Annotated in this window: 223 protein-coding genes, 4 tRNA genes and 1 riboswitch (2 of these 228 cut by a window edge); of the genes, 111 read left to right on the forward strand and 116 right to left on the reverse strand. The window is 58.4% G+C overall.

The genetic code is table 11. The features are described from left to right. Positions 1-824 carry the 3' portion of a citrulline utilization hydrolase CtlX gene (ctlX, locus tag ACR0LI_RS06795; RefSeq protein WP_480718227.1) on the forward strand. The gene continues 97 nt to the left of window position 1, outside the view, so 824 of the gene's 921 nt are visible here — the last part of the coding sequence; its start codon lies off the left edge, out of view; the stop codon is at positions 822-824. A gap of 9 nt (positions 825-833) precedes the next feature. Next, positions 834-1874 (forward strand): ornithine cyclodeaminase, encoded by a 1041-nt coding sequence (locus ACR0LI_RS06800; RefSeq protein ID WP_480718228.1) that lies wholly within the window; start codon positions 834-836, stop codon positions 1872-1874. Between the two features lie 137 nt (positions 1875-2011). Here ACR0LI_RS06800 and ACR0LI_RS06805 read toward each other — a convergent pair whose 3' ends face one another. The 3 genes from ACR0LI_RS06805 to ACR0LI_RS06815 are packed head-to-tail and all read right to left on the reverse strand — an operon-like array spanning position 2012 to position 5122. Further along, on the reverse strand, positions 2012-3415 hold the full coding sequence (locus tag ACR0LI_RS06805) for a TRAP transporter large permease (protein ID WP_171723428.1): 1404 nt from the start codon (positions 3413-3415) through the stop codon (positions 2012-2014). Between the two features lie 3 nt (positions 3416-3418). Continuing rightward, a complete protein-coding gene (locus ACR0LI_RS06810) occupies positions 3419-4048 on the reverse strand; it encodes a TRAP transporter small permease (protein WP_171723429.1) in 630 nt (209 codons plus the stop codon). Positions 4049-4105: 57 nt separating this feature from the next. Next, complete coding sequence (locus ACR0LI_RS06815; protein WP_171723430.1) at positions 4106-5122, reverse strand: C4-dicarboxylate TRAP transporter substrate-binding protein; 1017 nt, start codon at positions 5120-5122, stop codon at positions 4106-4108. 428 nt (positions 5123-5550) lie between these two features. Between ACR0LI_RS06815 and acs the strand changes: the two genes are divergently transcribed. The 8 genes from acs (at position 5551) to ACR0LI_RS06855 (ending at position 14941) form a co-directional block, all read left to right on the forward strand. Next, complete coding sequence (gene acs, locus ACR0LI_RS06820; RefSeq protein WP_171633027.1) at positions 5551-7515, forward strand: acetate--CoA ligase; 1965 nt, start codon at positions 5551-5553, stop codon at positions 7513-7515. Positions 7516-7522: 7 nt separating this feature from the next. Beyond that, positions 7523-8206, forward strand: a complete 684-nt coding sequence (locus ACR0LI_RS06825; protein ID WP_480489987.1) for an adenylate kinase — start codon at positions 7523-7525, stop codon at positions 8204-8206. Between the two features lie 181 nt (positions 8207-8387). Beyond that, the gene (locus ACR0LI_RS06830; protein ID WP_170344753.1) at positions 8388-8669 is read left to right on the forward strand and encodes a DUF4212 domain-containing protein; all 282 of its coding nucleotides are present in this window, start codon (positions 8388-8390) and stop codon (positions 8667-8669) included. A 5-nt stretch (positions 8670-8674) separates the two neighbouring features. Then, on the forward strand, positions 8675-10459 hold the full coding sequence (locus tag ACR0LI_RS06835) for a sodium:solute symporter family protein (protein ID WP_171633032.1): 1785 nt from the start codon (positions 8675-8677) through the stop codon (positions 10457-10459). 108 nt (positions 10460-10567) lie between these two features. Then, positions 10568-12391: a DUF294 nucleotidyltransferase-like domain-containing protein gene (locus ACR0LI_RS06840; RefSeq protein ID WP_480718229.1), complete on the forward strand. Its 1824-nt coding sequence runs from the start codon at positions 10568-10570 to the stop codon at positions 12389-12391. Between the two features lie 27 nt (positions 12392-12418). Beyond that, positions 12419-12937, forward strand: a complete 519-nt coding sequence (locus ACR0LI_RS06845) for a hypothetical protein (protein ID WP_171633037.1) — start codon at positions 12419-12421, stop codon at positions 12935-12937. 2 nt (positions 12938-12939) lie between these two features. Further along, on the forward strand, positions 12940-14352 hold the full coding sequence (locus ACR0LI_RS06850; RefSeq protein ID WP_171633039.1) for a 3'-5' exonuclease: 1413 nt from the start codon (positions 12940-12942) through the stop codon (positions 14350-14352). 88 nt (positions 14353-14440) lie between these two features. Then, a complete protein-coding gene (locus ACR0LI_RS06855; RefSeq protein WP_480718230.1) occupies positions 14441-14941 on the forward strand; it encodes a flavin reductase family protein in 501 nt (166 codons plus the stop codon). On the opposite strand, the gene ACR0LI_RS06860 is transcribed toward ACR0LI_RS06855, so the two are convergent. Genes ACR0LI_RS06860 through ACR0LI_RS06870 form a run of 3 tightly spaced genes read right to left on the reverse strand, consistent with a single transcriptional unit; the run spans position 14938 to position 17170 of the window. Continuing rightward, on the reverse strand, positions 14938-15417 hold the full coding sequence (locus ACR0LI_RS06860; RefSeq protein ID WP_171633041.1) for a DUF6505 family protein: 480 nt from the start codon (positions 15415-15417) through the stop codon (positions 14938-14940). The two genes, ACR0LI_RS06855 and ACR0LI_RS06860, sit on opposite strands and share 4 nt — an antisense overlap. Beyond that, positions 15414-16112, reverse strand: coding sequence for a biotin/lipoate--protein ligase family protein (locus tag ACR0LI_RS06865; protein WP_171633043.1), 699 nt, complete (start codon positions 16110-16112; stop codon positions 15414-15416). Before ACR0LI_RS06865 ends, ACR0LI_RS06860 begins: the two co-directional genes overlap by 4 nt. Beyond that, complete coding sequence (locus ACR0LI_RS06870) at positions 16109-17170, reverse strand: Mrp/NBP35 family ATP-binding protein (RefSeq protein WP_152457717.1); 1062 nt, start codon at positions 17168-17170, stop codon at positions 16109-16111. The genes ACR0LI_RS06865 and ACR0LI_RS06870 overlap by 4 nt, the downstream gene beginning before the upstream one ends. Before the next feature lie 122 nt (positions 17171-17292). Between ACR0LI_RS06870 and ACR0LI_RS06875 the strand changes: the two genes are divergently transcribed. Beyond that, on the forward strand, positions 17293-18021 hold the full coding sequence (locus ACR0LI_RS06875) for a hypothetical protein (protein ID WP_171633047.1): 729 nt from the start codon (positions 17293-17295) through the stop codon (positions 18019-18021). Here the strand turns inward: ACR0LI_RS06875 and ACR0LI_RS06880 are convergent. Continuing rightward, positions 18015-19967: a 4Fe-4S binding protein gene (locus tag ACR0LI_RS06880; RefSeq protein ID WP_480718231.1), complete on the reverse strand. Its 1953-nt coding sequence runs from the start codon at positions 19965-19967 to the stop codon at positions 18015-18017. The two genes, ACR0LI_RS06875 and ACR0LI_RS06880, sit on opposite strands and share 7 nt — an antisense overlap. A 263-nt stretch (positions 19968-20230) precedes the next feature. Between ACR0LI_RS06880 and ACR0LI_RS06885 the strand changes: the two genes are divergently transcribed. The 11 genes from ACR0LI_RS06885 (at position 20231) to ACR0LI_RS06935 (ending at position 29792) form a co-directional block, all read left to right on the forward strand. Continuing rightward, positions 20231-20785, forward strand: a complete 555-nt coding sequence (locus tag ACR0LI_RS06885; RefSeq protein WP_171723437.1) for a DUF3305 domain-containing protein — start codon at positions 20231-20233, stop codon at positions 20783-20785. After that, positions 20782-21363, forward strand: coding sequence for a DUF3306 domain-containing protein (locus ACR0LI_RS06890; protein WP_480718232.1), 582 nt, complete (start codon positions 20782-20784; stop codon positions 21361-21363). The genes ACR0LI_RS06885 and ACR0LI_RS06890 overlap by 4 nt, the downstream gene beginning before the upstream one ends. Before the next feature lie 4 nt (positions 21364-21367). Next, positions 21368-21979, forward strand: coding sequence for a TorD/DmsD family molecular chaperone (locus ACR0LI_RS06895; RefSeq protein ID WP_171231802.1), 612 nt, complete (start codon positions 21368-21370; stop codon positions 21977-21979). Between the two features lie 57 nt (positions 21980-22036). Then, a complete protein-coding gene (locus tag ACR0LI_RS06900) occupies positions 22037-22225 on the forward strand; it encodes a ubiquinol-cytochrome c reductase iron-sulfur subunit N-terminal domain-containing protein (RefSeq protein WP_171116379.1) in 189 nt (62 codons plus the stop codon). Positions 22226-22330: 105 nt separating this feature from the next. Further along, positions 22331-25225, forward strand: coding sequence for a formate dehydrogenase subunit alpha (locus tag ACR0LI_RS06905; protein WP_171633060.1), 2895 nt, complete (start codon positions 22331-22333; stop codon positions 25223-25225). 12 nt (positions 25226-25237) lie between these two features. After that, positions 25238-25831, forward strand: a complete 594-nt coding sequence (gene fdh3B / locus ACR0LI_RS06910) for a formate dehydrogenase FDH3 subunit beta (RefSeq protein WP_010439472.1) — start codon at positions 25238-25240, stop codon at positions 25829-25831. A gap of 111 nt (positions 25832-25942) precedes the next feature. Continuing rightward, entirely contained in the window at positions 25943-26293 is a 351-nt protein-coding gene (locus tag ACR0LI_RS06915) for a putative quinol monooxygenase (protein ID WP_171633062.1), read from the forward strand. A gap of 27 nt (positions 26294-26320) precedes the next feature. Next, entirely contained in the window at positions 26321-27517 is a 1197-nt protein-coding gene (locus tag ACR0LI_RS06920) for a formate dehydrogenase subunit gamma (RefSeq protein WP_171633065.1), read from the forward strand. Then, the gene (locus ACR0LI_RS06925; RefSeq protein WP_480718233.1) at positions 27518-28780 is read left to right on the forward strand and encodes a c-type cytochrome; all 1263 of its coding nucleotides are present in this window, start codon (positions 27518-27520) and stop codon (positions 28778-28780) included. It begins immediately after the preceding gene. Positions 28781-28793: 13 nt separating this feature from the next. Beyond that, positions 28794-28919 carry a hypothetical protein gene (locus ACR0LI_RS06930; protein WP_256367747.1) on the forward strand — a complete coding sequence of 42 codons (126 nt, stop codon included), beginning with the start codon at positions 28794-28796 and terminating at the stop codon, positions 28917-28919. After that, complete coding sequence (locus ACR0LI_RS06935; RefSeq protein WP_171633070.1) at positions 28920-29792, forward strand: helix-turn-helix transcriptional regulator; 873 nt, start codon at positions 28920-28922, stop codon at positions 29790-29792. A gap of 49 nt (positions 29793-29841) precedes the next feature. On the opposite strand, the gene ACR0LI_RS06940 is transcribed toward ACR0LI_RS06935, so the two are convergent. From ACR0LI_RS06940 to ACR0LI_RS06985, 10 genes are all read right to left on the reverse strand, one after another. After that, a complete protein-coding gene (locus tag ACR0LI_RS06940; RefSeq protein ID WP_171633073.1) occupies positions 29842-30657 on the reverse strand; it encodes an ABC transporter substrate-binding protein in 816 nt (271 codons plus the stop codon). Positions 30658-30679: 22 nt separating this feature from the next. Next, a complete protein-coding gene (locus ACR0LI_RS06945) occupies positions 30680-31414 on the reverse strand; it encodes an ATP-binding cassette domain-containing protein (protein WP_171723443.1) in 735 nt (244 codons plus the stop codon). Further along, positions 31407-32120 carry an ABC transporter permease gene (locus tag ACR0LI_RS06950; protein WP_480489968.1) on the reverse strand — a complete coding sequence of 238 codons (714 nt, stop codon included), beginning with the start codon at positions 32118-32120 and terminating at the stop codon, positions 31407-31409. The genes ACR0LI_RS06945 and ACR0LI_RS06950 overlap by 8 nt, the downstream gene beginning before the upstream one ends. A 157-nt stretch (positions 32121-32277) precedes the next feature. Next, positions 32278-33267, reverse strand: a complete 990-nt coding sequence (locus tag ACR0LI_RS06955; protein ID WP_152457702.1) for an ABC transporter substrate-binding protein — start codon at positions 33265-33267, stop codon at positions 32278-32280. A 59-nt stretch (positions 33268-33326) separates the two neighbouring features. After that, a complete protein-coding gene (locus ACR0LI_RS06960; RefSeq protein ID WP_171231810.1) occupies positions 33327-34172 on the reverse strand; it encodes an ABC transporter permease in 846 nt (281 codons plus the stop codon). Then, a complete protein-coding gene (locus ACR0LI_RS06965; RefSeq protein WP_480718234.1) occupies positions 34169-35086 on the reverse strand; it encodes an ABC transporter permease in 918 nt (305 codons plus the stop codon). Before ACR0LI_RS06965 ends, ACR0LI_RS06960 begins: the two co-directional genes overlap by 4 nt. Then, positions 35083-35526: a GNAT family N-acetyltransferase gene (locus tag ACR0LI_RS06970; protein WP_253283241.1), complete on the reverse strand. Its 444-nt coding sequence runs from the start codon at positions 35524-35526 to the stop codon at positions 35083-35085. The genes ACR0LI_RS06965 and ACR0LI_RS06970 overlap by 4 nt, the downstream gene beginning before the upstream one ends. Further along, the gene (locus ACR0LI_RS06975) at positions 35516-36313 is read right to left on the reverse strand and encodes an ABC transporter ATP-binding protein (protein WP_171633083.1); all 798 of its coding nucleotides are present in this window, start codon (positions 36311-36313) and stop codon (positions 35516-35518) included. The genes ACR0LI_RS06970 and ACR0LI_RS06975 overlap by 11 nt, the downstream gene beginning before the upstream one ends. A 55-nt stretch (positions 36314-36368) precedes the next feature. Beyond that, on the reverse strand, positions 36369-37823 hold the full coding sequence (hydA, locus tag ACR0LI_RS06980) for a dihydropyrimidinase (RefSeq protein WP_480489965.1): 1455 nt from the start codon (positions 37821-37823) through the stop codon (positions 36369-36371). A 92-nt stretch (positions 37824-37915) separates the two neighbouring features. Beyond that, positions 37916-39166, reverse strand: a complete 1251-nt coding sequence (locus tag ACR0LI_RS06985; RefSeq protein ID WP_480489964.1) for a Zn-dependent hydrolase — start codon at positions 39164-39166, stop codon at positions 37916-37918. A 172-nt stretch (positions 39167-39338) separates the two neighbouring features. On the opposite strand from ACR0LI_RS06985, the gene ACR0LI_RS06990 reads away from it, so the two are divergent. Then, positions 39339-39947, forward strand: coding sequence for a TetR family transcriptional regulator C-terminal domain-containing protein (locus ACR0LI_RS06990; protein WP_171633089.1), 609 nt, complete (start codon positions 39339-39341; stop codon positions 39945-39947). A 47-nt stretch (positions 39948-39994) separates the two neighbouring features. Here the strand turns inward: ACR0LI_RS06990 and preA are convergent, their stop codons facing one another. The 3 genes from preA to ACR0LI_RS07005 are packed head-to-tail and all read right to left on the reverse strand — an operon-like array spanning position 39995 to position 43535. After that, positions 39995-41299 (reverse strand): NAD-dependent dihydropyrimidine dehydrogenase subunit PreA, encoded by a 1305-nt coding sequence (gene preA, locus ACR0LI_RS06995; protein ID WP_171633091.1) that lies wholly within the window; start codon positions 41297-41299, stop codon positions 39995-39997. An 18-nt stretch (positions 41300-41317) separates the two neighbouring features. Next, positions 41318-42154, reverse strand: coding sequence for a methyltransferase domain-containing protein (locus ACR0LI_RS07000; RefSeq protein WP_480487292.1), 837 nt, complete (start codon positions 42152-42154; stop codon positions 41318-41320). A 46-nt stretch (positions 42155-42200) separates the two neighbouring features. Then, entirely contained in the window at positions 42201-43535 is a 1335-nt protein-coding gene (locus ACR0LI_RS07005) for an NAD(P)-dependent oxidoreductase (protein ID WP_171723451.1), read from the reverse strand. 442 nt (positions 43536-43977) lie between these two features. On the opposite strand from ACR0LI_RS07005, the gene ACR0LI_RS07010 reads away from it, so the two are divergent. The 3 genes from ACR0LI_RS07010 (at position 43978) to ACR0LI_RS07020 (ending at position 47051) form a co-directional block, all read left to right on the forward strand. Next, positions 43978-44973: a hypothetical protein gene (locus ACR0LI_RS07010; RefSeq protein WP_480718235.1), complete on the forward strand. Its 996-nt coding sequence runs from the start codon at positions 43978-43980 to the stop codon at positions 44971-44973. Between the two features lie 72 nt (positions 44974-45045). Further along, on the forward strand, positions 45046-46338 hold the full coding sequence (locus ACR0LI_RS07015; RefSeq protein WP_171633102.1) for an O-acetylhomoserine aminocarboxypropyltransferase/cysteine synthase family protein: 1293 nt from the start codon (positions 45046-45048) through the stop codon (positions 46336-46338). Between the two features lie 2 nt (positions 46339-46340). Further along, the gene (locus ACR0LI_RS07020; protein ID WP_171633105.1) at positions 46341-47051 is read left to right on the forward strand and encodes a GNAT family N-acetyltransferase; all 711 of its coding nucleotides are present in this window, start codon (positions 46341-46343) and stop codon (positions 47049-47051) included. A 2-nt stretch (positions 47052-47053) separates the two neighbouring features. Here ACR0LI_RS07020 and ACR0LI_RS07025 read toward each other — a convergent pair whose 3' ends face one another. Then, a complete protein-coding gene (locus ACR0LI_RS07025; RefSeq protein WP_480489959.1) occupies positions 47054-47758 on the reverse strand; it encodes an SIMPL domain-containing protein in 705 nt (234 codons plus the stop codon). A 156-nt stretch (positions 47759-47914) separates the two neighbouring features. Between ACR0LI_RS07025 and ACR0LI_RS07030 the strand changes: the two genes are divergently transcribed. After that, complete coding sequence (locus ACR0LI_RS07030) at positions 47915-49864, forward strand: hypothetical protein (RefSeq protein WP_480718236.1); 1950 nt, start codon at positions 47915-47917, stop codon at positions 49862-49864. Positions 49865-49953: 89 nt separating this feature from the next. Here the strand turns inward: ACR0LI_RS07030 and hppD are convergent, their stop codons facing one another. Beyond that, positions 49954-51051: a 4-hydroxyphenylpyruvate dioxygenase gene (gene hppD / locus ACR0LI_RS07035; protein ID WP_480718237.1), complete on the reverse strand. Its 1098-nt coding sequence runs from the start codon at positions 51049-51051 to the stop codon at positions 49954-49956. A 147-nt stretch (positions 51052-51198) separates the two neighbouring features. On the opposite strand from hppD, the gene ACR0LI_RS07040 reads away from it, so the two are divergent. Together ACR0LI_RS07040 and ACR0LI_RS07045 are read left to right on the forward strand one after the other, a co-directional pair. Further along, positions 51199-51654 (forward strand): Lrp/AsnC family transcriptional regulator, encoded by a 456-nt coding sequence (locus ACR0LI_RS07040; protein ID WP_171633115.1) that lies wholly within the window; start codon positions 51199-51201, stop codon positions 51652-51654. Positions 51655-51674: 20 nt separating this feature from the next. After that, the gene (locus tag ACR0LI_RS07045) at positions 51675-53555 is read left to right on the forward strand and encodes a monovalent cation:proton antiporter-2 (CPA2) family protein (RefSeq protein WP_209833366.1); all 1881 of its coding nucleotides are present in this window, start codon (positions 51675-51677) and stop codon (positions 53553-53555) included. Between the two features lie 30 nt (positions 53556-53585). Here ACR0LI_RS07045 and cobT read toward each other — a convergent pair whose 3' ends face one another. After that, a complete protein-coding gene (gene cobT, locus ACR0LI_RS07050; RefSeq protein WP_480619165.1) occupies positions 53586-54596 on the reverse strand; it encodes a nicotinate-nucleotide--dimethylbenzimidazole phosphoribosyltransferase in 1011 nt (336 codons plus the stop codon). A gap of 30 nt (positions 54597-54626) precedes the next feature. Here cobT and cobS point away from each other — a divergent pair, with 30 nt between their 5' ends. Beyond that, on the forward strand, positions 54627-55439 hold the full coding sequence (gene cobS / locus ACR0LI_RS07055; RefSeq protein ID WP_480619162.1) for an adenosylcobinamide-GDP ribazoletransferase: 813 nt from the start codon (positions 54627-54629) through the stop codon (positions 55437-55439). Here the strand turns inward: cobS and ACR0LI_RS07060 are convergent. From ACR0LI_RS07060 to ACR0LI_RS07085, 6 genes are all read right to left on the reverse strand, one after another. Beyond that, positions 55436-56197 carry an ion channel gene (locus tag ACR0LI_RS07060; protein ID WP_171633123.1) on the reverse strand — a complete coding sequence of 254 codons (762 nt, stop codon included), beginning with the start codon at positions 56195-56197 and terminating at the stop codon, positions 55436-55438. The two genes, cobS and ACR0LI_RS07060, sit on opposite strands and share 4 nt — an antisense overlap. Positions 56198-56314: 117 nt before the next feature. Beyond that, on the reverse strand, positions 56315-56824 hold the full coding sequence (locus tag ACR0LI_RS07065; protein WP_171116428.1) for a CarD family transcriptional regulator: 510 nt from the start codon (positions 56822-56824) through the stop codon (positions 56315-56317). Positions 56825-57106: 282 nt separating this feature from the next. After that, complete coding sequence (gene fdxA, locus ACR0LI_RS07070; RefSeq protein WP_152457680.1) at positions 57107-57445, reverse strand: ferredoxin FdxA; 339 nt, start codon at positions 57443-57445, stop codon at positions 57107-57109. Between the two features lie 66 nt (positions 57446-57511). Beyond that, entirely contained in the window at positions 57512-57877 is a 366-nt protein-coding gene (locus ACR0LI_RS07075) for an RNA-binding S4 domain-containing protein (RefSeq protein ID WP_171633125.1), read from the reverse strand. A 6-nt stretch (positions 57878-57883) separates the two neighbouring features. Next, complete coding sequence (locus tag ACR0LI_RS07080) at positions 57884-60709, reverse strand: helicase-related protein (protein WP_480718238.1); 2826 nt, start codon at positions 60707-60709, stop codon at positions 57884-57886. 21 nt (positions 60710-60730) lie between these two features. Further along, the gene (locus ACR0LI_RS07085) at positions 60731-61339 is read right to left on the reverse strand and encodes a tetratricopeptide repeat protein (protein ID WP_480718239.1); all 609 of its coding nucleotides are present in this window, start codon (positions 61337-61339) and stop codon (positions 60731-60733) included. A gap of 30 nt (positions 61340-61369) precedes the next feature. On the opposite strand from ACR0LI_RS07085, the gene ACR0LI_RS07090 reads away from it, so the two are divergent. The 4 genes from ACR0LI_RS07090 (at position 61370) to ACR0LI_RS07105 (ending at position 64772) form a co-directional block, all read left to right on the forward strand. Further along, on the forward strand, positions 61370-61660 hold the full coding sequence (locus ACR0LI_RS07090) for an SCP2 sterol-binding domain-containing protein (protein ID WP_152457676.1): 291 nt from the start codon (positions 61370-61372) through the stop codon (positions 61658-61660). Further along, complete coding sequence (locus ACR0LI_RS07095) at positions 61660-62634, forward strand: alpha/beta fold hydrolase (RefSeq protein ID WP_171723459.1); 975 nt, start codon at positions 61660-61662, stop codon at positions 62632-62634. The genes ACR0LI_RS07090 and ACR0LI_RS07095 overlap by 1 nt, the downstream gene beginning before the upstream one ends. Positions 62635-62718: 84 nt before the next feature. Continuing rightward, a complete protein-coding gene (locus ACR0LI_RS07100; RefSeq protein ID WP_480619156.1) occupies positions 62719-64539 on the forward strand; it encodes a M3 family oligoendopeptidase in 1821 nt (606 codons plus the stop codon). Further along, positions 64536-64772, forward strand: coding sequence for a hypothetical protein (locus tag ACR0LI_RS07105; protein ID WP_171633140.1), 237 nt, complete (start codon positions 64536-64538; stop codon positions 64770-64772). Before ACR0LI_RS07100 ends, ACR0LI_RS07105 begins: the two co-directional genes overlap by 4 nt. A 405-nt stretch (positions 64773-65177) precedes the next feature. On the opposite strand, the gene ACR0LI_RS07110 is transcribed toward ACR0LI_RS07105, so the two are convergent. From ACR0LI_RS07110 to ACR0LI_RS07125, 4 genes are all read right to left on the reverse strand, one after another. Then, positions 65178-65447 carry a DksA/TraR family C4-type zinc finger protein gene (locus ACR0LI_RS07110; RefSeq protein WP_170346639.1) on the reverse strand — a complete coding sequence of 90 codons (270 nt, stop codon included), beginning with the start codon at positions 65445-65447 and terminating at the stop codon, positions 65178-65180. A 58-nt stretch (positions 65448-65505) separates the two neighbouring features. After that, positions 65506-66480 (reverse strand): Gfo/Idh/MocA family protein, encoded by a 975-nt coding sequence (locus ACR0LI_RS07115; protein ID WP_480718240.1) that lies wholly within the window; start codon positions 66478-66480, stop codon positions 65506-65508. A 249-nt stretch (positions 66481-66729) separates the two neighbouring features. After that, the gene (rpoH, locus tag ACR0LI_RS07120; protein WP_171116444.1) at positions 66730-67626 is read right to left on the reverse strand and encodes an RNA polymerase sigma factor RpoH; all 897 of its coding nucleotides are present in this window, start codon (positions 67624-67626) and stop codon (positions 66730-66732) included. A gap of 145 nt (positions 67627-67771) precedes the next feature. Then, entirely contained in the window at positions 67772-68806 is a 1035-nt protein-coding gene (locus ACR0LI_RS07125; protein WP_171633146.1) for an RluA family pseudouridine synthase, read from the reverse strand. Between ACR0LI_RS07125 and ACR0LI_RS07130 the strand changes: the two genes are divergently transcribed. Next, positions 68805-69107, forward strand: a complete 303-nt coding sequence (locus tag ACR0LI_RS07130; RefSeq protein ID WP_152457651.1) for a DUF6476 family protein — start codon at positions 68805-68807, stop codon at positions 69105-69107. The genes ACR0LI_RS07125 and ACR0LI_RS07130 overlap by 2 nt on opposite strands. Before the next feature lie 49 nt (positions 69108-69156). Here the strand turns inward: ACR0LI_RS07130 and ACR0LI_RS07135 are convergent, their stop codons facing one another. From ACR0LI_RS07135 to ACR0LI_RS07150, 4 genes are all read right to left on the reverse strand, one after another. Then, a complete protein-coding gene (locus ACR0LI_RS07135; protein ID WP_480718241.1) occupies positions 69157-71052 on the reverse strand; it encodes an ATP-grasp fold amidoligase family protein in 1896 nt (631 codons plus the stop codon). 27 nt (positions 71053-71079) lie between these two features. Continuing rightward, positions 71080-72132: a glycosyltransferase family 2 protein gene (locus ACR0LI_RS07140; protein ID WP_171723464.1), complete on the reverse strand. Its 1053-nt coding sequence runs from the start codon at positions 72130-72132 to the stop codon at positions 71080-71082. A gap of 22 nt (positions 72133-72154) precedes the next feature. Then, entirely contained in the window at positions 72155-72826 is a 672-nt protein-coding gene (locus ACR0LI_RS07145) for a class I SAM-dependent methyltransferase (RefSeq protein ID WP_171723465.1), read from the reverse strand. A gap of 94 nt (positions 72827-72920) precedes the next feature. Continuing rightward, the gene (locus ACR0LI_RS07150; RefSeq protein ID WP_480718242.1) at positions 72921-74804 is read right to left on the reverse strand and encodes a glycosyltransferase family 2 protein; all 1884 of its coding nucleotides are present in this window, start codon (positions 74802-74804) and stop codon (positions 72921-72923) included. Positions 74805-75121: 317 nt separating this feature from the next. On the opposite strand from ACR0LI_RS07150, the gene ACR0LI_RS07155 reads away from it, so the two are divergent. Then, entirely contained in the window at positions 75122-76219 is a 1098-nt protein-coding gene (locus tag ACR0LI_RS07155; RefSeq protein ID WP_480718243.1) for an acyltransferase family protein, read from the forward strand. 32 nt (positions 76220-76251) lie between these two features. On the opposite strand, the gene ACR0LI_RS07160 is transcribed toward ACR0LI_RS07155, so the two are convergent. Next, on the reverse strand, positions 76252-76731 hold the full coding sequence (locus ACR0LI_RS07160) for a class I SAM-dependent methyltransferase (RefSeq protein WP_480686161.1): 480 nt from the start codon (positions 76729-76731) through the stop codon (positions 76252-76254). Here ACR0LI_RS07160 and ACR0LI_RS07165 point away from each other — a divergent pair. From ACR0LI_RS07165 to ACR0LI_RS07175, 3 genes are all read left to right on the forward strand, one after another. Then, the gene (locus tag ACR0LI_RS07165) at positions 76723-77037 is read left to right on the forward strand and encodes a hypothetical protein (RefSeq protein ID WP_480718244.1); all 315 of its coding nucleotides are present in this window, start codon (positions 76723-76725) and stop codon (positions 77035-77037) included. The two genes, ACR0LI_RS07160 and ACR0LI_RS07165, sit on opposite strands and share 9 nt — an antisense overlap. A 424-nt stretch (positions 77038-77461) precedes the next feature. After that, positions 77462-78214, forward strand: coding sequence for a TylF/MycF/NovP-related O-methyltransferase (locus ACR0LI_RS07170; RefSeq protein ID WP_480619142.1), 753 nt, complete (start codon positions 77462-77464; stop codon positions 78212-78214). A 103-nt stretch (positions 78215-78317) separates the two neighbouring features. Then, the gene (locus ACR0LI_RS07175) at positions 78318-78527 is read left to right on the forward strand and encodes a hypothetical protein (RefSeq protein WP_210092202.1); all 210 of its coding nucleotides are present in this window, start codon (positions 78318-78320) and stop codon (positions 78525-78527) included. Between the two features lie 4 nt (positions 78528-78531). On the opposite strand, the gene ACR0LI_RS07180 is transcribed toward ACR0LI_RS07175, so the two are convergent. Further along, positions 78532-78618, reverse strand: a tRNA-Leu gene (locus ACR0LI_RS07180). Between the two features lie 141 nt (positions 78619-78759). Between ACR0LI_RS07180 and ACR0LI_RS07185 the strand changes: the two genes are divergently transcribed. Together ACR0LI_RS07185 and lipB are read left to right on the forward strand one after the other, a co-directional pair. Next, positions 78760-79419, forward strand: a complete 660-nt coding sequence (locus ACR0LI_RS07185; protein WP_171723470.1) for a DsbA family oxidoreductase — start codon at positions 78760-78762, stop codon at positions 79417-79419. A gap of 39 nt (positions 79420-79458) precedes the next feature. Further along, positions 79459-80115 carry a lipoyl(octanoyl) transferase LipB gene (gene lipB / locus ACR0LI_RS07190; RefSeq protein ID WP_171633236.1) on the forward strand — a complete coding sequence of 219 codons (657 nt, stop codon included), beginning with the start codon at positions 79459-79461 and terminating at the stop codon, positions 80113-80115. A gap of 315 nt (positions 80116-80430) precedes the next feature. Here lipB and ACR0LI_RS07195 read toward each other — a convergent pair whose 3' ends face one another. Further along, entirely contained in the window at positions 80431-81372 is a 942-nt protein-coding gene (locus ACR0LI_RS07195) for a cation diffusion facilitator family transporter (RefSeq protein WP_171723471.1), read from the reverse strand. A gap of 82 nt (positions 81373-81454) precedes the next feature. Between ACR0LI_RS07195 and ACR0LI_RS07200 the strand changes: the two genes are divergently transcribed. Beyond that, complete coding sequence (locus ACR0LI_RS07200; RefSeq protein ID WP_480718245.1) at positions 81455-81877, forward strand: MerR family transcriptional regulator; 423 nt, start codon at positions 81455-81457, stop codon at positions 81875-81877. Here ACR0LI_RS07200 and ACR0LI_RS07205 read toward each other — a convergent pair whose 3' ends face one another. Further along, on the reverse strand, positions 81878-82297 hold the full coding sequence (locus ACR0LI_RS07205; protein ID WP_480489927.1) for an HIT family protein: 420 nt from the start codon (positions 82295-82297) through the stop codon (positions 81878-81880). A gap of 305 nt (positions 82298-82602) precedes the next feature. Here ACR0LI_RS07205 and ctaD point away from each other — a divergent pair, with 305 nt between their 5' ends. The 3 genes from ctaD to ACR0LI_RS07220 all read left to right on the forward strand — a co-directional run bounded on the left by ctaD (position 82603) and on the right by ACR0LI_RS07220 (position 85520). After that, positions 82603-84261 (forward strand): cytochrome c oxidase subunit I, encoded by a 1659-nt coding sequence (ctaD, locus tag ACR0LI_RS07210; protein WP_170346621.1) that lies wholly within the window; start codon positions 82603-82605, stop codon positions 84259-84261. 123 nt (positions 84262-84384) lie between these two features. Further along, entirely contained in the window at positions 84385-84984 is a 600-nt protein-coding gene (locus ACR0LI_RS07215; protein ID WP_209833399.1) for a 2-hydroxychromene-2-carboxylate isomerase, read from the forward strand. 44 nt (positions 84985-85028) lie between these two features. After that, a complete protein-coding gene (locus tag ACR0LI_RS07220; protein WP_171633245.1) occupies positions 85029-85520 on the forward strand; it encodes a DUF2244 domain-containing protein in 492 nt (163 codons plus the stop codon). 5 nt (positions 85521-85525) lie between these two features. Here the strand turns inward: ACR0LI_RS07220 and ACR0LI_RS07225 are convergent, their stop codons facing one another. Beyond that, the gene (locus tag ACR0LI_RS07225; RefSeq protein WP_210092196.1) at positions 85526-86011 is read right to left on the reverse strand and encodes a GatB/YqeY domain-containing protein; all 486 of its coding nucleotides are present in this window, start codon (positions 86009-86011) and stop codon (positions 85526-85528) included. 183 nt (positions 86012-86194) lie between these two features. Here ACR0LI_RS07225 and carA point away from each other — a divergent pair, with 183 nt between their 5' ends. Together carA and ACR0LI_RS07235 are read left to right on the forward strand one after the other, a co-directional pair. Continuing rightward, positions 86195-87361 (forward strand): glutamine-hydrolyzing carbamoyl-phosphate synthase small subunit, encoded by a 1167-nt coding sequence (gene carA / locus ACR0LI_RS07230; protein WP_480718246.1) that lies wholly within the window; start codon positions 86195-86197, stop codon positions 87359-87361. A gap of 81 nt (positions 87362-87442) precedes the next feature. Beyond that, positions 87443-89320, forward strand: a complete 1878-nt coding sequence (locus ACR0LI_RS07235) for a glycosyltransferase (RefSeq protein ID WP_480718247.1) — start codon at positions 87443-87445, stop codon at positions 89318-89320. 3 nt (positions 89321-89323) lie between these two features. On the opposite strand, the gene ACR0LI_RS07240 is transcribed toward ACR0LI_RS07235, so the two are convergent. Beyond that, positions 89324-89971, reverse strand: coding sequence for a GntR family transcriptional regulator (locus ACR0LI_RS07240; protein ID WP_171633258.1), 648 nt, complete (start codon positions 89969-89971; stop codon positions 89324-89326). A gap of 100 nt (positions 89972-90071) precedes the next feature. Here ACR0LI_RS07240 and ACR0LI_RS07245 point away from each other — a divergent pair, with 100 nt between their 5' ends. From ACR0LI_RS07245 to ACR0LI_RS07255, 3 genes are all read left to right on the forward strand, one after another. Beyond that, positions 90072-90716: a pyrimidine 5'-nucleotidase gene (locus ACR0LI_RS07245; protein ID WP_480718248.1), complete on the forward strand. Its 645-nt coding sequence runs from the start codon at positions 90072-90074 to the stop codon at positions 90714-90716. 85 nt (positions 90717-90801) lie between these two features. Continuing rightward, positions 90802-91050, forward strand: a complete 249-nt coding sequence (locus ACR0LI_RS07250; RefSeq protein WP_171228521.1) for a hypothetical protein — start codon at positions 90802-90804, stop codon at positions 91048-91050. Positions 91051-91124: 74 nt separating this feature from the next. After that, entirely contained in the window at positions 91125-92321 is a 1197-nt protein-coding gene (locus ACR0LI_RS07255; RefSeq protein ID WP_480718249.1) for a UbiH/UbiF family hydroxylase, read from the forward strand. Between the two features lie 12 nt (positions 92322-92333). On the opposite strand, the gene ACR0LI_RS07260 is transcribed toward ACR0LI_RS07255, so the two are convergent. Beyond that, positions 92334-93461, reverse strand: coding sequence for an aminotransferase class V-fold PLP-dependent enzyme (locus ACR0LI_RS07260; protein WP_171633264.1), 1128 nt, complete (start codon positions 93459-93461; stop codon positions 92334-92336). A 229-nt stretch (positions 93462-93690) separates the two neighbouring features. Here ACR0LI_RS07260 and ACR0LI_RS07265 point away from each other — a divergent pair, with 229 nt between their 5' ends. Next, positions 93691-94392 carry a GntR family transcriptional regulator gene (locus ACR0LI_RS07265; protein ID WP_480718250.1) on the forward strand — a complete coding sequence of 234 codons (702 nt, stop codon included), beginning with the start codon at positions 93691-93693 and terminating at the stop codon, positions 94390-94392. A gap of 6 nt (positions 94393-94398) precedes the next feature. Here the strand turns inward: ACR0LI_RS07265 and ACR0LI_RS07270 are convergent, their stop codons facing one another. Together ACR0LI_RS07270 and ACR0LI_RS07275 are read right to left on the reverse strand one after the other, a co-directional pair. Continuing rightward, the gene (locus ACR0LI_RS07270; RefSeq protein WP_152457626.1) at positions 94399-94857 is read right to left on the reverse strand and encodes an Lrp/AsnC family transcriptional regulator; all 459 of its coding nucleotides are present in this window, start codon (positions 94855-94857) and stop codon (positions 94399-94401) included. After that, positions 94854-95309 carry an Lrp/AsnC family transcriptional regulator gene (locus tag ACR0LI_RS07275; protein ID WP_209833413.1) on the reverse strand — a complete coding sequence of 152 codons (456 nt, stop codon included), beginning with the start codon at positions 95307-95309 and terminating at the stop codon, positions 94854-94856. The genes ACR0LI_RS07270 and ACR0LI_RS07275 overlap by 4 nt, the downstream gene beginning before the upstream one ends. A gap of 131 nt (positions 95310-95440) precedes the next feature. Between ACR0LI_RS07275 and ilvC the strand changes: the two genes are divergently transcribed. Both ilvC and ACR0LI_RS07285 read left to right on the forward strand, forming a co-directional pair. Further along, the gene (gene ilvC / locus ACR0LI_RS07280; RefSeq protein ID WP_171633271.1) at positions 95441-96463 is read left to right on the forward strand and encodes a ketol-acid reductoisomerase; all 1023 of its coding nucleotides are present in this window, start codon (positions 95441-95443) and stop codon (positions 96461-96463) included. Positions 96464-96595: 132 nt separating this feature from the next. After that, complete coding sequence (locus tag ACR0LI_RS07285; protein WP_480718251.1) at positions 96596-97498, forward strand: DMT family transporter; 903 nt, start codon at positions 96596-96598, stop codon at positions 97496-97498. Here ACR0LI_RS07285 and glmM read toward each other — a convergent pair. The 9 genes from glmM to ACR0LI_RS07330 form a co-directional block, all read right to left on the reverse strand. Then, complete coding sequence (gene glmM, locus ACR0LI_RS07290) at positions 97495-98838, reverse strand: phosphoglucosamine mutase (RefSeq protein WP_171228515.1); 1344 nt, start codon at positions 98836-98838, stop codon at positions 97495-97497. The two genes, ACR0LI_RS07285 and glmM, sit on opposite strands and share 4 nt — an antisense overlap. A 33-nt stretch (positions 98839-98871) precedes the next feature. Beyond that, positions 98872-99870: a dihydropteroate synthase gene (gene folP / locus ACR0LI_RS07295; RefSeq protein ID WP_480718252.1), complete on the reverse strand. Its 999-nt coding sequence runs from the start codon at positions 99868-99870 to the stop codon at positions 98872-98874. Further along, positions 99867-100787 (reverse strand): dihydroneopterin aldolase, encoded by a 921-nt coding sequence (locus tag ACR0LI_RS07300; RefSeq protein WP_170346604.1) that lies wholly within the window; start codon positions 100785-100787, stop codon positions 99867-99869. Before ACR0LI_RS07300 ends, folP begins: the two co-directional genes overlap by 4 nt. 101 nt (positions 100788-100888) lie before the next feature. Next, entirely contained in the window at positions 100889-102262 is a 1374-nt protein-coding gene (locus ACR0LI_RS07305; RefSeq protein WP_480718253.1) for a multicopper oxidase family protein, read from the reverse strand. Positions 102263-102335: 73 nt separating this feature from the next. After that, entirely contained in the window at positions 102336-102977 is a 642-nt protein-coding gene (locus tag ACR0LI_RS07310; RefSeq protein ID WP_171723483.1) for a cell wall hydrolase, read from the reverse strand. Between the two features lie 187 nt (positions 102978-103164). Further along, positions 103165-105705 (reverse strand): putative PEP-binding protein, encoded by a 2541-nt coding sequence (locus ACR0LI_RS07315; protein ID WP_171633281.1) that lies wholly within the window; start codon positions 105703-105705, stop codon positions 103165-103167. A gap of 89 nt (positions 105706-105794) precedes the next feature. Beyond that, complete coding sequence (gene glyS, locus ACR0LI_RS07320) at positions 105795-108029, reverse strand: glycine--tRNA ligase subunit beta (protein ID WP_480718254.1); 2235 nt, start codon at positions 108027-108029, stop codon at positions 105795-105797. A gap of 9 nt (positions 108030-108038) precedes the next feature. After that, complete coding sequence (gltS, locus tag ACR0LI_RS07325; RefSeq protein ID WP_171633284.1) at positions 108039-109247, reverse strand: sodium/glutamate symporter; 1209 nt, start codon at positions 109245-109247, stop codon at positions 108039-108041. Positions 109248-109255: 8 nt separating this feature from the next. Further along, a complete protein-coding gene (locus ACR0LI_RS07330) occupies positions 109256-109777 on the reverse strand; it encodes a DUF6446 family protein (protein ID WP_171633287.1) in 522 nt (173 codons plus the stop codon). Between the two features lie 78 nt (positions 109778-109855). On the opposite strand from ACR0LI_RS07330, the gene ACR0LI_RS07335 reads away from it, so the two are divergent. Next, the gene (locus tag ACR0LI_RS07335; RefSeq protein WP_171633290.1) at positions 109856-110488 is read left to right on the forward strand and encodes a MarC family protein; all 633 of its coding nucleotides are present in this window, start codon (positions 109856-109858) and stop codon (positions 110486-110488) included. Between the two features lie 8 nt (positions 110489-110496). Here ACR0LI_RS07335 and ACR0LI_RS07340 read toward each other — a convergent pair whose 3' ends face one another. Next, entirely contained in the window at positions 110497-111426 is a 930-nt protein-coding gene (locus ACR0LI_RS07340) for a glycine--tRNA ligase subunit alpha (RefSeq protein WP_171633292.1), read from the reverse strand. Between the two features lie 206 nt (positions 111427-111632). On the opposite strand from ACR0LI_RS07340, the gene ACR0LI_RS07345 reads away from it, so the two are divergent. Further along, a complete protein-coding gene (locus ACR0LI_RS07345) occupies positions 111633-113372 on the forward strand; it encodes a serine protease (protein ID WP_480718255.1) in 1740 nt (579 codons plus the stop codon). Between the two features lie 50 nt (positions 113373-113422). Here ACR0LI_RS07345 and ACR0LI_RS07350 read toward each other — a convergent pair whose 3' ends face one another. From ACR0LI_RS07350 to metZ, 5 genes are all read right to left on the reverse strand, one after another. Continuing rightward, entirely contained in the window at positions 113423-114997 is a 1575-nt protein-coding gene (locus ACR0LI_RS07350; RefSeq protein ID WP_480718256.1) for a thiamine pyrophosphate-binding protein, read from the reverse strand. Continuing rightward, a complete protein-coding gene (locus tag ACR0LI_RS07355) occupies positions 114997-116445 on the reverse strand; it encodes a TrkH family potassium uptake protein (RefSeq protein ID WP_171723490.1) in 1449 nt (482 codons plus the stop codon). Before ACR0LI_RS07355 ends, ACR0LI_RS07350 begins: the two co-directional genes overlap by 1 nt. Before the next feature lie 52 nt (positions 116446-116497). Then, positions 116498-117148, reverse strand: coding sequence for a hypothetical protein (locus ACR0LI_RS07360; protein WP_480718257.1), 651 nt, complete (start codon positions 117146-117148; stop codon positions 116498-116500). A gap of 284 nt (positions 117149-117432) precedes the next feature. After that, positions 117433-118536, reverse strand: coding sequence for a GTP cyclohydrolase FolE2 (gene folE2, locus ACR0LI_RS07365; RefSeq protein ID WP_209833435.1), 1104 nt, complete (start codon positions 118534-118536; stop codon positions 117433-117435). 232 nt (positions 118537-118768) lie between these two features. After that, complete coding sequence (gene metZ / locus ACR0LI_RS07370; RefSeq protein ID WP_209833437.1) at positions 118769-119974, reverse strand: O-succinylhomoserine sulfhydrylase; 1206 nt, start codon at positions 119972-119974, stop codon at positions 118769-118771. A gap of 62 nt (positions 119975-120036) precedes the next feature. Continuing rightward, a riboswitch (SAM riboswitch) is annotated at positions 120037-120114 on the reverse strand. 122 nt (positions 120115-120236) lie between these two features. Here metZ and ACR0LI_RS07375 point away from each other — a divergent pair. Then, positions 120237-120935 carry a glutathione S-transferase N-terminal domain-containing protein gene (locus tag ACR0LI_RS07375; RefSeq protein ID WP_171723493.1) on the forward strand — a complete coding sequence of 233 codons (699 nt, stop codon included), beginning with the start codon at positions 120237-120239 and terminating at the stop codon, positions 120933-120935. A gap of 69 nt (positions 120936-121004) precedes the next feature. Here the strand turns inward: ACR0LI_RS07375 and ACR0LI_RS07380 are convergent, their stop codons facing one another. Together ACR0LI_RS07380 and ACR0LI_RS07385 are read right to left on the reverse strand one after the other, a co-directional pair. Further along, the gene (locus ACR0LI_RS07380) at positions 121005-121391 is read right to left on the reverse strand and encodes a hypothetical protein (RefSeq protein WP_480718258.1); all 387 of its coding nucleotides are present in this window, start codon (positions 121389-121391) and stop codon (positions 121005-121007) included. A 224-nt stretch (positions 121392-121615) separates the two neighbouring features. Continuing rightward, positions 121616-122008 (reverse strand): OB-fold nucleic acid binding domain-containing protein, encoded by a 393-nt coding sequence (locus ACR0LI_RS07385; RefSeq protein WP_480718259.1) that lies wholly within the window; start codon positions 122006-122008, stop codon positions 121616-121618. A gap of 127 nt (positions 122009-122135) precedes the next feature. On the opposite strand from ACR0LI_RS07385, the gene ACR0LI_RS07390 reads away from it, so the two are divergent. Then, on the forward strand, positions 122136-122459 hold the full coding sequence (locus tag ACR0LI_RS07390) for a 2Fe-2S iron-sulfur cluster-binding protein (RefSeq protein ID WP_152457603.1): 324 nt from the start codon (positions 122136-122138) through the stop codon (positions 122457-122459). Further along, positions 122459-123202 carry an FG-GAP repeat domain-containing protein gene (locus tag ACR0LI_RS07395; RefSeq protein ID WP_253283242.1) on the forward strand — a complete coding sequence of 248 codons (744 nt, stop codon included), beginning with the start codon at positions 122459-122461 and terminating at the stop codon, positions 123200-123202. Before ACR0LI_RS07390 ends, ACR0LI_RS07395 begins: the two co-directional genes overlap by 1 nt. Positions 123203-123336: 134 nt before the next feature. Here the strand turns inward: ACR0LI_RS07395 and purD are convergent, their stop codons facing one another. Beyond that, positions 123337-124605: a phosphoribosylamine--glycine ligase gene (gene purD / locus ACR0LI_RS07400; protein WP_480718260.1), complete on the reverse strand. Its 1269-nt coding sequence runs from the start codon at positions 124603-124605 to the stop codon at positions 123337-123339. 75 nt (positions 124606-124680) lie between these two features. Here purD and xseA point away from each other — a divergent pair, with 75 nt between their 5' ends. Then, on the forward strand, positions 124681-126165 hold the full coding sequence (gene xseA / locus ACR0LI_RS07405) for an exodeoxyribonuclease VII large subunit (RefSeq protein WP_480489893.1): 1485 nt from the start codon (positions 124681-124683) through the stop codon (positions 126163-126165). Between the two features lie 3 nt (positions 126166-126168). Next, entirely contained in the window at positions 126169-126810 is a 642-nt protein-coding gene (locus ACR0LI_RS07410; protein ID WP_480489891.1) for a glutathione S-transferase family protein, read from the forward strand. Here the strand turns inward: ACR0LI_RS07410 and ACR0LI_RS07415 are convergent, their stop codons facing one another. Then, on the reverse strand, positions 126811-127191 hold the full coding sequence (locus tag ACR0LI_RS07415) for a hypothetical protein (protein WP_171633322.1): 381 nt from the start codon (positions 127189-127191) through the stop codon (positions 126811-126813). Positions 127192-127346: 155 nt separating this feature from the next. On the opposite strand from ACR0LI_RS07415, the gene ACR0LI_RS07420 reads away from it, so the two are divergent. The 5 genes from ACR0LI_RS07420 (at position 127347) to ACR0LI_RS07440 (ending at position 131583) form a co-directional block, all read left to right on the forward strand. Then, positions 127347-127985 carry a lysoplasmalogenase gene (locus ACR0LI_RS07420; protein WP_480489889.1) on the forward strand — a complete coding sequence of 213 codons (639 nt, stop codon included), beginning with the start codon at positions 127347-127349 and terminating at the stop codon, positions 127983-127985. Positions 127986-128043: 58 nt separating this feature from the next. Beyond that, positions 128044-129183: a signal recognition particle-docking protein FtsY gene (gene ftsY, locus ACR0LI_RS07425; RefSeq protein WP_480489886.1), complete on the forward strand. Its 1140-nt coding sequence runs from the start codon at positions 128044-128046 to the stop codon at positions 129181-129183. Positions 129184-129274: 91 nt separating this feature from the next. After that, on the forward strand, positions 129275-130177 hold the full coding sequence (locus ACR0LI_RS07430) for an EamA family transporter (RefSeq protein WP_171633329.1): 903 nt from the start codon (positions 129275-129277) through the stop codon (positions 130175-130177). 16 nt (positions 130178-130193) lie between these two features. Further along, positions 130194-130799 (forward strand): inner membrane-spanning protein YciB, encoded by a 606-nt coding sequence (locus ACR0LI_RS07435; RefSeq protein WP_171633335.1) that lies wholly within the window; start codon positions 130194-130196, stop codon positions 130797-130799. A gap of 115 nt (positions 130800-130914) precedes the next feature. Then, positions 130915-131583, forward strand: coding sequence for a Crp/Fnr family transcriptional regulator (locus ACR0LI_RS07440; RefSeq protein WP_171633338.1), 669 nt, complete (start codon positions 130915-130917; stop codon positions 131581-131583). A 218-nt stretch (positions 131584-131801) separates the two neighbouring features. Here ACR0LI_RS07440 and ACR0LI_RS07445 read toward each other — a convergent pair whose 3' ends face one another. The 6 genes from ACR0LI_RS07445 to rpiA form a co-directional block, all read right to left on the reverse strand. Further along, the gene (locus tag ACR0LI_RS07445) at positions 131802-133316 is read right to left on the reverse strand and encodes a Do family serine endopeptidase (protein ID WP_209833451.1); all 1515 of its coding nucleotides are present in this window, start codon (positions 133314-133316) and stop codon (positions 131802-131804) included. A 110-nt stretch (positions 133317-133426) separates the two neighbouring features. Further along, a complete protein-coding gene (locus ACR0LI_RS07450; RefSeq protein WP_171633344.1) occupies positions 133427-133621 on the reverse strand; it encodes a DUF2065 domain-containing protein in 195 nt (64 codons plus the stop codon). Beyond that, the gene (hflC, locus tag ACR0LI_RS07455) at positions 133621-134517 is read right to left on the reverse strand and encodes a protease modulator HflC (RefSeq protein ID WP_171633347.1); all 897 of its coding nucleotides are present in this window, start codon (positions 134515-134517) and stop codon (positions 133621-133623) included. The genes ACR0LI_RS07450 and hflC overlap by 1 nt, the downstream gene beginning before the upstream one ends. Beyond that, positions 134517-135656 carry an FtsH protease activity modulator HflK gene (hflK, locus tag ACR0LI_RS07460; RefSeq protein ID WP_480718261.1) on the reverse strand — a complete coding sequence of 380 codons (1140 nt, stop codon included), beginning with the start codon at positions 135654-135656 and terminating at the stop codon, positions 134517-134519. Before hflK ends, hflC begins: the two co-directional genes overlap by 1 nt. 72 nt (positions 135657-135728) lie before the next feature. Then, positions 135729-137087, reverse strand: coding sequence for a glutathione-disulfide reductase (gor, locus tag ACR0LI_RS07465; RefSeq protein ID WP_480718262.1), 1359 nt, complete (start codon positions 137085-137087; stop codon positions 135729-135731). 126 nt (positions 137088-137213) lie between these two features. Then, a complete protein-coding gene (gene rpiA / locus ACR0LI_RS07470) occupies positions 137214-138002 on the reverse strand; it encodes a ribose-5-phosphate isomerase RpiA (RefSeq protein WP_480718263.1) in 789 nt (262 codons plus the stop codon). A gap of 167 nt (positions 138003-138169) precedes the next feature. Here rpiA and ACR0LI_RS07475 point away from each other — a divergent pair, with 167 nt between their 5' ends. Genes ACR0LI_RS07475 through ACR0LI_RS07490 form a run of 4 tightly spaced genes read left to right on the forward strand, consistent with a single transcriptional unit; the run spans position 138170 to position 141646 of the window. Continuing rightward, positions 138170-138871 carry a glutathione S-transferase family protein gene (locus ACR0LI_RS07475; RefSeq protein ID WP_480718264.1) on the forward strand — a complete coding sequence of 234 codons (702 nt, stop codon included), beginning with the start codon at positions 138170-138172 and terminating at the stop codon, positions 138869-138871. Position 138872: 1 nt separating this feature from the next. Next, positions 138873-140246, forward strand: a complete 1374-nt coding sequence (locus tag ACR0LI_RS07480) for an L-serine ammonia-lyase (RefSeq protein WP_480718265.1) — start codon at positions 138873-138875, stop codon at positions 140244-140246. A 23-nt stretch (positions 140247-140269) separates the two neighbouring features. Next, positions 140270-140686, forward strand: a complete 417-nt coding sequence (locus ACR0LI_RS07485) for a GFA family protein (protein ID WP_171633363.1) — start codon at positions 140270-140272, stop codon at positions 140684-140686. A 45-nt stretch (positions 140687-140731) separates the two neighbouring features. Further along, positions 140732-141646 (forward strand): DMT family transporter, encoded by a 915-nt coding sequence (locus tag ACR0LI_RS07490; RefSeq protein ID WP_480718266.1) that lies wholly within the window; start codon positions 140732-140734, stop codon positions 141644-141646. Here the strand turns inward: ACR0LI_RS07490 and ACR0LI_RS07495 are convergent. Beyond that, on the reverse strand, positions 141591-142298 hold the full coding sequence (locus ACR0LI_RS07495; RefSeq protein ID WP_171633369.1) for a thiamine diphosphokinase: 708 nt from the start codon (positions 142296-142298) through the stop codon (positions 141591-141593). The genes ACR0LI_RS07490 and ACR0LI_RS07495 overlap by 56 nt on opposite strands. Positions 142299-142421: 123 nt before the next feature. On the opposite strand from ACR0LI_RS07495, the gene ACR0LI_RS07500 reads away from it, so the two are divergent. Further along, positions 142422-144122: a hypothetical protein gene (locus ACR0LI_RS07500; RefSeq protein ID WP_480718267.1), complete on the forward strand. Its 1701-nt coding sequence runs from the start codon at positions 142422-142424 to the stop codon at positions 144120-144122. A 242-nt stretch (positions 144123-144364) separates the two neighbouring features. Here the strand turns inward: ACR0LI_RS07500 and ACR0LI_RS07505 are convergent, their stop codons facing one another. The 5 genes from ACR0LI_RS07505 to nthA all read right to left on the reverse strand — a co-directional run bounded on the left by ACR0LI_RS07505 (position 144365) and on the right by nthA (position 147735). Further along, positions 144365-144601: a DUF2842 domain-containing protein gene (locus tag ACR0LI_RS07505; protein ID WP_171228487.1), complete on the reverse strand. Its 237-nt coding sequence runs from the start codon at positions 144599-144601 to the stop codon at positions 144365-144367. Further along, positions 144601-145896, reverse strand: a complete 1296-nt coding sequence (locus ACR0LI_RS07510; protein ID WP_171723506.1) for an adenylosuccinate synthase — start codon at positions 145894-145896, stop codon at positions 144601-144603. Before ACR0LI_RS07510 ends, ACR0LI_RS07505 begins: the two co-directional genes overlap by 1 nt. Positions 145897-146120: 224 nt before the next feature. Then, positions 146121-146450 (reverse strand): nitrile hydratase accessory protein, encoded by a 330-nt coding sequence (locus tag ACR0LI_RS07515; RefSeq protein ID WP_171723507.1) that lies wholly within the window; start codon positions 146448-146450, stop codon positions 146121-146123. Continuing rightward, positions 146447-147124, reverse strand: coding sequence for a nitrile hydratase subunit beta (gene nthB, locus ACR0LI_RS07520; protein WP_171723508.1), 678 nt, complete (start codon positions 147122-147124; stop codon positions 146447-146449). Before nthB ends, ACR0LI_RS07515 begins: the two co-directional genes overlap by 4 nt. Continuing rightward, the gene (gene nthA / locus ACR0LI_RS07525) at positions 147121-147735 is read right to left on the reverse strand and encodes a nitrile hydratase subunit alpha (RefSeq protein ID WP_480718268.1); all 615 of its coding nucleotides are present in this window, start codon (positions 147733-147735) and stop codon (positions 147121-147123) included. The genes nthB and nthA overlap by 4 nt, the downstream gene beginning before the upstream one ends. A 151-nt stretch (positions 147736-147886) precedes the next feature. Here nthA and secG point away from each other — a divergent pair, with 151 nt between their 5' ends. The 12 genes from secG to ACR0LI_RS07585 all read left to right on the forward strand — a co-directional run bounded on the left by secG (position 147887) and on the right by ACR0LI_RS07585 (position 157131). Further along, positions 147887-148252, forward strand: coding sequence for a preprotein translocase subunit SecG (gene secG / locus ACR0LI_RS07530; protein WP_171723509.1), 366 nt, complete (start codon positions 147887-147889; stop codon positions 148250-148252). A gap of 160 nt (positions 148253-148412) precedes the next feature. Further along, positions 148413-150056 (forward strand): CTP synthase, encoded by a 1644-nt coding sequence (locus ACR0LI_RS07535; protein ID WP_209833466.1) that lies wholly within the window; start codon positions 148413-148415, stop codon positions 150054-150056. 122 nt (positions 150057-150178) lie between these two features. Then, positions 150179-150661, forward strand: a complete 483-nt coding sequence (locus tag ACR0LI_RS07540) for a bacterioferritin (RefSeq protein ID WP_152457573.1) — start codon at positions 150179-150181, stop codon at positions 150659-150661. 168 nt (positions 150662-150829) lie between these two features. Beyond that, on the forward strand, positions 150830-151606 hold the full coding sequence (locus tag ACR0LI_RS07545) for an isocitrate lyase/PEP mutase family protein (RefSeq protein WP_209833468.1): 777 nt from the start codon (positions 150830-150832) through the stop codon (positions 151604-151606). A gap of 75 nt (positions 151607-151681) precedes the next feature. Continuing rightward, positions 151682-151975 carry a DUF1330 domain-containing protein gene (locus tag ACR0LI_RS07550; protein WP_209833731.1) on the forward strand — a complete coding sequence of 98 codons (294 nt, stop codon included), beginning with the start codon at positions 151682-151684 and terminating at the stop codon, positions 151973-151975. A 42-nt stretch (positions 151976-152017) separates the two neighbouring features. After that, positions 152018-152467, forward strand: coding sequence for a tellurite resistance TerB family protein (locus tag ACR0LI_RS07555; RefSeq protein WP_171633393.1), 450 nt, complete (start codon positions 152018-152020; stop codon positions 152465-152467). Positions 152468-152487: 20 nt separating this feature from the next. After that, positions 152488-152925: a tellurite resistance TerB family protein gene (locus ACR0LI_RS07560; RefSeq protein ID WP_480619092.1), complete on the forward strand. Its 438-nt coding sequence runs from the start codon at positions 152488-152490 to the stop codon at positions 152923-152925. Positions 152926-152930: 5 nt separating this feature from the next. Next, positions 152931-153689 carry a phosphate/phosphite/phosphonate ABC transporter substrate-binding protein gene (locus ACR0LI_RS07565; RefSeq protein WP_480718345.1) on the forward strand — a complete coding sequence of 253 codons (759 nt, stop codon included), beginning with the start codon at positions 152931-152933 and terminating at the stop codon, positions 153687-153689. 109 nt (positions 153690-153798) lie between these two features. After that, on the forward strand, positions 153799-154575 hold the full coding sequence (locus tag ACR0LI_RS07570) for an ABC transporter ATP-binding protein (RefSeq protein WP_171633399.1): 777 nt from the start codon (positions 153799-153801) through the stop codon (positions 154573-154575). 33 nt (positions 154576-154608) lie between these two features. Further along, entirely contained in the window at positions 154609-155358 is a 750-nt protein-coding gene (locus tag ACR0LI_RS07575) for a transporter substrate-binding domain-containing protein (protein WP_171723514.1), read from the forward strand. A gap of 82 nt (positions 155359-155440) precedes the next feature. Continuing rightward, the gene (locus ACR0LI_RS07580; RefSeq protein ID WP_480619979.1) at positions 155441-156328 is read left to right on the forward strand and encodes an ABC transporter permease; all 888 of its coding nucleotides are present in this window, start codon (positions 155441-155443) and stop codon (positions 156326-156328) included. After that, positions 156325-157131, forward strand: coding sequence for an ABC transporter permease (locus tag ACR0LI_RS07585; protein WP_209833474.1), 807 nt, complete (start codon positions 156325-156327; stop codon positions 157129-157131). The genes ACR0LI_RS07580 and ACR0LI_RS07585 overlap by 4 nt, the downstream gene beginning before the upstream one ends. Positions 157132-157225: 94 nt before the next feature. Here the strand turns inward: ACR0LI_RS07585 and ACR0LI_RS07590 are convergent. Both ACR0LI_RS07590 and ACR0LI_RS07595 read right to left on the reverse strand, forming a co-directional pair. Then, a tRNA-His gene (locus ACR0LI_RS07590) sits at positions 157226-157302 on the reverse strand. Positions 157303-157349: 47 nt separating this feature from the next. Continuing rightward, positions 157350-157832: an N-acetyltransferase family protein gene (locus tag ACR0LI_RS07595; RefSeq protein WP_480718269.1), complete on the reverse strand. Its 483-nt coding sequence runs from the start codon at positions 157830-157832 to the stop codon at positions 157350-157352. Between the two features lie 77 nt (positions 157833-157909). Between ACR0LI_RS07595 and ACR0LI_RS07600 the strand changes: the two genes are divergently transcribed. Then, a complete protein-coding gene (locus tag ACR0LI_RS07600; RefSeq protein WP_152457562.1) occupies positions 157910-158098 on the forward strand; it encodes a DUF6324 family protein in 189 nt (62 codons plus the stop codon). A 2-nt stretch (positions 158099-158100) separates the two neighbouring features. Here ACR0LI_RS07600 and ACR0LI_RS07605 read toward each other — a convergent pair whose 3' ends face one another. After that, on the reverse strand, positions 158101-158532 hold the full coding sequence (locus ACR0LI_RS07605) for an MmcB family DNA repair protein (protein WP_152457561.1): 432 nt from the start codon (positions 158530-158532) through the stop codon (positions 158101-158103). Positions 158533-158646: 114 nt separating this feature from the next. On the opposite strand from ACR0LI_RS07605, the gene ACR0LI_RS07610 reads away from it, so the two are divergent. Continuing rightward, complete coding sequence (locus ACR0LI_RS07610; RefSeq protein WP_171723517.1) at positions 158647-158970, forward strand: ArsR/SmtB family transcription factor; 324 nt, start codon at positions 158647-158649, stop codon at positions 158968-158970. Beyond that, on the forward strand, positions 158963-159388 hold the full coding sequence (locus ACR0LI_RS07615; RefSeq protein ID WP_480718270.1) for an SRPBCC family protein: 426 nt from the start codon (positions 158963-158965) through the stop codon (positions 159386-159388). Before ACR0LI_RS07610 ends, ACR0LI_RS07615 begins: the two co-directional genes overlap by 8 nt. A 214-nt stretch (positions 159389-159602) precedes the next feature. On the opposite strand, the gene ACR0LI_RS07620 is transcribed toward ACR0LI_RS07615, so the two are convergent. The 5 genes from ACR0LI_RS07620 to ACR0LI_RS07640 all read right to left on the reverse strand — a co-directional run bounded on the left by ACR0LI_RS07620 (position 159603) and on the right by ACR0LI_RS07640 (position 162809). After that, entirely contained in the window at positions 159603-159908 is a 306-nt protein-coding gene (locus ACR0LI_RS07620) for a hypothetical protein (RefSeq protein WP_171723518.1), read from the reverse strand. Positions 159909-159967: 59 nt separating this feature from the next. Then, positions 159968-160450, reverse strand: coding sequence for a transcription antitermination factor NusB (gene nusB, locus ACR0LI_RS07625; RefSeq protein ID WP_171119535.1), 483 nt, complete (start codon positions 160448-160450; stop codon positions 159968-159970). After that, a complete protein-coding gene (locus tag ACR0LI_RS07630) occupies positions 160447-160998 on the reverse strand; it encodes a 6,7-dimethyl-8-ribityllumazine synthase (RefSeq protein WP_171723519.1) in 552 nt (183 codons plus the stop codon). Before ACR0LI_RS07630 ends, nusB begins: the two co-directional genes overlap by 4 nt. 2 nt (positions 160999-161000) lie before the next feature. Then, the gene (ribB, locus tag ACR0LI_RS07635; protein ID WP_171119533.1) at positions 161001-162122 is read right to left on the reverse strand and encodes a 3,4-dihydroxy-2-butanone-4-phosphate synthase; all 1122 of its coding nucleotides are present in this window, start codon (positions 162120-162122) and stop codon (positions 161001-161003) included. Between the two features lie 99 nt (positions 162123-162221). Continuing rightward, positions 162222-162809 carry a riboflavin synthase gene (locus ACR0LI_RS07640; RefSeq protein WP_480487164.1) on the reverse strand — a complete coding sequence of 196 codons (588 nt, stop codon included), beginning with the start codon at positions 162807-162809 and terminating at the stop codon, positions 162222-162224. Between the two features lie 153 nt (positions 162810-162962). Between ACR0LI_RS07640 and ACR0LI_RS07645 the strand changes: the two genes are divergently transcribed. From ACR0LI_RS07645 to ACR0LI_RS07655, 3 genes are all read left to right on the forward strand, one after another. Then, a complete protein-coding gene (locus ACR0LI_RS07645; protein ID WP_480718271.1) occupies positions 162963-164252 on the forward strand; it encodes a capsule biosynthesis protein in 1290 nt (429 codons plus the stop codon). Positions 164253-164332: 80 nt separating this feature from the next. Then, a complete protein-coding gene (locus ACR0LI_RS07650) occupies positions 164333-165466 on the forward strand; it encodes a polysaccharide biosynthesis/export family protein (RefSeq protein ID WP_348539510.1) in 1134 nt (377 codons plus the stop codon). 3 nt (positions 165467-165469) lie between these two features. After that, positions 165470-167470: a capsular polysaccharide biosynthesis protein gene (locus ACR0LI_RS07655; protein WP_480718272.1), complete on the forward strand. Its 2001-nt coding sequence runs from the start codon at positions 165470-165472 to the stop codon at positions 167468-167470. 2 nt (positions 167471-167472) lie between these two features. Here ACR0LI_RS07655 and ribD read toward each other — a convergent pair whose 3' ends face one another. The 4 genes from ribD to ACR0LI_RS07675 all read right to left on the reverse strand — a co-directional run bounded on the left by ribD (position 167473) and on the right by ACR0LI_RS07675 (position 170000). Next, positions 167473-168573, reverse strand: a complete 1101-nt coding sequence (gene ribD, locus ACR0LI_RS07660; RefSeq protein ID WP_480718273.1) for a bifunctional diaminohydroxyphosphoribosylaminopyrimidine deaminase/5-amino-6-(5-phosphoribosylamino)uracil reductase RibD — start codon at positions 168571-168573, stop codon at positions 167473-167475. Then, positions 168570-169040, reverse strand: a complete 471-nt coding sequence (gene nrdR, locus ACR0LI_RS07665; protein ID WP_117869416.1) for a transcriptional regulator NrdR — start codon at positions 169038-169040, stop codon at positions 168570-168572. The genes ribD and nrdR overlap by 4 nt, the downstream gene beginning before the upstream one ends. Before the next feature lie 120 nt (positions 169041-169160). Further along, the gene (locus tag ACR0LI_RS07670) at positions 169161-169574 is read right to left on the reverse strand and encodes a secondary thiamine-phosphate synthase enzyme YjbQ (RefSeq protein ID WP_480718274.1); all 414 of its coding nucleotides are present in this window, start codon (positions 169572-169574) and stop codon (positions 169161-169163) included. A 21-nt stretch (positions 169575-169595) separates the two neighbouring features. After that, the gene (locus ACR0LI_RS07675; RefSeq protein ID WP_480718275.1) at positions 169596-170000 is read right to left on the reverse strand and encodes a hypothetical protein; all 405 of its coding nucleotides are present in this window, start codon (positions 169998-170000) and stop codon (positions 169596-169598) included. Between the two features lie 458 nt (positions 170001-170458). On the opposite strand from ACR0LI_RS07675, the gene ACR0LI_RS07680 reads away from it, so the two are divergent. Further along, complete coding sequence (locus ACR0LI_RS07680; protein WP_480487156.1) at positions 170459-171499, forward strand: helix-turn-helix domain-containing protein; 1041 nt, start codon at positions 170459-170461, stop codon at positions 171497-171499. A 161-nt stretch (positions 171500-171660) separates the two neighbouring features. Here the strand turns inward: ACR0LI_RS07680 and rpoD are convergent, their stop codons facing one another. The 4 genes from rpoD to ACR0LI_RS07700 all read right to left on the reverse strand — a co-directional run bounded on the left by rpoD (position 171661) and on the right by ACR0LI_RS07700 (position 177636). Then, on the reverse strand, positions 171661-173649 hold the full coding sequence (gene rpoD, locus ACR0LI_RS07685; RefSeq protein ID WP_171633431.1) for an RNA polymerase sigma factor RpoD: 1989 nt from the start codon (positions 173647-173649) through the stop codon (positions 171661-171663). A 113-nt stretch (positions 173650-173762) separates the two neighbouring features. Further along, positions 173763-175709: a DNA primase gene (gene dnaG / locus ACR0LI_RS07690; RefSeq protein WP_171723527.1), complete on the reverse strand. Its 1947-nt coding sequence runs from the start codon at positions 175707-175709 to the stop codon at positions 173763-173765. 80 nt (positions 175710-175789) lie between these two features. Beyond that, entirely contained in the window at positions 175790-176086 is a 297-nt protein-coding gene (locus ACR0LI_RS07695; protein WP_152457544.1) for a hypothetical protein, read from the reverse strand. Positions 176087-176205: 119 nt separating this feature from the next. Continuing rightward, the gene (locus tag ACR0LI_RS07700) at positions 176206-177636 is read right to left on the reverse strand and encodes a Glu/Leu/Phe/Val family dehydrogenase (protein WP_209833491.1); all 1431 of its coding nucleotides are present in this window, start codon (positions 177634-177636) and stop codon (positions 176206-176208) included. A 335-nt stretch (positions 177637-177971) separates the two neighbouring features. Between ACR0LI_RS07700 and ACR0LI_RS07705 the strand changes: the two genes are divergently transcribed. The 3 genes from ACR0LI_RS07705 to ACR0LI_RS07715 are packed head-to-tail and all read left to right on the forward strand — an operon-like array spanning position 177972 to position 180737. Then, the gene (locus tag ACR0LI_RS07705) at positions 177972-179609 is read left to right on the forward strand and encodes a Tad domain-containing protein (protein WP_480718276.1); all 1638 of its coding nucleotides are present in this window, start codon (positions 177972-177974) and stop codon (positions 179607-179609) included. Beyond that, the gene (locus ACR0LI_RS07710; protein WP_171723530.1) at positions 179606-180136 is read left to right on the forward strand and encodes a TadE/TadG family type IV pilus assembly protein; all 531 of its coding nucleotides are present in this window, start codon (positions 179606-179608) and stop codon (positions 180134-180136) included. Before ACR0LI_RS07705 ends, ACR0LI_RS07710 begins: the two co-directional genes overlap by 4 nt. Before the next feature lie 4 nt (positions 180137-180140). Continuing rightward, the gene (locus ACR0LI_RS07715) at positions 180141-180737 is read left to right on the forward strand and encodes a TadE/TadG family type IV pilus assembly protein (protein WP_171633443.1); all 597 of its coding nucleotides are present in this window, start codon (positions 180141-180143) and stop codon (positions 180735-180737) included. Here ACR0LI_RS07715 and ACR0LI_RS07720 read toward each other — a convergent pair. Continuing rightward, positions 180699-181178 carry a hypothetical protein gene (locus ACR0LI_RS07720; protein WP_171723532.1) on the reverse strand — a complete coding sequence of 160 codons (480 nt, stop codon included), beginning with the start codon at positions 181176-181178 and terminating at the stop codon, positions 180699-180701. The two genes, ACR0LI_RS07715 and ACR0LI_RS07720, sit on opposite strands and share 39 nt — an antisense overlap. Before the next feature lie 157 nt (positions 181179-181335). Here ACR0LI_RS07720 and ACR0LI_RS07725 point away from each other — a divergent pair, with 157 nt between their 5' ends. Then, entirely contained in the window at positions 181336-182247 is a 912-nt protein-coding gene (locus ACR0LI_RS07725) for a pirin family protein (protein WP_209833495.1), read from the forward strand. 21 nt (positions 182248-182268) lie between these two features. Here the strand turns inward: ACR0LI_RS07725 and ACR0LI_RS07730 are convergent, their stop codons facing one another. Beyond that, complete coding sequence (locus ACR0LI_RS07730) at positions 182269-182856, reverse strand: TetR/AcrR family transcriptional regulator (protein ID WP_480489839.1); 588 nt, start codon at positions 182854-182856, stop codon at positions 182269-182271. Between the two features lie 102 nt (positions 182857-182958). Between ACR0LI_RS07730 and ACR0LI_RS07735 the strand changes: the two genes are divergently transcribed. From ACR0LI_RS07735 to ACR0LI_RS07760, 6 genes are all read left to right on the forward strand, one after another. Further along, positions 182959-183207: a hypothetical protein gene (locus ACR0LI_RS07735; protein ID WP_171170524.1), complete on the forward strand. Its 249-nt coding sequence runs from the start codon at positions 182959-182961 to the stop codon at positions 183205-183207. A 127-nt stretch (positions 183208-183334) separates the two neighbouring features. Beyond that, positions 183335-184621, forward strand: coding sequence for a homoserine dehydrogenase (locus ACR0LI_RS07740; RefSeq protein WP_171633452.1), 1287 nt, complete (start codon positions 183335-183337; stop codon positions 184619-184621). A gap of 69 nt (positions 184622-184690) precedes the next feature. Beyond that, positions 184691-185674, forward strand: coding sequence for a class II fructose-bisphosphatase (gene glpX, locus ACR0LI_RS07745; RefSeq protein WP_171633455.1), 984 nt, complete (start codon positions 184691-184693; stop codon positions 185672-185674). A gap of 93 nt (positions 185675-185767) precedes the next feature. Then, positions 185768-187510, forward strand: a complete 1743-nt coding sequence (recJ, locus tag ACR0LI_RS07750) for a single-stranded-DNA-specific exonuclease RecJ (protein WP_480718277.1) — start codon at positions 185768-185770, stop codon at positions 187508-187510. 98 nt (positions 187511-187608) lie between these two features. Further along, positions 187609-187683, forward strand: a tRNA-Glu gene (locus ACR0LI_RS07755). A gap of 24 nt (positions 187684-187707) precedes the next feature. Next, positions 187708-187782 (forward strand) — tRNA-Glu (locus ACR0LI_RS07760). Positions 187783-187792: 10 nt separating this feature from the next. On the opposite strand, the gene ACR0LI_RS07765 is transcribed toward ACR0LI_RS07760, so the two are convergent. From ACR0LI_RS07765 to ACR0LI_RS07795, 7 genes are read right to left on the reverse strand one after another with little or no spacing between them, the layout of a single operon-like run. Then, on the reverse strand, positions 187793-189634 hold the full coding sequence (locus ACR0LI_RS07765; RefSeq protein WP_480718278.1) for a V-type ATP synthase subunit A: 1842 nt from the start codon (positions 189632-189634) through the stop codon (positions 187793-187795). Continuing rightward, entirely contained in the window at positions 189631-190323 is a 693-nt protein-coding gene (locus tag ACR0LI_RS07770; RefSeq protein ID WP_480718279.1) for a hypothetical protein, read from the reverse strand. Before ACR0LI_RS07770 ends, ACR0LI_RS07765 begins: the two co-directional genes overlap by 4 nt. Position 190324: 1 nt before the next feature. Next, the gene (locus tag ACR0LI_RS07775) at positions 190325-191002 is read right to left on the reverse strand and encodes a hypothetical protein (protein WP_171633464.1); all 678 of its coding nucleotides are present in this window, start codon (positions 191000-191002) and stop codon (positions 190325-190327) included. Beyond that, positions 191002-191445 carry an ATP synthase subunit C gene (locus tag ACR0LI_RS07780; protein ID WP_152457528.1) on the reverse strand — a complete coding sequence of 148 codons (444 nt, stop codon included), beginning with the start codon at positions 191443-191445 and terminating at the stop codon, positions 191002-191004. The genes ACR0LI_RS07775 and ACR0LI_RS07780 overlap by 1 nt, the downstream gene beginning before the upstream one ends. Beyond that, a complete protein-coding gene (locus ACR0LI_RS07785; protein ID WP_480718280.1) occupies positions 191442-193238 on the reverse strand; it encodes a V-type ATP synthase subunit I in 1797 nt (598 codons plus the stop codon). The genes ACR0LI_RS07780 and ACR0LI_RS07785 overlap by 4 nt, the downstream gene beginning before the upstream one ends. Continuing rightward, positions 193235-193840, reverse strand: a complete 606-nt coding sequence (locus ACR0LI_RS07790; protein WP_210092149.1) for a V-type ATP synthase subunit D — start codon at positions 193838-193840, stop codon at positions 193235-193237. The genes ACR0LI_RS07785 and ACR0LI_RS07790 overlap by 4 nt, the downstream gene beginning before the upstream one ends. Next, positions 193818-195179: a V-type ATP synthase subunit B gene (locus ACR0LI_RS07795; RefSeq protein WP_171723541.1), complete on the reverse strand. Its 1362-nt coding sequence runs from the start codon at positions 195177-195179 to the stop codon at positions 193818-193820. Before ACR0LI_RS07795 ends, ACR0LI_RS07790 begins: the two co-directional genes overlap by 23 nt. 245 nt (positions 195180-195424) lie before the next feature. On the opposite strand from ACR0LI_RS07795, the gene ACR0LI_RS07800 reads away from it, so the two are divergent. The 8 genes from ACR0LI_RS07800 (at position 195425) to ACR0LI_RS07835 (ending at position 202983) form a co-directional block, all read left to right on the forward strand. After that, positions 195425-197164: an ABC transporter substrate-binding protein gene (locus ACR0LI_RS07800; protein WP_480487139.1), complete on the forward strand. Its 1740-nt coding sequence runs from the start codon at positions 195425-195427 to the stop codon at positions 197162-197164. An 82-nt stretch (positions 197165-197246) separates the two neighbouring features. Next, the gene (locus ACR0LI_RS07805; protein WP_171613596.1) at positions 197247-198296 is read left to right on the forward strand and encodes an ABC transporter ATP-binding protein; all 1050 of its coding nucleotides are present in this window, start codon (positions 197247-197249) and stop codon (positions 198294-198296) included. Between the two features lies 1 nt (position 198297). After that, positions 198298-199374, forward strand: a complete 1077-nt coding sequence (locus ACR0LI_RS07810; RefSeq protein ID WP_171633480.1) for an ABC transporter ATP-binding protein — start codon at positions 198298-198300, stop codon at positions 199372-199374. Next, a complete protein-coding gene (locus ACR0LI_RS07815) occupies positions 199371-200234 on the forward strand; it encodes a carbohydrate ABC transporter permease (protein ID WP_152457521.1) in 864 nt (287 codons plus the stop codon). Before ACR0LI_RS07810 ends, ACR0LI_RS07815 begins: the two co-directional genes overlap by 4 nt. Beyond that, a complete protein-coding gene (locus ACR0LI_RS07820) occupies positions 200231-201028 on the forward strand; it encodes a carbohydrate ABC transporter permease (protein ID WP_152457520.1) in 798 nt (265 codons plus the stop codon). Before ACR0LI_RS07815 ends, ACR0LI_RS07820 begins: the two co-directional genes overlap by 4 nt. A gap of 8 nt (positions 201029-201036) precedes the next feature. Then, entirely contained in the window at positions 201037-201438 is a 402-nt protein-coding gene (locus ACR0LI_RS07825) for a DUF2160 domain-containing protein (protein ID WP_171633483.1), read from the forward strand. 65 nt (positions 201439-201503) lie between these two features. Next, the gene (locus ACR0LI_RS07830; RefSeq protein WP_170346648.1) at positions 201504-201899 is read left to right on the forward strand and encodes a BlaI/MecI/CopY family transcriptional regulator; all 396 of its coding nucleotides are present in this window, start codon (positions 201504-201506) and stop codon (positions 201897-201899) included. Continuing rightward, complete coding sequence (locus ACR0LI_RS07835) at positions 201886-202983, forward strand: M56 family metallopeptidase (protein WP_171633486.1); 1098 nt, start codon at positions 201886-201888, stop codon at positions 202981-202983. The genes ACR0LI_RS07830 and ACR0LI_RS07835 overlap by 14 nt, the downstream gene beginning before the upstream one ends. Before the next feature lie 10 nt (positions 202984-202993). Here ACR0LI_RS07835 and ACR0LI_RS07840 read toward each other — a convergent pair whose 3' ends face one another. The 5 genes from ACR0LI_RS07840 to xylF all read right to left on the reverse strand — a co-directional run bounded on the left by ACR0LI_RS07840 (position 202994) and on the right by xylF (position 209056). Continuing rightward, entirely contained in the window at positions 202994-204349 is a 1356-nt protein-coding gene (locus ACR0LI_RS07840) for an MATE family efflux transporter (RefSeq protein WP_480718346.1), read from the reverse strand. Between the two features lie 198 nt (positions 204350-204547). Beyond that, the gene (xylA, locus tag ACR0LI_RS07845) at positions 204548-205855 is read right to left on the reverse strand and encodes a xylose isomerase (protein ID WP_171633489.1); all 1308 of its coding nucleotides are present in this window, start codon (positions 205853-205855) and stop codon (positions 204548-204550) included. Between the two features lie 10 nt (positions 205856-205865). Next, positions 205866-206663: an ATP-binding cassette domain-containing protein gene (locus ACR0LI_RS07850; RefSeq protein ID WP_171633864.1), complete on the reverse strand. Its 798-nt coding sequence runs from the start codon at positions 206661-206663 to the stop codon at positions 205866-205868. Next, on the reverse strand, positions 206663-207961 hold the full coding sequence (locus ACR0LI_RS07855; RefSeq protein WP_171633491.1) for a sugar ABC transporter permease: 1299 nt from the start codon (positions 207959-207961) through the stop codon (positions 206663-206665). The genes ACR0LI_RS07850 and ACR0LI_RS07855 overlap by 1 nt, the downstream gene beginning before the upstream one ends. 75 nt (positions 207962-208036) lie before the next feature. Continuing rightward, positions 208037-209056: a D-xylose ABC transporter substrate-binding protein gene (gene xylF, locus ACR0LI_RS07860; protein WP_480718281.1), complete on the reverse strand. Its 1020-nt coding sequence runs from the start codon at positions 209054-209056 to the stop codon at positions 208037-208039. Positions 209057-209209: 153 nt separating this feature from the next. Between xylF and ACR0LI_RS07865 the strand changes: the two genes are divergently transcribed. Both ACR0LI_RS07865 and ACR0LI_RS07870 read left to right on the forward strand, forming a co-directional pair. Continuing rightward, positions 209210-210427, forward strand: coding sequence for an ROK family transcriptional regulator (locus ACR0LI_RS07865; RefSeq protein ID WP_171633497.1), 1218 nt, complete (start codon positions 209210-209212; stop codon positions 210425-210427). A gap of 1 nt (position 210428) precedes the next feature. After that, complete coding sequence (locus tag ACR0LI_RS07870; RefSeq protein ID WP_480718282.1) at positions 210429-211928, forward strand: CRTAC1 family protein; 1500 nt, start codon at positions 210429-210431, stop codon at positions 211926-211928. On the opposite strand, the gene ACR0LI_RS07875 is transcribed toward ACR0LI_RS07870, so the two are convergent. The 3 genes from ACR0LI_RS07875 to xylB are packed head-to-tail and all read right to left on the reverse strand — an operon-like array spanning position 211929 to position 215628. Beyond that, complete coding sequence (locus ACR0LI_RS07875; protein WP_480718283.1) at positions 211929-213227, reverse strand: cytochrome-c peroxidase; 1299 nt, start codon at positions 213225-213227, stop codon at positions 211929-211931. Then, on the reverse strand, positions 213224-214171 hold the full coding sequence (locus tag ACR0LI_RS07880) for an aldose epimerase family protein (protein ID WP_480718284.1): 948 nt from the start codon (positions 214169-214171) through the stop codon (positions 213224-213226). Before ACR0LI_RS07880 ends, ACR0LI_RS07875 begins: the two co-directional genes overlap by 4 nt. Next, complete coding sequence (gene xylB, locus ACR0LI_RS07885; RefSeq protein ID WP_480619047.1) at positions 214171-215628, reverse strand: xylulokinase; 1458 nt, start codon at positions 215626-215628, stop codon at positions 214171-214173. The genes ACR0LI_RS07880 and xylB overlap by 1 nt, the downstream gene beginning before the upstream one ends. 323 nt (positions 215629-215951) lie before the next feature. Here xylB and ACR0LI_RS07890 point away from each other — a divergent pair, with 323 nt between their 5' ends. Continuing rightward, positions 215952-218381 carry a GcvT family protein gene (locus ACR0LI_RS07890; RefSeq protein ID WP_480718285.1) on the forward strand — a complete coding sequence of 810 codons (2430 nt, stop codon included), beginning with the start codon at positions 215952-215954 and terminating at the stop codon, positions 218379-218381. A 30-nt stretch (positions 218382-218411) separates the two neighbouring features. Then, positions 218412-219416 (forward strand): Ldh family oxidoreductase, encoded by a 1005-nt coding sequence (locus ACR0LI_RS07895; RefSeq protein WP_209833526.1) that lies wholly within the window; start codon positions 218412-218414, stop codon positions 219414-219416. A 62-nt stretch (positions 219417-219478) separates the two neighbouring features. On the opposite strand, the gene ACR0LI_RS07900 is transcribed toward ACR0LI_RS07895, so the two are convergent. The 6 genes from ACR0LI_RS07900 to ACR0LI_RS07925 all read right to left on the reverse strand — a co-directional run. After that, positions 219479-220186 carry an ABC transporter ATP-binding protein gene (locus ACR0LI_RS07900; RefSeq protein WP_480718286.1) on the reverse strand — a complete coding sequence of 236 codons (708 nt, stop codon included), beginning with the start codon at positions 220184-220186 and terminating at the stop codon, positions 219479-219481. After that, a complete protein-coding gene (locus ACR0LI_RS07905; RefSeq protein ID WP_171119617.1) occupies positions 220186-220917 on the reverse strand; it encodes an ABC transporter ATP-binding protein in 732 nt (243 codons plus the stop codon). The genes ACR0LI_RS07900 and ACR0LI_RS07905 overlap by 1 nt, the downstream gene beginning before the upstream one ends. Beyond that, complete coding sequence (locus tag ACR0LI_RS07910; protein WP_171119494.1) at positions 220914-221861, reverse strand: branched-chain amino acid ABC transporter permease; 948 nt, start codon at positions 221859-221861, stop codon at positions 220914-220916. The genes ACR0LI_RS07905 and ACR0LI_RS07910 overlap by 4 nt, the downstream gene beginning before the upstream one ends. Before the next feature lies 1 nt (position 221862). Then, entirely contained in the window at positions 221863-222714 is an 852-nt protein-coding gene (locus ACR0LI_RS07915; RefSeq protein WP_171633515.1) for a branched-chain amino acid ABC transporter permease, read from the reverse strand. 65 nt (positions 222715-222779) lie between these two features. After that, positions 222780-224060 carry an ABC transporter substrate-binding protein gene (locus tag ACR0LI_RS07920; RefSeq protein ID WP_171170476.1) on the reverse strand — a complete coding sequence of 427 codons (1281 nt, stop codon included), beginning with the start codon at positions 224058-224060 and terminating at the stop codon, positions 222780-222782. 95 nt (positions 224061-224155) lie between these two features. Then, positions 224156-224473 carry the 3' portion of a Rid family hydrolase gene (locus ACR0LI_RS07925; RefSeq protein ID WP_171633517.1) on the reverse strand. The gene runs 93 nt beyond the window's last position, so the window shows 318 of its 411 coding nt (coding positions 94-411); the start codon falls outside the window, past its right edge; its stop codon occupies positions 224156-224158.

Genomic DNA, 224473 nt, shown 5'->3' on the forward strand with positions numbered 1-224473 from the left:
TGAGCACCGCATCCGCCCAGGCCACGTCGGAAGCGGCCAGGGATGAACATGATCGGACGGTACAGCAATTGCGCGACGCCGGTGTCACTGTTCATGTGTTTGACGATTTCGGGGACCTCAACACACCTGACAGCGTTTTTCCAAACAACTGGTTCTCGACGCATCCCGGCGGCCATGTGGCGATCTACCCGATGTTCGTGCCATCGCGCAGACGCGAACGCCGGACCGATGTAATCGAACTGCTCAAACAGGAATACCGTGTGCAGGATGTCATCGACTATTCCGGGCTGGAACAAGACAACCTGGCCCTGGAAGGGACCGGCGCGATGGTGTTGGATCATGTGGCCCGTATCGCTTACACGGTGACGTCCAATCGCGCCGATCCGGTCCTGTTGGAACGGTTCTGCACACATTTCAACTATGAACCAATCGCCTTCGAAGCCCGCGATGCCAAGGGCCGAGACGTTTATCACACCAACGTTTTGATGGGTATCGGAACGCATTTCGCCCTGATTTGCCTCGACATGATTTCGGACCCGGCCCGCCGCATGACCGTTCGCAATCGGCTGGAAGAATCCGGTCGAACGGTTATTGACCTGACGCACGACCAAATTGCCGAGTTCGCAGGTAACGCCATTGAACTGACCGGACGGGATGGGTTGGTTCTTGCCCTGTCCAGCAGGGCACTTGCCGCCCTCACACCAGACCAAATCGCAGCAATCCAGGACAGTGCAACACCGTTGCCGCTGTCCGTTCCTACAATTGAAACCGCCGGTGGGTCCGTGCGCTGCATGATTGCAGGCGTTCACCTTGCCCGCCGATAGGAGAGCACCATGCAACCTTCAGACAAGGCCCTGGTACCATTCGTTTCCGTCGACAACATGATGCGGCTGGTACACCACATTGGCGTCGAACAGATGATCACGCAGATTGCCGCTCAGATCGAAGCCGATTTCAAACGATGGGAAAGCTTCGACAAGACACCTCGCATTCCGGCGCATTCTCCTCATGGCGTAATTGAGTTGATGCCAACTTCGGATGGTGAGGCGTACGGGTTCAAATACGTAAACGGCCATCCCAAGAACACCTCCGAGGGGCTGCAGACAGTAACTGCATTCGGTCTGTTGGCAGATGTCTATACAGGATATCCGACGCTGTTGACCGAAATGACAATGCTGACCGCGCTGCGCACGGCTGCAACTTCGGCATTGGTCGGGCGCTATCTGGCCCCGAAAAATGCCAGGACAATGGCCATGATCGGCAATGGCGCACAGTCCGAATTCCAATGCCTTGCCTTCAAGGCAATGTGCGGAATCGACACCGTTCGGCTTTATGACATCGACCCGAATGCCACGTCGAAATGCGCTGCGAACTTGCAGGGCAAGGGCCTGACAGTCATCCCTTGCAAGACGCCGGAAGACGCCATTGAAGGTGCCCAGATCATAACCACCTGCACGGCAGACAAGAAATACGCAACGATCCTGACCGACAACATGGTCGGGCCCGGCGTGCACATCAACGCCATCGGAGGCGATTGCCCCGGCAAGACCGAGCTGCATCGCGACATCCTGTTACGTTCGGACATCTTCGTCGAGTACCCTGAACAAACCCGGATCGAAGGCGAAATTCAGGCGCTGGACGCGGATCACCCTGTGACCGAGATGTGGCAGGTCATCACCGGCGCCGCCAAGGGGCGCATCGATGAGCGGCAGATCACTTTATTCGACAGTGTCGGCTTTGCCATCGAGGATTTCTCGGCCCTGCGCTATGTGAAACAGGCGATTGAAGGCACAAACTTCTTTGAACCTCTGGACATGTTGGCCGACCCGGACGATCCGCGCGATCTGTTCGGAATGTTGATGCGAGCTGGATAACACGCGATCTTGGGGGCTCTGCCCCCGCCGCGCTGCGCGCGCCTCCCCCGGGATATTTTCAGCCAGATGAAGCAGGGGATCCGAACTTCATCTGGCCACAAATATCCCGGAGCGCGAGGCAGAGCCTCGCTTCCGAGCTATCCCGCAAGCGATGGCAGGTAGAGGACAATACCCGGGAATGCCACAAGCATTGCGATGGTCAGGGCGTCCGCGATGAAAAAGGGCGTGACGCCTTTGAACACATCTTGAACACTTAGGTCCGGGCGCACACCGGCAACGACAAAGCAGTTCAGCCCGATGGGCGGTGTAATCAGGCAAAACTCGGCCATTTTGACCACCAGAATGCCAAACCAGATCGCGCACATCGGGCCGGACATTCCAAACGCGCTGTCGGCGGCACTGACGGTTTCACCACCATTCAAGGCCATTACCGCCGGATAGACGACGGGCAAAGTCAAAAGCAGCATCCCGATCGCGTCCATGAACATGCCCAACACCGCATATGCCAGCAGAATGCAGATCAGGATCATCATGGGCGACATCTCGAGCCCCGTGATCCAATCCGAGAAGGCACCCGGCAGGTCGGCGAACCCAAGAAAGCGCACATAGATCAGAACGCCCCAGATGATCGAAAAGATCATCGCCGTCAGTTTGGCGGTTTCCAAAAGCGCGGATTTGAGCTCGGCCCAGCGCATTCCGTGGAACAAGGCGAAACAGAATACGATGAAGGCGCCAATGGCACCGCCTTCCGTCGGAGTGCCCCATGCTTTTTCTCCAAACGGATTGTAGACAAAGCAAATGATGATCAGGATGACGGCGACAATCGGAATAGCACCGGGAAGAGCGGCAAAGCGCTGTTTCCAGGAAAACCCCGTGACAGGCGGACCAACGGATTTGAATATCACTGCAATCCCGACGATCAGGAGGCCGTATACAATTGCGGAAAACGCACCCGGAATGAACCCCGCCAACAGCAGCTTCCCGACATCCTGCTCGACGATGATCGCGTAGATCACCAAAATGGCCGAAGGCGGGATCAGGGAGGCCAGCGTCCCGCCCGCGGCAACCACACCTGCTGCAAAGCGTTTGTTATAGCCCACCTTCAGCATTTCCGGAATCGCGATACGGGCGAAGACGGCCGAAGTCGCAACCGAAGCACCGGACACCGCAGCGAAGCCGGCTGTGGCGAAAACGGTCGAAACCGCCAACCCTCCGGGCACCCATGCGACCCAACGTTTTGCGGCCTCGAACAAAGCACGGGTAAGCCCCGCGTAATAAGCCAGATACCCGATCAGGATAAAGGTCGGAATCAGGCTGAGAGTGTGGGACGCGACCTTGGAATGTGGCACCTGCCCCGCGGTCTTGACTGCCACTGTCAGCGCCTTGCCAAACCGTTCCGGATCGTAACCGAACTTGGCCCAGAAAATCCAAACCAGTCCGACAAGCCCTGCCAAACCCGCTGCGAAGGCAACCCGCATGCCCGCCACGACAAGGACCAGAAGGCCGCCAGTGACCCAAAGGCCAATCTCAATCGTGTCCATGTATCAGTCCTGCCCTTCGAACTGTTCGGCCTCGGCCGCCGCCTGCGCCGCTGCATCCTGTATCAACGGAACGGCCGCCGGAGTGTCCAGCCCCAGCCAGAACGCCCGACCATACCCCCAGACTTGCAGCGCAAGGCGCAGGCAGAGAACGGAAAATGCAACGGGTGCCAGCAGCTTGGCCGGCCACAAGGGTATGCCGATGTCGATCGAACTGTCCCGGCTCCACATTGGGGCGCCAAAATCAAAGGACCGGTCGAAATGAGACCAACTGCCCCAAACCAGAGCCAGCATCAGGATCAGGATCAGAACCACCGAGAGCAATTCGAACAGCCACAAAGCCCGACCGTGCAAGCGGGATATGACTATATCCATCCGGATATGCCCCCCATCACGCTGAACATATGAAATGCCCAGAAAAGCGATGAGAGGCATCGCCTGTTCGATCCAGTCCACATAGCCCGGCAAAGGAGCATTCAGTGCATTTCGACCACTGACCGATACAACGGCCAATACCATCAGTGAAAAAACCGCCAATCCGCTGATCAGTGCCAGAAACCGTTCGAGCACGAGCAAACGCTGATCCAACTGGCTCAGACGGCTGCCGTCTACCAGAACCGTGGCTTGTCCTGCCATTCCGGTGTTTCCTTGTTGTTTGTTGCCGGGCGCCTTGAAAGCACCCGGCCTTGTGGATCAGTTGCCGCCGCGCTGTTGCTTCAGCGTCGTCTGGACAAGATCGTAAAGGTCCTGCGCCGGCAGGCCCTGTGCGGTCATGTCCGCAATCCATTTTTCACGGATCGGATCAGCGGCCTTCGTGCGGAACTCTTCGATTACCGCGTCGTCGATCATGACCTTCTGGACACCCTTTTCTTCCAAGACACTGTCCCATTGTTCGAGCAAGCCGCCGTAATTCGCAAGGTAGTGATCGATCGCCTCGTCAATCGAGCTGTCCAGAGCCTCACGATGTTCGGCTGGCAGGGCCTCGTAGGCATCGATGTTGACGACAACCGGGCAGTTCACCGTTCCTGGATTCAGGTTCGCGGTCCACCAGTCCGCTTCGTTGATCGTTCCGAATGACAGGTGCGCGTGCTGGGCAAAGGCCACGGTGTCGACGACGCCCGATTCCATCGCATTGAAGGCTTCGGTCGCCGGAACCGATGTCGGCACCCCTCCGACCGCCTCGAAGGCCTGACCAAGGCCACCGGTCGCCCGGACCCGCATTCCGTCAAATTCAGCAAGTTCATCCCGCGGCTCGCCCGTGCCGACAAGGTTATACTGCGGCATTGGCGAGGTCATGATGATGCGGGCGTTCCATTGCGCCATCTCTTCCTTGACCGCTGGATGGTCGTATACTGCATGGCTTACCGCAACTTCTTCCTGCAGGTTGTTCACACCCAGAAATGGCAGTTCCAAAACGGTAATCGCCCGGTTCTTGTCGCGGTGATAGCCGGCACAGAACTGCGCCATCTCAAAGGCGCCGATTTCGATCCCGTCCAGGTTTTCCTTAGGTTTGGACAACCCGCCATAGCTGACATTGATGGTGAATTCGCCACCGGTTTTCTCGCTGACCAGTTCGGCCAGTTTTTCAACATGTTCCGTAAAGGCGCGGCGCTTGCCCCAGACGGATGCGTTCCATTCTGTCGCCGCGGCTTCGGTCACAAAAGCAACGCCAAGGGCGGCGACTGCGGCACCGCTCAACATCTTTTTCATAGTTTTGTCTCCCATAGGTGCGCCCCCTACCGAGGCGCTTGCCGATCAAGCTAGCGCCAACAATCGGTTGTGCCAACCCTAACCGGGATTTGCGTATTTTGCAGAATAAGCCCCAGAAATGACTCAAAACGACAGAAGCCTTGAGGTCACCTGTCGTTGCAACCACAATTGACACACAGCGCCCTCAATTCTCGTTACCTTTAAGTAACTGTTTTTGTTTTATTTTAGCGATTCTTTTGCCAATTTTTTTACTAATATGGCCGTATTGTTAAAATTTCTTTACAAAGAAATCCAAGGATTACACCAATTTATTTATTTATTTTCAGAACGCGGTAATATTCAAACTTGGGGAGGAACAGGATCGACATTGCCTGAATGACAGGCAAAAAATCCACAAGTAATCCAGTCCAGAGGGAGGAGCCTCAAAGATGACCACCGCTGCCCAGGCAGATGCCAAGACTTATCCGCCATCCGCAGAAACCGTCGCTCGTGCGCATGTCGATGCGGCAAAGTATGCTGACATGTACGCAGCCTCAATCAGCGACCCCGACGCGTTCTGGGGCGAGCAAGGCAAGCGCATCGACTGGATCAAGCCCTTCACCCAGGTCAAGGACGTCAGTTACGAGTTTGGCTCGGTCAAGATCAACTGGTATGCCGATGGCACGTTGAATGTGTCGGCCAACTGCCTGGATCGTCATCTGAAAACCCGCGGCGACCAGACCGCGATCATCTGGGAGCCGGATGATCCGAATGACCCGGCCCAGCATATCTCTTACGCAGAATTGCACCGCCGCACCTGCCGGATGGCCAACATTCTGGAATCCCTGGGCGTGCGCAAGGGCGATCGCGTGGTCATCTATCTGCCGATGATCCCCGAAGCTGCTTACGCCATGCTGGCCTGTGCGCGGATCGGCGCAATTCATTCGATCGTTTTCGCGGGCTTCTCGCCCGACGCTCTGGCAGCGCGGATCAATGGGTGCGACGCCAAGGTCGTGATTACGGCAGATGAGGCCCCGCGTGGCGGCCGCAAAACGCCGCTGAAATCCAACGCAGACGCCGCCCTGCTGCACTGCAAAGACACGGTAAAATGCCTTGTGGTCAAGCGCACCGGCGGTCAGACCACCTGGATCGACGGTCGCGACTTTGACTACAACGAAATGGCGCTTGAGGCGGACGACTACTGCGCCCCTGCCGAAATGAACGCCGAAGATCCTCTGTTCATTCTTTACACGTCGGGTTCGACCGGTCAGCCCAAGGGCGTTGTGCACACCACAGGGGGGTATCTTGTTTACGCCTCGATGACGCACGAGATCACATTCGATTATCACGAAGGTGACGTGTACTGGTGCACCGCTGACGTGGGCTGGGTCACCGGGCACAGCTATATCGTCTATGGCCCGCTGGCCAATGGCGCAACCACGCTGATGTTCGAAGGCGTGCCCACTTATCCCGACGCCTCGCGCTTCTGGCAGGTCTGCGAAAAGCACAAGGTCAACCAGTTCTACACCGCACCGACCGCGATCCGCGCGCTGATGGGTCAGGGCAATGAGTTTGTCGAAAAATGCGACCTCAGCGATCTGCGCATTCTGGGCACCGTGGGTGAACCGATCAACCCCGAGGCCTGGACCTGGTACAACGACGTTGTCGGCAAAGGCAAATGCCCCATCGTCGACACCTGGTGGCAGACAGAAACCGGCGGCCACCTGATGACGCCGCTGCCCGGTGCACATGCGATGAAGCCCGGATCGGCGATGAAGCCGTTTTTTGGCATCGAACCGGTGGTTCTGGACCCGCAATCCGGTGTTGAAATCGAAGGCAACGGTGTCGAGGGCGTTCTGTGTATCAAAGACAGCTGGCCCGGCCAGATGCGCACCGTCTGGGGCGATCATGAGCGGTTCGAGAAAACCTATTTCTCGGATTACAAAGGCTATTACTTCACGGGTGACGGCTGCCGTCGCGACGAAGATGGCGACTATTGGATCACCGGTCGTGTAGACGACGTGATCAACGTGTCCGGTCACCGCATGGGCACGGCCGAGGTGGAAAGCGCGCTGGTTGCGCATGCTGCTGTGGCCGAGGCTGCCGTGGTTGGATACCCTCATGAAATCAAAGGGCAAGGCATCTATTGCTACGTCACGTTGATGAATGATCGCGAGCCGTCGGACGAGTTGATGAAAGAGCTGCGCACATGGGTCCGCACCGAAATCGGCCCGATTGCATCTCCGGATGTGATACAGTGGGCACCTGGCCTGCCGAAAACGCGCTCGGGCAAGATCATGCGCCGTATCCTGCGCAAGATCGCCGAGAACGATTTCGGATCGTTGGGCGATACTTCGACACTGGCCGATCCGTCGGTGGTCGAAGACCTGATCGAAAACCGTGCGAATAAGTGAGGGTGTGATGGACGCTGCCACGATCACCACGCCCGCCGTTCTCATCCTTCTCGGCCCTCCGGGTGCCGGGAAGGGCACGCAAGCCCGGATGTTGGAAGAGAAATTCGGACTTGTACAACTCAGCACCGGTGACCTACTGCGCGAAGCCGTCGCGGCCGGAACCGAAGCCGGCAAAGCGGCAAAAGCCGTTATGGAAGCCGGCGATCTGGTCAGCGACGAGATCGTCATCGCCATCCTGCGCGACCGCATGGCACAGCCGGATTGCGCCAAGGGCGTCATTCTGGACGGTTTCCCGCGCACGACGGTTCAGGCCGAAGCGCTGGACAGTCTGCTGGCATCGAACAACCAGAAGATCAACGCCGCGATAAGCCTTGAAGTGGAAGACGCGGAAATGGTGACCCGTATTTCGGGCCGCTACACCTGCGCCGGCTGTGGTGAAGGGTACCACGACCAGTTCAAGAAACCTGCCGAAGAAGGCAAATGCGACAAGTGTGGCCATACCGAATTCAAGCGCCGCGCGGATGACAATGCCGAAACGGTGGCCTCGCGCCTTGCGGCGTACCACGCGCAGACGGCACCACTGATCGCCTACTATGACAGTCAGGGCGTGCTGCAGCGCACAAACGCCATGGGCAGGATCGAAGACATTGCCAATGACCTTGAAGGAATCGTTGGCGAAGTCATGAATTAGGGGGTGGATTTAGGGCCGCAAGGCTCTGATCCCAAACAGAATACTTCAAAAGACCGCTTTGGCGGACTGGAGGAGTTTTGCCTGACGTCACATGGCGTCCGGCACAAGTGAGAAGCGGCCCGACGCACTGGAGGATGTGGGCATCGGGCCGTCCAACGAGGAAGCGAAGGAGGAACCCGCGATGGCGGATCATTCAACAAACTCCGCGCAGACTGCCGAGTCCGACAAGGGCTATTGGCAGGCCAACCTGCGCCTCATCTACATCAGCCTCGCGATTTGGGCGCTGGTGTCGTTTGGATTCGGCATTCTGCTGCGTCCGATGTTGTCGGGGATCGCCGTCGGCGGAACCGATCTGGGCTTTTGGTTCGCACAACAGGGATCGATCCTGGTCTTTTTGGTGCTGATCTTCAACTACGCCTGGCGCATGAACAAGCTAGACGCCGAATACGGTGTTGAGGAGTAAACCCCATGGATCAGTTTACCATCAACCTGCTGTTTGTTGGCGCGTCCTTTGCGCTATACATTGGCATCGCGATCTGGGCCCGGGCTGGGTCCACATCTGAATTCTACGCCGCTGGTCGCGGCATCCATCCGGTCACCAACGGCATGGCAACGGCGGCGGACTGGATGTCTGCGGCTTCGTTCATCTCGATGGCGGGTCTGATTGCCTTCACCGGCTACGACAACAGCTCGTTCCTGATGGGTTGGACTGGCGGCTATGTGCTGTTGGCACTGCTGCTTGCGCCTTACCTGCGCAAGTTTGGTAAATACACCGTGTCGGAATTCATCGGCGACCGCTTCTACAGCCAGACTGCGCGTATCGTTGCCGTGATCTGCCTGATCGTGGCCTCGGTGACCTACGTAATCGGTCAGATGACCGGCGTCGGCGTGGCCTTTGGCCGCTTCCTCGAAGTGTCCAACACCTCGGGCCTGTTGATCGGTGCAGCGGTTGTATTTGCCTATGCGGTGTTTGGTGGGATGAAAGGCGTGACCTATACTCAGGTCGCTCAGTACTGCGTGCTGATCACTGCCTACACCATCCCGGCTATCTTCATCTCGCTGCAGCTGACCGGTACGCCGGTTCCGGCGCTGGGTCTGTTTGGTGACACCGCCAGCGGTGAACCCCTGCTGACCAAGCTGGACGCCATCGTGACCGAGCTGGGCTTCAATGAATACACGGCCCACCACTCGAACACGCTGAACATGGTACTGTTCACCCTGTCGCTGATGATCGGTACTGCGGGTCTGCCGCACGTCATCATGCGCTTCTTCACCGTTCCCAAAGTGGCTGACGCACGTTGGTCGGCTGGCTGGGCGCTGGTCTTCATCGCTCTGCTGTATCTGACCGCGCCTGCGGTTGGTGCCATGGCGCGTCTGAACATCAGTGACATGATGTGGCCCAATGGCGGCATCGAAGGCGGTGCTGTGACTGTTGAACAAATCGACAATGACGCACGCTATGACTGGATGGCCACGTGGCAAAAAACCGGTCTGCTGGATTGGGAAGACAAGAACGGCGACGGCAAGATCCAGTACTACAACGACAAGAATGCCGACATGCAGGCACTTGCCGAAGAAAAAGGCTGGGTTGGAAACGAGCTGACCAAGTTCAACCGTGACATCCTGGTTCTGGCCAACCCCGAGATTGCCAACCTGCCGGGTTGGGTGATCGGTCTGGTCGCAGCCGGCGGTCTTGCGGCTGCTCTGTCCACCGCTGCGGGCCTGCTGCTTGCAATCTCGTCGGCTGTGTCCCACGACCTGATCAAGGGTGCCATCAACCCGCAAATCTCGGAAAAGGGCGAGCTTCTGTCAGCGCGTATCGCAATGGCCGTGGCGATTGTGGTTGCGACCTATCTGGGTCTGAACCCACCGGGCTTTGCGGCACAAACCGTGGCGCTTGCGTTCGGTCTGGCGGCTGCTTCGATCTTCCCGGCGCTGATGATGGGGATCTTCTCGACCCGCATCAACAACACCGGCGCGGTCGCAGGCATGCTGGCTGGTCTGGTCGTCACTCTGGTCTACATCTTCCTGCACAAGGGCTGGCTGTTCATTCCGGGCACCAACTCGTTCACCGATGCAGATCCGCTGCTGGGTCCGATCAAGTCGACCTCGTTCGGTGCGATCGGTGCCATGGTCAACTTTGCAACGGCCTACATCGTTGCCGGTATGACCAAGGAGACTCCGCAGGAGATCAAGGATCTGGTCGAAAGCGTACGCATTCCCCGTGGTGCGGGCGCAGCTCAGGATCACTGAGTATGATGCGGTTGTCGGCACTTGCCTTCGGCCGCGTCTTTCGATCCACTGTTCCCGCCCGGCACACCACCGGGCGGGATTTTTTCACCAGAATACCGGAGACATCAGATGCCCCTATCCCACGATGAAATTACCCGGTTTCTGAAATCCGTTCATCCCTATGACGCGCTGCCGTCGGACACCCTCGATCAGATCGCAAAGCAGATCGAGGTCTGGGAGGTTGAGGAAGACGCCTCGGTCTATGAGCTCGGCCATTCCCTGCCCGGGGTCTTTGTGATTTATGAAGGACAGGTTGAGATCACCGACGAGAACGGCGCAGTCGTTTCTCATCTGGGGTTGCGCAATTCCTTCGGTGAACGCGGCCTGTTGAAGGACGGCAAGGCTGCGACCAAGGCCCGCGCTCATACACCATCCGTCCTAATGGTTCTGCCTCCGGATTTGGTCCGGACTTTGATCGACAACCACAACGTCGTCGCCAAATTCTTCAATCGAACCCGCGGTAATCGCAGCGGCCCTCAAAGCCTTGCGACCAGTTCGATTGACGTTCTGATGGCGCGCGATCCCGCCACCTGCCCTGCGGACACGACAGTTCAGGAAGCGGCACGGATCATGCGTGACAAACACATCTCGTCGCTATGCGTGACAGATGGAGAGACGTTGCAGGGTATCGCCACCCTGCGGGACATTTCGGGCAAATTTGTTGCCGACGGGTTGCCCGTAACAACACGGATATCCGAAATCATGACTGCAAATCCCGTAACCCTCTCGCCCAGCGATATCGGCTCGGACGTTCTGCATATCATGATGGAGCGCGGCATTGGCCACATCCCGGTTTCCGAAGGCGGTCGTCTGGTCGGGATCGTGACGCAGACCGATCTGACCCACTATCAGGCCGTCAACTCGGCCGAGTTGGTTGGTCGGATCGCAAAGGCCGACAGCGCAGAAGAGATGGCGAGGGTGACGGCGGAAATTCCGCAGTTGCTGGTTCAGTTGGTTGCCGGCGGGAACCGGCACGAGATCGTCACGCGGCTGATCACCGATATTGCCGACACGGTTACCCGTCGCCTGCTGAAATTGGCCGAAACTGAACTGGGCCCGCCGCCTGTACCCTATTTGTGGCTGGCCTGCGGCTCACAGGGACGGCAAGAACAAACCGGCGTATCGGATCAGGACAATTGCCTGATGCTGGATGACAGCGTCACCGACGCCGATATGTCCTATTTCACCAAACTGGCCAAATTCGTCTCTGACGGGCTGGACGTCTGCGGGTACTTTTACTGCCCCGGCGACATGATGGCGACAAATCCGCGCTGGTGTCAGCCGGTTCGTGTCTGGCGCGACTATTTCAAGGGCTGGATTGCCAAGCCAAACCCCGAGGCGCAAATGCTGGCCTCGGTCATGTTCGACCTGCGCCCCATCGGCGGCGCATTTGAGTTGTTTGCCGACCTGCAAGCCCACACTCTGGCAGCGGCCAGGGCAAACTCGATCTTCGTCGCACACATGATTTCGAACTCGCTGAAGCATACGCCCCCACTGGGCCTGCTGCGCGGTTTCGCGACGATCCGCTCGGGTGAGCATCGCAATACGCTGGACCTGAAACACAACGGAGTTGTGCCCGTCGTCGATCTGGCGCGCATCTACGCGCTGCAAGGCGAGCTGACCGAGGCCAACACCCGCGCCCGCCTGAAAGCCGCCGAGGCCAGCGGCGTGCTCAGCCCTTCTGGTGCGCGTGACCTGCTGGACGCCTATGATCTGATCGCGGAAACCCGGCTCGAACATCAGGTTCGGCTGGTTAAGTCCGGAGCGATGCCCGACAACTATCTGCCACCGTCTGAATTGTCGGACTTTGAGCGAAGTCATCTGCGTGATGCTTTTGTGGTGGTAAAAACGATGCAATCGGCAGTTGGCCACGGCAAGGGAATGCTGGGCTGACATGCGACTGACCAACGGAGAGACCACATGTTTCTGGAACTGATCGGCACGGTTTTTGCGGGGATCGCATTTGCCGGAATCGTTCTTCTGCTGAACAAGCTGACCGGAGGGCGCCTGCCGAAATGGACAACGCCGGTTGCGGCCGGTCTTGGAATGATCGCGATGACCATCACCAGCGAATATTCCTGGTACGATCGCACGCGCGACCAACTGCCTGAAGAGATGACCATCGTGCAAGAGGTCGAAAGCCGCGCGTTTTATCGCCCCTGGACCTACGCGGTGCCGTTCGTTGACCGGTTTGCCGCAATCGACACCGTATCGGTGCGCACAAACGAAAACGTTCCGGAACAACGGCTTGTCGATCTTTACTTCTTCGGCCGCTGGGCTCCGGTTTCGAAACTGCCGGTGGCCGTGAATTGTGCAGAAGGCCGCCGCGCCAACCTGGCGGATGGTGCCGAATTTGCCGAGGACGGGCGTCTGGTGAACGCTGACTGGATTGCAGCCGGAACCAATGACCCCGTCATCGCAGCCACTTGCGGGGTTTGATCATGCTGACCGGTTTGAGTTTGAGGCTCAGGATTTTTCTGTTTTTCTGCCTCCTCGCCCTGGGCGGGGTTGCCATCAGCGCCACCGCTCTCTGGATCACCTATTCCCGTGCGGGAAACCCCGGTCTGCTGAATGATTTCGTCTTCGCCGAAATCCTGATCGGATTTGGATTTCTGGCACTGGTCGCGGGTGTTTGGCTGCTGTTCGACGACAACGTCGCCAAACCGATCGAACGGCTTTCCGCCCAGTTGCGTGCCCGTGCACATGCCGGTGTAAGCACCGACCTGGACATGCAGGCCGCGCGGTATCTGGGCGATCTTGCCCCGGCTGCGGCGGGATTGGCGGAACAACTGGCCTCGAACGCCATGCGCACAGCCGAGGCCGTGGCCGCCGAAACCGCGCATCTGGCCGCAGAAAAACAGCGCCTGACCGCGCTGCTGACGGAAATTCCGGTGGCCATGCTGCTGGCCAGTCCGAAACATCAGATCGTTCTGTACGACGGGCAGGCCGCCGAGGTTCTTGCCCAGATCGCGCATCCTCGTCTGAACGCATCTCTTTTCGAATACCTCGAAGCCACCGGCCTGACAGACGCATATGCCAAGATGTGCAAAACCGGAAAGGACGTCTATTGCACCCTGTCCAGCGTGGACGGGCGGCAGACATATTCCGCCCGGATGAAACCCTTGGGCGATGCACCCGGATATATGCTTGTCTTCGAAGACAGCGCGACACATATGTCGCCGGACGATGCCCGCCCGCTGGTCTATGATTTCGAACTTCTCAATAAACCGGGGGATGATGCGTTCGAGAACCGCCCCCTGACGGATCTGTGTTTCGTGGTTTTCGACACGGAAACAACCGGTTTGCTGCCTCACAAGGATGAGATCGTACAGATCGGCGCAGTGCGCGTTCTGAATGGTAAAATCGTTCAGGGTGAGCATCTGGACATGCTGGTTGATCCCGGCATTCCGATTCCCCCGGCCTCGACCAAAGTACACAAGATCAGCGATCGTATGGTTCAGGGGGCGCCCGATATCGCCGAAGCCGGACGCGTATTCCATCAGTTTTCGCGCGACGCCGTGATCGTGGCGCATAATGCCCCGTTCGACATGGCGTTTCTGCGCCGCCATGCCAAACGGATGGGTGTCGAGTGGGATCATCCGATACTCGACACGGTCTTGCTGTCTGCGGTGCTGTTCGGGGCAAGCGACACGCACACACTGGACGCCTTGTGTGAACGGTTGGAAATCACGATCCCCGAAGCGTTGCGCCATACCGCACTTGGCGATGCGATTGCCACGGCCGAGGCATTGATCAAGGTGCTGCCGATCCTGCAAGCACGCGGCCTGACGACTTTTGGCGAGGTGATTATGGAAACCCGCAAACACGGTCGTTTGCTGGAAGATCTGAACTGACGGTATAAATTGCACCCGGCAGTCAGCTTTTCATGGACAAACCGGGCCACGCATGGCACCTGATGCGCGGCCAAGGATTAAGCGCGCAATGACCGAAAAGACCTTTAGACCGACCCCGGATCAAAGCCCCGCCTTTCGGGAAGCGCTGGGATGCTTTGGCACCGGTGTCACGGTGATTACCGCGCAATCCGACAATGGCCCGCGTGCCATTACGGTGAATTCATTTGCCTCAGTCTCATTGGACCCGCCACTGGTCCTGTGGTGTCTGGCCAAGGAATCATTTCGATTCGATACGTTCAGTACCTGTGATCTCTATTCGATCCACGTCATGGCACAGGATCAGCAGGATCAGGCGTTGCGGTTTGCACGCGATGGGGCGGATTTCTCACATGCAGACTGGACCGAGGATAAGGCCGGGCGCCCACATCTGGCCCAGTGTCTGGCCCGGTTCGATTGCCGCCTTCATGCCCGTCATGACGCCGGGGATCATCTGATCATCGTGGGTCAGGTAGATCAGGTCATGTATCGCACCGGCAAAGGGCTGATCTTCAAACGCGGGCAGTTCGGCGGGTTTGTCGACCTGATCTAATCGTCCAGCGACCCGTGAACCGCCAACGCCTCCAACTCCGCGTCCTGCGGAGTGATCACGCGAAAGGCTTCGTGCACGCCTGTCTCTGTCAATTCCCTTGCGACGGTCAACAGCGTGTTGGCCGGATGGTCTTCGCACAACTCTGACATGTGGTCGATTTCAGCTTGCGCAACGCCCAATGCGGCCTCGACCGAGGGTGCGCCATAGAACTGCACAAAATGTTCGGCCAGATTACGCGTAATCTGATCTTTCTCTGCGGCTTCGATCTGCGTCACGGCGACAAAAGTCACCCGGCCAAAGGTTTCCAACCCCAGCCAGCCATTCGCAAATGCCTGTCGTGCCTTGCCTTCAAGATCGCCCTGCCCCCAGTTGGAAAACTCAAACCCACCCGAAACGCACCACTCTCCGGTGCGCGCCGGCGAATGAAACACGTTCATGTCGCTTTCGTCGAAATGGATCGCTCGGGCCAGTTTCATTCTCGGTTCTCCAACATGTCAGTCAGGGGGCGCAGATGTGTATCGACCCCATCGCGGATCAGCATCCCGAAACGTTCATCCGTTCCAAGGAATACGCCACCAGCGATCAGCGGTTCGCCCACGCCGCGCAGCAGGCCCATCCATTCGGCGTGCAAGGACGCGTTGCCATCCTCCTGCCAACGGTTGAGCCAGGTCAACATGTGTCGTGACCAGCTTTCCACCAGCTGCGTTGCAGAAACCTCGGCACAGCCTTCATCGTACAGCGCTGTGATATCAGGGGTTTCACCCGGCGCATCACTTGTTTGCAACAGCGTCAGCTCCCAACCGACGACCAGCCAGTCCGGCTCTTCCTCGGGCATTGATGTTGACGCAGCCGCGCGGAACCGGCCGCACCGCGCCCCGTTCACGCAAATCAGACCATCCCAACCCAGATGCACCGCAACCTCTGGCGGGGCCAAAGCGCCCAGCGCGTTCTGGAATCCCACAGCACAAAGCGGCAGCATCGCCACCGCATCTTGCAACGGTACCTCGGGGGCAAAAACAATTGCCACGCGCAGGAAATCCGCCTGAATATTGTAGACAACCGTACCCGCATCACAGCCCAGCGCAGCCATGGCCTGCGCGCGCTCGAACGGGTCTTCCCCACCCTGAACCGGGTGGCCCGTCAGCAAGGGTGGGAAAACCGGCTGGCTCATGCGTTGCCTTTGGCGATCATGTCGCGGGCGATCTTGCGGAATGCCTCGGCCTGCGGGCTGTCAGGTTTGCTGACCACGATGGGCGCGCCTCCGTCAGCGGCGACACGGATGTCCAGATGCAAGGGGATTTCACCCAACAATGGCACGCCCAGCGCCTCTGCCTCGGACTTGACACCACCATGACCGAAAACATGTTCTTCGTGCCCACAGTTCGAACAGATATGCGTGGACATGTTTTCGATCATCCCGACAATGGGTGTCTTGAGCTGGTTGAACATGTCGATCCCCTTGCGGGCATCAATCAGGGCCACGTCCTGCGGCGTTGAAACGACAATGGCACCATCCACCTGGAACTTCTGGCTCAGCGTCAGTTGCACGTCACCGGTGCCGGGCGGCAGATCGACGATCAGAACATCCAGCGCGCCCCATTGCACCTGGCTCATCATCTGTTGCAGCGCACCCATCAGCATCGGCCCGCGCCAGACAACCGCCTGACCTTCGTTGGTCATCAAACCCATCGACATCATGGTGACGCCGTGGTTGCGCAGCGGCAGGATTGTCTTGCCGTCAGGGCTGGCCGGACGGCCCGAGACACCCAACATCCGGGGTTGCGACGGCCCGTAAACATCCGCGTCCAGCAGACCTACACGCCGGCCTTCCGCAGCCAATGCGCAGGCAAGGTTGGCCGAAACGGTGGATTTGCCAACCCCACCCTTGCCGGAGGCAACGGCGATGATCCGATCCACACCCGGCACTGCCTGCGGCCCGGTTTGCGATGGCTTGGGTTTCGGTTTCAGATCCGGCGGTGCCTTGTCGGAATGCGCGGTCATCAAGGCCGAAACATTTGCCACGCCTTCCACCATCTGAGCGGCCTTTTCAGCCGTGGCGCGGACGGGTTCCATCTTTTCCGCATATTTCGGGTCGACCTCAAGCACGAAGCGTACCGTGTCGCCTTCCACATTCAAGGCGCGCACGATGCCTGCGCTTACGATGTCCTGCCCGGAAACCGGGTCGGTGATCTTTTTCAGGTTCGCCAGAACCGCGTCACGAACACTCATGCTTGTTCCCCTTGATCCGCCCTGCTGACAGGGGCGTGCGTATCGACTCGCCGCTCATTGCACGTGTCTCCGTCTTTGTCTGTACATTTGACGCATCCCGCCCCGCGAAGTTACGTTGAGCCATGCGCTTTGTCCTCTTGTGCCTGAGCCTGACGCTCTCTGCCACCCCCTCTTGGTCACAAGAGGCGATTGGCCTTGCGGCCCCGGCAGAGGTTAAAGACTCTGGCCTGTTGCAACATATCCTTCCTCGCTTCTCTCTCAAGACCGGGATCCGTGTTATTGCAGACGACGCCGGGGTCATGGCGCTGGAAACCGCGCCGCCCGGTGATCCGGTCTTTGCCCGCGACGGTGTGATCTATCACCTGCGTATCGAAGACAGTGACCGCCAGGCCCGTTTTCTTGAATGGCTGAAGTCGGATATCGGCAAGCGCACGGTGGAAAGCTTTGCCCCGGCAGACGGAGGGCCTTACTCTGCCAATTTTGATATTGTCGAGGTTGAGTCCGGTGACATCGTCGAGGGCGACACCCAACTTGGCGAAGAACTTTCGATGACTCATTGCGGGCGCTGTCATGTCATCGGGCCAAGGAACCGCATGAATGGCCTGGGGTCGACGCCCTCTTTCGCCGTTCTGCGCGCAATGCCCGACTGGTCGCAGCGATTCGAAGCGTTTTTCGCCCTGAACCCCCACCCCGCATTCACACAGATCGACGGTTTGACACCGCCTTTCGATCCCGAACGCCCATCTCCTATTCACCCGGTTGAGATGACATTGGACGATCTTGACGCGATCCTGGCGTTCGTATCGCGCATCGACGCTGCGGATCTGGGTGCACCCTTGAAACTTCAGTGATCCTTTCTGTCTGAATAGTAATCCTCGGTCGTGACGACCCGGGGCTTGGGTTTTGATTGGAAAGGATTGTCTTGCTGTTGGAACTGCACGTTCACCCGGCAATTGTCACACATCTGGATCATCCGCGCCTGATCCGACGTCGCGAACATCGGATGTGTGCCCGACAGCTTCTCCATGATCCGCTCAACCGTGGATTTCACGCCGAACAATGCCCCGCATTCCACGCAGGCAAAAGGTTCTTCTTCGTTCAGAACCTGCTGTGACAGGGCCGCATCGCTGAGATCAAGTTGTGGAACAAGCGTGACCGCATCCTCGGGGCATATGGTCTTGCACATCCCGCATTGCAGACAGGCATCTTGCTGGAAGTTCAATTGCGGCTTGTCCGGATTGTCGATCAACGCACCGGATGGGCACAGCGACACACAGCTGAGACACAGGGTGCAGCTGTCGGTATTCACTGCAACCGCCCCGTAAGGCGCATTTTCGGGCAGCGGCAAAGGCGATTCAGCCTGCGGGTTCAGCGCCTGTGCTGCCAGCCGTGCGATTTGCCGGCGATTGCCCATAGGCAAGACCGGATCGGACAAAGGCCGGGGCACCGCTTGCCCGTACAGCAGATCGGACATCGCATCGGGGTCCGCTTCGTCAATCAGGCCTATACACTCGGGGCCTGCAATGGCATGTGCCAATTCAAGCTCGCGGTTCAGCGCCTCGCGCTCAGTCGTCGGCGCCAACAGCACGTCCACCCGAGCGAACCCATGCGCCAGAGCAGCCAGCATCTCGGCATGGCCAAAGCCAGATATCACGTTCAATTCCAATGGGATCACGTCCGAAGGTAATCCACGCTCGAAACGCGCCGCCAACCGGATCATTTCGGCCCCGTGGGCGTCATGTACAAGCAGCCGAGGCGCGGTGCCGCCGGCCCGTCGATAGGTACGGGCCAGAATATGCATCCGCGACAGCAGCGCCGAAACAGGCGGGTCTTCATAGGTTATGGCCGTTGAAGGGCACAGCGCGGCGCAAGCACCACAGCCTGCACATACCATCGGGTCAATCGCCACATGCTCGCCCGCCGGGGAAATCGCACCGGTTGGGCAGATATCCAGACAGTTGGTACAGCCCACCTGCTCGGCCCGGGAATGGGCACAGAGGGTTTCTTCCACGCGCACATAAAGTGGCTTTTCGAATGTCCCCACCAATTGCGCGGCTTCAAAAGCCAGGCGTTCAACGGAAACCGCATCCCTGGGATCAGCCCGCAGATAGCCTTCACGCTTGGCCGGGGCCTGAACAAAGGGCGTTTCTCCTGCCAGATCGATGACAATGTCACACGATGAAAGCGCACCGTCCTTTGGATCGGTCCAAGCAAACGCGCCGCGCCCACCGGGCACGACCTGCTGAAGCGCGTCCAGACGCAACGAAAACCCACCAAGCGCACCGGAAACCGATCGAAGCTGCCCCCGTACCACGTCATAGGCGCGCGAGAGGGGCTCTGACAAATCGGTCGTCATGACGGTCACTGCCAACGAATCCGCCAAACGCTCTGCCAGATCAAAGGCCACCGCACCGGGCCCGATGATGAAACAGGTGCCTTCACTGAAGACATCCACGCTGGGTGTGACCGGTTGCGCCAGAACGGCCTCGGCCGCCAATGCCGCCATCTTGGGGGTCGCATCCGCACCTTGGTCAGACCACCCGGCCCGATCGCGCAGATCGACAAATCCGGGCACGTCGATATTCAGGTCTTCGGCCAGTGACCTGAAAACGTCATCCTCTTGCGCACAAGCGATGACGGTATCACCTTCTTTCATCAAGGCAGCTGCGGACTGCAACTCATCGGTACAAAGCGCGGTATGCAACCTGGAACAGGCAACGCCGCAGGCGCTTTCGATCTTGTCCGGATCGATTGCCTGTGTTCCGGCGCAATCACATAGCAGTAGTTTCGTGGCCATATCCTCTCCTCGGGCAACCGCCCCGGTTCCATGCACACTAGGCTGTACCCCTGGGAAAGCAACTTCAACCCCTTGCCGCGTTTCCTGCACAGGGTTGAATTTCGGCAATAAATGCCACGAAACACAAGCATTCGCAGGACCTGCTCACGCAGTTGCTACCCTGGACTACGACCAAAGTCGTAGAGCTTAGGCTTGGCACACAGCTAGTTTGTGTACCATAGTGGACTTGGAAAGGCAGGGGAGAGCCTTTCGGGGAGGAGCCAGTGGCGAAGGCCGCAAGCCAGACTGAAATGCCGGTTGGCGTCATCGTGCGCAAGACACCCGGGGTCACACGGTGGGCCCGGTGGAACTGGAGCGCTGTGGCCCTTTTACCCGGCGCAGGGCCGGCCGACTGGCAGGAACTGCGCCGCGAAGGCGATGCCGTCGAGTATCACGCGGCCACCCTGCCCCTGACGCTCTGGGCAGATGAAACCGAAGCCTACATGGTTAACTTGTCGGATGGGCAGCCTTCGCTGTACCTTGTGCTGCGGGACGAACTGAAAGGCGAAACTCCCCTGAATGCAGTTTTGATCACCGCCTCTCCGTTCGAGGGGCAGGATTACGCGGATACCGGTGAAGAAATTGTCGAGAAGATCCCGATGACCGAAGGGCTGATTGCCTGGGTTCGCGATTTTACTCTGAAACATCATCAGCACGAAGTGTTCGTCAAGCGCCGCCGCGACAAGAAGCGGACAGATCTGGTTGAAGACGGCAAGGGTGATGCTCGTATCCGGCAGACGTCGGACGTGTATCGCGCCCCGAGAAAGGCGCTGCAATGAACCGGCCCGATGATTTCTGGTCTCGCCGAAAGGCCGCCGTTCAGGCCGAAGCCAAGGCCGAGGCACTGGCCCTTGAAGAACAGGTGATCGCAGAACGGCAAGCGGAGCTGGAAGAAAAGGATGACGCCGAGATCCTCGCCGAGTTCAACCTTCCTGACCCAGAGACCCTGCAACCCGGCGACGATGTTTCGGGCTTCATGGCCAAGGCCGTGCCTGATCGCCTGCGTCGTCGTGCTTTGCGTCGGCTGTGGCGGCTGAACCCGGTTCTGGCCAATGTCGACGGGCTGGTTGATTACGGCGAGGACTACACCGATGCGGCCTGCGTGATCGAAAACATGCAAACCGCCTATCAGGTTGGAAAAGGTATGCTGGCACATATCGAAGCACTGGCGATCGACGCGGAAGAGGTCAAAGACGATGCTGCTGAAAGCGAAGCCGATGCGCGCGCTGAACCCGAGGCTGTGCCGGTCGAACCCGATCCCCGGCCCGAGCCGGTGTCGCTCGCGCTGGCGGACGAGCCGGAAGAAATCGACCTTCCTCCGGCGCCACGTCGAATGACATTTGAATTTGAAGGATGACCGAATGACCGCAAGTGACGCGCACACTCTGGACGTTTCAGCCGAGGATCGCCTGCGCGCGGATTTCTACAACTTTCTGGGCTTGCTGCTGGCCGGTCCACCCGACCAGATGCTGTTGGATCAAATGGCGGGCCTCAGCGGTGATGACACTGATCTTGGTCAGGCCATCCAAGCCATGGCGCGGGTTGCAAAGGTCACCAAGCCCGCCGCCGCTGAACGGGAATTCAATGCATTGTTCATCGGTTTGGGTCGGGGCGAATTGCTGCCCTATGCCAGCTTCTACCTCACGGGTTTTCTGAACGAGAAACCCCTTGCGCAGCTCCGCAATGACATGGCCGTGCGTGGGATCACACGCGCCCAGAACGTGTTTGAGCCCGAGGACAACATCGCCTCATTGATGGAGATGATGGCAGGCATGATCGTTGGGCGTTTTGGCAGCCCGGCATCGCTTGAAGACCAGAAAGCGTTCTGGAGCAAACATATCGGCCCATGGGCCGCACATTTCTATTCGGATTTGGAAGCTGCTGAAAACTCGGTTCTCTATGCATCCGTCGGCACCGCCGGTCGGGTATTCATGGAGATCGAGCGCGAAGCGTTCCGGATGACAGCGGGGTAGCCCGCAAATCGCCGGTGCCCCGTGGGCACCAAACCGCAATTGGGACAGGAGGAGCCCATGAGCAAGACCAAGGAAGAAGGCGCCACACGCCGCGACTTCCTCAAACTGGCCGGAACCGCAGCACCTGCTGCCGTTGCCGCCGCCAGCCTGACCGGAAAAGCCGAAGCGGCCGAAGCGCCGACAGACGACACCCGCATCCAGGATACCGCGCATACACGCGCCTACATCGAAAGCACCCGGTTCTAGGATCGGACGTTTTCACACCCGACTGACGGTTGCGATTGGCCCCGACGTCGGCTTCAGCAGTACCAAGCCAGCCGTGGCATACACGGCGCGCAAGGGAGGAAACAAATGCTTAGGAAAAAGACCAACGGGGTTGCGAGACGCCCCCAGCGGACAAGTATCCTGTCCCAAATCGGCGAGAATACCGTCGATCGCCGCGCATTCCTGCGTGGCTCGGGCCTGACGATCGGCGGCCTTGCCGCGATCAGCGCCACGGGTGGAACCGTGACGCCTGCCAACGCCCAGACCGCAGCCAACACGGCAGTCGAGAACATCAAATCCGTCTGCACGCATTGTTCGGTCGGTTGCACCGTGGTTGCCGAAGTTCAGAACGGCGTCTGGATCGGGCAGGAACCCGGCTGGGACAGCCCGTTCAACCTGGGCGCTCATTGCGCCAAAGGGGCCTCGGTTCGAGAGCACGCCCATGGCGAGCGCCGCCTGAAATACCCGATGAAAAAAGAAGGCGGAGAGTGGAAGCGCATCAGCTGGGAAGAGGCGATCAACGAGATCGGCGACGGCATGATGAGCATCCGCGAAGAAAGCGGGCCTGACAGCGTCTACTGGCTGGGTTCCGCCAAGCACAACAACGAACAGGCTTATCTGTTCCGCAAGTTCGCCGCCTACTGGGGCACGAACAACGTGGACCATCAGGCCCGGATCTGCCACTCGACCACTGTTGCGGGCGTTGCGAATACATGGGGCTACGGCGCCATGACCAACAGCTACAACGACATGCACAACAGCAAGGCGATCTTCATCATCGGCGGCAACCCTGCCGAGGCGCATCCCGTCTCGCTGCTGCATATTCTGCGCGCAAAAGAGCAGAACAACGCCCCGCTGATCGTCTGCGACCCGCGCTTTACGCGCACTGCGGCGCACGCGGATGAATATGTCCGTTTCCGCCCCGGCACGGACGTTGCGCTGATCTGGGGTATCCTCTGGCACATCTTCGACAACGGTTGGGAAGACAAAGAGTTCATCCGCACCCGTGTCTGGGGCATGGATCAGATCCGCGAAGAAGTTGCCAAGTGGAACCCGGATGAGGTGGAACGTGTCACCGGCACTCCGGGGTCGCAGTTGAAGCGGGTTGCCCGCACGATGGCCAACAACCGTCCCGGAACGGTTGTCTGGTGCATGGGCGGAACGCAGCACACCAACGGCAACAACAACACCCGCGCGTATTGCGTACTTCAGCTTGCACTGGGCAACATGGGCACCTCGGGTGGTGGCACCAACATCTTCCGCGGTCATGACAACGTTCAGGGCGCAACGGACCTTGGTGTTCTTTCCCATACCCTGCCCGGCTATTATGGCCTGTCCGCAGGCGCATGGGGTCACTGGGCCCGTGTCTGGGGCGAAGAACCTGAATGGCTGGCCGGTCAGTTCGCCACGATCAAGGACAAGGACGGCAAGGACAAACCGCTGCAGAACGAGCGCGGCATTCCCGTTTCCCGCTGGATTGACGGTGTTCTGGAAGACCCGGCCAACATGGATCAGGACAACAATGTCCGCGCCATGGTTCTGTGGGGCCACGCGCCCAACTCGCAGACCCGGATGACGGAAATGAAGACGGCGATGGAAAAGCTGGACATGCTGGTCGTTATCGACCCGTATCCCACCGTTTCCGCCGTTTTGCATGACCGGACCGATGGCGTTTACCTGTTGCCGGCCTGTACGCAGTTCGAAACCCGTGGCTCGGTCACGGCTTCGAACCGGTCGTTGCAGTGGCGCGACAAGGTGGTCGATCCGTTATTCGAAAGTCTGCCGGACGAGGTCATCATGGCCAAGTTCGCCAACAAGTTCGGCTGGGCGGATCGGTTCTTCCGCAATATCGAGATGGAAGACCCCGAAACCCCGAATGTTGAAAGCATCACGCGTGAGTTCAACTCGGGCCTCTGGACCATCGGCTATACCGGTCAGTCGCCGGAACGTCTGAAAAGCCATATGGCCAACCAGCACACGTTCGACAGAACCACGCTGCAAGCCATTGGTGGACCAAACGACGGCGAATATTACGGTCTACCGTGGCCCTGCTGGGGCACACCGGAAATGGGCCATACGGGGACACCAAACCTCTATGACATGTCCAAACCGGTGGCCGAAGGCGGCCTGACCTTCCGCGCCCGTTTTGGCGTGGAACGCGACGGCGACAACCTGCTGGCCGAAGGGGTCTATAGCGTTGGGTCGGAAATTCAGGATGGCTATCCAGAGTTTACGATGCAGATGCTGATGGATCTTGGCTGGGACGGTGATCTGACGGCCGAGGAACGCGCGGCCATCGACGCCGTGGCCGGACCAAAGACCAACTGGAAAACCGACCTGTCCGGCGGCATCCAGCGGGTCGCGATTGCACATGGCTGTGCGCCCTTCGGGAACGCCAAGGCCCGCGCGGTTGTCTGGACCTTCCCGGATCCGATCCCGCTGCATCGCGAGCCGCTCTACACGCCGCGGCGCGATCTGGTGGCCGACTATCCCACCTATGAGGACCGGCATGCCTATCGCCTTCCGACCTTGTACGCCTCGATCCAGAAGAACGACTTTTCAAAGGATTACCCGATAATCCTAACGTCTGGTCGTCTGGTCGAATATGAAGGCGGCGGTGATGAGACACGGTCCAATCCGTGGTTGGCTGAGCTTCAGCAGGACATGTTCGTCGAGATCAATCCGCGCGATGCCAACAACCTTGGCATTCGGGACGGATCACAGGTCTGGGTCGAAGGCCCCGAGGGCGGCAAGGTCAAGGTGATGGCGATGCTGACCAACAGGGTCGGTGCCGGCGTGGCCTTCATGCCGTTCCACTTCGGCGGCCATTTCCAGGGCGAGGACCTCAGGGAGAAATACCCCAAAGGTGCAGACCCCTATGTGCTGGGTGAAAGTACCAACACCGCCCAGACCTATGGCTATGATTCAGTGACCCAGATGCAGGAGACCAAGGCGACTCTCTGCAAGATCTGGGCAGCGTAAGGAGGACGATTAATGGCTAGAGCAAAGTTTCTCTGCGACGCTGAACGCTGCATCGAGTGCAACGCCTGCGTAACCGCGTGTAAGAACGAACACGAGGTGCCGTGGGGCATCAACCGCCGAAGGGTGGTGACGATCAATGACGGCAACCCGGGCGAACGCTCGATCTCGGTCGCCTGTATGCATTGTTCGGATGCGCCCTGCATGGCGGTGTGCCCGGTCGACTGCTTCTATCAGAACGAAGAAGGGGTCGTGCTGCACTCCAAGGACCTGTGCATTGGCTGCGGCTATTGCTTCTATGCGTGCCCCTTCGGCGCGCCGCAATATCCGCAGGCGGGCAACTTCGGATCGCGCGGCAAGATGGACAAGTGCACCTTCTGCGCCGGCGGCCCCGAGGAAACGCACTCGACCGCAGAGTTCGCAAAATACGGTCGCAACCGGATCGCCGAGGGCAAGCTGCCCATCTGCGCCGAAATGTGTTCCACAAAGGCCCTGCTCGCCGGTGACGGCGACGTGGTTTCCGCAGTTTACCGTGAACGCGTCGTGGCGCGCGGTTTCGGCTCGGGCGCCTGGGGTTGGGGCACGGCCTACGACCAGAAAGACGGTTGAAATCCGGCTTTTGACAAAACAGCCTCCCGCCCTTTGCGGGGGGCTTTTCAGGTGATGTGATCGGGGATCCGTTTCCTGTAACGTCACAGCAAACAAATTTGAGAGGCGCGCATGACCAATGATGTTTACTGGCTGCTGAAGCTTGACCTCGATCTGGATAAAAAGGATGAGTTCGAAGCGCTTATGGCGGAAATGGTCGCGGCCACACTGCAAGAAACCGGCGCCAGAAGCTATGAATGGCACATGACCGGTTCGGCCGTTCATATCTATGAACGCTATGCCAGTTCCGAAGATGCCATGATACATATGCAAAATTTTGGTGCTAATTTTGCGGAACGGTTTCTGGCGCTTCTGACGCCAGTGGGGTTGGACGTGTATGGTCCGGCCAAGGATGATCTTCGCGAAGCGCTCGCACCGGTCGGCGCCGTTTTTCACCAGCAAATCGGTGGATTTGACCGCTGATATGAAAATGCACAGGAGGATATCCCTATGCGTCTGATTCAGTTTCTGCTCGTTTCGATTTTTCTGACCGGAGCCGCATGGGCGCAAGAGACCTCTGAACCCACGACGGATGAGCGCACCTCGACCGGCGGAGCGACAACGCTGGAAGACATTCTCGCCCGGCAGCGTGGTGAAACCGTCGACAACAGCTATCGTTCCGAGAACACTGGTCAGGGCAATGCCGAGGGGTTGCTGGGTCAGCTTGGCACGCGTGGAGTGGCCTCGGACAGTGACGTGTATCGCGCTTTGCGCTATGGCTCGGCTGATGTGACGGTGTCTTCTCATGGTCCAGCAGACAGCGTGCTGATTCAGGATGGCGGCATGTGGTGGCTGACCTTCCGCACCGGACCGCTGCGCGAATACGGCACCTATATCATTGCCGGGATGCTGGGCATCATCCTGTTATTTTTCTTGATCCGAGGCAAAATTCGCATCGATGGTGAGAAAACCGGCCGTACGGTCACGCGTTTCAACGGGTTCGAGCGGTTCGGGCACTGGTTGTTTGCCGGGTCATTCCTGATCCTTGGCGTCACGGGCCTGCTGACGCTTTATGGGCGCGACTTCCTGATCCCGGTTTTCGGGAAAGAGGGCTTTGCAGCCCTCGCACAGGGCTGCAAGTGGTTGCACAACAATCTGGCCTGGGCCTTCATGCTGGGCCTGATCATCGTCACGGTAAACTGGATTGCCCATAATATCCCCAACCGCGTCGATCTGAAATGGCTGGCCGCGGGTGGCGGGTTGTTTACCAAGAACAGCCATCCACCGGCAAAGAAATTCAACGCTGGTCAAAAGATCATATTCTGGGCCTGCATCCTGCTGGGCGCCTCCATCAGCCTGTCGGGTCTGTCGCTGTTGTTCCCGTTCGAGATGCCCTTGTTTGCCAAAACCTTCCAGATCGCCAATGCGACCGGTATTCCGCAAATGATGGGCCTGAACCTGCCGGTGCAGATGTCGCCGCAGGAAGAAATGCAATATGCTCAGGTCTGGCACGTGATGGTTGCTTATGTGTTCATTGCGATCATCGTGGCGCATATCTATCTCGGCTCTGTCGGAATGGAGGGCGCCTTTGACGCCATGGGCACCGGCGAGGTCGAAGAACAATGGGCCCGTGAACACCACTCTTTGTGGCTGGAAGAAGTTCAGGAAAAAGAGGCAGGCAAAACCGCCGCCTCGCCTGCTGAATAGATGCGGGGGCTGGTACTGGCCCTGGCGCTGATCCCTCTGCCCGCCTTGGCCGAATTCTTCACACTCAAGGGACACGGCGGCCCAATCATGGGGATCGCCACAGCCCCGGACGGGCGTATCGCAACAGCCAGTTTCGACAATTCCGTCGGGCTGTGGGCTGATCGGACCCCCGAATGGCTGGAAGGTCATGAAGCCGCCGTGAACGCCGTTGCCTTCAATGGCACGGCCATCTACTCGGCGGGAGATGACTTCACCCTGCGCAAATGGCCCGGTGGCGACGTGGTTGGGCGACATCAGGGCAAGATCGTGGGTCTGGCAGCGTCCAAGACCCACGTCGCAACCGCCAGTTGGGACGGATTGATTGGGCTTTGGCCCGTGAACGGAGCCGCGCCCACAACTCTTGGACCGACGGGAAGCGGTGTGAACGCCGTAGTTTTTTCTTCTGACGGCACACGCCTTTATTCAGCAAGCATGGATGGGTCGCTGCGCATTTGGGATATCTCGACTGGGCAAGAGATCAACCGGCTCATCGAACACGGGTTCGGTATCAACGAGCTGGTCCTGAATGAACAGGACAACTGGATCGCTTACGGTGCCGTCGACGGAGTGACCCGAATACTGGACCTTTCCACCGGTGAAGAGCGCGATTTCACTCTGGATCGTCGCCCGATCCTGGCCATGGCGCTCAGCCCGGATCGTCGGTTTCTGGCCGTGGGCGACGGCGAAGGCTATATCATGGTCATCGATACCTCGGACTGGCGCATCGCGCAGGACTTTCGCGCAACGTTGCGGGGGCCAGTCTGGGCCCTGGCCTTCTCGGTCGATGGTGAAAACATCCATGCAGGCGGGATCGACGAGGCCATGTACAGTTGGCCGGTCACCGCCCTGTCCGATCGGCAACAGATGGCTTTTGCCGAGCCAAGTTTTCTGCAAAACCCCGACGAGATGGACAATGGTGAGCGTCAGTTCGCGCGGAAATGCTCGATCTGTCACAGCCTCACCCCCAACAGCCAGCGCCGCGCAGGCCCCTCCTTGCACGGGGTTTTCGGCAGGCGCGCGGGCACGTTACCGGGATATTTGTACTCGGATACGCTGCAAGGCTCTGATATCATTTGGAATGACGAAACGATAAATGCTCTTTTCGACGAAGGGCCAGACCATTACATTCCGGGGTCCAAGATGCCGATGCAGCGAATTACACAAGCTCAGGATCGTCAGGATCTTATTGTTTTTCTGCGCCGCGCAACGGGTGCCCGGAACTGAACTGGAGGAGACCATGAAAGCCTTTCTTGCCGCGGTCGCCGCAATGGTCGTCATTGCAGTGGCAGCCCCTGTCGTGCTGGATCGGATCGGGTTCACCGCCGCCGACGCCACGTCCGGCTCTGCCGTGCGCCTCGACTGAATGTCGCAATACCTGACCACCCGCGAACTGGCCGATCTGCTGCGCATCGGCGAGCGCAAAGCCTATGATCTTGCCTCCTCGGGCGAGGTGCCCTGTGTTCGCGCCATGGGCAAGCTGTTGTTCCCGCGGGCCGAAATCATTGCCTGGCTCAACGCGTCGCGATCCGGCCCGCAGGTGGCCGAACCGCCTCTGCCTCCGATTGTAGCAGGCAGCCATGATCCTCTGTTGGACTGGGCGCTGCGTGAAAGCGGATCGGGGCTTGCCACCTATTACGACGGCTCCTTTGACGGGCTGACACGGCTGAGCGAGCGCAGCGCACAGGCGGCCGTGTTGCATATCCACGAAGACGGAGGGTTCAACGAAAAATCCCTGCGTGACGCCTTGGGCGAAGGGCCGGTGGTATTGTACGAAATCGCCCGACGCAAGCGCGGGCTGCTTCTTGCCCCGGGCATATCGGATATCAAAACGTTTAAGGATCTCAAATCGCGCCGCGTGATCATGCGTCAGGACAGTGCGGCCAGCCAACACCTGTTCGATAGCCAGCTGGAAGCACATGGCATGAGCCGAGACGATCTGGACGCAACCCCCGGCTGCGCACGCACCGAAGAGGAACTGGCCATCGCCCTTCACGGCGAAAAGGCCGAGGCCGGCTTTGGGCTGGGGGCTTTGGCAGGGCTTTACAACCTGGGTTTCGTCCCCACCCATTCCGAGAGGCTGGATCTGGCGATTTGGCGCAGGTCATATTTTGATCCGCCAATGCAGAAACTGATAACGCTGCTGCGCTCGGATCAATTTGCGCAAAGGGCCCGTGAATTCGGTGGCTACGACCTGTCGGGCCTGGGCACGATACACCACAACGGTGCCAGCGGGTGAGCCCTCACCCGCCTTTTACCTTGTCAGGATACGCCCGCCACAGGCCGGCTTAGTCGGCGTTCGGAAAGAACACCTGCTGTCCGTCCAGCCTGAACGACGCAATCGCTTCCTGCCCGTCCGGCCCCGTCAGCCAGTCGATGAAACGTTGGCCGGCTGCCGCCCGCACATGCGCGTGCTTGTCAGGGTTCACAAGAATCACACCGTATTGATTGAACAGGCGCGGATCCCCTTCGACCAATACCTCAAGATTTCCCCGGTTTCCAAAAGACAGCCACGTAGCTCGATCCGTCAGCGTATAGGCATCCATTCCACTGGCCACGTTCAGCGTCGCGCCCATACCAGATCCGGTTTCGCGATACCACGCACCCGAAGCCTCGGCAGGGTCCAGCCCGGCTGCGGACCAATAGCCCAGCTCAGCCTTGTGTGTTCCGCTGTCGTCACCGCGTGATGCAAACGGCGCTTCCACCTCGGCGATTTTCGACAGCGCGGCCAACACATCGACGCCGCCGCGAATTCGGGCAGGGTCAGACTTGGGGCCGACCAGAACGAAATCATTGTACATCAGATCCTTCCGCTCTACGCCCCAACCATCAGCAACGAATTTCTCCTCGGCCGGTTTGGAGTGAACCAAAAGAACATCCCCGTCCCCGTTGACGGCGTTCCGAATGGCTTGACCGGTTCCAACCGCCACGACACGGACATCGATACCTGAATCGGCTTCGAACCACGGCAGGATGTAATCCAACAGTCCCGAGTTCTGTGTAGACGTGGTCGACTGCACCACAATAAACGGTTCTTCCGCCGAAACCGCGCTGGTCAACAGGCCCACAGCCACCACCGCTGCCCGAATTGATTTCCGGAACATCACACTCTCCACTTTCTGTATTTCATGTAACCAACCCGCCCGCCAAATAGCGGCGCGACGCATCGCTTTCGGGTGAATTCAAAACCTGTTTTGCCACACCGTGTTCCACGACATGCCCGCCCTGCATCATGACCACGTCCGAGGCCAAACGACGGGCCTGACCGATATCATGCGTCACCATCACGATCCGCACGGCCCGAGCCGATGCCCGCAATATCATTCGTTCGATCATCTGGGTCGCGCTGGGATCCAGAGCGCTGGTGGGCTCGTCCAGAAACAAGGTCTCGGGGTCCAGCGCCAGCGCACGGAGAATCGCCAATCGCTGCGCTTCTCCCCCGGACAATGACCGCGCGGGTTGTCTGGCCTTGCCGTCCAGCCCGCCTTCGGTCAGCAATTCGGCGATACGGGCCTTACGGGCCCTTCGCCCCATGCCTTGACGCTTGAGAACGAAGTCAAGGTTTGCCGCAACAGATCGACGCAGCAGAACCGGTTTCTGAAACACCATGGCCTGGCGGGCTTTCTGTGCCGCGCCCAGCGGTTTTCCACCCTGGACGACCTGCCCCCGATCCGGCGTGATCAGCCCGTGCAGACAGCGCAGCAACAGGCTTTTGCCTGCACCGTTGGGGCCAAGAATCAAGGTTGGCCCCGGCCCATCCAGAACCAATGACGAGACGTCCAACAACGCCTTGCCGCTAGTGCGGATTTGCAGGTTCTCGACCTTCAGGCAGTTCACCCTGTCGCAGAGCAGGTCACGCATGACGCACCCCTTCCCGTTCGGCCCGCAGGCTGATCGCGCTGACCATCGCGTTCACGGCCACCGCGATCCCGATCAGGATTACCCCCAGCGCCAACGCCAGCGCCAGATTTCCCTTCGACGTCTCCAACGCGATCGTCGTCGTCATTACGCGCGTCACATGGTTGATGTTGCCGCCCACGATGATCACCGCGCCGACCTCGGCAATGGCGCGCCCAAACCCCGCAAGCAAGGCGGTAACCAGTGCCAGCCGCGCATCCCAGAGAAGCACGGGAACCGATGCCAGCCGCGACACGCCCAGTGATCGCAGCTGTTCGGAATATTCCTCGGCCAGCATTTCGACCACCTGCCGGGTCAATGCCGCGATAATAGGAGTGACCAACACGACCTGCGCAATGATCATGGCCGTCGGGGTATACAAAAGCTCTAGCACACCCAACGGGCCGGAACGGGACAGCATCAGATAGACCAGCAGCCCCACGACCACGGGCGGGAACCCCATCAGGGCATTCATCAGAACGATCAGCATCCGCCGCCCCGGAAACCTGGCCACAGCCAGAGCGGCACCGACGGGCATGCCGATCAGGGCGGAAATCAGAACCGCAAACACGGATACTTTCAGGGACAACAGCACAATCGCCCACAGCTCTGAGTCTCCCTCAAAGATCAGCGCGATGGCAGAGCTGAATTCTGATGCAAATGCCTGCATTTTATCCCGTGAGGTTCACAATTCGTATGAAATGCGTTCGTTTACAGGTAAATACTACTCTGATTTCAGGTCGAGTACAGACACATATCCGGCATTTAGAATGAAAAACGCGGCCCCGATTGGGACCGCGCCTCAATTCCCCAAGGAAAGGCTGAGATCAATTCAGTGCAGCATCGGTGATCTGATGTGTCCAGGCCCCTTCGGGCTTTTTGGTTATAACCGGATCAGACCCGCCTGCCAGCAATGTGTTGACGGTGCGGTCGAAATCAGCCGGGTCCAGCGCGCCGTTCGACCCTGCGGTCAACTTGGCGATCTCACCCATCATACGCTTTTGGTGCTCTTCCGTCTGAGCACCGGTTGCATCGTTTTCCAGAACGATTTCCGCCGCTTCGTCCGGGTTCTCCTCGGCATATTTCCACCCCTTCATCGACGCGCGAACGAACCGCTCCATCTTGTCGGCGAAGGCCGCATCGCTCAGGTTCTCTTCCAGCACATAAAGGCCGTCTTCCAGCGTTGCCACGCCCTGGTCTTCGTATTTGAAGGTCACCAGCTCATCCGGGCTGACACCGGCATCGATGACCTGCCAGTATTCATTGTAGGTCATGGTGCTGATGCAATCCGCCTGACGCTGAAGCAACGGGTCGACGTTGAAGCCCTGCTTCAGAACTTCCACTCCGTTTTCGCTTTTGCCATCGGTACTGATGCCCAACTGGCTCATCCAGCTCATGAAGGGAAACTCGTTGCCAAAGAACCAGACACCCAGCGTGCGGTTTTTGAGGTCTTCGGGCGACGAGATCCCGGCGTCTTTCCAGCAGGTCAGCATCATGCCCGAGCTTTTGAAAGGTTGCGCGATGTTCACCAGCGGCAGCCCTTTTTCACGGGCAGCCAGCGCGGCAGGCATCCATTCGACGGTCACATCGGCACCACCGCCTGCAATCACTTGCGTCGGAGCGATGTCAGGCCCGCCGGGCAGAATGGTGACGTCCAGCCCCTCTTCTTCGTAAAAGCCCTTGTCCTTGGCAACATAATAGCCCGCGAACTGTGCTTGCGTGACCCATTTCAGTTGCAATGTCACCTCATCCGCCGCCAGCGCCGCACTGGCTGCCAGGCTAAAGGCGGCAACCGCCCCGCTGAGTAGCTTGTTCATCTTCATTTCTCCTAGTTGCTTGTTGTGCCCCAATTTCGGGGTCTGTTGATTTCTTTGTTTTATCCGCGCTGTGACGGGTGCCAGAAGGTCACCACTTTTTCGATCCCCGCCACCAGCCCATAAAAGGCCGTGCCGGCCAGTGCCGCAACAACGATTTCGGCCCAGACCATGTCCAGCGACAATTGCCCGACGCTGGTAGAGATCCGGAACCCCATACCAAGTGTCGGTGAACCGAAGAACTCGGCCACGATAGCGCCGATCAGAGCCAAAGTGGTGGAAATCTTCAACCCGTTGAAAATGAAGGGCATCGCTGCGGGCAAACGCAGTTTCATGAAGCTCTGCCAATAGGTTGCGGCATAGGTCTCCATCAGATCGCGCTGCATCGAGGTGGCTTCCCGCAGGCCTGCCACGGTGTTGACGAGCATCGGAAAGAACACCATCACAACCACCACCGCCGCCTTGGAGTGCCAGTCGAACCCAAACCACATCACCAGAATGGGGGCGGTTCCGACAATCGGCAGGGCGGCCACGAAATTGCCGACCGGCAACAGGCCCAGACGCAGGAAATCCCAGCGATCCACCGCAATCGCCATCAGAAAGGCCGCGATGCACCCGATGACATAGCCGCTGAGCGCGCCCTTGATGATGGTCTGCACAAAGTCAGCCCACAGGATCGGAAGGCTGTCCGCAAACCGTACCGCAATTACCGACGGCGCGGGCAGGATGACCAGAGGAACCTCAAGCCCGCGCACCAGAAGCTCCCAGATCCCGATGACCGTCAGGCCAAAGATCAGCGGGGCCAGAAACCGCACCATTCGGGTGTCGGCATAAGGCCCGCTGGCCAACCGGCTGTTCAACCACCAGCCCAAAAGCCAAAGCAGAACAGCACACAAAACCAGTATCATTGCGCCATCCCCATTCGTTTCAGTACTGCACGTTCAATCAGCCCCAGCAACCCGACCAGGCATGCCGCCAGAATGGCAGCCGCGAACAGAGCCGACCAGATCTGTACCGTCTGACCGTAATAGCTGCCGGCAAGCAATCGCGCGCCCAGACCGGCAACAGCCCCTGTCGGAAGCTCACCAACAATGGCGCCGACCAGCGACGCGGCGATCCCGATTTTCAGCGAGGTGAACAGATACGGCATGGATGCCGGCAGGCGCAATTTCCAAAAGCCCTGAGACCGACTGGCGTTATACGTCTGCAACAAGTCCAGCTGCATCGCATCGGGGCTGCGCAGGCCCTTGACCATGCCGACGACAACCGGAAAGAAACTCAGATAGGCCGATATGATCGCCTTGGGAATGATGCCCTGGATACCAACGGAATACAGCACCACAATGATCATCGGCGCCAGCGCGATGATCGGAATGGTTTGACTGACAATGGCCCATGGCATGACCGACAGGTCCATAACGCGGCTATGCACGATACCCACGGCCAGAAGGATCCCCAGGCCGGTGCCAATCGCAAATCCCAGCATCGTCGCGCTGAGCGTGACCCAGCCATGATAGATCAGCGACCGTTTCGAAGTGATCTTTTTCTGGACCGTCGTTTCCCACATTTCTACGGCGACCTGATGCGGGGCCGGCAGTCGAGGCCGGTCCTGTTCCCACGTGGCCGGGATGGCGAATGTGTTGTTCAAAACAAGACCAACCTCGGACATGTCCCGCCGGTCCTTGGCAGACGGCGGCTGTACGACGGCCCCCGCGCGTTCCTGTTCGGTCAACACGCCCTTTATGTTCATCGGAATACAGGCCACGTACCAGAACAGAACAATTGCGGCGATGACTGTGAATACGGCGATGACTTGCTTCATGCACGCCACTCCATCCGATAGACGGGCACGGTATCCGGCGGCACAGGGGGTTCCTCGGCCGTCACTTCAAACCCTTCACGGCGATAAAAACGTTGCGCCGCCGTATTGGGCCGGTGCGTCGTCAGCCAGAGAAAATTTCGGCCCTCTTTTGCTTTGTCGACAAGGCGCTTGCCGATACCCTGCCCCGTCCGGCTGCAATACAGCGCGCCGATTTTATTCTGTGCCGGGTCCAATGACATGTAGCAATCGACCGGATCACCTGCGACCCACATTTCACGGCTGTCGAATGCGTCGCTGATCAGCTTCGCCAGTTCATCAACCGGCAGTTCGTCGGGCATCCAGTCCGTTTGCGTGGCCCAGTCATGAACAACCCTGGCACAGGCAGGCACATCACCTGGCGCCGCGCGCCGGATTTTATCCGCATTCAACTCAGCCATCATTGGAATGCCCACCCCGCAAACCTTCGCGCACGCGATGCGCGACCTCGATGAATTCCGGGGTGTCGCGGATGTCCAGCGGCCGTTCCTTGGGCAGCGGGCTGTCAATCACATCGGCGATCCGCCCGGGCCGTGGGCTCATCACCACGATCTTTGTGCTCAGATAAACCGCCTCGGGAATGGAATGCGTCACAAATCCGATCGTCTTTTCCGTACGCGCCCAAAGCTCAAGAAGCTGCTCGTTCAGATGGTCCCGCACGATCTCATCCAGCGCCCCGAACGGCTCGTCCATCAGCAGGATATCCGCGTCGAACGCAAGGGCCCGAGCAATACTGGCCCTCTGCTGCATCCCACCGGACAACTGCCAGGGAAACTTGCCGCCAAACCCTTCCAAATCAACTAGTTCCAGGACTTTTTTCACCCGTTCATCCTGTTCGGCAGCAGGGTATCCCATGATCTCAAGAGGCAGTTTTATGTTCTTTGCAATAGTACGCCAGGGATATAGGCCCGCCGCCTGAAAGACATACCCGTACGCCCGGTTTCGACGCGCCTCATCAGGCGTCATGCCATTGACGGTCAGCGTCCCGTCCGTAGGTGTCTCCAGGGCTGCGATACAACGCAGAAAGGTGGTTTTGCCACAGCCGGACGGCCCGATGAAACTGACGAAATCGCCCTTGTCTATTGTCAGGTTCACGTCTTTAAGCGCGTGTACAGGCCCATCATTGGTCTGGAATGTCAGGTCTAGCTGCCTTGCCTCGATGACGGGCTGGGTCGTGCTTTCAGTGTTCATTTTATTGCCTTGAAAAGAGTGGTGTCAGGGCCGCCAGCAAAGCGGCCCCAACCGATCAAACACCGGTCGCCGGAATTCCTGTCCGCTCGACGGGTCTTGGGGTGGTCAGCTCTTTCCAGGTGCTCAGCGCCTTGTTGACGGTGGTGTTCGCCTCACGCGCGACAAAGTCCCCATGACCTTCCTGCGTCCGGATTTCACCGTCATGCACCGCCACCTGACCCCGCGTCAGAGTAAAGCGCGGCAGGCCTTTGACCTCTTTGCCCTCGAACACATTGTAGTCGATCGAAGATTGCTGCGACGCGGCGCTGATTGTCTTGCTTTTCTCAGGATCCCAAACAACAAGATCAGCATCCGCCCCGACCAGAACCGCACCCTTTTTAGGGTAGCAATTCAATATCTTGGCAATGTTTGTTGAAGTGACAGCCACGAATTCGTTCGGTGTCAGACGTCCAGTGTTGACCCCATGTGTCCACAACATCGGCATCCGGTCTTCCAGCCCGCCGGTGCCGTTCGGGATCTTGGTGAAATCCCCTACGCCAAAGCGTTTCTGTTCGGTTGTGAAGGCGCAATGATCGGTTGCAACCACGCTCAGCGTTCCCGATTGCAGGCCATTCCACAGGCTGTCCTGATGCTGTTTGTTGCGGAACGGAGGGCTCATGACCCGTCGCGCCGCATGGTCCCAATCCTGATTAAAATATTCACTTTCGTCCAATGTCAGGTGCTGGATCAGGGGTTCTCCCCACACCCGTTTACCCTGCATTTTTGCCCGGCGGATGGCTTCATGCGCCTCTTCGCACGAGGTGTGAACAACATACAGCGGGACACCCGCCATGTCCGCGATCATGATCGCTCGGTTGGTGGCTTCACCTTCCACCTGCGGCGGGCGCGAATACGCATGTGCCTCGGGGCCGGTATTGCCTTCGGCAAGCAGCTTGGCACTCAGCTCTGCCACCACATCTCCGTTCTCGGCATGCACCAGGGCGGTACCGCCAAGCTCGGCAAGACGCTTGAACGAGGCGAACAGCTCATCATCATTCACCATCAGCGCGCCCTTGTAGGCCATAAAATGCTTGAAGGTGTTGATACCGCGCGTCTCGATCACGGTTTTGATGTCGTCGAACACCTGTTCCCCCCACCAGGTCACCGCCATGTGGAACGAATAGTCACAATTGGCCCGTGTCGACTTGTTGTCCCAACGTTTCAGCGCATCCAGCAGGCTTTCACCGGGGTTCGGCAGTGCAAAATCAACAACCATGGTCGTGCCGCCCGCCAGGGCCGCCCGCGTCCCGCTTTCAAAGTCATCGCTGGAATAGGTGCCCATGAACGGCATTTCGAGATGGGTATGAGGATCAATACCGCCCGGCATCACAAAACAGCCGGTTGCGTCCAGTTCCTTGTCCCCCGTCAGGTTCATGCCGATTTCGGTGATCACGCCACCCTCGACCAATACATCCGCCTTGTAAGTCAAATCCGCGGTGACAACGGTTCCGTTTTTGATGACAGTACTCATTTTGAACTCCCTGATGCGGTCTGCGCCGCTTGCTTCATCTGGCCAAAAATATCCCGGGGGAGTCGCCCTTGGGGCGACGGGGGCAGCGCCCCCTATTCCACGATTTCGGCAGTCTCGACCACGGCATGCAGCAGAACATCCGCTCCGGCTGCGGCCCATTCCTTGCTGATTTCTTCGGCTTCATTGTGGCTCAGCCCGTCAACACAGGGGCACATGATCATCGCGGTCGGCGCAACCCGGTTGATCCAGCAGGCATCATGCCCCGCGCCCGAGATGATATCAGTGTGCGAATAGCCCAGCCGTTCGGCTGCGTTTCGCACGGCCGATACGCAAGCATCGTCAAATTTCACCGGATCGAACCCGCCGACTTTCTCGAATTCGATCTGAAGACCCATCTCGTCAACGATGTCCTCGGCAGCCACCCGCAGGCGGTTCTCCATGTCGGTGATTACCTCCAGCTCGGGCGAGCGGAAATCGACCGTAAACACCACCTTGCCCGGAATCACGTTGCGTGAGTTCGGGTAAACATCGATATGCCCTGCCGCACCCACCGCATGCGGAGCATGAGACCATGCGATCTCGTCGACTTTCTCCAGGATCCGCGCCATGGCCAGCCCGGCATTCTTGCGCATCGGCATCGGTGTCGATCCGGTATGCGCATCCTTGCCCGTTACCGTGATCTGCGTCCAGCTCAGCCCCTGACCATGGGTGACGACGCCGATATCCTTGCCTTCGGCTTCAAGGATCGGGCCCTGTTCGATATGCAGTTCAAAGAACGCATGCATCTTGCGGGCGCCCACCTCTTCATCACCACGCCAGCCGATCCGGTTCAGCTCATCCCCGAACTTTTTGCCCTCAGCATCTTCGCGGTTGTATGCCCAGTCTTGCGTGTGCATCCCGGCAAAAACGCCCGAAGACAGCATCGCCGGCGCGTAACGCGTGCCTTCTTCGTTTGTCCAGTTGGTGGCGACGATCGGATGTTTCGTCTTGATCCCCAGGTCGTTCAGCGTCCGGATCAGTTCCAGCCCTCCCAGGACACCTAGCACGCCATCATATTTGCCGCCGGTCGGCTGCGTATCCAGATGCGAACCCACGTAAACCGGCAGCGCGTCCGGGTCAGTGCCTTCGCGGCGGGCAAACATGTTGCCCATCTGGTCAAGCCCCATGGTGCACCCTGCTTCCTCGCACCATTTCTGGAACAAGGCGCGGCCTTCCGCGTCCTCATCCGTCAAGGTCTGGCGATTGTTGCCACCGGCGACACCCGGGCCGATCTTGGCCATCTCCATCAGACTGTCCCACAACCTGTCGCCATTGATCCTGAGATTCTGCGCCGGAGCTGCCATGTTCATCTTCCCTGTTTGCTGGCGAGTTGGCTCGCTTTTGATGTCTTGATTTGACCATATGGTCAAACTCACGCTATCACGGGTTCGGTATCAGTCAAGAATTTGCGCGGTTCAGCTGAAATTTTCAGTACGTCCCGCATCTGTTCGACGAAAAAAGAGACACGCTGAAAACATGCCAAAAGACCGCGCACCAACCCGTATTCAGAAAAAGAACCGCGCCGCGATTCTAGAGGCCGCCCTGAACGTGTTTTCAGCCCACGGGTTTCGCGGCGCAACCGTAGACCAGATCGCAGCAGAAGCAGGTCTGAGCAAGCCGAACCTGCTGTACTATTTCCCATCAAAAGAAGCGATCCATACTGAATTGCTGTCCGGCCTGCTGGATACCTGGCTGGCTCCGTTGCATGATCTGGACGCCAATGGCGATCCGATGGAGGAAATCCTGGCATACATTCGGCGCAAGTTGCAGATGAGTCAGGAGCTACCACGGGAAAGCCGCCTTTTTGCCAACGAGCTTGTACAGGGCGCGCCGCGTATTCACGATGCATTGTCCAATGATCTCAAGACACTGGTCGACGAAAAGGTCACGATCCTTACCGGCTGGATGGATCAGGGAAAAATCGCGCGGGTGCACCCCTACCACCTGGTGTTCTCGATCTGGGCCTTGACGCAGCACTATGCAGATTTCGATGTTCAGGTTCGTGCAATTCTGGGCAACGAAGATCCGTTCGAGGGTGCAGAAGCCTTTGTTGACACGTTGTACCGCAAACTTCTGAGCCCCTGAAAAAAGGGGCCGCAATAACGGCCCCTTGACAATCTGTCGCAATCCCCTCATTCGGCCGCCTTGGCCATCGGGTTGTTCGGATGCGTCGTCCAGTTCGCATAAGTTGGCTGAACTTCTTTTCCGGTCCGGGGATCAACCTCGCCCGCTGCCATCGGCACCATATCGATGCAGCCTTCGATCGGACAAACATCGACGCAGAGGTTGCAAGCGACGCATTCGTCATCCATCACCTCAAAGACGCGGTCCTCGGACATGGAAATCGCCTGGTGGCTGGTGTCTTCGCAGGCAGCATAACACCGGCCACACTTGATGCACTGATCCTGATCGATCTTCGCCTTGGCGACGTAGTTGAGGTTCAGATACTGCCAGTCGGTGACATTGGGCACCGCACGTCCGATCACCTCATCAATGCTGGAATAGCCTTTCTCATCCATCCATTCCGACAGCCCTGCCGTCAGTTCGTCAATGATCTTGAAGCCATAGGTCATCGCAGCGGTGCACACCTGAACGTTGCCGCAACCCAACGAGATGAACTCGGCCGCGTCACGCCAAGTGGTGACGCCGCCGATGCCGGAAATCGGCAGGCCCCGCGTCGCCTCGGCCCGCGCGATCTCGGACACCATCGACAATGCAATGGGCTTTACTGCCGGGCCGCAATACCCACCGTGGCTGCCTTTGCCGTCAATGGACGGTTCAGGGCTGAACGTGTCCAGATTGACGCTGGTGATCGAATTGATGGTGTTGATCAGCGACACCGCATCCGCACCACCGTTTCTGGCGGCCGCAGCCGGTTTGCGGATATCTGTGATATTCGGCGTAAGCTTAACGATGACCGGGCGGTCGTAATACTGTTTGCACCAGCGGGTGACCATCTCGATATATTCCGGCACCTGCCCCACGGCCGAGCCCATGCCGCGTTCGCTCATCCCATGAGGGCAGCCGAAGTTCAGCTCGATCCCGTCCGCACCGGTTTCTGCCACGCGTGGCAGAATGGCCTTCCATGCTTCTTCCTCGCACGGAACCATGATCGACGCGATCAAGGCGCGATCCGGGTAATCGGATTTGACCCGCGCCATTTCCTCGAGATTCACCTCGAGAGGACGATCCGTGATCAGTTCGATATTGTTCAGGCCCAGCAAACGGCGGTCGGCCCCGTAGATTGCGCCATAGCGCGGGCCATTCACGTTCACGACCGGAGGCCCCTCGGACCCCAGCGTTTTCCAGACAACTCCTCCCCACCCGGCCTCGAAGGCGCGGCGCACATTGTATTCCTTGTCCGTCGGCGGCGCAGAGGCCAGCCAGAACGGGTTGGGGCTGGAAATGCCCAGAAAGTTTGTCGTCAGATCGGCCATGGCTTCTCCCTTCCCGGCTCAGCCGGATTTTTTGAATATCATTTCGGTCGGGCGAATACGCCCGGCCTTGAGGTTTTTGACGTAGTTTTGGAACTTTTCGGGCGCCGTTTCGCCCATCATCAGGTGGATTCCCAGCGGCGCTGGTCCGGTCTCGGCTATCTTGGCAAATACGTCTTCGAAGAACTGGATCGCAAACGCGGTGCGGTCTGTTTCGGCAACCAGCTCAAGACCGGCCGCGGCCGCGGCGTCCTTGTATACATCCGGCGCGTGAACAAATGAGGTTTCCGGCAATGTGGACCAGGGAAGCGGAAAAGCCAGCGGCTCATCCACCTCTCCGCCCATGACGTCGAACAAGGCAAAGGTGCCACCGGTGGCCAGAACCCGTGACACTTCCGCGAACAGCCCCGCTTTGTCTTCGATATTCATGCCCACATGCATCATGACGGCAAGGTCGAACCCGGCATCCGGCACAGGCATGTCCAGAGCACTGCCAACAAGAAAGCTGGCCTTTTCGGAATGTCCGACCAGATCGCTGAGCGCAGTTGCGGTTTCCACGAACTCGGGCGTCAGGTCGATCCCTGTCACCGTTGAGTCGTATTTGTCCACTATGTACCGGGATGTGCCTCCGATGCCGCATCCGATGTCCAGAACGCGTGTCGCATGGGTCGGAGAAAGTTGCGCAAACAGGTTGTCGGTCGCAAGAACGCCGCCGGTATGGAATTCATCCCCCGCCTTCAGATCAGCGACAGTGGCCGCATCCGGGTCGATGCCGCTGGCCTCCAGCGCCGCGCGGACGCGTTCGGTCAGTGCACCGGTGGTATAGTGTTGAGCAACAGCTTGTTCGATCTGGGACATGGGAATACCTCAGCAGCGAAAGGAATGGGGTGAATACCCCACCCTATCACGAAACGAGCGTCGCGTGGATGTCCATCGCCGCGTCCCGACCTTCGGCAACGGCCGTTACGGTCAGATCTTCACCGCCCGCAGCGCAGTCACCACCAGCCCAGACACCAGCCAAAGAGGTTCGGCCAGCGCCGCTGACGGCGATCTTGTTGCCATCCAGCGTCAGGCCTTCGGGTGCGCCCTCCAAGGTCTGTCCGATGGCCTTGAGAACCTGATCGGCCGGCAAGCGGATCGTTTCTCCGGTTGCGATGAGCTGACCGTTCTGGCTGGAGGTATATTCCAGCTCGATCTCGGTCGCGGCGCCATTGCCGTGGATGGCCACTGGCTGAACATTGGTCATGATCCGAACGCCATGCGACGCTGCCAGGTCCTGCTCGTACCGGCTGGCCCCCATGGCATCCCGGCCGCGGCGATAGGCAATCGTGACGTTTTCGGCGCCCAGAAGCTTGGATTTCACGGCGGCATCCACAGCCGTCATGCCCCCGCCGATGACGACCACATTCCGGCCAACGGGCAGATCGGCAAGGTCGCTGGCCTGCCGCACGTCCGATATGAAATCAACCGCGGCCCGCACACCGTCCTTGTCAACACCGCCTGCACGCAAGGCGTTGACGCCGGCTAGACCGATGGACAGAAACACCGCGTCGTAGTTTTCGACCAGCCCATCCAATGAGATGCTTTCGCCCAAAACCGAACCGGTCTCGATTGCAATCCCGCCGATTTTCAGAAGCCAGTCCACCTCGGCCTGTGCAAAATCGTTGGTCGATTTGTAGGCCGCGATACCATATTCATTCAGGCCGCCGGGTTTGGGCTTGCTTTCATGGATCACCACGTCATGGCCCAGCATCGCCAGCCGATGGGCACAGGCCAGACCCGCAGGCCCGGCCCCTACAACGGCAACTGTCTTGCCGGTCGAAGGCGCACGTTCAAACGGATGCACGCCCGAGGCCATGATTTCATCGGTGGCGAAACGTTGCAGGCGCCCGATCTCAACCGGTTTGCCTTCGGCGGCCTCGCGAACGCAGGCCTCTTCGCACAATGTTTCGGTTGGACAGACCCGAGCGCACATTCCGCCCAGAATATTCTGTTCCAGAATCGTGCGCCCTGCTGATTGCGGTTGACCGGCTTGAATCTGGCGAATGAACAACGGGATATCGATATCCGTTGGACAGGCCGTCACGCATGGCGCGTCATAGCAGAAATAACAGCGATCTGCGGCTACTGCGGCCTCGTGCTGCGCAAGTGGCGGATGCAGATCGGTGAAATTTGAGGTCAGCTCATCGCTTGAAAGCCGCCCGGCTACGATGCCGGGTGCCATCTGGCCCTGTGCCATCACTCTACTCCCTGTAGATATGTTTGTTATGCTCTCAGCTTGCCACAAATATTTTTTTTATCAATTGGTAAAATTTGCCAAATGGTCAAAAAATGAAAAGCCTTGCAAAAACAACCGTGTTTTTGGGCACTTCGCTTAGGGATTAAGCACAACAAGCGTTGAATCATTGGGTCCGAAGGCAGGATTTGCCCAGGAAAGGGCTGTGCGGGTATGGGCATACAAGGTTCGGTCAGCATCGCACGCCACCGATTTTCCCTTACGACATGAACCGGGCCAACCTCGGAAAATCCGCAAAATGACCTTGCTCAGCCCTTTCTCGGCGCGATGAGAGGAATGCCATAGATAACAAGAAATCAAACTTTCGGCTTTTGACGCCCCACCCCGCTTGCTGTAACCCGGATCAAAGGGTGCCGGTTCCGGCAGCTTTCAGGAATGGGCATAGATGCAGGCAAGTTCTCGGAAATTCAACATCGCGGTTGTCGGGCAAAACAACCGCCTGCAATATGAGGCCCTGTTGTTCGCGGCCTCGCTTCGCCATTGTTCGCCCGGGTTCAAAGGCCGGCTGTTTGTCGCCACACCCAACACGGGCCCGCGCTGGACCCACAACCCGAGCATCCAGGACGAAGACGTTCTGAAGGCCCTGAAACAGTTGGATGCCGAAATCCTGCCCTTCGACTCGCATGTTTTCGGCGAAAGCTACCCTTATGGCAACAAGATCGAGGCCTTGTCGGCCCTGCCGGAAGGTGAACCCTTTGTGTTCTTCGACACAGACACGCTGATCACCGGCGACATCACAAGCGTCCCGTTCGATTTCAACCACCCCGGAGCCTCACTGAAGGTCGAGGGCACATGGCCAAAGCCGACGCTGTACGGCCCCGGCTTTGACGGTATCTGGCGGGCGCTTTATGCGCGCTTCGGGCTGGATTTCGAAAGCTCCGTGGATCCGGGCCAACCCCATGATTACTGGCGGCGATACCTTTACTTTAACGCAGGTTACTTTTTCTTCAAATGCCCCAGGATGTTCGGTGAACGGTACCTGGACTACGCAAGAACGATCCGGGATGAGAACATTCCCGAACTGACGGGCCAGAACCTTGACCCATGGCTGGATCAGGCGGCCCTGCCGCTGGTCATTCATTCTTTCGGCGGCGGGCGGGACGCTTTGCCGGACGGGCTTCTGGATGGGTCCGTCAGCTGCCACTATCGCCTGTTCCCTTTGCTTTATGCCCGCGAAAGCGATCACGTGATCGATGTGCTGGAAACCGTCGTGGCCCCCAACAAGGTCAAAAAAGTGCTCAAACAGTATGATCCGTTGAAAAAACTGGTTCTTCAGGGCAAAGGCGAAAAAATCCGTGCGCTCTTTGATCAGGACAATCTGCCGCGGCGGGAACAGGTGCTGCGCAACGCGATCAAAAGCAAAGGACTCTGGCTGCGCTGACAGGATCGTTGTGCGCAGGCGGGCAATGGCCTACAGATTCCGCAAGACAGATACCAACAGGAGATTTTCACGATGTCTGACGGCCCGACCTACGGTTTCGACACATTGCAAATTCATGCGGGTGCCCGCCCCGACCCGGCGACCGGAGCACGCCAGACACCGATTTATCAGACCACGGCCTATGTGTTCCGGGATGCGGACCACGCAGCGGCCCTGTTCAACCTGCAAGAGGTGGGCTTTATCTATTCTCGCCTGACCAACCCAACCGTCGCCGTTCTGCAGGAACGCGTGGCGACGCTTGAAGGCGGCGTCGGGGCGGTGTGCTGCTCGTCCGGGCATGCGGCACAGATCATGGCGCTGTTTCCGCTGATGGGGCCCGGCTGCAACGTGGTCGCCTCGACCCGTTTGTATGGCGGCACGGTCACGCAGTTCAGCCAGACGATCAAACGCTTTGGCTGGTCCGCCAAATTCGTGGACACCGATGATCTGGACGCCGTGAAGGATGCCATCGACGAAAACACCCGCGCCGTGTTCTGCGAATCCATCGCCAATCCGGGCGGTTATGTGTCTGATATCCGCGCGTTGGCGGATGTTGCTGATGCTGCGGGCATCCCGCTGATTGTCGACAACACCTCGGCCACGCCCTACCTGTGCCGTCCGATCGAGCATGGCGCGACACTGGTTGTGCATTCCACCACCAAATACCTGACCGGCAACGGCACCGTCACCGGCGGGTGCATCGTGGATTCTGGCAAGTTCGACTGGTCCGCGAATGACAAATTCCCGTCACTGAGCGAACCCGAGCCTGCCTATCACGGCCTGAAATTCCATGAGACTTTTGGCCCGCTGGCCTTCACCTTCCACGGCATTGCCATTGGTCTGCGTGATCTGGGCATGACCATGAACCCGCAGGCAGCTCATTACACGCTGATGGGGATCGAAACACTGTCGCTGCGTATGGAGCGCCACGTGGAGAACGCCCAGAAAATCGCAACGTGGCTGGAAGCGGATGACCGGGTGGAATACGTCACCTATGCGGGATTGCCGTCATCACCTTACAAGGACCGGGTCAAATCGCAGTATCCACGTGGCGCTGGCGCATTGTTCACTTTTGCGGTGAAGGGCGGCTATGACGCCTGTATCAAACTGGTCAACGCGCTGGAAATCTTCAGCCACGTGGCCAATTTGGGCGATGCCCGCTCGTTGATCATCCACTCGGCCTCGACCACCCACCGACAACTGACGCCGGAACAACAGGAAGCCGCGGGCGCAGGCCCCGGTGTCGTGCGGGTGTCAATCGGCATCGAAGACGTGAACGACCTGATCGCGGACCTTGATCAGGCCCTCGCCAAGGCCAGCGCCTGACTATGGCCGGGCACGACACAAACGACCTTGGCCAGCCCATCGGTTTGCCGGTGTCGGGTGACTTTCCGCGCCCGACGCCGCCTTACACACCGATGGAAGGCCGGTACTGTTCTGTCGTGCCACTGGATGTGAATCGCCATGCGCCCGGACTTTTTCGGGCGTTTGCCAATGACAGGGATGGCCGTAACTGGACTTACCTGCCCTATGGCCCGTTTGTCAGCGAACCGGAATTTGAAGACTGGGCCCGCGCCAACTGCATGGATGCGGACCCGATGTTTCATTCCGTATTGGATGCGGACGAAGTGCCAGTCGGCATGGCCTCTTATCTTCGGATCGAACCCGCAGCGGGTGCCATCGAAGTCGGCCACATCCACTTCTCGCCGCTGCTGCAACGCAAGCCGCAATCGACCGAGGTCATGTACCTCATGATGAAGCGGGTTTTCGACGAGCTCGGCTATCGCCGGTACGAGTGGAAATGCGACGCACTGAATGCACCGTCACGCAATGCCGCTGAACGGCTGGGATTTACTTTCGAAGGGGTGTTTCGACAGGCGACCCACTACAAGGGCCGCAATCGGGATACGGCGTGGTACGCGATCATCGACACTGAATGGCCGCGCATTCGCGATGCATTCGAAGCCTGGCTGTCGCCCGACAATTTTGACGGCACGGGCCAGCAGCGCAAACCGCTGATGGCCCGTGTGAAAGCGTGATCTTAGTCTGAAATCTCGAATTCCAACGAGACACTGACGGAAACCGACACCTCGCCGCCCGCGACGGGAACACCACCCGCATCCGCCATGCTCAGCGCGCGCATTTCTGCCATCGGACGAATGCCAGCTGTTTGCTCCGAGATCGACTGAACCGGACCAAGCGTCACGCCCGCTGCCTCTGCCAACTGCTGTGCTTTGGCCGTGGCTTCGCCAACGGCCTTGGCACGCGCCTGCGCCTCGATCGGTTTGGGATCCTGCACGCCAAAGCTCAAGCCCCCGAAATCATTGGCGCCGTCCTGAATGACCGCGTCCATGATCTTCCCCAGTTGGGTCAGGTCGCGTACGCGCACAAACACGCGGTTGGACGCCGTAAAGCCGGTGATTTCGGGCGTCTCCCCATTCTGTCCATGACGACCCGACCAGACGGGCGACAATGACAGGTCCCGTGTCTGGACGTCACGATCTTCGATACCCATCTCGGTCAGGCGCGCCAAGACTTTGGAAACGGCATCTGACGTCGCCTGCATCGCAGCCGAGGCTTCGGCGTCTTCGTTGGTCACGCCCAAGGTTATCGTCGCCATATCAGGCGCAATCTGCACTGTTCCGGTTGCATCAACGTTGATGCGACGTTCTTCCGCATGAGCGGCCCCGGCAGCCGTAGCCGCCATCATCGCGGCCAGAAAAGCGAATGTCTTCAAGGTTATCACTCCAAAATTACTCTGCTTTTAGATGGGTTGACGGGCCCTTGCGATACAAGAGGAGATACCGCCTTTTTCTTTCCCTCGGCGGGTTCCTGCTTTAATGTCGGTCTGCAAACGCAAAGTCGTTTGCATTGACATTGATAATTATGGTTCCTCCGGAATATGAAACCCGCCTTTGCGCTGTCTTTTTCTGCGACCGGAATAACACTGCACCACCGTTCTGATGACGACTGGTTTGTTGTCGGTACGATTCCGCTGGATGTTCCGGACTTGTCCGCACAGATGCAGGCGTTGCGGGAAAAGGCATTTGCGCTGGAAAATGATCTGAGCTGCAAGCTTGTGCTGCCAGAGGATCAGATTCGGTTTCTAGAGCTTTCGACCGATAGGTTGCCGCCGGAAGACCGGGCGGAACGTATCGAAACTGCTCTGACCGAGGCCACGCCTTACGCCCTGTCAGAACTGAGTTATGACAGCCAGACCGAAGGCGACACGACCTTTGTTGCCGCCGTGGCGGTTGAAACTCTGGCCGAAGCGCGGACCTTTGCCTCGGAAAATGGTTTTGTGGTGGTGGCGTTCACCGCCGAAGACAAAGAGGGCGCGTTCCCGCGTGAGGCGTTGTTTCGCGAAACCTCGGACGCTTCCGATCTGTCACACCCGGAAAACCAGCCATCTCCGGTGGAAACGGACGCAGTTGAACAGGCTGATGATTCCGACCTGCCCACCCATCCGATTGCCGGAACCGCCGCGCCCGAGGCTTTTCGAGCACCCCGGGAAACAACGAACAATCTTGATGCATCTTCAGGGGTAAACCGGTCTGCCATTCCGCTCTTTGCCGCCGTGCTTCTCGTTGGTGGACTTGTTGGCGTTTGGCTGGCATCGGGGTCCGACCCTGAACAGGATCAGGCCGAACAGAGCCCGGCTCAGGTTGCAGTTCCCGCCACTGAACCCGCCGCAGAGCCCCTGCCTGAATCGGAGCTGGACACGGCTGCGCTGGAAGCCCCGCAACAAACCGTTCCGGACCTTGCGATCGATGAAGCCGAAGTGCCTGCGAACGAGGCCTCGGAAACCGAGACCGGCACGCAGCCGGATCTGACTGCCACAGATGCAGCCATTCTGGAGGCCCTCAAAGTTGCCCCTACCGCGGTGGACTCCGTCGCTCAGGACCCCGAAACACTAAAAGGTGTCGAGGCCGTTACGGGCATAAGCACGACAGCGCCTGCGGCACCGGAAATACCTGAGACTGTGGAACCGCAGGAATTGTATCTGGCATCGCTGGACCACGCCGATCTGTTCGAGGATGCGGTTGCCTTACCGCCCGACCCCAGTTTTGACACCGACGCTCCTTTTGAACCCGACGTATCCCCCAACATTGCGGGCACTCGGTTTGATCTGGATGAGAACGGCCTGGTCGTGCCTACACCGGAAGGCACCGTTAATCCGGCGGGGGTCGTTGTTTATCTGGGGCGCCCTTCCAAGGTTCCACCTGAAACTCCGGTTCGTTTCGAAGAAGAACCTGTGGTTGACGAGGTCGACGACAGATTGGCAGGCATTCGACCCAAGCCGCGCCCCGCTGATCTGGTCGAGAATTTCGAGCGCGGTCAACTGGGTGGCCGGTCATTGGAGGAATTGGCATCCAAGCGACCGAAAGCGCGCCCGGAAAACCTTCAGACCGAACCACAGGTCGATGAGGCACCAACGGCCTTGGCTGTCGTAAGAGTCCCGCGGCCCAAATCCCGCCCCGCCGGATTGGCCCCTGCCAAATCACTTGCTTCAAACAGTTCGAATCTTGGGTCTACAGCAGCATTGGATCAGAAATCCGATGACGCAGGATCGTTCCAACCAAAGACCGTCGCGCCCAAAATCCCTTCGACCGCGTCGGTCGCACGACAAGCCACGATCGACAACGCAATCAACCTGCGCAGGCTGAACCTGATCGGGGTCTACGGAACGCCGGCCAACAGACGCGCATTGGTGCGGCTTCCCAGCGGGCGTTACAAAAAGCTGAAAGTCGGAGACCGCCTTGATGGCGGGAAAGTCATCGCGATCAGCGACAGTGAGCTTCGATATCAGAAAAAGGGCCGCAACGTGACCCTGGCGATGCCGCGCAGCTGAAAACCGGCAATCGATCTTCTGACGCACCAACCGTCACATAAAAGCGCCGAAGGCAGATGAACTGCCCCCGGCGTGTCAGTGCGTTGCAATCAGGCTGCGGAAATCTCGCCGCTTTCGATCTGTTCGCGTTCGATGGATTCGAATAGCGCCTGAAAATTTCCCTCGCCGAAACCGTCGTCGCCCTTGCGCTGAATGAACTCGAAGAAGATCGGTCCGATGACGGTTTTCGAGAAAATCTGTAGCAGAATCCGGGTCTCACCACCGTCGACAACGCCTTCACCATCGATCAGGATGCCGTGTTTCATCATCCGGTCCAGCGGCTCCTCGTGGCCGGCCACGCGGGTCTTGGACATCTCGTAATATGCCTTGTTCGGGCCCGGCATGAATTTTAGACCGTTTTCCGCAATTGCATCGGTCGAGGCGTAAATATCGTCACTGCCGACAGCAATATGCTGAATGCCTTCACCTTTGTATTTCTTCAGGTAGGATACGATTTGCCCCGTCTCACCGCGGTCTTCGTTGATGGGGATGCGGATACGACCGCAAGGAGACGTCAACGCCCGGCTGTACAACCCGGTGAACTTGCCCTGAATGTCAAAGAAACGAATTTCACGGAAGTTGAACAGGTCGCCGTAGAACTTGAACCACTTGTCCATATTGCCCTTGTAGACGTTGTGCGTCAGGTGATCGAGATAGAAGAAACCCACACCCCGTGGTTTGGATTCTTTGATCCACTCGAATTCCTGATTGTAAGGCGATGTGTCGTAATATTGATCGACGAAATAGATCAACGATCCGCCGATGCCCTTGATCGCAGGCACATTCATGGTTTTGTCAGCGCCGTCGTAAGGTTCCGCACCTTTTGATACGGCATGCTCATAGGCCTTTTGCGCGTCAACAACTCGCCACCCCATGGATGGCGCGCAAGGTCCGTGCTCGTCCACGAACCTCGCGGCAAAGCTGTCGGGATCCGCGTTCAGGATATAGGTGACATCCCCTTGCTGCCACAGCTCGACGGCGGGCTTTTCCTTGTGGTGGGCCACCAGGTCAAACCCCATCTTCGCGAACAGATCACGCAGCTCCTGCGGCTCAGGATGGGCAAACTCGACGAATTCAAACCCATCGGTACCGGCAGGGTTTTCTTCGCTGATAACAGATTTCGGGGCGTTGTGTGGGAAAGGACCCATGGCGCGTCTCCTTCGAAAACAGGAATTTCTTTGCTGATTCAAAAATATGACTTTTATGACGCTGTTTCTGCGCATTGTTTTCGTGTAAACTGCCGATAGGCGCGCAAAACGCGCATAAAAGTTAATAAAGGCAGGATTTTTCCGCACATGCTGGACGCGACCGACAAGCGATTGCTTTCCGCCCTGCAAAAGGACGCACACCTGACCGCGCACCAACTGGGCGAAATGCTGAACCTGTCACCCAGTCAGGCAGGACGTCGCCGCCAGCGGCTTGAAGCCGAAGGGTACATCACTGGGTATGCCGCCCGGCTGGACCCGTTGAAACTGGGTCTGCAAGTGCAAGGCTTTGTTCAGGTCCATCTGGGAACTCATGGCCCTGAACAATCTGCAAGCTTCGCCCGCATGGTCGACACCCGCCCCGAAATTACCAGCGCATGGACGATGACCGGTGAGGCAGATTACCTGCTGCACATCTATTGTGACGATCTTTCCGCGCTCAACAGCTTGCTACATTCGGTCATCCTGCCGCATCCTGCCGTTGCAAGAGTTCAGAGCCAGATCGTAATGGACCAACTGAAACGCGACGCCCCCCTGCCCACCTGAACGGGCCCGAGAGGACACCTATGGACGTATTCCTATATCAGGCTTCAATCTATCTGGCAGCCGCAGTCATCGCCGTTCCCCTGTCTGCACGGCTGGGGTTGGGGTCGGTTCTGGGGTATCTGGCTGCCGGGATTATCATTGGTCCTGTTCTTGGCCTTGTCGGCGCGGAAACGGAAAACCTTCAGCACGTTGCCGAATTCGGTGTGGTGATGATGCTGTTCCTGATCGGTCTGGAACTGGAGCCGCGCGCCCTGTGGGATATGCGCGACAAGTTGCTGGGGTTGGGCGGGTTGCAGGTTGCGTTGTCGACGGCTGCGATTGCTGCCGTGGCAATGTACGCCAACCACCCCTGGTCGGTCGCCCTGGCCGTAGGGCTGACTTTGTCGCTGTCATCCACGGCAATCGTTCTTCAGACCCTTTCCGAAAAGGGCCTGATGCGAACAAATGGCGGTCGAGCTACGTTTTCGGTGCTGTTAACCCAGGACATAGCGGTCATTCCGATCTTGGCCTTGCTTCCACTTCTGGCCTTGCCGGCCATGCCTCAGATCAAATCGGATGGTTCGATTGACCGCGGGGCCGGAGGACTTCACGGCGCGGACCATCACAGCCTTTCTCTGGTCGAAGGTCTGCCGGGTTGGGCCGTCACGCTGGTCACGATCGGGGCAGTGGTGTTTGTCATTCTGGCCGGTGTCTACCTGACCCGTCCGCTGTTTCGCTTCATTCACGCGACCCGCCTGCGCGAGATGTATACCGCTCTGGCGCTTATGATCGTGGTCGGGATTTCCTTCCTGATGACCCTCGTCGGACTTTCCCCTGCCCTGGGCGCCTTCCTGGCGGGCGTGGTTCTGGCCAGTTCCGAGTTCAGACATGAAATGGAAAGCGACCTTGAGCCATTCAAAGGGCTTTTGCTTGGGCTTTTCTTCATCACGGTCGGTGCCGGGATCGATGTTGCCTATTTCTTTGATGACCCCCTTGACCTGATCGGTCTGGCGCTTCTTTTGATCCTTGCAAAAGGGATCATCCTGTATCTTGTGGGCAAGGCCTTCAAGTTGCGTGGGCGCGATCACTGGCTGTTTACCTTGGGCTTGGCGCAAGCGGGTGAGTTTGGCTTTGTTCTGCTGGCATTTTCCACGCAACAGAATGTCATCCCCCCCGACCTGTCCCAAAAACTGCTGATGATCATCGCTTTGACGATGCTGATCACACCGCTTCTGTTTATCATCTACGATCTTCTGTCGCGAAAGATCGGCGACACTTCCAAAGAACCCGTGCCGGATGAAATTGACGAAAAAGGCCCCGTCATCATTGCCGGGATCGGTCGGTTCGGGCAGATTGTAAACCGGCTGGTGCGGGCCAGCGGGTTCAAGACGGTTGTGCTGGACCACAACATCGAAACTATTCAGCTGATGCGCCGTTTTGGCGTCAAAGGGTTTCTGGGCGATCCAACACGCCCTGAATTGCTGCGCGCTGCGGGATTGGAAAAAGCGTCGGTCCTTGTCGCTGCCATGGATGACCACAAACAAGTCACGCGGCTTGTCGGGTATGCCAGACGGCAGCGCCCTGACCTGCACATCATCGCACGCGCCCGCGACCGGACTCATGTGTACGAGCTCTATCAGGCTGGTGCCAACGACATCGTGCGGGAACTTTTCGACAGCTCATTGCGCGCAGGCCGCTATGTTCTGGAGAATATCGGGCTGAGTGAGTACGAGGCCGCACAGGCGGAACAGACTTTTTATCATCATGACCGGATGTCTGTTCGCGATCTCGCCGAGCTGTGGGTCCCGGGTCTGCCAACTGCCGAAAACAAGAAATACATCGAGCGTGCACAGCAGCTGGAAAAGGATCTGGAAACCGCGCTGCTGGAACTGGCCGAAAAACACGCCAAGAAGTCCGCCTGACCCAAGCCTGTGCCCGGGTCAGGCAATGAATCAACCGTCAGACACTCCTGCCTCGGCAAAGGTTGCCATACCGGAATGGCAGGCCACGGCGCTTCTGAGAATATTGATCGCCAGCGCCCCGCCCGAGCCTTCGCCCAGCCGAAGACCAAGGCTCAGCAGCGGTTCCTTGCCCAGCTTCGCCAATACGGCACCGTGTGCGGCCTCGGCGCTTTGGTGGCCGGCCACGGCGTGATCCAGCGCGGTGTCCGACAGCCTCCACAGGCAGGCAGCGGCAGCGGTACAGATGAAACCGTCCAGGATCACAGGAATGCGCAATATCCGCGCGGCGGCAATCGCCCCGGCCATCGCCGCAATCTCACGACCTCCGAGGCAGCGCAGAATTTCAAGGCCATCCTCTGACCTGTGCAACGCTACACCTTCGGCAACAACACGGGTCTTGTTGGTCAGCCCCGCATCATCGACGCCCGTCCCGCGACCTGTCCAATCGGCCGCGTCACCACCGAACAGCGCGCAGGCAATCGCGGCTGCCGGGGTGGTGTTGCCAATGCCCATCTCGCCCACGACCAACAGATCAGCCTGCGGATCCACGGCCTGCCAGCCAGTGCGCAGCGCGTCCAGCAATTCGGCTTCCGTCATGGCCGGTGCCCGGGTGAAATCTGCGGTCGGGTTATCCAGATCCAGCGCGTGAACATCCATCGTTGCACCCGCCGCCCGGGCCAGCTGGTTGATCGCCGCACCGCCATGTTCGAAGTTCATCACCATTTGCACGGTCACTTCCGACGGAAAGGCCGAGACCCCCTGTGCGGTGACTCCGTGGTTTCCGGCAAAGACGATGACCTGTGGCGCCGCGATCTTTGGACGGGCATCTCCGCGCCATCCTGCGTACCAGATTGCCAAATCTTCAAGTCGCCCCAGCGCGCCCGGGGGTTTCGTCAGTTGTCCGTTTCGCTCTGCCGCGCCCTGCGCCGCGGTGGCATCCGGCCCCGGAGCCGCTGCAAGCGCAGCACGGAACGCGTTCAAATCATTCAGTTCAGGCAACATGAAAGCCTCATTGCATCAGAGTGGTCCTGTGTGTTTAACCGAAGCATCGAAACCAACAAGACCCCGAAAGGCACGGGCGTGCAGAAAAACGACACCAATCCCTTTTCCCTGTGGGATATTCCGCTGGCTCTGGTGCTGTTGACCCGCCTGCCCCTGCCCCGATTGCCGGAACCTGTATTCAAGCGGCAGGCACAGGCGGCATGGGCCTTCCCCATCGCCGGGCTGGCCGTCGGAGCGATCGCCTGTCTGGTCGGATGGTTGGCAATGGTCTTTCATCTGCCCCCTTTTGTTGCCGCGACACTGTTGGTTGCAATGTTGATCATGACGACGGGCGCAATACACGAGGACGGTCTGGCCGATACGTTCGACGGCCTCTGGGGCGGGTTCACCGCTGAACGTCGACTTGAAATCATGAAAGACAGCCAGATCGGAACCTATGGTGTTCTAGCTTTGGTTGTTTCCCAGCTTGCTCGGGTTTCGGCAGTTGCCACGATTTTGGCAACCGGGTCGATTTGGCCGATTCTGGCAGCCTGCGTGTTCTCACGCGCCCTGATGCCGGTTTTGATGGCATCCCTGCCAAACGCCAGAAAATCGGGGCTGAGCCATTCGGTGGGAACCCCCGGCGCGATTTCGGTCAGCATGTCCTTGGGCCTGGCCGTTACAATCGCCGTTTTCATGTGCGGGGGTGCGGCGATCACCGCCATATTCTCTGCTGCCTTGGTTGCCGCCATCTTGGCGCTGACAGCGCGCAAGAAGATCGGCGGCCAGACCGGGGACATACTTGGGGCATCGCAACAACTGGCCGAGATTGCGTTTCTGCTTGCCATCAGCGCGCAGATTTAGGACGCGCCGCCTGTTTCGATCCGCAGTGTTCCACCGCAGTGCTTGCAATGCACGGCATCCGGATCATGCCGATACAACCCGCAGCTTGGGCATTTGTGACGTACCTTCTGCGGCATGAATATCGCCTGCGCCAAACGGACAAACAACGCGACGCCCACGACCATGATGAAGACCGAAAACAGCTTGCCCCAAGGTGTGCTCAGCGTGATGTCGCCGAACCCGGTTGTGGTCAGGGTGGCCATGGTGAAATACAGCGCGTCTATGTAAGGCGTCTGGGCGTCTTCCGGAATGAAGAACACCAATACCGCCGTAGAGGTGGCAAAGACGAAAACCATCAGATTGATTGCTGCAATCACCGCGTCTTCATGGGTGCGAAAAAAGGTACTGTCGCGTCGCAAGTCCCTGAGCAGGTGGTATGAATGGATCAGGCGCAAGGCCCGCAGAATCCTCAGGAAAGCCAGGTTGCCCGTCAGAAACGGATCCAGAACCAGCGAGACGATAACGACAATATCCGCCAGCGTATAAATCTGGCGCAGCAGCTTCCAACGATCCTTTGAAATCCAAAGCCGCGCTGAAAAGTCCAAGAAAATTAAAAAACCGATCAACTGGCTTGCAAGGATCAAGCCGGGACCATGAGGGACGTGAGCCGTTGCGACAAAGAAAATGATTGTCGCAACATCGAACAGGATCAGAGCGTACCGAAACCAGACCGAAATCGGGTCATGTCCGATATACAGATATCTAACTGTCTGCTTCATGTCCGCCCTGTAGCTTGCTGCATATACAGTAGAATTAGCGGCACTTGCGGAATTCACCAAGCCACGAAAAAGGCCGCCCCGATGGTGGAGCGGCCTGTTGTCATATCGAACTCGCTGTCAGGCAGCGCGAGAGGTCAGAACTTCGTCCACCTGTTTGGCGGCGGATACTTCGCCGGTGCCGGAAACCGCCGCAACCTCGCGGGTCAGGCGTTCCAGCGCAGCTTCGTACAGCTGACGTTCGGAATAGCTCTGCTCGCGCTGGTCGTCCGTGCGATGCAGATCGCGGACCACTTCCGCAATCGAAATCAAATCGCCCGAGTTGATTTTCTGCTCGTATTCCTGAGCACGGCGCGACCACATGGCGCGTTTGACCTTTGCCTTTCCCTTCAGCGTTTTCATCGCCTGACTGATCACGTCGGGCGAGCTGAGCGACCGCAGACCGGATTCGGTAACCTTGTTGGTCGGCACGCGCAGAGTCATCTTGTCTTTCTCAAATGAGATGACGAACAGCTCCAGAGAGAATCCCGCGACTTCCTGTTCTTCGATCGAGATGATCTGGCCTACGCCATGAGCGGGGTAGACAACATAGTCGTTCGGGCGGAACTCGAGCTTTTTCGACTTTGTCATTCAGTTTTTTCCTTGCTTGCGGACGGGACACAGACAACAAAAGCACCACATGCGGGGACTTTCTCAGCCCCGACAGGCGGCGATATTGTCACAAATTCAAATCTCCAAAGCGAGCATACTTGTGGAGCGCATCCCAATCTCGGTCATCATACAAGAACCAAGTATATCACAAAAATACGACACCCGAAAGTTTACCCGGCGGTAAATTTTCATATTAAACCTGTTTTCAACAGGTTGAGCCGCGTTCTTTTCGCATCAAACAGAGGTTTGAGCGCGAATCGTTCAACCACCCTCGCCCGGTGCTTCCGAGAAATACTTCTCCATCTTGCCTTCTTCACCGTCGCGTTCTTCTGCATCGGGAAGCGGATCTTTCTTGGTGACGATCACGGGCCACATTTCCGAGTACTTGCGATTGAATTCGACCCATTGATCCATGCCCGGTTCAGTATCGGGGCGGATCGCGTCGGCCGGGCATTCCGGTTCGCAAACACCGCAGTCGATGCATTCGTCGGGATGGATGACCAACGTGTTCTCACCTTCATAGAAACAGTCCACCGGACATACTTCGACACAGTCGGTATATTTGCAGGCGATACAGTTTTCGGTGACAACATAGGTCATGATCGGATTCCCGTTTGCGGTTTGAGCGTTTAGCTAATTCAGTCTGGCCTACTCTTCAAGATATGATCAGCGATCTTCAGTGCGAGAAAGATCAAGAGAACGGCGATCTTTCTTTGTCGGGCGACCTTTTCCCTCAAACCCCGGATTTTTGGGCGGAACGTCCTGTTTTTCGGTCATATCGAAATACAGCGTTTGCGCTTCGGGGGCCGGACCACGGCGATCCCCGATTTTTTCGATGCGCACAACGCGGACGATACGGCCCTGAGGAAAGGTCAGAACGTCGCCCGGGGCCACGGCCTGCGCCGGTTTTTGCACCCGGCTTCCGTTCAACCTGACATGGCCCCCGCTGACCTGTTTGGCGGCCAGGCTGCGGGTCTTGAAGAACCGCGCCTGCCACAACCATTTGTCAATCCGCAGCTTGGCCTCGGCCATTTCGGATCAGTTGCCGTCCTTCAAACCCATCAGCGCGGCTGCAAACGGGTTGTCGGGATCAATCGCCTTTTCCTTTTTCGGCGGCCGGGACGAGAAGGTCTTGGCGCCCTGAGGCTTGCCGCCCTTCTTGCCATGCGGTTTGCCACGGCCATCCTGCGGCTTGCCGCGCGGTTTGCCCTTGCCCTGCCCCTGCTCGCGGCGCGGACCTCGGTTGGGCTGTCGCTGACGGGCCCAGGTGAAGGTGTAGAACACTTCAACCTCGGGTTCGTCTGACACTGGTTCTGCGGGAAGGCTGTCCGCACCAGCCTCGGCTGCCGCCTCGGTGCCGTCGGTGGCCTCGGCTGCCGCCTCGGCGGGTGCGGCGACGTCTTCTGCCGCGACTTCACTTGCCGGGGCTTCTTCGGCGGTCGGTTTGTCCGCTTCAGCTGCCGCCGGCTGTTCGGCCGGTGCAGGTTTGACTTTCGGCCGCTCGCCGCGTTCCGCCTTGTATCCCAGCCCCTGCATAAGGTCTGCGAACTGATCCAGCGTCATACCGGTGATCGACAGCATATCGGGTTTGGCTTCGAAACCGCCGCGGCTGTCTTCTGCGCGCAGCATGTCCGCCAAACGTTCCAGCATGTCGATACGGATCGAACGCTCGCCTGCATCGCGGTAGCCACACATGGTGTCATAGCCCTGCGGCGCATCCTTGGCGACCGGCACGGTCACCAGGCCCGGAGGCGGCGCTTCGGGGAATTCCTGCAACCCGCTGGACAGCGCCCAAAGCACGAGACGCAGACGCGTCGGGGCCGGTTTCAGCAGCAGCGGCATGAAAATGGTGAACTGGCCGAACCGGATACCATGCTTGCGCAAGGCGCCGCGGGCGTCCTGATCAAGATCCTTGACCTCTTGTGCGACCTGTGCGCGGGGCAGGATACCCAGCGCTTCGACCATGCGGAAAGCAAAGCCTTTGGCAAGGCCGCTGAGTTCCTCATCGCGGGACAGGTTCAGCAGCGGCTCGAACAGAGCGGCCACCTTGCGGTCAATGAAGTGCTGCAAACGGCGCTGCACTTTCTGCTCGACATCCGGCCCCGCCGCTTCGTCAACGAACACTTCGACCATAGGTTTGAGAGGTTCCGCCCCGGCAACCAGCTTGCCAACGGCGTATTCACCCCACATCAGGCCACCCTGATCAGTGAAATCAATTTCAGTATCGGGCGCGTTGTAGAAGCGATCGGCGCGCAGATGGAATTGCGGCGCGAGTGCTTGCAGAGACGCCGATTTCAGAGCTTTTGCCTCGGTTCCCTGCGCGCTTTTGTCCGGGATGAACCGGAACCCTTCCAGACGACCGACGAATTCGCCTTCGACGGTCACTTCACCCTTGTCATTTACTTCGGCCAAAAGGGCCTCCTTCTGTTTGAGCCGGCGCAACAAAACGGATGTGCGCCGATCCACAAATCTTTGCGTGAGACGCTCATGCAGAGCGTCGGACAGTCTGTCTTCTACAGTGCGGGTTTCGTTACGCCAATGTGATTCGTCACGAACCCACCCTTTCCGCTGCGCAACATATGTCCACGTGCGAATATATGCCAATCTTTTAGATAAAGCGTCGATATCGCCGTGGGTCTGATCGATCCGTCTGATCTGCCGTGCCATGAACTCGTCGGGAATGGATCCCCGTTCATGCAGATGGCCATAGATCACCTCCAGCAAGCTGGCATGTTCCGCATGGCTGATACCGCGAAAATCAGGGATTCTGCACACATCCCACAGCAACCGGATGGACGGGCCGTCGCTTGCCCGGGCGATAACTTCGGTTACTTGCGACAGCGATTTCAACGCGTTCAGGTCATCAGCAGGGCGGGCCTTGATCAGGTGTTCATCATCCGGGCCGACCTCAAGCGAGTCGATCAGCGCATCAATCGAGCCGAACCGAAGGGCGGCATTTCGCCAGTTCAGCTTTTTCATCGGCGTAAACCGGCTGTCCATGATCGCCTGCGCCACGCCCTCGTCCAGCGGCGGGGCCTCTCCGGTTACGCCGAATGTGCCATCCGACATCCCGCGACCTGCCCGGCCCGCGATCTGCGCCAGCTCGTTCGGCGCAAGCGGACGCATCCTGCGCCCGTCGAATTTGGACAGGGATGAAAACGCAACGTGGTTCACATCCAGGTTCAACCCCATCCCGATAGCGTCCGTGGCAACCAGGTAATCAACCTCACCGTTTTGGTACAGGTCCACCTGTGCATTCCGGGTCCGCGGGCTGAGCGCCCCCATGACCACCGCAGCTCCACCTTTCTGGCGGCGCAACAATTCGGCGATGGCATAGACGTTTTCAACCGAGAACCCCACGATGGCGCTGCGCGCAGGCATCCGGCTGATCTTTCTGGAGCCCGAGTAAACCAGCTGTGACATCCGCTCTCGCCGCACGAACTGCGCCTGGGGGACCAGCGCCGAAATCGGGCCACGCATTGTGTCCGAGCCCAGGAACAGTGTCTCGTTCGTGCCGCGAGACCTAAGCAGACGGTCGGTGAAGACGTGACCCCGTTCCGGATCGGCACAAAGCTGAATCTCATCGATGGCAACGAAATCAGCACCCATGCCTTCCGGCATCGCCTCAACCGTACACACCCAATACTGGGCGCGAGGCGGTACGATCCGTTCTTCGCCCGTGACCAGCGCCACCACCGACGGCCCACGGATCGCAACGATCTTGTCATAGACCTCGCGCGCCAGCAGGCGCAGCGGCAGACCGATCACGCCGGTCCGATGGCCCAGCATGCGTTCGATAGCGTAATGGGTTTTACCAGTGTTGGTCGGGCCAAGTACGGCCACGATTCGGGATGACCCGCTCACATTCGCCCCCTGCCCCGAGCCTTACAGCGCCTTGCCTTCAACCCGAGGCTTCAGCCGATTCACGGCATTGGTTACTTCTTCGTGATGGGGATGTATAGCCAAGGCCCGAGAATAAGCCTCGTAGGCTTTCCGAGGTTCCCCGATAACTTCAAAGATCAGACCCAGACCGTAGATCGCCTCATAGTGATTTGGATTCAGCGTCAGCACATGTTCCAGATCGGCGGCCGCCATACCAAATCGCTCGACCCCGAAAAAGGCAGAGGCGCGCAGATGCCAGCCTTCGGCAAAATCAGGCGCGTGATCCGTCAGCGCGGTCAGGTGATCCAGAGCAGCGCCGACGTCGCCCTCATCCAAGGCTTCGCGTCCCCGCTCCAGCAGCAGATCAGCCGACGCAGACCCCGATTGCGACCACAGCGCCTGCAACTGCCGATCCAGTGCAATTGCCTGTTCCGGGGTCGACTGCGCCAGTTTTTGCAGCAACTCATCCTCGTCCCGTGAATCCGCCTGCTGCGCGAAACAATTGGAGGAAAACGTGACTAGGACAAAAAGTGCCGCAACGGTACCTTTGAGATTGTGAATTGCAATGCTCATAACAATAGTCAGTGTAGCGTTGCGACCGGGGATGTCCATTCACGGCGCACTAACAATATGAGGAAAAGCATGAGCGAGACTCTTGAAAAGGCGGCTGCCGCACTGAACGAAAAACTGGATGGCGGCGCGTTTGATGACACAGCCAAGTTTGCCATCACTGATCTGGGTTCGATCGTCCTGGACGAAAACGGTGCGCGGGTCAGCGATGAAGAGGCCAGTGTCACCATGAGCGCTGATGCAGAGACGTTCGAACAGATCCTCAGCGGTGAGCTGAATCCGACCGGCGCGTTCATGTCCGGAAAGCTGAGCATTGACGGCGACATGGGTGTTGCCATGAAGCTTGCCTCGGTACTGGCCTGATGGAGTTGTCGCCGGCCCCCTTTTTTGAAGACGTGGCCGGCGGACCTGCCGGTGGAAAGGCCCACTGGTTGACGACGTCTGACCAAACACGCATTCGCGTGGGTCACTGGCTTCCGGATGATGGTGCACATGGCACCGTCATGATGTTCCCCGGACGCACCGAATATATCGAAAAATATGGCAGTACAGCCGGTGAATTCACGAAACGCGGCTTTGCTATGCTGGCCGTGGACTGGCGCGGTCAGGGTCTTTCGGATCGGCTGCTGGACAACCCACGCATCGGCCATGTCGATCATTTCACCGATTACCAATACGATGTTCAGTCAACCCTGGACCTTGCGAACGCTCTGGATCTGCCCAAGCCGTGGTATGTCGTCGGGCATTCGATGGGCGGTGCCATCGGGTTGCGTGCCGTCATCGAAAAAGGGTGTTTTGCCGCGTGCGCGTTCACCGGCCCAATGTGGGGAATTTTCTTCACTCCGGTCATGAAACCTCTGAGCCGCGTTACAGCGTATTGGGGCACCGCGCTTGGCCTTGGCGAACGCACCCCCCCGACCACAACGCTTGAAAGCTATGTCCTGTCGCAACCTTTCGATGGGAATATGCTGACCCGCGACCCGGACATGTACCGGATGATGCAAAATCAGCTGAATGCGCATCCCGAACTGGCTCTTGGTGCCCCCTCCAACCGCTGGCTGCGCGAGTCGCTGGACGAATGCGAATGGTTGATGGAACAGCCCGCCCCGAAGACACCCTGTCTGACTTTTCTGGGCAGCCACGAACAGATCGTCGATCGCAAGGCCATTCGGGCGCGCATGGCCAATTGGCCGAATGGTACATTGATCGAAATCCCGAACGGTGAACATGAAGTGCTGATGGAAGCACCGGACGTTCGGGGCCCGGTTCTGGACCAGCTTGCCAGGCATTTCCGGGCCAACCAATCAAATGGGGCGTCCGAGCTGGTTTCCACGTAAACCTTTTCACCTTGGGATTGGCCGCTTGTGATCCGCGCGCGCCACCCCTAGATGTTTGCAAAAGCAGTCTACAAAAGGTGATCCATGCGCGACCTTCCCTTTCCCGTCCGTGACGCAAACGCAATGGGCGGCGCCGACAATCTGGGCAATCTCCCCGAATGGGATCTGACGGATCTCTACACATCCGAAGAAGCGCCCGAACTGGCGCGCGACCTGGACTGGCTGGAAGGCGAATGTGCCGCCTTTGCGGCCGACTATGAAGGCAAGCTGGCAGAGCTGGACGCCGCGGCCCTTTTGGCCTGCGTTCAGCGCAATGAAAAGATCAACGCCGTCGCAGGCCGTATCATGTCCTTTGCCGGTCTGCGCTATTACCAGCTGACCACCGACGCAGAGCGGGCCAAGTTCCTGTCGGACATGCAGGAAAAGATCACCGTGTTCACAACGCCTCTGGTGTTTTTCACGCTCGAGATCAACCGGATCGAAGATGATGTGCTTGGGGCGCATTTTGCTGCCAACCCGGATCTGGCCCGATACGAGCCCGTGTTCCGGCGTATCCGCGCTATGAAGCCCTATCAGCTGTCTGACGAGCTGGAAAAATTCCTGCACGATCTGGGCGTTGTCGGCGACGCGTGGGAGCGTCTGTTCGACGAAACCATCGCCGGTCTGACGTTCAATGTGGATGGCAATGAACTGAACATCGAGGGCACCCTGAACCTGCTGACCGAACAGGACCGCTCCAAGCGCGAGGCAGCGGCGCGGGAACTGGCCCGCGTGTTTCAAGAGAACATTAAAACATTTGCCCGTGTCCACAACACGCAGGCCAAAGAGAAAGAAATCGTCGATCGCTGGCGCAAGATGCCGACCGCGCAAACAGGGCGTCACTTGTCGAACGATGTCGAACCCGAAGTGGTTGAAGCCCTGCGCGAGGCGGTTGTGGCCGCCTACCCCAAACTCAGCCATCGGTACTATGAGCTCAAGCGCAAGTGGCTGGGGCTGGATGTGATGCAGGTCTGGGACCGCAACGCGCCGCTGCCGATGGAAGACACCCGCACCGTGTCGTGGGAGGACGCCGAGAAAACCGTGATGGAGGCCTATGCCGCCTTCGATCCCCGCATGGCCGACATCGCGGCGCCGTTCTTCTCGAAAGGCTGGATCGACGCGGCGGTGAAGCCCGGCAAAGCCCCGGGCGCCTTCGCACATCCCACCGTGACCGAGGTGCATCCTTACGTGATGCTCAACTACCTGGGCAAACCGCGCGACGTGATGACCCTGGCGCACGAGCTGGGCCACGGCGTGCATCAGGTGCTGGCCGCCGATCAGGGCGAGATGCTGTCCTCGACGCCCCTTACACTGGCCGAAACCGCCAGCGTCTTCGGCGAGATGCTGACCTTCCGCAAGATGCTGGATCAGGCCGAAACGCCCGAACAGCGCAAGGTGCTGCTGGCCGGCAAGGTCGAGGACATGATCAACACGGTGGTCCGCCAGATCGCCTTCTATGACTTTGAATGCAAACTGCATGCCGCCCGCCGCGAGGGGGAACTGACTCCGGATGACATCAACGCCCTGTGGATGAGCGTTCAGGCCGAAAGCCTTGGCCCCGCGTTTGAATTTATGGACGGGTACGAGACCTTCTGGGCCTATATCCCGCACTTTGTTCACTCGCCCTTCTACGTTTACGCCTATGCCTTCGGCGACGGGTTGGTGAACGCGCTCTATTCGGTCTATGAAAGCGGCGCCGAAGGTTTCGAGGACAAGTATTTCGAAATGCTGCGCGCAGGTGGATCAAAGCACCACAAGGAATTGCTGGCCCCGTTCGGGCTGGATGCCAGCGACCCGAACTTCTGGGACAAGGGCCTGTCGATGATCTCGGGCTTTATCGACGAGTTGGAGGCGATGGAGGGGTGACTGACCCGGGCGACAAGGGGCGCTGGCGGGCCATCCAGCACCGCCTGCACCCTGTATTGGCCCGGATCCGCCGCAACGTCCCGCGGGGGCTGCGGTTTGTCGTGGGGCTATTGTTGATCGTCGCGGGCGTCTTCGGTTTTCTTCCTGTCCTGGGCTTTTGGATGATCCCTTTGGGCATCATGGTGGCCGCCATGGACGTCAACCTGCTGCGACGTTGGTGGCGCCGCCGGTAACTCCAGTTTGGCTTTCACCTAGTTTTTCCCGGTCGCCAGAAACACTGCGAAACGATCAAAGTCGCCCCCAGAGCGGCCACTTGGGATGATCGGCGCCCGTAGAAAAATAGCCGGATTGACGAAGGTGAACACCACTGAGGTGGCGACCAATCAGGTGGCCGTCAGGATCGAGACACGTGCGGCGGCCTCGTACCAAAGCAAATAGGCCTGCGCAGTCGACAATACGCCCAGAAAGGTCAGGAAGACCACATCGTTGACGGTTGGTTTTTGCTGCTAAAAAGCGGATGGGTGGGATCATGCAGATTAGCAATGATCATGCATCGATGTGACAGTTCTGTTTAAAGTCTTGATTACTGACGCGATCGAAGCTCATGTACGTTTGGCTCATCGCGGCCATACCCAAGATCACTTCAACTGACTGTCCTTCGACCCCCGCCGATTGACGCCGCCGCGCGCCTTGAACGCGCCGTCCCGTTCCTGCTGGCAATCCAGGCAGAGCTTTACTCCGGGCAACGCGACGCGACGCTTTTCCGGGATAGGTTCCTCGCATTCGGCACAATGGGTCAAGCTTTCGCCCTGGGGCCGCTTTTGCGCCTGCATCCGCGCCAGTTCATCTGAGATCGACGCTTCGATCTGTTCGCTCACAGCGCCGTCGCGTGCCCAACCTCCGGCCATCGGTCATCTCCTGAAATTGTGACACTCAGGATAGCTTAGCCGTTGGCCGCAACGCAAGTTACAGCGAAATCGCGCCTTCGAATACACGATCAATCACCTCTTGCGTCCCGCGTGAGAATTCCAAAGGACAGGGATACTCCGCCCCGTCCCTGATTGATCGGCAAAAGGCCTCGACCTGCAACGTGTAATGGTCTGCTCCGGGGAAGCGGGTGACCTGAACTTCAAGCCCCGGCCGGTGCAGCTCGACCCGAGCCTCTCCGAACACACGTGCATTGAACGGGGTCGTCAGACGGATCAAACCGCTTTCGCCGTGAAACACCATCTCCTGATGGGGATGCATCCGTATGGAAACATAGCTGGAATAGGTAAATCCGGGGAACTGCGCGCGAATTTCAGTGAAGATGTCGATATCATCCTGCCAACGGATCGCGGATTGCACCGACACAGGCTCTTGCCCGGTTGCAAAGCGCGCCCCGCCGATCACGTAGACCCCGATGTCACGCAATCCGCCGCCGCCCGTTTCCGCGCGGTTTCGAATATTCTGGGTATCTGCCCGATTGTCGAAACTGAACGCTCCGGTCACATGTACCAAATTGCCGATGGCACCATCAGCGATCAGTTTCCTTGCAAGCTGCCATTGAGGGTGATGGACGATCATGTAGGCCTCGGCGGCCAGCAGGCCGCTTTGGTCCCGCTTTTGGATCAATGCGTCGAATTCATCCGCCTTCATGGTCATGGGCTTTTCGCACAGAACATGCTTGCCAGCGCTCAAAGCCTTAAGGCTCCATTCCGCATGCATATGGTTGGGCAACGGGATGTAGATTGCGTCGATTTCGGCGTCTGCCAACAACGCATCATAGCTGTCAAATACTTGCAAATCCGGGCAAAAGGACTGAAACGGTTCTGCTTTTGCTGCATCCGAGGTTGCCAGCGCGGCCAAGCGCGCCCCATTGGCGGCATGTATCGCCGGGGCCATGTATTCGCGGGCAAATTTCGCGGCACCCAATACACCAAATTGAACCGGTCTTTGCATTGCGCCCTCCGTACTCGGCTTGTTTCAAATTACGCGCTTCCCGAGGGGTCACCAGCGCTCGTTCTGCTGCGAAATCAAAGACAAAACACGTCTTTTCCTAACACAGCTTTCGACCTTCAGCCATTGATTTAGGCCTTTGGTTCAGTTTCCGCCAACATTCGCAAAAAACGCCCCCTGATCATCAGAGGGCGTTTTCCGTCATTGCTTGAACGCAAAGAATCTTCCTGCGAGGCAAGAAGGGCGCAACTGTTAGCTGACGCCCAACATGCCTTTTTCCCGCGCCAGATCCCGCATTTTCTTTTGCAGCTTCTCGAACGCGCGCACTTCGATCTGGCGAATGCGCTCTCGGCTTACGTTATACTGAGTGCTCAACTCTTCGAGCGTGACCGGCTGATCCATCAAACGACGCTGGGTCAGGATATCCTTTTCCCGATCATTCAGCACATCCAGAGCCGCCGCCAGCAATTCCCGACGCGCTTCCAGTTCATCGCGTGCTTCGTAGTCACCGGCCTGATCAGCATCCTCATCCTCAAGCCAGTCCTGCCATTGCATGGTGCCTTCGCCTTCGGACCCGACCGTGGCGTTCAGGGACGCATCGCCACCGGACATCCGGCGGTTCATGCTGATCACTTCTTCTTCGGTCACCCCCAGATCAGTGGCGATCTTCTTGACGTTTTCAGGGCGCAGGTCGCCCTCTTCCAGTGCACCGATGCGGGCCTTGGCCTTGCGCAGATTGAAGAACAGCTTTTTCTGCGCCGAGGTCGTGCCCAGTTTCACCAGAGACCAGGACCGCAGGATGTATTCCTGGATCGAGGCACGTATCCACCACATGGCATAGGTCGCCAGACGGAAGCCTTTTTCTGGGTCAAACCGTTTGACAGCCTGCATCAGACCCACATTGGCCTCGGAAATCACTTCGGCCTGCGGTAGACCATAGCCGCGATAGCCCATGGCGATCTTGGCCGCCAGACGCAGGTGAGACGTCACCATCTTGTGCGCGGCTTCGGTGTCCTGCTCTTCGACCCAGCGTTTGGCCAGCATGTATTCTTCTTCCGGCTCCAGCAGAGGAAACTTGCGGATTTCCTGCATATAGCGATTCAGGCCGCCCTCGGGCGTCGGTGCGGGAAGATTTGCGTAGTTTGCCATTATTGTGTCCCTCCGACAAATGTTTAGATGTTTAACATAGGATATGGGTAAGGAACCCTTCCCATTCAAGAGGTGCTGCTAACAGTCTGGAATTAATCTTCCGTTAAGGAAAGGTGAAAAGCCCTTTTTCACAGGAGTTTGCTTATTATGACAGCGGTGTCCGCAGACGTTCGACAAGGCATTGCATATCTTGCGGTAAACCGGCCTCGAACCGCAGGGATTCACCAGTGACAGGGTGCTCGAATCCCAAAACAGCGGCATGAAGTGCCTGACGGGGAAAAGCGCCTGCAAAACCGGCGGCAGCGGCAGAGAACGCTTTGGCGGACAACTTGCGCTTGCCGCCATAAACCGGGTCGCCCACCAGCCCGTGCCCCGCGTGGGCCATATGAACGCGGATCTGATGCGTTCGGCCGGTTTCAAGCCAGCACTCGATCAGGGCAAGACCCGCAGGCACTCCAAATGTCTCGACAACGCGCGCGCGTGTCACGGCATGCCGCCCGCCATGGAACAGAACCGCCTGTCTCTGACGGTCGGTCTTGTGTCGCGCAAGTTGCGTCGTAACGCGCATGATGTTGCCGGGTTCAAAGCTGATCCCTTTGACACCGCGCAACCGAGGATCGTTGGCATCCGGCACCCCGTAACACACCGCACGGTAATACCGCTCGACGCTATGCGCCGCGAACTGCTCGGCCAGCCCGTGATGCGCCGCGTCTGACTTTGCGACCACCAGAAGGCCACTGGTTTCCTTGTCGATGCGATGCACGATACCGGGGCGTTTCACCCCGCCGACGCCCGACAGATCGTCTCCGCAATGGTGGAGCAAAGCATTCACCAAAGTCCCGCTGGGTGATCCCGGCGCGGGGTGTACGACCATGCCTGCGGGTTTGTTGACGACGATTACGTCCGCATCCTCGAAGACGATCTCGAGCGGGATGTCCTCGGGGCCGATATGGCTGTCTTCGGCCTCGGCCACGACAATCGTGACACGCGCCCCTTCGGCCACCTTGGCCTTGGGGTCGCGTACCTCGGCACCGTCGATCTGTACCGCGCCCTCTTCGATCAGACGCGCAAGTCGGGTGCGCGACAGGCTTTCCCCGTCTGGTACATCGCGGGAAAGCGCCTTATCAAGGCGAGGCGGCGGATCGGCCGCGATCTGAAACTCAATCTGGCGGGTGCCCATGACTGTCCCTTCCGAACCTCAAGAACCGCAGGAAACTCCGCAACTGCGATTGCTGCGGCGGATGGTCATGCTGTTGACCGCGGTGATGATTGGCGGGGTTCTAGTGACATTCGCCCTGATTGTCATCCGCCTATCGGACCGCACACCCACCTTGCCGGATCAGATCGCGCTGCCCGACGGCGCCCGGGCGCAGGCCCTGACCATCGGGGCAAACTGGTATGCCGTCGCAACCGATGACAATCGCATTCTGATCTTTGACAAAACAACTGGAAAACTGCGCCAGGAAATCGCGGTCGAATAGGCCCTGCCACCTGTTCCGGCGGCATGAAAGATCCGGGGATTGTCCAGCCTCAGCCGGGGAACAGCCGAGTTCCGGTCCACGCAGCACCCAGACGCTGATCCAGCGCATCCGACCGCATCTTGTGCTTGCCTGACACCGGCGCCAACATGATGTCACCCAAGCAAACTCTGTCACCAACCGGGAAAAGCTCTACGCTTGCGCATTCAACGTCTTGCCCCAGGGTTTCAGCGATCCGGATCATGTCTTCAAAGCGGTCGGGCCGGGGTTCAACGGTGCTGCTGGTTGGCGAATACAGCTCATCTGCAAGGTAGTTGTAGTCGCGATCATGGAGCATCTGGATGCGCCCACGCCCCCGGTCACGGTCAACCTGCACCAGCTGCACGCGTCCGGCGATCACCCAGAATTTCCAGGTGCCGGCCTGTCGATCCCCGGCGGTCAAGTCTTCTTCGATGCAATAGAGGGGCTTTTGCTTGGCGCGCCACCATTCGCCTGTCCAGAACCCTTCGGACGTTTTTGTCTTGTGCCACGCGGCCAGCTTCTGGTTGGCATCATCGCGCTGCGTGGCATCCAGCGGGAACGACAGGGCCAGCTTGTGACCATGGCTCATCGTTCCTTTCAACCAATACTGGCCGGGCCCGAGGTCGAGTGTTTCGGGCAATGCCGGAATGTGCGCCTCCCACATGCGCTGCGGGCAGGCAAGCAATTCCGAGGCGCTGCCCACGTATTTGGACCGGTCAGAGATCAATGCATCAGGGACTTCGCCAAACAGCTTCATGACCACCAGCTTTTCGGCAAATGTCTTTGGCGCGCGCAGGTCGGGTAAAGATCGATGACTATCCGCATAGTTGTACAAAGCCATACCAAGCGCATTCAGCCTAGCAGGGTCACTGTCATAGTGTTCCCAACCGCGCGAAAAACCCACGCGCGGCGGGGTGTTGGCACCGTACAGATTGTCAGCTGCAATTGCGTCGAGATCAGCCTGTGCCGCCTTGAGATAGTCTTCCCGGTCAGAGAGCAGAGCAACAGAAACAACGCCGCCGGTGGCGTCGTGGATTTCTTCGGTCGTAGCGCGCAAGGTGGGCAGGTTTGCGGGAAACTCCACCGGTTTGAGGCCCCCTCGGCCGTGGCGCGGCAAAGGCGCGTCGCCCGGTCTCACCCCCAGGTTCCGCAAACGTCGATCCAGAAACGAATGCCGTTTGATTCCGTTTGCAATCCACCACCGCATCCGGCGTCCCCACAGATGCACGGCAAGCGTTTCCTCTTTGATATACGCGTCCCTGAACTCTCGGACGTGAATGTCATTGGCCTGCCCTGCCCGTCTGAACGGCAAAGGATAAAAGACCGGTATGGGGCTGGCATGCTTCAACTCGTCAAAATGGCGCAGAAACCATGTCATGACACCGGGGCCGTAAACACTGTGTTCCTGATCTGACGCATGAGGCAACTCACCAGCCTGTTTCAGGCGTTCCAGTTCCTTCCGCTCCTCCCCTTCAACCCAGGGGCGGATCGGAAAGGGGTCCTGGCAGTATTCGGAATACGCGTTCAACGTGGGGCTGTCGAAAGGCAGCCGCATAACAGCATTGCAGATGGTATCGCGGTTGAAATACCCAAAAACATGATCGGCCCTTGGGATCGGGGCAAGCGCCAAAACATCCGTGTCGCACCACAGAAAATCCGTTTTCTTCATCAGGTGCAATCTGAAGATATCGGATTGGGGCACCGGCGTCTTGAACTGGTTGTTCACGATGAACTGCCTGGGTTCGTGGATTTCATTTGCCGACACCAGTTCGATACCATCCGGAACGTTGTCGACTTGCCCATAGTGGAACAAAACGACCCTGTGACCGCATTCGACGAATGACAGCATGCACATCTGCTCCAGAAAGCTCAGGCTGCCTTCCATCCACAGCATCCCAATCGTCGGAAGAGAGTGATCCGCAACCATTCGTCTATTTCTCCAGGGGCTGTTTTGTCAGGACTCTGTCCGGTTTTCGTCAGTCGAAGACGGCGCGCTGGCCGACAGGCGTTCCCTTACGCCACGGTCCTTTGCGACAAAATCCACGGCCGGTTTTTCAAGAAGTTTCTGGTACAGCTCATCATACTCTGGCAGTTTCAGCAGATCGTTGATCAGGGCCTTGTGCCAGCGGAACGCTCTTCTATGTAGCCGTCGAAGCCTGTCGTCAGCGCGAAACTCTTCCAGCACCGCATCCACTTCGTCCTTGTACCGCAGGATTGTTTCATCCTTGGCACCGCCACGGTTCCAGCGGTCCCAATATTCGGTTCCAAGTGTCTGCGCGGAATGATTTGCCCGACCTCGGCTGCGCTTGGCCAAATAGGCCTGCGTGGATCTGACGGCATAGTGGTTGATCTGTGCGACTTCAAATCCAAACGGAGGCGAGACATGGTTGCCGAAGGGCGCAGGTTCCGTTGCGTGCCCTCCGGGCACGGACCGGAACACGCCGGCCTGAAGTTCGGGACGGGGGTGCGGGTTGTGCAACCCGAAACGAAGATAGAAATCGCCCTGCCTGAAGAGGGATTTGACAAACCGGCGCCCTGCCCCGCCTTGTTCGAAATCCAGCTCACAATCGAAGAACTGCCGCGTCACCAGCGTATCGCGCATAACATGCCGACCACCGTTCGAGAATATCTTCCAGGGTATGGAAATAACGTCAACGCCGGGCGTTGCCTCGATCAGATCATCAACCCTGTTATTTCCAACGTGAATATTCAGGAACTCATCCGCGTCCCCGACGTATATCCACTTTGCGTCTTTCACTACCGGCAAGCGCCGTGCCTGCCTCAGCGCAGACCGGTGTATCCCTCCGGTTCCAACCCGGTTCCTGTGAAATTCCACATGGCCCAAGTCCTGCAACCGTCTCAGAATCTGGTTGGTGCCGTCTGTACAATCATTGGTGTAGACAATGATCCGGTCAAACCCCAGCACCTTGTGATGGGCCACCCATTCCAGAATATAGGGACCCTCGTTCTTCATCGCGGTGATGAGGACTTTTTCAGGCTTTTCCATCGCTGCCACTTATCCCCGCCGCCTAGTCGTTCTGACCTTTGCTGTCATCTTGCGGGACAATCTTTTCGATGGCGATCTGTGCGCCGGCAATCGCGCGGATGCGCAACTCTCGGGGGTGCTGGCCCAGAAACTCGTTGACCGCACGGATCACCCCGTCGCCCCACCAGCCGCGGCGGTGGTAGTCGTCGAATGCCATGATCCCACCGGGTTTGATCTTGGGAAACAAAGCGGCCAGATCAGCGGTCACGCCTTCGTATGAATGGTCTCCGTCGACATAGGCGAACGAGATGCTTTCATCATCAAAAAGCTTCAACGCAGGTACCGAAAAATCGCGTATAATACCAACCTTGCCTTCTTCGATCTCGGCCTCGAAAGTCTTTACGACCTTCTGGAAGATGGCCTCCATCTTTTCGTCTTCGGTCCGACCCACAAACGCGGTTGTGTGCGATTCCTCACCGATATGCTTCCATGGATCGATCAGAAAAAGCTGACTGGGCTCGATCAGTTTCAGAATGGTCGGAGAGAACTCACCCTGCCAGACACCGATTTCTACGGCTAGGCCCCCCTTTGGCAAACGGGAAAGGAATGTGCGGCGGATTGCGTCTTTGCTGTTTTTGCGCTTGGTCGCTTTGTCAGCCTTCGGTTTCTTCTGGCTGCCGGGCGCAACACCGATAACCTTGGATTCGTTTGACATCTCGACCTCACTCGCAGACGGGTATCCCATTTACTCAGAACCCGTTTTGTTCATTGCGCCATGGCTACCACGCCACAGCCTCAAGAACCAGAAGCTATGTGTCCTTTTTGCCAAGCGGTGGCAACTTGTCGATACCAAGCCACGGTGGCTGCAAGCTGGTTATCCGGTATCGTGCAGCATTACGCCCGAGGAAACTGTTTATCGCCGCATTCATTCCCGTATACGACCCGCCTCCGTGACGGCGATAAGATGTGAACGCGATACTCCCCCCGGGCGCAAGAACCCGGTCGATCCGACGCAACAGCTGGTTCATCACCTGCTCTGCCCGCACCCCGCGGATGATGACGACGCCGACGCTTTCGTCTTCAAACAGCTTCAGCATCAAGGGGGGCAGCGCCCGGTAGACACGCAATTGTCCGGCAAGAATGGGGGCGCGGAAGTATTCCAGCAATGCATAAAACGTGCGATCCAAAGCCTGTAGCTCGGGATCCTGAGTTGCATCCGGACATGTGAAACCGTCCCATGACAGCCCCCACGGTCCTATGACCGTCAATTTCTCGACAGCGTCCAGATCAAGTATTTCTTCGATGATTTCAATCTCAACATGTCCGATCAGCACCCAATTCTTCTTACCACTGATTGATCGAAGAAAACTCTGCCGCTGGTCTTTTGTTCTTTCAACCTCCGGAGGGGCAGAAGGCAGGTAGACAGGATCCTTGGGGTCGAACGGCACCGAAACCTGTTTGGCATCCGTAATTTGCGCATGCTGCGCGGCGGCCTCTTCGTAATCAAACGAGGTTTCGAGGGCATCGAGCCGAACGAACCAAGGAAAATTGTATGGCTTGGAGTTCTCGGGCTTGGACATCTTGCCGAGCCGCGTCCATTTCGCGACCTGGGCAAATGTGATGTCCGGATCCTTGTACATTTCGGCGTTGAAAGACAGATCGCCATCTTCCATCACGCCGAGTTCCAGCGCCTTGACATAGCGCCCGCTGCGAAAGCGGCTGAACTTAGCGATAAAATCCTGCGCCACCTCGGTTTTTCTGAAGCTTGCGATGCGTTCCTTGTGAAATGCAACTGCCTGATGATGCAATTGCCCCAGAACAGTATCGGATCGCAGCTTTTCATAAACCTCCCGAAGTCGTGCAACTTTGGACAGGATCGAGGTTTCTTCGATGTCGTTATAGCAATGCAGCTTCCAGTAGGCCTGACCTGTTGCCTCCATCTTCGGATGAAAACTCGAGGTATTCACATCCCCACGCAACCGCTTCATCAGATAGCTTTCCACGGACCTCACCGCATAGTGGTTCATCCGAAAAAGCCTGCGCCCAAACCCGGCGCCCGTTGATGAATACGCCCACCCTCGTCTTCGCATGGCCGGCGGCAACGGATCACCGTCCCCGTCGACCCAGGCAAATCGATCCGCCTTGTTGGGTATCGGGCCGCGCGGTCGATGCGTGCTGATTGTGCGATACGATCCGTTGTTGCGAAAGAGCGATTTGAACGCCCGCAAGTTATGGGGGCTGACGGCGCCAAGCTCGCCCGCACGGGTGAATTGCTCGACAACGAACCTGTCTTCGAACTCGACGATTCCGTTGTGTCCGAACAACTGCCAGATTGCGGCAAATCCGTCCGCATGCGGCAATGCACGAAACAAATCGTCCAGTGTTCCGTCGCCGACGCGAATATCAAGAAATTCATCCACGTCGCAGACCAATATCCATTCGGCTTCTTTGCACCAGGGGTGTTCCATGGCGTTTACATAAGCTGAAGCCTGAGGTCCAAATTCCCACGGGCCGGGATTGTCGATATGCGCCAGAAACCCCAGTTCCTGGCACCGCTGAAGGATCGTGTCGGTGCCATCGGAACAATCGTTCGAATTGACGATAAAATGGGTGAAGCCGATCGAAAGATAGTATGCAATCCATTCCAGGATGAACGGCCCCTCGTCTTTCATCGTGGATATGACAAGTCTCATCGCGTCTACCTGTACCCGTGGCCCGCAAATTCAGGATAGCGGGAAAAAACGCATCTTTGCAGATGTATAGCGCGCATCCCTGCCTGCGGCTTTGTTACGGGCCCCGGAAATGCATTGCAAGTGGACGAGCCCGCCGGTTCAACGTCTGCCAACTCCAAACTCCGCAGACGATCGCAGCCCTGTGGGCAGCGTTCGATGCGTAGGGCTTTATGCTTGAAAACGACAATTTGATTGCCTTCGGGCGCCAACCATTTATAGCTGGCGTTCAATGTCGCCAAAGGTTTTTGGCAGCAAGGAAGCGGTATCTCGAGTGGATCATGGCAGGTAATCTTAAAGATCAAAGGGCGCATGGCCTTGATTCACTGCGCGGTATCGCTGCGTCTGCGGTCGTGTTTGTACACGCAGTGCACATTCATCCACTCGGCGTCTACTACAAGAACTGGGGTGCCGACTACTATGCGATGGGAGTGCCGCTGTTTTTCATAATAAGCGCGATGTCCATGTCGCTAGCTTATCCAAAGGGAGTGTCCTTTGATCGAAGCTGGGCCTATGCCTTGCGCAGATTTTTTCGAATTGCCCCACTCTTCTACGTGATGCTCTTTGCTTGGCTGTATATTGGGGTCCAGGCCGAAACAGGTACGATCATCAGGAATATTACATTTCTGTTCGGGTTTGTCCCCAGTGAACAAACCAGTCTTGTTCCGGCGGGTTGGTCAATCGGCGTCGAAGCTATCTTCTATCTTCTGTTCCCCTTCCTTTGGATTTGGCGGAACATTTGGTCAGCGGTGCTTCTCTTTTTGCTCGCCTGCTTGGGATGGGGGTTCGTAAACTTATCTAGTCAGGGTGAAGTTCCCGATTTTTACTATTGGACCAGCTTTTTCACGAACGCCCCGTACTTTGCGTTGGGTCTGATCGTTTGGTGCGCCTACCGTTGGACACCTAAGTCATACGAGCGCCCCGTCGGCTATCTAGCGCTCGGTGCCGGGATCGCCGGGTTGATTTACATGTATCTATTTGGCCCGGTTCTTGATCAGGCGCAAACGCTAAACAAACCGGTTCCACTCGCACTGGTTTTGGGCTGGGGCTTCGCCTTTGCAAGCCTGGCGCTATCGCAGGCGCTTCGACCTGTTTTTTTTCTCTATAACCCTTTTACCCGCTTTCTTGGAAAGATCAGTTACAGCCTATATCTGATGCATCCGTTTCTTATCTATAACACAAACCTGACCCGATGGGCCGCAACACTTACGGACAATCCGGATATTGTGGTGCCAATTGTCTGTGTTATTACCCTAGCCGTAGCGATACCCATTGCGACTGTTATCTATTATGCTGTCGAAGTTCCATTCATCCGCCTTGCCCGCCGGATAACCAAGCCTGATTTTAGAAACCCGGCTTCACAACAATTGGCGTCGTGACGGCAGAGCACGCCTACCAAAACATTGCGGATCTATAGCATCAGGGGAACAATCTCGCCTCGATTGCGGGCGATCTCGGTAATGTCAAAAGCACCGCTTTGCAGTTCAGCCTCGCCCCGAACAACCATTGCAGAGTGATTTTTCTCGATGACTTCGCGAACGATATCTGGCCGGCAGGCGCAGGACATGACGCATTGAAGCACCAGATTCGCCAGCGCCTTTTTCCCTTCGAAATAGTCGGAATTGTAATGTTCTTCCATCGTGGACCATTGCCAGTCTTCAAGGACGAAGACGCCGCCTTCCGACATGCGCGGAAAAACGAGGTTGAACGACAACAACGTTTCCGAATACTGGTGCGATGCGTCATCTATGACGAGATCAATCTTCTCGTCGCCGAACTCTGCGTCCAGCAATTCTCCGAACCGATTGATGTCCGCTTGACTTATCCCCTTGTACAGCCGCACGTTATCCTGCCGCGAGTACCTTTCGATATAGGCGTCAAGGTGAGGCAGTTCGCGCGTCGATTATTCAACTGCAACCACTTTGTCAGGCTGAAATACACGATCGAGAAGCGCCACGCTCCCACCCTGCCATACTCCGATATCGACGATATTGTTAACATCGATCTTCGAGGTGCAATCCAGTTCAGCCTCGATCATTTCGCGGGTTTTCACCAGCAGAAACTCGTTATCGTTCGATGTGATTTCGTGGTATTCCGCAATATCGACCGTGGCGAAAAAATTGACGCCGTCAACGGTACATCTGTTCCGCTCGGACTAGGCTATCGGTTGAATTTTCTTCTGTTGCGAACCGCCTGAAACTGAGCGCAACACAGTCGAGACAACTACCGTAAATTTGCTCACCACTATGCCCTTACCTGATGGCTGGTGTGCTTCATCTCCTGAAAGGCACAGGTTTACAAGCTTCCTTTACATCAAACGCAGAAAGAAAGCGCGAGGCAGCCGTTCCACGGCCTAACAAATGAGTTGGGTCCGACCATATTCGCCAAGACTGATGCTGAAGTTGGCGCAAACATTCGCGTAATTCGTAGCGTCAAAAAAGATATGTTTCATTCTGGACGTCAAAGCTGAGAGTTAAGGCACGTCTGAGTTGAAAAAAACGCAGTTGACAGGAAATGTGCCTCCATTTGACCAACCCTATAGGCGATTTCCAGCGAATCTTGTTGAAACTTCACAGCTGAGAGGTCAGAACCAGCCAGACATCTATGCAAGGTTATAATCTATGCTCGCGGAACTTCGGGAACAATATCTGACCACGGTTGCCCGTGCCCTGGATGGCACGATCTATGAAGACCCACCAATTCTGTTTGGAGACACCAAACCGGATTATGACTCCAAAAACCGTGAATACGGCTGGGATTGGCCGTCTGTTGCTTTCACTATGGTGGGCAGCAAGAGATTGGCCAATGTTCGCGCCATGGTGGAATCCGTCATCGGCAACCAGGTTCCCGGCGATTTTGTCGAAACCGGAGTATGGCGTGGCGGTGCCAGCATCTTTGCGAAAGCGGTACTCTTTACATATGGCCAGAATGACAGACGTGTCGTTCTGTGTGACTCTTTCAAGGGGTTGCCCGAGCCGAATGAAGAACTGTATCCTCACGACAAGGGGTCTGATTTCCACAAGTACGATGCCCTGGCCGTGTCAGCCGATTCTGTAAGGGCAAATTTTGAAAAGTTCGGGCTTTTGGACGATAATGTCGTGCTCATCGAGGGCTTTTTCAAGGACACTATGCCACTGGTGCCCAGTGAGCAGATTGCAGTGCTGCGTCTTGACGGCGACATGTATGAATCAACCATAGATCCTTTGCGGCACCTCTTCGGCAAGGTCTCGAAAGGTGGTTGGATCATCGTTGACGACTATCACGTGGTTCCCGCAGCCAAAGCTGCCGTTCATGACTATCTTGACGAAGTGGGCTATCAGCCACCCGCGATCAACGAAATCGATGGTGTGGGCGTCTATTTCCAAAAGGTCTAGAGAGGACCGGGCCTTGGGTTCAGGTCACGGGTCAGGTTGCGCCCGTCACCTGAACACCTGAAATGTCACACTCAGCGAGACTGCGGCCTGTTCGTGTTTCAGAATGGCCGACCAAGAAAATACCCTAGGGGTGCTACCGGGCAGAAACCTCGGCATTCCGATGAACGTCCAAAATGCGGAACTGATTCAAGTTCTGAAAGCGGATCTTTCACATGGCACCTCTGTCTTCGGCAACCCTTTCGGACGTCGCACAGTGGGCACCACACCGAATGCAATCTTCGCACCCGCCCTCAACTACCTGTTCTTTCTCTGAAAGTTGGTGCGGTCGAGAAGACTCGAACTTCCACGGGAGTTACCCCACAGCGACCTCAACGCTGCGCGTCTACCAATTCCGCCACGACCGCACTGCCAATGACTTGGTAACGCGGCGTATAGACGTTGGTGCGCGCGATGTGAAGAGGCAAAAACGCAGTGGTTTAAATTCCTTCGCCACGGGCATATCTCTCCAGTGGACAACACGCTATTGACCTGACAGGAGCCACACAATGCCACCGCCCGATAACCGCCCGATCGTTCAGATCGATATCGTCTCGGATGTTGTGTGTCCCTGGTGCGTTGTCGGGTTTCGACAGCTTGACATGGCGTTGCAGCAACAGGGTGTCCTTGCCCGGCTTCGCTGGCATCCGTTCGAGTTGAACCCGGACATGCCACCCGAAGGCCAAAACCTGCGTGAACATATCATGGCGAAATACGGCTCGACCGCCGAGCAAAGTCAGCAGGCACGGGACAAGCTTACCTCGATCGGGGCCAAGCTCGGCTTTGCCTTCAACTTCGACGATGACAGCAGAATGGTGAACACATTCGCGGCGCATCAGTTGCTGGATTGGGCGGAATCAGTCGGCCGACAGCATCCTTTGAAACTGGCTCTGTTCGACGCATATTTCACAGCGCAGCGGGATGTTTCCGATATGGATGTTCTGCTGGAGGCTGTTCGATCCATCGGGCTGGACGCGGATACGGCGCGACAAGCGCTTGAAAGCGGAGAACACATGGCCCCGGTGCGTGAAAAGCAGCTGTTCTGGACCAGCCGGGGCATTTCAGGCGTGCCATCCATGGTTTTTGGCGGGAAATACCTGCTGACCGGCGCGCAGGGGTCTGAAACCTATACCCAGGTGCTGCAACGTTGCCTGTCCGAGGCCGCCTGACCCCTTTTCTTGACCGATTCAGACGGATATGAGACCGGCATGGAATGGAAAATCACCGATGGTCTGACCAGCTATGACGACGCCGTTGCCTTTATGGAGGCGCGCGTCGCCGCAATCGCAAATGGCGAAGCCGAAGAATGTGTCTGGCTGCTGGAACACCCGCCGCTGTATACGGCCGGCACTTCGGCCAAGATCGAGGATCTGACCGACCCCGATCGTTTTCCGGTTTACGCAAGCAAACGCGGCGGCGAATACACCTATCACGGGCCCGGTCAACGTGTGGCCTATGTCATGCTGGACTTGAACAAACGTGGTCGCGACGTGCGTCAGTTTGTGAAACAGCTGGAGACCTGGGTGATCTCGGCGCTGGCAGAATTCAACGTGCAAGGCGAGATCCGTGATGGGCGCGTAGGGGTTTGGGTTCGGCGTGATGACAAGCCGTTGACAGTGACCGGCAAACCGGCAGAAGACAAGATCGCCGCCATTGGACTGCGCCTGCGCAAATGGGTCAGTTTTCACGGAATCTCGGTGAATGTCGAACCGGATCTGGAACATTTTTCCGGCATCGTCCCTTGCGGGATCAGCGAATACGGCGTGACCTCATTGGTCGATCTGGGCTTGCCGGTAACGATGGCAGACCTTGATGCCGCGCTGAAAAAGACATTCGCAGACGTTTTTGGCCCTGTGGCGCCCTGAATCCATCTGTCGATCACTGCGCAGCGAATCGCTGCGCGCCTCTGTTGCAAACAACAATCCCTGTGGCCGGCTGGCTCTGTTTCCCATGCGTAAGGCAATTAACCCTGAATTCGATGGATTTATGGAAGTCTTTAAGCATTTATTAACTCAGGTAGATACAAAGACCCTGTTAACGAGTAATATGGAACTGCCAATCAAGAGTGAGTGGTATGTTAACCGGTGATCCAGGGCTCGCCCTCGAAATCCGAGAAGTGTTTGGTTACGAGTCTGCCGTTCCGACCCCAAATCGGAACGGCAATTCTCTTTCAGACACTGCTATTCTTCCTGATGGCCAAATCGGGACGAACCGACGCAGGCGCGGTCGGCCTGTTCCAGTTCGAGCGTCGCATGCCCCACCCCGAAACGAACTTGCAGCGTCTGCCTGACACTGTCCCGTACCATTTCGGCATCTGCCCACGCGTTCGCATCGATGACCAGATGCGCCGTCAGCGCGGGCTGCCGTTCCTGCATGCTCCACAAATGCACGTGATGCACTTCGGCCACCCCATCCGTTTCTTCGATCGCCGCGGCAACCTGCTCTGGCTCTAGGTCGGGCGGAGCGCCCAGCATCAGAACGCGGACCGTCTCGCCTATCTCTTCTTTGACATGCCACATGATGTAGACCGAGATCAGGATCGTCACCGCCGGGTCCACCCATGTCCAGCCGAACAGGATCACTGCGGTGCCCGCTACGATCACGGCGATTGATCCCAAGGCGTCCGCAACATTATGGATGAATGCGGCCCGGATATTCATGCTGTCCTTGGCCATAGTATACGTCAGAGCAGCGGTTATGAGATCGACCACCAATGCCAGCGCGGCGACCCAGACCACAAGCCATCCGTTGATCGGCTCGGGTTCAAAAAACCGCATGACGCCTTCGTAGAACAGATAGACCGACAACACGATCAACGTGGTGTAATTGACCAAGGCCGCAACGACTTCGGCCCGGCCATAGCCAAAGCTCATCCGTGGATCGGCCGGACGCCGTGCAATCTTGCGGGCAAAAAACGCGATGATCAACGCAACAGCATCCGAAAAATTGTGCAGCGCATCGGCAATCAACGCCAGAGAACCCGAAATGATGCCCCCGATGACCTGAGCCAATGTCAGGAACATGTTCACCGCAATCGCCCAGGCGACGCGCGCATCGCCAGCGTCTGGATCAATGTGGTTGTGTTGGTGACCATGCCCGGTGTGGGAATGCTGGTGTGCCATATCGTTTCATGTCCCTTGTTACGGCTTCCCAGAGCATGTAATTCCTCTAGCCACTAGAGGTTCAAGGGGTCAAAACCGAAAAATGTATTCGATCGGGGACTTATCGCGCCGAACCGGAGTGAAAATTCCGACAATCCGGTTCTATGAAGACAAAGGCCTGTTGCCCAAGCCAGAGCGAACGCCGGGCAATCAACGCCGGTATGACGATACCGCGTCGAAACGGCTGATCTTCATTCGCCATTGCCGTGATCTGGGATTGCCACTGGCCGACGTCGTGGGCTTGCTGTCCCTAGAAGGCGCGTCTGGCAGCGACCTTAACCGGGCGCACGAAATTGCCCAAAAACAACTGGCCGATCTCCGGGACCGGATCGCCCGTCTGCAAAACCTCCAGGCTGAACTGACCCGAATTTCAGCGGCCTGCGACGGGCAGCACGATCATGTCTGTGCCGTGCTGCACGCGTTTCAGGATCATGGCGAATGCATGGGGCCCCATGGCGCCGAATGATCAGACGAGAGCGGCGCTGATCTTTTTCGCGTGTTCACCGATAAGCTCGAAATCCCCCATCTTGCCCGGCGGGCGCATGGAAACCCCTTCGTGGCGCGGCAGGACGTGGAAATGCAGGTGGAAGACTTCCTGCCCGCCTGCCGCCTCGTTGAATTGCTGAATAGTCACCCCGTCCGCGTCGAATGCAGACTTGACCGCCCGGGCCATCTTCTGCACCGTTTTTATAACCGCCGTCAGTTGCTCGGGCGTGGCATCCAGTACGTTGCGGCATGGTGTTTTGGGGATCACCAAAAGATGCCCGTCCACGCGCGGCATGATATCCATGAAAGCCAGCGTTTCATCATCCTCGTACACGCGCATGCACGGGATTTCTTCGCGCAGGATTTTGGCAAAGATATTGTCGGGGTCGTAATCAGCCATCTCAAACCTCTGGATTGCGGGTGTTGGCACAGTTCTGAGACGCACGCGGGCAACGGTCAAGGCGGAACTCTGCCCACGCCCATGCCGCATCGACAGTCCGGGCTTGAATTCTTATCCGCCATGCCCAGATACCCAACGTTAAAGGCCGGAAAACCGTGCAGCACCCGCGTGCCCGCGACAATTAATCTTGATCCAGATCAAACTCGGCCATTGAAGGTGCCCTCTTCACATTCTAAAACCAGCAGGAATCCCGCGCGTTGGAGAGGTCCGACTGCGCGGTGCAGTTGCAACAGGAGGCACCTATAATGGCAGACGCAGCCATTCACGGTCACGACCATGAAGATCAGCGCAGCTTTTTCCAGCGCTGGTTCATGTCGACCAACCACAAGGACATCGGGATTCTGTACCTGGTCGTTTCGGCCCTTGCCGGTCTGATCTCGGTGGCGATGACCGTTTACATGCGGCTCGAGCTGATGCACCCGGGCGTTCAGTACATGTGCCTGGAAGGCTTCATGGCCGACCCATGTACCCCCAACGGACACTTGTGGAACGTGATGATCACCTATCACGGTGTTCTGATGATGTTCTTCGTTGTCATCCCTGCCCTGTTCGGCGGATTTGGCAACTATTTCATGCCGTTGCAGATCGGTGCGCCGGACATGGCGTTCCCGCGGATGAACAACCTGTCCTTCTGGCTGTATGTCGCCGGCACCTCGCTGGGTGTTGCCTCGCTGCTCAGCCCGGGTGGTAACGATCAGCTCGGCTCGGGTGTGGGCTGGGTTCTGTATCCGCCGCTGTCGACGACCGAAGGCGGTATGTCCATGGACCTGGCGATTTTCGCCGTGCACGTATCGGGCGCCTCCTCGATCCTCGGCGCGATCAACATGATCACCACCTTCCTGAACATGCGTGCCCCGGGCATGACCCTGTTCAAGGTACCGCTGTTCAGCTGGTCGATCTTCGTCACCTCATGGCTGATTCTGCTGTCGCTGCCGGTTCTGGCAGGCGCGATCACCATGCTGCTGATGGACCGCAACTTTGGCTTCACCTTCTTTGATCCGGCCGGTGGCGGTGACCCGATCCTGTATCAGCACATCCTGTGGTTCTTTGGTCACCCGGAAGTTTACATCGTGATCCTGCCCGGTTTCGGCATCATCAGCCACGTGATCGCCACCTTCTCGCGCAAGCCGATCTTCGGCTATCTGCCGATGGTATGGGCGATCATCGCAATCGGCGTGCTGGGCTTTGTCGTGTGGGCGCACCACATGTACACCGTCGGCATGTCGCTGCGTCAGCAGGCCTATTTCATGCTGGCCACGATGGTCATCGCGGTTCCGACGGGGGTCAAGGTGTTCTCGTGGATCGCCACCATGTGGGGCGGCTCGATCGAGTTCAAGACACCGATGCTATTCGCCTTCGGCTTCCTGTTCCTGTTCACCGTCGGCGGTGTGACCGGTGTGGTTCTGTCGCAGGCCGGTGTCGACCGTGCCTATCATGACACTTACTATGTTGTGGCACACTTCCACTACGTGATGTCGCTGGGTGCTGTCTTCGCGATCTTTGCTGGGGTGTACTTCTACTTCAGCAAGATGACGGGCCGTCAGTACTCTGAGTTCTGGGGCAAGGTTCACTTCTGGCTGTTCTTCATCGGCGCCAACCTGACCTTCTTCCCGCAGCACTTCCTGGGCCGTCAGGGCATGCCGCGCCGCTACATCGACTACCCCGAGGCATTCGCCCAGTGGAACTTCGTTTCGTCGATCGGCGCATTTATCTCGTTCGCCTCATTCCTGCTGTTCTTCGGTATCGTGTTCTACGCCCTGTTCCGTGGCGCGAAAGAGACACGTCCGAACCCGTGGAACGAATACGCGGATACGCTGGAATGGACCCTGCCGACGCCGCCGCCCGAACACACGTTCGAGCAGCTGCCCAAGCAGGAAGACTGGGACAAAGGCCACGCGCACTGATCCCGATCTGATCCAAGGAAACCCCGCCCACGTGGCGGGGTTTTTTCGTTTCCACCTCTGCCGGTTCGCCAAGTGTACCAAAATCCGCTATGATACCCGCACAGAACAGTCGGAGGATCGGCAATGCCGGAAATCGACTTTTGGTATTCAATCGGCAGCACTTACAGCTTCCTTACCGTGATGCGTCTGGACGACTGGTGCGCTGAACATGACGCCACCGTTAACTGGCGGCCCTTTAATGTGCGCACGGTCATGTCAGCCCAGCAGAATATCCCGTTCGCCGGAAAACCCGAAAAATCCGCATATATGTGGCGTGATATCGAACGGCGCTGTGCCAAGTATCACATCCACGCCAGCCTGCCCGCACCCTATCCGATTTCCGATCTTGCCCTGGCCAATCAGGTCGCTTTGCTTGGCATGACGGATGGGTGGGGCAAGTCATTTACCCAGAACCTATACCGCATCTGGTTCGAGGATGGCGTCGAGGCGGGCAGCGAAAGCGCCCTGTCCGAAGCTTTGCTACGGTGCCAGCAGGACCCTCGTCTGACACTGGCCCGCGCGCGCAGCCCGGATATCGTCACCGCGCTGGAAGCTGAAACAGACGTCGCCGTGAAACTGGGTGTTTTCGGCGCCCCCAGCTTCGTGGTGAGGCAAGAGGTGTTCTGGGGCGACGACCGTTTGGATGACGCCTTGTCCTGGGCGCGTGTGGGCCACGTGGTCTGATCAAAATCCGTCGACATGAGGCGTCACTGCGATATGTTTCCGGTATGCCGTACAAGTGGAATCAGACATCCGAAACCGAACAGGAACTGCGCCTCTGGCCGCATAACTCTCTGCCGCGACGTGGGGCGATGATTGCCATCCTGTCTGTATTTCTGTTCGGCTTGATCCCATTGTTGGCCGTGCTTGGGTCGGTCGTGTTGTGGGGCCTGCTACCGTTTCTGCTGTTGACGGTGCTTGGGCTTTGGCTGGGGATTCAGGCGAACTATCGCGCGCGCAGTGCGTTTGAGGTTTTCACCTTGTCCGGTTCACAAGCCCGCCTGGTGCATCACACCCCGGGCAAGGACCAACAGGAATGGTCGTGCAATCGCTATTGGGCACGACCTGAGATGTACGAAAAAGGTGGTCCGGTGCCACACTACGTCACGCTCGTCGGAGACGGGCGTGAGGTCGAAATCGGGGCGTTTTTGTCGGAAGACGAGCGTATCACGCTCTACGACGACCTGGCCAGAAAACTGCGCGATCCTGTCGCGCAGTAGGTGTCTCAGCAGTCGCCGTTTGATGCGGCGCAGAGTTGGTCCTTGACCATGGGTCCGACCTTGCCGAAGTCCATCTGTCCGGTATAGCGGGTCTTCAGCTCGCCCATGACCTTGCCCATGTCCCGAATGGAACCGGCACCGGTTGAAGTAATCGCGGCATGAATCGCCTTTGACACTTCATCATCATCCAGCTGCTTGGGCAGAAACTCTTCGATGACGGCGACTTCCTGCATCTCGCGCTCGGCCAGGTCCAGGCGTCCGCCCTCTTCATAGGCGCGCGCACTTTCCTTACGTTGCTTGGTCATTTTACCAAGTATTTCAAGCACCTCTGCATCACCGCAGCCCTTGACCTCTTCATTGTCCGAGGCGCGCGCGGCGATGTCGCGGTCCTTGATGGCCGCGTTGATCAACCGCAGTGTCGACAGACGCTCAGCTGCTTTGTCTTTCATTGCTTGCTTCAGGGCGGCATTCACCCGTGATCGCATGTCCATTTGGCTTGTCCATCCCCATGACAACGGAACCCCGAACATATCTAAACAAAAAGCGTGTTACAACCGGGGGCGACCAAGCTTAACCCTTTGAAAAATAACAATAGCCCAAAAATTGAACAGACTTGACCCAAGCGCTTAACCCCCTTAGGTATGCGCCGGTTTACCTTGCAGGAGAGTCGCGCCATGGCCCAGAACGCCCCGTCCAAGCCCACCGCATGTCTGGCTTTGGCCGACGGAACGCTGTTTTACGGCATCGGTTTCGGAGCAACCGGACAGACCGTGGCTGAGCTCTGCTTCAACACAGCGATGTCCGGATATCAGGAAATCATGACCGATCCATCCTATGCCGGGCAGATCGTCACCTTTACCTTCCCCCATATCGGCAATGTCGGCGTGAACCCGGAAGATGACGAAACCGGTGATCCGGTCGCCGCTGGAATGGTCGTCAAATGGGATCCGACCGAGCCGTCAAACTGGCGCTCGGCCGAAGAACTCAAGGGCTGGCTTGCCCGCCGTGGACGCATCGCCATCGGCGGCGTTGATACCCGCCGTCTGACCCGCGCCATCCGCCAGCAGGGCGCGCCGCATGTGGCGCTGGCTCATGATCCCGAGGGCAATTTCGACATCGAAGCACTGGTTGCTGCGGCCCGCGGCTTTGCCGGGCTGGAAGGTATGGACTTGGCCAAGGAAGTCACCTGTGCCCAAAGCTACCGCTGGGATGAAATGCGCTGGGCCTGGCCGGAAGGATACAAGCGGCAAGAGGCCCCCGCCCACAAAGTCGTGGCTGTCGATTATGGAGCAAAGCGCAACATTCTGCGCTGTCTCGCCTCGGCTGGATGTGATGTAACCGTTTTGCCAGCGACGGCGACGGCTGCCGAAGTGCTGGCCCATCAGCCGGATGGCGTTTTCCTGTCGAACGGCCCCGGCGACCCGGCCGCAACGGGTGCCTATGCTGTGCCGATGATCAAGGAAATTCTGGATACAACCGATCTGCCCGTCTTTGGTATCTGCCTTGGCCACCAGATGCTGGCGCTGGCGTTGGGCGGTCAGACAGTCAAGATGAACCACGGCCACCACGGCGCGAACCACCCGGTCAAGGATCTGGAAACCGGCAAGGTCGAAATCACGTCGATGAATCACGGTTTCGCCGTGGACGCACAGTCTTTACCGGAGGGCGTGGTCGAGACCCACAGATCACTGTTTGACGGCTCGAACTGCGGGATCCGCATGACTGACAGACCTGTATACTCGGTACAATACCACCCCGAAGCGTCGCCCGGACCCCAGGACAGTTTTTACCTGTTCGAACGTTTCACCGATGCGATGGAAAAGAAAAAAGAGCAGGCATAAACCCTTAAGTTACCAGAGTTAACGGCACATTAACCTTGTTTGATCAACCCTGAGCGCAGGTAACTGTGCCAGGGTTTCTTTATGGTTGAACTTAACCTTCAGAATTTTACAACCGCCACCCCGATTCCTGCGCCCGGTTTTCGCAAACCGCTGGGCGCTTGCCTGCTGGAAACCGAGGTTATCACGCGCTCGCAACTGGACCATGCGTTGAGCTTGCAGACCAGGCAGAAAGCGCCGCTTGGCGAGATTCTGGTTGGCGAGGGGTATGCCACCAGGCAGGACGTTCTGAAGGCCCTGTCGACGCAGTTCGGGTGGCAGATCGCGGACCTCGAACAAATTCCACCGATGCCCGGATTGTGTAACCTGAAGCCGGTAGATTTCTGGCTTGAGAACAATGTCATTCCTTGGATGCGCATCGGCCCTCTGGTTTTGGTCGCCACTGCCCGGCCCGATCGTTTTGCAACCGTGGCAGCCGAGATGCAGGATTGCGACTGTGCCATCCTGCCGGTTCTTGCGGATTCTCATCAGATCGACAGGGTCATTGCACAGCACTTCGCGCGGACGCTCGCAAAAGCGGCCGAAACCCGTGTGAACGCGGCACAAAGCTGCCGCAACTGGACCGCCGGGTCCCGGCTCGTATCATCAGCAACAACGCTGGGTGTGCTGTGTCTTTTCGCCCTGTTCCCTTCGTTTGGATTGATGGTTTTGTTGGGCGCGGCCGTAGGTAGTTTGGTTCTTTTTGCAGCCTTTCGGATAATGGGCGCCCTGGCCTGTCTCAGCGACCGCATGAAAAAGCCGACCCAGCCAACAGAGGCGGCGATCGCGCTGCGTCACCCCTGCGTGTCCATCATGGTGCCGTTGTACAAGGAGCGAGAAATCGCGAGTGCTCTGGTGCAACGGCTTCAAAGGCTGACCTATCCCAAAGCGCTGCTGGACGTCATTCTCGTGCTCGAGGCGACCGATGACGTGACGCGCGACGCCCTTGCGCGAGTGGCTCTGCCCAGTTGGATGCGTGTTGTTGAAGTCCCGGAACTGAACGGGTTGACCACCAAACCGCGCGCCATGAATTACGCGCTGGATTTTTGCCGTGGTGACATTGTTGGCGTTTGGGATGCCGAAGACGCACCACAGCCAGATCAGATTGAACGAGTGGTTGCGCATTTCACCCAAGCTTCGCCCGAGGTGGTTTGCCTGCAAGGTGTTTTGGACTACTACAACCCTCGCACGAACTGGCGGTCACGCTGTTTCACCATCGAATACAACGGCTGGTTTCGCGTGATCCTACCGGGCATCGCACGTATGGGGCTGGTCGTCCCGCTTGGGGGAACGACGTTCTTTTTCCGCCGCGAAAAGCTGTTGGAACTGGGCGGTTGGGACGCCCACAATGTCACCGAAGATGCCGATTTGGGCGTGCGGCTTTGCCGGGCGGGTTACCGGACCGAGATGGTGGACACCGCCACCTTCGAAGAGGCGAATTTCCGTGCCTGGCCGTGGGTGAAGCAACGCTCACGCTGGCTCAAGGGGTTCATGGTCACCTATCTTGTGCACATGCGGGACCCGCGGAAACTGTATGCAGATTTGGGTGCGGCCCAGTTTATCGGCCTACAGGCATTCTTTCTGGGCACTCTGGGTCAGTTCCTGCTGGCCCCTGTTCTATGGATTTTCTGGTTGTACGCCCTGGGCATGCCCAATCCGATGGAGCAGATCCTGCCGCAGCAGATCACAATGGCGCTGATCTGGCTGTTTCTGGCAACCGAGGCCCTGAACACATGCGTCGGGATCATCGCTGTATCCGCGCGTGAACGTCGGTTTTTGCTGCCGTGGGTCCCGACGATGTGTCTGTATTTCCCGCTGGGGGTGGTCGCCGGTTACAAAGCCCTGTGGGAACTGGCGACAAATCCGTTTTTTTGGGACAAAACCCAACACGGGCAGGCCAGCGAAGACGTTCCACTGGCCTGACGTTCACTTGTCGCGTCGACTGGCATCCTGTTTCAGACGTGTCATGAAGGCGATTGAAATATGCTCCTTTAACGCCTGCCCTGCGGCTTCTTCGTCTCGGGCCGCGATGGCCTCGACGATTCCCTTATGCTCACTTTGCGCAATCTCGCCACGCCCCTGAACAGCCAGCGAAGTAGTCGCCATCAAAGCCATGGTCCGGTGAACCAGATCAAGCTGCTGAACCAGATAGCGATTGTGTGATGCCAGATGAATCTGTTCGTGAAACCGCCGGTTGGCGCGCGACAAAGCCGTTGGGTCATCGATCAACTTGTCGTCTTCGACAACCATGTCCTGAAGAACCTTGATTTCTTCCTCAGTGGCGTGCTTTGCGGCAAGGCGCGCAGCCAGCCCTTCAAGTTCCCGGCGCACGATGTAAAGCTCGGCCATCTGGTTGTGATCCAGGGATGCGACGATCAACGACCGCCCGTCCCGTTCCAGCAAAGACTGGGTTTCCAACCGTTGCAACGCTTCGCGGATCGGGGTGCGTGACACTCCGAAACGCTCTGCCAGTTCGCTTTCCACCAACCGATCACCGGGTTTGTAGACACCCACATCGATGGCTTCCAGGATAAGGCTGTAGGCGTCCTTGGTCGGGGATCGGGTCTGGCTCATGGGATCGTTTGTCTCCTCGTTCGGACATGTCTAGCCGTGACAGGGGGCGGCGATCAAGTACAGCATTGAAAACCGACCGACTGCGCCCTAAACCCAAGCCATGGTCAAACCTTCGTTTAGTCATGTCACACAATGGGTGTTCGATCTGGACAACACCCTATACCCACCGCATATGCGGCTGTTCGATCAGATAGAAGTTCTGATGACGGATTATGTGGTGCAAGCCATCGGTGTTGACCGGGCCGAGGCCGACCGGCTGCGCGCTCATTACTGGCGGGAATACGGGACCACGCTGGCCGGGTTGATGGCCGAACATGATCTGGACCCCGCCCCCTACCTGCACGCGGTACATCAGGTTGACATGAGCCACATGGACCCGGATGCGGAACTGGCCGATCACATCCGCGCTCTTCCCGGCCGGCGGATCGTCTACACCAACGGCAGCGCGCCCTACGCGGAACGGGTCCTCGAGGCACGCGGCCTGACAGGCCTGTTCGACGCGATATACGGTGTTGAACATGCAGGGTACCGACCAAAGCCCGAAAAAGCTGCGTTCGAAGCGATTTTTGAACAGGACGGCCTTCAGACAGAAACGGCGGCCATGTTCGAAGATGAACCACGCAATCTCGCGGCCCCGCACCAGATGGGAATGCGCACGGTTCATGTTTCTCCGGACCCGCATGAAGCCGATCACATCCACCATCACACGGACGATCTGACCGCGTTTCTGTCGCGCCTGCGATAGGCTGTCACACTGCGACGATCTGCACGTTCTGCACGCGCTTCCACACCCCTATATGCGCGGCAGCGACGAACAGATGGAGACCCCGATGAGCGCGATTGACATGCCGCTGCGCCTACCGATTTGGCAGCGCCTTTTCTTTGCAATTCCCGTCTTTGGATGGCTGGCGCGCGACGCGGTCAACGCCAAGGCAGAAGACTTGTATTACACCGCCGCTGCGATTTTCAGCATGTGGGGCTGCTCCATCATGTTGTTCGGCCTTCCCGGTCTCTACATCCCTGCCCTTATGATGGTGCCGCTGATGTTTCTGATCCTCATCCTGATTTCACGGGGCTGAAATACGGGACAGGATGTCACTTGGCACTTGGGGCAGATCCGAACTAGGTTCTGCCCAGAATGATGAGAGGCGCCATGTCCGACAGCTGTGACATCCTGATTTCCGGTGGCGGGATCGCCGGTCTGACCGCTGCGGCGGTATTCGGAACAGCAGGTTTTGAAGTGATCTGCGTTGATCCGAGCCCTCCGATCACCGAGCGGGACGTGGACGGGTCGGACCTGCGTACAACGGCTTTCTTGCAGCCTGCGCGCGGCCTGCTGGAACAATGCGGTCTGTGGGCAAGACTGGATGCACAGGCAGCCCCGTTGCAAGTCATGCGGATCGTTGACGCCGGGGGCGACTTGCCCGAGCCACGCGTCGTTCGCGACTTCAACGCGGCCGACATCTCCGAACAACCTTTCGGCTGGAACCTGCCCAACTGGCTGTTGCGCCGTGAAATGGTGGCACGACTGGCCGAGTTGCCGAATGTCGATTTCCGCCCCGGCACCGCGACCACCAGCCTGTTCACCCGAACCGCCGAGGCCCGCGTGGGCCTGAGCGATGGCCGCCGCGTTCGGTGCAGACTTGTGATTGCTGCCGATGGTCGCAATTCGCCAATGCGCGAAGCGGCCGGCATCGAGGTACACACAACTCGATATGGACAAAAAGCGTTGGCATTTGCGGTGACGCACCCCATTCCACACGAGAATGTCTCGACTGAGATTCACAGATCCGGGGGGCCGTTCACGCTGGTGCCTCTGCCGGACTGGAACGGGCAGCCCTCGTCCGCTATCGTCTGGATGGAGCGCGGCCCGAAGGCCGTTGAACTTCTGAACCTGGAACCCGAGGCATTCGAGGCCGCCATGACCTCTCGGTCCTGCGGTTTGTTCGGCCCGCTGAAATTGGCATCCCGCAGAACGATCTGGCCGATCATCAGCCAATCGGCGGAACGGTTGGCGGGTGAACGCATTGCGCTGATGGCCGAGGCGGCGCATGTGGTGCCTCCCATCGGGGCACAAGGATTGAACATGTCTCTGGGCGACCTGCGTTGCCTGCTGGATTTGGCACAGGCCCGGCCCGAAGGTCTGGGAGACGAACAGATGCTGGGCGCCTATCACAAGGCCCGTCACACCGAGATCGAGATGCGCGTCAAAGGCATTGATCTGCTGAACCGCGCCTCGATGATCGAGACGCGGCCGCTGCGGGATGCACGGGCGATGGGGCTGAGCGCGCTCTATTCCCTGCCCCGCGTGCGCAAGACTTTGATGCAGATGGGCCTTGGCGTTCGCTAAGGCCCGGTCCGCTTAAAGAACCTGATCCAGCACCCGTTTCAAACGCGCGATGGTGCCGTCCACGTCGTACAGCTTGTCGAGCCCGAACAGACCCAACCGAAACGTGCTGAACCCTTCGGGCTCATCACATTGCAACGGAACACCTGCGGCAATCTGCATACCAAGTGCCGCAAATTTCTTGCCGTTCTGGATTTCGGGATCCGAGGTATAGCTGACCACAACTCCGGGCGCGCCGAAACCGTCGGCCGCAACCGAAACAACACCCTTGTCCTTCAGCATCGACCGCACACCGTCACCCAGCGCCCATTGCGCCGCACGCAACTTTTCGAACCCGTATTCACGAGTCTCTGCCATGGTGTCGCGGAAGGCCAGCAACGCATCGGTCGGCATCGTGGCGTGGTAGGCGTGGCCGCCGTTTTCATAGGCTTGCATGATCTGCCGCCATTTCTTCAGATCAAGGGCGAAACTGTCGGAACTGGTCTGCTCCAGACGTGCCTCTCCGCGTTCAGACAACATGACCAGACCGGCACATGGCGAGGCGCTCCACCCTTTCTGCGGCGCCGAGATCAGAACATCGACACCGGTGGCTTTCATGTCCACCCAGGCGCAACCCGACGCAATGCAATCCAACACCATCAGCGCACCCACCTCATGCGCCGCGCTTGCCAGCGCGGTCACATAATCATCCGGCAGAATGACCCCCGCCGACGTTTCGACATGCGGAGCAAAAACAACACCGGGCTTTTGTTCGCGAATCGCGGCGACGACCTCTTCGAGTGGAGCAGGCGCGAAAGGCGATGGGCTGGAATTGCCAGTCTCGCGCGCCTTCATGACCGTGGTCGAGTTTGTCAGAGAACCGCTTTCAATGATCTGGCTCCACCGGTACGAAAACCAACCATTGCGAACCACAAGCACATCTGCGCCGCGCGCAAACTGTCGGGCGACCGCTTCCATGGCATAGGTTCCACCACCGGGAATAACGGCAACGCCATCCGCGTTGTACACGCCCTTCAACATATCCGAAATGTCGCGCATCACCTGCTGAAACTTTTGCGACATATGGTTCAGCGAGCGGTCGGTAAATACGACCGAGAATTCTTCGAGCCCGTCCGGGTCAACGGTTTCCAGCAAGCCTGGCATGGCGCATCCTCTCCAAAGCGTTTTCGAAGTCTTGTCCGCTTTGTCAGTGCGGGTAAAGCCCTTTCGCTGCAAAACTTGACCCAACGTAAAGCATAACAAACACTTAATTTTTCTCACTTAGTTTCCTGAAAACAGAAAAATGACGCCAACCAGTGTCACTTCCCCTTTACACTTCTACTTGCTTCTGAACAGATGCGCACACTTTATACTTGAAGGGATAGATTCACCCGTGACGATACAAAAGCGGATCAGCTTCCAGTTCGTTCGAGACGAAGTAAAACGACGCATTGAAAGCCGTGTCTGGCCACAAGGATCGCTTTTGCCGACGGAGACCCAGCTGGCAGAGGAGTTCAATTGCGCCCGGGCCACTGTGAACAGAGCCTTGAGAGAACTGGCCGAACAGGGCTTTGTCGAGCGCAAACGCAAGAGCGGGACACGTGTCAAGAAAGAGCCCAGCAAACACGCCAAACTCGAATTGTCACTGGCGCGGCAAGTGGTCGAAAACCAGAATGCAAACTATCGCTATGCGCTTGTTGAAAGGAATGTGGTCACCAGCCCAGGATGGCTTTCCTCGCAGATCAACGTGGCACCGGATGCGCGTGTTCTACATGTAATTTGTATGCACTATGCAGATAATCGGCCCTTCCAGATGGAAGAACGATGGATCAACATCGAGGCCGTACCTGACGTGGAGGACGCGGACCTGTTCGAACAGGGGCCACATGAATGGCTGTTGACGGCCGCACCTTTCACCGATGCCGAGGTCGCTTTCTGTGCCATTTCCGCAGATGCGCGACTGGCAGAATTCATGGGCACCACGGCGGGAACATCCATGCTTCAAATGGAGCGCACCACCTGGAAAGAAGACAGGCCGCTTACCTTTGCGCGCATGACGCATCATCCGGGCTATTGCATCCGCACGAAATACTGACTCTGTTCAGCCGATGGGACCGGGCAGACGTTCTTCGCTCAGCAGAACGTTGGCCTCGACGTCGCCTGCACCCGGCAGAGTCATGATCCGACGCCGCAAAACACGTTCGAAATCGGCCAAGTCCCGGGCTACGACACGCAGTCGATAATCATACAGCCCCAGCACGTGTTCGACTGTCTGCACCTCGGGCACGGCACTGACAGCGCGCTCAAAATCTTCAAGACTGACTTGGCCCTTGCGCCCCAGCTTGATGCCCAGAAAGACTGTGACACCGAACCCCAGCGCCTCGGCATTCAGACGCAGCCGACGGCCCTTGATTATTCCTGCCTCTTCCAGCCGACGAATGCGGCGCCACGTGGCGGGTTGGGACAACCCGAACCGGCGCCCCAATGCTCCGGCACTTTGCGTGGCATCCTGTTGCAGCGCGCGAAGAAGACGGCGATCAATCTCATCCAGTTCGATCATACCGGCAGCACCTCGTCCCGCTTGACCCGCGCGATGTGCATAAGGGCCTCGATATCGGCAATATGAGGCAGGGTCAGAATCCGGTCGCGATAAAGCTGCTGATAATGCTTCATATCTCTTGCAATGACGGAAAGACGAACATCGACACGACCCAGAAAGGTCTGGATTTCGATTACCTCTGCCACGTCACGCGCCGCCTGCGTGAAATCGTCGAAAGCTCGGGCCTGCGTCTTGTCGAGCGTGATCCGAAGCGAAACTTCGACAGCATATCCCATCGCGGCCCAGTCTATCACGGCCTCCTGCCCTTCGATGATCCCTGCGGTCTGCATCTTTTCGATTCGCCGCCAGCAGACGCCCGCGCTGATCCGGCAAAGATCGGCCAGTTCCGCTGTTGTCAGGCTCGGGTCTGCTTGAAAGTGGCGCAGAATGCGCCGATCAATATCATCAAGCATGAATTTTTCACTTTCTCTAACTATTGCGAATTATTCTTCATCTTTTTTGCAAATACTCAAGCCCAACCCTATCGCCATTGCGCGAACAGGCAGATACAACCGCCGCAATCAAACCAGAAAGGACCGGCGAAATGCGCGTCTATTACGATCGCGATTGCGATATCAACCTGATCAAAGACAAGAAAGTGGCTATCCTGGGCTATGGCTCGCAAGGTCACGCCCACGCGCTGAACCTGCGCGATTCAGGCGCAAAGAACCTGGTCATCGCCCTGCGCGAAGGCTCGCCCTCGGCCAAGAAAGCCGAAGCGGAAGGTCTGCAAGTGATGGGCATCGCCGAAGCTGCTGCCTGGTGTGACGTGATCATGTTCACCATGCCCGACGAGCTTCAGGCCGAGACCTACAAAAAATATGTCCACGACAACATCAAGCCGGGCGCGGCCATCGCCTTTGCCCACGGCCTGAACGTCCATTTCGGCCTGATCGAGCCGAAAGAAGGCGTCGACGTCATCATGATGGCCCCCAAGGGCCCCGGCCACACCGTGCGCGGCGAATACACCAAAGGCGGCGGCGTGCCCTGCCTGGTCGCTGTCCACAACGATGCAACCGGCAAGGCACTGGAAATCGGCCTGTCCTACTGCTCGGCCATCGGTGGCGGGCGCTCGGGCATCATCGAAACCAACTTCCGTGAAGAATGTGAAACCGACCTGTTCGGCGAACAGGCCGTTCTGTGCGGTGGTCTGGTCGAACTGATCCGCTGCGGCTTTGAAACTCTGGTCGAAGCCGGTTACGCCCCTGAAATGGCGTATTTCGAGTGCCTGCACGAAGTGAAGCTGATCGTTGACCTGATCTATGAAGGCGGCATCGCCAACATGGATTATTCGATCTCGAACACCGCCGAATACGGCCAGTACGTCACCGGGCCGCGTATCCTGAAATACGACGAAACCAAAGCGCGCATGAAAGCGGTTCTGGACGACATCCAGCAGGGTAAATTCGTTCGTGACTTCATGCTGGAAAACGCCGTTGGCCAGCCGACCATCAAAGCGGCGCGCCGTGCCAATGACGAGCATATGATCGAAGAAACCGGCGCCAAGCTGCGCGGCATGATGCCGTGGATTTCGGCCGGGAAGATGGTTGACAAAGAAAAGAACTAAGTAGGGCGGAAGCCTTTCACAGGGCGGCCCGCGTGGCCGCCTTTTTCGTTTGAACAAAGGTCCGGCAAGGCACATAAACAGCCGGTCAGGTTAAATTTTTTGGCGCACCCGCGCGTTCCGACAGGACAATCAATGGTTCAACAGCCGACAAGACAGGACTGGAGCGGCGTCTTCACGCTGGGCCTGATCTGGGGCGCGACCTTCATGGTCGTTGCCATGGCGCTTGAAGGGTATGGCCCAATCACCGTTGCCACCTCACGAACCACGCTGGGCGCTGTTACCCTGTTGCTGATGATGAGGGCGACCGGTCGCAAGCTGCCGGTTCTGACGCCGGCGCTGAGTGTTTCGATTGTCCTTATTGGCGTGCTGTCCACTGCCGTGCCATTCATGTTGCTGAGCTGGGGGCAGCAATTTGTGCCATCTGCCTTTGCGGGGCTGTCCATGGCTGCTATCCCGCTGATGGTGCTGCCGCTTGCGCATTTCTTCTCGGATGAACCACTGAACCTGCGCCGATTTATGGGGGTGTGCCTTGGCTTTTCCGGGGCCCTGGTTTTGATCGGACCCGGCCTTGCACAATTGGGCCAGGGGGCAGAACCCGTCGCACAACTGGCCTGCATCACGGCAGCGTTGTGTTATGCAAGTTCATCCGTGCTGACGCGACGCTGTCCGCCGGTTGACCCTTTGGTACTGGCTGCTCTGACGCTGGTTGTCGGGGCCGTGCTTCTTCTGCCCATAGTGCTGGTCACCGAGGGGCTGCCGACCTGGCAAGGCCCACGCCCGACAATCGCCCTGATCGTTCTGGGATTGCTGCCAACCGCGTTTGCCACCCTTTTGCGCGTTTCGATCACCCGCAGCGCCGGGTCGGTTTTCCTGACATTGGTGAATTACCAGGTGCCGATCTGGTCGATGGTGTTCGGCGCATGGATCCTGTCCGAGGCCCTGCCCCTGCGCTTTTACATCGCTTTGGCGCTGATCCTGACCGGCATGGCCATCAGCCAGTGGTTCAGCCTGCGAAAGGTATTGTTCGGGCACTAGCTTGTGGCGGCTTCGACCTCTGCCACGATGCTGTCGACAACTTGGGTCAGCAACCCATCGTCTTCGCATTCAGCCATCACGCGGATCAGAGGCTCGGTCCCGGATTTGCGGATCAACAAACGGCCCTGCCCGTTCAGCCGCGCCTCGGCATCGGCGATGGCCGCCTGAACACTTTGAACCTCCAACGGTGTTTGATCGCTGGAATAGCGCACATTCTTCAGCAACTGCGGAACGGTTTCGAACTGCTTGGACAGATCAGATGCCTTGCGCCCCGACAAAACCATTTCCGCCAGGAAATGCAGCCCAGCCATCAACCCATCACCGGTTGTGGCATAATCGCTCATCACGATATGGCCGGACTGTTCCCCACCAAGGTTGAACCCACCTTCACGCATCCGTTCGACCACGTAGCGATCACCGACGGCCGTTCGCTCCAGACGCAAACCCTGCGCTGTCAGATGGCGTTCCAAGCCCAGGTTGGACATGACGGTCGCGACCAGGGCGTCGCCTTTCAACTGGCCCGATTTCTTCCATGCCGTCGCCAGCAAAGCCATAAGCTGATCGCCGTCAGCCACCTGGCCGGTTTCGTCGACCACAACCACCCTGTCCGCGTCGCCGTCCAGACAAATGCCCACGTCGGCGCCATGCGCGACAACGGTTTCTGCGGCCAGTTGCGGCTTGGTCGATCCGCAGTTGAGATTGATATTCTTACCGTTGGGCGCGATTCCCACGGGGATCACTTCTGCGCCCAGCTCCCACAGAACTTCTGGCGCGGTGCGGTGGGCTGCGCCGTTCGCACAATCGATCACCACCTTCAAACCATCCAGACTGACGTTCCGCGGCAACGACGACTTCACACGTTCGCCATAGCGAAACCGTGCGTCATCAACCCGGCGCGCCCGGCCGATATTCTGCGCCTGGGCGGGTCTGACGCCTTCGTCGATCAGCCTTTCGATCTCGACCTCGGCCTGATCGGACAGTTTATAGCCGTCCGGCCCAAAGAACTTGATTCCGTTGTCTTCGGCAGGGTTGTGGCTGGCCGAGATCATGACGCCCAGATCAGCCCTCATGGACCGCGTCATAAGGCCAACGGCGGGCGTCGGAACGGGCCCCAGCAGCAGCACGTTCATTCCAGTGGATGTCAAACCGGCCGTCAGCGCGTTTTCCAGCATATAGCCGGACAAACGCGTATCCTTGCCGATGACAACCCGGTGCACCCCTGTCGCGTCGCGTCGGAAATACCGCCCTACAGCGGCCCCGATGCGCAACGCCATCTCTGCCGTCATCGGATGCGTGTTGGCGGTGCCCCGCACCCCGTCGGTTCCGAACAGCTTGCGCATAGGTGTTACTCCGTGATTTGCCGTGCGACCGGATTACCGGACAGCAGCCCATAGGCGCAAGGCCTGAGAGGTCTCGGCCACGTCATGAACGCGGATGATCTGCACGCCCTGAGACAATCCGGCCAGAGCCACCGCGATTGATCCCGGCGCGCGGGCAGTCTTGCAAGGCTCTTTTCCGATGGCGCCAATAAAGCCCTTGCGCGACACGCCCAACAGGATCGGGCAGCCCAAGCCGTGGAACAGGCTGAGATTTCGCAGAAGGATCAGGTTGTGATCCTCGGTCTTCCCAAACCCGATCCCGGGATCCACAACGACCTGATCGCGGCTCAGGCCAAGACGTTCCAGTAACGCAATCTGGCCTTCGAGAAAATCGTAAACATCCAGCAATACATTGTCGTATTGCGGATTGATCTGCATCGTCGCCGGATCACCCTGCATGTGCATGACACAGACAGGCACTCTCTGCGCGGCACAGAACGGTGCCAATGCCGGATCGAAGGTGAAGCCCGAGACATCGTTGACCAACCCTGCCCCGGCCGCGCAGGCAGCCTTGGCGACATCGACCTTTCGTGTATCGATGGAAATCAAAGCGCCTGTTTCCGACCGGATCGCTTCGATCAACGGGCGGGTTCGCGCGATCTCTTCCCCGGCCGGGACAAAATCCGCCCTCGGACGGGTGGACTCTCCGCCGATATCCAGAATCGTGGCACCATGCGCCACCATATTCACCGCAGCCACGCGAGCAGCATCTACCGAGCTGTGAACACCGCCATCCGAGAAACTGTCCGGCGTGGCATTCAGAATCCCCATGATATGAGGCACCTGCATATCAAGGCCCGCCACGTCAGCCCGCGGTTGGATCAAACGGCTCAGGTAATCTGACGGAACGTCCGAGGCCGCGACGATTTCGGGTTCTGACCCGCGCCGCAGGGCCTCGGCATGAGTGAACCAAAGGGGTTGGCCCGCCAGCGGCACAGCGCCTGCCGGACGGGTCGCTCCATGCTGAACCAGTGGTCTGAAATAGGTTCTCACAGCTGGGCCTGATCCACCGCGACAGCGCGCAAGGGCGTTTTGGGTTCCGTCGGCAATGCGCCGCCGATCACCATCATTTCGCTCGCTTCAAAGGTCGCCGCGAACCATGCAGCCAGCGCCACGGCATCCGACGGGGCGGCAGACGGGCCGTCAACGGCGTCCAATACGATCTTGGATGGGGCCCAGACACAGATCTGGCCGTTCTTCATCGCCCAATCCAATTCGGTCCGCGTTGAGACCACCACACAGCGATGGTCCCGTGCCGCCAGAACCCAGGCATTCTGTTCAATTGCCAACAGGTCAATTCGGCGTTGCGTCATCGCATGACCCGTTTGCGGAGCGGCCAGTTCGGACGCCCCGACACACAGGATCAGCGGGCGCTGGCGGTTCTCCAACTGATCGATCCAACCCTTCAGGTTTTCCGAGGCGATGGCGTCATTCGACAGGAAGACAAGGCGGGGATGCGGGCGTTCTTCTTCGGCCACCTCATGATGGACCGAGTCTTTTCCACGCACGATCTCAACCCCCAACGCACCCGGGCCTCGATCCAGTTTTTCGATGCGAACAAAGACCCTTACAGCCTGAGGTTCCAGCAGGATGCGTTCCGCAACGCGTTCGGCCAATGTCTCAAGCAGGTTCAGGCGCTCGGCCGCCAGCTCATAGGCGATGGATTCCGTTACGCGGTCATATGACAGGATGCGATCCACATCATCATCAATCGGGTCTGTCAGAGGCCGGACTTCGACCACGATGTTGAAACAGATCCGCTGGGTTGTTCCCCGCTCGGCCTGGAAGGCACCGATTTCGACTTCGACGATATGGTCGCGCAAAGAGATACGATCCAACGGCCCCCGAGGAGACGTCGCTTCGGACCGTTCGGACGGGTGTGCGAATGCCAAGCGGATTTCAGAACTCATGGGTCAGGCCTTTTCGGGCTCGTTGCATAGTTTGCCTACTATAGGCGTCGCGAGGGCCTATAGCATTCAAACAAGCGCCATTCCAACCGCCGAATGCGGCGTCACGAGACCCGAAACCAGCTCATCATCCCGGAAGCAGCATGCCCAAGCATATGACAATGCAGCAACCAGTTCCCGGGATTGTCCGCGATCAATGCGATTTGGCGAGTCTGTCCCCGCCCGACCAGAACGGTATCACGCCAAGGGCCCAGAGAGCCATCGTCCATGATCAGCCGGAAGTGATGCCCGTGCAGATGCATTGCGTGCGGAAATGCGGTTTCATTTACGAACTCGATCCTGTGCAAACTGCCGACGGCCGTATCCAGAAACGGATCTTCGGGGCGCTCGGCGTAACCGTTCAGCGCCCAGAATTTGCCCAACTGCGCCAGTTCGCGGCCTGACAGTTCCGTTCCACCCAGCCGGCCGCTTTCCAGCCACCGCATTGCGCCACCTTGCAGAACCATCTGGTGCGCTCTGGCACGTTGAAAATTCCCGATCTCAGGCAGAGGGTTAGGCGGCAATGCTGACACGCCCTGCCTGTGCGCCCCGGCAGCGTTTCCACCAACCTCGAACCGCGCCAGCCCAAAGGAACCATCTCTTTCGACGCTGACCAGGCTTGCCGTTTCGCCCTCGGTGACGACATCCACAATCAGATCCGCGCGCTGCGCAGGTGCCAGCGGGAAAGAGCCCGACAGCCGCAGCGGTGTGTCCAAGGGCATTCCATCCAAGGCGACGATCCACCCTGAAAGACCATCAAGATCCAGGTCAAATATCCGGGCATTTGAGGCGTTGACCAATCGCAGTCGCAGTCGCTCGTTTCTGCGTACCGCAAACGCGGGATCGAATGATCCGTTGACGGTCAGGATGTTCCCAATCCGACCTGCATGGCTCAGATCATGGCCATTGTCGAAATCATCCGTGATCTGGGCGGTTTCCGGATCAAGCCGCCAGTCGTCCAGCATCAGCACCAAATCCTGATCCACATCGGGGGCCACGGTTTCTTCGACGATCAGCGGCCCATAAAGCCCGCGCGCAACCTGTTCAATCGACTGGTTATGCGCATGGTACCAATAGGTCCCTGCATCGGGAACGACGAAGGAGTAATCAAAGCTTGCGCCCGCTTCCACCGCGTCCTGCGTCAGGCCGGGCACGCCGTCCATGGCGTTTTCGATGCGAATGCCGTGCCAATGGACCGACGTGGCTTGCGGGAGCTGGTTTATCAGGGTGCGCTGGATGCGGTCGCCCTGCCTGACGCGCAGTTCAACGCCGGGAACAGACCCGTCATATGTCCAGACTACCGTTTCAGGATAACTTGCTGGCGCGATCGGGTATTTGGCTACACGCGCATTAAGCGGTGCAAAACCCGCGCTGGCCACACGCGGCATCAGAAATGCTGCGGCGGCGGATTGCAAAAGATGTCTGCGGTTCAAAATCATTGCGGGCCTCCTGGCCCGCAATATAGGATGCAACCTGCCCCACGCCAGCAAGCTTCCAGCGCGGGTGCGTCAATCAGTTGCTCGCTGTCCGATAGTTGTGGCGGTAGAAAATGTGCACGCCGATTTTCGCCGTCTGTTTATAGACCCGCGACCAGGACGGGCGAACCGATGTCGTGTGATAGTGCGTCGCCCCTTCGGTCAACTCATCCGCCACACCATCAATAGCTGCCCGCGCGACTTTTGCCACACGCTCATACGCCGTTTTCTCGTGGATGACCTCTTTGCGGCCATCACAGGTGTATGTAAATTGGCACTGGTATTTCTTGCCGGTCCCCTGATGGATCACCCCGCACAGGGAATCCGGGAAACGGCTGCTTTTGACCCGGTTCAGGATCACCTCGGCAACCGCGAACTGGCCGCGCACGCTTTCGCCGCGCGCCTCGAAATACAGGGCTTCGGACAGGCATTTCCAGTTTTCACCACCGGAGGCCTTTGGTTGCTGGTCAAGCCAGTCTTTGGAGAAGGACACTTCGACAGGTTCAGCCGCCTTGCGGGGCTGGAACAGCTTGAAATAGTCCCGGAAGCTTTGCGCCGGCAGCTCACTGCGGGCGACAAGTTCTTTCTTTGCAGTATCAATTGCTTCCCTCTCGGCGAAGGACGCACTCGGCAGCACGGTTGCCGCCATTGTAGCAACAGCCATTATGTAACGTAGCATCAGATAACCTCGCACAGGCACATCACGCGCCATACCCTCCCCCGGCGGGCGCGACGAGGCATCTAACGCAATCCTGCGCAAAGGTCCAGTATCCTGAAAAAAGCAAGTGGAAAACTGCCCGTGGCGAAAATAATTTTCGCCTACGAGTGACCTAATAACCCACTAATCCTTGGGGTTCAGCGCGGTGTCAACCCCCAAGTCTGGAGGAAATCGCCAGTTGAGCGGCAGCCAGCCGAGCGACCGGAACCCGGAACGGCGAACACGAAACATAGTCAAACCCCAAATCCCTGCAAATGGCGATTGATTCGGGGTTCCCGCCGTGTTCGCCACAGACCGAAAGGGTCACATTCGGTTTCGCGGCACGCCCTCGTTCCGCCCCGAGTTTCAGCAATTCCCCGACCCCATCCGGATCAAGAACGTGGAACGGATCTTCGCCAAAGACTCCCTGCCGAACATAGGCGGACATGAAACGACCGGCATCGTCGCGGGACAGGCCGTAGGTCATCTGTGTCAGGTCGTTTGTACCAAAACTCATGAAGGCGGTCTGCGGCGCGATTTCTTCCGCGCGCAGACAGGCGCGTGGTGTTTCGACCATGACGCCCAGCCGATATTCGAACTTCTGTCCCCGTTCAGATTCAACGGCGGCGGCGACCGAATCGATGCGGGATTTGACCAGTTCAACCTCGCGCTTGGCAGATACCAGCGGGATCATCACTTCGGGCACCACCGGGGCACCGTTTTTTCTGGCCTCCAGCGTGGCTTCGAAAATCGCGCGCGCCTGCATGTCGTAGATCTCGGGCACGGTGACACCCAGACGAACGCCGCGCAGGCCCAGCATTGGGTTGTATTCGGTCATCGCCTCAACCCGGCGTTCAACGTCGGACACAGGAAGGTCCAGCGCCTCTGCCAGTTCCCGTTGCCCGGTGCGCGTTGTCGGCAGAAATTCATGCAAGGGTGGATCGAACAGGCGGATGCAGACAGGCTGGCCTTCCATGATCCTGAACAGCTGAACAAAATCCTCGCGCTGCATCGGAAGCAGGCGTTCCAGCACCGCCGCCCTGCCCGCCGAGGTTTGCGCAAAGATCATTTCACGCATCACGATCAGACGGCCGGGATCAAAGAACATATGTTCTGTCCGGCACAGACCGATCCCCTGAGCCTGAAAGTTCCGGGCTGTCTGCGCGTCAGCCGGTGTGTCGGCGTTGGCGCGGATGTCGATGTCACGCTCGGCATCGGCCCAGCCCATCAGCGTCTGGAAACAGTCATCCAATGCGGCCTCGAGCATGGCGGGTTGACCAGCCAGCACCTGACCCGAGCTGCCATCAATGGTGACAATATCGCCGGTTTTGAACACCCGCCCATCCGGTGCGGTCAGCATCTTGTCTTTCGTCTGAAACCGCATTTCCGAGGCCCCGACGATACAGGGCAGGCCCAATCCGCGCCCGATCACGGCCGCGTGGCTGGTCATGCCGCCCTTTTCCGTCAGAACTGCAACGGCGGCATGCATCCCGCGCACATCCTCGGGCGAGGTTTCCCGGCGCACCAGAACACACGCCTCGCCACGGGCGGCACTGGCCTGCGCTTCGGCCGAGGTGAACACGATCTTGCCGGTCGAGGCACCGGGGCTGGCACCAATGGCGGTGGTCAGCACATCGCGGCGCGCATCGGGGTGGACCTGACGGTGCAGTAGTTCGTTCAGCGCGTGCGGGTCGACACGCATCACCGCCTCTTGCGGCGGTATGATACCGTCTTCGGCAAGACGTACGGCAATGCGCATGGCCGCGCGGGCCGATCGCTGCACCCGGACGCCATCCAGAATATGCACTTTGCCGTTTTGAATGACGAACTCGACCTGCATTTCTTCACGCAGTTTTTCGCGCATCAGGACGGCATGCGTTTTGACGTCGGCAAAGGCTTTGGGCGCAACCTCTTCCAGCGAGGGGCCGCGCGGGTCTTTTTCAAGAAACAGGGCTGCCACATCTTTGCCTAGCGCGTCGCGCCCCTGGCTCTGGCTTAGGTAGCGACCGGTGATCTGTGGCATTCCTGTTGTGGAATCAACCAGTTGAAGCACGCCTGATCCGCATTCACCCTGCCCGACGCCCGGGATCATCTCTTGAATGACAAGCCCAAGACCCGCATCTGCCGGGGCACCCTTGGCCTGCCGCAGCAGCCGGGCGGACGTCCCGTCCCATGCACGTGCCATCGAGCGCAGAACGCCGATCAGCTGTTCACCCCGGTCCTGCGGGAAGGCTTCATCCGTTTCATCTTCGTAGGCGCGCAGGGAATGGCGCAAGCCTTCGCTGCCATCCATGTCGATGTCATCAAACACATCCGCGTCCAGCCGCGCCACGTGGATCGCATAGCTTTGAACGAACCTGAGATACAGCGCAGCAGCGGCCTCTGCCCCCATGGTATCGGACAGATCCACATAGCGGGCATCATTCATGCCAATGTTCAGAACCGCACCGGGCCCGCCCCAATCGGGATCTTCAGAACTTGGTCGGACGCATAGCAAGGTCGTGGGGTCGAATTGCTCAAGGATCGCGTCAAGGTTCGGAACGTCGCCTTCCGCAATCTGATGGACCGCATCAAACGACAAGGCGACGGTCCGGGGCACCGGCAGGTCCAGTCGGACCAGCCGTTGCAGACACTTGGCCCGCCCGCCATGGGTATGGGCCGTGACCGGCGCATCGGATGTAATGAGCGTGGTATGCGGATTATTCTGCACTGCAGCACCTTTTGATTTGCCTGCAGCATAAGCGCTTGCGCCCTTCGTGCAAGGGCGTTGTGGGCACGCATCGCTGCGTGCCCGAGGTTTTAACCTTCGATCCGCGACAGATCGGCCACGCTGGAACAAACCTGCCTGATCTGACTGAGCAGGTTCAGCCGGTTGCGGCGGATCACGTCATTGTCGGTGTTGACCTGCACGTCCTCAAAGAACGCATCCACCGGCCCGCGCAGCCCCGCCATGGCCGCCATTGCAGTTGGAAAGTCTTCGGATTTCAGGGCCACGTCGATTTGCGTCTGCGCCCCATCCAAAGCCATGAAAAGCGCCTTCTCGCTGTCGGTCTCGGCGAATTTCACATCCGCACCGTAAGAGTATTCCACGCCGTCCTTTTCCTCGGCCTGGGTCAGGATGTTGTTGGCCCGCTTGAACCCCTGCACAAGGTTTTCCCCATCCTCGGTCGCGATCACGGCATTCAACGCGCGGGCACGTTTGACCAGCAGGTTGAGGTCGTCATTCCTCTCCATCGCGATGCACGCATCGATGATGTCGTGGCGGATGCCCTCGTCACGCAGAAAGACTTTGAGGCGGTCGTGGAAGAAGGACAAAAGGTCATCGGACGTATCGGGTACCTTCCGTTCAAGACGCAGAAAGTCCGTCATTTGTTGCGTCCCGGCCTTGTCGCCCGCAAGCTTCTCCTTCACCGTACGGAACGCCGCTCCGAAAACACCGTGGTCGGCAATCTCATCCAACAGCTCTGCGACATGCCCGTCGTGCAAGGCTTCGTTGGAAGCCGCTTCGGCCCGAACGAGTTGCGCGTCGAAGAAACGATCCAGCTTCAGCCGCAGATCATTGTTCAGGATCAACCGGATCACCCCCAATGCCGCGCGACGCAGCGCGAACGGGTCCTTCGACCCGGTGGGCTTTTCGTCGATCGCCCAGAACCCTGCCAGAGTATCAAGTTTGTCCGCAAGCGCCACGGCGACCGACAGGGGTGCCGCAGGCACATCATCCGACGGCCCCAGCGGCGAGTAATGTTCCTGCGCAACAGCAGCCACCGCGGCATCCTCGCCGGCGGCTTCGATGTAATACCGCCCCATGAGCCCCTGAAGTTCGGGGAATTCATAGACCATCTCTGAACTCAGATCGGCCTTGGCCAGACGCGCGGCTTTCTCGGCCTGATCCGGGTCGGCGCCCGTCACCAGAGCCAGTTCGCGGGCCAGCGCGGCGATGCGCTCGATACGTTGGGCCTGAGTGCCCAGTTTGTTGTGGAAGGTCACGTTCTCCAGCGCGCGGGTCCATTGGGCGATGTCCGATTTGGCCACGCGCAGGTCGTTCTCCCAGAAGAATTTCGCATCTGCCAGACGCGCCGACAGCACCTTTTGATTGCCCGCCAGAATGGTCGCGCCATTGTCGGCGGTTTCGCGGTTGGCGACGGTGATGAAACGCTCGATCCGACCGGTCTTGTGGTTTTTTACGGAAAAGAACTTCTGATGCTCTTTCATCGAGGTCTGCAACACCTCGGGCGGCAACTCGAGGAATTCCTCGTCGATTTTCCCCATCAACACCACAGGCCATTCCACCAGCCCGGCAACCTCGGCCAACAGCCCCTTGTCTTCGACGATTTCCAGACCGGCGGCAAAAGCCATATTCTGCGCATCATTCCAGATGTGTTCGGCACGTTCATCCTGTGACAGCAAAACGAATGCGCGTTTCAGCTTGGCGGCATAGTCCTCGAAAGACGTAACCGAGAACCGGTTGGGGGCCATGAAACGATGACCGGCTGTGGTGTCACCGGAACGGATGCCATCGACCTGCATCGGAACAACCTGCGCCCCTGATTCATCCGACAGGATGCACAGAATCGAATGCAACGGGCGCACCCACCGCAGACTGCCGCTGCCCCAACGCATGGATTTGGGCCATGGGAAGTTGCGAATGGTGGCTTCCAGCACTTCGGCAATGATCTCGGCGGCCGGACGGCCCGGTTTCTCGATGGTGGCGAAGTAAACGGCGCCCTTGGGGGTCTCGCGCTCTTCCAGTTGGTCGCGGGTCAGGCCAGCACCCCGCAGAAATCCTTCAATCGCCTTGTCCGGCGCGCCGACCTTGGGCCCTTTGCGCTCTTCCCGGATTGTCGGGCTTTGCGCCAGCAGACCTTCCACCGCCAATGTCAGACGGCGGGGTGTCGTCAGTGCGGCCGCGTTTGAATAGGTCAAACCGGCCTCGACCAGACCATCGGTAATCCGCTTTTTCAGATCCTCACCGGCACGGGTTTGCATCCGCGCAGGAATTTCTTCGGAAAACAGTTCGATCAGCAGGTCGGGCATAGTCGGTCCTTAGAAGTTCACAATCGTCTGAATGACGATGGCATTGGCGATATCCACAAAGAAGGCGGATACAAGGGGCAACACGATAAAGGCAATAGGCGACGGCCCATATCGCTTGGTTACAGCCGTCATATTTGCAATCGCCGTGGGTGTGGCGCCCAGGGCAAAGCCTCCGAAGCCCGCTGCCAGCACCGCTCCGCGATAATTCGAGCCCATCAGGGGAAACAGTACCCAAATCACGAAGGCAACCGTAAACACCGTTTGCGCCGTCATGATCACGGCAATTGCCACACCCAGTTCCGCGATGGTCCACAACTGCAAGCTCATCAGTGACATTGCCAGAAAGGCCCCAAGCGCAAATTCAGACAGCAATGCCAGCGACGGTGTCCGTGCAACCGGCGGCGCGGACGGAGCGATGGCCGCTCGGACATTCGAGATCACGATGCCCATAATCAGACAGGGCACAAACAACGGCAGTTTCAGCCCAGCGGCCGAAATCGCCTCGCCCAGCGCATAGCCCAGAATTATCGCAAGGTTCAGATGCAGCAGCACGCGCATGATGGTCACATGGTCAATTTCGGTGGCTGCGGTCGTTTCTTCCGGCAGTCCAACGGTATGTTCTTCGTCAGGTCGGTCCGGCGACAGGCCTCGTGTTTCCACCAGAAGACGGGCGATGGGGCCACCGACCAGCGCTGCAAGCACCAGTCCGAGCGTCGCCACGGCAACGCCAAGTTCAGTTGCACCGTCCAGACCCGTTGCGCTGGCAACTTCGGGTGCCCATGCAATTGCGGTTCCGTGTCCACCAATCAACGCGGCCGAACCGAACAGAACGCCTGCTTGCGCCGGATAGCCAAACAAGGAAGCCCCTGCCGCGCCGATAACGTTCTGCGCAACAATCGTGACAAGCGTCAAAATCAACAGGATCAATAAAGGCTTACCACCGGCAATCAAGTCAGAAAGCCGCGCGTTCAGTCCGATTCCGGCAAAGAACAAAACCAGCAGAGCGTCCCGGGTCTGCAACTCGAATGACAGCTCTACATTGGCACCAAGATACAGAAACAAGACCACGAGCGAGGCCAAAAGGCCGCCCGTGACCGGTTCAGGAATATTGAACTGCCTCAAAACTGCGACTTTGCTGTTGATCCGGGCACCCAACAAATACACCGCAAACCCCAGAGTTGCAGTAATGAAGTCCGGGATCAAAACGGCGTCAGCCATGGTTTTCCTCAGTTTTCAGGGCGCGTCGGGCACTCCTCACCCACCACCGTACCGTCATAGGCTTTTTCTCCGCAGTTGTTCAACGCGTGCCAGACATATCCCTTGCCATCCCTGGTAATCGCCACGATCCGGTCGACGCCGAAATGGATGTTCTTTTCGCTCAAAAACGCCTGCGCCTGCCCCGATTTCAGCGCATCGCCCAACGACACGGCGTCGTAACAGTCAAACCAACCCGGCGCGGTCAAGGGGTCGGGGTTTTCGACAGCAATAAACCCGGCCATCTGATCCGGTTTCAGATCCGTTTCAAAACAGCCACGGTAGCGGATCGGAGAACTGTCTGCATCAATCGCCTGAAAGTCTGAATAGGTGATCGGGACAGGCGCATCGCTTTGGTCCGTCATCAGGACCACGTCCTGGCCGGGTTGCGGTTCGACCTCGTAGTAGAAACCGTAAATCTGCAAATAATACATTCCGGCCCCGGCCACCAAGGCCGACAACAACAGAACAATTGCCAGCAGTTTTCCCGTCATGTTTCAGGCTGCCTCTTTCAAGTTCTTGTAAAATAGGACAGGTTTCGTCCGGGTACAGGCATCAATGAGGTCAACACAATGGAATCCACGCTTGCTGTCGGTTTTTTCGGCGCATTGTTTGCCATCATGAACCCGGTTTCCAACCTGCCGGTGTTTCTGAGCGTCACTCAGGATCTGCCTGCCGCCGACCAGCGCAAGATTGCGGTGAAGACGGTGATCTATTGCCTGATCCTCGGCGGTGCCTTTGCGCTGGTCGGAAGTCAGGCGCTTGGCCTTTTTGGCATCAGCGTCAATCACCTGCGCGTCGCCGGCGGCCTGGTCGTCATGATGATCGGTCTCAACATGCTGAACGGAAACGAAAGCACCTCTCATCACGGAACAAAAGGAGAGAAGGAAGCTTACCCCGAAACCGATACGGTGGCCTTTTACCCGCTGGCCTTTCCCATTCTTGTGGGCCCCGGCACGATAACCACCCTGATCTTGTACGCACATCAGGTTAAAACTGCGGTCGAGGCCTTTGTTTTTGCAGGCGTATTTCTCGTTGTGGTCGGCCTGCTTCTGATCACGTTCTGGAACGCCGCCTGGCTGGCTGAACGCCTGTCCAGCAACGCGCGCGTGATCATGAGCCGCTTCATGGGTATGATCCTTGCCGCCATTGCCGTTAGCATGATCGCAGACGGGCTCAAGGCGCTTTTGCCCGGGCTGGCCTGATTGCCTCATCAGGCCTGAAACCCGGCGGCCTCGGTCTGCACAAACGCATCCGCACATTGTTTGGCCAACGCCCGGACGCGCCCGATATAGGCCTGCCGTTCAGTCACCGAGATCACGCCGCGCGCGTCCAGCAGGTTGAAGATGTGACTGGCCTTGATGCATTGATCATAGGCAGGGTGCGCCATGATGATGCGTTTGCCCGTCTTCGGGTCCACATGCGCCTGGCTCAGAATCGCCGCGCACTCGGTCTCGGCCTCTTCGAAGTGGCGCAGCAGAACTTCGGTGTTGGCCACGTCAAAGTTCCAGCGGGCGTACTCCTCTTCGGTCTGCTTGAAGATATCGCCGTAAGTCAAAGGACTGGGCGACTGGGGGTCATTGAACGGCATGTCCATCACGTGATCGATGCCGAGCACATACATGGCCAGACGCTCCAGCCCATAGGTCAGCTCGCCTGATACCGGCGCGCAGTCATGGCCGCCAACCTGTTGGAAATAGGTGAACTGGCTGACTTCCATTCCGTCACACCAGACTTCCCAACCCAGACCCCACGCGCCGAGCGTCGGGCTTTCCCAGTCATCTTCGACAAAACGGATGTCGTGCAGGTCCATGTCGATGCCAATCGCCTCGAGGCTTCCCAGATACAACTCCTGCAAATCCGGTGGGCTGGGTTTGATCAGCACCTGGTACTGATAGTAGTGCTGCAACCGGTTCGGGTTCTCGCCATAACGCCCATCTGTCGGGCGGCGTGACGGCTGAACGTAAGCCGCAGCCCAGGCTTTCGAGCCAAGCGCGCGCAGGGTGGTCGCGGGATGGAACGTTCCGGCCCCGACTTCCATGTCATAGGGCTGTAGAATCGCACAGCCTTTAGACGCCCAATAGGTCTGAAGCCGCAGGATGATCTCCTGAAATGAACGCGGTGCGCTGGTCGGTTCGGTCATGGCATTCCCTCTGGGCGCCTTTGCGCCCGGTTTCGGTCGGTTTTGCCCTTCCTATGCAAGGGGCAAAGGGGCGTCAACGGGGCTTGGGGCCAAGCCTGTATCTGCAGAGCCACACCGTAAATTCCCCGCATTTGCGGCATGGCGTTTCGCAAATGAATTCGCGTATTCTGCGCCAAAGCACGAACACTGCATAAGACGGGCAGACTATGACACGCGTATTTTCAGCAATCCTATTGTTTCTTCTGGTCGGCCTGCGCGCCGCAACCGCACAACAAGATCCCGGCGTCTGGGTCCAGGTCGAGGCCCAGCCCTCGCTGCGCGAAGCGCAGGAACGGGCACAGGCCTATGCCGGTGCTTTGCCGGATGTGAACGGGTTTCGCCTGAACAGTGGCTGGTACGCGATCGTGATCGGCCCCTACGCGCGGACCGACGCCGAACAGGTGCTGCGCGTCTATCGGGCCGAAGGCCAGATACCGCGCGACAGTTACATCGCGTTTTCCAGCGCGATGGGGCAACAGTTCTGGCCCATCGGGGCAAACGTGCTGAACCGTGGCACCGTCGCGGCACCGATTGAACCTGTGGCACAACCGGAAGAGGCTCCGGCGGTTACCACACCACAGGATTCGGATGAAACCCGTGCGCAGGCGCTTCAGTCCGAACGTTTGTTGACCACGCAGGAACGCAAGGATCTGCAAACGGCTCTGCGCGCGGCGGGATTTTACAACTCGACCATCGATGGTGCGTTCGGGCAAGGCACCCGCCGTTCGATGAGCGATTGGCAGCGCTACAACGGGTTTGACGCCACGGGCGTTCTTACGACGTTGCAGCGCAAGGCCCTGATGGATGAATACAACGCGCCGCTGATCTCTGTTGGAGTGGAGCGGTATTCCGACGACAAGGCTGGGATTGTGCTCGACATGCCTCTGGCCACTGTCAGCCTTGATCGCTATGAGGCCCCCTTCGCACATTTCAAAAGCACCTCTGACCTGAACGCCAAGGCGCTGCTGATCAGTCAGGAGGGGGACAAGAACACGCTCCGCGCGTTGTACGAGGTGTTGCAATCGCTTGAGATCGTTCCACTGAATGGCCCTCGTGAACTGGGCCGCGACCGGTTTACCCTTGAAGGACGCGGCAACGGCATAGTGTCCTTTACGCAAGCGCAATTGGCCGATGGAAAAATCAAGGGCTTCACCCTTGTCTGGCCCGAAGGAGACGAGGCACGTCGCCTGCGTGTCCTGTCAGCGATGACATCCAGTTTCAGCACGACGGATGCGGTTCTGGATGCCGCCGCCGGTGCATCCGCAGAACAGCGCATCGATCTGGTGTCGGGCCTTCAGGTCCGTAAGCCCCGACTGACGCGCTCTGGCTTTTTCGCGGATGAGAATGGGACAGTACTGACGGTTTCCGAGGCCGCAGACAGCTGCACGCGGATCACGCTGGATGGCGATCACGAGGTTCAACTGGCCCTTACGGACCCTGAACTTGGCGTGGCGGTCCTGCGCCCTGCAAAAACGCTCGCCCCCATGAGCGTCGCCGCGTTCAGTGCGGCCAAGCCGCAGATCAAGTCTGAGGTGGCCGTGTCCGGCTATTCCTATCAGGGCGCATTGGGTGGCCCCACCCTGACCTACGGGCAGGTCGCGGACATTCGTGGGCTGAACGGTGAGACCGGCGTCAAGCGTCTGGCGCTGAACGCCCAACCCGGCGATGCAGGCGGCCCCGTCTTCAATGACAGCGGTAACGTCGTCGGAATGTTGTTGCCCACACCGTCCGAAGGGCGCACCCTGCCCGCTTCGGTCAGCCTTGCGGCCACCGTTGATAGGTTGACCGAAATTCTTGCAGAGGCCGGAGTGTCCGGTCAGTCGAGCGAAGAAACCACACGGATCTCACCCAATGAGCTGAACCGGCGCGCAACCGGCATGACGGTTCTGGTTCACTGCTGGGATTGATCCGACAGCACCTCAAAAAAAGTGCCGCATGAAAGTGCGGCGCTTTTTCGTTACAGAATGTCAGGTGTCACGTGGATCAAGGTCGGCACAGGCGCATCGAATGCGGCCCTTACTGCACTTTGCATCTCTGCTACATTCGAAGGCGCCGAGGAGCGCGCACCAAAGGCTTCGGCAAGTTTGCAGAAATCGGGATTGTGCGCCATGACCGCGTTGGGCGCGATCTGGCTGCGCACCATACTGTCCTCGATTTCCTTAAGTTTGCCATTGTCCCATAAAATGATTGGAAGCGACAATCCCAACTCAACTGCCACGCCCAGTTCCTGCATCGTGTAATGGAACCCGTAATCCCCGGCGATAACCGCCGTGGGTTTGCCGCGCCGGGCAACCGCCCCGCCAATACCGGCGGGCAACCCATAGCCAAGAGTGCCAAACCCCGTCGGATGATGCCAGTGATGAGGATAGGCCATGTCCCACACCTCTTTGGCGACATAGGCAAACTGCGTCATGTCCGAATAGATCATGGTGTCGGCCGGCATGGCCGCGCGCAAAGCGTCCGCGATCGGCACGATTCCGGGCCGCTCTGCATCCACCTCGGCACGCCAGCGGGCGCGCATCTCGGCGACTTCCTCGGGTGACCAGCCTGTTGCCGGTTTCATGTCCTGAGTTGCGTGCCACAAGGCGCGGGCAAAGCTCTGGCTGTCGACTTGCAGCTTGATGGCGGCGCGATGGCAATCGGAAAGAACCTCGGGGTCGAGGTCGACGCGTATCAAGGTCGCCTTGTGCCCCAAATCCTGCCGCCACAAATCGACCTCGCCCAGCTCGGCCCCGACCGCAACGACCAGATCCGCCGACGCGATTACCTCGGCGCTGCCGGAACGCGGCAACATGGACCCGAAGTCCAGCGGATAATTTGCGCCCGGCAGCCCGCGCCCGGCATAGGTGGTAAAACAGGCCGCCCCCAGCTGTGACAAAATCTGACGCCAATCATTCGACCTGCATCCGCCACCCAGGATGAACAGCGGCCTGCGGGCAAGGTTCAACATGGACACGACCGATGACACGTCAGGCGGCAAGGCTTTGGTGCGCAGCGCGGGCTGGTTGGGGAACGGCGCGGGGTCGGCCTCGGCCTGCAACTGCGCGATGGGCACCTGAATGTGCTTGGGGCGCGGGCGCGAAAGCTCGAATTCTTCAAACGCCCGTTCTATCAGCCCATAGGCAGCTTCGGCGGAGTTGGCCTGTACGGACCAATCCGCAACCGTACCGGCGGCGGCACCTTGATCTTTCATCTGGTGCAACTGACCCCGGACAGCCTGCGTTTCATCCAGGCATGAGGACAGAATCAGCATCGGAACCGAGTCGCTGTAGGCCTGTCCGATCGGGGTCATGATGTTGCAAAGGCCGGGACCGGTGATCACATAGGCGACGCCGGGCTGCCCGGTCGCGCGCGCGTAACCGTCAGCCATGAATCCGGCCCCCTGCTCGTGCCGGGCCAGAACATGCGTGATCCCGGCCTCTTCGATACCGCGATACATTTCCTGATTATGGACACCGGGAATGCCGAATATCACATCCACACCGCGATCCTTGAGCATATGCGAGATTTGCGCGCCAAGGGGTCTTTTCATCAGCCTCTCCAGAATTGAACGGTAAAGATCGCATATACGGCCAAAAGTTCGAGCCGCCCGGCCAGCATCCCGAAAGTCAGCAGCCACTTGGCCGTATCGTTGAGACCTGCGAAATTGCCCGCCGGTCCGATCTGATCGCCGAGTCCCGGTCCGACATTGGCCAGCGCCGTCGCGGCCCCGGATACGGACGTGACGAAATCCAGACCTGTCAGCGCCAACGCCCAGGACAACACCCCCATCGACAAAACGAAGAACATGAAAAAGCTCATCACCGATGTCAGAACGTCCCGCCCGACCGGCCTTCCATCATAGAGCGGCATGAACACGCCATGCGGGGACCGGATCCGTTTGATCTGGCTTTTGATCGAGGCGAACAACAACTGATAGCGGAAAATCTTGATCGAACACGCCGTCGACCCCGCACATCCACCGATCAATCCGATCAGGAAAAACAACATGATCGGAAAGCTGCCCCACCCCATGTAATCGACACTGGCATATCCTGTCCCCGAGATGATCGAAGTGATGTTGAACAATGACTCGCGGAACGCCTGTTCCCAGTGATGCGGAAAGACCGAGGTCAGAAAGACTGACATGATGACAACCAGAACCAGAATGGTCGCCAGAAATGCCCGGATTTGACTGTCTTTCCATAACGACGCCGTATGACCATTGGCCAATTGGACATATCGCACAAACGGCAGAGCCGCCAGAATCATGAAGACGGATGCAGCATATTCGGCCGGGCCTGAAAATGTTCCAAACGAGGCATCATAGTTCGAGAAACCACCCGTGGACACCGTCGTGAAAGCATGCACCAACGCGTCAAAAAAACTCATCCCCAATGCGGCATAGACCAGCACGCATACGAGTGTCAGGAAGACGTAGATCAGGGAAATCTGTCCCGCAATCTCCTGCGCGCGAGGCAGGATTTTCCCCATGGTCTCAAACCCTTCCGATCGGAAGATTTGCATGCCACCAACCCGCAATTCCGGCAGGAACACCATCGCAACAACGATAATGCCGATGCCCCCCAGCCATTGCAGGATACCACGCCACAACAAAAGCCCCTGCGGCAGCGTGTCCAACCCTGATATCACAGTCGAACCGGTCGTCGTAAGGCCCGACATCGCCTCGAAATAGGCATCGACAAAGCGCAGTTCGGTTTCACCGAACAGAAACGGGATTGCACCAAACACCGGCAGCGCGACCCAAACGCCGGTTGTCAGCAAAAAGGTCTGCCGGATGGTCAGACCCTCGCCCACGCCGTTGGAACAGCTCATCGCAAGAACGGATCCGGTCAGCATCGTGATTATCGCGCTTTCCAGAAATACATTCCATTCGCCGCGACCTTCGATAATGTCCGCGAGCATAGGCAGCAGCATGGTCGCCCCAAGAATGGCGACCAGCAAGCCAATCACATATCCGACCGGGCGAAGATCCATCATGACGCGCAGCGTTGGCGCGCCAACCCGACCGTGTCAAGCAGATGATCCCGGTTTACCCGTCAGTTTTTACATCTGCTTCGGGCATCACGGGTGGTTTGGACGGGGCACGAGTTTTTCGCGCCTGCGGTTTGCGCGGTTCCGTCACCGGGGCTGGTTTTGCCTGCACCTTGGCCGGGGCAGGATCGGCCGGTGTCGGCTTGGCCTGCGCTGCCTGGACAGGCGCCGGTTTTGCGGGGGCGGGCTTGGGTGTTACGGGCAACACGGCTTCGGCCGCAGGTGTCGCCGAGGGTTCAACAGGTTTTACCGCTGTTTTGTCACTAACCGCAGGTGTCGGTTTGGCTGCTGCCGGGGGTGCTGCCGTGGGCCGCGGACTGGCTGAAAACTCAACCGGTTTTGCCGCCGGCTTGGTCACCGGTTTGGTCGGTACAGGTTTGCGGGCCAGCTTGTTCTTGGTCGTTGGCGATTTCGCCGGTACGCGTTTCTTGCGCGTCGCAGCGGGTTTGGCCACCGGTTTTGCCGCCGGAGTTTCCACCACTGGACCCGGTGCTGACGCTGCCAGGTGTAGCGCGTGGACCGACACCATCGGCAGTTCAAGTGCTGAACGAGTCATGATCTGTGCGATCTTGATCTGGTTGACGATCGCATAGCCAGCCATGCGTAAAGCCGCGGCCTGAAGCTCCAGCGGTTGGGTAATCGAATTCATTCCATAGATCTCCTGTGAAAACGATGCAGCCCGAAGAGAGAGGGTAAAGCGCCCTGCCCGCTCGGGGGATCCGGGCGGAGGTTGGGGTCTTGCAGTCCAAGGCGTCTCACGTCTCGGCTTCCTTTTGGGGTGACACACCATTGAGCGCGCCGGTGTGCCGAAGCTGCATTCCCCGTCAGGATACAGGAGTTTCTCACGCAATTGCAGCATTTTTGCTGCATTGCGGCGAATGAGCGCCGATCAGATAATTCTCTGATTAAATTCTAGCCACTTACCCGAGAAGTTCAGCCAACGTGAAACAGGGTCGTGAACAGTTTCGGGTCCAGGCTGGACGCGGCGAAGGTTGGGCCTTCGGTCAGAATCGACACGGCGTCATGGCTGTGCAGGCTTTCCTGATGGCTTGCGACAACGCGAAAATCACCGACGTGATGATCGGCCAGCAATTCTGCGCAGAACAAGCGCGCCGCATCTTCGACAAAAATCGGATTGGCTGCGTTCAACTCGGCAAAAGCCTGTTCGTCTTCGCGTTTGACCATGACCTGAGTTTCGGTCGGCACCGCGCGTCGGCACAACTCGATCAGGTCTTCAAACCAAAGACAATCGGCATCGCAATCCACGACCACGGAAATTCGCGCGACGGAACGTTGCGAATGCGGTGTTGCCAATTGTCCCCGCATGGCACGGGCATGTTCGCTCAGCTCCAGAGAGCACGGGCAGGTCGAGGAATAGACATAGTCCAGATGCATGATCTTCTGGCGCACGCCGCCGGACTCCACCAGTTCCAGAGCGATGTCGTAATACTGATATCCTTCCAGACCCGATCTCAGGCTCTTGACCCTGTCGGGGTAAGAAAACCGCATTTGGATACGCGCGTCAAAGCTGTCCAGGTCGGTCATATAGTCGTCAAGCGCCGCCTGCATGACTTCAAAGCTGAAAGTACGCTCGGCATGTTTGTAAAAAGACCGCATGATCCGGGACATGTTGATGCCCTTTTTCTCGGCCTCAAGGCTGACGGTGCCCGTAACAGACGTCTCAAGCGTCAGGTCTTCCCCATCTTTCCGATGGAAACGGATCGGCAGGCGAAAGTTCGAGATGCCAACATGCTGGATCTGCTGCTTGGCACCGCGTATCAAGCTGGACGGGCCGTTTTGCAAGTCGGGCAAAGACGCGCGGTAATTCGCGTCAACCGAGAAACCCTCCGGGTACTCGCGCGAAAGCGAAGGATAGTTCACCTGCGTCAGGCCGGGCACCAGCCGCGCGATAGCCGGATCCAGCTGGCTGATCTCGGATGCCGTCGCAGATTCCGCCCATTGCCGCAGAACCTTCAGGGCCTCGGCGGCTTGTTCCTGATCCGGGGTCTCATCAATGTCGCGCGGGTGAATGTTCATCGGCTGCGGTTCCTCGATTGGTCGTAGGAATATATACGACTACAGGTGATTTACCAGTTTAACCCAATACGCAGGCAATAGCAGTCCGGATTGAAAAAACCGGCGCAAAACCGTCATTCTGCAACGAAATACGCCTTTCGCAGACATAAAGGCCAGGCTTCAACCGCGAATACCACCCGAAAAGACGCCGCGTTCACAGACAACGCGACGGCCCCGACGGGCAAGAGGCTTTTCACTGTGCTGCTGTTTGCTTCTGCGAAGCCTCCAATGCCTGCTGGATGTCAACCAGCAGGTCTTCGGCGTCTTCCAGGCCTACGGAAAAACGGATCAGGCCCGGCGTAATGCCCAGCTCGTCCTTCTGCGCATCGCTCAGACGCTGGTGCGTTGTGGTCGCCGGGTGCGTCGCGATCGACTTGGCATCGCCCAGGTTGTTCGAGATCACAGGAATGGTCAGCGCATTCAGGAAAGCAAAAGCCGCGTCCTTGCCGCCCTTGATATCCAGGGACAACACAGTCCCGCCTTTTCCACCAAGTTGCGATTGAACCAGAGCATTTTGCGCGTGGGTCTTCAAACCTGGGTAAAGAGTGCGCGCCAGCGCCGGGTGCCCTTCCAGCGCCTCGGCGATCCTTTGTGCACTGTCGGCCTGCGCATTGACGCGCAGCGCCATGGTTTCCAGACCTTTGAGCATGACCCAGGCATTAAACGGGCTGAGCGCGCCGCCGGTGTGCTTCAGATACGGCTCAACGGTTCCGCGGATGAACTCCCTGGTGCCGATGATGACGCCGCCCAGCGCACGGCCCTGTCCGTCAATATGCTTGGTCGCCGAATAAACGACCACATCCGCGCCCTGTTCTATCGCGCGCGAAAAGACGGGCGTCGAAAACACGTTGTCCACCACCACAATCGCTCCGACGGCATGGGCCAACTTGGACACGGATGCGATATCGATCACTTCAAGAGTCGGGTTCGACATCGATTCGAAGAAGACCGCCTTGGTGTCCGGGCGGATCGCTGCCTGCCATTGCTCCAGATCGGTGCCGTCCACAAAGGTCACCTCGACGCCAAAACGGGTCAGGATGTTCTCGAGGATGTACAGGCAGGACCCGAACAATGCCTTTGCTGAAACAACATGGTCCCCGGCCTTCAGCATAGAGGTCAGCGCACCGTTCACCGCTGCCATGCCCGAAGCCGTCGCAAACGCATCCTCGCCACCTTCAAGGGCCGCGATGCGCTGTTCGAACATCGAGACCGTCGGATTGCCATAGCGGGCATAAATGAACTCATCAGGGCCGCATTCCAGAAACCGGGCTTCGGCCTGTTCGGCGGTTTCGTACACAAAGCCCTGCGTCAGGAAAATCGCCTCGCTCACCTCGTTGTACTGACTGCGGCGGACACCGCCATGGACGGCTTGGGTGCGTTTGTTCCAGTTCTCGCTCATCTCATTCCCTTTCAGCCTCCGGAGGAGGCAAACAAAAAACCCCAGACGCGGCCAAGCGAAAGGGGTCTTTCATCCTGACCTTTTAGCGGTGTTGTTTAGCGTGGCCCGCAATCCGGTAACAAATCGCCACGAAGCTCTGGGATGGCAATACGCCCCGGGCGGTTTGCGGTCAAGCCCGGCCTGCGTTTCGGTCACGCTTTCGTAAGCGGCCCTTGCCGAACCGGCAAAAACCCGCATGATCCCTTCAACATCAGGAGAACACATGGCCGACCCGATTGATCTGTATTTCTGGCCCACACCGAACGGCTGGAAAGTGTCCATCGCCCTGGAGGAGATGGAGCTGCCCTACACCACACATCTGGTCAATATCGGAAAGGGCGATCAGTTCGACCCGCAGTTCCTGAAGATTGCCCCGAACAACCGGATGCCCGCAATCGTGGACCCTGACGGGCCGGATGGTGCACCGATCTCGGTTTTTGAAAGCGGGGCAATTCTGATGTATCTGGCCCGCAAGACCGGGCAGTTCTATGGCAGGACCGAGCGTGACCGGATCGCCGTCGAAGAATGGCTGATGTGGCAGATGGGCGGTGTTGGCCCGATGGCCGGTCAGGCGCATCACTTCCTGAAATACGCCCCGCAACTGAACCCGCCACAGGACCTGCCCTATGCCAAAGATCGTTACCGGGCCGAGGTCGGTCGTCTGTACGGGGTGCTCGACAGACGGCTGGCCGAGAACGAATACGTTGCCGGAGACTTCTATTCAATTGCGGACATGTCGATCTGGGGCTGGGCCAGCCTGTGGGAAGGGCAGCAGCAAGTGCTGGAGGACAAACCCCACTTTGCGCGCTGGCTGAAGACCGTCGGCGCCCGCCCCGGTGTTCAGGCCGGGCGCGCTCTGCACGCAGAGCTGCGAGGAGACAATCGTGACAAGCAGGCGCAGGAGGTCTTGTTCAAACGATGACTGCGTTGAAAACCCGTTTGGATTGACGCGGATCATCAACCCTGTCCGCCTTGGCCACGGCAGGTTCGGCTAGCGAAACTTGAATTCGGGTTCTGCCGGGAAAGGCATCGGGGTGTTCCTCCAAGCTCCACTGCGCAGCGCGGCGGGATTTCTGTGGTCAACGCGCATCCGGGGCGTCAGGACAAAAGCCGCTTGCTTTTTCCCATCCGTTTCCCGCACCAAGCGTGTCATCTCTTTGCGCTTTAGACGCTGCAATTCCGAGAGGTATTTTTGGGTGTTCCCAAGGTGTCTGCGCTCGAAAGAGTGGGCACTCAATGCTTCCTCGATCATTCTGGCGGTATGCACGTATCCTTTTGAACGCGTATGCTCCAACAGTTCGCCAAGGCGACCGGCAATCTGGCTCTCATCCAGCTGGACGGTTTTTTTGAACGATCCATTTCGTGTTACTTCGGGCATCTGAACTGACTCTGAGAAGGTGTTGAGTAGCGTTCCGTCGCGCCTGCGTTCAGACACAGGCCGACGCATAGAGATGCCCGCAGTACTAACACGACATCAAAGAGTCGACCGACCAATGCCGAATTGGCGGAAAAGCGCCTTTGACCCAGCGTGATATGCGGAAACTTACCGACATTCATCGCGCACAGGTCTTGCTGGGCGCAAGGCGGCAAGGCAGCCGCCCGCTATTGTCCGTCACAGCTGGCCGCCCCTGCGCCCTGCACCAGCATATCCAGCATCCCCGAAATATCCTCGATTTCTTCCGCAATCACATGGGTCACTGAATGCGCCCGCTGCATCCGGCCTGTCACCTTCAGCAACCGCCCCGAAATCACCGCACGGCGGAACCGTTCGTAGATTTTGCGCCAGACCACCACATTCACGATCCCGGTCTCATCTTCAAGCGTCAGAAAGATCACGCCCTTGGCCGTCCCCGGCCTCTGCCGCAGGATCACAAGCCCGGCCACAGCCACGCGCGCGCCCTCGGGCGGGGAATCCAGTTGGCTGGAAGGCAGACAGGACGGCGGGCGCGGCCAATCCCGGTTTGAAACCACAGGGCGAATGGGTGTAACAAGCATGAGAACAAAAATAGAACAAACGACAAGAAAGTCCAGACACGGCGCGCTGAGTCGCAAATGAGGCTGGAAAGACCTAAATGCCTTCACTAAGGAAGAAATCGAACATCGCAAAAGGAAGACGCACGCAATGGCAAAGATCACCTATGTCGAGCACGGCGGTACCGAACACACAGTCGAGGTCGCCAACGGACTGACCGTCATGGAAGGGGCCCGTGACAACAACATTCCCGGCATCGAGGCCGATTGTGGCGGCGCCTGCGCCTGCTCGACCTGCCATGTTTACGTCCACCCCGACTGGGTCGAGAAAATCCCGGCCAAGGATGACATGGAAGAAGACATGCTGGACTTTGCCTATGAGCCCGACCCGGCCCGCTCACGCCTGACCTGCCAGATCAAGGTCACCGACGCGCTGGACGGTCTGGTCGTTCAGATGCCCGAAAAACAGATCTGATGCACAACAATGTGCCGCGCCTGCCCCGCCGCTTTTGTCAACGCCGGGCACGCGGCGCTTTGCTATCTTTCGGACTTTGGCTCTCGCTGCAACCGGCTGGCGCGGCGGAAACCATCAACGACGCCCGCTTCACAGAGCCAACCACCCGTTACGCCCATGGCGTCCTGGGTGATACGATCGAATATGGCGCGGTGGAATTCACGACCGACACTACGGTCGTAACTGTTCGACTGCCGCAGGATCGCGTGTTCGAAGACCTCGCTCCGCGTTTGGCAGACGTCAACCTGGACGGCGCGCGCGAAGCAATTGTCGTTGAATCCCACGACAAATCAGGGGCTCAACTTGCGATCTACGACGCCGCCGGAGACAAGATCGCGGCCACGCCTCATATCGGTACCCGCTTCCGCTGGCTCGCCCCGATCGGGGCAGCCGACCTGGACGGCGACGGACATGTCGAGATCGCCTATATTGATCGTCCGCACCTTGCCAAAACGCTGCGCATCTGGCGCTACAAAGACAACGCCCTGAGCGAAGTCGCGGCTCTGCCCGGATTGACCAACCACAGGATCGGTGAAGATTTCATTTCCGGTGGCCTGCGCACCTGCGGCGACCGACCGGAACTGATCGTGGCCAGCGCCGACTGGACGCGGATCGTCAGCGTCTTCTACGACAACGGCTGGATCACATCCGACCGGGGCCCGTTCCACGGCCGCAAAAGCCTTGCCCAAGCCCTGAACTGCTGATCCGCCTCTTCATCTGGCCAAAAATATCCCGGGGCGTGAGCGGTTGAAAGGAATTCGTCCAATGTACGATTTCGACCGCGAACGCGCGCAGCGCCGGGAAGCCGCAAAGCCGAGGGGTCAACCGCCCTGCCCCGTCAACCTTCCAGGGCACGCCATCCGATATCGCGCCGGTAAAACCCGTCAGGCCAATCCACAGCTTCAACCATTTCATAGGCCCGGTCGCGCGCCTCTTTCAGCGTGTTCCCACGGGCGGTCACGTTCAGCACACGCCCGCCCGATGCAACCACCTGCCCATCGACACTCTTTGTACCAGCGTGGAACACCATGTTCTGGCTGTCTTCCGGCAGGCCTTCAAGCCCTTTGATCGCAGTGCCTTTCTTGTAAGCACCCGGATAACCATTGGCCGCCATTACAACCGTGATCGCATGGTCATCCGCCCAATTCACCCGCATTTCACCCAACCTGCCCTCGGCCGCGGCGTGCATCAGGTCCATCGCCTGCGCGCCCAACCGCATCATCAACACTTGACATTCCGGATCACCGAAGCGGACGTTGTATTCAACCAGCCTTGGCTGCCCGTCCTTGATCATCAAACCTGCATAAAGAACGCCCTGAAACGGCGTTCCCCGGCGCTTCATCTCGGCGATGGTAGGGCGCACGATCTCTTCCATCGCCCGCGTCTCCACCTCTTCGCTCAACACCGGCGCCGGAGAATACGCGCCCATCCCGCCCGTGTTCAGCCCGGTATCGCCCTCGCCAACCCGTTTGTGATCCTGGGCCGTGCCGACTGAGAGAATGTCCTCACCATCACACAGAACGAACAGCGAGGCTTCTTCCCCATCCATGAATTCTTCAATGACGACTTCCGCACCAGCACCGCCAAACGCACCCCCAAACATGTCGTCAATGGCGTCCAGTGCGGTCGTTTCGTCCATCGCAACGATAACGCCCTTGCCCGCGGCCAGACCATCGGCCTTGACCACAATCGGTGCGCCCTGTTCGCGGATATAGGCTTTGGCAGGCACAGCCTCGGTAAACCGGGCATAAACTGCGGTGGGGGCGTTGGCCGCGTCGCAGATTTCCTTGGTGAAGCTTTTCGACGCTTCCAGCTTCGCCGCCTCGGCTGAGGGCCCAAAAACCAATACTCCGGCTTCGCGCAACCGATCAGCCACACCGGCCGCCAAAGGCGCCTCGGGCCCAACGATCACGAAATCAATCGCATTTTCTTCGGCAAAGCCGACAACAGCCCCGCCGTTTTCAACATCCAGAGCGGCACAGTCAGCGATCTGCGCGATCCCCGCATTTCCCGGAGCAACGATCAGGCGATCACATTTGGGGTTTTGCAGCACTGCCCATGCCAGGCTGTGTTCGCGCCCTCCGCTGCCGAGAATGAGGATATTCATGAAAGCTCTCCGATCTGCTTGGCCTTGCCTGCGCGGCGTTCTAAGCTGGGCGCGCATTTGAAACAAGGCGCTGAAATGTCCGACCTGCTTGATGACCCGATTCCGGGCCAAAACACCCCTGAATACACAGTGTCCGAAATTTCGGGTGAGGTGAAACGGACGCTCGAAGGCTCATTCGGCCGAATCCGCGTGCGCGGTGAGGTTGGGCGCGTGTTCAAAGCCCGATCCGGGCATCTGTATTACGACATCAAGGACGACCGGAACGTTTTGGCCTGCACGACATGGAAAGGTCAGGTTTCCAGCCTCTCGGTCGTGCCAGAGGAAGGGCTGGAGGTTGTCGTCACCGGTCGCCTTACGGCTTTCGGGGCGCAATCCAAATACAACCTGAACGTCGATGAGGTTTCCGTCGCGGGTCAGGGCGCTCTTATGGCGCTGCTGGAGAAGCGCAAGAAACAACTGGAATCCGAAGGTCTGTTCGCGCCGGAACGCAAGAAACCCCTGCCGTACCTGCCGCAGATCATTGGCGTTGTGACATCCCCTTCCGGTGCCGTGATCCGCGACATTCTGCATCGGCTCAGGGACAGGTTTCCGCGCAAGGTGCTGATCTGGCCTGTGGCGGTTCAAGGGGCCAACTGCGCGCCCGAGGTCGCCCGCGCCATCGAAGGCTTCAACCAACTGACACCTGGCGGCGCGTTGCCGCGGCCCGACCTGATCATCGTCGCCCGTGGCGGCGGATCGATCGAAGACCTCTGGGGCTTCAACGAAGAGAGTGTCGCGCGCGCAGCCGCCGCATCGGGCATACCGCTGATTTCGGCCGTTGGGCATGAAACCGACACCACCCTGATTGATTTTGTCTCGGACCGCCGCGCGCCTACACCCACGGCTGCGGCAGAGCTGGCCGTGCCGGTCCGCATCGAACTGCTCGCCTGGACCGAAGAACAAGCTGCGCGCCTGTCGCGCGCGGCAACGGACGCGGTGCAGCGCCGTTCGCAAAGGCTGCGCGATTTGTCCCGCGCCCTGCCGCGCCCGGACAGTCTGTTGAACTCCCCCAGACAACGCCTTGATTTGATTGCAGATCGTCTCACACCCGCCTTGATACGCGGGGTGCAGAACCGTCGCCTGCAAGTGGTGGAATTGTCTGCTCATCTGCGCCCCTCGACCCTGCAAAGCTTGATATCGACGCGACAGGAATCGCTGCGCAACCTGTCATCGCGCCTGTCCTTGCGACCGATCCAAAGGGAAATCGATCAACAGCGGCAAAACCTAGATCGTTTGCGCGATCGAATGCACACGGCCCAAACCACGCGACTGGACCGCCTCAAGCAGCAACTCGAAGCGACGGACCGCCTGCGCGAGACGCTGAGCTACAAAGCCACTTTGGACCGCGGATACGCGGTCGTCCGAGCCGAAGGGAATGTGATAACCACCAAGGCTCAGGCCACCAAACAAACGGCGCTCGAGATCGAATTCGCCGATGGCGTTCTCAGCACCGGCCCGGGCGCGAAATCACCCTCGAAGAAACCCAGGCCGGACACCCCGGATCAGGGATCACTGTTCTGAGCCATGCTGACCATCTGGGGCCGAAGAACATCATCAAATGTACAGGCCCTGATGTGGTGTGTGGGTGAGCTGGCGCTGGAGTTCCAGCGCCACGATGCCGGGCACAGGTTCGGTTTGCTGGACACCGATGAGTTTCGCAAGCTGAACCCGAACGGCACCATCCCCGTGATACAGGACGGCCCAAATCCCTCGCTGTGGGAGACGGGGCCGATCCTGCGCTACCTTGCCTCCATGTATGGAGCGGATGATTTCTGGCCACGCGATCCGACCCGGCAAGCCGAAGTGGACAAATGGGCAGAATGGGCCAAGATCAATGTCGCGATGGCCTTCACGGTACCTGTGTTCTGGCGGGTCGTGCGGACCCCGCAGACAGAGCGCGATCACCAAGCGATCGAAACGGCCGTCACAGCACTCGAGAACACGCTGGCGATCGCCGATGCGCAACTTTCTGAAAACGCTTTCCTGTGCGGTTCCTGCCTGACTTTGGCCGATATCCAGTTGGGGCACATACTCTATCGCTACTATGACATCGATATTTCGCGCGCATCACTGCCCAACTTGCGCCGCTATTACGAAGGCTTGACAGACAGGACAGCTTACCAAACCCATGTCATGATCAATTATGATGAGCTGCGCGCAAACTGATCAAACGCCAACGTCCGGTCCATAACAAACCATTTCTTCCCCAAGATCCTCGGCCTCATACAGTTCAGTCGCTTGCGGATTACCTTCGAACTGCGCAATCAAACCGCCACCGGATTCAGTGAAAACCCAGCATTGCGGATCCAGCCTGTCTTCGTAGACAAAGCAGATCTGCTCGCCCTGCTGATACCAGATACCTTCCTTGCAATTCCCGTCGAGAAAAGACCAGATCACACGACGGTTCGGAAGATACCGCTCCACCCCGTAAACCTGACCTTCGAACCCGTAGAACAGAGTTTTGCCCTGCGTATACTTGTCGAACTCCGAGCCAGACAAAGGCGTTTGTGCCGCCACGGAATGTGCGGCCAAAGTCGCGAGAATCATCAGGAACCTGAACATGTTTCCATTTTGTCAGAAGCGCTTCGGTCATGCCATTCGCCTGTTGAACCGGTGCCTTCACAAGGCGCTTAACTCAACGTAAGCGGTTGATTTCACGCCACGCCCCAGATCAGATCATTCTGAACCGGCGAGGAGATGACATGACAACCCTACTGTTCTGGATCGCCTGTGGCTGCGCCCTTGGTTACCTGCCACTGACCTCCTGGCCCGTCGGTTCTTTGCGCACTGTACTGAAAACCGCATCAGTCGCCCTACTGGCGGTCATCGCCATCATGAACGGTGAGCCTTGGCTGTTGGTTCTTGCGCTCGCTCTATGTGCGACAGGCGACGCCCTGCTGTCGCGCGAAACAGATGCCACCTTCATGATGGGCATCGCCGCATTTGCCGCCGGGCATCTGACCTATATCGCTCTGTTCCTGACTCAGCCGATCAGTTCTGCCGGGCTGATCCTCAGCGCGCCTGCGATTGTATGGTCCTTGATCATTCTGGGCATCATCATGGCCACTTTGCTCGCGCCCCGCGCCGGAGACCTGAAGGGGCCCGTTCTGGCATATATCCCCATCATTCTTGGCATGGGGGTCACGGTGCTGGCACTGCCGGATACCGGTCCCCTTCGGTGGGCCTTTCCCGCCGCCATGGCCTTCATCGCGTCAGATCTGATCCTCGCAACCGAGAAATTCCTGCTGCCGCCACACCATCCGGCCCTCAAGGTGACGCCCTATCTTGTATGGCCCCTTTACTGGGGTGCTCAGCTTGGCTTTGTCCTTGCATTTGCGTGACCCTTTGCAACTGCCGCAAATCCGCATTAGGTGAAGGGAACACCTGTGGAGACCAAGTATGGCGTTTTTCTCAAAGCTAAAGGACAAGCTGTTCAAATCTTCATCTCGTCTTGAAGAAGGGCTGGAAGCCATCGTCGAGGATGGCGGCGAGGAGACGGCGGCTCCGGACCCTGTGATCCCCCAGCCGCAGCTCGATCCGCAACCGGTTCCAGAAGTGCCAGAGCCTGCCCCGGCCCCGCAACCGGCTGAACCGCCGGCACCGATCCCGGCTGACCCCACGCCTGTCGCTCCACCGCCGGAAATACCGGAAGCCAAGGGCATCCTGAACCGCCTGTTCAATCGAGGCGCCGTCACGGAAATGCGCCGCACCCTGGACGATGACATGCTGGAGCAGCTCGAAGAACTGCTGATCGCCTCGGACATGGGCGTCGACACAGCCTTGCGTGTCACATCGAACATGGCCGAGGGCCGCTTTGGCCGCAAACTGTCGACCACAGAGATCAAGCAACTTCTGGCACAAGAAATCGCCCGCGTTATGGAGCCTGTGGCCAAGCCTCTGCCGATCTATCCCAAACGACCTCAAGTGGTACTGGTCGTCGGCGTCAACGGCTCGGGCAAGACCACGACAATTGGAAAACTGGCCAGCCAGTTCAAAGAGGCCGGCAAAAAGGTCGTCATCGCCGCCGGCGATACCTTCCGCGCTGCGGCCGTGGAACAGTTGCAGGTCTGGGGTGATCGCGCCGGAGTTCCGGTTATGACCGCCCCCGAAGGCTCGGACCCCGCCAGCCTCGCCTTTGACGCGCTGACCCGTGCACAGGCAGAGGGCGCTGATCTGCTGATGATAGATACGGCGGGCCGCCTGCAAAACCGCACCGACCTGATGGAGGAACTCGCCAAAATCGTCCGCGTCATCCGCAAGGTTGATGACACTGCTCCGCACAACACTTTGCTCGTACTCGACGCCACCACCGGTCAGAACGCGCTGAGCCAGGTGGAAACGTTCCGCAAACTGGCGGACGTTTCCGGTCTGGTCATGACCAAGCTGGATGGCACGGCCAAGGGCGGTGTTCTTGTTGCCTTGGCGGACAAATTCGGGTTGCCCATCCACGCGATCGGCGTCGGCGAACAGATCGACGACCTTGCCCCTTTCGACCCCGAAGAATTCGCTGCCGCCCTCACCGGTCTCGACAAAGGCTGATCTTAGGCTTCATCTGGCCCCAAATATCCTCGGGGGGTGTGGGGGGGCAGACAGCCCCCCACCTTCTCCGCTCCGCAAAAGGTCCGCGTATTTGAGCGACTGGCTGATCTCTCTCGAAGGCACCGAAGCCGGACACCAGCTGGCATTGGCGCTGGCTTTGATGGCGGCGTTCCTGCACGCGGTCTTCGGTGCACTGCAAAAAGGCAGACACGACCCGTGGCTGTCCCGCGGCGCCATCGACGCCTGCTATTGCCTCATGGCCGCCCCCTTCGCCTTTTTCGTGGTGCCCTGGCCCGAACCTCATATGTGGCCGATCTTCGCGCTCGTCTGGCTGATCCACATCGCCTACAAAACCCTGCAAGCCATGGCATATACCAAAGGCTCTTACACCGTCGTCTATCCGGTGGTGCGCGGTACGGGTCCGCTGTTCACCGTCATCGGTGCCTATCTTCTGTTCGGCGAAACATTCTCGGCCGTTCAATGGCTGGGCGTGGCCACCTTGCTGGCCGGGATATTTGGGTTGGCCGCCTACAACTTCAGGTTCCTGGAAACCAACAGGGATACGCTGGGTATCGCGCTGACACTGGCGATCATCACTGGCCTGTTTGTGGCCCTGTACACCACCTATGACGCCTATGGCATTCGCGCCACCGCCGATCCGTTCACCTTTCTGGCCTGGTTCTTCATGATCGACGGCGCGGCCATGCCGATCTACGCATATCTCAGGTGGCGCGTGATGGCACACAGACCTGCACCTGGCCCGCTGATGCTGCGCGGCCTCGCTGGCGGTATCATCGCTCCTTTGTCCTTCGGGGCAATCATGCTGGCCACCCGGCTGGATAAGGTCGGTGAAGCAGCCGTTCTGCGCGAAACCTCAACAGTCTTCGCTGCGCTGATCGGCTGGCTTGCGCTAAAGGAAACGGTTGGCCCAAGACGCATTGCCCTGATGGCATTGATTGCACTTGGCGCCGTAATAGTTGAAATGGGCGGATAAGCAGCAGGAAGTACAGATGACAGGCAAAAAAGACATCAACCCGTTTCTGAAACAGATTCTGGAACTTGGCCCCCCGCTGGCCTTCTTCTTCATCTACCTGCGCCTGCGCGACGACAGTTTTCTGATCGGCGGCATCGAGTATTCCGGCTTCATTGTCGCCACGATTATCTTTGTCCCCCTGATGCTGGGGGCAATGGGTATCCTGTGGTATCTGACCGGCAAACTCAGCCGGATGCAGATCTTCACGGCCTTCATGGTGATTTTCTTCGGCGGTCTCACGGCCTGGTTCAATGACGAGCGGTTCTTCAAGATGAAAACCACACTTGTCTATGGTCTGTTTGCCTTGATCCTCGGCATTGGCCTGATGCAGAAAAAATCCTATCTCGCCTATGTGCTGGATGAGATGCTGCCGATGAAGCACGAAGGCTGGATGATCCTGACACGCCGCCTGTGCGCCTGTTTCGCCGTTCTGGCCGCCGCAAACGAATTCGTCTGGCGCACCATGTCGACGGATCTGTGGGTCAAGATCGAGACCTTCGGCTTTCCCATCGCTCTGATGGCCTTCCTGATGCTTCAGTTCAGCATTCTGCAACGCTATATGGACGATCCCGAGCAGAAATAACGGCCCCTGCACCCGCCAGACCTGCCAAAACAAACAAAATTCTTGGCTTGAGCGCCGAGCTATGGGAAGTTGTGCCACCACCCACACTCACAGCTTGCCCAAGATCGGTGCACACATGACGGCCTTTCCCAACAGCGGCTTCCTTTCCGAAGCCTCCGACGGGCTCAGAGAAATGCTTTCGGCGCAAGCGACCGACATATCTCTGTCCCAAGGTGAAATACTTTTTGAACAAGGTGACGAGGGCGACTCTCTCTATGCCATTCTGGAAGGCACGTTAGAGGTTTCCTTTCTGGCCATGAGCGGCCGCAAACTGACGCTTACCCTGATGCGCCCCGGCGAAGTCTTTGGTGAGATCGCGTTGTTCGACAATGGTCCGCGTACGGCCACCATTGCGGCGGCAGAACAGTCGCGTGTACTGCGTGTGCGCCGCAACGACGTTATGAACCAGATCAGACAACAGCCTGACCTTGCCGTGGATATGATCCGTCTGGCCGGATTGCGGATGCGATGGATGGGGCTGCAACTGAACGAGCAGGTCTTTCTGCCCATGCCTATTCGGCTGGCCCGCAAGCTGCTGCACCTGTCCAGTTTACAGGACGACCCGGCCGCGCGCATCACCCTGTCGCAGAGCGAACTGGCCGAATTTGTCGGTGCCACACGCGAGGCAGTATCCAAAACCATCTCGATCTGGAAACGCGACAACATGGTCGAAGCCTCTCGTGGCGGTTTGCTGATCCAGGATTTTGAAGCCCTGCGAGAACTGGCTGATTCAGATCTTATTTGATCCGGTGTGATCTTGTTCACAGACCATCGATTACGCTTTGACCTAACGTGAGATTGTTACCGTAGGAGGTCAGAGAATCATCCCCGATATCTGTCCACTGACCTCTCCCTGTATCTGAGCCATACGCATTCACTGCGTGTGGCTCATTTTTTGCGTGGCGGTGATACCCGGTCTGGCCCGCAATAAAAAAGGCCGGGAGGTTGTCCCGGCCTGTTCAATCAGTTCTCAAGGCTCAGCGCCACAAAACGCGGATCGCCGCCCCTGCGCACCAACAGCAGCAGAGATTTGCGACCAGCTTCGCGCGATTCTTCCATACGGGCTTCGAGATCTCCGATGGTTTCCACCTTTTGCTGGCCTGCTTCGGTGATCAGATCACCTGCCCGCATTCCCTTGGCATACGCCTCAGATGCTTCATCGACATCTGTAATCACAAGGCCGTCTGCATCACCATCCAGCCCCAAATCTGCACGCAGCGTATCGGTCAGGGGGGAAATCGTCAGGCCCAGAATATCCGCATTCTCCTCAATCGGAGCTTCCTGCGGTTCCTCCTCGCCATTGTCAGCGCGTTCCGCATCTTCCCGACGCCCTAGTGTCACAAGTACGGTCTGGGTTCCGCCGTCGCGGTGCACGACCACTCTGACCGACTTGCCAACTTCTGCTTCACCGACCTGACGCACCAGACCTCGGGTGTCTTCCACCTCGACGCCATCAAAGCTGAGGATCACGTCACCCGCCTTCAACCCAGCTTCCTTGGCGGGGCCGTCCGGTACATCGCTGATCAGCGCGCCGCCAGGTTTTTCCAGACCCATGGCCTCGGCCATGTCCTCGGTTACGTCCTGAATGCGGACGCCCAACCAACCCCGACGGGTCTCGCCATATTTCCGCAGTTGATCCACGACCTTCACGACAACATTCGACGCCATCGAGAATCCGATGCCGATCGAACCGCCGTTAGGCGACAGGATTGCGGTGTTCACACCGATCACTTCGCCTTCCATGTTGAACAGCGGCCCGCCCGAGTTGCCCCGGTTGATCGCCGCGTCCGTTTGAATGTAATCGTCATAGGTTCCGCTCAGCGCTCGGTCGCGGGCTGAAACGATCCCTGCCGATACCGAAAAGCCTTGCCCAAGCGGGTTGCCCATGGCGATAACCCAGTCACCCACGCGCGCGACGTCGCTGTTGCCGAACTTCACGTATTTCAGCGGGCCCGAAGCCTCGACCTTGAGCAACGCGATATCTGTTTTCTCGTCCGTTCCAATAACCTTGGCCACCAGTTCTTTCTTGGGCTGGCCATCGCCGGGGAAGAATTCCACAAGGATCTCATCAGCTTCGGCAATTACATGGTTGTTCGTGACGATGAAACCGTCCTCCGAGATCACGAACCCCGACCCCAGCGCATTGCTGCGACGCGGCGCGTTGTCGTTATCTCCGCCGTTTCGGTCCTGGAACTCGCGAAAGAAATCTTCGAACGGAGAACCTTCGGGCACGATGCCCTGCGGGCCAGTCCGGCCCTCGATCAGGGTGCTGGTGGTGATGTTCACAACCGCCGGGCTGACTTTCTCGGCCAGTGGTGCCAGGCTTTCGCCCCTGGCCTGTGCCATCGCCGATTGCGCCAGCAAAAGCAATGAACCGGCAAAGGCCAGCCACATAAGCCGCATCCAAACACTCACTTCGTCCCACCGGACGGATACACTGCGCGCTTTCGCCTGCACTAGAGCTCTCCTTGTCGACATTCACGCCAAGACCGCTTGTTCACGGCCTTTCTTACAAACCAATGTAGTCAGTTTGACCCCACGAGCAACTCGGGATCGCAACGAAATCACCGGCAAGTGAAACCGCAGCGTCAAAATCCCAGGTGTTGCGCGCCCCAAAGCAGGATCAGCCCGCTGATCACACACAGCAATCCGACCAGGCGCCGGGCTTGCTCTGGCATGTCCCGCAAGGCTTCCAGCATCCGCTCGATAAGCGAAGGGGCCAGCGCATAGGCCAGCCCCTCAACAATCAGTACCAGCCCGAAAGCCAGAAGGATCATACCCATTATTCAGACGCCGCAGCCGCCGGTGCCCGCCGTCCGGTTGGTGAAGCGAGGTAGTTGAAAAACTCGGAATCCGGGCTCAGGATCATTGAGCTATTACCACCTTGCAGCGCATTTTCATACGCGGTCAGCGAACGGTAGAATTCGAAGAACTCCGGGTCTGCACCATACGCTTCTGCAAAGATGGCGTTGCGTTCGGCGTCAGCTTCACCGCGAATGATCTCGGCCTCGCGGTTGGCGTCCGACACCAGTTCCACCACGGTCCGGTCGGCCTGCGCCCGCACGCGCTGCGCGGCTTCGTTACCACGTGCGCGTTCATCGGTGGCTTCACGCTCACGCTCGGCTTTCATCCGGTCAAACGTGGCCTCAAGGTTGGCCTGAGGCAGGTCGGTCGCCTTCAAACGCACGTCGATCACATTCACGCCCAACGCGCGCGCTTCGGCAATCGCGCTGTTGCGGATGCGCAGCATCAGCGCGGCACGGTCTGAACTGAGGATGTCACGCGAGGACACCGAACCCAGTACTTCGCGGGTTTCAGCGCGCAGGATACGATCCAGACGGTCTTCAGCGACCGGAATACCACCCACACCAACGGCCTGACGGAACTGTTCCAGATCGGAAATCCGATAGCGGGCGAAGGCATCAACCACCAGTCGGCGATCATCCAGAGGCGTAACCTCCAACGGCTGAACGTCGATGGACAGGATCCGGTCGTCATAGCGGACAACTTCCTGTATCAGCGGGATCTTGAACGCCAGACCCGGCTCTTCCTTGACCGCAACAACGCGGCCAAATTGCAGAACCAACGCGCGCTCACGTTCATCCACGATAAAGATCGAGGACAGTACACCAACAATCGCGATGAAAACGATCGGCAGAATAAAGGTCGCTTTACGCATCAGTTGCTCTCCTGTCCGGAATTGCGGCGCAGTTCGTTCAGCGGCAGGTAAGGCACGACGCCCTGCCCCGATCCGGTCGAGTTTTCGTCCAGAATGATCTTGTCCACGTCACCTAGAACCTGCTCCATCCGCTCCAGGTACAGACGTTTGCGGGTCACATCAGGCGCTTTGGAATATTCTTCCAGAACCGCGCTGAAACGGCTAGCCTCACCCATAGCGCTGTTGATCTGCTGTGCGCGGTAGGCTTCGGCTTCTTCCAGTACCTGGGCAGCTTCACCGCGCGCCTCAGCCAAAACCCGGTTGGCGTAGGCGTCGGCGACGTTTTGCAGCCGGTCACGCTCCTGCGCGGCGGCCTGAACATCGCGGAAGGCGGCGATCACGTCCTGCGGCGGGTCGGCTTTGTCAAAGTTCACGCGGATGATGTTTACACCCGAATCGTAGCTGTCCATCGTCGTCTGGATCAGTTCCTGAAGGCGTTCGGCAATGATACCGCGATCCCGGTTCAGGATTGGTGCCAGCTCGCTCTGCGCGATAATCTCGCGCATCGCCGATTCCGACACGGCGCGGATCGTCTGACGCGGATCACGCAGATTGAACAGGAACTTGGCCGGGTCGTTGATGTTCCAGACGACCTGATAGTCGATATCGACCACGTTTTCGTCGCCGGTCAGCATGAGGCCATCGTCGCTGCCCCGGGCGCCGCCCATATCTTCGGTCTGTTCGCGGGTGACCGGAATCACCTCGGCAGTGACAAACGGCCATGGCGCAAAGTTCAGACCCGGATTACCCACGGCCGAGAACTCGCCCAGAAACAGCTCAACTGACTGTTCTTCGGGCTTGACGGTGTAGAAACTGGCCGCGGCCCACAAACCCGCCGCGATGACAAGGCCGATGGCAACCGTGCCCTTCGAGAACGCCGGACCGCCGCCGCCCTGACCGCTGCCACCACGGCCGCCGCCGCCGCGACCGCCCATCAGGACGCGCAGCTGCTCCTGGCCTTTTTTCATCAGCTCATCAATCTCGGGGATCTGCGGGCCTTCGCCTTCGGGGGGCTTGCGCCCGTCACCGTTGTTGCCCCGATTTCCTCCACCTCCGGATGAGCCTCCGCCCCCCCAGGGGCCACCGCTGTTGCCCGCCATATGTATCAATTCCTTCGTTTAGGCCCGTGTGATCACGGGCACACTTGTAACTTGTGTGCGCGCGCTTGCAAATCAAGCACAGCGTACAGGTTGCCGCATTGTCACCAGTTCTTCCGCCATAACGGGATGTACTGCAACCGTGCGATCGAATTCTTCCTTTGTCGCGCCCATCTTTACGGCAATTCCGGCCAGCTGGATCATCTCTCCTGCTCCGGGGGCGACAATATGGCAACCCAGTACCTTGCGCGTGGCCTGAGACACGATCAGTTTCATCAGAACCCGTTGCGTGCCACCGGCAAACGCCTTCTGCATCGGTTTGAACGAAGTGGCATACACCTCGATCGGTTCCTGGGCCGAGGCTTCTTCCTCGCTCAGGCCGACTGTGCCGAATTCCGGTTGGGTGAAAATGGCGGTTGGGATCAGCGCGTGATCCACAGGGGTTGGGTTGCCTTTGAAGACGGTTTCCACAAAAGCCATACCCTCGCGGATGGCCACGGGTGTCAGGTTGACCCGGTCGGTCACATCGCCAATGGCATAGATCGACGGAACGGCGGTCTGGCTGTATTCATCCACGACGATCTCGCCCTTGCGCCCACGTTCAACGCCCAGCTCTTCCAGCCCGAGGTTATCGGCATTCGGTGCCCGGCCCGTGGCGTACATGACCACGTCAAAACGATCCTCGGTGCCGTCCGTCGCCTTTACACGTATCTGGTCGCCATCTTTGGCCATTTCCAGCACATTGGTGCCCAGACGGACATCGATGCCGTTCTGGCGCATCTCTTCGCAGATCAGTCCACGCGCTTCTTCATCAAAGCCACGCAGGATCTGCGCACCGCGGTAGAATTGCGTGGTCTTGACACCCAGACCGTTCATGATCCCGGCAAACTCGCTGGCGATATAACCGCCACCAACAATCAGAATGCTTTCGGGCAGCTTGTCCAGATGGAAAATCTCATTCGACGTGATCGCAAGATCCGATCCCGGGAAGTCCGGCACCACCGGTCGACCGCCTGTTGCAATCAAGATGTGTTTGGCGGTTTTTCGGGTGCCATCGGCCAGCTCGACCGTGTGCGCATCCACCAGGCGCGCGCGCTGATCAAAGCTTTCAACGCCGTTGTTTTTCAGGATGCTGCGATAAATCCCTTCCAACCGGTCCAGTTCGGCAACCAGTTTGCCGTGAAACATGTCCCAGTCAAACGGGCCGGGCTGAACATCCCAACCATAAGCTTGCGCATCTTCGATCATGCCCGAGTATTCACTGGCAAAGACCATCAGTTTCTTAGGCACGCAGCCCCGGATCACACAGGTGCCGCCATAGCGGTCTTCTTCAGCCAGCGCGACCTTTGCACCGGCTTCACCCGCCGCCACGCGTGCCGCCCGGACCCCGCCCGAGCCTCCGCCGATGACAAAAAGATCATAGTCAAAGCTCATGCCGGGTTCCTTCGTTCAACTTGCAAAATTCCTCTGGATATCTGGGCGCGAAAACCCCGGTGCCAACCCCCGGGCGCGGAATTTTCGATCTTTTGCCGACGCTTGTCCGATTGGCTTGCATAAAACTCAGTCCGTTTGGTCGGAAAACAGGTTTTCACGGGATCCGCTCAGCAGCTGATCCAGTTCCAGGGTGCCCGCGTTGATATCCCGCAGTTCGACCCGCCCGTCGCCGTGGCCGATGATGACCTTGTCACAAATATCGATAAACAGGCCGTTTTCCACCACGCCAGGAACCTGGTTGAGGATCAGGGCCATCTGACGGGGATTGCCGATGCGTTTCAGGTGCAGGTCCAGAATGTGATTGCCTTCATCCGTCACGAACGGGGCCGCGCCATTCATACGCAGCGCCGACGAGGTTCCAAGTACATCCATCGCGTCCAGCGCTTCTTCGATCAGTGTTCGCGTGGTTTGCCAGCCAAATGGAACAACCTCGACCGGCAAGGGGAAAGCACCCAGCGTTTCCACCTCTTTCCCGGCATCTGCGATGACAACCATCTGATCGCTGGCCGTGGCAACGATCTTTTCCTGCAAATGCGCGCCGCCGCCGCCCTTGATCAGGTTCAGGTCAGGGTCGAATTCATCCGCGCCGTCGATGGTCATGTCCAGCCACCCGGCCTGATCCAGAGAAGTGACTTCGATCCCGACTTCGCGTGCCAGCTGCGCGGTGCGGGTGGACGTGGGAACGCCCTTGATCCGCAGACCTTCGTCTTGCACCCGTTCGCCCAAACGACGGACCAGCCAGGCCGCAGTGGATCCCGTTCCAAGACCCACGCGCATGCCGTCCTCGACCATCTCGGCGGCACGACATGCGGCCACGTATTTTGCGGTGTCGATGGGCGACAGTTCTCCGGTCATGGCAGCTTTCCCAGTTTGGCCTGCCGGAGTTATAGGGAATGCGCCGCGCGACTGCGACCACATTTTGCGGTTCGGCAAGCGTAAAGATGCCTGAAGACTGCGCGTTTCCTATCGGAAACGTCGCAATCATGTCTTACGCCCTCATCTTTGTCATATAGATTGCCCGCATGTTGAACCGATACCGCCTGCACTACGCCCCTGACAACGCCTCGCTGGTGATCCGGCTGGTGCTGGAAGAAATGGGTGTGCCCTATGAAGCTGTGCTGGTCGATCGCCGTCGAAACGAACAGGACAGCGCGGCGTACAGGTCATTGAACCCCAACGGGCTGATCCCGGTGCTTGAAACTCCGCAAGGGCCGATCTTTGAAACGGCGGCAATTCTGCTGTGGCTGTCCGAGCGCCACGGGCAACTGGCCCCGGCGGCAGACGCCCCCGAACGCACCGAGTTTTTGAAATGGCTGTTCTTTGCGTCCAACACGCTGCACGCCGATCTGCGCATTCTGTTCTATGCCGAGAAATACATCACCCCGCCACAGGCTGATACCCTGCGTGCAGGCATCCGACCCCGTTTGAAGCAGCACCTGCAACTGCTGGACGCGCTGGCAAAACGCGCGCCAGCCTGGTTTTGCGCGGAATGCCCGTCGGTTCTGACCTATTATGTCGCCTGCATGATGCGTTGGATGGCCTTGTATCCGGCCGATGCAAATCGCAGTTGGTATGCGCTGTCTGACACCCCGACCCTGCAAACCATCCTGGCACAGCTCGAGACACGCCCTGCCACCCACACGGCCATCGTGGCCGAGGGCCTGGGCCCCGCACCGTACACCTCTCCTATTTACGCCAACCCCTTAGAAGGCTCAGCTACCTGACATGTTCCTCTCTGTCTTCGATATGTTCAAAGTGGGCATCGGCCCGTCCTCCTCACACACCATGGGCCCCATGGTGGCAGCGGCGCGCTTTCTGGATATGATGCGTGCTTCACCTTTCGAATTTGCGGGTCTGAAGGGCTCGCTGCATGGCTCGCTCGCCTTTACCGGCGTAGGCCATGCGACCGACCGGGCAACCATTCTGGGCCTGGCCGGCTTTGTTCCGGACACCTATGACAACAGCAAGGCCGAGGCCGCATTGGCGGATATCGCCAAGACGCACACGGTTACCCCCGACGGCCTGCCGACGCTTCAGTTCGATCCCAAAACAGACCTGATCTTCGACTATGACACCAACCTGCCGGGACACGCCAACGGGATGATCCTGATGGCCACGGACGCGCAGGGGGACGTGATCCTGCGCCAGGTATTCTATTCCATCGGTGGCGGCTTTGTCCTGACCGAAGAAGAACTGGCCGAAGGCAAGGCAACGGATGAGGGCGCACCGGTGCCGTTCCCGTTCAAATCCGCGGCTGAAATGCTTGAGATGGCCAAGTCCAGCGGCAAAACCATCGCCGAGATGAAGCGCGCCAATGAGATCGCGCGCGGCTGCGCCGACAGTTTCGCCAAAGGATGCGCTCGTCTGTGGGACGTCATGAATGCCTGTATCGAACGCGGTTTGAGGACCGACGGCATTCTGCCCGGCGGGCTGAAAGTGCGACGCAGGGCAAAGGGTATCTATGACGCGCTGATCGCCGAACGCGGCATGAACCTGACCGCGCCGCACACGATCAACGACTGGATGAGCGTCTACGCCATGGCGGTCAACGAAGAAAACGCCGCCGGTGGGCAAGTCGTAACGGCACCGACCAACGGGGCAGCGGGCGTTCTTCCTGCGGTGCTGCGCTATTATCTGGACCACGTTCCCGGTGCCTCGGAGAACCATATCGAAGATTTCCTTCTGACCGCGGCCGCGATTGGCGGGCTGGTCAAATACAATGCGTCCATCTCGGGGGCCGAAGCGGGGTGTCAGGCCGAGGTCGGCAGCGCATCAGCCATGGCCGCGGCGGGGCTCTGCGCCGTGATGGGCGGTACGCCCGAACAGGTTGAAAACGCCGCCGAGATCGCGTTGGAGCATCATCTGGGCATGACCTGCGATCCCGTCGCCGGGCTGGTTCAGGTGCCCTGTATCGAACGCAACGGGCTGGGGGCCATCAAGGCTGTGTCCGCTGCGTCTTTGTCCCTTCGCGGGGATGGAGAGCATTTCGTGCCGCTGGATGCGGTGATCGAGACGATGCGTCAGACCGGCCATGACATGCACGAAAAATACAAGGAAACCTCGCTTGGCGGATTGGCCGTGAACGTGCCAAACTGCTGATATCGCAACAAATGGGGGTCGATATGCGTGGACATTGCCTCTGCGGCAGCATCAAGTACGAGATCGACCCTCCTTCCCTGTCCTGCGTCACCTGTCATTGCGACAGCTGCCGACGCCAATGCGCCGCGCCGATGACAACCTATTTCGCGGTTCGTGACGGTCACTGGCGCTGGATCGGAGAAGAGCCGAAACGCTTCAACTCTTCGCCCGGAGTCGAGCGCAGCTTTTGCCCGGATTGTGGCACGCCAATCTCGTTCCGCTCGGCCAAAATGTCGGATGTGCTGCATCTATACGTCGCCACTTTGGAGACCCCCGAGGCAATGCAGCCCACATTGCACGTGGCTCATGAGGAAAGACTGAGCTGGCTGCATCTGGATGACAACCTGCCCACCTGCACCGGACCGGATTACACAAAGGTTCACCCCCTGCCCGACGCCTGACATTCGACCTTTCCACTGCGCCGCGAAGCAGATAGCGTCGCGCGCATGACTCAGGATCGTCCCGTCTTGGGCATCTTTTTGATGCTCGGTTTTTGCGTGCTTGCACCCTTGGGGGATGCGATGGCAAAGCTGTTGGGCGAAACGACACCGTTGGGTTTGCTGGTTGCAGCCCGGTTCGCGGTGCAAGCGCTGATTCTCATTCCGCTGGTGATGATGACAGGCCGGCCCTGGCGGATGCACGGGCGCATCCTGCGCCTGACAGTCATCCGCACGCTGCTGCACATCATCGGCATAACCGCGATGTTCAGTGCGTTGCAGTTCCTGCCCCTGGCTGATGCCATCGCCATTGCCTTTGTCATGCCGTTCATCATGTTGCTGCTGGGCAGATACGTTCTGGGCGAAGAGGTCGGCGCGCGGCGCCTCGTGGCCTGCATCGTCGGTTTCATCGGCACACTTCTGGTCCTCCAGCCCAGCTTTGCCGAGGTGGGCTTACCTGCCCTGCTGCCGTTGATCGTTGCCGTGGTCTTTGCCCTTTTCATGCTGGTCACGCGGCAAATCGCCAAGGAAACTGATCCGATTTCCTTGCAGGCGGTGTCTGGTGTCATGGCCACTGTGGGGCTGGTTCCTGTCCTTGTGATCGGAACATCGCTTGGTATCTGGAACCTGTCAGCCGCCTTGCCCGCCCCCGACATGTTTTGGCTGCTGATCGCTATCGGTATTCTGGGAACTGTCGCGCATCTGCTGATGACATGGTCGCTGCGCTATGCACCTTCGGTCACGCTGGCCCCGATGCAATATCTGGAAATCCCGGTGGCAACCCTGATTGGCTGGGCAATCTTCAGCGACCTGCCTGACGGACTGGCAGCGGTTGGGATCATGATCACCGTCGCCGCCGGTTTGTACGTTATTCTTCGCGAACGGGCCACCGCTCGCTCTGCCCCGACAGAAACACCTGCATGAGCGGATCGAGTGCGGCGCGGGGAACCATCACCAACAGGCCCGGGCCATCCATCTGCAATTCAACCACTGACAGCGCGCGATTAGAGGTGCCCACCCGGTCGTCCGGTTGCAACCGCAGGCCGTCGATGGGCCATTCCAGCCCGGTGCTGCGCCCGGTCACAGGGCGCATTGGAAACAGCGACACCACATCCCCGGGCAAAACCGGCAGCCGGATTTGGCGAGGCGCGTGAAAAACCACCTCATGCGCGCCCAGCAGAATGCAGGCCTGTTCCTGACGTCTGACCAGCACGTTCAGAACAGCAAGCTGATGATCAAGCCGTCCGCCCAGAAAACCGGCCCCCAAAACCAGTGGAGCCTGCACATTGCGCAAGGCCTTGTCGAAATCGGTGCTGTCCTGTTCACGAATGGCAAAAAGCCGGTCAGACGGGATTTTGGCTTTTGTTGCTTTGTCCAGCGAATCGAAATCCCCGATGACCGCGTCCGGAATCCGGCCTGATTCTGTCAGAACTGCCGCCCCACCATCCGCCGCTACGACAGAAGTGACGCGGTTCAGCACCAAATTCAGGTCCTCGGAACCAACAAAACCACCCCCAAACAGCCCGATTGGATCGGCAGAGCGTACAATTGGTTCATTTTTCCTAAGATTGGCCATTTTTCCCGGATTTGGACACATTAAGACCACAAAATGATAGGTTCATGCATAAAGTTCAGAGCCTTCGTGTGCTCCCGATTCCGGGTAAGTGGGCTCTCGTAGTTTGTAAAGGACGTGCGTCTGATGGTACAGAATAACAAGGTATTAACCGTTTCATATGGAACCTTCTCCTGCACTTTGGAAGGATTCGACGATTCCTTTGAAACGATGAAAGCCATTGCCGAATATTTCCGCGATCTTGCCGCGGATGATCGTTACTTCGGCTCAGAGCCTCCACAACCAGACGCCGAAATGCTGACCCGTATCGCACGCCGCGACGCATCGCAACGCGTCGAAGCCAGCCAAAACGAATCCGGGCTCCTGCTGCGTGCCGCTCCAAACACCGAAGCCCCGGCACCGGTGGCGTCTGACGCAGCGGGCCCGCAAGCGCAAAATGCAGATGCTGTGACCACCCCCCTTCCCGAATATACCCAAGCAAGCCCGGGGCAGACCGCGTTCACAGACGCGGAGGCCGTCGACGCCACCACATCTCCGCCGGCCGACAGCATTGCCGCAAAACTGCAACGCATCCGGGCCGTTGTTTCTCATTCGGACGTCCCCCCCACTGCCTATTCCGAAGACGAGGAATCTTCGCTGCTGGCCAACACCACCCCCCCGGTGGACGCCGTGGCCGCCGCGTTCGAAGCAGGCGCTCTCAACGAAGAAGACTTTGCTGAACCTGCCCAGCCCGAGGCTTCGGAAATCGAGGATCTGCAAGCGCTTGGCGCCGAAGACGTACAAGACGACGCGCCGGCAGTATCTGAAAACCAGGCCTTCGAATCCGCCGAGCCGAATATCGAAAGCAATTCCGAACAGCAGGTGCAGCTGACCCCCGACCACCTGCGGGATGAAGATATCAAGGTCGCAACCGACTCCGCGCAGCTTCCTGCTGAGCCCCTGTTCTCGGATCTTGAAGAGGATACCGACGAGGAAATCGACGAGGAGGATGTTCCAAACATCCTCAACGTCGAAGACGTGGCGATCGAATCCGAAGATGAAGCAAGTGACGAGCCGCAAGACGATCAGGCGCAAGGAGTATTGTCGGAAGAGGACGAAATTCAGCTGCTGTCCGAGATTTCCGAAATCGAAAAAGACATGGCAGGCCGTTCTAGCCAAAAACTGACGGATGACGCCGATCCTGATCAGGATATCTCGCGACTGATGGCCAAAACCGGTGAACATATGGAGGATCCGTCCAGCAGCGACGCGCGAGAAACCTATTCGCACCTTCGCACCGCCGTTGCCGCGACCGAGGCCGACCGTGATGACCAACCGGCCCCGAACACCTCGCCTGTTGATGAGTATCGCGTTGATCTTGCGTCAGCGGTCAGCCCGCGCCGCCCCGAAGTAAACGTGACCAGCATACGCCCGGAAGCAGATGCTCCGGCTCCGTTGAAACTGGTTGCCGAGCAGCGCGTGGACGATCAAAGCGAATCCAACGGCCCCGTGATGCCGCGTCGCGTGACCACTCAGGCAGAAGAAACCGGGTCGGAAGAAGGCGGTTTTGCGCAATTCGCACAAGATCAGGGCGCACAGTCGCTTCAGGACCTGCTTGAAGCGGCCGCGGCCTACCTGTCTTTCATCGAAGGACAGCAACAATTCTCGCGCCCGCAACTGATGAACAAGGTTCGTTCTTTGAAGCAGGATGAGTTCAATCGCGAAGAAAGCCTGCGTTCCTTCGGACAGCTGCTGCGCGATGGAAAAATCGAAAAAGCCGGCGGCGGCCGTTTTGCGGCCTCTGACCTGATCGGCTTCCGTCCTGATGATGAGCGCGCAGTCGGCTGACTGCCGCGCCAATTGACAAAAAGGGCCGGGTGAACCCCGGCCCTTTTGCTATGGCACGTCCAGAGACAAACGCCCGCTGTTAAACACGACCCAGCGTTGCCCATTGTGCCGGGCCCGACCAGCCGCCTTGGTCCGAGCAATAGCCCGGCTCAATTCAGCAAAGTCACAGAACCCACGTATAATTGCGCGCGTTTACACGCACGGCGTTTGCCCGCTTAATCTTTTGCAGTGCCAAACCCGGCTCAGGATTGATCCGGGTCCTCTTTGCCAACGCCGCGAAAAACGAACTTGAACGGCAGGGCCCAAAGAATGCCAAGAACGATATAGACCAGAAGTTCCACCCATATCGGGGGGCGCTCCAGCCAGTTCAAAACCGTCACCACCGCCACAATGTAAAGTGGCAGGCCGATCACAAGTATAACCAACGACCAGCGCCGGCGCGCTTTGTAGCTCAGGCCTGTTTTCTGCTCTTTGTTCATCAATCTGCAAACGGGTCGGTCACCAGAATGGTGTCGTCCCGCTCCGGGCTGGTGGACAAAAGGGCCACAGGGCATTCGATCAGCTCTTCCACCCGGCGCACATACTTGATTGCGTTGGCGGGCAATTCGGCCCAGCTGCGCGCGCCTTCAGTGGATTCGCTCCAGCCCGGCATTTCTTCATAGATGGGGGTGCACCGTGCCTGTTGATCGGCCGCGGTGGGCAGATAGTCCAGCCGTTGGCCATCCAGCTCATATCCGGTGCAGATTTTAAGCGTTTCAAACCCGTCCAAAACATCCAGCTTTGTCAATGAGATACCGTTCACGCCACTGGTCGCGCAGGTCTGACGGACCAGGCACGCATCAAACCAGCCACAGCGGCGCTTGCGACCTGTCGTTGTTCCGAACTCATGCCCGCGTTCCCCAAGGCGCTGACCATCCGCATCCTCAAGTTCGGTCGGGAATGGGCCTTCGCCGACACGGGTGGTGTAGGCTTTTACAATCCCCAGCACAAAGTCGATCGATCCCGGTCCAATCCCCACCCCTGTCGCGGCCTGGCCTGCGATCACGTTGGACGAGGTCACAAATGGATAGGTGCCGAAATCGATGTCCAACAGCGCGCCTTGCGCCCCTTCGAAAAGGATGCGTTTTCCGGCTTTGCGCTTTTCGTTCAGCACTTTCCACACAGGTGCGGCAAAAGGCAGGATGCTCTGCGCGATCTCTTTCAATTGGGCAATCAGCGCGTCGCGGTCGACCGGTTCGATTCCCAGACCTTTGCGCAGCGGGTCATGGTGCTGCAAAGCACGGTCCACCCGAGCCTCGAGCGTGGCTTCATCCGCCAGATCCGCGACACGAACAGAACGACGCCCGACCTTGTCTTCATAGGCCGGTCCAATCCCACGACCTGTTGTGCCGATCTTGGTCCCCTTGCTGGCCGCCTCTTCACGAGCGCGATCCAATTCACCGTGGATCGGCAGGATCAACGGGGTGTTCTCGGCAATCATCAGCGTATCGGGGGTGATCTCTACACCTTGTGCCTGGATGGTCGCGATTTCCTTGACCAGATGCCAAGGGTCCAACACCACGCCGTTGCCGATGACGCTCAGCTTACCGCCGCGCACGACACCGGACGGCAGAGCGTGCAGCTTGTAAACTTCGCCATCAATCACCAGCGTATGTCCGGCATTATGCCCGCCCTGAAAACGCGCGATCACGTCCGCCCGTTCGCTGAGCCAGTCGACGATCTTGCCTTTTCCTTCGTCACCCCACTGGGCGCCGACAACAACCACGTTGGCCATATCCGGTCCTTTTGCGCTGAGTTATCAAACCCGGCTCATATAGCTGGGCGGAAACGGCAGGGAAACCGATATTTCGCCGCAGATGAAAATCGCGCGAACACGCGATGCCTCCGGCGGGGATATTTATGGCCAGATGAAAAGCGGATCCCCTGCTTCATCTGGCTGAAAATATCCCGGGGGAGCCGAACGGAACGGGCGGCGGGGGCAGAGCCCCCTGCCCGGCATCAACGCAGATGCACCGGTTGCCCATGAGGTGTCGTCAGATAAGCCTTTTCCCAAGATTTATGTAGCCCTTTCACCTCCTGCGGCGACGAGACGCCCTGCTCGGCCAGCAACCCTTCGAGCGTTTCCAGCCATGCACGGAAATAGTCGTCGCCGCCGTCCAGCTCTCGCGCGAGCCCGTGGCGCTTCAACGTGTCCGAGAACCGGGCCGCCCAATCCGCCCATTCGAACCGCCCGGCCTCGTTCAGGGCAACGGTGACGGCAAAGACCTGAGCGTGCCAGGGTTCGGCAAACACCGGTTCTGGGGCTGAATGTTCGTTGCAGCCGCTCATGCCGGTTCCAGATAGCTTTGCCAGAGATCCAGTACCACTTCGTCATCCGGATGCTCCGGGCTGGTCCAAAGTTCCGATGCGGGGAAGACCACGGCATAGATCGGTTCAGGCGCTTCGCCCAGCCCATGAGCATTGGAATCGGGCAGGACATGGGTTCCGTGCAGGCGCAGTATTCGCCCCCTGGCACCGGACGCATAATTCGGCAGGCGTGTGTGCCCGCCATCCACAATGCGATTTCCCGCCGGACGGGTCGTGACCACCTGTTGACCGACAGAAAACTGCACCGCCACGTTCGAAGATCTGTCCGCCGGTCCACCTTTGGCCAGAGCGGCTGACACGGCGTCCGCCTTGAGCATCCGTTCTGCCAACGGATGCGGCCCATCCTCTCCGCCGCTGCGCAGGTCATCCAGGGAAAGAACGCCGTGTTCTACCAACAGGTCAGCCAGGCCCGAAATCCATTTCTCGTAATATGAAAACCGGGTATAGTCCTTTGGCGACAACCGTTCCCTTGCGTGGCGGGATACGTCGATATTCCACTGCCCCAGAAAGCCGGATGCAAGTGTCACTGCCAGCGCCCGTGCGTGCCAGTCTTCGGCAAAAACCGGCGCGTCCTCGGCCTCGGGATTTATCGGACCATCTCCAAAGCGGCCGCCCATATCGTGAACGCGGGTCATGAAGGGGCCTTCGGCAAACCCGTGCCGATCATGCTGTCACGTGTCACAAGTGCGGCAAGCGCCTCCTCGCTCATCCCATCAGTTCCATCGGGACGCATCGGCAGAACGAGATAGCGAACCTCGGCGGTCGAATCCCACACCCGCACCGAAGAGTCTTCAGGCAGGGTGAGGCCGAATTCGGCCAGTACCTTGCGGGGTTCACGCACCGCTCGGGCACGGTAGGCATCAGATTTGTACCAGCCCGGCGGGATACCCAGCAACGGCCAAGGATAGCAGCTGCACAAGGTGCAGACGACCATGTTGTGTCGGGTTGGCGTGTTCTCGACAACAACCATGTGTTCGCCCTGGCGTCCATAGTAACCAAGATCCGCGACCATCGAGGTGGCGTCTTCCAGCAGAGCGGCCTTGAAAGCTGGGTCGCTCCAGGCTTTGGCAACCACCCGCGCGCCGTTCTGCGGGCCAATCCTGTTCTGATAGGTGTCTATGATTTCGTCCAGAGCCGCCGGGTCGATCAAGCCCTTGCGGGTCAGAATCGTTTCCAGCGCTTTGATGCGAAGCGCGGGTTCGGGCGGCAAAAGGGCGTGCGGGTGGTCGTGGTCGTCATGAGGCATGGGCCGCAGCCTGCGTCACGCATCGGCGTTCTGTCCAGTCCCTTTGACGTGATATGACATATCACGTGCAGTGATGCGAACTCCTCACTTGCCCCCGCTGGCAAACTTGCATAGATACCACGCGATACACGCCACGCTGTACAGGAACACCATGGAAAACGTCGTTCTCATCATCCACCTTCTTTTGGCCCTAGGCTTGATTGCCGTTGTTCTGATGCAGCGGTCCGAAGGCGGTGGCCTTGGCATGGGTGGCGGTGGTGGCGGAGCCATGACAGGCCGTGCAGCAGCGACCGCTTTGGGCAAACTGACCTGGATCCTTGCCGCTTGCTTCATCGTGACCTCGATCACGCTGACCATTCTGGCGGCGCAGAAATCTTCGGGCAGCTCGGTGATCGACCGTTTGGGCGTGCCGGCTCCGGCTTCAAACGAAGAAAATACTCCGGCAATTCCGTCGGCGGATGACCTTCTGCCGCCTGCACAGGGCGACAACGCGCCACTGATCCCGCAGGCCGACTGACCTACAAAACCTAGAAACATGGAAGAGGACTGCAACAGCATCTTGCGGTTCTCTTGCGCTTTTGGCGCGAATCCTTTATACGTGAAGTCCCGTGATGCAGCGGTTTTTCGAAACCGTCGGGCAGCTGATTTTGACGTCTCACGGGAGCAGCCGAAAAACTATGGCGCGATTTATTTTCATCACTGGTGGTGTGGTTTCGTCCTTGGGCAAAGGACTGGCTTCGGCGGCGTTGGGCGCCTTGTTGCAGGCTCGGGGGTACTCGGTACGGCTGCGCAAGCTGGACCCGTATCTGAACGTCGATCCAGGGACGATGTCGCCGTTTGAGCACGGCGAAGTGTTCGTCACCGATGATGGGGCCGAAACCGATCTGGACCTGGGCCATTACGAACGATTCACCGGCGTGGCCGCGCGCAAGACCGACTCGGTCAGTTCGGGGCGGATCTATTCCAACGTGCTCGAAAAGGAACGCCGCGGGGACTATCTGGGTAAGACCATTCAGGTGATCCCGCACGTCACCAACGAGATCAAGGATTTCATCGCCATCGGCGAGGATGAGGTTGATTTCATGCTGTGCGAAATCGGTGGCACCGTGGGCGATATTGAGGGCCTACCGTTTTTCGAGGCGATCCGCCAGTTCAGTCAGGACAAGCCGCGCGGGCAGTGCATCTTCATGCACCTGACGCTGCTGCCTTATATCAAGGCCTCGGGCGAGCTGAAAACCAAACCGACTCAGCACTCGGTGAAGGAACTGCGCTCGATCGGTCTGGCGCCGGATATTCTGGTCTGTCGCTCTGAAGGTCCGATCCCGACCAAGGAGCGCGAGAAACTGGCGCTGTTCTGTAACGTGCGCCCCGACAGCGTGATCGCAGCGCAGGACCTGAGCACCATCTATGACGCGCCGCTGGCCTATCACCGCGAAGGTCTGGATCAGGCCGTTCTGGACGCGTTCCAGATCAGCCCAGCGCCCAAACCCGATCTGGCAAAATGGGAAGACGTCAGCGACCGCATCCACAACGCCGAGGGCGAAGTGAAGGTCGCCATCGTAGGCAAGTATACGCAGCTTGAAGACGCCTATAAATCGATTGCCGAGGCGCTGACCCATGGCGGCATGGCCAACCGGGTCAAGGTCAAGGTCGAATGGGTTGACGCCGAGGTGTTCGACAACGAAGACGTCGCCCCCCATCTTGAGGGTTTCCACGCCATCCTCGTCCCCGGAGGCTTTGGCGAACGCGGCACAGAGGGCAAAATCAAGGCCGCACAATATGCGCGCGAGCACAAAGTCCCCTATCTGGGCATCTGCCTTGGGATGCAGATGGCCGTGATCGAGGCCGCCCGAAATGCGGCTGGCATCAAGGAAGCTGGTTCGGAAGAATTCGACCACGAAGCCGGGAAGAAACGTTTTGAACCTGTCGTGTACCATCTGAAGGAATGGGTGCAGGGCAATCACAAGGTCGAACGCAAGGTCGGTGACGACAAGGGCGGCACCATGCGCCTGGGCGCTTACAATGCGGTGCTGGCAGAAGGATCGAAAGTCGCTGAAGTTTATGGCGGCACACAGATCGAAGAGCGCCACCGTCACCGCTATGAAGTGGACATCAAGTACCGTGAGCAGCTTGAAAAGGCCGGGCTCAACTTCTCGGGCATGTCGCCGGACGGACGCCTGCCAGAAATCGTAGAATGGTCAGATCACCCATGGTTCATCGGCGTGCAGTACCACCCGGAACTGAAGTCCAAACCGTTCGACCCGCATCCCCTGTTCCGCGATTTCGTGCGCGCTGCGAAAGACACTTCTCGCCTGGTCTGACCCTGGGCTGTGTCGGACTGTCACCCCGCGTTGTTTTGTGCGGGCTGATCTCTTAACTGTATGTGCAAGCAGAATTTCTGCTTCGCAGGCTCTATGCCGTTCAGAGTTTCAGGAGATTTCCGATGAGCAACGCAACAACGATTACCAACCTCCAGCAAGCGCTTCATATGGAGCTGACGGCAGCGCACCAGTACCAGCTGCATGCCCATGTGCTGGAGGACTGGGGGCTGGACATCCTTGCCGAAAAAATGCGCGCTGAAATGCAGGAAGAATTGGGTCACTCCGACGCGTTCATCGAGCGTATCCTGTTCCTTGGCGGCGTGCCCGAGCTTGCGTTTCAGAAAAGTCCAGTCGCAGCGGGGTCTCTGGAAGACATGTTTGCCGCGGACCTGAAGGATGAAACCGAGGCAGTCGACTTCTATACCAAGGCCGCGTTGCAGGCCGCCGAGGTCGGCGATGTCGGGTCAAGGACCCTGTTCGAACGCATCTTGCTGGAAGAAGAAGGCCACAAGGACTGGCTGGACACTCAGCTGAACCTGTTGAAGCGTTTGGGTGAGGCCAACTTCAGCGCAAAATTTGTATCCGGCGCGGCAGAAGAAGCCTGAGGCACGCACCGCCGCTTGTCCATGCACCAGCATGGCCCGGACCATCTTGCCATGGACCGGGCCGTGCAGTTTCCGTCACTTCAATGTGACGCTGCCGAGCAAAAAAACCTCTACTCGGTCTGCCCTCATGGGGTTAACTGTTGATCACACCACGACAGGAGAGCCTCGATGAGCGATCAATCCCAACGCGCGAAGACCTTTGCCAGCCTTCACAAAAAGGGCGACCCCGTCATTCTGTTCAACATCTGGGATGCCGGCAGTGCCGGCGCGGTGCGGGATGCTGGCGCGCAAGCCATTGCCACAGGCAGCGCACCTGTCGCCATGGCACAGGGTTTTGGCGACGGTCAGAACATCCCGCTTGAGACCGCATTGGACAATGCGCGCCGCATCGTTGCAGCGGTTGATCTTCCGGTGACACTGGATTTCGAAGGGGCATATGCCGAAGATCCACAGGGCATTGCGCAAAACGTCAAGCGTGCGCTGGATTGCGGCGTGGTTGGTTTCAACTTCGAAGATCAGATCATCGGCGGCGACGGGCTGTACGATACAGCGGTTCAGGCCAAACGTATCGAAGCCATGCGCGCGGCCTGCGAAGACGTGGGCATACCTGCCTATGTCAACGCAAGAACTGACATTTTCCTGAAGGCCCCGGCAGAAACACATGATGAGGCCATGCTGAACGACGCCATTGCCCGTGCTTCGGCCTATGAGGCAGCGGGTGCCAGCGGATTTTTTGCTCCGGGGCTGAAAGACGAGGCGATGATCGGCCATCTGTGCGAGCGTACCAACCTGCCAGTCAACATCATCGCCCTGCCCGGCACCCCCGGCACTCTCCGCCTAGCTGAACTGGGGGTTGCGCGCGTCAGCTATGGCCCGGTTCCTTATCGTCAGATGATCAAGTGGTTAACAGATCAGGCACACGCCGCTATTCACTACCGCGACTGATCACCCTGAAGTTGTGGGATTGCAATTGCCGCCACTTCTCATCACCCTGCTTTTGAAACCGAACAGGAGGCAAGCCTGATGAAAGGCTATTGGGTTGCACATGTCGATGTGGACGACATGGACACGTACAAGACCTACATTGCTGCAAATGCGGAGCCCTTTAAAGCTTATGGTGCGCGCTTTCTGACACGCGGAGGAAAGCGCGAAGTGAAGGAAGGCGCAGCGCGCGCCCGGACCGTTGTGATCGAATTTCCCAGCTATGAGGATGCGCTTGCCTGTTACGAAAGCGAAGCATACCAGAAAGCCAAAGCACTGCGCGCCCCGGTATCGATGGGCGATCTTGTGATCATTCAGGGCTATGACGGGTAGACTACGCTTGGCGCACCACAAAATATGGAATAATCTTTTACCATGTTGAAAAAGTTCCTTCAGGCGCTCAGACCGCCCCAGCATGAACATCTTCCGGACCCGGATGCCGAACTTGCTCTGGGCGCGCTCATGGTGCGCGTGGCGCAGGCTGATCGGGACTACAAGCTGGAAGAGATCCGCCTGATCGACAAAATCCTGGCCCGTCTTTACCAGCATAACGCAATCGAAGCAGCCAAGGTGCGCGCCACTTGCGAAAAGCTTCATGCGGCCGCGCCGGATACCGATACCTTCGGCAAGCTGATCCGCGAGACCACGGATCTGAAGGAACGCCTGGCCGCTCTGGATGCGCTGTGGGAAGTTGTCCTGGCAGATGGAAACACCGACGAAGGCGAGGTGAAAATCGTCGAGGAAGCCCGCGTTGCCATGGGGTTAAGCTTTAACGACAGCAAGGCTGCGCGTGAACGCGTTCAAAGCCGCTTGGATGTGGGTTAGACGCTCGCTATATCTAACGCATGTTCAGTGAGTTTCTTTCCAGGCTTACGCAGCCTCAGCCCGATCCTCTTGTCGACGATGATGCCCGCCTGGCCCTTACGGCCCTGCTGGTGCGTCTGGCGCGGTCCGACAATGACTATTCCGATACCGAAATGGCCCGTATCGACCGAATTTCGGCGCAACGCTATGGCCTGTCCCCGTTCGAATGCGCCGCCCTGCGTGCCCACGCCGAAGATCTTGAGGCCGAGGCCCCGGACACCGTCCGCTTTACCCGAGCCATCAAAGAGGCGGTTGCCTATGAAGATCGGCTTGCGGTCGTTCAGGCGCTGTGGTCCGTGGCATTGGCCGATGGGCACCGCACCAGCGAGGAAGATTCGCTGCTGCGTCTGGTGGTCAGTCTTCTGGGCGTAAGTGACGTGGATTCCGCTTTGGCACGGCAAAAGGCTGCAAAATCGTGATTGCCATGCTGGGCATGTATGACATGCCTGCCCTGCAAGCCGCCAATGACAGGTTCTGGAACCTGATTCGTGCCCAACTTGGATCAGGTCCCGAACACCTTAACCGCGACAAAGACGTGTGGGCGGTCTGGCAGGACCCAAACCTGATTCTGGCACAAACCTGCGGCATGCCGTTTCGAACCCGATTGCATGGTCACGTGCAACTGGTTGGCACTCCGGACTATGACCTGCCTGGATGTCCCCCCGGATACTATTGCTCGGTCTTTGTGGCACGGAATGACGACGACCGGGATCTGGCGGGGCTGAGCACAGGGGTTTTCGCGTATAATGAGGGCTTGTCCCAATCCGGCTGGGCAGCCCCGATCACACATATGATCCAGGCAAACCTGCACCCCGCCGGACTGTTGGAAACCGGCGGGCATGCGCTGTCTGCCCAAGCCGTCGCAGGTGGCAAAGCGGACTTTGCCGCGCTGGACATGTTGACGTGGCTGATGCTGCAACAACATAGCAATTTGGGAACCAAACTGCGCGAACTGGCAAGAACGACTCCGACTCCGACCCTTCCCTACATCACATCGATGAGTCAGAATCCGCAGGTCATTGCAGGCGCTGTTCGGGCCGCAATTGACCAGCTTTGCGACGACGACCAACGATTTCTGCATATACGCGGGTTGATCGATATTCCCGCGGCGCACTACCTGGCGGTCCCCACTCCGCCTTCTCCCAAAGATAGCGGATCAGCGACTGCCCAATTTGACGACTGATTTTGGCCAATTTGGATGTTTCTCCGCTTGATTCTGTCATTTGCGCATTGCATTGACCTTTTTTTTCGGTCCTAGTACCGCACCAACACCACCAACCACTGGACTGCCCGTGACAGAAACTGCCCCCGTCATCGAAATCAAAGACCTTCACAAAAGCTTCGGAAATCTAGAGGTGTTGAAGGGGGTCGATATCACGGCACATCGCGGTGACGTGGTATCACTGATTGGGTCGTCTGGGTCCGGCAAATCGACGCTTTTGCGGTGCTGCAACCTTTTGGAGGACAGCCAGCAAGGAGAAATCCTTTTCAAGGGTGAGCCTGTCAAATGGTCCGGGGAAAAGCACGGGCGCCGCCCCGCCGACTCCAAACAGGTTCTGCGCATACGCACCAACCTGTCGATGGTGTTTCAACAGTTCAATCTTTGGGCTCATATGACCATCCTGCAAAATGTGATGGAGGCCCCAGTGACCGTTCTGGGGCGCGACAGGGCCGAGGTTGAAGACAGCGCGCGCAAGTATCTGGACAAAGTTGGCATCGGCGACAAATGCGACGCCTATCCGGCGCAATTGTCAGGGGGGCAGCAACAACGCGCCGCCATCGCCCGCGGCCTGTGCATGGAACCCGAAGCCCTGCTGTTTGATGAACCGACTTCGGCTTTGGACCCTGAACTGGAACAGGAAGTGATAAAGGTGATCAAGGACCTGGCCGCCGAAGGGCGCACCATGATCATCGTAACGCATGACATGAAAATGGCCGCCGACATTTCAAGCCACGTGGTGTTCCTGCACCAGGGCCTGATCGAGGAAGAAGGCACGCCGGAAGATATCTTCACATCTCCTGAATCCGAACGGCTTCGGGGTTTTCTCTCCGCCACTCAGGCGGCTTAACTTCAAAAACAGAACCAAACTGGGGAGCAACCAATGAAAAATCTGATTCTGTCCACTGCCGCACTGGCCCTGACCGCCGGTATCGCCATGGCCGACACGGTCCGCATGGGGACCGAGGGCGCCTACCCTCCGTACAACTTCATCAATGATGCGGGCGAAATCGACGGCTTCGAGCGTGAAGTCGGCGACGAACTGTGCAAGCGCGCAAATCTGGAATGTGAATGGGTCAAGAACGACTGGGATTCGATCATTCCGAACCTGGTCTCGGGCAACTACGACACCATCATCGCAGGCATGTCGATCACCGACGAACGTGACGAAGTCATCGACTTCACCCAGAACTACTTCCCGCCTGCGGCTTCGGCCTATGTCGGTGCGTCCGAGGATGTTGATGTCTCCACCGGCGTCGTTGCCGCACAGACCGCCACCATTCAGGCAGGCCACGTAGCCGAGTCGGGCGCGACACTGGTCGAGTTTGCAACTCCGGAAGAAACCATCGCAGCCGTGCGCAACGGTGAAGCCGATGCCGTGTTTGCCGACAAGGACTTCCTGGTGCCGATCGTCGAGGAATCCGCCGGAGAGCTGGTCTTTGTGGGTGATGACGTGCCGCTGGGCGGTGGCATCGGGCTGGGCATCCGTGAATCGGATGGCGAACTGCGTGGAAAGTTCGATGAGGCGATCACATCGATGAAAGCGGACGGTTCGTTGAATGAACTGATCATCAAGTGGTTCGGCGAAGGCGTTCCGACCTACAACGCTGACGGTTCGGTCGTTACAAACTAATCCGTATCAAGCGGTTCGGCGCGTCCATCGCGCCGAACCCTGCCCGGTGGAATAACCGGGTATGACGTTCGAAAGACGCTTCATGTTTTCCTATTGCGCTGACCCTGACACGCTCGGAACATTCCGCTGGTTCTCCTGCTACCTGACCAACGGCGTGCACTGGTCCTTCTACCTGTCGTTCCTCAAGGTGTTGGGATTGCTGGCGGTGACCGCGCCGGTCGCATTGGCGTTTGGTTTTGTTGGCGCAATGGCCGCCCGATCACATTTCCCGCCCCTGAGCTGGCTGGGCAAAGGGTATATTGCCATCGTGCGCGGTGTCCCGGACATCGCTTTCTTCCTGTTTTTCGTGATAGCGTTGGATCAGGCGTTCGAATGGACGCGGCACAAGATATTGTGCCCCGAATGGACCGACCCGATCCGGCAGGGAAATGACTTTATCGTCTGTCAGGCGGCCAAGCTGCCATTGGGGACTGCACCGGAATGGGTGCATGAAACCTATGGCTTCTTCCTGGCCGTCGTTACCTTCTCGATTGTTTTCGGGGCGTTTGCGGCAAACGTTCTGTTTGGTGGAATGCGCGCCGTGCCCCACGCGCAGCTTGAAACCGCCGAAGCATATGGCATGTCCCGTCGTCAGACCTTCTGGCGCATCCTTGTGCCGCAGATGTGGGTTTATGCCCTGCCCGGCCTGTCGAATCTTTGGATGGTTCTCATCAAGGCTACTCCGCTGCTGTTCCTGCTGGGGATCGAAGACATCGTTTATTGGGCCCGCGAACTTGGCGGCACCAAGACGTCCAAGTTCACCCAGTATCCGCATGGCGACTGGCGCATGTGGTACTTCCTGTTCCTGCTTGTCTTCTACCTCGGCATGACGCGCGTGTCTGAACTTGGGCTTGAAAATCTGATGCGGAAACTGTCCCACGGGCAGGCCACGTCCGGCGGCGAGCTTCTGCGCAAGGAGACCACGGCATGAGCTGCTTGCAGACGATTCAAGATTACGGCCTTCGGTCCCTGGGTCTCGGCGAGCGGCTACTGCCCAAAAGTGACTTCACCCTGTGCGAACAGTTCACGCTGATCGGGTCGGGGATGATCTGGAATGTCTATTTCGGGATCATGGCGCTGGCGACCGGCTTCTTTCTGGCCACGGCCCTGGCCGTCGGCAAGGCGTCAGCAAACAAATGGCTTCGCAAGCCTTCGGAATGGTTCATTTTCCTGTTTCGCGGCTCGCCCTTGTTTATACAGTTTTTCTTCGCTTATTTCCTGTTCCTGTCGCTGAAGAAATCCAACCCGATGTTTGACGCCTTCACCTCGGCCTGGCTGGGGGCGCTGATCGTGCTGTTCCTCAACACTGCCGCCTATTCAGGCGAGATCTTTTACGGAGCGCTAAGGTCCATTCCCAAGGGCGATATCGAAGCCGCAGATGCCTATGGCATGTCAGGCTGGGCCCGTTTTCGCCGGATCGTCTGGCCCACCATGTTGCGGCTTGCCTGGCCTGCCTACACAAACGAAGCAATCTTTCTTTTCCACGCGACAACGCTGGTCTTCTTTTCAGCCTTCCCGGCCTGGCAGCAACGCGGAGACGCCCTGTATTACGCCAGTTACTTTGCGGACAAGACGTTCAACCCGTTCATCCCATACCCGATACTGGCGTTCTATTTCATCCTGCTGACGCTGGTAATCGTCGGGGGCTTTGGCCTGATCAACAAACGCCTGAACCGGCACCTACCGGTCGCAAAACGGGCCAAGATGCGGTTCAAACTGAACCTGGCGCGCTGAGTTTCGGCGCGCCAGTCACGTCTGGACACCAAACCAAATCAACGCCAATCACCGCGCGCCCGCGCGCTTTACAGCACATTCAAAAGGGGAGAAGTGGTACCGCCTCCCTGGCTTGAACAGGGGACCTCTGGATCCACAATCCAGCGCTCTAACCAACTGAGCTAAGGCGGCACTCGTGAGGGGCGATGTACCGAACACGCCCGCGGAATGCAAGAGGATTAAAGCCGAAATTTCCAGCTTTGTTCGACAAGATCGACACCGAAGGAATGCACCGCTTTGCTGTCTGTCAATTCCCAGCCGGACGCCTTGTAAAGTGCGCAGGCGGCGGTATGGCTTTCGTGCGTCCACAGAACCATTTCTTTGTATCCTGCCCCGCGTGCGAAGGCAGTGCATGCTTGTAGCAGGCGCTTTCCCAGCCCCAGCCCTCGTGCTTTCGGGACAAGCAGAAACAGCCGCAACTTGGCGGTATTCCGGTCAACAGCAACGCAGAAAATACTGCCCAGACGCTGCCCGTCCTGCTCGGCGATCCAGCCTCTTTCAAGCTCGGGGTCACTGTTGGCGATGAAGTCGTCAAGGATGCTGGCCACCAGGGGCGCAAAGCTGTCATCAAACCCTTCGTCGCGCGCATAAAGCAGACCGTGCTGTTCAACCAGCCACGCGGCGTCATCGGGGTGAAAGGGTCTGAGAACGGCGTCTTTCATATCTTATCTGACCGCAAAGGTGACTTGATTCTCAACCCCGTGCGCGCTAGCAGGAACGCTCAGTCTCGGAGGCACAGATGGGCATCAATACCGAACGCGACATTCAGGCAAACCTGCAAATCGGTCCGACCGATCAGGGTATGGTCCGCCTGTTCATCGAAGCTGACGGCATCGAAATACCGATGGATTTTGACCCGGAAGAAGCAGAAGAAATCGCCGACGAAATTCGCGCTGCGGTACAAGCCGCCCTTGCGGTCAAAGGCTGACCTTACAGCCTGGGATCCCGAAGCGCGTGTAAACGGCGCGCGGCATCCGTTGCAAATTTCTGGATCATCTTCTTGCGCCGCGCCGGTGCGATTTTGTCCTCGGGCGCCATACGCACGATTTCCGCATCATAGGCATCGGCGATGATCAGGCCTGTTTCATCAGGCAACAGATCGGTCGGGAATTCTGTATCGACGGCCCAGAAGAATCGGTCACACCATTCCAAATAGCCCTGCCATTTCGAATCCGACTGATAATCGGCACGGCTGGATTTGCACTCAATCACCCACAACTCACCCTTTGGCCCCAGCCCCATCACGTCCACGCGCAACCCGCGCGCAGGCACAAATTCTTCTACGGAAACAAAGCCATGCGCCGCAAGATGCCGAGCGACGCCACGTGCCAGTCTCTGTCCAGGTTGCAGATCCAAAGTCATAGCCGAAAATGTGAACAATTAGCGAACAAAAGTAAAGCACCTTTGCGTCTTGACATAGTACCTTTTGGTATCGCATTAATATAGTACCAAACGGTACTATTCCTGAGGTTGCTTATGGAGAACCAAACTCAAAACGCGTTTCGCGCGCTGGCCGATCCCACACGCCGGAACATCGTACGACTGCTCTCGTCACAGGACATGACGATCGGGCAGTTGACGGACCGGTTCGACATAACTCGGGCTGCGGTCAAAAAACACCTGACGATTCTGTCCGACGGTGGGTTGATCACAGTCGAAGCGCGCGGCCGGGAACGCATCAATCGACTTGAACCACAGGGTATGGCCCCGGTGCTCGACTGGCTCAGCTATTTTGACCAGTTCTGGGATGATCGCCTCAACTCTCTCAAGGAAGCTATTGAAAGGAAACAAAATGACTGATGCCGTATTGAAGAAATCGATTTTCCTCAGGGCGGAACCGGAAACCGTTTGGGCTTATCTGACAGAACCTGACCATCTGGCGGAATGGTTCCACAAAACGGAAAGAACACTGGCAGAAGGTCAGAAGCTTGAGTTGTTCGGCACGACAAGCGGCGACTTACTGATCTGGGGAGAGGTCCGTATCGCCCGCCCCCCCAAATATCTTGAACACACCTTTACCGTCAAACCGATGGGGGACGCTGTAAGCGTGGTCAAATGGACATTGGAACCGGTTTTGGGCGGCACACGTCTTGAGCTTGTGCACGAAGGATTACCGCAAGGCGTCGCAGCATTTGATCTGATCCTGGCTCTGGACAAAGGGTGGGATGAACATTTCGGCAAGTTGCGTGTGTCATTGCACGAAACTGTTGACGCCTGACCTCTTGCGCGAACCCGTCAGACACCCTACTTAAGCGCGTGGCGGGTTCTGCCCTTCTTGTGACAGGTAGCATTCTGGTGGCCTTAAGCAATTCCGAGGGGGCTGGCTCTGTTCAGGTCCTGGCCTGATTACCCGGCGCCCACCTGTACATACAGGTCCTCGGGAATCAAACCGCACGGTTGACTGGTGGTCCCGCCGCACTTTCCCTGAAATATCAGCGCCCTGCGTGGGCTTCCTGTTTCACGGTTGCCGGCTCGAAGCTGTGTGCGACCGGTGTTCCCCGACGCGGCCCCTGCGGCTTTTCCGCCATGCTCATGATCTTGTACGCGAACTGAACGCCGGCAAAGACGATGCCGTTCATGAACCAGATCATCACCAACGCGATCAGGCCGATTTCCGACCCGGAGATCAGATGCCGAAGGTTCGCGACGTTCAGCGCCAAGAGCACCCCGACAAACACGGCCGAAATGACAAAACCCCAGGCGACTTGCGTGATATACAGGCGGATCAGTTTGGGCATGGCGAACCTCCTTGCGCTTCGACAACAATGCTAGCGCATGTCTGGTTCAGGTAAACGTGTCAGAACGCCTCGGGCTGCGCCTCGCGCGCCATGTGATCCAGCACGGCATTAACGAATTTGGGTTCTTTACCTTCTGGAAAAAAGGCACGTGCCACATCGACAAACTCGGTGATCACCACTTTGGGCGGTGTGCCGCTTTGGGTCAGTTCCGCACCCGCCGCGCGAAACAGCGCGCGCAGGGTCGGGTCGATGCGCGCGATCGGCCATTTCGCCACCAGCGCGCGGTCGGTCATCTGGTCGATCGGCGCCTGATAGTTCACGGCGTCATCCACCAGCTTGCGGAACAGCGTGCTGTCGCCCTCAAGCATCTCGTCGCCCTCGTAGACCGCGCCGAACCGGTGGTCCAGAAACTCGTTGACCACCTGTTCGGTCGTCTGGCCCGACTGTTCCATCTGGAACAGCGCCTGCACGGCATAAAGCCGCGCTGCGGATTTCATCAGGCGTTTCCGGTTTGCCGGTTTCGGCGTGTCTGTCTGGGTCATGTTGTCGTTGATCCGTTGCTGTCGCCCGCCACCAGGATGGACTCGGACGGCGGCTTGAATCCGACGCCCTTTTTCGAAGCGCCCCACTTACGGCTGAGCGCGATCAGATGCAAGGCCGCAGCGGCCGCGCCACCCCCTTTATTCATCTTTTCCGGATCGGCGCGGACTTCGGCCTGCTCGTCATTCTCGACCGTCAGGATGCCGTTGCCGATGCACAGCCCCTGTAGGCCCAGCAGCTGGATCGCGCGGCTGGAGTCGTTGCAGACGGTTTCGTAATGCGTGGTCTCACCGCGGATGACACAGCCAAGCGCGACATAGCCGTCAAAGTTGCACTGTCGGTCGGCCATGGCGATGGCCGTGGGAATTTCCAGCGCGCCGGGCACTTCGACCACTTCGCAGGTGCCGCCAGCCGCTTCGATCTCGGCCGTGGCACCCGCAATCAGGTTGTCGGCGATCGAGCGGTAGAACGGAGCGGCCACGATCAGCAGTTTCACCGGCTTGTCGAAGCTGGGTGTCGGCAGAATTCCGTGTTTGTCTTGTTCAGCCATGTTCAGTCTTCCTTCAGAATCGAGCGGGTGCCGACGATTGACAGGCCAAACGCGTCCAGCCCAAGATACACCGTTTCAGGAGAGTCGGTCAGAAGCACCAGTTCCTGAATCCCCATCTTGGACAGAATCTGCGCCCCCAGACCGGTTTGCTTGATGGTGCGCGGGCCTTCATCCTCGACCGCATACAACGAGTTGCGCGGCTGGCGGAACAGGCAGACCACTCCGCGGCCCTCTTCGGCGATCTTTTCCATCGCGCGCGGCAACTCGCGGGATGATTTCGGACCAAGCCCCAGGATATCCGGCGCTTCATGCAGGGCGTGCGTGCGCGTCAGAACGGGCTCGGGCGTGGTGATGTCGCCTTTGATCATGACAACATGTTCAATGCCGTGGGTCTGATCGGTGAAAATCCGCATTTCCCACTCACCGCCGTATTCCGAGGTGACTGTTTGACGAGAAGTCTCGACAACCAGATTGTCATTGCGCGCCCGATAGCTGATCAGGTCGCTGATCGTGCCGATTTTCATGTTGTGCTTTTTGGCGAACTCGACCAGATCCGGTAGGCGCGCCATGGTTCCGTCTTCATTCATGATCTCGCAGATCACGCCTGACGGGTTCAGCCCGGCAAGACGCGAGATATCCACGGCGGCCTCAGTATGGCCTGCGCGCACCAGCACCCCGCCCCGCTTTGCCCGCAACGGGAAGACATGGCCCGGGGTGGCGATATGCGCCATCGTGTTCTGTTCGTTGATTGCGGTCGCCACGGTCAGCGCCCGGTCGGCGGCTGAAATCCCGGTGCTGACACCTTCGCGCGCCTCAATCGAAACCGTAAAGGCCGTCTCGTGGCGGGATGAGTTGTTCACGGCCATCATCGGCAAGCCCAGCGCATCTATCCGTTCCGCCGTCATCGGCAAACAGATCAGGCCGCGCCCATGGGTGGCCATGAAGTTGATCGCCTCGGCATCCGCAAACTCGGCCGGGATCACCAGATCGCCTTCGTTCTCGCGATCTTCGTGATCGACCAGAATGTACATCCGGCCGGCGCGCGCCTCTTCGATGATTTCTTCGATCGGGCTGATCGCGTCACGCAACTGGGCCTCGACCGGTCCGGGGGTTTCAAAGCTCATGGGGCAGCCTTTCACATGGCAGGTTTGCTCGGCGGAATAGACCACTGAGGGCGCAAAGACCAGTCCACAAACGGCGCTGGGGTTTTCCGACGCGACGTATCAGGACATCTCGGACAGGCGCGCGACGTACCGGGCCAGTGTATCGATCTCAAGATTGACGCGATCGCCCACACCGACATCGCCCCAGGTCGTGACTTCCTTGGTGTGAGGGATGAAATTGATGCCAAACTCGCAATCATTCACGTCATTGACCGTCAGCGATGTCCCGTTCAGCGCAACCGACCCTTTGGGCGCTATGAACCGCGCCAGTTCCTTCGGTGCACGCAAGGTGACACGTGTGCTGTCGCCTTCATCTTCGACCGCGACCACATCGGCCACGCCATCCACATGACCCGAAACGATGTGACCGCCCAGTTCATCACCGACTTTCAGCGCTCGCTCCAGATTGACACGTTTGCCGACGGCCCAGGTATCAAGATTGGTCTTCGAAACCGTCTCGGCGCTGATCTGAACATCATACCAATCGTCGCCCAGCGCGATCACCGTCAGGCACACACCATCACTGGCAATCGAGGCTCCGATATCGATACCGGCCGTGTCATAGGCCGTCTTGATCCGGGCGCGCAGATCCCCCTGCTGTTCCAGCTCGGTGACGGTGCCGATGTCGGTGACGATCCCTGTGAACATTCCGTTAACCCTCAGTTCATAACCTGTGCCTGCTTTTCACCGTCGAGGTAAGCCCAATGGGCCGCGCGGGCAAGCCCCGCCTTGCCGTACAAGGCCCAAACGGGCATAGTTTCGGCAACAAAACCAAAAAAAAGAGCAGTCCAGATGCCGCAAATGCCTTCAGGCTCAGACAAACGGGTCTTCCTGTTTCTTCAGGGACCTCACGGGCCGTTTTTCTCGACACTCGGGCAGATGTTGCGCGCCACGGGGGCACAGGTCTGGCGGGTTGGGTTCAATGCGGGGGATCAGGCGTTCTGGTTCGACAAGGCAAGTTTCATCGCATTCCGGAACACGCCCGGCGATTGGCCCGAGACATTGAACAGGTTGATTGCCGACAAAGGCGTCACGGATATCGTTCTTTATGGCGACACGAGACCGGTCCACGCCCGCGCAGTTGAGATTGCGAAGTCTCAAGGGCTGACAGTTCACGTTTTCGAAGAAGGCTACCTGCGGCCCTGGTGGGTCACGTACGAGCGGGACGGGTCAAACGGGCATTCGCGCCTGATGTCACTGGATGTCGACCAGATGCGGCAGGCTCTGGCCCGGTCGGACAGCAAAACGCCCCCGCCACCGTCGCATTGGGGGGATATGCGGCAACACATATTCTACGGTGCCCTCTATCATTGGTTCGTCATGTTCCTGAACAAGAGATACCGCAATTTCCGGCCTCATCGTGATCTGTCGGTTTCACAGGAATTCCGGTTGTATTTCAAACGTCTGATGCTGATGCCTGTTCATCGCCTGCAACGCGGCATTGCCACGGCGCGCGTCAGATGGGGGGGCTTCCCCTATCACCTCGTGTTGCTGCAACTGGGGCATGACAGTTCGGTTCAGGCCCATTCCGAATTCTCCTGCATGTCCGATTTTCTGGAACTGGTCATCGCAGGATTCGCGCAAGGCGCACCGGCACATCACAGGCTGGTCGTGAAAGAGCACCCATTGGAAAACCACCGTGAACCATTGCACCTGCGCGCCATGGAGATTGCCAGGAAACACGGGGTGCAGAACCGTGTTCACTATGTCCCAGGCGGAAAACTGGCAGGTTTGCTGGATGAGGCAAATTCGGCCGTCACCGTGAATTCCACTGCGGGGCAGCAGGTCTTGTGGCGGGGTATTCCGCTGCGTATTTTCGGACGTTCGGTTTATGACAAGACCGACTTCGTATCACAGCAGTCGATCGCCGTATTTTTTGCTGAACCAGACGCGCCGGATGTCGACGCCTATCGCTGTTACCGGCAATTCCTGCTGGAAACCAGCCAGGTTCCGGGCGGGTTTTATTCCCGGCGCGGCAGGCGGCAGTTGCTACGCCGCGCCGTGGACATGATGCTCAGCAGCAGTGACCCTTATCAGGCCCTTCTGAACAAGAACGAGGCACCGACGCCACAGTTGAAAATCGTCGAGTAATTCGGTCGCCCTGTGACTGGAAGTTGTGCTGCTTACCGGCTAATCTTCCCGCAACAACAAAAGACTGAGGATATCCGGCAGTGCAATTCTCTCCTAAGCGATGGATGCGGGGGGTTTCCCTTGTGGCCGCAATCGGCTTGATGGCGGCCTGCCAACTTCCGAAATCCGGGCCGAACAAGACCGAAATTCTGGCGGGTGCAGTCCAGAATGGCGGCAACGCGTTTGTCGTCGAAGTCGATGACCGCGTGACACGCCTTACATCCGCCGTGCCTCAGTTTGGCTTTTCGTCCTCGTTCAGCAGCGCCCAGGCCTTGACCGCCGACACTGTCCGCCCCGGTGACGTGCTGGGCCTGACCATATGGGAAAACGTGGACGACGGGTTGCTGTCCGGCGAAACCGGTGCGGCGACCATTCTGGATGAAGTTCAGGTCGACAGCGATGGTTTCATTTTCGTCCCCTATGCGGGTCGGATTCGGGCCGCGGGCAACACGCCCGAACAGCTTCGCGTTTTGATCACGAACAAGCTGCGGGAACAGACACCCGACCCACAGATCGAAGTGCGGCGTGTTGCGGGTGACGGTTCCACCGTCTCGCTGACGGGTACAGTCGCAACCCCCGGCATCTATCCGATCGAACGCCCAACCCGTTCCTTGCTTGGCATGCTGTCCAAGGCGGGCGGGGTCTCAGTAGCGTCAGATATCGCGTTGGTGACGCTGATCCGGGGGGATCAAAAGGGCACCGTCTGGTACGAAGATCTGTTCCGCAACCCGAAACTGGACGTCGCTTTGCGTGGCGGCGACCGCATCTTGGTGGAAGAAGACAGCAGATCTTACATCGCTCTCGGCGCGACCGGGGGTCAGTCTCGCGTGGCCTTTGACAGTCAGGACCTTACCGCCTTGGAAGCTTTGGCTCAGGTCGGTGGTCTGCTAACACTGTCCTCTGATCCAACCGGCATTTTCATTCTGCGGAAAGAGCGTCAGGACATCGCGCGCAGCATCACGGGACGCGCCGACTTGAAGGGGGATCAACGCATGATCTACCTGCTGAACCTGACGGCCCCTAACGGCCTGTTCATCGCGCGGGATTTCGTGATCCGCGACGATGATACGATTTATGTGACCGAAGCACCCTATGCACAGTGGAGCAAATCGATCTCGCTGATCGCTGGTGGCCTGACCCCCATCGCAAACGTCGCCACGCTGACCGGCAACTGATGCATGGTAGCCGATCCGGACAGCGCAGCCGGGGCCGAGCGCACCCGGCTGTTCGTCTACAACGGCGGGTTTCTTACGCAAAAACGCCTGAGACGGATTCTGACGCTTGCCGGATATGACATTCGTCTGGGTCTTCCCAAGGATGGCGATTGCGTGGGCATTTGGGGCAACAGCCCGACCGCGTATCGGGGCCTGCGCATCGCCGAAAAACACCGCGCCCCGGTTCTGCGGGTCGAGGATGCCTTTCTCAGGTCTCTGCACCCGGGGCGCGCCGGTGAACCGCCCTTGGGTCTTTTGCTGGACCGTTCGGGCCCGCATTTCGATGCAGCCGCACCTTCGGACCTTGAGAAGCTGCTGAACACCGATCCCTTGGACGACACCGCGCTGCTGAACCGCGCACGTGCCGCGATGGAGCGGGTCAGGGAATTGCACCTCAGCAAATATTCCGCGTTTGACCCCGATCTTGCCGCACCTGACCCCGGTTATGTACTGGTCATCGATCAGACGGTTGGCGATGCCGCCGTCTCGGCAAGCGGTGCTGATCGTGCCCGTTTTCTTGAAATGCTTGTGGTCGCGCAGGAGGAAAACCCAGGCGCGCGCATTCTGATCAAGACACATCCAGAAACGATGGCAGGTCATCGTCAGGGGCATTTCACCGATCAGGACCTGTCAGACCGGGTCACGTGGTTTGACAAGCCCATCAGCCCCTGGCCCCTGCTCGAGGGCGCCGTTGCGGTTTATACCGTTTCCTCGCAGCTGGGCTTTGAAGCAATCCTGGCCGGTCACAAACCGCGCGTTTTCGGTCAACCGTTCTATGCCGGGTGGGGCCTGACGCAGGATGAATTCCCAGTCCAGCGCCGTCAGCGCAACCTGACCCGCGCGCAACTGTTCGCGGCCGCGATGCTGCTTTACCCGACCTGGTACGACCCCTTTCGCGATCAGCTGTGCGAAATGGAAACGGTTCTGGACATTTTGGAGGCGCAGACCCGCGCATGGCGGCAGGACAGGCACGGTTGGACGGCCGCCGGTATGCGCCTGTGGAAACGCAGGCACATGCAGCAGATTTTCGGGCGGCATGGCACGTTGCGCTTTACGGCCACACAACCTGATGCCTCGGATCGCCCCCACATGGTCTGGGCCAGTCAGGCGCGCGACAGCGAAGGGGCCGTTCGTGTGGAAGACGGTTTTTTGCGTTCCCGCGGACTGGGGGCGGCGCTTGTTCCGCCCCTATCCCTGGTAACCGACGAAGTCGGTATCTACTATGACCCCACAAAGCCCAGCCAGTTGGAAAACCTGATCAGCGAGCGTGCAACTTTGCGCCCGGATCAGGAATTGCGCGTTGAACGGCTTATTGAGAGATTGCTGGCCGATGGTTTGAGCAAATACAACACGGGCCAATCCGCGCCGGTTCTGCCCCATGGGCACCGAATTCTGGTGCCCGGACAGGTTGAAGATGACGCCTCGATCCTGCTGGGCACCAACACGGTGGGCAGCAATCTGGACCTGCTGAACACGGCGCGCGAGGCCAACCCCGAAGCTATCCTGATCTACAAACCGCACCCTGATGTCGAAGCTGGTTTGCGGGATGGCCAGATAGACGCAGAGTCAATTGCAGACCTTGTCGTGACCCGAACTGACCCCGCCTCGCTGCTGACGCAGGTGGACGAGGTGTGGACGATGACATCGCTATTGGGGTTCGAAGCACTGTTGCGCGGGGTGAAGGTCACGACTCTGGGCGCGCCCTTCTATGCGGGATGGGGCCTGACCACCGATCTGGATACCGTCCCCGTCAGGCGAGGTGCACGGCCGTCGCTGATGGGCTTGGTACACGCCACCTTGATTGACTATCCACGCTATTTCGATCCGATCACCAGACAACCCTGCCCTGTCGAAGTGGCCGTTGAACGTTTGGCGCTGGGGTATTCGGCACCGTCCGGTCCGTTCAACCGGTTTCTGTCAAAGCTTCAGGGCGCGTTCGCAACGCACGCTCATCTTTGGCGTTGACCTTATTCCGACGCTCTGCGCCAACGATGCAATACATCCCCACCGACCGCCTGCGTCTCGATCAATTCGAATCTGGGGGCGGCCTCCAGCGTTTCCAGACCTAGTGTCCCGACCGCGGCCAGGCCTTCGGCCCCGATGGTTAAGCCGGCAGTGAACCCGATCAGCTCGTCCACCAGATCTTCGGCCAGCAGCGAGGCCGCAAGCGCGGCCCCGCCTTCGCAGAAGACACTGGTCAAACCGGCCTGACCCAGTTGCTGAAGCAGATCCACCGCGTCGATATGGTGATCTTTCAACGCACAGGGGATCAGCTTTGCCCCCAATCCCTCCCACGCCTTTGCACGTTCGGCATCCGGGTGATGCGCATGGCAGAGCCAGACAGGTATCTTTGAGGCTGTGCGCGCCAGCTGCCCCATCAGAGAAATATCCATATGGCGGGACACCACGACGCGGACGGGTTGATGCTCAACGCCAAGATCCCGCACGGTCAGCGAGGGGTCGTCGGCGCGCGCCGTCCCTGCCCCGACCATCACCGCATCGTGACGTGCACGCATGGCATGGACCACACGACGTGCCTGCGGTCCGGTGATCCATTGGCTGTGCCCTGTCGAGGTTGCGATGCGCCCGTCAAAACTGCTGGCCATCTTCAGCGTCACAAAAGGCCGGCCTTGTTCAGTCTTGAGGAAAAAGCCTTCCAGATCCCGTTCTGCCTGTTCCGCAAGAACGCCAGTTACAACGTCAATTCCCGCCTCGCGCAACATGGCAAAACCCTGCCCGGCCACGCGCGGATCGCTGTCTTCGACAGCGGCCACAACACGGGATACTCCTGCTGCAATCAAGGCCTCGGCGCAGGGCGGCGTTTTGCCGTGATGGGCACAAGGTTCCAGCGTTACATAGGCGGTCGCACCACGCGCACCCTGCCCGGCCTGAGCCAAGGCTTCGGTCTCGGCATGAGGGCGGCCACCCGGCTGTGTCCAGCCCCGCCCGATGATCCGGTCATCACGAACGATGACACACCCCACAGCGGGGTTCGGCCAGCACATCCCCTGACCGCGCCGCCCCAAAGACAGGGCAAGCGCCATGAATCGCTTATCTGTTTCGTTCACTCGTCAGTCGAAGGCTGCGGCGGGCGCAGTTCGTGGACGAACTCCTCGAAATCATCGGCCGCCTGGAAATTCTTGTACACACTCGCAAAGCGAACATAGGCGACAGTGTCGATCCTCGCCAGAGCTTCCATAACGATCTCACCGATCTTGTTGGACGGGATATCCGTGTCGCCCATGCTTTCCAGACGGCGCACGATGCCCGAAATCATCTGATCGATCCGTTCGGGATCAACGGGGCGTTTCTGCATCGAGATGCGGATCGAACGCTCCAGCTTGTCGCGATCGAAATCTTCGCGTTTACCATTGGTCTTTATGACAACCAGATCACGCAGTTGCACACGTTCGTAGGTCGTGAACCGTCCGCCACAGGCCGGACAGAACCGGCGTCGGCGGATTGCCACGTGGTCCTCTGCCGGGCGTGAATCTTTCACCTGAGTGTCGATATTTCCGCAAAACGGGCAGCGCATCCGCCGTCTCCTCGTCCCATGTTCGGCCTCTTTTTGTAAGCGCTGCGGCTTACTTATCCACAACTATAGGGCAGCCGCTAGGGTTTGGGTAGTCGGAAATTCAAACCGCTAAATAGTGGGTCAGGCCAGATACGCCGCAACCTTCCTTTGATGCGGCGCAGTGCGGTGTTCAAACAGGTAAATCCCTTGCCATGTTCCCAGAACGGGTCGTCCCTGCGACACCGGGATCGTCAACGAAACCGGCAAGAGCGCGGCCTTGATATGCGCAGGCATATCGTCCGGGCCTTCATAGGTGTGCCGCAGATACGACATGGCGGGATTGTCTGACGGTGGAACCAGCCGTTCGAAGAACGCCTGAAGATCTGTTTGAACTTCGGGGTCCGCGTTTTCCTGAATCAGCAATGAGCAGGAAGTGTGGCGAACGAACAGGGTCAAGACCCCATCTTTCGCCACCCGTTCAAGCCATTGCAGAACGTCGGACGTGAAATCGTAAAGCCCCGGTCCATGGGTGTGCAAAATGAACTCGGTCTGCATCGTGACTATCCTGCGGGTTGGTCAGTCGTTGAAGAACGGTCGATAATTACACCGTGCATTCGCACCTTGTACAGATTCACTGTTGCCAGGCTGAAACCCGAACGAGACAAAGCTGCTTGGTTGTGCATCGACCGTTTGAGGCGGCTTGATGGAAAACTGAACCGCTGTTCTGCGACCGGTTGTGACACTGGGCCCGTATCCTCGCAACACGTAAATCCGGTCCGTCCAGCCCAATCCCAAGGTTCGACGTGCATAATCCGCGGCGGCGCACCAATAGCCTTCGGCGCGCATGTCGCCGCGGGGGATGACCTCGAAATCAGTGGCGTTTATGGGTTCAGTTCGAAACCCGTTCCGCGCAGCGTCTGCTGTCAATGGAACACTGAAGGCCAAGGCTGCCAACGCGGCGAAAGTGTATGACTGTTTCATGGTAAATTCTTCCCTGATTGCTTGTTCCAAATTGTGACCTCTGAATAGGTTAGTCGAACTTCACTGCGCGCACAGGGTGCCTCACGATCAATTCAGCCCGCCTGGTACATAGCGTGATCCGGCGTGAGCCAGCCTTGACAGCGGATCAGCAGGCCCAAGCCCGGCGTCGCAGAACAACGCGTCACTTGCAGAAAAAGAGCGTGCCGGGGAGCCCTGAGCAGAGATTGGTGATTTCTCCGAGGCTCTGACCTCATCCCTATGAAGGTCCCGACCCGGCAACAAAGCTGATTTGGACAGCCGCGCGCTACACTTCATGCGCGTTCCGGTCAAAACCTTTCGAGAACTTGCCAACAAGTAGTACTCAAGTGCAAAATCCTTTCTGCCAAAAGCCAAAGTCAACAAAGGGATTTCCCTGATAAACTGTTAATGTATTTGAGAACGTAAGGTGTTGTACCACGATGGATGTAGATATCGACCGACTACATTTTTTGATCCAGGCGCTGGATCGCCACGCCGGCAACAGCGAAGTATCCCAGCGGGTATTGCAACAGACCGGGCTGTGTCAGCAGGATATCGCGCCCCCTGCCGCAGTCTACAGCGCACATAAAGAGGCCCTGTTCATCCGGCACGCCTGTGACGCCGTTGGTGACATCACATTTGCGGCGCGCACTGGGCTCGAGGTCACGTCGGCCTCGACCGTAACAGGGTATATCAGTAAATACTCACGCGATTTGAGGCAGGTGATGGAAAACCTGTCCCGTTTTCATGGCATCATCGATCCGGCCATCGGGCTCAGCTTTCGTGTTGCCGGCAACTTCGCGGCCCTTGAGGCCGATTGGAAAGACGCCAGCTTTGCCCGCTATCATCGGCGCACGGAATTCCTGTTGTTCGCTGCGCTGGCCAGGATGAGAAACCTCACGCAGGTGAAGTTGCACCCGATCGAGATGCGCTTTCAGCACAAAGTTGGAAGCCACGCCAAAACCTACGAAAAGCTGACAGGCTGCCCGGTGGTTTTCAACGCTGAAAAGATCGAGATCATTCTGCCGCTATCTGCGCTGGAATTGAAAGTGCCGACCTATGATCCAAAGCTGCGTGAGCATTTGCTGGAATACGGTGAACGTCTGCTGGCCGAAAAACCACCCCCCAAGCACAAGACCCGCGCCCGTGTCGAAGGTCTGATCACCCGATCCCTGCCCGGCGCAATCCTGCAAGCCGAAGATGCGGCGGCTGATCTGGGGATGAGCCTCAGAACCTTCAGTCGACGCCTCAAGGATGAAGGCACAAGCTATCGCGATATTGTGGACGATCTAAGATGTGATCTGGCCCAGACTTTCATCACAAATGGCATGACTCTGTCTGAAATCTCATACGCGCTGGGGTATGCCGATCAGGCTGCTTTTTCGACCGCCTTCAAACGGTGGACAGGTCAGCCGCCCAGCGCCTTCAAGACCCGAGTGGAACATCCCATTCGGACAGCTGGCCGGGGGTCATCAGCCTGAAAAACCTCGCCCCGGCCTGTCCCATGAGTGGACAAGACCGATATAGAAAGGCACACCACCACGGCCTTGTGCTATCGCGCCAACGTGATGCGAGAACCAGCCAATGTGAACAAAAAAAGGCGCCTCTGACGGGGCGCCTTTGTTCTGATAGATCTTTGTTCTTATTGATCCAGGAAAGACCGGAGTTTTCGTGAACGGCTGGGATGCTTCAGCTTCCGCAGCGCCTTGGCCTCGATCTGACGGATCCGTTCGCGGGTCACGCTGAACTGTTGGCCGACTTCTTCCAAAGTATGGTCGGTGTTCATACCGATGCCAAAACGCATCCGCAGAACCCGTTCTTCGCGCGGGGTGAGCGAGGCCAGAACCCTTGTGGTGGTTTCCTTGAGGTTTTCCTGAATGGCGCTGTCCAGGGGCAGCACGGCATTCTTGTCCTCGATGAAATCGCCCAGTTGGCTGTCTTCCTCGTCGCCGATGGGTGTTTCCAGAGAAATCGGCTCTTTGGCGATCTTCATCACCTTGCGCACCTTCTCGAGCGGCATCTGCAGCTTTTCGGCCAGTTCTTCCGGCGTCGGCTCGCGGCCGATTTCATGCAGCATCTGACGGCCCGTGCGCACCAGCTTGTTGATCGTTTCGATCATGTGAACCGGAATACGGATCGTGCGGGCCTGATCCGCGATCGAGCGGGTGATCGCCTGGCGGATCCACCAGGTCGCATAGGTCGAGAACTTATAGCCACGACGGTATTCGAACTTGTCCACCGCCTTCATCAGGCCGATGTTGCCTTCCTGAATAAGATCAAGGAATTGCAGGCCACGGTTGGTGTACTTTTTGGCGATCGAGATCACCAGGCGCAGGTTGGCTTCGACCATTTCCTTCTTGGCCTGCCGCGCCTCTTTCTCGCCCTTCTGAACCTGCTGCACGATACGGCGGAATTCCGAGATATCCAGACCGACATACTGGCCGACCTGAGCCATGTCGTTGCGCAGCTCTTCGACCTTCGCGGTCGAGCGTTCGATGAACATCTGCCATCCCCGGCCCGGCTTTTCGGCCATCTCGGCCAGCCAGTTCGGATCCAGTTCACGGCCCCGATACGCTTCGATGAACTCACGGCGGTTGATGCGTGCCTGATCGGCCAGCTTGACCATCGCGCTGTCCAGAGACATGACGCGGCGGTTGATGCCATAAAGCTGGTCGATCAGCGCCTCGATCCGGTTGTTGTGCAGGTGAAGGCCATTCACCAGTTCGACGATCTCAGCCCGCAGTTTCTGATAGGTTTCTTCATCCTTTTCACTGAACGTACCGTCTTCGTTCAGCGTGGCCGAAATCCGGCTGTCCTGCATTTCAGACAGCATCGAGAAGTCGGTCGAGATACGCTCCAACGTGGTCAAGACCTGATCCTTCAGCGCCGCTTCCATCGCGGCCAGCGACATGTTGGCCTGATCGTCGTCATCGTCATCGTCATCGTTGTTCAGCGGGTTGCCATCCGCATCCAGCTCGGGGCCGGTATCCTTGGCTGGCTTGTTCGCCTGCACGGCCGAGGTATCGACGACCGGCTCTTCAACGTCACCGTCTTCGTCCAACTGGTTTCCGAACGTGGTTTCCAGATCAATGACGTCCCGCAAAAGAATGTCTTCGGACAACAATTCGTCATGCCAGATTGTGATCGCCTGAAAGGTCAGCGGGCTTTCACACAGGCCCGCAATCATCGTGTTGCGACCGGCTTCGATCCGCTTGGCGATTGCGATCTCACCCTCGCGGCTCAGCAGTTCGACCGACCCCATCTCACGCAGATACATGCGCACAGGGTCGTCGGTGCGATCCAGCTTTTCTGTACCGGAACCGGCCAGTGCAACCTCACGGTTGCTTTCCGCGGCAACCAGTTCGGTCGATCCTTTGTTCTCTTCTTCTTCGGCCTCTTCATCTTCGATGATGTTGATGCCCATCTCGGACAGCATCGACATTACGTCTTCGATCTGTTCCGAACTGACCTGATCAGGCGGCAAGACCTGATTGAGCTGGTCGTAGGTAATGTAACCTTTCTCGCGAGCCTCGGCGATCATCTTCTTGACGTTCGCTTGGCTCATGTCCAGCGAGATTTCCTGTTCCTGCTCGTCGGATTTGCGGTCTTCGTTCGTATCCTTGGCGGCCATTCAATGCTCCTGCAGGGATGGGTGATTCGTCTCAGCCGAATCATTAGCGCGTATAAGTGATTCGGCCACCCGTTTACCCGTTTTTCTTTTCCAGTGCCTTACGAAAACACCACTTATCGGCGTTTCCGCTCGAATTTGATGCCAGACATGATCGCCGCAAACGCGTCTTTCTCGTCACGATTGATTCGCGCCCCATTGTCAGCAATGTCGAAAACGGCCCTATCCTCGTTCTGGCTTCGACTCGTGCGGTTGCGCTCTTCGGCGGCTTGCGCCAGCCGGTAAGTCAGCGCCTCATCGGGCAGATCAGACAACTCTTCTGCCGCTTCGGCAATCTCGGCATCCAACCCCCGGAGCGCTTTGATCTTTGCGAGTTCCTCGGCCAGTGTCATCTCGGCCTTTTCAACGTCGCCTGGCTTGGACACACAGGGGATGACTGCCACATGGCGAAGGGTCAGCAGGTTTTCAAGGGCGTCAGGCCCCATTGATGCGATAATGTGGTCTTTCAGGTTGTCCGGGTCATCAATTGCGTGACGCAGGACAGCATCGCGCAATGCCGCATAGTCAGGATTGTGACATTCCATTTCTTCCAACTGTTGCTCAAATTGGACAACAACCTTGGGATTCAGAATTGAGATCGCCAGAATAGCGGCTTCGCGCAGCTGGATATCCGCGTTTTCCGATGAGGCCAGAAACGAACTGCGCGCGCCCGGCGTCGCGGTCTGCTGCGGCTGCCATTTTCCCCGCGGTTGCCACGGACGGTTTTGAGGTTGTCGTCGCGGGCGGAACAGTTGCCAGCGCAGGTCTTTGATTTCCTGACCGTAATGCAAGCGGATCGAGGGATCTTGGATCAGCTTGATCTTGTCCCGCAGTGCCTTGTCCAGTGCTGCCTTGCGTTCCGGGCTGTCGAATACCTTTCCTTCGGTTTCGCGCTGCCACAACAGTTTGACCATCGGTATGGCCCCTTCCAGAACGGCCTGAACGGCGCCCGGGCCTTCTGTGCGCAACAGATCGTCCGGGTCCTTGCCTTCGGGCATCAAGGCAAAACGCAAGGATTTTCCGGCCTCCAGCAGCGGCAGTGCCAGATCAACCGCCCGCATGGCCGCCCGCAGACCCGCGGCATCCCCGTCTAGTGCAATGATCGGTTCATCCGCGATCCGCCAGAGCAGGTGCAACTGATGTTCAGTAATGGCCGTTCCCAAAGGTGCAACCGACGCGCTAAACCCCGCCTCGGCCAGCGCGATCACGTCCATATACCCTTCGGCCACAATCAGCGGCTGCCCTTTGCCCGCCGCCTGCCGCGCCGGACCTTGATTGTAAAGGCTGCGCCCCTTGTCGAACAACTCGGTCTCGGGCGAGTTCAGGTATTTCGCGTTGTCATTCGGATCCATCGCGCGGCCACCGAATGCAATGCAGCGCCCACGCGGATCCCGGATCGGGAACAATATCCGGTTGCGGAAGGTGTCATAGGGTTTTTTGCCTTTGTTTGAAGGCTTGGCCAGCCCGGCGCCAAGGATCAGTTCCTCTGGGATGCTCTTGCCGCGCAGGTGATCCCAAAGCGCCTGCCAACTGTCCGGCGCAAACCCGATCTCCCACCGATCCAGCGCGCTTTGATCCAAACCCCGGCGCGACAGGTAATCCCGTGCCTCTGCCCCCGCCGCTGTTTTCAGCTGCAAGCGGAAAAACTGCACCGCCTGTTCCATCACATCGGCAAGCTGACTGCGGCGATCCTGCTTTTCCTGTGCTTTCGGATCCCGCGCAGGCATCGGCATGCCAGCCTCTCGGGCGAGGATTTCAACCGCTTCGATGAACGAAACATTTTCCGTTTCTTTCACAAAGCTGATCGCGTCGCCCTTGGCGTGACAGCCGAAGCAGTAATAAAACCCCTTCTGATCATCGACATGGAATGAGGCCGTCTTTTCGTGATGAAACGGGCAAGGCGCCCACATGTCACCTTTGCCTTGATTGGATTTGCGCTGATCCCACATCACCTTGCGCCCGACGACCTGAGACAGGCTCAGGCGGGTGCGCAGTTCATCCAGAAATCCGGGGGGCAGTGACATATGTCAAACCTGACAGAAACAGGAACGCGCGCCAAGGGGATGGCGCGCGTTTGTCCACAGGGAAATGTCCGGGCTGTGGATTATTGCTGCAAACACAACTCAAGCCAAGCAGCGCCCAGATCCTTTTTGCGCACATCGCGCATCTTTTGTTCATAGACCCACGGCGTGATCAACGGAATCGCGGCATTGTAGTTCTCGGGCCATGTCGGGCCACTATCCGCCACGGCTTGCGCCACATCGCGTTCTTTCACGCGGTCCAGCCGCGCCTTTTGGATCGCGGCCACCACATCCGCCTGATATTTGCAGCTTTGTTCCTTAGTTTCCTGAGCGGCCAAAGGGGTGGCCAGTAGAGCCGCGACAATGGCTATACGCAACATGGAGGTCTCCGGGATTCGTTTCTCTGAGTGTCTACTATCCGTCAAACTAACGGGCCGCCATCGACATTCAAGCCGCAGCGCGAACCGGCGGGGCGAAATGATCACCCCGCCCGCCTGATTTACAGCCCCTTGGCGCGATAGCTTTTGGCCACGCGGTCGATCGCCACGATATAGGCCGCAGTACGCAGGTCTTCGACATCGTCGCGGCTGTGCCACACTTCACGCATGGACTGGTAGGCGATCCGCATCGTGTCATCGAGGCCCGAGCGCACCAGTTCAAGCTCATCGGCACCCTTGAGGTATTTTGCTTTAAAGTCCGGAGACATCGACCACGCGTCACCCAGATACCTGTCCAGCCGCTCCAGTTCGCTGACGATCAGTTCATGTCGCGCCTCTTCCTGGCGGCGCTGCATCCGGCCGAAACGAATGTGGCTTAGATTCTTGACCCATTCAAAATAAGACACCGTCACACCACCCGCGTTGGCATACATATCCGGGATGATAACGGTGCCTTTCTTGCGAAGAATCTCATCCGCGCCAGCGGTGACCGGGCCATTCGCTGCCTCGATGATCAAAGGTGCCTTGATCCGCTCGGCGTTGGAAAGGTTGATGACACCCTCAAGGGCAGCCGGGATCAGAATGTCGCACTCAGCCTCCAGAACGCTTGCACCTTCCGCTGAATGAGTCGCGTCCGGATAATCCTTGACGCCGCCATGCTTGACGATCCACTGGCGGACGGCTTCGACGTCGATACCATCCGGGTTATAGAGCGCTCCGTCCCATTCAATGATACCTACAACGCGTGAACCGTCTTCCTCGCTCAGAAACTTCGCGGCGTGATACCCCACGTTGCCGAGCCCCTGCACCACAACACGCTTGCCGTCCAGCTTGCCCGACAGGCCGGCCGTCTTGACGTCTTCGGGGTGACGGAAAAATTCACGCAGAGCGTATTGAATGCCGCGTCCGGTCGCTTCGACCCGCCCGGCGATGCCACCTGCGTTCAATGGCTTGCCGGTCACACAGGCCCGTGCATTGATGTCGGTGGTGTTCATCCGCGCGTATTGGTCCGCCATCCAGGCCATCTCGCGTTCGCCCGTTCCCATGTCGGGCGCCGGAACGTTCTGCGACGGGTTGATCAGATCCCGCTTGGCAAGTTCATAGGCAAAGCGGCGCGTGATCTGTTCCAGTTCGTGTTCTTCGTATTTCCGCGGATCAATGCAAAGACCGCCTTTTGATCCGCCAAAAGGCGTTTCGACAAGAGCACATTTGTACGTCATCAACGCAGCCAGCGCTTCGACCTCATCCTGATTCACCGCAGTGGCATAGCGAATGCCGCCTTTGACCGGCTCCATATGTTCGGAATGGACAGACCTGTACCCGGTGAAGGTGTGGATCTCACCGCGCAGACGCACACCGAACCGAACTGTGTAGGTCGCGTTGCAAACCCGGATTTTCTGCTCCAGCCCCGGCGGCAGTTCCATCAGGGCGGCCGCCCTGTTGAACATCAGGTCAACACTCTGGCGAAAGCTTGGTTCTTGGATGCCGGTCATAAAATCCTCCGTACCGCTGGATGACGAAACGTCATGACGTTTTGTCGCACCACTCAAGTCTGGCTGCAATCAAACAATGCACTTTTTTTCATCACCTACCTAACACAGACTTGAGTTTCTGATGGTGAGTCGCCCAATCCGGTCAATCGCTTAACGGATTGTTTTCATTTCATCGACAGACCATGGGAAAACGTGAAAATTATACCCCCTGAGCGCCCAAAAAGGCCAAAACCAAGCCTTTTTCGCCCAATTCACGCCACGTTTGAAAATTAACTTTGTCCCAAATCTCTTTTTCTTTGACGCACGAATTCGACGTGTGAAGCGGAGTAACCAGAATGCTGAATTCCTTGCTTTGTAACGACGGCTCGAAACCGAAGCGCAACACGTTCAAATTAGAGCAGTTCGCTCGCAACGAAGATGGCGCCTTCACTATTTTCGTATTATTTATGGTGGTCCTGATGCTGGCGATTACCGGCATGGCCATGGATGTCATGAAATATGAACGCGACCGTGCCAGCCTGCAATCCACACTGGATCGCGCTGTGCTTGCCGCCGCGGACCTCGACCAGGACCTTCCCGCCAAGGCGGTCGTCGATTCTTACATGGACAAGGCCGGGTTGGGCAATTTGAACGCCATTACGACGGTTGTTGAAGGTTTCGGCTCCAAAAAAGTAAGTGCTACAGCCGAAGCCGTTGTTCCAACCCGCTATCTGAGGTTCGGCAAAGTCACCGAACTGGGTCTCGTTGCGACCAGTGCAGCTGAAGAATCCATTGGCGCCGTTGAAATCTCATTGATTCTCGACATCTCCGGCTCAATGTCGCGCTCGTCTGCCACACCATCGAAGACAAAAATCGCAGTTTTGAGAGAAGCTGCGTCAGAATTTGTCAGGCTCATGCTGGACAAACCGAACGAAACGCAGATTTCAATCTCGATTGTTCCTTACGCAACGCAGGTCAACGCAGGAGCATCGATTCTGGACAAGTTCACGAATGTCACCCAAGAACACAGCTATTCGCACTGCGTAAACTTCATTCCAGAACAGTACAGCGATTCTGATCTGGAACGGGATGACACCCTCGAACGCACCGCGCACTTCGATCCTTTCACCTATTCTGAAGGGACTATCGACCTGCCCGTTTGTCCGGTCCGCGCAGGAAGTGCAATCACCCCTGTCACCGACAATATGAACAAACTGCTTGCCCAGATTGCGTCCCTCACCCCAGGTGGGAACACATCAATCGACATCGGTATGAAGTGGGGTACTGCCCTGCTGGATCCGAGTATGCGCGGAATTGTTCGCGACCTGTCGCTGGAACAGGATCCGTCCCATGCAGGCACAACAATTGTGCCATCAAAATTCTCGGCCCGTCCCTCGGACTATGGCACCGACGTTCTGAAGATCGCCATTGTTATGACCGATGGTCAGAACACCGATCAATACATGCTTAACCCATCGCTGCGCGAAGGTATGTCAGACGTCTGGTACAACCCGGAAGCTGATGAATACACCGTGTACCACTCTCAGGGTCGTCCGAATTTTTTCTGGCCTCAGCAAGATGTTTGGGCGGATCATCCCTACGGAAACCCGGAACCTGAGACGCAGCTGAACGAAGAACCTGGAACAGCCGTTCGGTTGTCATATCCTGAACTGTTTAACCGAGTATCTTTGGCATGGAACGCACGGTACAACTATTACTGGCAGTCCAGCGGTTGGGCGGAATGGTATTCCAAGGCTTACGAGAAAGTTGAAACGTCGGCCAAGAACCAGCGCACCAAGCACATTTGTGATGCGGCCAAAGATCAGGGAATCATCGTTTACGGTATCGCGTTCGAGGCGCCCAGAAGCGGGTACAGGACCCTCAAAGACTGTGCCAGCTCTGACAGCCACATCTATGACGTAAGTGGCCTGAACCTTGAAAAAGCCTTTGAATCCATCGCATCGTCGATCCGCAAACTGAGGCTAACCCAATGATCAGCGGAAAACTGTCGCAACTCCGCCTGTTTCGGCAATCCGAGGCAGGGAATGCGACAATCGAGTTCATCATGCTCGTACCCTTCTTCCTGGCGCTTCTCGTGGCAGGAGCCGAACTGTCCATCATCACAATGCGGCATGCTGCTTTGGAGCGTGGGGTGGACCTGATCGTAAGGGATATTCGGCTGGGTACGGGTACGGACTGGAATCACGACGTGATCAGGGATCGGATTTGCGAAGTGTCCGGAATCAAGGATTGTACAGGGAATTTGCGACTACAAATGGTCAAGCAGGACGCGTTCGCTGGTATCGTGCTTTCAGACAGCATCCCCTGCACGGACAGTTCCGAAGATCCCAAGCCGGTTTTGGATTTCAAAAGCGGCCAATCCAATGAGTTGATGATCCTGCGAGCCTGCCTGCGTATAGATCCGGTTCTTGAGACCTCAGCCATTGCCAAGCTTGTCCCGGACGCTACCGGCCACTATGCGGTGACCGCAACAACGGCATTCGTACAGGAGCCAGAGTAAGATCATGTCTGTACTCCAATATCTGAAAAATCGCGTCAAAGTCTTCAAGAAAGACGAAAGCGGCATACTTACCGTTGAAGCCCTCATGATTTTTCCATTGATGTTATGGACGATCACGTTCACGTTCACTGCATTCGAGGGGTTTCGTCAAAGCGCCTCCAATCTGAAGGCAGCTTATACGATCAGCGATCTGATTTCGCGTGAAACGCGGGCCGTGACCGATGTGTATATCGACTCGCTGCACGATTTGGCAGGCAAGATGGTCAACAACCGGTCAGATGTGAAGATGCGTATTTCTCTGATTATTTACGATGAGGACGATGATCGCCACTACGTTCGCTGGTCGACCGTACGCGGCTTTGATCAGGAATGGGATGACAACAGGATCGATGAAATCGAAGACCGCCTGCCGCCAATGCCCAATCAGGACACCGTTATTCTGGTTGAAACGTCCAATGAATACATCCCCACATTCAGACCGGGCTGGGATTTTGCGACAGGTATCACCTTTGAGAACTTCATCTTTACCCGTCCCCGCTTTACAAACGAAGTTGCTTGTAACTTAACTCAGACCCCGTTCGTCTGCACAAATAGCGGATAGAATTTCGGACATGAACTTGGCCTCGGCGGCAGATGTCATGCCGCCCACGCCAACCCGGCGACCGATCCGCCACCACAAGCCGGGGGCCCATTGGTTCGTATCTTTGAGCTTGGTGCGAACCAGAAAACCGTTTGACGGCTTGAACGCAAACACACCGCGATCCACCGATTCAATATCAGCCACCTTCGCGATCAATCGGCCTGACCCGGTACGCAATTCCGACTGTGTCAGTTCAATATGGTCCTGGGTCGCGTGCCATACACGATAGGCCAGCCAAAGCGACGCGCCCCCTACAGCAAAAAGAAATACTTGCCACGCCGGTTCGGGCGGCGATGCCAAAGCGACGTATGTGACCAGCATCCCAACCGTCGACAGCATCCCTACTCCGATCCACCGTCTGGGGGATGATGCCTGAATCGTTGCCAGCACTTCGTCCTGCATGGATGTCTCCTGTCCGTTCCGCTTCGACTTAGCGATTTTCCGGGGGAAACAACAGGGCTTTGGTTGCGCAGCAAATTTGCACAGCTCCGGTTAATTGACGCTGATTGACCGCATTCACGCAGGGGTTACATGCTGATCAAACGAACCGGAGGCGAATATGTCCCTTAGACCCACACTTGAAACACGCAGGGCCACCCCGACGATGGAAGGGGCTGGCGTGAAACTTCACCGCGCATTCGGGTTTCAGGACCCGTCCGAACTTGATCCATTCCTGCTGTTTGACGATTTCAGGAACGAACGCCCGCAGGACTATCAGGCCGGTTTTCCCTGGCATCCGCATCGCGGAATCGAGACGATTACCTATGTTCTGGCCGGATCGGTCGAGCACTCGGATTCGCTGGGCAACACCGGCACTTTGGGCGCGGGCGACGTGCAGTGGATGACGGCGGGGTCCGGAATCCTGCATCAGGAAATGCCGCAGGGAAACACCTCGGGGCAGATGCACGGGTTTCAGCTTTGGGGCAACCTGCCTTCGGATCAGAAGATGACTGCCCCGCGCTATCAGGATGTTCAAAGCAAGGATATCCCCGAAGTCACTGATGACGACGGCACCACCGTTCGGGTGATTGTCGGAGAGTTCTGGGGCAAAACCGGCCCCGTGGACGGCATCGCGGCAGATCCACAATATCTGGACATCTCGGTTCCCGCGGGTGTGAAGAAGACCTTCCGCATCGACACTTACCGCCGAGCCTTTGCCTATGTCTTTCAAGGTCAGGCAGCCTTTGCAGATGCGTCACGCCCGTCCGGTGTGCTGTTGGAAAAAGAGGTCGCCGGGCAAGAGGTGAATATCCGGGATATGTCGGGCGACCGCACGCTTGTCCGTTTCGGGACGGGGGACGAAATCACCGTTCAGGCTGGCCCCGAAGGCGTGCGGTTTCTGTTGATCTCGGGGGCTCCGATCAATGAGCCCGTCGCATGGCACGGGCCTATTGTGATGAACACGCGGGCCGAACTGGAACAAGCCTTTCGGGAGTTGCGTAACGGGACCTTCATTCGCCCTGCGCACTGACACAGTGACGGTCTGGCCCTGTCAGGCCGTCACCGCCTTATGCACCATGTTCCAATAAATCTGTTCGACCTCGTCCAGTGACAGTCGCCCTCCGGACCTGTACCAGGTCATCACACCGTTCAACATGGCAATCACCGCCAGCGTGGCGATCTTGGTGTCCGGTATCGCAAACTGACCAGCCTTCTGGCCAGAGTGAAGGATGTCTTCCAACGCGTTTTCATACTGACGCCGAAGATCTTCGATTTCGGCGAAGTTCCCGGGTGAGAGGTTGCGCAGTTCCATATAGGCGATGAACACCTCGTCCGGGCGTTGCAGGTGGAAACGTATGTGAAAACCGACAAATCGGCGCAACGCTTGCTGGCAGTCATCGCAGCGCTCCAGCGCTTTGAGCGCCGAAAGCAGATCCTGCATATGCTCTCGCATCAACCGATACAGCAAACTCTGCTTGTCCGGCGTGTAATTGTATAGCGCCCCCGCCTGAACGCCGACCTCTTTCGCGATCTGCCGCATCGAAACCGCCGCATAACCGTGGCGGGCAAACAGGTTCAGGGCCGCCTTTCGAATGCGCGGGCCTGTGATATCAGAGTGGGAGCCTTGAGTACGTGCCATCCGCCCACAGTATCTGAACAAATGTTCATATAGAACCCCGCTTGATCGGCGCCGGCAAAAGGTGCATCACGAAAGGACGAACGAAACCGAAAAGCGTGCCACATGAAACTGCTGCCTGTTCTGCCTATTATTCTTGTGTTTGCCGGGTGTTCAGACTTTCCCGAACTTGAAGGCAGTGAACCGGCCTCGGTCAAATCGGCCCCCTACCCGCGTCTTATTCCGGTGCAGGAAACGTTGGGGCCTTCGATTGATCCCGTCAGCCAGGCCGCAGAGGTGGAAGAAGACCTGACGCAGCGCAGCGAGGCGCTGGCGAAAAAGGCTCAGGCGTTGCAAAACGCGCAAACCAACTAAAGCGTGACATTTGACCTCGACAATCCCCCGGTGACGGATTGCACCCTTGGCCTGAACCCGATAAGGCAGCGCTGATCGGGCAGGCGTCCGAATTCAGACAAGTTTCGAGCGGAAAGGAACCCACGACATGACACAGGCACTGCGGCTGGGAATTGCGGGCTTGGGAACTGTCGGCGTGGGTGTCGTCAAAATTGTTCGCCGCCATGCAGATTTGCTGAAGGCGCGCACGGGCCGGTCGATTGAAATCGTGGCCGTATCGGCGCGGGATCCGAACAAGGACCGCGGTGTGAACCTGTCGGATTATGCCTGGGAAACCGACCCGGTTGCGCTGGCGAAACGAGATGATATCGATGTCTATGTCGAACTGATGGGCGGTGAAAACGGTCCGGCCAAGGCCTCGGTCGAAGCCGCGCTGGCCAGCGGCAAAGACGTCGTGACCGCCAACAAGGCATTGCTGGCCATTCACGGGCAGGAACTGGCCGAACAGGCCGAAGCTGCTGGCCGCGTCATCCGGTTTGAGGCCGCAGTCGCGGGCGGTATCCCCGTCATCAAATCCCTGACCGAGGGGCTGGCCGGAAACGAGATCACACGCGTGATGGGCGTGATGAACGGTACCTGCAACTACATTCTGACCCGGATGCAATCGCAGCGTCAGGGCTATAACGCCCTTTTCGATGAATGTGCAGAACTTGGGTATCTTGAGGCCGACCCCAATCTGGATGTCGGTGGCATCGACGCCGCGCACAAACTGGCTTTGCTGGCCTCGATCGCTTTTGGCACCAAGCCGAATTTTGACGGGATTGAGATCGAAGGCATTCAGCAAATCAGCCTCGACGATATCGACCAGGCCGAGGATATGGGCTTTCGCATCAAACTGCTGGGCGTGGCACAGCGCACCGCGCGCGGGCTGGAACAACGCATGCAGCCTTGCCTTGTGCCCAGCGACTCGCCCTTGGGGCAATTGGAAGGCGGCACCAACATGGTGGTGATCGAAGGCGACGCGGTTGAACAGGTTGTTCTGCGCGGCCCCGGTGCGGGTGAAGGCCCGACGGCCAGCGCCGTGATGGGCGACGTGTGCGATCTGGCACGCGGGCTGCAAATCCCGACCTTTGGCCGACCGGCCAAATCGCTTGAGGCTGCGGCCCCCGCCGTCACGGGCCTGCCAGCGCCTTATTATCTGCGGCTGGGTCTGCTGGATAAACCGGGCGCACTGGCCAAGGTTGCAGCCATTCTGGGCGATGCCGGTGTTTCCATAGACAGGATGCGCCAGTACGCCCATGCCGAAAGCACGGCGCCTGTGCTGATCGTCACCCACAAGACCACCCGCGCCGCGCTGGACGTTGCGCTGGACGGGTTCCTGGAAACGGATGTGGTTGCCGGTGCCCCCGTCGCGTTGCGGATTGAAGAGGTTTGAACTTGCGACCTGTATGAAACGCAAGCTATGCCGATAGAAACGGCTTAAATGACCAGAGGATACATGACAATGAGTGCTGCCAAAACCGATTTCAACGACCGCCTGCTGTCTCTGGGGCTGGCAAGGGTGGCGGAACAGGCTGCGCTGGCCTCGGCTTCGCTGGTGGGGCGTGGTGACGAGAAAGCCGCCGATCAGGCCGCCGTAAATGCGATGCGCGAACAGCTGAACCTGCTGGACATAGCTGGCGTCGTGGTGATCGGCGAAGGCGAACGCGACGAAGCTCCGATGCTTTATATTGGCGAAGAAGTCGGCACCGGAAACGGCCCCGGCGTGGACATCGCGCTGGATCCGCTGGAAGGCACAACACTGACCGCAAAGGATATGCCCAACGCGCTGACCGTGATTGCCATGGGCCCGCGCGGCTCGATGCTGCATGCGCCCGACGTTTACATGGACAAGCTGGCTGTTGGTCCGGGCCTGCCCGAGGGTGTCGTCAATCTGGACATGTCTCCACGTGAACGGGTGGAAGCCTTGGCAAAGGCCAAGAACTGCAAGCCTGCGGACATCACCGTCTGCATTCTTGAACGCCCGCGTCACGAGGCGATGATCGCCGAAGTGCGCGAAACCGGAGCATCGATCCGCCTGATCACCGATGGTGACGTGGCAGGTGTCATGCATTGCGCAGAAAGCGAAGTGACCGGCATCGACATGTATATGGGCCAGGGTGGCGCCCCCGAAGGCGTGCTTGCCGCTGCCGCGCTGAAATGCATGGGCGGTCAGATCTTTGGTCGCCTGTTGTTCCGCAACGATGACGAGCGGGGCCGTGCTGCCAAGGCGGGCATCACCGATCTGGACCGGGTCTATTCGCGCGATGAAATGGTGACCGCGGATGTGATCTTTGCCGCAACGGGTGTAACCGGCGGCTCTCTGTTGCCGCGCATCAAGCGCGAGCCGGGTTGGGTGGAAACCACGACGTTGCTGATGCGTTCAAAGACCGGGTCCGTACGCCGCATGTCGTATCGCACCCCCACGTGGCCGCACGATAACGCCTAACGGCTTGCGCCGTTGCCTCCGGCGGGAGTATTTGGGAAAAGATGAAAAGGCCGGGTCCGAAAGGATCCGGCCTTGGTTCACAAGGGGCAGGCAATGGGTTTTCTTGGCGTAGAACAATCACTGACCGGGCGGCGCTGGGTTGGCCCGGAAGCCGAGCTGGAACGGGCTGCCGAGATGATGACACAACAGACCGACCTGCCGCGTGCGGTATGTCAGGTTCTGGCCCGTCGTGGCGTGCCGGTCATGGAGGCGCGCGGCTTTCTGGACCCCAAGCTCAAAGAGCTGCTGCCAGATCCCCGCGATATGAAGGACATGGAAACGGCGGCGGCGCGTTTTCTGGACGCCGTACGCCATCGCCAGAAAATCGCGGTGTTCGCGGATTACGATGTTGACGGCGGCTGTTCTGCCGCGCTGTTGCTGGTTTGGCTTCGGCAGATGGGGTTGCAGGCGACGCTTTATGTGCCGGATCGGATTGATGAGGGATATGGTCCGAATGTTCCGGCAATGCGGGAACTGGCAACCAGCCACGACCTGATCATTTGCGTCGATTGCGGCACGCTCAGCCATGAACCGATTGCCGCAGCCACGGGGGCGGACGTGATTGTTCTGGATCACCACCTCGGCGGCGAAACCCTGCCGGATTGCATTGCAGTCGTGAATCCCAACCGGCAAGATGAAAGCGGTGATCTGGGCTATTTCTGCGCGGCGGGTGTCGTGTTTCTGATGCTGGTCGAAGCAGGCCGCCAGCTGCGCGCGGCAGGCGCAAAAGGGCCTGACCTGATATCGATGCTGGATCTGGTGGCCCTGGCAACCGTAGCTGACGTTGCGCCTTTGATCGGTGCCAATCGCGCCCTGGTTCGACAAGGCCTGAAAGTGATGGCGCAAAGGCAACGCCCCGGACTTGTCGCGTTGTCCGATGTCTCGCGCATGGACACGGCGCCCAACAGCTATCACCTGGGTTTTCTGCTTGGCCCCCGCGTGAACGCAGGTGGTCGCATCGGGCAGGCCGATCTGGGCGCCCGCCTGCTGAGCACGGATTCCCTGCACGAGGCACAAGCCCTGTCCGAACGTCTGGACGCGCTGAACACGGAACGCCGGGATATTGAAAACGCCGTGCGCGCCGCCGCGATGGAGCAGGCCGAGGGTCGCGGGCTCGACGCGCCCCTGGTCTGGGCCGCCGGTGAAGGCTGGCATCCGGGTGTGGTGGGCATCGTGGCGTCTCGTTTGAAGGAAACCGCCAACCGTCCGGCCATCGTGATCGGCTTTGACGGTGATGAGGGTAAAGGCTCGGGGCGTTCGGTCTCGGGCGTGGATCTGGGGGCGTCGATCCAGCGGCTCGCGGCCGAAGGGTTGCTGGTCAAGGGTGGCGGTCACAAGATGGCCGCTGGGCTTACCGTCATGCGCGACAAACTGGAACCCGCCATGGAGCGCCTCAGCGAGCTGCTGGCAAAACAAGGCGCAGGTCAGGGCGGCCCTGCCGATATGAAGCTGGAAGGCGCCCTTATGCCGGGTGCCGCGACAGTGGACCTTGTCGAACAGATCGAACAGGCCGGACCGTTTGGTGCCGGAGCCCCTGCCCCGCGATACGCACTTCCGGATCTTCAGGTGCGTTTTGCCAAACGTGTCGGGGAAACGCACCTGAAGTTGTCATTATCCGATGGCATGGGTGGTGGGCTGGATGCGATTGCCTTTGGTGCCTTTGACGGTCCGATGGGCGAGAGACTGTCAAATCATGGTGGCGCACGCTTTCATTTTGCAGGCCGGCTTGAGGTGAACACCTGGGGCGGGCGGCAATCCGTGCAGCTCAGGCTCGAGGACGCGGCAGAGGCAAATTGACGTCTCGCTCGGACGGCGTAAAAAACTTTCTCATCCCTGCGTTTTTCGGCTTGCGGGGGTCACGGTGAAACCGTAAAAGGCCCTCCACAAGCCAGCGTGGCCCGTTCGTCTATCGGTTAGGACGCCAGGTTTTCAACCTGGAAAGAGGGGTTCGATTCCCCTACGGGCTGCCACTTGTGCTTGCGTCACTACCATGTGGCCCGTTCGTCTATCGGTTAGGACGCCAGGTTTTCAACCTGGAAAGAGGGGTTCGATTCCCCTACGGGCTACCATTTCTCCTGATCAAACCCCGAACTTTTCTCGGCACAGGTTCTCGATCTTTTGCCAGGTGGATTTGTATTCGGGTGTGTTTTCTGTCGCGTAGTGAAAGTTTTTCATCAGCCCGGTCAGTTGCGTAAACACCTGCCTTACCTCGGCCTTGTCGACAAAGACCGCCTTGGATTGCGTCACATCATACACAAGCTTGAACGTCTTTATCTGCCGTTCAAGCGGCACTGTCGCATCGACTGTGTCAAATGCGTCCTGCTGCAAGTAGACCATATCGACGAACAAGGCTTTCTGTTGGGTTACAAAGTCGTCAATTGTGACGCCCTCTTCCCCAGTGACCTGCATCATCTGATCGACCTGTTCGCCTTTTTCGATCAGGGCCAACAGGGTGCGCACTTTGGCTGTCCACCCCGGTTCGGCGTTCCTGTCATACCAGTCGGACAATTGGTCAGTATACCGAGACCAGCTGAGCATCGGATCGACCGCTGGATAAAATCGCTTGTAGGCGCGTTCGGATGACAACCCGAGGAAACACTTGACCGTCGACAAGGTCGACTGGGTTACCGGCTCGTCAAAATTGCCTCCAGCAGGCGAAACCGTTCCGATCAGCGTCAGGCTGCCAAGATCGCCGTCATTCGTTTTCAGCGCCCCGGCACGTTCGTACAAACCCTTGATCGAGCTTTCCAGATAGGCCGGGAACCCCTCTTCGCCCGGGATCTCTTCGAGCTTGCCCGAGGTCTCGCGCATGGCTTGCGCCCACCGGCTGGTGCTGTCGGCGATCAACAAGACATCATAGCCCATCTGGCGGTAGTATTCCCCCAACGTGATCCCGGTGAAGATCGACGCCTCGCGCGCGGCAACCGGCATGGATGACGTGTTGCAGATGATGATCGTCCGATCCATCAGGCTGCCACCGGTGGTTGGATCGGTCATCTTCGGAAATTCCTCGATGGTCTCGACCACCTCACCTGCACGTTCGCCGCAGGCCACGACGATCACGATATCAACTTTCGCGTTCCGTGCGATCAGGTTTTGCAGCACGGTCTTGCCCGCACCGAACGGCCCGGGAATACAGGCGGTGCCGCCGCGTGCAATCGGAAAGAACGTGTCGATCAGCCGTTGCGACGTCAGAACCGGTTCCGTGGGATACAACCGCTCGGACAGTGCGCGCTTCAGTATGTTTTCCGGCAATGGTCGCCGAACCGGCCATTTCTGCAAAAGCGTCAGCGTTTGCTCGCCACCGTCTTCGTCTTCCAGGCGGGCCACGATGTCATGGATCGTGGCCGCGCCTTTTTGCACCCAGACCACCTTGTACGCGCCGGTCCAGTTGAACGGCAGCATGATCTTGTGGCTGAAATGGCCTTCGGGCACCGTTCCGATACTGTCCCCGGCAGTGACCGTGTCGCCCACCTTAACGGACGGCGTAAAGGACCATTTCGCGTTTTCATCCAAGGGCGCGACATCTGCGCCGCGCGGCAGGAAGGTACCAAATGCTGCCGCCACCTTGGGCAAAGGCGACTGCAACCCGTCAAACACCTGCCCCAGCAGCCCCGGACCCAGCTCTACCGACAAGAGCTGACCTGATTGCTCCACCGGGTCGTCGACCGCCACCCCATCAGTGCTTTCATAGACCTGAACGTCCGCCATATCCCCACGTACGCGCAGCACTTCGCCCTTGAGCCTTTCCTGACGCCCACCGGGACCGGAACGCGAAGGCAATATGTAAACCACTTCGTTTTTGACCAGTTGACCGGGGTGGCCGGTCGCGTCCGGATTGGCCTGTATCCGCACAAGCCCTTCCTGAACCAGGACGACGCGTGCGGTCGATGAATGTTTGGCTGAGATTGGGGCTGTCATGCGCTTGCTCCCTCAAAATCGACATCAGCGAAGTCGGCCATGGCCTGTTGTGCCAGTTTCTCAAATCTCTTGGCGGCTTCCGCAGCGCTGCTTTGCGCCCAGCGGTCGAAGATGTTCCAGATCAGAACGTAGATGGCGACCGCCTCGAAATCGAACATGTGACGAGCCGCGTGCCGCTTGAGCTGCTTGTGGCTTATCGACAAAAGCAGACGTTCCAGACCCAGCGGATCTTCGTTTTCCAGCAATTGGGTTGCCTCTTTGATCCAGGGCATGAGCCGTTCCAGCCGAAAGCTGGGATCACCCCAATTGGCGGGGATGTGGCGGCTCCATCGTCCGACTCCGAATGCGCCTGAAGGTGCTGTTTCTCCGCGTTTCCGCAATCGCAGCGCCGCGACCACAGAGCGTAGTTCCATGCGTTCCATGAGAAGTTTACGCAAGGTGGGCTGAGGGATGTCCACCATCGCTTGTTTGCAGCGCTGGATCGCCTGTGCGTCGGTGACATCCATGTCGTAGGCGTTCCAGCTCAACGCGTGCTCGAGGATCTTCAGAACTTTGCTGTCCTCCGGTGTCAAAGCCGTCAATCGACGGTCCAGCCTGATACGTGACAAGGGCGGCTGCCTGGCAACGAACAACCGTTCCGAACCCGGAAGGCTGCACATCAACGCGATATAGGCGTCCTGCTTTGACATCTCAGCGGATGACCCCTTCCAGAACGGCGCGGAACCGGGGCTGCAAATGCTCCATCAACAGCGACGCCACCGCCTTATCCGTCAGGTCCAGAACAACACCCTGATCTTCTGCGCGAACGCGGATGCCTTCCTGCACGTCATCGGCTGCGTGCAACTCGATATTCTCGCGCAGCATCTTCGCAGTCAGCCCAAGAACATATTTTGTCAGCTTGCCGGATTGAATGTCATCGGCGTTTTGCTTGATGTCTTCCTGCGTGGCGACCCGGGCAGGAAGAACGACGGAAACCCTGCCATTCAAATTTGCACCTTCCCCGGCCCGGCCTACCACCTCGAGGATCATCTGCCTCAGAAGCTCGGGATCGGACATCTCTTTGGTCACGAGGCGTTCGACGTCTGCCCTGAAGCGATCCGTCAGACCCGCCTTCATGGTCAGCACGGCATCCCGCATCGCCGTGTTCAATGCTTCTTCGCCGGCGGCCCTGTAATTATCTGTCTCCGTGCGGGCTTTCTTTTTCAACTCATCGGCTTCGCGCTTTGCCTCTGCCACGATGCGCGCGGCTTCGGCCTTGGCGTCTGCGCGCAATTTCTCGGCTTCGGCCTGACCAGCGGCAACCCCATCGTTGCGCAATTTGTCGATCAGCGCGTCAACCCCATGCGCAATCGTTCTGTCTTGTGCCATCAGCTGATCCCCGCACTGATGACCAACGCAAACACGAACGCAAAAACACCAAACCCTTCGATGATCGCGGCAGGGGCCAGAGCAAGGCCAAAAATCTCGGGCTTTTCCTTGGTCGCATTGATCGCAGCTGCACAGGCCCGACCCTGCCAGATGCCGCAATACATCAGCGCGATACCCGACAGGATGCCAATACCGAACAGACCGCCCGCGTTTTCAGGTGTCACGTCGCGGTTCAGGGTGAACATGATGACGATCCCATAGATGACCATCGTTGAGGGAAACGCGGATACACCCACGAAACGGCCATAGCCGCCCTCGGTTTCCGTCATGGCCCCGATACTGGCCATACCGGCGATCGAACACCCTATGGCGCTGGCCGCAGCCCCCAACGCCATTGGCGCATAGATACCCAGCCAACCCAGTGTAAGAACAAGCTCATTCATTCCTGAACCTCCTTGCGGGCAAATGGACGAAAGATGACACCTTCATCCGGCAGACCCCATTTAAAGAATTCGATGTAATTGAGACGCAAGCCGTGCACGACGCCGCTCATCATCGCGAGCGCGAAGTTCAATACATGACCTATGATCAATATCAGCAGCCCAAACAGAATGCCCGGCCCCCTAAGGGCCTGCATGACCGACACCGCCAGATCATTTAACGTGATCGCCAGCGAGGCCGAAGCAAGGCCCAACGCGAAAAGACGCATATAGCTGAGAACATCCCCAAACGCGCCCATCGCCCCGGCAAGGCTTTGAACCCCTTCGAGCAAACGCCAGATCCAGTCCATCGGCCGCTGGATGACCCGCTCGCTGGAAAACAGGACAATCGCCACGATGCCGGCGGTCAGGATGGCTGCGCCCGGCACCGGAGACTTGCCGTTCATGTAGCCCAGCCAAAGGACAAACCCGCCGATCAGGGCCGCAATCCAGGCCAGATTGGCAACCGCCTTGCGTTGCCCCCACGCCACACGGGCCGCAAGGGCGTTGGCCAGGACAAGGTGGATAACGCCAACGACGATCGAGACCATCATCATCGCGCCGAAATCGTTCAAATCCAGCACCTTGAGCCTTGCCCAAATCGAGTCCGCAGCCGGTGATACCCCAAAATAGCTGCCCACCATGACCCCGTAAAATATCGTAACAGCCGAGATGATCAGGCCGAACAGACGCCAGGATCTTTGACCAGCGGTGCGGTCCATCCGTCTCCAAAAGGCCAGCACCGCCAGCAGGATGACAGCACCGTACCCGGCATCCGCCACGATCATGGCAAAGAAGATCGCGAAGGACGTCGAGACGATGACGCTGGGATCCCAGTCCTGATATCCGGGCACTTGATAGAACAGCGCCAGATCGACAGCGGCCCTGCGGTTTTCAGGCTGCTCTAGCAAGGTCGGAGGCGCGTCGCCCGGCCCCGGATCTTCAATCAGGACGGCCGAGCCCTTGGCGTTTGCCATGGCAAGAACAGCATCCACCTGATCCACGGGAACCCACCCCTGCAAAGCAAATAGTGCCTCTTCGTCGCGTACTTTCTGCGTTGCATGGGCAAGCTCGGCGGCACTTTCGGCGACGGACAGGTTCCGGCGCATCAATGTCAGATAGCGCGTCAGCGCCACGCGTTCGGCTTCCAACGCCTCGAGGGCGATCTCGGCCTCTTCCAACTGGGCCTCAAGCTCGTGTACCGGCAGCGAACCGACATGGGTTCGCGGAACAGGAAGAACACCATCATCGGGTTCGTCAGGTGAAATCAGAACGGCGTAAAGGTACCGGTGATCTTCCTCCAATATTGCCCAAGGAAGCTTGACCTCGGACATGGCATCCCGGTGCTTCAGCGGCAGCTGATAGAACCACAGCCTGTTGCCAGCCAGCGCATCGGTCGGCGGAAAATCCAAATCACCCCAGGGTCGCACCTGGGCGATGCGATGCGCCAGAAAGTCACGCCGGTCCATCGTATCCCGAACGCGCCGCATGAGGTCGGTCACCTCGCGCACGAAACGATCCATGTCGAAATCAGGCGCACGCTGGACCTGGCGGCGCGGGTCAGGCACTTCTGCAAGGAAACGCAATGCCTTATACGCCTCTCTTGCACCGCGCTCACTGATCTTTTCCGGCTCTTTCGGTGCGGGAACAAGCGGCAAAACATGCATGCAGCCAAGGGCCTGAAGCGCCTCAAGCGTTTCCGCCTTTCGGGCAGCAGGCCCGATCAGAGACATCTTTTTCAGACGCGCAACGCTCATATCAAAGCCTCCTGCGCGTGTTTGCGTTTCGATATCTTCGACCGCACAACGGCCTGCATCTGTTCGTCGCTCAGGTAAATGCGGATTTTCTTGATGTTGGCTTTGGCGCGCGGGATCAGAACCTTTTCGAACAAGTTTACCCGCTGGGTAATGGTGGCCACCGCCTTGTCAAAGATTCGAACGCGTTCTTCGGCAATCTTCACCCGCACCCGCGCTTCGATGACGTCGTGCAGCAAAAGCGCAGCGGCATCGACCCAATGGGGCTTGGCCAAAACGGAATACGGGCGCACCACCAACTCGATCCGATCAAGGTCAGGCAGTTTGACCCCTACCACATTGACCTCTTTGACCTTGTAGTCCTTGAGTTTGACCAGCCCATCCAGAGCGACACCCTGCTGGGCCAGCATCGGCAGCTTTTCGCCAACCTGCTGCACCAACGCCTGCACATTTTGCTCAAGGCGGTCGACCTCTTCCCGGGCCCGGACCCGTTCAGCCATCAACTGTTGTCTCTTCAGGTCCAGCGACGGCAGGAACCGCTCATAGCTTTTCAGCTGCGTCTGCTCGCGCGCAAGCGACGATTTATTCAGCTGCAACCGCGCCATTGGCATCCTTCGGGAAATACTTGTCGATCAACGCCTGCTTCATCAGCAACTGTTCCGGCGCAAAACACTCTGCCAGCGTCTTCCAACCCAGATCCAGCGCCTCTTCCAGCGGGATCGAAACATTGATGTCCATGAACCGAGACCGGAACAGGCCGCCGAATTTCAGCAATTGGTGATCATAGTCTGACAGGTCGAAGGCCATCGCCTGTTTTTGCGAGGCATCGCGGCTTTCAGAATAGAAACGGATCATCGTGTTCATGATCTGCCCGTGATCTTCACGGGTGCTCTTGCCGATCACGTTCTGCTTGAGGCGCGACAGGCTGCCGAACGGATCGATCACGCCGGAATGCAGATAGAACTGCCCTTCGGTGATATAGCCGGTGTTGTCAGGCACCGGGTGGGTTACGTCGTTGCCGGGCATGGTCGTGACGGTCAGAACCGTGACCGACCCGCCTTTGGCATAGTCACAGGCTTTTTCGTATCGGCGCGCAAGCTGCGAATACAGGTCCCCCATATAGCCGCGCTGAGATGGCACCCTCTCCTGACTGATGCCTACCTCTTTCATCGCGTCAGCATAGGCGGTCATGTCCGTCAGCAGGACCAGCACGCGTTTGCCCTCTTCCACAGCGAATTTCTCGGCCACTGCCAATGCCATGTCCGGCACCAGCAGACGTTCGACCAAAGGATCCATCGCCTGATTGACGAACATGACGGTGCGCGAAAACACACCTGCATCTTCGAAAGAGGTGCGAAACGTGTGGTAGTCGTCAAAAATCAGCCCCAGCCCGCCAAAGATCACGATATCCGCGTCGGCCTGAATACCGATTCGGCTGAGGAACGCGTTGAATGGCTCGCCTGAAACCGAGAAGATCGGAATTTTCTGGCTCTCGACCAATGTGTTGAACACGTCGATCATCGGCACATCCGTGCGGATCATTCTGTTTGGAACCGCGCGTTCCGCCGGATTGACGGTCGGTCCGCCAATATCGATGTGCGGTTCCGCAGACAGGTCGGGGCCTCCATCAATGGCCACACCGGCGCCATCAAAAACGCGGCCCAGAATGTTGGCCGAATAAGGTGTCTGCATCGGGTGACCGAGAAAGGTTGCCGTTGCTTCGGTCGATATGCCCTTGGTGCCGGAAAACACTTGCAACGTGACGACATCGCGGTCGATGAAGATCGTCTGAGCCAGTGTTTTTCGGCCATCCACCGTCTCGATCACAGCGAGGTCGTTGAACCGGACAGCCGGCCCCCCCTTGCTCTGGATCGGAACCCGGACCTTGATTGTGTCCCCGACGATTTCCAGAACACGCGTGTACTTCAACAGACTTCGGGACATTGCTTATCCTCACTGTTCCAAGTCGTTTTTCGTAATTCGCGCCGCACGTCTCAGCGGTAATTTTTGTAATGACAATCCTAGCTTACAACGAATTCAAAAATTGGCAAACGAGTTCGGCTCCGCCCCTTTCGAAATGCCTGAACGTCAATTACTAAATTTTTAGTTTGACACATACGCAGGAAATCGCTGATGCTGTGCGTCATCCGGTTTCCGCCGGAGAACCATAAATTTTTGGGAGGAGACAGATGCGGAGACATCTACTTTCCGCAGTGGCGGCGGCTGCCGTCATTGCGGGGCACGGTCCTGCTTGGGCCGACGAAGCCGCAGCACAACGTTGGATCGACGACGAATTCCAGCCATCGACCTTGTCGAAAGACGAACAAATGGCCGAGATGCAGTGGTTCATCGAAGCTGCACAGCCTTACGCAGGTATGGAAATCAACGTCCTGTCCGAAGGTATTCCAACGCATTCCTACGAGTCGGAGGTTCTGACCAAGGCGTTCGAGGAAATCACCGGCATCAAGGTCAACCACCAGATTCTGGGTGAAGGTGAAGTGGTTCAGGCCGTTCAAACCCAAATGCAAACGGGTCGGAACCTGTATGACGGCTATGTCAACGACAGTGACCTGATCGGCACCCATTCGCGTTTGCAGCTGGCCTATCCGCTGACGGACATGATGGGCGGTGACTGGGCCGCGACGACTTCGCCGACGCTGGATCTGGATGACTTCATGGGCATTCAGTTCACCACCGGACCGGACGGCAAGCTGTATCAGCTGCCCGATCAGCAGTTTGCGAACCTGTACTGGTTCCGCAAGGACTGGTTCGATGATGAGGCGAACAAAGCCGCGTTCAAAGAAAAGTACGGCTATGATCTGGGCGTTCCGGTCAACTGGTCCGCGTATGAAGATATCGCCGAGTTCTTCACCAATGATGTGAAAGAAGTCGATGGTACCACGATCTACGGCCACATGGATTACGGCAAGCGCGCGCCCGACCTCGGATGGCGCATGACCGATGCCTGGCTGTCGATGGCCGGTGCCGGCGACACGGGCGAACCGAACGGTGTGCCTGTCGACGAATGGGGCATCCGCATGGAAGCGGGCACCTGTAACCCTGTTGGCGCTTCGGTGTCGCGTGGTGGTGCTGCAAACGGTCCGGCTGCGGTCTATGCGATCCGGAAATGGGATGAATGGCTGCGGGCCTATGCGCCTCCGGGTGCCGCGTCTTATGACTTCTACCAGTCACTGCCGGCACTCAGCCAGGGCAATGTGGCCCAGCAGATCTTCTGGTACACGGCCTTCACCGCCGACATGGTCAAGCCGAAGTCCGAAGGCAACAACACCGTGGATGACGAAGGCACGCCGCTGTGGCGGATGGCACCCAGCCCGCACGGCCCCTATTGGGAAGAAGGCCAGAAGGTTGGCTACCAAGACGTGGGGTCCTGGACGTTCCTCAAATCGACCCCCTCGGATCGTGCCCAGGCAGCCTGGCTTTATGCCCAGTTCGTGACCTCCAAAACTGTCGACGTGAAGAAGTCCCATGTGGGTCTGACCTTCATCCGCGACAGCTCGGTCAACCACGAGTCGTTCACCGAACGCGCACCCAAGCTAGGTGGTCTGGTCGAGTTCTACCGCTCGCCTGACCGCGTGGCATGGTCGCCGACTGGCATCAACGTGCCGGATTATCCGAAGCTGGCCCAGATCTGGTGGCAGCAGATCGGTGACGTGAACTCGGGCGCCTTCACCCCGCAAGAGGCGATGGATCGTCTGGCCGAAGAGATGGACATCACCATGGCCCGGATGCAGGCCGCGGATGAAAGCGCCGGTGTCTACGGCGGCTGCGGTCCACGCCTGAACGAGCCGCAGGATCCGTCCTTCTGGTTGGAAAAAGCAGGTTCGCCCAAGGCCAAGCTTGAGAACGAAAAGCCGCAAGGCCAGACCGTCAACTATGACGAACTGGTTCAGCGCTGGCAGTCTCAGTAAGCCGTTGAAACCCGGGGGTGCCGCATCAGGCACCCCCACTTCAAGACCAGTGCATTGCACTGAAGGACCGGAACCCACGGACATGATCGAACTTCAAGACGCGACCAAAAGGGTCGGCAACGTCATACATATCAAGCCCACAAACCTGACCCTTCAAACAGGCCACTTCAACGTGCTGCTGGGCGCGACGGGCTCGGGCAAGACCTCTCTGATCAAGATGATGGCCGGGCTGGACCCGATCGCCTCGGGCAAGGTCCTGATGGATGGGCAGGACGTCACACGGCTGAATACGCAGAAGCGAAAAATCAGCCTCGTGCACCAGTTCTTCGTGAACTACCCGCATATGACCGTATTCGACAATATCGCCTCGCCATTGCGCGTGGCAGGCATGGCGCAATCCGAGATCGAAGGTCGCGTGGAAGAGGCCGCCGACCTGCTGCAATTGCGACCGATGCTGCACCGCCGCCCGCACGAGCTGTCGGGTGGGCAACAACAACGCACAGCGCTGGCGCGTGCCATTGCCAAAGAAAGCCGCGCCGTGTTCCTTGACGAACCGCTGGCCAACCTTGACTACAAACTGCGTGAAGAACTGCGCGAGCAGCTGCCCGACCTGTTCGCAGGTCGCGGGGCGGTGGTGGTCTATGCCACGTCCGAGCCCGAAGAGGCGCTGCTGCTGGGCGGCTACACCGCCCTGATGGAAGATGGCCGCGTGACCCAGTTCGGGCCAACCGCTGACATCTATCGCAACCCCGAGAACATCGCCGCCGCGCGGGTCTTTTCGGACCCGCCGATCAATGTCGCACGCATCACCGTTTCCGCTGCGCAGGCGCAACTGGCTGGAGGAGGTGGCTGGGCCGTAACCGACATGGCCGACGGAGATTACATGGTCGCGGTGCGGCCGCATCGCGTGACGCCGTTCCGTACGTCTGACGCGGACGTGGAACTGACCGGCCGAGTGATCGTGACCGAGCTTTCGGGCTCGGATTCCAGCGCGCATTTCCAGCATGGCGAGGACGCCTGGGTGTCGCTGGCCGCCGGGGTCCACCCCTATCAGGTGGGCGAGGACCACACATTCTTCATGAACCCGGCCCATTGCCGGTATTTCGGTCAAGACGGCAAAAGGGTGGCCTGACATGGCACAGATCAAACTTTCAAACCTCCGCCACAGCTACATGCCGTCGCCAAAAGGCCCAGAGGATTATGCGCTGAAGGAAATCGACGTGACCTGGCGTGATGGCGGGGCCTATGCCCTGCTGGGCCCGTCGGGCTGCGGCAAGTCCACGCTGCTGAACATCATCTCGGGCCTGCTGACCCCGTCCGAAGGGCAGATCCTGTTCGACGACCGTGACGTGACCGCTCTGCCCCCTGATCAGCGCAACATCGCACAGGTGTTCCAGTTTCCGGTGATTTACGACACGATGACCGTGGGCGAGAACCTGGCCTTTCCGCTGAAGAATCGCGGCGTCGATCCGGCGACGATCAAGCGCCGCGTCGATGCGATCGCCGAGATGCTGGATGTCACCGACATGCTGAACACCCGTGCCAGCGGCCTCAGCCCGGACAACAAGCAGAAAATCTCGATGGGTCGCGGCCTGGTCCGCGACGACGTAAACGCGGTGATGTTCGATGAACCTCTGACCGTGATCGACCCGCATCTGAAATGGAAGCTGCGGTCCAAGCTGAAAGAACTGCACCAGCGCGTCAAGGCGACGATGATCTATGTCACCCACGACCAGACCGAGGCCCTGACCTTCGCGGACGAGGTCGTGGTGATGCAAGAGGGCGAAGTGGTGCAGATCGGCACCCCGGTAGAATTGTTCGAGCGCCCGCAGCATACGTTCGTGGGCCATTTCATCGGCTCGCCCGGCATGAACGTGCTGCCCTGCGAAGCGCGCGGCGACCGCGCCCTGTTCGAAGGGCACGAAGTCATGCTGGAAGGTCCCATTCATGGTGATGGCGGCCGCACCGATCTGGGTATTCGCCCGGAATATGTCGGCTTCGGCGAGACCGGCATCCCGGCGCATGTGACTAAGGTTTCCGACATCGGTCGCCACTTTGTGGTCAGCGCGATGGTCGGCAATACCGCCCTAAAGGCCGTGACCGAACACAGCGCGCCCGAACCCGGATCACAGGTCTTCCTGCAATTCAAACCCGAACAATCCCGCGTCTACCGCGACGGCTGGATCGCAACCGAGGAGCGGGCCCAATGAGAACAGAAAATCAAAAAGCGTGGTTCTTTGTCCTACCCGTGCTGGCACTGGTCGCGTTCAACGCGTTGGTGCCGATGATGACAGTGGTCAACTATTCGGTGCAGGAAACCTTTGGCAATAACCAGTTTTTCTGGGAAGGCCTGGGTTGGTTCGAACAGATCCTGCGGTCGGACCGGTTTCAGGCAGCACTTGGACGACAGTTCCTGTTTACTTTCCTGATCCTGATCATCGAAGTTCCTCTTGGCATCATCGTGGCCCTGTCGATGCCGCGCAAAGGTTTCTGGGTGCCTGTCTGCCTGGTGCTGATGGCCCTGCCGATGCTGATCCCGTGGAACGTCGTTGGGTCCATGTGGAACATCTTCACCCTGCCCAAAATCGGTCTGTTGGGATATTTCCTGAATGACGTTCTGGGCATCAACTATGACATGACGCAACAGCCGCTTTCGGCCTGGATCACCGTCATCGTCATGGATGTCTGGCACTGGACGTCGCTAGTCGTGTTGCTGTGCTATGCAGGCCTCGTGTCGATCCCGGACGCCTACTATCAGGCGGCCAAGATCGACGGCGCAAGCCCATGGTCGGTGTTCCGCTACATCCAGCTGCCCAAGATGAAGACGGTTCTGACGATCGCGGTCCTGCTGCGGTTCATGGACAGTTTCAACATCTATACCGAGCCCTTCGTGCTGACCGGGGGTGGGCCCGGCAACTCGACCACCCTGCTGTCGATCGACCTTGTGAAGATCGCGCTGGGGCAGTTCGACCTTGGCCCTGCGGCTGCGATGAGCCTGATCTATTTCGCCATCACGCTGCTGGTTTCGTGGCTCTTCTACACCCTCATGACAAAGGATGACGCGCAATGAAGAAGCGGTCTCTCATCCCGATCCTCTATATCGCGTTCCTAATGCTGCCGATCTATTGGCTGGTGGCGATGTCCTTCAAGACAACGAATGAGATCCTGTCGGGCTTTTCCCTGTTCCCCCAGACCTTTACGCTGGAGAATTATATCACCATCTTCACGGACCCGACGTGGTACTGGGGCTATATCAACTCGATCACCTATGTGACGTTGAACACGGTGCTTTCGGTCAGCGTTGCCTTGCCCGCTGCCTATGCGTTTTCGCGGTATCGGTTTTTGGGCGACAAGCAGCTGTTCTTCTGGCTGCTGACCAACCGGATGGCCCCGGCAGCGGTCTTCGCCTTGCCGTTCTTCCAGCTCTATTCTTCGATCGGCCTGTTCGACACGCATCTGGCTGTGGCACTGGCGCATACATTGTTCAACGTGCCGCTGGCAGTTTGGATTTTGGAAGGCTTCATGCGGGGAATTCCAAAAGAGCTGGATGAAACCGCCTATGTCGACGGCTATTCCTTCCCGCGTTTCTTCGTGACGATCTTCCTGCCCAATATCAAAGCGGGCGTGGGCGTGGCGGCCTTCTTCTGCTTCATGTTCTCGTGGGTGGAAATGCTGCTGGCCAAGACACTTACGGCGGTCGAGGCCAAACCCATCGCCGCCGTGATGACCCGCACCGCGTCCAGCGCGGGCTATGAATTGGGCCTGCTGGCCGCCGCCGGCACCCTGACCATCATCCCCGGCGCCATCGTCATCTGGTTTGTCCGCAACTACATCGCGCGTGGTTTCGCGATGGGACGTGTGTGAGGTTCGATATGCGTAAACTTCTTCTCACCCTTCTTTTTCTGCCTTCCGCGACCTTTGCCCAGCAGGCCGGATGGGGCAGCGTCGGCCAGCCAGAGGAAAAAGGCTTTTCCTGGACTGCGCCACTGTGGCCCGATTTCTGGATGGCCTGGACCCCGGCGACACTTGCCGTATTTGTCGGCATCTTTTCGGCCATCGCACTGATTGGCATTCTTGAGGGCTTCAAGTATCGCGATGGCATAGAACGGCGCGGTGTACTGGGGCTGACAACCACATTGGGCGATCGGCTCTTCATCACCCTTCTGGGGTCCGCCTATATCTTCCTCGCCTGGCTGGGCCTTGTCGGGCAGCCGGTATGGACACCTCTTTTCCTGTCTATCGGCTGGGGCGTTTTTGTGTTCTGGAAAGTTTAGACTTTGAGAAATCGCGAAAGGATGCTTGTCTGTCAGGCATACTAAACATGACAACACCGAGATCGATGCGAAAGAAAAAGACAACAAATCTGCTGACCGAGGTTGAACTGGAGTTCATGAACGAGCTCTGGGCCCTTGGGCAAGGCTCGGTGCGAGATGTCCTGGACCGCCTGCCTTCGGAGCGCAATCTGGCCTATACATCCGGTGCCACGATCCTGCGTATCCTGGACGAGAAAGGTTTTGTGGAAAGCCGCAAGACAGGAAAGACCCTGATCTATACGCCGCTTCTGGAAAAGGACAGATATCAGGCCCGGTCTTTGCAAAACCTGTCCCGCACTCTGTTCGACGACACACCCGCCACACTGGTGGCCCGGCTTGTCGATGATGCGGGGCTGAGCGAAGCCGACCTGGAGGAAATTCGAGCACTGGTAGAAAGGAGACTGCAAAATGACAGCGGTTAGACCGGTTCTCGACACGTTTATCGAACTCAACATCGTGCTGGCCTTGTCAGCCGTCATCTGGCTGGCGGCCCGCGCAGCCCTGACCCGAACAGCCCTGCGCCACAGCTATGTCGCGCAGTTGCGTGCGCTCAAGGCGCTGTGCGTGTGCGTCCTGATCAGCCCGTTTCTTGCGTTGGGCGTGTCATCATTCGCCTCTTACGCATGGCCGGGCAGCGCCATGGCGCTTGGCGACATCGCCGTTGCCGCCTATCTGCGCGGCGATATCGCCATGCCCGCCACCCAGTTCGAGGCCTTGCTGAACACCCGTGAACGGTGGGTGGACCTTGCATTGTCAGGGCAACAGCCGGTGATCACTGCCCTTGCAACGCTGCTTGTTTTGGTCGCCGCCCTGTTTGCGGCCCGCGCTCTGAGGGACGCGGCGATGATCCGTCAGACAGTCAAATCCAGCTTTCTTTGGCGGCAGTCGGCCAAGGTAGACATTCGTCTTTCGGATCGCATCACCGTACCGTTCGCTGTGCGCGGATTGCGCCGTCGCCATGTCGTTCTGCCAAGCCATCTGCTGGATACCCCGCACGAACTGCGCTTTGCTTTGGCGCACGAGCTTCAGCATGTTCGGGCCGGTGACGTGGAATGGGAACTGGGCTTTGAAATGCTGCGCCCGTTGTTGTTCTGGAACCCAGCCTATCTGATGCTAAAGTATCAGTTCGGCCGCTTGCGTGAACTGGCATGCGACCAGTCCGTGGTGGCCCGCAAACGGATCGATGCGCGCGAATACACTTCCTGCCTGCTGGATTATTGCGCGCGTACGATCTCGGCAAACAATCCTCGCGTTCTGAATGTTGCGTTTGTGACGGGCGGCAAGGCCAAGCGCGTGCTGCGTCAGCGCGTGCTTGCATTGACCGATGCACAGCCGGCGGTGCCCACCCTGCCCGCTCTGTTCCTGGGGATGGCATTGACCTTCGCCACCCTTCTTGCATTGGGGTCTGCGTCGATCCAGCAAACGCAGGACTGGAGCCATGACCGCCTGATGCTGTCAACCGTGGTCAATCTGGAACGGCTGGAAGCACGCAATCAGGGGAACTGATCCGACCTGATCACCAGCCGCGACGCCCGAACAGCGAATGAAGCCGACCCTGATCTGAAAAAGGCTCGAGCGCTTGCGAGCGCTCCAACCGCGCCACGACCCGCGCGACCATAACCCAGCCTATGACTGCAAAGATGACGCCTCCAAACGCCTGCCCCAGCAGAACGCCGGATGCGCCGGCGATCTGTGAACCAATCGTCGCGAAAACCCAAGTGCCGATAGTGTGACGACCCCAGTTTATCCATGTGGAATAGACCGGATGCCCCAGATTGTTGAAGCTGGCATTTGTCACGAAGATCACGCCATTGAAGAACGAAGCCAAAGCCAACGGACCGCAGAACAGATAGATCAGACTTCGGGTTTCGCCCTCGGCTGCGAACAAATCTGCAATCGGGGCGCGCAGCAAAAACAAAATGGCCGACATGCAAACGACATAAAGGGCCGTGAACTTGATCCCTGCCAGAAAGGCAGCGCGCACACGATCGAATTTTTCGGCCCCGAAATTCTGCCCGATGATTGGCCCTATCGCGCCGGACAGCGCGAAGATGACCGAAAACGCCACTGGCAAAAGGCGCCCGATCACCGCCATGCCCGCAACCGCATCCGTTCCATATTGCGCGATTTCCCGCACAACGATTGCATTGCCGATCGGCGTGGCGACATTTGTCAGCACCGCTGGAATTGCAATCGCCCGCACGGGTCGCAAATCCTTTGCAACCTGCTTCAGTGAAGGGTGCGCAAATCCCCGATGCACCCGAAGCGCTGGCCACAACGCCGCCCCCAACATGCACAGCCGCGCCAGGACCGAGGCGATAGCGGCCCCATCCAGCCCCAGCCCGACCGCAAAGATCAGTATCGGGTCCAGAACCGCATTCACCACTCCGCCGTAGATCGTGGCCATCATTGACCTCCGCGCATCGCCATGAGCGCGCAGCACGGCCATCGCCGTCATCGCAATGGACATCACGATCATGGTCGGAAGGATGATCGACACATAACGCGTCGCCAGCCTCAGAACCTCTCCTTCCGCGCCAAGCAAGGACAGCAAGTAGCTGAGATTCAACAAGACCAGTCCCGAGGTCGTCAGCCCGGCAATCAGCCCGATAACGGCCACGCTGGACGCGTAATGCCTTGCTTGTTCAGCCCGCCCGGCCCCCAGTTCGCGCGCAACCAGCGCCCCGGCGGAAATCGACAATCCGATATTGATCGCGTTGGTGAAAAACAGCAGCGTCCCGGCATAGCCCACCGCCGCCGCCAGCGCATCGTTGCCCAACATCGAGATGAAGATCATATCGACAAAGTCGACGGCAAAAATGGCCATCAGGCCAATGCTGGTGGTCAATGACATGCGTGTCACATGCAGCATCAGACTGCCGCTCAGAAACACCGCTTTGCCTGCCGATTGATCCGCCAAAACCCTGCTCGCCCCACTTGTTCGACCCCGACGGGCCTTTGATGCCGTTGCGCCCAGCAAGGGAAAGCCCCGGGCAACGCTGAAGCAAACTCACGCGTTTCCGGGGCATTGTACACAAGTTATTTTAAGGACCGGCTGATCCCACGGGGATCAAACAAATCGGTTCACGTAGTTCTCGAGGATTTCCTGACGCCCCGAGCGCGGATCTGGATTGAGATCCTCGGCCAGCACCCGCGCTGCAATCTCGTCAAGACCAGAGGTCAGCATTGCCTGCGCCTCGGGCGTATTCCAGCCCGTGTACCGATCAGCCAGCGCTTGTTCCAATCCGCCATCTTCGATCATCGCTGCCGCTGCTTTCAGGCCCCGGGCACAAATATCCATCCCGCCCACATGCGCGGCGATCAGATCTTCGGCGTCGATCGACTGCCTGCGCAGCTTGGCATCGAAATTGGTACCGCCGGTGGTAAATCCACCCGCTTTCAGGATGTGGTAATAGGCCAGCGCAACCTCGGGAGTGTTGTTGGGGAACTGATCCGTATCCCACCCGGATTGATAATCGTTCCGGTTCATGTCGATGGAGCCCAGCATCCCTTCGGCTGCGGCTACGGCAATCTCATGTTCAAAACTGTGCCCCGCCAGAATCGCGTGACCCTGTTCGAGGTTCAGCTTGACCTCATTCTCAAGCCCGTATTTGCGCAGGAAACCGATGCAGGTCGCGGCATCGAAATCATATTGGTGCTTTGATGGCTCCTGCGGTTTGGGTTCGACAAGGATCGCACCTTTGAACCCGATCTTGTGCTTGTACTCGACCACCATGTTCAGGAACCGGCCCATATGATCCAGCTCGGTTTTCATGTCGGTGTTGAGCAGCGTCTCGTACCCTTCGCGCCCGCCCCACAGCACATAGTTTTCGCCGCCCAGTTTGTGGGTGGCATCCATGCAGGATTTCACCGTGGCGGCAGCAAAGGCAAAGACGTCGGGGTCGGGATTGGTGCTGGCACCGCCCATCCAGCGGCGATGGCTGAACATGTTGGCCGTACCCCACAACAGCTTGGTGCCGGACACTTGCATCTTTTCACCGATATAGTCGGTGATCTCGTTCAACGTGTGGAGATTTTCGGCGAAGTTCCCCTGTTCAGGTCGGATATCGGCATCATGCCAGCAGAAATAGGGCTGTCCCAGAATCTGGAACATCTCGAACGCGATATCGGCCTTCATCTTGGCGCGGCCCATGTCATCCTGTGGGTGCCAGGGGCGCTCGAAAGTGGGGCCGCCAAACGGATCTCCACCCTCCCACGCGAAGGAATGCCACCACGCCACGGCAAAACGCAGGTGATCCTCCATGCGCTTGTCCAAGATGATCTCGTCCGGGTTGTAGTGGCGGAATGCGAGCGGGTTCTTGCTGTCCTCGCCTTCAAATTGGACTTCTTCAATTCCCTGAAAGAAACCGCTCGTCATTTCGCTTACCTCATTCCGTCTTTTCGCCGGGCTTTTTGCCCAGAATGATCATCGACAACAGATCGTCATCGGTGACGTCTGCGATATCGACCGTTCCAACCAATTGCCCGTTCTTCATGACCGAGGCCCGGTCACACAGCTCCATCACCGCGTGTACATCGTGGTCGATCAGGAAAATCCCGATCCCCTGCGCCTTAAGCTGTTGGATCAGGTCCGCCACCATCTGTGTTTCGTGCGGGCCAAGTGCGGCCGTGGGCTCGTCCATGATCAGGATACGCGCGTTGAAATACACCGCCCGTGCAATGGCCACCGATTGACGCTGACCGCCCGACAGGGCCGAGACCGGATCATTGAACTTCTGAAAGTTCGGGTTCAGCTGCGCCATGATCTTGCGGCATTCAGCCTCCATCGCGGCGTCGTTGACCAGGCCAAAGGGCGTGACCATTTCGCGGCCCAGAAACAGGTTTGAACTTGCATCCAGGTTGTCCGCCAGCGCCAGCGTCTGATAGATCGTCTCGATATTGTTGGCGCGCGCGTCGCGGGGGTTGTTGATCTCGACCTTTTTGCCGTCGATCAGGATTTCGCCATGGTCCATCTGATAGGCGCCCGAAAGAACCTTGATCAGGGTGGATTTACCGGCCCCGTTGTGGCCCAGAAGGCCCACGACCTCGCCCGGGTAGAGATCTACCGACACATGGTCTACCGCCTTGATACCCCCGAAGGAAATCGAGATATCGCGCATTTCCACCAGCGGAGGCTGGCCGGACCCACGGCCCGAAGCTTGGTTCTGTGTTTCTTGAGCTTGCATCATTTCGCCCCCAGACGTTTGCGATAGACGATGTCGATATAGACGGCCAGAACCAGGACGGTGCCGACGACGATATTCTGGAACGGCGCATCCACGCCAACCATGGCCATGCCCGATTGCAGCGCCTGCATGATCAACGCGCCAAGGATTGCGCCGTAGATCGTTCCGATGCCGCCGGACAGCGCGGTTCCACCAATCACGGCAGCGGCAATAACGCGAAGCTCATCCAGCGTTCCGATATCATTCGAGTGATTGGCCAGCCGGGCCGAGGCCACAACCGCCGACAGCGCGCACAGGAACCCCATCAGGGCAAAGATCTTGACGGTCATCAAACGGGTGTTGATACCCGACAACTCGGCCGCGTCCGGGTTGCCGCCGGTGGCAAAGATGTAGCGGCCAAAGCGGGTTTTGCGGGCCACGACGGTCAATGTCACCGCCACAATGATCAGGATCAGGACCGAGATCGGAATGCCATAGCCGACAACCAACCCTTCCGGCATGGTCTCGCCGCGCGCTTCGAACATGCGTTCAAGACGACGGGTCGGGATCGCATAGCTGTTGACGATCAACACGTACCCCATGATGGCAAGGCCGATGATCCCGGCCAGCGTTGTTTCAGCCCAGACCGGCTTAACAGGGAAACCATGAGCGGCTTTGGACCGGCGACCGCTCCACAACGCCCAGATCGCAACAGCCGTGGCGGCAAGGCCGAACAGGAGGCTGACGGTTGTTCCCAAGGTTCCGTTTGTCCCCCCGAACATCAGAAACGTGCTGTCCAGCGGGCCGATCGTCTGGCCGTCGGTCATGTACCAGGCGACGTTGCGCCAGACCAGAAAACCGCCAAGCGTCACGATAAAGGCTGGGATGGTCAGATACCCCACCATCCAACCGTGGAACGCGCCGATCAATGTGCCGACCACAAGGCCCACAACCAAAGTGATCGCCCAGGTCGCCGGGTGGTTCAAACCCATTCCCAATACGTTGGGCAACAGCTCGGTCTGGGTCATCGCCATCACGGCAGATGTGGTCGCCAGCAGCGCCCCAACCGACAGGTCAATGTGGCGCATGACTATGATGAACACCATGCCGCAGGCCATGATCGCAACCGAGACGGTCTGGATCGACAGGTTGAACAGGTTTCTAGGCGTCAGAAAGCGGCCATCCGTCACGATGTTGAAGCCAATGCACAGGATGATGAAGGCGCCGATCATGCCCAATAGCCGCATATCCAGTTCCAGTTGCTGAAACAGGTTGGCCTTTGCTTTTTGGGGTACCGGCTGAGACGAAGTTTCGGTCATATCCGATCTTTCATGTTCAGCTATGATCTCTGGCCCACCCTTGCGGGCCAGAGATATTATGGTTTGGAACCTGGTTTAGTTACAGGGTGCAGGGCCGCTTTCGACGCCCTGACACAGGTGTTCCAACGGAATCCAGCCAGCATCGACCACGACGGACAGGTTGTCTTTGGTGATCGGTACAGGCGCAAGGAAGACCGAGTTCATCTCGGTCCCACCGGGCGAAGTCCAGCTGATCGCGCCTTCGACATCCGCAGGGCTTGTTCCGTTGCTCAACGCAACCGCGATTTCACCGGCAGCTTTGCCCAACTCGCGTGCGTCTTTCCAGACCGAGACGGTCTGCGTGCCCTTGGCAACACGATTCAGCGCCGCGTGGTCGCCATCCTGACCCGAGACCGGAATGCCTTCCATGCCCTGCGCGGTCAGGGCTGCAACAACGCCACCAGCAGTACCGTCATTCGAGGCGACCACGGCATCAACGTTGTTTTCATTCGCGGTTAGGATCTGTTCCATGTTGCGCTGTGCGTTCGCTGGCAGCCAACCGTCGGTGTAAGCTTCACCCACGATGACGATATCGCCGCTGTCAACGGCGGCCTGAATGATCTCTTGCTGACCGCCGCGCAGGAAATCCGCGTTCGGATCCGTGGGCGATCCCTTGATCATCACATAGTTGCCTTTCGGCATCGCCTCGAACACCGCGCGGGCCTGCATCCGGCCAACTTCAACGTTATCGAATGTCAGATAGAAGGCACGGTCATCTTCGATCAGACGGTCATACGCGATGACCGGAATGCCTTCGTCTGCCGCCGCCTGCACAGCCGGGCCGATGGCCTGGGAATCCTGCGCCAGAATGATCAGCGCATCAACGCCCTGGGCGATCAGACTTTCAATATCCGACAATTGCTTGGCAGAAGAAGATTGGGCATCAGACGAGATGTATTCCGCACCGCCCGCTTCCAGTGCAGCCTTGATCGCCGCTTCGTCGGTCTTCCAACGCTCTTCCTGGAAATTCGACCAGCTTACGCCGACCGTGGGCTCTGCGAATGCGGCTGTCCCCATCAGGACCGCCACGACAGAGGCGCTGAGAATTCGTTTCATGATTTCCTCCCGGTTTCATTGGGCCATCGTTTCATGATTCGTGGCCCCGATAATTCTGAGTAGCATATTTATTTCAGTCGGTAAAATATTTATGCTATCGGTAACTGAAAAAACCACCTAGGTTGAAACAGGGATCAGATTCGCGAGGGCAAGATGCTGAAAAGCAAAGCTTCTTCAAATGCCACGGACCAAAGGAACGTCACTCGCCTGCGCGTTCTGGAAAAAATCCGGGCCACAGGCACCATTTCGCGAATCGACATCGCCAGCGCGTTGGAGACCAGCCCAGCGACCATCACGACCGCCACTGCCGATCTGCTGTCTGCCGGTCTGATTGAGGAAATAGAAAGCGAAACATCTTCCAAATCAGCGCGCCGCGGCAGACCGCGGGTACAATTGAAACTGAATGGCGCGTCACATCTGATTGCGGGCGTGAAAGTCGCCCGCCAGCAGGTTTCAGTCATTCTCGTGGATTTCGAAGGAACCGAAATCACTTCGTACACGCATCCGCTGGACCAAGCCCGCATGGCCCCGAATGCGTTTGCCAAAAAGATCCGCGCCGTGCTTGATCAGGCCTGCGCCTCGGCAAACCGATCCCTTGCCGATTTGTCAGGTGTCTGCATCGGCATCGCTGGCCTTATCGATGCAAATCAGAACTTCGTGCATTGGTCATCTTCGCTGACGGAACGAAATGTGGATTTGAGCCCGCTGTTGTCCGAGGTGCTCCCCTGCCCTGCCTTCATCGAAAACGACGCCAATCTGGTCGCAAAGGCAGAACAGCTTTTCGGATTGGGAAAGGGGCTGAAGAATTTTTTGGTTGTTACGATCGAACACGGCATCGGCCTGGGCATCGTTCTTGATGGCAAGCTTTATCGCGGTGAACGCGGATGCGGCGCAGAATTCGGGCACCTCAAAGTTCAGTTGGACGGCGCCTTGTGTCAGTGCGGGCAGCGCGGATGCCTCGAGGCCTATGTGGGGGAATACGCCCTGATCCGCGAAGCCACGATCGCCAGTGAAGCAACGGATCCCCGCACTCTTGTCGATATACTCGCGGCAGCAAAAGCCGGCGACGCCCGATCCATTTCCGTTCTGGCCCGCGCGGGCCAAATGTTCGGGATGGGGGTTTCGAACCTGATCAATCTGTTCGACCCCGAATGCATTATCCTGTCCGGCGCCAGAGGTCGCTTTGATTACCTGCATTCGGACGAGGTGATGGCACGTGTCCAAAACGGCGTCGTCAGCGTCGACGCGCCGTTGCCGGAAATCAAGGTCAACCACTGGGGCGATTCAATGTGGGCAAAAGGGGCAGCGGCTTATGGGATTGAACAAGTCTCTATCCTGAAGGTCAGGGAACTGGCGGCTCATGCGAACTAAGATGGCAATCTTGCTTGCGGTAGGTTCCGCTGCCGCTGCGGACATCGCTCCACCCCGCTTTCAAAAGGTGGAAACCCCCGGCCATGTTTACGATGGCGGCTGGGAACATTTCGTCGGCGGGGGTGTCGCGGTCTTCGACTGCAATGATGACGACCGCCCTGAAATGTTCGTGGCTGGCGGATCAAACCCAGCACAATTGTTCATCAACACATCCGACACAGATGTCAGTTTTCTTCCGGATGCGCCAGGTCAGTTATCCTTGACCCGTGTGACCGGCGCATACCCGGTAGACATTGATGGCGATGGGATCCTGGACCTTGCGGTCTTACGCGTAGGCAAAGACCTGTTGCTGCGCGGCAAACCGAACTGCGCGTTCGAGCCGTTCACGGCACTGGGTTTTCAGCCTCAGGACCATTGGACCACCGGCTTTTCCGCCACTTGGGAACGCGGGCAAACCCTGCCAACGCTGGCCTTTGGAACCTATGTCGACCGAAGCAATCCGGACGGACCTTTTGAGGCTTGCGGGCCGACGCTTCTGTACCGACCCCAAGGCGAAAAGTATGGCGATCCTGTCCGTTTGGAACCCGGTCACTGTTCCCTGTCGATCCTGTTTTCCGATTGGGCGCGCACGGGCCGCGCGGATCTGCGTGTCAGCAATGACCGCCACTACTATGTGCGTGGCGGGCAAGAGCAATTGTGGGCTATGGAAGACACCCCGCGCCTGTACAGCGAGGCCGATGGATGGCTGCCCTATTCGATCTGGGGCATGGGGATCGCCTCGCGGGATCTGACCGGTGACGGTTTTTCCGATGTTTACCTGACGTCCATGGGGGACCAGAAATTCCAGGTTTTTGATCCTGCATCAGATGGGCCAACATGGCGGGATGCAACCTACGACCGTGGAACAACGGCACACAGACCACATGCAGGAGGTGACGGCCGCCCCTCGACCGGCTGGCATGCACAGTTCGGGGACGTCAACAATGACGGGCTGGACGACATTTTCGTCGCCAAAGGCAATGTTGAGCAGATGCCCGACGCGGCGCAGAACGACCCCAACAATCTGTTGGTGCAGACCGCCGACGGTCAGTTTGTCGAAACAGCATCAGAGGCTGGTGTCGCGTCCATGGCAAAGTCCCGCGGCGGGGCGCTGGCGGATTTCAACGGGGATGGGTGGTTGGATTTGGTGGTGGTCAATCGCGGCTCGGACCTTGAGGTTTTCCAGAATGAACCGACGACCGGCTACTGGCTCATGATTGATCTCGGCCAGAGCCACCCCAACAGACAGGCAGTCGGCAGTTTTATCGAGGTCAGGACGACCGAGGGCGTTCAAACCCGTGAAGTGACCATTGGCGGGGGGCACGCCAGCGGAATTGCAGGGTTCCACCACTTTGGTCTAGGAAACTTCGAAACTGCGGAAATAAGGGTGATCTGGCCTGATGGTGAGCATGGAGATTGGCAGAAGGTAGATGCCAATCAGGTGATCCGCCTCAGCCGTTGATCACTGATCGACGGGCATTCCGCTGGGAACCGTTTGGGGAACACCCAGCCGCACAGCCGGATCTTCCAGCGTGCCCAGAAAACTCAAGATGGCATCGACCTCGTCATCACTCAGGTCGATGGGCGCCAGATCGTTCGACGCTGCTATGGCTTCGACATGCTGGGGGTCAAGCAAAGCCTTTTGATCCTCTGCCCCGAAAAACTCTGGCAGGTCAGCCATTTCGATGGCGTAGTTCCGCAACGCGGAAACCGGATCCAGATGATGACGCACGACATCCTCAAGCCGTGCGTAGGCACCGCTGTGGCCATATGGCGCCGTCAGGGTCACGTTGCGCAGCGAAGGCGTGCGGAATGCGAAGGCATCATCCTTGTCGCCCGTGACGCGCAGTCGCCCGTCATCCCGCACATGATTTTCGAAACGGGCTGATTTTCCGGGGCCGATCTGAGGCATGGCGATGGAATGGAACCCGTGATCGGTCTGGAACCAGCCGGAATGGCAGGCACTGCATCCAGCCTTTCCGTAGAACAGCGCCATCCCCAGCTGCGCTTGTTCGGGCAGCCTGTCTTCGCCTCGCATCGCACGATCAAACAGGCTGTTGTCAGCCCGCCACTCAAACGCGATGAAATCGGCAATGACATTGGCGATTGCGGTAAAGGAGATGTCTTCTCCGGGCGCGATGTCATCAAATCGCCTTTGATACCCTGGTATCGCCGCCACGCGCGCGGCGATCAGATCCCAGGCGCCACCCTCTTGGGTCAGCAAGCCGAGTCGTACGGCCTTGCTCACCTCGTTTTCAGAATAATGCCCCGCCATTTCGTCAGGCGACAGCACCGGAAACATCGCCTGCGCTGCCAAAGCCGATTTGAACCCCGGCCTCATATGCGTCCCCAACGGCGTTCTAATGCCATTGGGCTGTGACGGATCCGCCTCGAGGCGACCGTCATGAAAAAACGTCGTGAATTCCAGCGCCCCGAGATTCCACATTGCGGGCGAGTTCCGGGGAATGCGCTGTTCGGGCGCATTGTCTTGTGTGACCTTGCGCTGACCACCCAGCCCGACCCCACCTTCGCCGATACCCAGTGAAAGCCCGTCGGACGTTCCCAGCTTCGGATGATGACAGGTTGCGCAGCTTATGTTCTTGTTGCCCGACAGGATCGGATCGTAGAACAGCAGTTGCCCCAACTCTGCGTTAGCAAAGTCAGGTTCGATGAATTCCGGTTTCGGACCAAAGTCTTGCGCCTGAGCAATTGAAAGCGACATCCAGATGCCTACGGCATTTGCTGCAATCTGAAGTCTCATGATCGTTCCTCGGAAATCTCAAGTGTCAGAGTTTGTCGATACGGGTTGTCCGGCGTATGGATGACGGACGGGAACGCAGGGACATTCACGGCGTTCGGATATCCTGACGGCTCAATGCACAGCCCCGCACACGGGCTAAATCGGCCTGACAGATGTGCCCCGGCATAGACCTGTGCGCCGGGTTGATCTGAATACAGGTTCATCCTCAATCCCGAAGGTGCCGTGACCTCTGCCACCGGATGGTCACGGTTTCCACTTTGATCAAACACAAAATAATGGTCCAGCTCGCGCCCCTCTGCCCCGACGGTGCGGGACAACGCGAAATCTGGCACATTATCGCCGGCGGCGGAGATATCTCCGGAAGGAACGGAACGCGCGTCCAGCTCCAGCACCCGGTTCGATCTTAACCTGAGCCGGCAGTCCATGATATCCTCTGGACAGCCCAGAGTGTAATAATTGTGCTGCGCGATGCTGATCGGCGTTGGGCGATCCGGACGCGCCCTGATTGTGTAGATCAGACGCGGACAGGTCAGTTCGACATGCACCTCGAAATTGACCGCTCCGGGAAAACCGCCTTCACCTTTAGGTGAAGTCAAGGACATAACTGACTGATTTGGAGAGGTTTTCACGATATCCCAGTATTTGCGTGACAGCCCGCTCGGACCACCATGCAGCGTGGTCGGCCCTTCGTTTGCTGTCAGGTGATGAACACGCCCCTGCAATGCAAACTGTGCCCCGCCGATGCGGTTGGCCACTCGCCCGACCATCGCGCCAAGGTAGAACGGGTCCGACAGGTAATCCTGCGGGTTTTCGTAGCCCAATATCAAAGGTGTTTCGCCAAGCCACCAGCCTTGCGTGATTGCGCCATAGTTCAACAGGGAAACGGACATGTTTCCGTCTTCCAGAAGGACCTGCTCGACAGGCATGCGTTTGGGATCAGCCATCAGCGCGCGGCCAAAGGGGACAAAGCAGCATAGTATTCGCGATACCGCTGATATTCCGCCTCATATGCGCCGGTCAGTTCGAGACGTGGTTCAACACGCTCAGCGACTTCCGGGGACAGCATGACATCCTTGGGGTCGGCGCCGTCCACCGCACATGCAGCAAGACGCGCTGCGCCTATGGCTGCGCCAAACCCACTTCCATCGGGCACAGCAAGCGGCGTGTTCAGAACCGTGGCCAGCGTTTCCAGCCAAAACCGCGACCGCGCCCCGCCACCGACGACCAGCAGACTTTCGGGATTGGTGCCCGTGCTTTTGAGCGCCTCCAAACAATCGCGCATGGCAAAGGAAACCCCCTCTGTCACGGATTGCGTCAGGTCAGCGGGTTCCGATGCGATATCCAGCCCCAGGAATGCCCCGCGTATGTCACTGTCGTTATGGGGCGTCCGTTCACCGGACAGGTACGGAAGGAAGGTGATCTTTGACGGCCCCTTCACCGAATCCGGCAGGGTCGACGCCAGCGCACCGACGGGTTGACCGAGGTGACGCGACAGCCAGTTGAGACTGTTGGTGGCCGACAGGATCACACCCATTTGAATCCAGCGATCCGGAACCGCATGACAAAAGCAATGAACAGCTGTTTCCGGCGCGGGCGCATAGCTTTCCTTTGCGACCAGCAGCACACCCGAAGTGCCCAAGGAAAGAAATCCGCTGCCCTCACCAATACTTCCGATACCGCAGGCCGCTGCCGCATTGTCACCGGCCCCGCCGGCAACCACGACGGGCCCGGTCAAGCCCCACTGCCCGAGGATCTCTGACCGCAGTTCTCCGCCTGCCGAACTGCCTTCAACCAGGTCTGGCATTTGGTCCCAGCGCATGTGGCTTTGATCCAACGCGGTGACTGACCATTCTCGCTTTCCAACGTCCAGCCACGCCGTACCGGCGCTGTCGGACATGTCGCTGACATAGGAACCGGTGAGCCAGAAACGCAGATAATCCTTCGGAAGCAACACTTTGGATGTCTTTTCAAACACGTCGCGCTCGTGTCTGCGCACCCATTCCAGCTTGGGTGCGGTGAAACCCGGAAAAACGATGTTCCCGGTGATCGCGCGCATCGATGGCAGACCATCCAGCTCCGCAGCTTCCTGCGCTGATCTCGTGTCGTTCCAAAGGATACAGGGCCGCAGCACTTTGCCATCCCGATCCAGCAACGTGGCACCGTGCATGTGGCCGCTCAGACCAACGCCGCGCACCGCAGAAAATGCAGCACCATTCAACGCGCGCAATTGGGCAACGACGTTTTGGCAGGCTTCCACCCAATCGGACGGATCTTGTTCCGACCAGCCGGGATGCAACGTCGATGTCTCAACACCTGCTTCGGCTTCGGCGACGACTTTGCCCTCTTCGCTGACCACAATTCCCCGAAGACCTGACGTCCCCAAATCCAGACCGAGATACACGCGATTTTCCCCCTTCGTATGCCGCACGGATCGCGGGCGCAACAAAGCGCACCCCAAGCCGATGTCAGACCTTACCAGCACAGTTTGCGCTAACACAACAATCCGAAACAAAAGATGGCCGGTATTTTTGCGGGCCGCCTCACAGACCGCGTGAGATCACCGGCAAACCCGATCATGGTTTAACTGAACTCAGCTGGACCGGAAAATTTTTCGAATTGCCTGACGCAGATTTCACGTAAACAGTTCAACCAGTTCTCAGCCCGCTGATTTCGTTTTGACTGACCCTCTGGAAACGAAAACAGCCTCAGGAAGGAATGCGTCGAATGCAGTCACATGCCAAGGTTGTCGTCGTAGGAGGCGGATGCGTTGGGGCTTCGGTTCTTTATGGGCTGACGCAGCACGGGTGCACAGATGCAATCATGCTGGAGAGAACGACGCTGACCTCCGGCTCTACCTGGCATGCGGCGGGTCTGCTGGTCACCTTCGTGCGATCCCACAACGTTTCGAAGATGACGATGGAGACCATCCGCATCTATTCCGAAGTCGAAAAGAAGATCGGCGCCTCGGTCGGACTGCGCCAGGTGGGCCAGTTGCGCGTTGCCAATACGCAGGAACGCTGGGACGAGTTCCTGTCCTATGTCTCGATTGCCGAAGCTGCCGGTGTGCCCTGCAAACTGCTGACGCCAGAAGAAATCGCCGAACTGCACCCTCTGCTCAACCAATCGGAACATATTCGCGGCGGCATCCTGCATACCGAGGACGGCTATGTGAACCCTGCTGACATCACCATGGCAATGGCGAGGCTAGCGCGCGAGAAAGGCGCCAAAGTGTTTCAGAACACCGAAGCGCAGGCTTACGAAAAACTGGAAAACGGTCATTGGAAGGTGACAACCAATCAAGGTGAGATCACTTGCGAACATCTTGTCTTCGCGACCGGAAACTATGCCCGCGAAAACGCGCGCCGTGTTGGTCTGGATCTGCCTTGCATTCCAATCGTTCACCAATATTGGACGACCGAAACCGTTCCGCTGCTGAAAGAACGCCGCGCGCAAGGGTTGCCCGAGTTCCCGATCCTGCGGGATGAAGATTACGGTGCGTATCTGCGCGAAGATGTGGGCGGCATTCAGTTCGGTCCTTATGAGTTCACCAAAGACCTCAAGATATTTGCCGAAGATCGCGTGCCGCCTGACTTTGGCGCCGACCTCTTGCCCGAAGATTTCGACGCGGTCCAAACGCAGTGGGAGCGTGCCATCGAGCGGGTTCCAACACTTGGTGACGTGGGTATCAAGGCCAACACCCGAGGTCCGTTCCAGATGACACCGGACGAGTTGCCGCTTGCGGGACCCGCACCGGGGCATGAAAACCTGTGGCTGGCCGAAGGCATGCCCGGCGGCATATTGTGGGGTGGAACCGTTGGTGAACGTCTGGCCCGCTGGATTGTCGATGGGGATCCGGGCATGGACATGTCCGAACTCGACCCCCGCCGTTTTTCGGATTACGCGTCCAAGCGGTGGACCATGGACAAGGTGCGCGAAACGTGGGGAACCCACATGAACGCGCACATCCCCGGAGAGGATTTTCCCGGCGCGCGCCCGATGAAAACGATGGGGTCCTACGATCTGCTGAGCGCGCATGGCGCCGTCTGGACCAGCTTCAACGGATATGAGTTCCCGCGCTGGTTCGCCAAATCGCGCGAGGACGCTGTTCCGGAACATTCCTTCCGTCGCACCAACCACATGGAACGCGTTCAGAAAGAGGTACTCACCACCCGTGACGTGGCCGGATTCATCGAGATGTCGCCGATGACCAAGTTCACCCTGCGCGGACCCGGGGCCGCCAAATGGCTGGATGGCCTTATGGCGAACAGGCTGCCCAAAGTGGGGCGAATGACCCTGTCGCTTTTGTTGAACCCAAAGGGTGGCATGGATGCGGAATACACGGTCGTCCGCTATGCCGAGAATGATTTTTACCTGGTCTCCACCCCGAATTGGCGCGCCTACAACTGGGATCAACTGCAACGTTTGCTGCCCAATGACAGCTCTGTCCTTCTTGAGGATGTTTCAGAACAACTGGGCGTGATTGCACTGGCAGGCCCCAAGGCACGAGAGATCCTGCAACCATTGACCGACAATGATCTGTCGAACGAAACCTTCCCCTGGCTTTCTGCGCAAATGGGTGAAGTGGGGTACGCCAAGGGCGTTCATCTGCTTCGCGTGTCCTATACCGGCGAGCTGGGGTGGGAACTGCATCATCCGGTCGGTTACAACCGCCATCTTGTTGACCTGCTGCTGAAGGCCGGTGTGAAACCTTTCGGGCTTGAGGCACTGGAATCCATGCGTCTTGAAAAGTCTTATCGCGCCATCAATCGCGAAATCTGCAAGGACATGACGCCATACGAGGCCGGCCTTGATCGGTTCGTGGTAACAGATGGTCGCGACTTCATAGGCAAGGCCGCTCTTTTGAAACAGAAAAAGGATGGCGCGTACCGGCGGTTGGTCACGCTGAAACTGCCCTTTGGCGAAACATCGGTGATGTTTGACGAGGGTGTCTATGCTCAGGGCAAGCTGATCGGCCGTGTTACCTCGGGCGGGTTCTCTTATTATTGCAACCACGACATTGCGATGGCACTACTGCCACAGAACATGACGGCGCCCGGAACGAAAATGCAGGTGCTGGTCCACAATGAGATGCGCGACGCCGTGGTCATCGACACATGTGCTGTCGATCCCGCAAACACACGCCCGCGCGCTTGAGTGCGAAACAGAAAGACGGGACTCGAACGGATGACCGAACAACCGACAAAAACGCTTTCTCTTGCCGAAGTTCGGGACTTGGCCAAATCGGTTCTTGTTTCTGCCGGAGCGGACACGCGCAGCAGTGATGTACTTGCCGATATCGTCACCCGGTCTGAACGGGACGGCCCGCGCAGCCACGGGTTGCGCATGTTGCCGGTCTATGTCCAAAGCTTCACGTCCGGCTATGCCAACGGGCACGCGAAGCCCAAAACCGAAAAGGTTGCCCCGGGCGTTTTGCGCTGTGATGCCGACAACGGGTACTATCAGGTTGCAGCGACAGCAGCCCGCGAGGATCTGATCGCGATGGCCCGGGAAAACGGGATTGCCGCGTTCACCTGCGCGAACTGCCACCATCTGGGTGCGTTACGGTTTGACACAGAACCTTTGGCCGAAGCCGGATTGGTGGCCTTTGCCGTGATCAACTCGTTGTCCATGGTGGTTCCGCAAGGTGGGGTTCGCCCGGTTTTTGGCACCAACCCCATGTCTTTTGCCTGCCCGCGTGATGGCGATGCGCCCGTGGTCTGGGATCAGGCCTCGTCCATGGTGGCCCTCATGGATATCCGCATGGCCGCCGCCGAGGGGCACGACCTGCCCCGCCCTGCCGGCCTTGATCCCCAAGGCGAGCCCTCGACAGACCCAAATGCCATCCTTGAAACCCGCAGCCTATTGCCGTTCGGAGAGCATAAAGGGGCCGCGATCGCCTTCATGGTAGAGGTGTTGGGCGCCGCGCTGGCGGGAGGAACCCTGTCCGTGGACAACAAAGAGCGCGAATCCTTCGGTGCCCTGAACATCAAAGGTGGAGCGACCCTGATTGCCATCGATCCCACCCGGTTCGGCAACGCGGCCTTCAACGAATATGTCGCCCGCATCTGCGCCGAGATTTCCGGCAACGGGTCCGCCCGGGTTCCGGGCGACGGTCGCCTTGCAAAACGGGCAGCCGCCGAAGCCCATGGCATCGACGTGAGTACCGAGGTTCTGGCCGCACTTGGCTGAAACTGAAATCACCCGCCATCGAATAGCCGGACGGCACCTGCCCGGCTTTCCAACCACGCCACTCAATGGCCGCCGAAATAGGCCTCGAGCAAGCGTTTGTCATTTCTCAGTTCGTCAGCCGTGCCCGACGTCTGCATCCGCCCGGACTCCAGCACATAGATGCGGCTGGCAAGCGACAGGGCAAAATTGGCATTCTGTTCCGTGATGACGACGGTCAGCCCGTATTCCTTGTTCAGCTGACGGACGACTTCGGCAATCTCGTGACAGATTTTCGGGGCAAGACCGATCGTCGGCTCATCGACAAGCAGCAGTTCCGGGCTGGTCATCAAGGCCCTGCCAAAGGACACCATCTGCCTTTCCCCGCCGGATTGGGTCGACGTCTCCTGCCCTTCCCGTTCTTGCAGACGCGGGAAAAGACTGTGCACCATCTCAAGGTTGTTTTCGATGTCGTCTCGTGCGGTGAAGGCCCCCACCATCAGGTTGTCGCGCACCGACATATAGGGGAACAGGTTGAACCGCTCGGGCGCATAGCCCACCCCGTGACGCACGATTTCCGAAGGGCTTCGACCGGCAAGGCTGTGCCCGCGCAACCGGATGTCGCCTTCGATTTTCACAAGGCCTATGATGCTGTCCAACAAGGTGGATTTACCTGCACCGTTCGGGCCGACCACGGCGACAATCTCACCGGGCTGCACCGTGATCGATATATCGGTCAACGCCTGGGCCTTGCCGTAAAACGCGGACAGGTTCTCGATTTCCAGATAGGACATCAGACGCTCCCCAGATACGAGGCCTGAACGGCCGTGTCGTTCATCACGTCGCTGAACGCGCCTTCGGCAATCATGGTGCCCCGCTCGATGGCGATGGCGCGGTCGATCAGCGGTTCCAGCGCCGGCAAATCATGGCTGACGATCAAAAAGGTCATCCCGTCCTTGCGCATGGATTGAATGAGATCGGAAATCTGCGCGATTTCACCGACTGTCAGACCTGCAAACACCTCGTCCAGCAACATGACACGCGGTGCGGTGGCCATGGTTCGGGCCATTTCAAGCTTGCGCAGATCACCCATGGCCAGTTCGGCGGGTGAGCGGCTCAGATCCGTTTCCGTGAACCCGACACTCAGCGCGAGCTCTTTTTCCCTGTCCGTATCCGGCGGCGAAACGATCATGCGCCAGATGTCGTCCGGCATCAGGCCCACCCTAATGTTTTCTGCAACACTCATGTCGCCGAACGGCCGAGGTATCTGATAGGTTCTACTGACCCCGGCCCGGATACGCTGAGGCGTCGACAGCGCCGAAATCTCATTGCCGAACAGCTCGATCGTACCGCTGTTCTGCCGCAATTCGCCCATGATCTGGCTGAATACCGTCGTCTTTCCCGCGCCATTCGGACCGATCAGGCCCAGCGACTCTCCTTCTTGCAGGGAAAAGGACAGATCATTCGTGGCCACCAGCCCGCCGAACCGTTTGACAAGACCGGAAACTTTCAGCGCAACGGTCATGCCAGCCCCCCTTTCCGCAGTCTTTGAAAGCCGCGTTGCACAAGTTCAACCAATCCTTTTGGTTGATACATGTAGAGAAGCAGTGCGATGGCACCGTAGACGAAATACCGTTCAGCCCCGGGAAGCACGGGGCGCAGGTATTCCAGAAGGAACGTCATGAAGAACGCACCGATCATGGGGCCGATGATGGTCGATGTTCCGCCCAGCAAGGCCGCCACGATGATGGTGAAAAGAAAGTTGATGTCAAACAGCGCGCGGGGCGCAAGTGAGCCCAGATAATGGACATAGAACGCTCCGCCCAGACCTGCGATGAACGCGCTGGTCAGAAACGCAAAGGCCTTCAACCGCGTGGTGCTGAGGCCCGAACCGCGCACGCTTTCTTCATTCATCCCGATGGCGGCCAGTGCAGTGCCCAGCCGGGTTTTCATCAGCAGCCACATGCTGACCGCCACGCTGAGCATCAAGGCCGTGGACAGGTAGTAGCCGTTTGCCGCGCCTCGTGTCAGGGTTTGAATTCCCGACATCCCGCGTGTGCCGCCGGTCAGATCCGGACGGATCACCTGAACCAGCTGATAGAGCAGCTCCATGAAAGCCAGTGTGACCAGCGCGAAGTAGCTGCCGCGAATGCGCAGAGCGGGCAACAACACAATCAGGCCTGCGATCATCGTAACCAACACGGCCACAGGGATTGAGATTTCGACTGGCACGTCAAACCGTTTGGTCAGGATGGCAGTCGTATAGGCCCCGATACCGATCAGGAAGGGATGCCCGAAACTCACATACCCGGTCCTGCCCGACAGCACATCCCAGCTGATGGCGAAGATGGCCAGATAGTTGGCAAAGATCATCGTGCGCAGCGTCCCGTTCGAGACGACCTGGGGCAACAGCAGCATCCCCGCAATCAGGCCGCCCCAAAGGACAAAGTGAAACCAGCGCAAACCCATGTTACAACTCCTCGCGGCCGAACAGGCCCTGCGGTCGCGTCACCAGCACGCCGATGATCAGCAGCATGGTGAAGACACCGCGCAGTTCCGGCGCCAGGGTGGCGACAACGATGACTTCGAGAAAGCCGACGATATGAGCAACGACCAGCGTGCCGATGATCGACCCGATGCCGCCCACAATGACGACGGCCACCGAGATGATCAGAGGTGCAACCCACATTGACGGCGAAAGCTGCGTATAGCTGGCGAAAAATACGCCGCCCAGCGCACCCAGTGCCCCTGAGATACCCCATGTGATCAGGTTGATCCGATCCGGGTCGATCCCTGAAATCGCGGCCCCCTTGGCGTCCATCGACACCGCCTGCATCGCCCGCCCCGTATGTGTCAGGCGGACAAAAGCATACAGGCCCAGCAAAATGGCCCAACTGATCATCGTTGCGATCAGGATATTATAGGTGACGGACGCTCCGGCCACGTTGATCACGCCCGGCACGATCGGCAGCAGGATCTTGCTGCTGTCGCCAAAGACAAGAACGATCCCGGCCTGAATCACGACCGCCAGGATCAGCGTCGATATTTCGACGGCTACGTGATCCCCTTTCAGGGTCTTGACGATCAGGCGGTATTTCAGCACCCCCATCAGAACGCCCAGAACCACGGCCACCGCGACGCCCATCAGCTTTGGCATTCCCAGCGTCTGGGACACCCAGAAATACATATACCCGCCGACCATCAGATAGGCACCGTAGGCCAGGTTCAGGACCCGACCGATGCTGAAGATCAGCGTGAAGCCCATTGCGATAAGCGCATAGAGACCGCTGAGCAAAAGCCCCTGGATCAGTATCTGCAACATGTAAGGATCCCTGGCTGCGGGTGCGCGCGCCCGCGCACCCATTTCAAGCTAAGCGAACGGACAGGTTACTGTTTGACCCAGCTTGGCAAAGTGAATTCACCCGTCGCGTATTTCTCGGGATAGACAACGGCGGCGGTGCCGTCCTCGTACCACTGGACCACGACCATTGACGGCGCGGCATCGTCGAACGGCTCGGACAGATCAAAACGGATATTGTGCGGGTAAGTACGGCCAGTCACGGGCTCTACCTCGTCATCGCCCCAGAATGCGTAACGCAGCCACAACTGGCCATCCAGTTCTAGAACCAGATCCTGTTTCTTCATCGCATCGGCCCAGCCTTCGACATTGTCGAAACCGCCAGCCTCTTCGGCTGCGGCCATCGCCTGTTTTAGCCCATGATAGGCGTTGAACCCGTTGAAATGCGGCAGCAGCGGGCGGCTGTCATACTTCGCCTGATAGGTATCGACAAACTCTTGGCTGGCCGGATCGAGCCGAAACCCGACCGAAGGGATCGGAGACAGGGTCGAGATACCGCCACCGGCACCACCCGTATCTTCCCAATATTCCATACCCAGCGCAGCGACGTTCACGCCCGTCATCGCCATCGGCACCTGGAGTTTCACGTATTGCGATGAGACAACCTGCGAATTCACCGACGAGACCTGATAGATGAAGTCCGCCCCGGTATCCTGCGCACGGCTGAAGATCGGAGCAAAATCGACGGTGGCGACGTCATACGTGATGATGTCCTTGACCTCGATACCCGCAACCGGTGCAAGCGCTTCGGTGACAAGGCCGGTGATCGCCTCGCCAAAGGCCGTATCTTCCGCCAGAATGACGACGGAATCCCACCCCATTTTTTCCTTCAGAACATCCGCGCCAAAGTTGATGTACAACGTGGCCAGCGCCTCATCCGAGGCGATGTTCATGAAATAGGGCGCCATGCTTTCAGGGTCTTCGACCACCATGTCGATGATGCCGATGTAGGATGTCCAGGTGTCCAGCGTCGGAATCCGGTATTCCTGCATGCGGGGCAGCCATCCCAGCGACACATCGTCAATCGAGCCCGAGATGATGAAATCAACCTCTTCCGTTTCCGCAAGGTATTCATAGGCCCGGATGCCCTCGGTCGGGTCCTGTCCGGTATCCGCCGAGACCAGGGTGATCTGTTCGCCCATCACGCCGCCATTTGCGTTGAGCTCTTCAATCGCAATCTCGGCCCCGCGCAGCGTCGACAATCCGGTGTCCGAGGAAAGCGACCCAATGAATCCTACCTTGATTTCCGCTCCGGCCGCCGAGGCCATGAGCGCGATGCATGTTCCGCTGAGCAGCGCTGTCTTGATCATCACATTAGCTCCCTGTGTCTCATTATGCCTTCTTGTATTCTGTATACAGTACACAAGACGATGGTTCGATCAATTCCTTTCTTGAAGACTCATGTTCAGAATCCGCTGATTTCGCCGTTTTCATGGTGGATCACGGCATCCACGTCGATTTCCACCATCAGCCCCGGCTGAGTCAGCCCAGCCTGAACAGCCGTCAGAACCGGATCGATCCCCTTAAAAACTTCGCCATGCGCCTGCGCGAACGCGCCCGCTTGGGAGAGATCGGTCAGATAGGCGCGAACCCGCCCCACATGTCGCAGTTCGGCGCCAACCTCTTTCAGTGCGTCATCGATGCGAGACAGGATGTAAAAGGTCTGCGCACCAACGTCCCCGGGCGCGTGGATGCGGCCCGTCGGCTCGATGGCCGTTGTTCC

It is taken from the genome of Ruegeria sp. CL7 (assembly GCF_056536445.1).

What these genes read in the sequence shown, in the direction of transcription:
- hflK (WP_480718261.1), bottom strand. Translation starts at nt 135,656, where the DNA reads ATGGCGGGCAACAGCGGTGGCCCCTGGGGGGGCGGAGGCTCATCCGGA.
- ACR0LI_RS07725 (WP_209833495.1), top strand. Translation starts at nt 181,336, where the DNA reads ATGTCCCTTAGACCCACACTTGAAACACGCAGGGCCACCCCGACGATG.
- ACR0LI_RS07415 (WP_171633322.1), bottom strand. Translation starts at nt 127,191, where the DNA reads ATGATTCTCGCGACTTTGGCCGCACATTCCGTGGCGGCACAAACGCCT.
- ACR0LI_RS07040 (WP_171633115.1), top strand. Translation starts at nt 51,199, where the DNA reads ATGCTGGACGCGACCGACAAGCGATTGCTTTCCGCCCTGCAAAAGGAC.
- folE2 (WP_209833435.1), bottom strand. Translation starts at nt 118,536, where the DNA reads ATGAACATTCACCCGCGCGACATTGATGAGACCCCGGATCAGGAACAA.
- ACR0LI_RS06845 (WP_171633037.1), top strand. Translation starts at nt 12,419, where the DNA reads ATGTTTCTGGAACTGATCGGCACGGTTTTTGCGGGGATCGCATTTGCC.
- carA (WP_480718246.1), top strand. Translation starts at nt 86,195, where the DNA reads ATGGCCCAGAACGCCCCGTCCAAGCCCACCGCATGTCTGGCTTTGGCC.
- nrdR (WP_117869416.1), bottom strand. Translation starts at nt 169,040, where the DNA reads ATGCGCTGCCCGTTTTGCGGAAATATCGACACTCAGGTGAAAGATTCA.
- lipB (WP_171633236.1), top strand. Translation starts at nt 79,459, where the DNA reads ATGGAATGGAAAATCACCGATGGTCTGACCAGCTATGACGACGCCGTT.
- purD (WP_480718260.1), bottom strand. Translation starts at nt 124,605, where the DNA reads ATGAATATCCTCATTCTCGGCAGCGGAGGGCGCGAACACAGCCTGGCA.
- ACR0LI_RS07640 (WP_480487164.1), bottom strand. Translation starts at nt 162,809, where the DNA reads ATGTTCACAGGGATCGTCACCGACATCGGCACCGTCACCGAGCTGGAA.
- fdh3B (WP_010439472.1), top strand. Translation starts at nt 25,238, where the DNA reads ATGGCTAGAGCAAAGTTTCTCTGCGACGCTGAACGCTGCATCGAGTGC.
- ACR0LI_RS07390 (WP_152457603.1), top strand. Translation starts at nt 122,136, where the DNA reads ATGGCAAAGATCACCTATGTCGAGCACGGCGGTACCGAACACACAGTC.
- ACR0LI_RS07605 (WP_152457561.1), bottom strand. Translation starts at nt 158,532, where the DNA reads ATGACTTTGGATCTGCAACCTGGACAGAGACTGGCACGTGGCGTCGCT.
- ACR0LI_RS07145 (WP_171723465.1), bottom strand. Translation starts at nt 72,826, where the DNA reads ATGTCAAACGAATCCAAGGTTATCGGTGTTGCGCCCGGCAGCCAGAAG.
- gltS (WP_171633284.1), bottom strand. Translation starts at nt 109,247, where the DNA reads ATGGCTGACGCCGTTTTGATCCCGGACTTCATTACTGCAACTCTGGGG.
- ACR0LI_RS07420 (WP_480489889.1), top strand. Translation starts at nt 127,347, where the DNA reads ATGACAACCCTACTGTTCTGGATCGCCTGTGGCTGCGCCCTTGGTTAC.
- ACR0LI_RS07610 (WP_171723517.1), top strand. Translation starts at nt 158,647, where the DNA reads ATGGAGAACCAAACTCAAAACGCGTTTCGCGCGCTGGCCGATCCCACA.
- ACR0LI_RS07915 (WP_171633515.1), bottom strand. Translation starts at nt 222,714, where the DNA reads ATGTTGCAGATACTGATCCAGGGGCTTTTGCTCAGCGGTCTCTATGCG.
- ACR0LI_RS07560 (WP_480619092.1), top strand. Translation starts at nt 152,488, where the DNA reads ATGTTCAGTGAGTTTCTTTCCAGGCTTACGCAGCCTCAGCCCGATCCT.
- ftsY (WP_480489886.1), top strand. Translation starts at nt 128,044, where the DNA reads ATGGCGTTTTTCTCAAAGCTAAAGGACAAGCTGTTCAAATCTTCATCT.
- ACR0LI_RS07500 (WP_480718267.1), top strand. Translation starts at nt 142,422, where the DNA reads ATGGTACAGAATAACAAGGTATTAACCGTTTCATATGGAACCTTCTCC.
- ACR0LI_RS07730 (WP_480489839.1), bottom strand. Translation starts at nt 182,856, where the DNA reads ATGGCACGTACTCAAGGCTCCCACTCTGATATCACAGGCCCGCGCATT.
- ACR0LI_RS07095 (WP_171723459.1), top strand. Translation starts at nt 61,660, where the DNA reads ATGGAGTTGTCGCCGGCCCCCTTTTTTGAAGACGTGGCCGGCGGACCT.
- glyS (WP_480718254.1), bottom strand. Translation starts at nt 108,029, where the DNA reads ATGCCCGACCTGCTGATCGAACTGTTTTCCGAAGAAATTCCTGCGCGG.
- ACR0LI_RS06875 (WP_171633047.1), top strand. Translation starts at nt 17,293, where the DNA reads ATGCGCTTTGTCCTCTTGTGCCTGAGCCTGACGCTCTCTGCCACCCCC.
- ACR0LI_RS07240 (WP_171633258.1), bottom strand. Translation starts at nt 89,971, where the DNA reads ATGAGCCAGACCCGATCCCCGACCAAGGACGCCTACAGCCTTATCCTG.
- ACR0LI_RS07695 (WP_152457544.1), bottom strand. Translation starts at nt 176,086, where the DNA reads ATGTTGCGTATAGCCATTGTCGCGGCTCTACTGGCCACCCCTTTGGCC.
- ACR0LI_RS06880 (WP_480718231.1), bottom strand. Translation starts at nt 19,967, where the DNA reads ATGGCCACGAAACTACTGCTATGTGATTGCGCCGGAACACAGGCAATC.
- rpiA (WP_480718263.1), bottom strand. Translation starts at nt 138,002, where the DNA reads ATGACCGGAGAACTGTCGCCCATCGACACCGCAAAATACGTGGCCGCA.
- ACR0LI_RS06855 (WP_480718230.1), top strand. Translation starts at nt 14,441, where the DNA reads ATGACCGAAAAGACCTTTAGACCGACCCCGGATCAAAGCCCCGCCTTT.
- ACR0LI_RS07215 (WP_209833399.1), top strand. Translation starts at nt 84,385, where the DNA reads ATGCCGGAAATCGACTTTTGGTATTCAATCGGCAGCACTTACAGCTTC.
- ACR0LI_RS07435 (WP_171633335.1), top strand. Translation starts at nt 130,194, where the DNA reads ATGACAGGCAAAAAAGACATCAACCCGTTTCTGAAACAGATTCTGGAA.
- ACR0LI_RS07245 (WP_480718248.1), top strand. Translation starts at nt 90,072, where the DNA reads ATGGTCAAACCTTCGTTTAGTCATGTCACACAATGGGTGTTCGATCTG.
- ACR0LI_RS07155 (WP_480718243.1), top strand. Translation starts at nt 75,122, where the DNA reads ATGGCAGGTAATCTTAAAGATCAAAGGGCGCATGGCCTTGATTCACTG.
- ACR0LI_RS07300 (WP_170346604.1), bottom strand. Translation starts at nt 100,787, where the DNA reads ATGAGTTCTGAAATCCGCTTGGCATTCGCACACCCGTCCGAACGGTCC.
- ACR0LI_RS07780 (WP_152457528.1), bottom strand. Translation starts at nt 191,445, where the DNA reads ATGAATGAGCTTGTTCTTACACTGGGTTGGCTGGGTATCTATGCGCCA.
- ACR0LI_RS06920 (WP_171633065.1), top strand. Translation starts at nt 26,321, where the DNA reads ATGCGTCTGATTCAGTTTCTGCTCGTTTCGATTTTTCTGACCGGAGCC.
- hflC (WP_171633347.1), bottom strand. Translation starts at nt 134,517, where the DNA reads ATGCGTAAAGCGACCTTTATTCTGCCGATCGTTTTCATCGCGATTGTT.
- ACR0LI_RS07895 (WP_209833526.1), top strand. Translation starts at nt 218,412, where the DNA reads ATGACCGAACAACCGACAAAAACGCTTTCTCTTGCCGAAGTTCGGGAC.
- ACR0LI_RS06900 (WP_171116379.1), top strand. Translation starts at nt 22,037, where the DNA reads ATGAGCAAGACCAAGGAAGAAGGCGCCACACGCCGCGACTTCCTCAAA.
- ACR0LI_RS07510 (WP_171723506.1), bottom strand. Translation starts at nt 145,896, where the DNA reads ATGGCCAACGTGGTTGTTGTCGGCGCCCAGTGGGGTGACGAAGGAAAA.
- ACR0LI_RS06825 (WP_480489987.1), top strand. Translation starts at nt 7,523, where the DNA reads ATGGACGCTGCCACGATCACCACGCCCGCCGTTCTCATCCTTCTCGGC.
- ACR0LI_RS07910 (WP_171119494.1), bottom strand. Translation starts at nt 221,861, where the DNA reads ATGGGTTTGCGCTGGTTTCACTTTGTCCTTTGGGGCGGCCTGATTGCG.
- ACR0LI_RS07270 (WP_152457626.1), bottom strand. Translation starts at nt 94,857, where the DNA reads ATGATCGAACTGGATGAGATTGATCGCCGTCTTCTTCGCGCGCTGCAA.
- ACR0LI_RS07865 (WP_171633497.1), top strand. Translation starts at nt 209,210, where the DNA reads ATGCTGAAAAGCAAAGCTTCTTCAAATGCCACGGACCAAAGGAACGTC.
- ACR0LI_RS07340 (WP_171633292.1), bottom strand. Translation starts at nt 111,426, where the DNA reads ATGACCGAACCGACCAGCGCACCGCGTTCATTTCAGGAGATCATCCTG.
- ACR0LI_RS07225 (WP_210092196.1), bottom strand. Translation starts at nt 86,011, where the DNA reads ATGGACATGCGATCACGGGTGAATGCCGCCCTGAAGCAAGCAATGAAA.
- ACR0LI_RS07000 (WP_480487292.1), bottom strand. Translation starts at nt 42,154, where the DNA reads ATGTCCCAGATCGAACAAGCTGTTGCTCAACACTATACCACCGGTGCA.
- ACR0LI_RS07790 (WP_210092149.1), bottom strand. Translation starts at nt 193,840, where the DNA reads ATGGCGCGGTTGCAGCTGAATAAATCGTCGCTTGCGCGCGAGCAGACG.
- ACR0LI_RS07115 (WP_480718240.1), bottom strand. Translation starts at nt 66,480, where the DNA reads ATGCAAAGACCGGTTCAATTTGGTGTATTGGGTGCCGCGAAATTTGCC.
- ACR0LI_RS07900 (WP_480718286.1), bottom strand. Translation starts at nt 220,186, where the DNA reads ATGTCCTATCTGGAAATCGAGAACCTGTCCGCGTTTTACGGCAAGGCC.
- ACR0LI_RS06955 (WP_152457702.1), bottom strand. Translation starts at nt 33,267, where the DNA reads ATGAACAAGCTACTCAGCGGGGCGGTTGCCGCCTTTAGCCTGGCAGCC.
- ACR0LI_RS07480 (WP_480718265.1), top strand. Translation starts at nt 138,873, where the DNA reads ATGTTCCTCTCTGTCTTCGATATGTTCAAAGTGGGCATCGGCCCGTCC.
- ACR0LI_RS07675 (WP_480718275.1), bottom strand. Translation starts at nt 170,000, where the DNA reads ATGAAACAGTCATACACTTTCGCCGCGTTGGCAGCCTTGGCCTTCAGT.
- ACR0LI_RS07535 (WP_209833466.1), top strand. Translation starts at nt 148,413, where the DNA reads ATGGCGCGATTTATTTTCATCACTGGTGGTGTGGTTTCGTCCTTGGGC.
- ACR0LI_RS07175 (WP_210092202.1), top strand. Translation starts at nt 78,318, where the DNA reads ATGGCCGACCAAGAAAATACCCTAGGGGTGCTACCGGGCAGAAACCTC.
- ACR0LI_RS07135 (WP_480718241.1), bottom strand. Translation starts at nt 71,052, where the DNA reads ATGGTTGCGGATCACTCTCTTCCGACGATTGGGATGCTGTGGATGGAA.
- ACR0LI_RS07565 (WP_480718345.1), top strand. Translation starts at nt 152,931, where the DNA reads ATGCTGGGCATGTATGACATGCCTGCCCTGCAAGCCGCCAATGACAGG.
- dnaG (WP_171723527.1), bottom strand. Translation starts at nt 175,709, where the DNA reads ATGTCACTGCCCCCCGGATTTCTGGATGAACTGCGCACCCGCCTGAGC.
- ACR0LI_RS06800 (WP_480718228.1), top strand. Translation starts at nt 834, where the DNA reads ATGCAACCTTCAGACAAGGCCCTGGTACCATTCGTTTCCGTCGACAAC.
- ACR0LI_RS07580 (WP_480619979.1), top strand. Translation starts at nt 155,441, where the DNA reads ATGTTTTCCTATTGCGCTGACCCTGACACGCTCGGAACATTCCGCTGG.
- ACR0LI_RS07705 (WP_480718276.1), top strand. Translation starts at nt 177,972, where the DNA reads ATGCTGAATTCCTTGCTTTGTAACGACGGCTCGAAACCGAAGCGCAAC.
- ACR0LI_RS07440 (WP_171633338.1), top strand. Translation starts at nt 130,915, where the DNA reads ATGACGGCCTTTCCCAACAGCGGCTTCCTTTCCGAAGCCTCCGACGGG.
- ACR0LI_RS07170 (WP_480619142.1), top strand. Translation starts at nt 77,462, where the DNA reads ATGCTCGCGGAACTTCGGGAACAATATCTGACCACGGTTGCCCGTGCC.
- ACR0LI_RS06840 (WP_480718229.1), top strand. Translation starts at nt 10,568, where the DNA reads ATGCCCCTATCCCACGATGAAATTACCCGGTTTCTGAAATCCGTTCAT.
- ACR0LI_RS07735 (WP_171170524.1), top strand. Translation starts at nt 182,959, where the DNA reads ATGAAACTGCTGCCTGTTCTGCCTATTATTCTTGTGTTTGCCGGGTGT.
- ACR0LI_RS06990 (WP_171633089.1), top strand. Translation starts at nt 39,339, where the DNA reads ATGCCAAAAGACCGCGCACCAACCCGTATTCAGAAAAAGAACCGCGCC.
- ACR0LI_RS07285 (WP_480718251.1), top strand. Translation starts at nt 96,596, where the DNA reads ATGGTTCAACAGCCGACAAGACAGGACTGGAGCGGCGTCTTCACGCTG.
- ACR0LI_RS07020 (WP_171633105.1), top strand. Translation starts at nt 46,341, where the DNA reads ATGGCCGGGCACGACACAAACGACCTTGGCCAGCCCATCGGTTTGCCG.
- ACR0LI_RS07360 (WP_480718257.1), bottom strand. Translation starts at nt 117,148, where the DNA reads ATGAATTCGATTACCCAACCGCTGGAGCTTCAGGCCGCGGCTTTACGC.
- ACR0LI_RS07505 (WP_171228487.1), bottom strand. Translation starts at nt 144,601, where the DNA reads ATGAACAAAGAGCAGAAAACAGGCCTGAGCTACAAAGCGCGCCGGCGC.
- ACR0LI_RS06835 (WP_171633032.1), top strand. Translation starts at nt 8,675, where the DNA reads ATGGATCAGTTTACCATCAACCTGCTGTTTGTTGGCGCGTCCTTTGCG.
- ACR0LI_RS06950 (WP_480489968.1), bottom strand. Translation starts at nt 32,120, where the DNA reads ATGCAGGCATTTGCATCAGAATTCAGCTCTGCCATCGCGCTGATCTTT.
- ACR0LI_RS06975 (WP_171633083.1), bottom strand. Translation starts at nt 36,313, where the DNA reads ATGAACACTGAAAGCACGACCCAGCCCGTCATCGAGGCAAGGCAGCTA.
- ACR0LI_RS07595 (WP_480718269.1), bottom strand. Translation starts at nt 157,832, where the DNA reads ATGAAAGACGCCGTTCTCAGACCCTTTCACCCCGATGACGCCGCGTGG.
- ACR0LI_RS07200 (WP_480718245.1), top strand. Translation starts at nt 81,455, where the DNA reads ATGTATTCGATCGGGGACTTATCGCGCCGAACCGGAGTGAAAATTCCG.
- ACR0LI_RS07850 (WP_171633864.1), bottom strand. Translation starts at nt 206,663, where the DNA reads ATGCAAGCTCAAGAAACACAGAACCAAGCTTCGGGCCGTGGGTCCGGC.
- ACR0LI_RS07130 (WP_152457651.1), top strand. Translation starts at nt 68,805, where the DNA reads ATGACTGTCCCTTCCGAACCTCAAGAACCGCAGGAAACTCCGCAACTG.
- ACR0LI_RS07540 (WP_152457573.1), top strand. Translation starts at nt 150,179, where the DNA reads ATGAGCAACGCAACAACGATTACCAACCTCCAGCAAGCGCTTCATATG.
- ACR0LI_RS07740 (WP_171633452.1), top strand. Translation starts at nt 183,335, where the DNA reads ATGACACAGGCACTGCGGCTGGGAATTGCGGGCTTGGGAACTGTCGGC.
- ACR0LI_RS07030 (WP_480718236.1), top strand. Translation starts at nt 47,915, where the DNA reads ATGAAACCCGCCTTTGCGCTGTCTTTTTCTGCGACCGGAATAACACTG.
- ACR0LI_RS07655 (WP_480718272.1), top strand. Translation starts at nt 165,470, where the DNA reads ATGGTAGCCGATCCGGACAGCGCAGCCGGGGCCGAGCGCACCCGGCTG.
- glpX (WP_171633455.1), top strand. Translation starts at nt 184,691, where the DNA reads ATGAGTGCTGCCAAAACCGATTTCAACGACCGCCTGCTGTCTCTGGGG.
- ACR0LI_RS06810 (WP_171723429.1), bottom strand. Translation starts at nt 4,048, where the DNA reads ATGGCAGGACAAGCCACGGTTCTGGTAGACGGCAGCCGTCTGAGCCAG.
- acs (WP_171633027.1), top strand. Translation starts at nt 5,551, where the DNA reads ATGACCACCGCTGCCCAGGCAGATGCCAAGACTTATCCGCCATCCGCA.
- ACR0LI_RS07600 (WP_152457562.1), top strand. Translation starts at nt 157,910, where the DNA reads ATGGGCATCAATACCGAACGCGACATTCAGGCAAACCTGCAAATCGGT.
- ACR0LI_RS06830 (WP_170344753.1), top strand. Translation starts at nt 8,388, where the DNA reads ATGGCGGATCATTCAACAAACTCCGCGCAGACTGCCGAGTCCGACAAG.
- ACR0LI_RS06970 (WP_253283241.1), bottom strand. Translation starts at nt 35,526, where the DNA reads ATGATGGCTGAGTTGAATGCGGATAAAATCCGGCGCGCGGCGCCAGGT.
- ACR0LI_RS07670 (WP_480718274.1), bottom strand. Translation starts at nt 169,574, where the DNA reads ATGCAGACCGAGTTCATTTTGCACACCCATGGACCGGGGCTTTACGAT.
- ACR0LI_RS07090 (WP_152457676.1), top strand. Translation starts at nt 61,370, where the DNA reads ATGAGCGAGACTCTTGAAAAGGCGGCTGCCGCACTGAACGAAAAACTG.
- ilvC (WP_171633271.1), top strand. Translation starts at nt 95,441, where the DNA reads ATGCGCGTCTATTACGATCGCGATTGCGATATCAACCTGATCAAAGAC.
- ACR0LI_RS07125 (WP_171633146.1), bottom strand. Translation starts at nt 68,806, where the DNA reads ATGGGCACCCGCCAGATTGAGTTTCAGATCGCGGCCGATCCGCCGCCT.
- ACR0LI_RS06945 (WP_171723443.1), bottom strand. Translation starts at nt 31,414, where the DNA reads ATGCGTGACCTGCTCTGCGACAGGGTGAACTGCCTGAAGGTCGAGAAC.
- ACR0LI_RS07045 (WP_209833366.1), top strand. Translation starts at nt 51,675, where the DNA reads ATGGACGTATTCCTATATCAGGCTTCAATCTATCTGGCAGCCGCAGTC.
- ACR0LI_RS07515 (WP_171723507.1), bottom strand. Translation starts at nt 146,450, where the DNA reads ATGAGCGGCTGCAACGAACATTCAGCCCCAGAACCGGTGTTTGCCGAA.
- xseA (WP_480489893.1), top strand. Translation starts at nt 124,681, where the DNA reads ATGTCCGACCTGCTTGATGACCCGATTCCGGGCCAAAACACCCCTGAA.
- ACR0LI_RS07825 (WP_171633483.1), top strand. Translation starts at nt 201,037, where the DNA reads ATGCGTAAACTTCTTCTCACCCTTCTTTTTCTGCCTTCCGCGACCTTT.
- ACR0LI_RS06890 (WP_480718232.1), top strand. Translation starts at nt 20,782, where the DNA reads ATGAACCGGCCCGATGATTTCTGGTCTCGCCGAAAGGCCGCCGTTCAG.
- cobT (WP_480619165.1), bottom strand. Translation starts at nt 54,596, where the DNA reads ATGTTGCCTGAACTGAATGATTTGAACGCGTTCCGTGCTGCGCTTGCA.
- ACR0LI_RS07275 (WP_209833413.1), bottom strand. Translation starts at nt 95,309, where the DNA reads ATGCTTGATGATATTGATCGGCGCATTCTGCGCCACTTTCAAGCAGAC.
- ACR0LI_RS07585 (WP_209833474.1), top strand. Translation starts at nt 156,325, where the DNA reads ATGAGCTGCTTGCAGACGATTCAAGATTACGGCCTTCGGTCCCTGGGT.
- ACR0LI_RS07395 (WP_253283242.1), top strand. Translation starts at nt 122,459, where the DNA reads ATGCACAACAATGTGCCGCGCCTGCCCCGCCGCTTTTGTCAACGCCGG.
- ACR0LI_RS06905 (WP_171633060.1), top strand. Translation starts at nt 22,331, where the DNA reads ATGCTTAGGAAAAAGACCAACGGGGTTGCGAGACGCCCCCAGCGGACA.
- nthA (WP_480718268.1), bottom strand. Translation starts at nt 147,735, where the DNA reads ATGCCTCATGACGACCACGACCACCCGCACGCCCTTTTGCCGCCCGAA.
- ACR0LI_RS07250 (WP_171228521.1), top strand. Translation starts at nt 90,802, where the DNA reads ATGAGCGCGATTGACATGCCGCTGCGCCTACCGATTTGGCAGCGCCTT.
- ACR0LI_RS07010 (WP_480718235.1), top strand. Translation starts at nt 43,978, where the DNA reads ATGCAGGCAAGTTCTCGGAAATTCAACATCGCGGTTGTCGGGCAAAAC.
- ACR0LI_RS07310 (WP_171723483.1), bottom strand. Translation starts at nt 102,977, where the DNA reads ATGCTACGTTACATAATGGCTGTTGCTACAATGGCGGCAACCGTGCTG.
- ACR0LI_RS07700 (WP_209833491.1), bottom strand. Translation starts at nt 177,636, where the DNA reads ATGACCGGCATCCAAGAACCAAGCTTTCGCCAGAGTGTTGACCTGATG.
- ACR0LI_RS07100 (WP_480619156.1), top strand. Translation starts at nt 62,719, where the DNA reads ATGCGCGACCTTCCCTTTCCCGTCCGTGACGCAAACGCAATGGGCGGC.
- ACR0LI_RS07005 (WP_171723451.1), bottom strand. Translation starts at nt 43,535, where the DNA reads ATGGCACAGGGCCAGATGGCACCCGGCATCGTAGCCGGGCGGCTTTCA.
- ACR0LI_RS07195 (WP_171723471.1), bottom strand. Translation starts at nt 81,372, where the DNA reads ATGGCACACCAGCATTCCCACACCGGGCATGGTCACCAACACAACCAC.
- ACR0LI_RS07875 (WP_480718283.1), bottom strand. Translation starts at nt 213,227, where the DNA reads ATGAGACTTCAGATTGCAGCAAATGCCGTAGGCATCTGGATGTCGCTT.
- ctaD (WP_170346621.1), top strand. Translation starts at nt 82,603, where the DNA reads ATGGCAGACGCAGCCATTCACGGTCACGACCATGAAGATCAGCGCAGC.
- ACR0LI_RS07615 (WP_480718270.1), top strand. Translation starts at nt 158,963, where the DNA reads ATGACTGATGCCGTATTGAAGAAATCGATTTTCCTCAGGGCGGAACCG.
- ACR0LI_RS06805 (WP_171723428.1), bottom strand. Translation starts at nt 3,415, where the DNA reads ATGGACACGATTGAGATTGGCCTTTGGGTCACTGGCGGCCTTCTGGTC.
- preA (WP_171633091.1), bottom strand. Translation starts at nt 41,299, where the DNA reads ATGGCCGATCTGACGACAAACTTTCTGGGCATTTCCAGCCCCAACCCG.
- ACR0LI_RS07800 (WP_480487139.1), top strand. Translation starts at nt 195,425, where the DNA reads ATGCGGAGACATCTACTTTCCGCAGTGGCGGCGGCTGCCGTCATTGCG.
- ACR0LI_RS06815 (WP_171723430.1), bottom strand. Translation starts at nt 5,122, where the DNA reads ATGAAAAAGATGTTGAGCGGTGCCGCAGTCGCCGCCCTTGGCGTTGCT.
- ACR0LI_RS07350 (WP_480718256.1), bottom strand. Translation starts at nt 114,997, where the DNA reads ATGAAAAGACCCCTTGGCGCGCAAATCTCGCATATGCTCAAGGATCGC.
- secG (WP_171723509.1), top strand. Translation starts at nt 147,887, where the DNA reads ATGGAAAACGTCGTTCTCATCATCCACCTTCTTTTGGCCCTAGGCTTG.
- ACR0LI_RS07920 (WP_171170476.1), bottom strand. Translation starts at nt 224,060, where the DNA reads ATGATCAAGACAGCGCTGCTCAGCGGAACATGCATCGCGCTCATGGCC.
- ACR0LI_RS06965 (WP_480718234.1), bottom strand. Translation starts at nt 35,086, where the DNA reads ATGAAGCAAGTCATCGCCGTATTCACAGTCATCGCCGCAATTGTTCTG.
- ACR0LI_RS07205 (WP_480489927.1), bottom strand. Translation starts at nt 82,297, where the DNA reads ATGGCTGATTACGACCCCGACAATATCTTTGCCAAAATCCTGCGCGAA.
- ACR0LI_RS06865 (WP_171633043.1), bottom strand. Translation starts at nt 16,112, where the DNA reads ATGAGCCAGCCGGTTTTCCCACCCTTGCTGACGGGCCACCCGGTTCAG.
- ACR0LI_RS07260 (WP_171633264.1), bottom strand. Translation starts at nt 93,461, where the DNA reads ATGCCAGGCTTGCTGGAAACCGTTGACCCGGACGGGCTCGAAGAATTC.
- ACR0LI_RS07410 (WP_480489891.1), top strand. Translation starts at nt 126,169, where the DNA reads ATGCTGACCATCTGGGGCCGAAGAACATCATCAAATGTACAGGCCCTG.
- ACR0LI_RS07555 (WP_171633393.1), top strand. Translation starts at nt 152,018, where the DNA reads ATGTTGAAAAAGTTCCTTCAGGCGCTCAGACCGCCCCAGCATGAACAT.
- ACR0LI_RS07445 (WP_209833451.1), bottom strand. Translation starts at nt 133,316, where the DNA reads ATGTCGACAAGGAGAGCTCTAGTGCAGGCGAAAGCGCGCAGTGTATCC.
- ACR0LI_RS07305 (WP_480718253.1), bottom strand. Translation starts at nt 102,262, where the DNA reads ATGATTTTGAACCGCAGACATCTTTTGCAATCCGCCGCCGCAGCATTT.
- ACR0LI_RS07545 (WP_209833468.1), top strand. Translation starts at nt 150,830, where the DNA reads ATGAGCGATCAATCCCAACGCGCGAAGACCTTTGCCAGCCTTCACAAA.
- ACR0LI_RS07355 (WP_171723490.1), bottom strand. Translation starts at nt 116,445, where the DNA reads ATGATGGATCTTCGCCCGGTCGGATATGTGATTGGCTTGCTGGTCGCC.
- ACR0LI_RS06935 (WP_171633070.1), top strand. Translation starts at nt 28,920, where the DNA reads ATGTCGCAATACCTGACCACCCGCGAACTGGCCGATCTGCTGCGCATC.
- nusB (WP_171119535.1), bottom strand. Translation starts at nt 160,450, where the DNA reads ATGACCCAGACAGACACGCCGAAACCGGCAAACCGGAAACGCCTGATG.
- rpoD (WP_171633431.1), bottom strand. Translation starts at nt 173,649, where the DNA reads ATGGCCGCCAAGGATACGAACGAAGACCGCAAATCCGACGAGCAGGAA.
- ACR0LI_RS07765 (WP_480718278.1), bottom strand. Translation starts at nt 189,634, where the DNA reads ATGACAGCCCCAATCTCAGCCAAACATTCATCGACCGCACGCGTCGTC.
- ACR0LI_RS07075 (WP_171633125.1), bottom strand. Translation starts at nt 57,877, where the DNA reads ATGGCCGAGGCCAAGCTGCGGATTGACAAATGGTTGTGGCAGGCGCGG.
- hydA (WP_480489965.1), bottom strand. Translation starts at nt 37,823, where the DNA reads ATGAGTACTGTCATCAAAAACGGAACCGTTGTCACCGCGGATTTGACT.
- ACR0LI_RS06850 (WP_171633039.1), top strand. Translation starts at nt 12,940, where the DNA reads ATGCTGACCGGTTTGAGTTTGAGGCTCAGGATTTTTCTGTTTTTCTGC.
- ACR0LI_RS06985 (WP_480489964.1), bottom strand. Translation starts at nt 39,166, where the DNA reads ATGGCAGCTCCGGCGCAGAATCTCAGGATCAATGGCGACAGGTTGTGG.
- ACR0LI_RS07630 (WP_171723519.1), bottom strand. Translation starts at nt 160,998, where the DNA reads ATGGCTGAACAAGACAAACACGGAATTCTGCCGACACCCAGCTTCGAC.
- ACR0LI_RS07335 (WP_171633290.1), top strand. Translation starts at nt 109,856, where the DNA reads ATGGAATCCACGCTTGCTGTCGGTTTTTTCGGCGCATTGTTTGCCATC.
- ACR0LI_RS07830 (WP_170346648.1), top strand. Translation starts at nt 201,504, where the DNA reads ATGCGAAAGAAAAAGACAACAAATCTGCTGACCGAGGTTGAACTGGAG.
- glmM (WP_171228515.1), bottom strand. Translation starts at nt 98,838, where the DNA reads ATGCGCAAGCTGTTCGGAACCGACGGGGTGCGGGGCACCGCCAACACG.
- ACR0LI_RS07485 (WP_171633363.1), top strand. Translation starts at nt 140,270, where the DNA reads ATGCGTGGACATTGCCTCTGCGGCAGCATCAAGTACGAGATCGACCCT.
- ACR0LI_RS07720 (WP_171723532.1), bottom strand. Translation starts at nt 181,178, where the DNA reads ATGCAGGACGAAGTGCTGGCAACGATTCAGGCATCATCCCCCAGACGG.
- ACR0LI_RS07150 (WP_480718242.1), bottom strand. Translation starts at nt 74,804, where the DNA reads ATGAGACTTGTCATATCCACGATGAAAGACGAGGGGCCGTTCATCCTG.
- ACR0LI_RS07855 (WP_171633491.1), bottom strand. Translation starts at nt 207,961, where the DNA reads ATGACCGAAACTTCGTCTCAGCCGGTACCCCAAAAAGCAAAGGCCAAC.
- ACR0LI_RS07380 (WP_480718258.1), bottom strand. Translation starts at nt 121,391, where the DNA reads ATGCCCGAAGTAACACGAAATGGATCGTTCAAAAAAACCGTCCAGCTG.
- ACR0LI_RS07775 (WP_171633464.1), bottom strand. Translation starts at nt 191,002, where the DNA reads ATGGCACAAGACAGAACGATTGCGCATGGGGTTGACGCGCTGATCGAC.
- ACR0LI_RS07475 (WP_480718264.1), top strand. Translation starts at nt 138,170, where the DNA reads ATGTTGAACCGATACCGCCTGCACTACGCCCCTGACAACGCCTCGCTG.
- ACR0LI_RS07815 (WP_152457521.1), top strand. Translation starts at nt 199,371, where the DNA reads ATGAGAACAGAAAATCAAAAAGCGTGGTTCTTTGTCCTACCCGTGCTG.
- ACR0LI_RS07015 (WP_171633102.1), top strand. Translation starts at nt 45,046, where the DNA reads ATGTCTGACGGCCCGACCTACGGTTTCGACACATTGCAAATTCATGCG.
- ACR0LI_RS07715 (WP_171633443.1), top strand. Translation starts at nt 180,141, where the DNA reads ATGTCTGTACTCCAATATCTGAAAAATCGCGTCAAAGTCTTCAAGAAA.
- ACR0LI_RS07235 (WP_480718247.1), top strand. Translation starts at nt 87,443, where the DNA reads ATGGTTGAACTTAACCTTCAGAATTTTACAACCGCCACCCCGATTCCT.
- ACR0LI_RS07770 (WP_480718279.1), bottom strand. Translation starts at nt 190,323, where the DNA reads ATGTCAAAGCAGGACGCCTATATCGCGTTGATGTGCAGCCTTCCGGGT.
- ACR0LI_RS07680 (WP_480487156.1), top strand. Translation starts at nt 170,459, where the DNA reads ATGGATGTAGATATCGACCGACTACATTTTTTGATCCAGGCGCTGGAT.
- ACR0LI_RS07645 (WP_480718271.1), top strand. Translation starts at nt 162,963, where the DNA reads ATGCCTTCAGGCTCAGACAAACGGGTCTTCCTGTTTCTTCAGGGACCT.
- ACR0LI_RS07710 (WP_171723530.1), top strand. Translation starts at nt 179,606, where the DNA reads ATGATCAGCGGAAAACTGTCGCAACTCCGCCTGTTTCGGCAATCCGAG.
- ACR0LI_RS07345 (WP_480718255.1), top strand. Translation starts at nt 111,633, where the DNA reads ATGACACGCGTATTTTCAGCAATCCTATTGTTTCTTCTGGTCGGCCTG.
- ACR0LI_RS07065 (WP_171116428.1), bottom strand. Translation starts at nt 56,824, where the DNA reads ATGACAAAGTCGAAAAAGCTCGAGTTCCGCCCGAACGACTATGTTGTC.
- metZ (WP_209833437.1), bottom strand. Translation starts at nt 119,974, where the DNA reads ATGAGCGAGAACTGGAACAAACGCACCCAAGCCGTCCATGGCGGTGTC.
- ACR0LI_RS07820 (WP_152457520.1), top strand. Translation starts at nt 200,231, where the DNA reads ATGAAGAAGCGGTCTCTCATCCCGATCCTCTATATCGCGTTCCTAATG.
- ACR0LI_RS07060 (WP_171633123.1), bottom strand. Translation starts at nt 56,197, where the DNA reads ATGAAGCAGACAGTTAGATATCTGTATATCGGACATGACCCGATTTCG.
- ACR0LI_RS06925 (WP_480718233.1), top strand. Translation starts at nt 27,518, where the DNA reads ATGCGGGGGCTGGTACTGGCCCTGGCGCTGATCCCTCTGCCCGCCTTG.
- ACR0LI_RS07085 (WP_480718239.1), bottom strand. Translation starts at nt 61,339, where the DNA reads ATGGACATCCCCGGTCGCAACGCTACACTGACTATTGTTATGAGCATT.
- ACR0LI_RS07795 (WP_171723541.1), bottom strand. Translation starts at nt 195,179, where the DNA reads ATGTCCCGAAGTCTGTTGAAGTACACGCGTGTTCTGGAAATCGTCGGG.
- ACR0LI_RS07385 (WP_480718259.1), bottom strand. Translation starts at nt 122,008, where the DNA reads ATGCTTGTTACACCCATTCGCCCTGTGGTTTCAAACCGGGATTGGCCG.
- ACR0LI_RS07805 (WP_171613596.1), top strand. Translation starts at nt 197,247, where the DNA reads ATGATCGAACTTCAAGACGCGACCAAAAGGGTCGGCAACGTCATACAT.
- ACR0LI_RS07835 (WP_171633486.1), top strand. Translation starts at nt 201,886, where the DNA reads ATGACAGCGGTTAGACCGGTTCTCGACACGTTTATCGAACTCAACATC.
- ACR0LI_RS07220 (WP_171633245.1), top strand. Translation starts at nt 85,029, where the DNA reads ATGCCGTACAAGTGGAATCAGACATCCGAAACCGAACAGGAACTGCGC.
- ACR0LI_RS07890 (WP_480718285.1), top strand. Translation starts at nt 215,952, where the DNA reads ATGCAGTCACATGCCAAGGTTGTCGTCGTAGGAGGCGGATGCGTTGGG.
- ACR0LI_RS06895 (WP_171231802.1), top strand. Translation starts at nt 21,368, where the DNA reads ATGACCGCAAGTGACGCGCACACTCTGGACGTTTCAGCCGAGGATCGC.
- ACR0LI_RS07375 (WP_171723493.1), top strand. Translation starts at nt 120,237, where the DNA reads ATGGCCGACCCGATTGATCTGTATTTCTGGCCCACACCGAACGGCTGG.
- ACR0LI_RS06960 (WP_171231810.1), bottom strand. Translation starts at nt 34,172, where the DNA reads ATGATACTGGTTTTGTGTGCTGTTCTGCTTTGGCTTTTGGGCTGGTGG.
- ACR0LI_RS07810 (WP_171633480.1), top strand. Translation starts at nt 198,298, where the DNA reads ATGGCACAGATCAAACTTTCAAACCTCCGCCACAGCTACATGCCGTCG.
- ribB (WP_171119533.1), bottom strand. Translation starts at nt 162,122, where the DNA reads ATGAGCTTTGAAACCCCCGGACCGGTCGAGGCCCAGTTGCGTGACGCG.
- ACR0LI_RS07255 (WP_480718249.1), top strand. Translation starts at nt 91,125, where the DNA reads ATGTCCGACAGCTGTGACATCCTGATTTCCGGTGGCGGGATCGCCGGT.
- ACR0LI_RS07905 (WP_171119617.1), bottom strand. Translation starts at nt 220,917, where the DNA reads ATGACCGTTGCGCTGAAAGTTTCCGGTCTTGTCAAACGGTTCGGCGGG.
- ACR0LI_RS07140 (WP_171723464.1), bottom strand. Translation starts at nt 72,132, where the DNA reads ATGGAAAAGCCTGAAAAAGTCCTCATCACCGCGATGAAGAACGAGGGT.
- rpoH (WP_171116444.1), bottom strand. Translation starts at nt 67,626, where the DNA reads ATGGCAAACTACGCAAATCTTCCCGCACCGACGCCCGAGGGCGGCCTG.
- ACR0LI_RS06940 (WP_171633073.1), bottom strand. Translation starts at nt 30,657, where the DNA reads ATGTTCCGGAAATCAATTCGGGCAGCGGTGGTGGCTGTGGGCCTGTTG.
- ACR0LI_RS07870 (WP_480718282.1), top strand. Translation starts at nt 210,429, where the DNA reads ATGGCAATCTTGCTTGCGGTAGGTTCCGCTGCCGCTGCGGACATCGCT.
- fdxA (WP_152457680.1), bottom strand. Translation starts at nt 57,445, where the DNA reads ATGACCTATGTTGTCACCGAAAACTGTATCGCCTGCAAATATACCGAC.
- ACR0LI_RS07785 (WP_480718280.1), bottom strand. Translation starts at nt 193,238, where the DNA reads ATGAGCGTTGCGCGTCTGAAAAAGATGTCTCTGATCGGGCCTGCTGCC.
- xylA (WP_171633489.1), bottom strand. Translation starts at nt 205,855, where the DNA reads ATGACGAGCGGTTTCTTTCAGGGAATTGAAGAAGTCCAATTTGAAGGC.
- ACR0LI_RS07495 (WP_171633369.1), bottom strand. Translation starts at nt 142,298, where the DNA reads ATGGCCAATCTTAGGAAAAATGAACCAATTGTACGCTCTGCCGATCCA.
- ACR0LI_RS07490 (WP_480718266.1), top strand. Translation starts at nt 140,732, where the DNA reads ATGACTCAGGATCGTCCCGTCTTGGGCATCTTTTTGATGCTCGGTTTT.
- ACR0LI_RS07110 (WP_170346639.1), bottom strand. Translation starts at nt 65,447, where the DNA reads ATGGCCGGAGGTTGGGCACGCGACGGCGCTGTGAGCGAACAGATCGAA.
- ACR0LI_RS07185 (WP_171723470.1), top strand. Translation starts at nt 78,760, where the DNA reads ATGCCACCGCCCGATAACCGCCCGATCGTTCAGATCGATATCGTCTCG.
- xylF (WP_480718281.1), bottom strand. Translation starts at nt 209,056, where the DNA reads ATGAAACGAATTCTCAGCGCCTCTGTCGTGGCGGTCCTGATGGGGACA.
- ACR0LI_RS07620 (WP_171723518.1), bottom strand. Translation starts at nt 159,908, where the DNA reads ATGCCCAAACTGATCCGCCTGTATATCACGCAAGTCGCCTGGGGTTTT.
- ACR0LI_RS07330 (WP_171633287.1), bottom strand. Translation starts at nt 109,777, where the DNA reads ATGACGGGAAAACTGCTGGCAATTGTTCTGTTGTTGTCGGCCTTGGTG.
- ACR0LI_RS07450 (WP_171633344.1), bottom strand. Translation starts at nt 133,621, where the DNA reads ATGGGTATGATCCTTCTGGCTTTCGGGCTGGTACTGATTGTTGAGGGG.
- ACR0LI_RS06870 (WP_152457717.1), bottom strand. Translation starts at nt 17,170, where the DNA reads ATGAGTGTTCGTGACGCGGTTCTGGCGAACCTGAAAAAGATCACCGAC.
- ACR0LI_RS06915 (WP_171633062.1), top strand. Translation starts at nt 25,943, where the DNA reads ATGACCAATGATGTTTACTGGCTGCTGAAGCTTGACCTCGATCTGGAT.
- recJ (WP_480718277.1), top strand. Translation starts at nt 185,768, where the DNA reads ATGGGTTTTCTTGGCGTAGAACAATCACTGACCGGGCGGCGCTGGGTT.
- ACR0LI_RS06930 (WP_256367747.1), top strand. Translation starts at nt 28,794, where the DNA reads ATGAAAGCCTTTCTTGCCGCGGTCGCCGCAATGGTCGTCATTGCAGTG.
- ACR0LI_RS07880 (WP_480718284.1), bottom strand. Translation starts at nt 214,171, where the DNA reads ATGGCTGATCCCAAACGCATGCCTGTCGAGCAGGTCCTTCTGGAAGAC.
- nthB (WP_171723508.1), bottom strand. Translation starts at nt 147,124, where the DNA reads ATGACCCGCGTTCACGATATGGGCGGCCGCTTTGGAGATGGTCCGATA.
- ACR0LI_RS06860 (WP_171633041.1), bottom strand. Translation starts at nt 15,417, where the DNA reads ATGAAACTGGCCCGAGCGATCCATTTCGACGAAAGCGACATGAACGTG.
- gor (WP_480718262.1), bottom strand. Translation starts at nt 137,087, where the DNA reads ATGAGCTTTGACTATGATCTTTTTGTCATCGGCGGAGGCTCGGGCGGG.
- ACR0LI_RS07840 (WP_480718346.1), bottom strand. Translation starts at nt 204,349, where the DNA reads ATGCTGCATGTGACACGCATGTCATTGACCACCAGCATTGGCCTGATG.
- ACR0LI_RS07575 (WP_171723514.1), top strand. Translation starts at nt 154,609, where the DNA reads ATGAAAAATCTGATTCTGTCCACTGCCGCACTGGCCCTGACCGCCGGT.
- hppD (WP_480718237.1), bottom strand. Translation starts at nt 51,051, where the DNA reads ATGGGTCCTTTCCCACACAACGCCCCGAAATCTGTTATCAGCGAAGAA.